Raw genomic sequence first — 202,341 nt, forward strand, 5'->3', positions numbered from 1 at the left:
ATTAAAATAATTGTTTGTCTTAAACTCATTCTGTCACTGACAGATTTATTGTTTTTTTATTGTTCAGTTACTATAACTTTCGTTATAGCGCCCTGCACATTGGTTCGTCTTGTTCAGTTTTCAAAGGTCTTTGCCGCTCTCGCGCGACAACTATATTAGTATATCATGACCTTTCCTTACTGTCAACACTTTTTCTCAAAAAATTTTATTTTTTTGAAAGTTCATTTATACACTGTCAACTTTTAGTTCTTAAATCGAATTTTTAAAGTCCTTTAAATAGTTCTCTAATTTCTTTTTCATTTTTGTTTTTCCTAGACATCTTCTGTTTGCTAGTAATGCTTCATATTGTTCTTTTTCTTTTACGGTTAATTTTTCTTTAAAACGTTTTAATGCATCTCTCAGAACAACCAGCTCATCTAAATATATTTTTCTTGATGAAATTCTGTGACTAATTTCTCCAATTTCAATATATGGAAGTCTATTTATTTTTCTTTTATCACTTTCCTGTTGTCTTATTTTATCTTTAATATGATTTCTAAATTTTGTTTTGAAATATGTATAAAGTAATTCTTCATTTGTTTCAATTTCAGGATTTTTTTGATAAAGTTCAAAGAGTGTTAGCTGTCCTTCTTGTTCCCAATCATCTTTTTCCCATAATTGAATATAATATTCTTTTTCACATTTTCTTACGATATATTTTACTTTTTGATACATTTTATTAAATTCCATAAGCTCTCCTTTACTTTTATCTGTATTTTATAAAAATAAAGAAGCCCATTGGACTTTTTTTCTATTCTGCACGTTTTTTTAACTATTTGGTTATTATTTTTAACTATTTTTTCCAAATACACAAAAAAACTGCCACTTGGTGACAGTTTATCGATAGTCCGTACGGGATTCGAACCCGTGTTACCGCCGTGAAAAGGCGGTGTCTTAACCCCTTGACCAACGGACCATTTTTACAACATATTCTATTATACAGAATATTTTAACTCTGTCAACACTTTTTTAATAAAAAAAGAAGGAAATATTTTCCTTCTTTTGAATTAGTTGTTTTCTTCTAATTTTGACTTAATCTCATCATATGATAGAGGTTTTGCTTCTTCTTCTAATTCATGCTCTGAATTTTCAGGCATTTTTCCTGTTTCATATAATGATTTAATTTGAACACTATCCAAGGTTTCATATTTTAATAGAGCTTCCGCAATTAATTTATGCGTTTCTCTATTTCCTTGAATAATTTCTGCCGCTTTATTACGGGCTTCATTCAACAGACTACGAACTTCTTCATCAATTTCGTAAGCTGTTCGTTCTGAAATCATTTTTTGTGGACTTTGAGCACCAAACATTGCATGATTTCCTTCATATTGGACCGGTCCAAGTTTTTCACTCATACCATATTCTGTCACCATTGCACGCGCCATTTGGGTAGCTTGTTCAAAGTCATTTGAAGCACCCGTTGTTTGCGAATTGAAAATAATTTCTTCGGCAACACGTCCTCCCATGAGCCCAGCTAATTGTTCTTTCATATCTTCTTTAGAAAGTAACATTTGATCTTCTTTAGGAAGGGCAATCATGTAACCGCCTGCACGACCACGTGGAACAATCGTAACTTTATGAACTACACGAGCATTTGATAAGACCAGACCAACGATTGTATGACCAGCTTCGTGATAAGCAACCATTTCACGTTCTTTTTGTGAAATCGTCCGATCTTTCTTAGATGGACCTGCAATAACACGATCTTCTGCTTCATCGATATCAGCAGCATCAATTACTTTTTTATTTCGACGAGCTGCAACCAAGGCTGCTTCGTTCAAAACATTTTCGAGATCAGCACCGACAAATCCTGGTGTTTGTTGAGCAACCAATTTCAAGTCCACATCTTGAGCAAGTGGCTTATTCTTAGCATGAACACGAAGAATTGCCTCACGACCTTTCACATCTGGACGTCCAACCAATACTTTACGGTCAAAACGGCCAGGACGAAGAAGGGCAGGGTCAAGGACATCAGAACGGTTAGTTGCTGCGATAACAATGATTCCTTCGTTACCTTCAAAACCATCCATCTCAATCAAGAGCTGGTTGAGGGTTTGTTCACGTTCATCATTTCCACCACCAAGACCTACACCACGTTGGCGCCCAACAGCATCAATTTCATCGATAAAGATAATGGCTGGAGCTGCTTTTTTAGCATCTTCAAAAAGTGAACGAACCCGGCTAGCACCGACTCCGACAAACATTTCAACGAAGTCAGAACCAGAGATACTGAAGAATGGCACTCCAGCTTCACCAGCTACTGCTTTTGCTAAAAGGGTTTTACCAGTTCCGGGAGGGCCTTCAAGAAGCACACCTGCTGGGATTCTTGCACCCAATTTAGTAAAGCGTTTTGGATCTTTTAAAAATTCAACAACTTCAACAAGTTCTTGTTTTTCTTCTTCAGCTCCTGCTACATCTGAAAAACGAACTTTAATATCTTCTTTATTAGCAGCGCGGGCTTTATTACGACCAAAGTTCATTGCACCTCTGGCACCTCCGCCACCGCCTTGGTTCATCATTGAGAAGAAGAAGAACATGACGATAACAAATGGAACAATTGAAGTGAGAATTGTTATCCACATGCCACTTGAGCTCTCACGCTTGATGATGATTTCTGCTTTGTGGTCAGCTGCTAATTTTTGTAATTCATTGACGGTGATATCAGATGGAAGGATGACACTAGTAAAGCGAGATACTTTTTGAACACTTGGGGTAAAAAATTGAATTCCTGTATCATCTTTTGATTCTTTAGCTTTATTATAGGTCCCTGCAATTTCAATCACACTACCATTTGGTTGGTAACTGATCGTTTTTACATTGTCATTTTTAATTTCTTTGACCAATTCTGTGTAGTTGATTTGCTGACTTTGACCAACTCCATTACCCGCAAAAAAGTACTGGAACCCTGTCACAGCCGCTACAATAATCAACAAATACAGAAATGGATTTCGGACAAAACCGTTATTTTTTCTGTTATTCATCTATTCTCCTCTATTTTGAGTACACTTCCTCTTTTAATACACCAACATAGGGTAGGTTACGATAATTTTCATCATAGTCTAAACCATATCCTACAACAAACTCATTTGGAATCGTAAAGCAGGTGTAATCTGCTTCAATCTCAACCAAACGTCCTTCAGGTTTATCCAGTAAGGTAGCAATCTTCACAGATGCTGCATTTCGTTCTTCAAAGAGTTCTTTTAGACTCTTGAGGGTTTTACCTGTATCGATAATATCTTCTACAAATAAAATATCTCTACCAGTAATATCTTGGTCGATATCCTTGATAATATTAATAATACCTGAGCTTGCCGTACCACCATGATAACTTGAAACCAGCATAAAATCCAATTCAATATGTGTATCCACGTGGTTGATCAACTCTGCCATAAATGGAACAGAGCCTTTCAAAATTCCAACAAAAATTGGATTTTTCCCTTGGTACTCTTTTGTTAGGGTTTCACCCAATTTCTTTGCTGCTTCTACAATTTCATCATGTGAAACCAATACTTTTTTTATATCTTTTTCTAACATGTTTTTACCTATCTATTTTTTGAATATAAAGACTATCTTTCATTATACCACTTTTTGAGAGCTTACTCAAATCACTCGTTACCAATCCCACTACAGAAAGAATATTATGATTCTGTTCTATAATGAGAGCTTTTTGTCGAAGCGAAATTGGAATTTTATGGTTGATAAACCACCGTCTTAATTTTTGATGGTGGCCATTAACAAGCAGGTGATCTCCTTCCTTTCTCCCTCTAATTAAGATGGGAGTTTCGCGTGAAACAGAAAGAATTTCTACATTTTCCCCTACTAATGGTTGTCCAAAAGATAGTTTATAATTTGCAATATCAAAGATATTCCCAAATTCTAACAAAAAAGGAAGGGGTTGGTCATCCGACTTTTGACTGATTTTTCGTATTTCAAAGAAATCATATTCTTGATGTAGTTCATAATTCGACTTTAAATAATGAATGCAATTTCTTTTTTTTCGCAGTAAATCTAATAATTCTTGAAACTGGGCCCTACCAAGTTGCAAATCTGGAAATTGTGCCAAATACTCTTCTAATAAGAATGATTGTACAGAATGAGAATACGTTCTAAAAGAAGCTAAATCTTGAATGCTTAACTTGCTAGTCAATTCTTTTAGTGCTTGGTGCCAATGATTCACTTCCTCTGCTAAATAGCGAAGACTTGCTTGCATTTGGGGATTTTCTTTTTCAAATTCTGGAAGGTATTGATGGCGTACACGATTTCGAAAATAGTCCTGTGAGTCATTGCTACTGTCTTCAAAGTGAGGGATTTTCATCAACTCATCTTTGGTAAAAGTTAACAAAGGACGAATTAACTCACCCTTGCCAAATGGTTGGCGTACAGGAATGCCACTTAAATAGCGTAATTTTGTTCCTCGTACCAAGCGCATGAAAGTTGTTTCAGCCTGATCGTTTGCATGATGACCTGTTACTAAAGCGGTGCAATCCTCTTTTTCCATAATCTGTTTAAAAAAATCATAACGAAAGGTACGAGCTTTTGCTTCTGTAAAATCACCCAAATAGTGAGCCACATAGATACGTGTATCTCGCCTATCAGCTAGCGTTCGAAGTTCACTTTCTTCTAAATCTGATTCTGGTCTTTGTCCATGATTGACATGAGCGAGTACCAGATGGATTTTCAATCGTTCTTTATTCTTATATAAAAGTTCATACAGATTCATTGAATCCAATCCACCAGATAAGGCAACCAAAACACGGCGATGGGGAGTAAATAGATCTTGTTTTTCACAAAACTCTAAAAATCGCTTTTCCATTATTTCAATACCTCATAGATATCTTTTGAAATGTTGGAAATCGTATCATAATTCGAATGATCTGTAAAAATGGCTATTACATAGGGTGAATTTGTATATACAATCGCAACATCATGTCTAAAATCATAGGCATCTCCAATTTTATGAGCAACTTTTACTGGAAGGTCACGCGCAATCCGTTGATCGTCATATTTTGTAGAGGAGAGTGCATCAATAATAGGGCCATTTTGTTGATAGACAGCCTCCATGACATTGCCAGCCATTTCAGCGGATGCTTCTCTTTTTTCAACATCCCAATGTTTCTTTGCAATTTTATCCAAAGTTTTTTGGAAGTCTTGATCTGATTGATGAGTGACATAATAATTCAAGATATTATGTCCAACATTATCTGATTCTTTTGCAATCTTATCTACCAACTCTTGAACACTATATTCTTTTCCATCTGGTGTTTTTGAAAGGCTACCACTTCCTTCTGGTTCATAGCCACCTTTGAAATCATTGACTTCTGGAATATATTTGTAGGTTGTAGTTGGAGAAATGGCTTTTTTATTGAGCTGTTCTTGGACGTAGTACAAGTATGGTAATTTCGTTACACTGGCAGAATACATTTCTTTTTGCGGATTGATTCCAGCAGTATTTCCAGTCTCTAATTGTTTTACATAGATTCCATATGAAGGAGAATTGTATTTACTATTTAACAAGTCCTGAACTTTTTCCATTCGATTATCTTTTTCAGTAACGAATGATTTGTTCACCCAGCCCTGACCTTCAATCTCCACAAACTCATCTCGTAAAGTCTTAGCTGTACGTAAGACTGTCACTTTTGTATAAGGAGAAAGAGATGTATTTTTTTCCTTTGCACCATTTATTAAGGGTCGGTCGTACACTTTAAAACCAGGTTTTAGCCACATGTCTTGTTTTTTTTCTTGTGTTTCTTGTACAACATCAGAAAAAATGACAGAAGAATCTGCTAATACATATCCTTTATCTGCTATTTTAAATACAGCTTTCCCTTCATTATTTACAAAGAGTTGTTCGATTGTAAACGGTGTGTTGGGAAGAATTTCTCCTTTTGCTTTTTTCAACTGAGGATCAGAAAAAACAGAAATTTTGTGATAGACATTCGGGTTCGCTGGAATTGAAGAAAAATAAAGTTCTGATGGATGAGCCATTGTCTGAGAAGACTCAGACTGCTCGATACTCGCTGCTTGAGACCCAATAAATAAAATTGGAACTAACAATAGGAGCAGAAATCGTTTAGACACCTGTATTCCTTTCCTTTTCATCCTTTTGAAGTTTGATCATTTGGTTTTTCTTTTTTAATTCCTCTAATTTTTCATCCGAAAATTCAAGAAATTGTTTAACTGTTTGTAAGATATTTTCCATCGGTTATTGGGGAAGTAAATCTGGGATGGTATAAACATATTCACCATCTTTTGAAAAAGAATACTTAGCGCGTGCATATTTTGTTGCATAATCATCGTCTTTTAATTTTTTAGCGATGTCTTGTTGGTATTCTTTTTGTTCACTTGTTTCTTTATACTCTTTTTCCAACTGTTTGTATTGTTCTTTTTTATCTTGTAGCGATTGATAGCTCTGGGCTAAATTATAAGTTGGAAGAATAAACAGTAACATGACCAATATCAAAACGAGCCCCAGAAAACGATTGCGTTTTTTTCTTTCTTCTTCTAAAAAACGTTTTCGCTGACTTTCGTCTTTGATATATTTATTGTTCATTTGAACGATATTTTTAGGCATCTTCTTCTATCCTTGTTTCACTAATTATTTCGTACATTTTGGATGCATCTTCTTTTTTTGTACTATCCAACATTTCCAAGACTTTAACCGTCAATACTTTATTTCCAAAACGAACTTCAATTTGATCATTCACTTTCAAATCCGTTGAACTTTTGGCTAATACTCCATTGACTTTGATTCGCCCTTTATCTGCAACTTCCTTTGCAACAGGGCGACGCTTAATAATGCGAGAAACTTTTAAATATTTATCTAATCTCATACTGTCACCTCTAACATAGTATTGTATCATTTTTTATACATAAAATGCGAAAAATGAGCTAAGAACTGCTAGTTCTCTTCTTTTTCTTGTTTAATTTCCAATAAGGTTTTACCAAATTGCTTCAGAGCTTCTAAAATTTCAAAATCTTTCTTATTTCGAATATCGAAGATCACTTCAATCAATCCCTTTTCTTCTGCAATCTGTGCCTTTAACTGTGTCATTGACAGAGCTTTGAAATAATCCTGTGTTAAAAACAGTTGTTTGGCAATAGATTCAAATTTCACTGTCACTTTTTGTTGTTTTCTTTCAACAAGACGGACAAAGACTTGATCCAAGTAAGCTTTCACTAAACCAATTTCAAGTAGGTAGGCGACAACATCTGGGTATTCTCCAAAACGATCGATCAATTCATCTTGCAAGTATTCATAGTCCGTTGCAGAATTCATTTCACGAATTTGTTTGTAAATTTCAATTTTTTGACGTTGATCTGAAATATATTCATTAGGTAAATATGCATCTATTTGAAGGTTCAACTCTGCATTGCTCTTTTGCCTGCGATGCTCTTGGCCTTGTTTCTTAGCAATAGCTTCTTCTAACAATTGAGAATACATTTCAAAACCAACTGAATCGATGAAACCAGATTGAGAAGCTCCAAGGATATTCCCTGCTCCACGGATTGATAAATCTCGCATAGCAATTTTAAATCCAGAACCCAACTCAGTAAAACCTTTAATAGCTTCTAAACGTTTTTCAGACACTTCTGTAAGAGATTTGTCTGGACGATACATCAAATAAGCATAAGCAATTCGATTGCTTCGTCCCACACGACCTCTTAGTTGATAAAGCGTTGAAAGCCCCATATGATCCGCATTTTCAATAAAGAGTGTATTGGCATTTGGAATATCCACACCTGTCTCAATAATGGTTGTCGTCACTAAGACATCGTATTCGCCATTAATGAAATCCAACAGGGTATTTTCCAGGCGAACTTCACTCATCTGGCCATGAACAAAGCCAATCGAAGCCTCTGGAATCAACTCTTTTAATTCAGACACCTTTTGTTCAATTGTATCTACCTTATTGTAAAGATAATAGGCCTGTCCTCCACGATCCATCTCCCGCAACACAGCATCTCGAATAATGGTTGGATTGGTCTCTAATACAAAAGTTTGCACAGGATACCGATTGGTCGGAGGTGTTTCGATGACAGACAAATCTCGAATTCCTAGCATAGACATATGAAGAGTTCGAGGTATAGGGGTAGCTGTCAAGGTAAGCACATCCACCTTTTTTTTCAATTCTTTCAAGGTTTCTTTGTGCTTCACTCCAAAACGTTGTTCTTCATCAATCACGATTAAGCCTAAGTCTGAAAAAACAACATCTTTGGACAAGAGCCGGTGAGTTCCAATAATAATATCCACTCGTCCTTTTTTCAACTTTTCAAGCGTTTCTTTCTGCTCTGCCTTACTCTGGAAACGACTTAAAACAGCAACCTCTACTGCAAAAGATTCAAAACGCTCCTTAAAATTGGCATAATGTTGTTGGGCAAGAACAGTGGTAGGAACCAACACTGCTACTTGTTTATGATCATTTACTGCCTTAAAGGCTGCTCGCATAGCGACCTCTGTTTTCCCAAAACCGACGTCTCCAACCAGCAATCGGTCCATCGGACGATTCGATTCCATATCTTTTTTAATTTCTTCAATGGAACGTAATTGGTCATCTGTTTCAATATATGGAAAATCTTGTTCAAAAGCCTCTTGGTTTTCATCATCTTGGGAATAGGCAAAGCCTTCTAATTGACTACGCTCCGCATAAAGTTTTATCAAATCATCCGCAATGTCCTCCACCTGGGTCTGAACCTTTTGCTTCGTTTTTTGGAAACGCCCATCATTTAACTTATTAATTTTTGGCGTTTTTCCATCACTTGCAACGTATTTGGACAACATCTGAATCTGATCGACAGGAATCGAGATGCGATCTCCATTTTGATATTGAATTGAAACATAATCACGATGGACACCCGAAATTTCAATCGTTTCAATTCCCAAATATTGACCAATACCATGAACTTGGTGAACAACATAGTCCCCTTTTTCCAGTTCATTATAATTTTTTAGGCGTTCTGCATTGGAAATATTTTGCCTGCGAATCTTTCGTTTGATCTTTTTCTGATAAATCTCTGATTCTGTAATATAGACAATTTTTTCATCAACAAATTGAAAACCGTGAGCTAATCCTCCAACGACTAATTGACTAGCTTGAGGAATGATCGTATCCCCATCAATATAATCTAATCGAATCCCATACTCTTCTAAATTTTTATGGAGCTGTTGAAGATTGTGATGAGAAGTTGCTTGGACAATAACAGTATAGTTTGATTTTCGATACCGTTCAATTTCCTCTTTTAGTAAATCAAATTGTCCAAAAAACTCCTGCATGGGATATTGATTGAATTGATACAAATGATCAAACTTCAGATTTCCCAATCCTTTTTGAAAGTTTGAAAAATAAGTTGCAGGCGTATATTTTCGTAATGTTGTACTGGTGTCTGCAAAATACACTTGGCGAGAAGAAGCTCTATTTTTATGTAAATCTTCCGTCAAGAGATTAGCTGTATCTAATTCAAATCTCGCTATTTGATCTGCTATTTTTTGATAATCATCCAGAAAGACTGGAGTGTGTTTAGGGAGATAATCGAATAGGGTATATTGCTTCTCGTAAAAGAAACTGATAAATTTTCTAAGATCCGGATGGAGTTTCCTTTGAGAAATATCTCCCAGAATTTCTGCTAGATAAGATTTAAATTCTTCATTTGCACTCTGTTCTTGCAATTGTTCTATTTGCTGCTGAGCACGTATAAAATCTTCCTCTTGCAACAATAGATCACTCACTGCCTTCAGTTGAACTTCTTCAACATTTTCAACAGAACGCTGACTTTCTGGGTCAAAGATTCGGATTCCATCAATCTCATCTCCGAAAAATTCAATCCGATAGGGTTGGAGTTGGTCGATCTCAAAGATATCTAAAATATCTCCTCGTAGACTAAACTCTCCCTGTTGCAAAACTTGGCTCACCTTTTGGTAGCCAATTTTCTGTAATGTTTCACTCAGAGTAGTTAAGTCTATTTCTTGACCAACCTTCAATTGAAAAATGCTAGATGCAAAAACTTTAGGAGAAGGTAATAGTAGTTTTATACCACTCACATTGGTCACAAGGATGCCTTGACGATCTTCTTGGCATAAAAAGTTCAAAGCCTCTAATCGTGCAAATTGCCTTTCTTGTGAAGCAAAAACAAATTCTGCTAAAGGGTTATCATCTCCCAAAAATGTATGGACTTTCTCTTCTCCAAGTAAGGCAATAAAATCACTGGCCAATCGTTCTGCTTCGTTATAACTGGAAGTGATGAGGACTGCTTTTTCAATAGAATCAAAGGCTGAAGCCATTACAATAGCCTTTGTGGTCGCAGATAATCCTAAGATCAATTCCCTATTATTTTTTTGCAAACCTTGTTGCCAGGATAGAAGGTTGGAGTTTTGACTCACTAAATCAATTACATTCATCTACTTACCCGTTGTATTTCTGCATGCTTCTTTCAAAATTTTCTTCTACCAAGTAATCGTTAACCGCTTCTTCTACTCGATCGATTGTTTGTAGAATAGTGATGTAATCGCCTTTATCAAATTTTCCTAATACATGATGAACAACTGACATGCCCTGCTTAGGTCTTCCAATTCCAATCTTAATTCGATAAAAAGTCTGAGTTCCAATATGATTGATAATCGATTTGATTCCGTTATGACCTCCAGCTGATCCTTTCGCTCGAAGACGAATCTTACCAACTTCCATATCTAAATCATCGTAAATAACCAAAAGATCTTCAATATCCAGACCATAATAAGTCAGAAGGGCATGGACTGCTTTTCCACTCTCATTCATGAAAGTGGTCGGCTTTACAAAATAGACCTTTTCTCCATTCAAAAATGTTGAGGCGATATCAGCTTGAAAAATCTTATCATGGGAGAAAGTAAGATTTAAAGACTTTGCCATTTGATCAACTAACATAAAGCCTACATTGTGTTTCGTTTCAAAATACTTATCACCTGGATTTCCCAATCCAACAATTAATTTCGTCATCTCTTTCCTTTCAAAACACTAAAAGGGTTGGAAATATTTTTTCCAACCTTTACATTTTTTTAACTATCTTATACATTAAAACGGAATTCCATGATGTCCCCGTCTTGGACAACATATTCTTTTCCTTCTTCGCGCAAGCGTCCTGCTTCTTTTACAGCCTTTTCAGAACCGTATTTAACTAAATCATCATAGGACATGGTCACGGCACGAATAAATCCTTTTTCAAAATCAGAGTGGATGATTCCAGCAGCTTGAGGAGCTTTCATACCACGTTTGAAGGTCCAAGCACGCACTTCTTTTTCACCAGCTGTGAAATAAGTGCCAAGTCCCAACAAGTGGTAAGCTGCACGCGTGAGTTTATCAACTCCAGACTCTGTTAGGCCAATTGCCTCTAAAAATTCTTGTTTATCTGCATCATCTAGCTCAGAAATTTCTTCCTCAGCACGCGCAGAAATCACCACGACTTCCGCATTCTCTGTTGCCGCAAAGTCACGAATTTGCTTCACATACTCGATAGAATCTGGATCTGCAACAACATCTTCATCCACATTGGCTACATAAAGAACTGGTTTGGTAGTCAAAAGGAAAAGTCCTTTCACCACTTTTTGTTCTTCCTCCGTGAATTCAATGGTCCGAGCTGATTTACCATCTTCAAGAACTGGTTTGATTTTTTGTAGAACATTAAATTCTGCAACAGAATCCTTATCTTTTTGTGTACGAGCGATTTTTTCTACACGCGCATAGCGTTTATTGACAGACTCTAAGTCGGCTAAAATTAATTCTAAATTGATGGTATCAATATCTGCTAGTGGATCAACAAAGGCATCTTCACGACCTTGCTCCCGCATGACATTTTCATCATCAAAAGCACGCACTACATGGACAATGGCATCTACTTCACGGATGTTGGCTAAGAATTTATTACCAAGTCCTTCCCCTTTAGAAGCTCCTTTCACAATCCCAGCAATATCTGTAAATTCAAAAGTAGTCGGAACTGTCTTCTTAGGAGTAATCATTTCCGTCAATTTTTGGAGGCGTTCATCTGGAACTTCTACCATCCCGACGTTTGGATCAATGGTCGCAAAGGGATAGTTTGCGGCCTCTGCTCCTGCTTTTGTAATTGCGTTAAATAGGGTTGATTTACCAACGTTTGGTAAGCCAACGATACCTGCTGTTAATGCCATTTTTCTTTTTCTCCGTTCAAATTTCAATCTCTTTTATTATAACATAATTCAAAAGACAAGTGATGAAAAATGAAATATTTCATCACCTTTGAAACTAGATTTTTTCATCAAACTGTAACGTTCTAAGAAGATAAATATGGTATACTCTATTTAACAATGAACAAAGGAGTTTTTCAGATGAAAAAACAAACATGGAAATCTATTTTTCTTTCTTTAATCGCTATCTTTACTCTCTTTCTTCTTGGAGCTTGTGGACAACAATCTGTTCAAAAATCCTATCTTCAGGCAATCAACCAAGAAAAGAAAACAGATGTTCGTATTACACTAGAACATAAAGGTGATAAAGCGATCAGTAACCAAACCACCACTACTATTTATTACAAAGAGGCGGGAGTTACGAAAGATCAATTAAAGGAAATGATCGATAAATATGATGAAGAATACAAAGATGTCAAAGGATTCACACATTCTGCTGAATACAAAGATGATTATATGGTTGAAAAAACAACTCTAAATTATGAAAAGGCAGACTTAGATCAACTAATTGAAAAGAAATTAGTAACAACACAAAAAGATAAAAAAGTCGACTATATCAGCTTCAAATCAACTTTTGATATGATGAAACAAAGTGGTTTCAAAGAAGTTAAAAATGGAAAATTTGAAGAATTAAAATAATCGAAAAGGTTCGGTCACATAAGTGACTGAACCTTTTATAGTACTTTCTTCATTTTCTGTTCAAAATCATGGCGACTCATCATGACCACATGATCACAATTGCTACACTTGATTTTTATGTCTGCACCAAGTCGCGTAATTTCCCAACGATTTGCCTTCTTGCCTGTTTCTTTAATCACACAAGCGTGAGGCTTTTTCATTTCTACAAAATCACCTAACGTATACATGATTCACCTTTGTTAATTTGTGCGAACTGGCGTAATCAATTGAATGAACCCTTGTTCATTTCCTTCTGGAACCAATGTAAACGGTCTAACAGAAGAAATAAAACGAATAACAACTTGTTCACTGTCAATAGCTTTGAGCGCTTCAATCAAATAAGTTGGATTAAAGCTAATAGACAAATCCTCTCCTGAAACGGCGCTCGTATCGATCTCTTCATTTACTCGCCCAACTTCTGGTGAATGAACGTGGGAAGAAACCACTCCATTTTTGAACTCTAATTTAACCGTTCCGTTTTGAGTCGCATTTGAAAGAAGACGAGCACGCTCCATTGCAAATCGAAGGTTGGCCACATTGAAGGTTGCCTCTGTATTGAATTCTGTTGGAATGAGACGGTCTGTATCAGGATAATTTCCTTCTAGCAAACGGGTATAGAAACTAATGTGTTCACTTCTAAAGAGAATTTGATTGTTTGCAAAGAAAACTTCAACTGTTTCAATATCATCAGAAAAGACAGAGGTGAATTCACGAAGAGAGCGACTTGGGATGACAACATCAAAGTTGTCTCCATTTTTCTCCAGTGTAATCACTTTTTGACTCATACGGTGAGAGTCTGTTGCTACTGTTTTTAGCTCTTTATTATCTGATAAAACAAAGTGAACACCAGTCAAAATTGGACGACTTTCTTGTACACTTGCTGCAAATGCTGTTTCATTAATTAATTGTTTTAATAATTTTGTTTCCAAAACTAATGGATTACTTGCAGCAATTTCTTGAATACGTGGATATTGATCTGCATCTTTTCCTTTAAGTGTAATTTCTGATTTTCCACTTGTTAAAAGAACCTGTTTTTGTTCAATCTCTTTAAAATCTAAAGTAACATCTGGTAAACTTGAAACCACATTAATAAAGAAAGTTGCTTCTAATAAGATAGAACCTGGAGAGGTCACTAGTAAACCAGCATTTTCATCTTTGATAGAAATAAAGTTTTCAATTGAAATTTGGCCATTCGATCCAGATAAGGCAACTCCTTCTGGAGTGACATCAATTTTAATCGTGGAAAGGATTGGAATAGCATTTTTTGAACTGATCGCTCTTTTGGTAGTATTTAGTGCTTGTAAAAATAAAGTTTTGTTAATAGAAAAATTTATCATGGTCATTCCTTTTATTTATTTTATGATTAGTAAGTTAATAGTAATAGTAGGTTGTGTGGAAGTTGTGGAAAACTCTCAGAATCCTATCTATGACTTAAAAAGTTACTTGTTTAAAAATTGTGCATAACCCCTAGAAGTTTAGAGGAAGTTATCCACAGATTAATTTAACTTTTTCTTGATACTTTGAATTTCGAGTCGTAGATTATCATCTGTGTCGACCATACTTTTAATTTTTTCATAAGCATGAATGACAGTCGTGTGGTCTTTTCCACCGAATTCTTTTCCGATTCGAGGAAGTGAGTTGTCCGTCATCTCTCTTGAAAGATACATGGCCACTTGTCGTGCTAGGACAATATTCTGAACTCTTCGAGAACCTTTGATTTCTTTTACACTGACTCCATAAAAGGCTCCAACTGCTTCCTGAATTTTTTCTATGGGGATGACAAGCGTCTTGCTATTATCGTTTTTACGAGCTCGAATAGCTTCAGCTGCAACATCGATCGTAATTTCTTTTAGTTTTTTCACCTTCGCCATTAAAGAAATATCATTTAAGGCACCTTCTAAGTCTCGGACATTTGAATCAAACTGACCAGCTAGATATTCTAGTGTGTCATTAGGAAAAATATAATCTAGATCTTCAATTTTATTTCGTAAGATGGCAATCCGAGTTTCAAAATCAGGTGGTGTTATATTTTGCGTTAGTCCCCATTTGAAACGAGTAACCAGCCGCTCTTCAAGACTATCTAAATGATCCGGACTTCGATCGCTTGTTAGAACAATCTGCTTGTTGTCGCTATGGAGAGCATTAAAGGTATTAAAGAATTCCTCTTGAGTCGTGACTTTTTTCCCACCGAGTGACTGGATATCATCAATCAGTAAGAGATCAAGACTTCGATAGGTATTCTTGAACGTCTTCATTTCTCCTAATCGAAGATGTTCTAAAAATTCATTAATAAAGGTTTCTGCTGGAACATACTTAACCCGTGCATTTGGAATATTTTCTAGGATTTGATTTCCAATTGCGTTCAATAGGTGAGTCTTTCCAAGCCCTGGTCCACCATAGATAAAGAGAGGGTTGTAAGTTGTTGCAAGATTTTCAGAAACTGCAAGCGCTGCTGCTTTCGCCCAAATATTTCCATCCCCTTGCACAAAATTATCAAAGGTGTACTTTGATTTCAGACCTGTATCAATTTTAGGTAACGGTTCGGTTGTTAAGCTACCTGAAGATAATCTCCTATTCTCACCGCTATGATTGCTAGGAATTTCTTCGGTATCTTCAAAAACGAAATGGAACTTCAAATCTGTATTGTAGACTTCAAAGCTGGCTGTGATCAAAGCATTTTTTAGATTTGTTTCCCAAAATAATTCTTTATAATTTCCATCAAGATAAATGGTAGCCGTTTCTCCATCTATTTTGACTAATTTTGAATCGGCGACAAAAAAATCATAGGCACTATCTTTTAGTTGTAATTGGGCTAATTCTAAAAAACGAGACCAAAATTGCTCTTCTTGTGACACTATTAGACTTCCCTCCTTTTCTTGAATTGTATCAAATCATACGTACTCCTATTCTACCACAAACAAAAATAGTTTTCCACAGGCTAAATTTCATGAAATTAAATTATAGTTTTAAACTTTTCCACAAGTTGTGGATTTAAATTCACATTGTTTTTAAAAGTTATCCACAAAATGGGGATAACTAGAGAATATCCTTATTTTTCTGCTATTTACAAAAGATTTTTATGGTGGAAAAGCTTGTCAATATAAAAAATAAAAATAACAGCCTTATTTAAGGCTGTTGATAATTCGTTGGTATTCATCAAGACTGGAAAAAGAAATTTGGATAGTTCCTTTATTTTGAGAAGAGGAGTGTATCGTCACATCTGTTCCTAATATTTTTTTCAATCGTTGTTCCTCTTCTAGTAGGAAGCTTTCTTTTGCTTTTTTATTTTTCTGTTTTCTTTTTGAACTGATCTTACTTTCTAATGTTCGAACATTTAAATGATCCTGTTTGATTCGCTCCAACCAAAAGCGCTGCTCTTCCTCATCAAGAGGAACAAGAACACGCGCGTGAGCCGAAGAAATATCATTTTGAATGACTGCTTCTTGAACAGAGGGAGCTAGATGTAACAAGCGAAGCATATTGCTGATATAGGGTCTAGATTTCCCCATAAATTGAGCGATTTGGTCGTGCTTATAGCCATGATCAACGAGCTTCTGGTAGGAGATAGCTTCTTCAATTGGATTGAGATCTTCTCGTTGAAGATTTTCAATAATGGCTTGTCGCATCATTTCTTGATCCGTTAACTCTTTAATAATCGCAGGAACAAGCTCTAATCCAGCAATTTTTGAAGCTCTAAAACGTCTTTCACCTGCAAGCAATTCAAAACCAATTATTGGAGATTTTCTGACAATAATGGGTTGAATTAAGCCATTTTCTTTGATTGACTGAGCCAGTTCTTCTAATTTTTCTTGATCAAATACTTTTCTTGGTTGGAAAGGATTGGTTCGAATGTCCTTTACCGCTATTTTTTCTAATTTTTCCATCTTATGAATAGAATAACACACCTTTACAAATTCGTAAAGGTGTGTTTACAAGTATGTCAAGAAAGTGAAAGTTAATCGCTCAGATCCTCAGTTGATTTTGTCAACTTGATAGAAGTTGTTTGTTGTTTTCCGTCACGATAGAATGTTACCTTGATCGTATCGTTGATTTGGTGAGAATAGAGGGCGGATTGTAAATCTGCCGTTGACTCGATATCTGTATCATCGATCTTTGTGATCACATCATAGCGTTGCAATTTATCTGAAGCAGGCATATTTTCAAGTGTTGAACGAACCAGTACTCCTCCAGAGATTTTTTCAGGAAGTTTTAATTGGCTTAAATCAGATGTTGAAAGGTTGGATAAATCCATCATTTGGATTCCAAGAGCTGGTCGAACTACTTTTCCTTTTTCTTCTAGCTGTTTGATAATATTGACAACATCATTTGCAGGAATAGCAAATCCCATTCCTTCTACTGAAGTTTGTCCATTATTTGAAATTTTACTTGAGGTAATCCCAATGACTTGTCCTTGAATATTGATTAATGGCCCTCCAGAGTTCCCTGGGTTGATGGCTGCGTCTGTTTGTAAGGCGCGTGTAGAGATATTTTGTCCATTATCAGCTTTCAAATTCACATTGCGACCTTGGCTAGAAATGATCCCTTGAGTAACAGAATTCGCATAATCAGTTCCAAGAGGGCTACCGATTGCAATTGCAGTCTCACCGACTGTTAATTGGTTTGAATCTCCGAATTCAGCTACTGCCTTTGCTTTATCCGCACTAATACGAACGACTGCAATATCAGAATAGACATCTGATCCAACTACTTCTCCGGGGACTTTATTCCCATCTGCTAAAAGAATATCTACTTTTTTAGCACCATTGATTACATGGGTGTTGGTAACAAGGTAGGCATATTTTCCTTCTTTTTTATAAATGACCCCAGAACCTTCACTAGAAATTTGTGAGTCAGAGTTTTCTTCTTTTTCAAATAACCCTTGATTCGAAGAATCAGAATAAGTAATCACAGAAACTACAGCATTTTTCACCTTGTCTACGGCCTCACTAGTTGAGGTTGTATTTTTATAAGCTGTTTTAACAGTGGTTGAGTGGACTTGCTTACTTTCAGTATTTGAAGTAGAAGAATGAGATGTTTGTAAGGTTAAAAAGGTTCCAAGAATACCACCTAGAAAACCTACAACAAAAATGAGGGCTATGTTTCCAAGTTTTTTTAGTAAATTAGATGAAGATTTCATATTTTCCTCCTAAGGATATCAAATTGTCTAGAGTATAGAAAAACTTTCTTAATTATATCTTAAATAACTAAAGTTATCCACAAATTGTGGATAAGTTGTAGAATTTAGTTGAGAAATGGCTTTTAAAAGGACTTTATAGAATAGATTTCCTTTCTATAGCTGTGGATTATTTGTGGAATTGAAGAATTATGCTACAATAGGGGAATGAAAATTAAATTGATAACCGTTGGAAAATTAAAAGAAAAATACTTAAAAGATGGGATCGCGGAGTATATTAAAAGGCTTGGTCGATTTGCAAAAGTAGAACAGGTTGAGTTAGTTGATGAAAAAACTCCAGATCGTGCCAGTCAACTCGAAAATCAACAAATCCTTGAAAAAGAGGGGGAACGAATTCTCTCTAAGATTTCAGATAAGGAATATGTGATTGTATTAGCCATCGAAGGAAAACAATTTCCTTCAGAGAAATTTAGTCAAACGATTGACCAGATTATGACATCTGGTTATTCAAACCTTACTTTTGTTATTGGAGGCAGTCTTGGTCTGTCTCCTGAAGTGAAAAAAAGAGGAAATCTATTAATGAGCTTTGGTCAATTAACTCTTCCTCATCAGTTGATGAAATTAGTGTTGGTGGAACAAATCTATCGTGCTTTCATGATTCAACAGGGGAGTCCTTACCATAAATAACCTTGACGCTCCTTCCTTTTTCTGCTAAAATGAAGTAAGTTCGGTCTCATAGCTCAGCTGGATAGAGCATTCGCCTTCTAAGCGAACGGTCGCAGGTTCGAATCCTGCTGGGATCAAATGAAAGATGCAGCTTTTGCTGCATCTTTTCTTTTATGTTAAAATGTATAAATTTTCGTTATCTATTAATTTTTGTATACTTTGCTATAGATTAATAGTAATGAAATGATTTATTAGGAATATTTTAAAAAAGAACTAACAATCCCTATATAGTGCAAAGTGTAGATTATATAAATTGTGTAAAATAGTTTTCATTCATGTAACAAAAACATTAAAAAGATTACAATTTTACCGATTCCCTTTAATTTTAGGCTATTTTATATTATAATTTTTTGTATATAATATTTTATTTTTTTATAATAATACTAAAGTATAATAAAATAGAAAAAACAAAGTGGGAGAATTTGTGTGATTCAGTCATTAATCTTGTCTTTTCTCTTGGGAGGGATCATTGTTCTGACGTTTGCATTAGTGGACGAAAAAATCTATCAGGAACATCAATTTGCGTTTATCTTTCTGCTGAGCACCTTTGTTCTTCTTTTTGAAAGTCTCTTAGTATTTTTAGATGTGACTTTATTTTCAAATATTCGACTCTCTGATTTAAATATGCTCTTATGGCCGGTTTATTTATATCCTTATTATCATTATGCCAATCGGACGAATCGCTTGTGTGCCATTTTTTATTCTTTTTTTACTTATTTAGCGGTTGAAGGAACAGCAACTTTTCTGACGATAATTGTCTCTTCAGTGTTGGGAGATGCTTTAGTAGCAGCTTACTCGATTGTCTACAATATGTGTATTCGTTTGGTCTCTTTAGGAATCATTTTGAAGTTAATTGACTTATTTGAATTTGATTTCACTCCTTTTTATGAGAAAGAATTTGAAAAATATTTAAAGAGACTCATCTGCGTCTATTTTGCTATATTTGTAGTGATTAATTTTGCTTTATGGATTAGTGAACAAGCGCAATTTAAAAATTTTGGGAGTATGTTGGCAACGATTTGTTTTTTCTCTTTTGTAGTCAGCTTATTCCATATGAAAATCGAGCGAGATCAGTATCGTAAAAATTTAGAACTGGAGTATAAAGAATTTTCTGAGCAACAAATGAGTCGGTATATGGCTGAAATTCAAAGTCTCTATTCTATTGTTAGGGGATTTCGTCATGATTTGGGAAATTTAGTTATTTCTATGTCATTAGCTATTGAGGAAGAAAATATTCCAGAAATACAGAGAATCCATAGAGAAGTATTGGAAAAAGGTTATAAAGAGATCAATACAGAAGCATTATCAGGATTCAACTTGGTCAATATCAAAGATTCTGCTTTACGAAGTATTTTGATTCGAGGCTGGTTGGATGCAAGAGATGCTGGGGTGGAAATGACCTTTGAAACGAGTGAACCAATCGAGCAACTACCAGTTGATTTATTAGATATCGTGAGAATCGTTGGGATTCTAGTGACAAACGCTTTGGAAGCTTCAAAAGAAGCAGAAGAAAAGAAAGTTCATATTGCTATTTTCTCTATTTCAAAAATTGTTTACTTAGTGATTCATAATACAACAAATGAAATCACTTTTGATATTAGAAAAATATATGAAGAAGGTTATTCGACAAAAGGAGAAAATAGAGGACTAGGATTAAATAATGTGAGAAAAATCTTAGCAAATTATGGAACGATGTTTTTAGAAACGGAATTGCAAGGAAATCGTTTTTTACAAGTTTTGAAGATTGGAGGATACGAACAAGAATGAAGGTTTTTTTATTAGAAGATGAGCTCTCTCAACAGATACGGGTAGAAAAACACATTGCAGAAATTGCTAAGGAATTAGACATTAAACTTGAAGTGATTTCTACCGGTAAAATTTCGGAATTTGAAAATTATATCCAACATTCGGATATCCATCAATTATATTTTCTAGATATTCATATCCAAGACAATGAGTATTGTGGGCTGGAAATTGCTCAAAAAATACGAGAAGCAAATCCTTATGCCATTATTGTTTTTATTACTACAAAATCAGAATTCGCTTCGATTACCTATCGTTATAAAGTATCTGCCTTAGATTTTATTGATAAAAATTTGAATGAAGATTTATTTAGATTAAAAATAAAGGAGTGTATTGAGTACCTAACAACTATTCAAATTGGAAATGATGATTTGACAGATTATTTTGAGTATGACTTTAAGGATAAAAAGATAAAAATTCCATTTAAGGATATTCTTTATATTGAAACTGTTGGTTCGGCTTATAAATTAAACTTAGTTGGGAAAAATTTTCAAAAAGAAATTGCGGGAAGTTTATCAGATGTCTTGGAGAAAGATGTGGAGGAGAGATATTTCAGTCCCCATCAATCTTTTATCGTGAATAGAAGTATGATCATTGGAATGGATAAGAAAAAGAAACAGCTGCTGTTGAAAGAAGGGTATTCTTGTCCAATCTCAAGAAGTAATATCAAACGTGCCAAAAAATTAATTGAAGAGCAAAATTTAGAATTTAGTGCTTGACAATTAGTTAAATTTTGATATAATGGGATATGTTCTGTTAATGAATATATGGTCCGTTGGTCAAGGGGTTAAGACACCGCCTTTTCACGGCGGTAACACGGGTTCGAATCCCGTACGGACTATATCTCATTCCGCCATAGCTCAGTTGGTAGTAGCGCATGACTGTTAATCATGATGTCGTAGGTTCGAGTCCTACTGGCGGAGCTAGTATAGCACCCATTTGGGTGTTTTTTTGTTTTGAAAAAGGCTAGGATAATTACTATCCTAGCCTTTTATTTATAAGTGAACGATGGTTAGATTCCTTAGCTTTTTCGTCTTTTTATTTGTCTCCATTCGTAGAGGAAAAAGAGAATGATTCCAACGAAAAAGGCAATGAGTCCTTCAATGAAGCCTTGGGGAACAAATGTTAAGGTGACTGTTCCGGATCCTTTTGAAACACGAACTCCCATCAATCCTTTCTGGATGCGATGAATTTGGATAGGCTTTCCATTTTGTTTAGCTGACCAGCCTTTATCATAAGGGAGTGTAAAAATAAGGGTAGTGTCTCTATTTGCGTTATAGGCTGCTACCAATTTGTTTTTCTTTTTGTGAATAGCAACTTCTTGCTGACGAATGCTAGCGATAGCTTGTGTGTATTGGTCAAGATCCAGAGCAAAAAATTCTGGTGTATCAAAGGAGACTGTCGAATTTTCGGGAAAACTCATACGAATAGTAACTGTTTCCTCTGTGTCAAAATGGCCAATCGAAAAGAATGGAAAGGCATTATCAATGGTATAGCGTTGGGTCTGTCCATTGTAGCTGATTTCAATATCTTTTCGATCATCGTTTGAAAATTGTAAATTTGGAACATTGACATATAGTTGGCTATGGGCAGGAACCGTTACTTCATATTGAATACTTGCGTAGGAAAGATGACTATCTTCTTCAATTTTTGCAGTTTGCAACGAAGATGTAGTATTTTGTGAAGTAGGCGAGAGAATATTTAATTTCTTATAAAATTTATATTTTTCATCCGTGATTTGATGGATGAATCGTGTCTGATTATCCAGTGTCAAATTCGTAAAGGAAGTATTTTTATAAGGTTTTGCTGACAGAAAGGCGATTGGTAAGGCATATTCGTTTTCTGAAAGTGAGACTCCATTTTTTGTTGCAATCTCTTTAAATCCAAATTTTTGAACAGGTTGTTGGCTTAAATTATAGCGAACACCAAATAGACTATCCATTAAAATAGAATTGTTTTGGTATCGAAGATTGAGGTTGGTTCCTTCAGATTTAAATCCTAGTTTGTCCAATGTCGAGCTAGCATCCGTATTTCGTACAGATGAAAATTGAGAAATTCCATTATAACCATACTTCATGCTATCATTGCCCGTTTGTGGCTGTAAAATCTCAGTCCGATAATTAGAGTCTGTCTTCTCTTTTACTAAGGATTGGATGGCTTTTAAGTCTCGTTCGTAGGATGACCGAGAAGCAAATACCCATTCATTCGCAATTCCTTCCATTTGATAATAACTATTCACCGATAATTCAAAGATGGAGAAAAACAGGATCGAAAGATAGAAAAGTCTAGGCGGTATCTTTTTTAGGATAAATCCTAAACAGACCAAATAGAAGGCAATTAAAAATTCAAAAGTAACAATAAAATTGACAGCATCTAAAAATTTATAGTGACTGCTGTAAAGGACAGTTGCTCCAAATCCTAGAATAAGGAGGAAATTAGCAAGACTAAAACGAATCCAAGTGATCTCCTCTATTCGATTTAGTACTTCTCCTGCCATCAGAATAATCGTCAAAGAAAAGATCCAAGAGTATCGATGAAGAAACATATTCGGCGCGTGCATACCTTGCCAAAGGAGATCTAATAATTGAAAACGAAAACTCAAAATAAGAATGGTCAAGAGTATAAAGTAAGAAAGTTTCACGTGAAACTTGATCGACTTTACAAAGAAAAAGGTGATCGCTAATAGAAGTGGAAATAATCCCACGTAGATCATTGGAATTGATCCATATTTAGTAGTGTCAAAACTTCCAATGAAATTTTTTGCAAATACGTCAAGATACCAACTTTTTTCTGTAAAGATACTGTCAACCTTTGAAAAACTTTCTCCATGAGTGCGTAAATCTAAGAAGGTTGGATATAACATCACAAGGCTTGTTATAACTGATAAAAGAGATACAATCACAAAATGAAAGAAGCGTTTTCCAATTCCTTTGATGTCCCATGACAGTTGTGTCAAGTACCATAAAATAAGAAAAATAGACATCATAAACCCAAAATAATAATTTTGGATAAACAAGCTGGTTAAGCTGATAAAGTAGAGAATCTCTCCCTCATTGTAAATGAGTTTTTTGAATCCATAAAGAATTAATGGTGCTAGGATAAAAACATCAAGCCAAGTTTTGATTTCAATTTGGCTGATAGCAAAGCTCATAAGAGCAAATGAGGTTGAAAGGGTAAGAACCAGGGATCTAGGAATTTTAGAAAACATTCCATGTAAACTAATATAAGTGCTTAACCCAATAGCTCCAAATTTAAGAAGAGTGATGAGGTAAACAGCATTCGGCATGGATTGTGCATTAAAGAAGAAGACAAGAGGAGAAAAGAAACTTCCTAGATAATAGCTACTGAGTGCATAGAAATTAATGCCTAGTCCACTTTGAAAACTGTAAAATAGGCTATCTGTCCCGTGTAAAATATTTCGAAGTGTGGTATCAAAAATGACATACTGATGATAACCATCTCCTAATAAGGGGGATGTATCACTGTTCCAGTAGATTCCTTGCGAGAGGTAAATAAAGAACATCATGATAGCTGGAATCAGGAAAGAAGATACTATAAAAAGGGATGTTTTTAGCTTTGTTTTATTCATATATTTCTACTGAAAGAGCCTGAAATCATTATTTCAGGGCTCTTTATTTTTATGATTGACTCCAAAGTTCTTTCACTTTTGCTTGAACTTCTTCATTTTCAAGAAACTCATCATAGGTTTCATCAATACGATCGATTACGCCGTTTTTTGAAAGAACGATAATATGGTTGGCGAGTGTTTGAATGAATTCGTGGTCATGGCTGGCAAAGATAATCGATTCTTTAAAATTCTTCAATCCATCATTCAAACTTGAAATAGACTCCAAATCCAAGTGATTGGTTGGATCATCCAGTACAAGAACATTTGACTTGAGGAGCATCAATTTAGACAACATGACACGAACTTTTTCTCCCCCTGACAAGACGTTGACAGACTTGTTAACTTCGTCACCCGAAAAGAGCATACGTCCTAAGAAACCACGAAGGAAAGTATTGTCATCTTCTTCTTTACTTGCAAATTGACGAAGCCAATCAAGAATACTTTCACCACCTGCAAAATCACGACTGTTGTCTTTTGGTAGATAAGACCGACTAGTTGTAACTCCCCACTTGACAGTTCCTTCATATTCAATATCATCCATCAATGCACGGATTAAAGCGGTTGTTTGAATATCGTTCTGTCCGATAAGCGCGGTTTTGTCACCAGGACGTAAGATAAAGCTGATATTGTCAAGGATGGTTTCTCCATCAATCTTGACAGAAAGATTTTCAACTGTCAAGAGATCGTTACCAATTTCTCGTTCTGCCTTAAAGTTGATAAATGGGTACTTCCGACTAGATGGAACAATTTCTTCAAGTTCAATCTTGTCAAGCATTTTTTTACGCGAAGTTGCTTGTTTTGATTTTGAAGCGTTGGCTGAGAAACGTGCGACAAACTCTTGTAATTGTTTAATTTTTTCTTCAGCTTTTGCGTTTCTATCTGCTTGTAATTTTGCTGCAAGTTCAGAAGATTCTTTCCAGAAATCATAGTTTCCGACGTAAAGTTTAATTTTTCCAAAGTCGAGATCCGCCATATGGGTGCAGACTTTGTTCAAAAAGTGGCGGTCATGGGATACAACGATAACCGTATTTTCAAAATCAATCAGAAAATCTTCTAACCAGGTAATGGATTGAATATCCAATCCATTGGTCGGCTCGTCCAAAAGAAGGACATCTGGTTTACCAAAAAGGGCTTTAGCTAAGAGAACTTTTACTTTATCCCCATTGGCTAACTCGCTCATAGTTTGATAATGAAGGTCTTCTGAAATATTTAGATTTTGAAGCAATTGAGATGCTTCACTTTCTGCTTCCCATCCACCAAGTTCGGCAAATTCACCTTCCAGTTCAGCTGCACGGACGCCGTCTTCATCAGAAAAATCTTCTTTCATGTAGATAGCATCTTTTTCTTTCATAATGTTGTAGAGCTTTTCATTTCCCATAATGACAACATCGATGACCCGCTCGTCTTCGTAGTCAAAGTGATTTTGACGCAAAACAGACAAACGTTCATCAGGGCCAAGAGAAATATGACCAGTTGTTGGTTCAATATCTCCAGCTAAAATTTTTAAAAAGGTTGACTTTCCAGCACCGTTGGCACCGATGAGACCGTATGTATTTCCTTCTGTAAAGTTGATATTGACATCGTCAAACAATTTTCGATCACTAAAACGTAGTGAGACGTCTGATACTGTAAGCAATGATTTTCTCCTCTTTCTATAATGTCTTCATTTTACTAGAAAATAGGGGAAAATTCAACTTTTTTACTGTCAATTTGTTTTTACAATGATGTAAACGAAATTGACAGTTTAGTAAAGTGTTAATTCCTTACAAACATAGAGGATAGACTAACATTTTCAACTAGAAAGTGCTATAATGATAGGGATAACGATTAAGGAGAAGAGTATGACAAAACCCATCATTCTGACAGGAGATAGACCGACAGGAAAACTCCATATCGGCCACTATGTTGGTTCTTTAAAAAATCGCGTCTTGTTGCAAAATAAAGACGAGTATAATATGTTTGTTTTCCTAGCAGACCAGCAAGCTTTGACAGACCATGCAAAAGATCCAAAAACGATTGTAGAATCTATTGGTAATGTTGCTTTGGATTATCTGGCAGCTGGACTAGATCCTGAAAAAGTTACGATTTTCATTCAAAGTCAGATTCCTGAATTAGCGGAATTGACCATGTATTACATGAATCTAGTATCTTTGGCGCGACTTGAAAGAAACCCAACTGTAAAAACCGAGATTTCTCAAAAAGGTTTTGGTGAGAGTATTCCAACAGGATTTTTGGTATACCCTATTTCACAAGCAGCCGATATCACAGCTTTTAAAGCAAATTTTGTTCCAGTAGGAAATGATCAAAAGCCAATGATTGAGCAAACTCGTGAGATTGTTCGTTCCTTTAATCATGCTTACAACACAGATACTTTGGTGGAACCGGAAGGGATTTATCCTGAAAACGAAGCAGCAGGGCGCTTACCTGGTTTAGACGGAAATGCTAAAATGTCTAAATCGTTGAATAATGGCATTTACCTAGCTGATGATGCAGATACTTTAAAGAAAAAAGTGATGAGTATGTATACCGATCCTGATCATATTAAAGTAGAGGATCCAGGAAAAATCGAAGGCAATATGGTATTTCATTACCTGGATGTATTTGGCCGTCCAGAAGATGTAGCTGAAATTGCAGAAATGAAAGAACATTATCAACGTGGTGGACTTGGTGATGTAAAGACCAAACGATATCTTTTAGAAATTTTAGATCGTGAATTAAGACCAATTCGTGAAAGACGACTTGAGTTTGCAAAGGATATGGGTGAGGTCTACTCTATTCTTGAAAAAGGAAGTGAGCGCGCTCGAAATGTAGCAGCTCAAACACTGGATGAAGTAAAATCTGCGATGGGAATTACCTATTTTAAAAAATAAAACGACTTCATTAAAAGCGAACATTTCTTACTGTTCATTGATAATTTACCAATAAATGATTGACAAATTGCCATAGAATGGTATGATATTAACAATAAAAATTCGAGCCTTGCTCAAATAAAAAGAAAAGAGGATCCAGCTAATGTCTAATTGGGACACAAAGTTTTTAAAAAAAGGGTTTACATTCGATGACGTGCTTTTGATTCCAGCAGAAAGTCACGTATTGCCTAATGATGCAGATTTAAGTACACAATTAGCAAGTAATTTACGCTTGAATATCCCAATCATTACTGCTGCCATGGACACAGTGACTGAAAGTCAAATGGCAATTGCTATGGCACGTGCTGGTGGACTTGGTGTGATCCATAAAAACATGTCAATTGAGCAACAGGCAGATGAAGTACGCAAAGTAAAACGCTCTGAAAATGGAGTTATCATTGATCCGTTCTATTTGACTCCGTCTCATACAATTGCAGAAGCAGATGAGTTGATGGGACGATACCGAATCAGTGGTGTTCCTGTTGTTGAAACACTTGAAAATCGTAAATTAGTTGGTATCCTTACAAACCGGGATTTGCGTTTTATTTCTGATTACAATCAACCCATTTCAAATCATATGACGAGTGAAAATTTGGTGACCGCACCAGTTGGAACTGATTTGGAAACAGCTGAACGCATTCTACAAGAGCACCGTATTGAAAAATTACCATTGGTAGATGAAAATGGTCGTCTTTCTGGCTTGATTACAATCAAAGATATTGAAAAAGTTATTGAGTTTCCAAATGCGGCTAAGGATGAATTTGGTCGTTTGCTTGTGGCTGGTGCCGTAGGGGTTACTTCAGATACTTTTGAACGTGCAGAAGCTCTTTTTGAAGCTGGTGCAGACGCAATTGTCATTGATACTGCTCATGGACATTCTGCGGGTGTTCTTCGTAAGATTGCAGAAATTCGTGCTCACTTCCCAGATCGTACCTTGATTGCAGGAAATATTGCAACTGCTGAAGGTGCTCGTGCATTATTTGATGCAGGGGTAGACGTAGTTAAGGTCGGAATTGGTCCAGGATCAATCTGTACAACTCGTGTTGTTGCAGGGGTTGGTGTTCCTCAAGTGACTGCTATTTATGACGCAGCCGCTGTAGCTCGTGAATATGGAAAAACGATCATTGCTGATGGTGGTATCAAGTATTCAGGAGATATTGTCAAAGCACTCGCAGCTGGTGGAAATGCAGTAATGCTTGGTTCAATGCTTGCAGGTACAGATGAAGCACCAGGTGAAACAGAAATCTTCCAAGGTCGTAAGTTTAAAACATACCGTGGTATGGGATCTATTGCAGCAATGAAGAAAGGTTCTAGCGACCGTTACTTCCAAGGATCTGTCAATGAAGCCAATAAATTGGTTCCTGAAGGAATTGAGGGACGTGTTGCTTATAAAGGTTCTGTAGCAGATATGGTATTCCAAATGATCGGTGGTATTCGTTCAGGTATGGGGTATGTTGGTGCAGCAACCATTCAAGATTTACATGATCATGCACAATTTGTTGAAATGAGTGGTGCAGGATTGAAAGAAAGCCATCCTCATGATGTGCAAATTACAAACGAGGCTCCTAACTACTCGGCACAATAAATTTACACATTTGTAAACAAAAATAACAGCATCTTGACAGTATTGTCAAGATGCTGTTTTGATATGACCGGCTTGAACAGTGAAAATTTTCAACTCTTCAGGTAGTTCTTTTAAATGATCGAGAGTGGTCGTTGTAATAAATGTTTGAATATTATTAGAGATGGTTTCAAGTAGTTGAAGTTGACGATAATTGTCAAGTTCGCTCATGACATCGTCAAGTAGTAAAATCGGCTTTTCTCTTGTGATTTCTTCCATTAATTCAATTTCTGCTAATTTTAGAGAGAGAACAACACTTCGATGCTGGCCTTGACTACCAAAGGTAGCATTCATATTATTGATGAAAAATGCCAAATCATCCCTGTGAGGCCCAATACTTGTTGTTTTCCTAAAAATATCCTTCTGACGGTTTTTTTCCAACATAGAGAGAAACTGCTCTTCTATATCATTTCCTTCTTCAGAAAAAACAGTTGACTGATATTGAATTGATAGGTTTTCTTTGTTGTCAGAAAGTCGAGTATGTTTTTCTTTTGCTTTAGCTTCTAATTTTTTAATAAACTCAAGCCGATGATGGATGACGCGACTTCCAAAACTAGCTAGTTGTGAATCTAAGACCTCCAAAAATGTAGCATCAATTTTTTCCGAATTTTTTAGATAACTATTTCTTTGTTTCAGTACATGGTTGTATTGAGATAAGTCAGATAAGTAGAGAGGTTTCATCTGACCTAATTCAATGTCAATAAACTTTCGACGCCCTGCAGGTGATCCTTTGATCAGTTGCAAATCTTCGGGTGCGAAAAGGACAACATTCATATGGCCAATATAGTTCGATAATTTGGCTTGTTTCAAATGATTTACCTTAGTTATCCGACCTTTTGGTGTCAAGGAAATTTCTAATGGAAGGGGACCAGTTTCTCTTTGTAATTGACCAGACACTTTAAAATCGGTGGATTCAAAATAGATGAGATCTCTATCATTTCGTGTTCGATGACTTCTGGTTAAAGCTAGAAAATAAATTGATTCGAGAATATTGGTCTTTCCTTGAGCATTTTGACCTAGGAAAATATTTAATCCAGGATGAAACTCGACTTCTAGTTCTTGATAATTACGAAAATGTTGAATGGATAAGTGTTTTAACCACATTAGGAGATACCAGGAAAGCGAATCGCTTTTTCTTTTTTGTTAGTCTTTGTCGGTTGTTTCTTTTGTTGTTGATTGAGTTGCTTGACAAGTTTAGCAACACGTTCCTTTTCTTCCTTGTCTTTAAGATGCTCTTCTATTTCTTCTTGAGAAGGTTCAAGAATGGTGATAGTAACGCTCAGTTCAGGAATGTCAATTTGATCATTGACACGAAGTTTACGGCCTCTCCGTTGTTCTAATTCACCATTAACAAAGAGTTCTTTTTCTTGAAGAAAGGCTTTGATTGCACCACCACTCTGTATAATACCGAGTTCTTTTAAGATTGCTTGTAATGTAATAAAGTCATCAAATAATTTGTAATTCATAGTTCACCTCTTTGCGTGTTATTATACCATATTTTTAGTTTTTCTAGGGTAGAGAATGTTGAGTGATTTGAGGAGCTTTTTCACAGTTTGAATTAGGATTTTAGTGTGATTTCGTGTTATAATGAAAGTTACTATTGAGTAGAACGAGGATGAAAATGGAATTAGTAAAGGGCGTGAATCTTCACTTTCTTCAATCAAAAAAATTTAAAACCAATAAAATTAAGGTCCGTTTTTCATCGCCATTAGATGAAAATACCGTGGCTGCGCGTGTTTTAGTAGCCTGTATGATGGAAACTGCAAATCAAAAATATCCAACTTCACAATTATTCCGTGAAAAATTAGCGAGTCTATACGGGGTAGAATTGTCAACCTCAGTCTCTAAGAGGGGGCGTGTTCATTATGTTGATTTGAATATTTCCTTTGTGCGCGATGACTTTTTGAGCAAGAAAAATGTTCTTACTGATGAGGTTTTGGACATTATAGAAACGATCTTCTTTTCACCTTTGGTAGTAGAAGATCACTTCGACAGTGATACATTTGACGTTGAAAAGAAAAATACGATTTCTGATTTGGAGTCAGAAATTGAAGAGCCTTATTATTATGCTCATGGGCAATTGAATCAACTATTTTTTGAAGACGAAACAATCGGGATGTCAAGATTGGGGAAAGTTGATTTAGTGAGACAAGAGACAGCTCAAAGTTCTCTTGAACAGTTTCATCAGATGCTCCAATTAGATAACATTGACTTCTTTTTCATAGGTGATTTTAATGAGGTCGCTATTGTGGATCGAGTGAACCAGTTTGAATTCAAGCCACGTGATAATTATTTATCTATCAATTATCAACAACCTTTTACAAATGTTGTAAGAGAAAAGTTAGAGCAAAAACAAAACCAACAATCTATTTTAGAATTAGGTTACCATTTTTCTACCCAGTATGGAGAATCTCTCCATATCCCACTAGTTGTATTAAATGGGATGCTAGGAGCATTCTCGCATTCAAGACTTTTTCAAATAATTCGTGAAAAAGAAGGTCTTGCTTATACCATCTCAAGCCATTTTGATATTTTTACAGGCTTTATGAGAGTTTTTGCAGGCATTGATAAGGAATCTCGCACGAAAGTAATGACCTTGATTATGAGACAGTTGAATGATTTAAAACGAGGCAAGTTTACAGAGTCAGAGCTTCAATTGACAAAAGAAATGTTGGTGAATACGACCTTATTAGCACAGGATCGGCAAAATACCTTGATTGAAAGGGAATATCTGAAAACGATCCTAGGAACGAAAGTCCTTTCTTTAGAAGAGTGGTTAGAGTCCATCGATAAGGTTAGTAGAGAAGAAATTATTGAAGTGGCAAAAACAATTAATTTACAGTCTGTTTATTTTATGGAAGGAAAGTAGTGTAAAGATTGAAAATTAAAGAAAAATATTATGAATCAGTTGGCGAGCAAGTTTACTTTACACGCTTGTCAAATGGGTTGACTATTCATTTAATTCCCAAAGAAGATTATTATGAAACCTATGGAATCATCACAACTAAGTTTGGCTCAGTGGATACACGAATTCTAGTGAATGGGGATGAACGACAATATCCTGCAGGAATTGCTCATTTTCTAGAACATAAAGTATTTGAAGATGAAAATGGTCAAGATTATTTAAAAAAATTCGTTCATTTAGGATCGGAAAGCAATGCCTTTACAAGCTTTACAAAGACAAGTTATCTTTTCTCAACAACTTCAAAAGTCACTGAAAATATTCAATTGTTATTGGAGATGGTTTCAAAGGCTTCCTTTACAGAAAAATCTGTATCTAAGGAAAGAGAAATCATTCAACAAGAAATTGGAATGTACCAAGATAGCCCAGACTATCGATTATTTTTTGGTGCGTTAGAAAATTTATATCCTGGAACACCTTTAGCAGACGATATTGCTGGGACGAGGAATTCTATTTCTAACATTACAATAGACAATCTCCGTGAAAACTTTGACCTATTCTATCATCCCTCTCAAATGCACTTATTAGTGATCGGAAACTTTGATGTTGATGAAGTATTGCAAGTAGTAAAGAAATATGATCGAGTTCCTCTTCATCCATCTGTGGAGTTAGAACGTTTTCCTGTAGAAAAAAATGAAGTAAGATTGAATCAATCTTGTAGAATGGAAGTTGCTACTCCTAAGTTGGCAATTGGAATTCGAGGAAATGATATCATTAGGGAAGAGGAAAAATTTCGATATAAATTGATGTTGAAATTACTATTTTCGATGATGTTTGGTTGGACCTCGCAACGGTTTCAAAGTTTATATGAAGCCGGGAAGATTGACAACTCATTGACACTTGAAGTCGAGGTTGAGGAATTATTTCATTTCGTTATTTTGACAATGGATACTCAAGAACCGGTCTCCTTATCTCATCAATTTAGGTCAGCGATCAAACAATTTGAAAAGGATCCAGATGTCAATCAGGAACATTTGGATACGATTAAAAGCGAAATGTTTGGTGATTTCTTACAAGGTTTAAATTCGCTTGAGTATAGTGCCACTCAGTTTGAATATTTTTCAGACGGTAGCACTTCTTATGATCTTCCAAAGATTTTACAAGGTATTAGTTTACAAGATATCATCAAATTAGGTCGTCAATTCGTCGACCAAGCTGAGATGGTTGACTATATGATTTTTCAAAAGTAGTACACAATGTATTAAGAAGGGAAAACATGAAGAAGAGAACGATTGGTCAAGTGTTAAGATTGTCAAGAGTAAATTTACACTTGAGTTTACAAGATGTGTCAAGTAAGACAGCCATCGAAATTCCATATATAGAAGCGTTGGAAAACGATGAGTTTGATCTATTACCGAGTCCCTTTTATGCCCAGATCTATCTTAAAAAGTTATCATGGGCTTTGGGATTAGATGAGTCCATCCTATTGACAGCTTTTCGCGAAGGAAAAGAATTGTTATTTGATGAAGAAATACTTGTAGATGACGAAGAGCTTCATTCAAGAAAATTAAGACAGAAAACAAGCTGGTTACCAATTCTGTATTATCTGCTAGTTAGTTTTGCTATTCTTGGTTTTGTGATTTATATCGTATATTTTTATGAGTTTACAGCATCTGTAAAATAGATGTAAAGATAGTTTATTTTTTGGAGGAAGTATGAAAAAAGAAAATATTCCTAATGCATTGACATTAATTCGGGTTGTGATGATTCCTATTTTTATTGCTATTTTAAGTTTAAGTCACTCTTATCTAGGACATATTGTAGCGGCAGTTATTTTTGCAATTGCTAGTATTACAGATTATTTAGATGGCTTTCTTGCACGAAAATGGAATGTAGTGAGTAATTTTGGTAAATTTGCCGATCCAATGGCAGATAAATTATTGGTCATGTCAGCCTTTATTATGATGATTGAATTAAAAATGGTTCCTGCTTGGATTGCAGCCGTTATCATTTGTCGTGAGTTAGCTGTTACTGGTTTGCGTCTTCTCCTTGTTGAGACAGGTGGTACAGTTCTTGCTGCAGCCATGCCAGGAAAAATTAAAACCTTTAGCCAAATGTTTGCCATTATCTTTTTGCTTTGCCATTGGACACTTCCAGGGCAAGTGTTGCTTTATATTGCATTGATTTTCACAATTTATTCTGGTTACGACTACTTTAAGGGAAGTAGCTATCTCTTTAAAGACACATTTAAATAAATGAAACAGATGATTGAGCTAAAAAATGTATCCTTTCGATACGATAAAACAGTAGAAGAGTATCAAATTGACACGGTTTCGTTTCACGTGAAACAAGGAGAGTGGCTTTCGATTGTTGGACACAATGGTAGTGGGAAATCTACAGTTGTACGCCTGATTGATGGTCTTTTGGAAGCTGAGTCTGGTGAGATTTACGTTGATGGAAAACAACTGACTCGTGAAACCATATGGGAAATCCGTAGTAAAATTGGGATTGTATTTCAGAACCCTGACAACCAATTTGTTGGTGCGACAGTAGAAGATGATGTTGCCTTTGGTTTAGAAAATCAAGGAATTCCACGGGAAGAAATGCTTCAACGTGTGGAGAAGGCTATTGAGCAAGTCGGTATGCTGGAGTTTAAAGATCGCGAACCATCTCGTTTGTCAGGTGGTCAAAAGCAACGAGTGGCCATAGCAGGTATTATCGCCTTGAGACCAACTATTATTATCCTTGATGAAGCAACTAGTATGTTGGATCCAGAAGGTAGAGAGGACCTAATGGCAGTAATGAGAAAACTTCAGAAAAAGTTTCAATTAACAATTATCTCCATTACCCATGATTTAACCGAAATTGCCTTAAGTGATCGAACACTCGTGTTTCAAAAAGGAAAACTAGAGTCTTCTATGACGCCGCGGGAATTGTTTTCAAGAAATGATCTGAATGAGATTGGATTAGATAAGCCTTTTAGTAAGCAGGTCCAAGAATCTCTCAGCTCGCATTTTCCGCTAAAGCAGGACTATCTAACAGAAAGTGAGTTATTAGACCAACTATGGGAATCTCTTTAAAGAATGTCTATTATACTTATCAAGAGGGAAGTCCTTTTGAAGGGCGGGCGCTTTCTGATATTAGTTTGGAAATAAAAGATGGATCTTATACAGCCATCATCGGGCATACTGGTAGTGGCAAGTCTACTTTGTTGCAATTACTAAATGGTTTACTGCGTCCGACTAAAGGAACGATTCAATTTGAAGATTTTGTTTTAGATAATCATTCTGAGCCAAAAGAAATGAAGTACCTGAGAAAAAAAGTCGGTTTGGTTTTTCAATTTCCAGAAAGTCAGCTATTTGCGGAAACTGTTCTAGCTGATGTAGCCTTTGGACCACAAAATTTTGGGGTACCTAAGGACAAAGCGGAGGAAATAGCCAAAGAAAAATTAGCGATCGTTGGTTTAGAAGAGTCTATCTATGATAAAAGTCCATTTGAACTATCTGGTGGACAAATGAGACGGGTTGCGATCGCGGGTATTTTAGCTATTGAACCAGAGATTTTAGTATTGGACGAGCCAACAGCAGGGCTAGATCCTGCTGGAAGAAAGGAATTGATGGCGCTGTTTGAAACATTACATAAAAATGGGATGACTCTAGTTCTGGTAACTCATACGATGGATGATGTAGCAAATTTTGCTGATACCGTATTTGCTTTAGAAGCGGGAAAACTTGTCCTAAACGGATCCCCAAGGGAAGTGTTTCAACAGGTTGAGTATTTACAAAAACTTCAATTAGGAGTCCCACAAATTACGAATTTTGCTCTTCAATTGAAACGAAGAGGACTTCCTCTGGACAGACTACCAATCAAAATTGAGGAACTAAAGGAGCTGTTACTTCATGAATAATATGATTTTAGGAAGGTATATTCCTGGAAACTCCATTATCCACCAACTAGATCCTCGTGGGAAGTTGCTCTCAATGTTTTTATTCATATTTCTTCTGTTTTGGGCAAATAATATCCAGACAAATGTTCTTCTCTTTGCTTTTATTTTTGTTTTAATGTATCTAACGAGGATTTCGGTTAGTTTTTATATTAAAGGCTTAAAATCAATGATTTTTATCATTGCTTTTACAACTATTTTTCAATTATTTGCGACCTCTCAAGGAACTATTTTGTATCAATGGTGGTTTTTTAAATTAACCGACCAAGGATTGATGCAAGCCACCATCATATTTTGTAGATTTATTTTAATTATTTTTTATTCGACGATTTTAACCGTGACGACGACACCATTGAGTTTAGCAGATGCTGTTGAAAAGATCCTTACCCCACTAAAAATTATTAAGGTTCCAGCTCATGAGATTGGCTTAATGCTATCTATGAGTTTGCGCTTTGTTCCAACCTTAGTAGATGATACGAATCGAATTATGAATGCGCAAAGGGCGCGTGGTGTTGATTTTGGTGAAGGAAATCTATTAAAAAGGATCCGTTCCTTTATTCCGATCCTCATTCCTTTGTTTGCCTCAAGTTTTAAACGCGCAGATGCATTAGCAATTGCGATGGAAGCGAGAGGGTACAAAGGCGGTGAGGGACGAACACGCTATCGGACTCTGCAGTGGGGAGTAAAAGATACCCTGGCATTGCTCGTTATTCTGTGCCTCATGTTGATAGTTTTTTATCTAAAAAATGGATAGAGCTAGTTGTATTGGTTCAAAAATAAGGAAAAAGCGCTATACAAAGCGCTTTTTACATTAAATTCACATATTCTTGTAACATTTGTAATATATTCTACAATAAACTGTAACATTTTGTGTGTATGATAGAATTATGTTCGAAAGGAGAATAGAATTCATGAACAGTAAAAAGTTCCAATGGACAGTCACTTCCCTACTTTCAGCAGCATCACTTTTCATTTCTGGTATTGCTACAGTGAATGCTGAAACTTACGAAGTGAAGTCTGGAGATACTCTATCAAAAATTGCACTAGAAAATAACACTTCAGTAGAAAATATTATTGCATCTAACAATCTGACCAATGAAGATTTGATCTATGCAGGACAAATTATTGAGTTAGGTGAGCGTTCAAAATCTATGATTGATAAAGTTGCTCCACAAGAGCAAGCAAAACCTGCTGAAAGTGCATCTACAGCAACTGCAACAGCACAAACTGCTCAAAAACAAACAACTTATGCAGCAAATGTTGCAGTGACTTCTGCACAATCAACAAATGGTGGAATTGTTCTATCAAATGGGAATACTGCTGGAGAACAAGGATCTTATGCGGCTGCTCGTATGGCTGAAATGACTGGTGTACCTGCTTCTACTTGGGAAGCAATCATTGCCCGTGAATCAAATGGTCAAGTAAATGCAGCAAATGCTTCTGGTGCCAGTGGTTTGTTCCAAACAATGCCAGGTTGGGGTTCAACTGCAACAGTTGATGATCAAATCCAGGCTGCATACAATGCATATAGCTCACAAGGTTTATCAGCTTGGGGTTATTAAAAAATAGGTTTACAATTTGTAAACCTATTTTTTTAATGTCTCAAGAATGTCAAGTGGAGAGTGACAAATAAAATCTGGTGAGTAAAGAAGTAGCTCTTCAAGATCTCCAAATCCCCAAGTGACGGCCATGGTTTTTATGCCAACTGTTTGACCTCCGATGAGGTCAAATTTTGTATCTCCAATAATCACTGTCTCCTCTTTTGGAAGGTCATTGATTGACAAGGCGTATCGAATGACATCAGCTTTGTGGATACGATCTGAATTTGATCCATAAATTCCTTTAAAGTATTTAGCGATACCTAAATCTTGACACATCTGTAAAGCAACTGGTTCATGTTTTGAAGTAGTTACATAAAGAGGAATGTTTTCGTCTTGTAATGCTTTCAAAGCTTCTACTATCTGAGGAAACAGAGTTGATTTGTATTGACCTTTTTCATGATAATACTGGCGGTAGATAGTTACGGCTTGATCTACTAAAGTTTCAGGAAGGGTAGCTTCAAAACTAGAAATCAAAGGTGGTCCCATAAAACTACGGATAGTTTTGAGATCGGGTTGAGGAACCTTCAAAGTATCGAATGTATGTTGAAAGCTCTCTGTAATTCCCTTGGAACTGTCAACTAATGTTCCATCTAAATCAAAAAATAAGGCTTGCATGCTATTCTCCAAATATCTCTTTTTGTAATCTACGTCCGGTTGGTGTTGCTGCCAATCCTCCTTCAGCTGTTTCTCTAAAGGCAGTCGGAAGACTAGATCCAACTTGGTACATGGCGTCAATCACTTCATCAACAGGTATTTTTGATTCAATACCTGCTAAGGCCATATCAGCAGCAATGAAGGCATAGCTGGCTCCCATTGCGTTTCGTTTGACACATGGAACTTCCACGAGTCCTGCTACTGGATCACAAATGAGACCAAGCATGTTTTTGATGACAAAACAGACTGCCTGACTCGCTTGATAAGGAGTTCCCCCAGCAGCTAGTGTCAATGCTGCCGCACTCATAGCTGAAGCAGAACCAACTTCTGCTTGACAACCACCTTCTGCACCTGAAATAGAAGCATTATTTGCGATCACTAAACCAAAAGCTCCAGCTGTCAGTAGAAAATCTAATTGTTGCTGACGGTTTAACCCTAATTTTTGAGTTGCTGCAGTGAGAACTGCGGGAAGGCAGCCAGCAGATCCTGCAGTGGGTGTTGCGCAGACCAGTCCCATCTTAGCATTGTGTTCGTTGACAGCAATAGCATTCTTCGCTGCGGTTAGGACGGTCAAGTCAGATAACGTTTTTCCTGATTTGATATAGCGATCTAATTTTGCGGCATCCCCACCGGTTAACCCACTACGAGAGTGGTTTTCATTTAATCCTAACTTTACAGAATCAATCATCACTTCTAAATTACGGGTCATTAATCGTAGGACTTCTTCTCGTTCACGACCAGTTAGTTCAAATTCAGTTGCAATCATTAACTCTGCGACGTTTCCTTGGTATTGCGTGCTTGCTTGTTCTACGAGGTCTACAATTGAATAAAACATATGAACTCCTTATTTGAAAAAGTTGACATTATGAAGATGAGGAATTTTACGGATATCTTCGATCGCTACTTCACAACTCCTTGAGTCAACTTCTATAATCATAATCGCTTTTTCTCCAGCTTTTTCCCGCGTCACATTCATTTGTGCGATGTTAATATCATAGCGAGAAAGAGCTTCTGTCACATGAGCGATCATTCCAGGGACGTCCTGGTGAACAATGATAATGGTTGGAGTATTCATATTTAGCGAGATAGCAAAGCCATTTAACTCAGTAACCTGTATGTTCCCACCACCAATTGAGATTCCAGTGACAGAAATCGTTTTATGATCATTTTTAACAGTAATAGTCGTTGTGTTTGGGTGAGGAGCATTACTTTCTTTTTGAATAGACCAAACAATCCGAATGCCTCGTTCATGTGCAATTTTTAGACTATCTGGGATTCTAGGATCATCTGTGTCCATTCCTAAGATGCCCGCTACTAAGGCTAAATCTGTTCCATGACCACGATAGGTTTTGGCGAAGGAATTAAATAATTGGAACTCAACTTCTTTTGGTTCCTCTCCAAAGATAGAAGAAACAATTTTACCAATTCGAACAGCACCTGCAGTGTGACTACTGGATGGGCCGATCATCACAGGTCCAATAATATCAAAAACTGATTGGAATTTTAAAGAGTTCATGCTCTGCTCCTTTGTGATCACTTTACTTCATTATATCAGATATGGCTGATGATTTCTTCTATTTTTCCCGAAATATCTGAGAAATCTTAAAGGGGGCTTAAAGCATTTATATTATCCTGGATTTTTAGTATTTCTAACATCTGACTGAAATATTTGACACATTATTTCAATAAATATGAAATATTTCTTGTGTAGTATAGAGGTATACCAATAAAGGAGTATATAATAATGAATAAAAAACAAATGATGAAACGAATGATTGGACTTAGTTTACTTGCAGGACTTTTCCTTCCAATTGTAGCGAATGCAGATTCTTATACTGTAAAATCAGGTGATACTTTATCAGCTATTGCTAAAGAGAAGAACACAACGGTTGATGCAATTGCTAAGAAAAATAAGATTAGTAACGTGAATCTCATCTCAGTTGGTCAAGTTCTTGAGATTGAAGATGCAAATACAACGCAGAAAACCACGGAGCAAGCTCCTGCTAGTAAAACTGATACTACACAAGCAACAACTACTGTCTCTGCTTCAGATGGCTTGAGTGCGGAGGATGCAGCTGCTAAGGAATGGATTGCCCAGAAAGAATCAAGTGGCAGTTATACAGCACAAAATGGCAAATATTATGGTCGTTACCAGTTATCCCTTTCTTATTTAAACGGTGATTTATCCGAAGCAAATCAGGAAAAAGTGGCCAATCAATATGTTGTCAACCGCTATGGTTCATGGTCGGCAGCTAAAAACTTCTGGCTGGCCAATGGTTGGTATTAAAATAATTTAGAAGAGTTCTTTACTAGGACTCTATTTACTTTACGGACTTGTAAACCCATCGATCCTGATCAACAAAAAGAATAGTAAGATGCTTGTTTTCTAATATAAAGCGTGTTAAAATGGTAACTGCTCAAAACGACCTTCAATCGTTGAAGCAAACCACGACCTTCAATCGTGAGAAACGAAAAGATGGGAGAAATCTATGAGTGATAACTCGAAAACACGTGTTGTTGTTGGTATGAGTGGTGGTGTGGATTCATCTGTAACAGCTTTATTATTAAAGCAACAGGGTTACGATGTCATCGGCATCTTCATGAAAAACTGGGACGACACAGACGAAAATGGCGTCTGTACAGCTACAGAAGATTACAAAGATGTAGCAGCGGTCGCAGACCAAATTGGCATTCCTTACTATTCTGTCAACTTTGAGAAAGAATACTGGGATCGTGTCTTTGAATATTTCCTTGCTGAATACCGAGCTGGTCGAACACCAAATCCGGATGTCATGTGTAATAAGGAAATCAAATTTAAGGCCTTTTTAGATTATGCTATGACACTCGGTGCAGATTATGTGGCCACAGGGCACTATGCGCGCGTGTCGCATGATGAGGATGGTATTGTCCATATGTTACGTGGCGTTGACAACGGGAAGGATCAAACTTATTTCTTAAGCCAACTGTCACAAGAACAACTTCAAAAAACCATGTTCCCATTGGGACATTTGGAAAAGCCTGAGGTTCGCCGTCTAGCTGAAGAAGCTGGATTGGCAACAGCTAAAAAGAAAGACTCAACTGGAATTTGCTTTATCGGAGAAAAGAATTTCAAAGAATTTCTAGGGAACTACCTTCCTGCCCAACCAGGTCGAATGATGACCATCGATGGACGAGATATGGGTGAACATGCTGGTTTGATGTATTACACAATCGGTCAACGGGGTGGACTTGGAATTGGTGGCCAACAAGGTGGAGATAATGCTCCTTGGTTTGTAGTTGGTAAAGACCTCAGTCAAAATATTCTTTATGTCGGTCAAGGGTTCTACCATGAAGCATTGATGTCAACAAGTTTACAGGCTAGTCAAGTTCACTTTACACGAGATATGCCAGAAGAGTTTACATTAGAGTGTACAGCTAAGTTCCGCTATCGTCAGCCTGACTCCAAGGTGACTGTACACGTTAAAGGTGACAAGGCAGAAGTGATTTTCGCAGAACCTCAACGAGCCATTACACCAGGACAAGCTGTTGTCTTTTACGACGGTGAAGAGTGTCTAGGCGGAGGCTTGATTGACAATGCTTATCGGGATGGAAAAGTTTGTCAGTATATTTAATTGACAAAATTTCTCAATTTGCTACAATAATAAAAGCAATAGAAATGATGGTCAAAGCTCATGGATGTTGCAGGCTTTTTTGTCCTGCACTTCTCAGAGTTTTGACTATTTTTGTGTGATTTCGAAAGGAAGTAAAATGAAGCAACAGGATTTTCGGACGAAAATAGGTTCTACTGTTTTTGGTGTGAGAGCGACTGCTTTGATTGTACAAGATAACCGCTTGTTCGTCATAGAAGATGAGGGCGGCTGTTACACAATCGGAGGTGCTATTCAGGTCAATGAAACTACAGAAGATGCTGTAGTTCGGGAAGTCAAAGAGGAACTTGGTGTTACATCTAAAGCAGGTCCGCTAGCTTTCGTGGTTGAAAATCGCTTCGAACAAACTGGTGTTCACTATCACAACATCGAGTTCCACTACTTAGTAGACTTACTTGAGGAGGCACCTTTGGTCATGCAGGAAGATACAAAGCAATTACCTTGTCGTTGGATTGCTTTAGATGATTTACATACTGTTGACCTGAAACCGGCTTTTTTAAAATCAGCCCTACCAGACTGGGACGGAAAATTACGACACATCCATCTTGAGAAATAGGAGAAATAGAATGAATTATAACTTTATAGAAGAATACGATATCATTGTAATTGGTGCGGGGCATGCGGGAGTAGAAGCCTCTCTAGCTGCTAGCCGTATGGGTTGTAAGGTTTTACTTGCGACTATTAACATTGAAATGCTGGCTTTTATGCCTTGTAATCCCTCTATTGGTGGTTCTGCTAAGGGAATTGTCGTGCGTGAAGTCGATGCCCTCGGTGGAGAAATGGCGAAGAACATCGACAAGACCTACATCCAAATGAAAATGCTCAATACTGGTAAAGGTCCTGCGGTTCGTGCACTTCGGGCTCAAGCAGACAAAGAACTTTACTCAAAAGAAATGCGGAAAACGGTTGAAAACCAAGAAAATTTAACCCTTCGCCAAACCATGATTGATGAGATTTTGGTGGAGAATGGTAAGGTTGTTGGTGTAAGGACTGCGACTCACCAAGAGTATGGGGCAAAGGCTGTTATTGTCACTACTGGGACAGCTTTACGCGGAGAAATTATCATTGGAGATCTCAAGTATTCGTCAGGACCTAATCATAGTCTAGCTTCTATCAATTTGGCCGATAATCTCAAACAACTAGGATTAGAAATTGGACGTTTCAAAACAGGGACCCCACCTCGTGTAAAGGCATCGTCAATTAATTATGACGAAACGGAAATTCAACCTGGAGATGAAGCTCCAAATCATTTTTCTTATACATCGCGTGATGAAGATTATGTAAAGGATCAGGTTCCTTGTTGGTTGACTTATACGAATGGGCATAGCCATGAAATTATCCAGAATAATTTACACCGGGCACCTATGTTTACAGGGGTTGTAAAGGGAGTGGGTCCTCGCTATTGTCCGTCCATTGAGGATAAAATTGTCCGTTTTGCTGACAAAGAGCGTCATCAACTATTTTTAGAACCTGAGGGACGAAATACAGAAGAAGTCTATGTTCAAGGGCTGTCAACGAGTTTACCAGAGGATGTTCAACGGGATCTCGTCCATTCTATTAAGGGACTTGAGAAGGCAGAAATGATGCGAACGGGTTATGCAATTGAGTATGATATGGTTTTGCCTCATCAATTGCGCGCAACTTTGGAAACCAAGAAAATTTCAGGTCTCTTTACAGCTGGCCAAACCAATGGAACGTCTGGCTATGAGGAGGCCGCTGGTCAAGGGATTATTGCAGGGATCAATGCGGCTCTAAAAATCCAAGGAAAACCAGAACTCATTTTGAAACGTAGTGATGGTTATATTGGGGTCATGATCGATGATTTGGTAACAAAGGGAACGATCGAACCGTATCGTTTGTTAACAAGCCGTGCAGAATACCGTCTGATTTTGCGTCATGATAATGCCGATATGCGCTTGACAGAAATGGGACGAGCAATTGGATTGGTAGATGATGAACGTTGGCAACGTTTCGAAACCAAGAAGTATCAGTTTGAAAACGAGATGAAGCGTTTAGATAGCATTAAGTTAAAGCCTGTAAAGGAAACCAATGAAAAGGTTGCTGCAATGGGCTTTAAACCATTGACAGATGCTGTCACTGCTAAAGAATTCTTGCGAAGACCAGAAGTCTCTTACCAATATGTGGTAGAATTTATCGGTCCTGCAGCTGAAGAACTGGATGATAAAATCATTGAATTGATTGAAACTGAAATTAAATATGAAGGCTATATTTCAAAAGCAATGGACCAAGTTGAAAAAATGAAGCGTATGGAAGAAAAACGAATCCCTGCGAATATTGACTGGGATGATATTGACTCTATTGCAACCGAAGCGCGTCAAAAATTTAAATTAATTAATCCAGAAACGATTGGTCAAGCAAGTCGTATCTCAGGTGTCAATCCAGCGGATATCTCTATTTTAATGGTTTACTTGGAAGGTAAATCTCGGAGCATCTCCAAAAACAAAGCAAACCACTAATAAAATGGGGCTGAGATGATGTTTCAGCCTCAATTTTATGGATTGAAATTTGTTGTTACTGTTTACATAGTTGTAAACGTTGTTTACAAAGTAGTGAAGCGGAGGAAGAGCTTTTTACTGGTCGATCTTCTCTGTAATATAGAGAGAAACCTCGCTTTTTACCTCTATTTATGGTATAATTCCGAGAAGAGGTTTATGATGAAAAAATTTCGTTTATCGTTCATCCATTATGTGTTAATTGGTTTTATTTCATTTGCAATTTTAGCAATTTTTTTAAGAATCTTTGGCAAAGGCTATGTAACTCTCATTGCAATTTTTTTAGTCTTAGCTGGATTGATTGCTTTATTTGAATACCAGTTACAAATTTCAGAGTTAGATGAATTAGAACAAATACAATATGTTAACCATCAGGCAGAAAGCGGATTAGCATCCCTCCTTGATAAAATGCCTGTTGGAGTTATCAAAATTAATGAAGAGTCAAATGAAGTAGAGTGGTTCAACCCTTATGCTGAATTGATTTTTTCAACAGATGATGGGGACTTTGATGTTGAATCATTGAAAAAGTTACTCAATACTTTGTTTGAGGATAAAGGACATTATGTCACTGTAGCCGATAAGAAATATTCTGTTTACTTTGATCAGACGTCTAGTGTTGTTTACTTTTTTGATGTTTCAAGTGAGTATGAAGCAACTGTGGGATTGGTGACAACTCGTCCCGTTATCGGTATTATTTCTGTTGATAACTATGATGATCTAGAAGATGTCATTTCAGACTCTGATATTAGCAATATCAATAGTTTTATTGCCAACTTTGTAGAAGAGTTTACAGCTCATTACCATATGTTTTACAGACGTGTGGGGATGGATCGTTTCTATTTGTTTACAGACTACACGGTCTTAGAACAATTGATGGAATCAAAATTTTCAGTCATCGATCAATTCCGTGAAGAAGCTAAAAATCGTGAGCTACCTATTACCTTAAGTATGGGATTCTCGTACGGTGACGGGAAGCATGATGAGATTGGTAAAGGGGCTCTCTTGAACCTAAACCTTGCAGAAGTTCGTGGTGGGGATCAAGCGGTTGTCAAGGAAAATGATGAACAGAAAAACCCTATTTTCTTTGGTGGGGGAACAGCTTCGGCTGTGAAGCGGACTCGGACTCGCACACGCGCTATGATGACAGCTATTTCAGATAAGATTAAATCCGTTGATCAAGTCTTCATTGTTGGACATAGAAACTTGGATATGGATGCTTTAGGAGCGTCTGTGGGAATGCAGTTTTTCTCTAGCAATATTTTGGCCTCCTCTTATGTGGTCTATGACCCGCATGCAATGGCTAGTGATATTTCAAGAGCGATTGCGAAACTAGAAGAAGAGCAGGTAACGAAAATCCTTACCCTAGAGGAAGCCATGCAAATGGTGACGGATCGCTCTTTGTTAATTATGGTTGACCATTCTAAGACAGCTTTGACCCTTTCTAAAGAATTTTATCAGGAATTTCAACAGATTATTGTCATTGACCATCACCGTCGGGACGATGATTTCCCTGAAAATGTTCTGATCACCTATATTGAAAGTGGAGCAAGTAGTGCGAGCGAATTGGTTAGTGAGCTTATTCAGTTCCAGAAGTCGAAGAAAAATCGGTTAACGAAGATTCAAGCTAGTGTCTTGATGGCTGGGATCATGCTGGATACTAAGAACTTCTCCACACGTGTTACAAGTCGGACCTTTGATGTGGCGAGTTACCTTCGTTCAAGAGGTAGTGATAGTGTAGCCATCCAGGAGATCTCTGCAATTCAGTTTGACGAGTACCGCGAAGTGAACGAACTGATCTTGACTGGTGAAAAGATTTTGCCGCATATCATCGTAGCTTGTGCCAATACGACTAAAGCCTATGATTCAGTAACCATTAGTAAGGCTGCTGATAGTATGCTGGCCATGTCTGAGGTGGAAGCAACCTTTGTCATTGCTTGTAATCAAAGTGGAACTGTCTCGATTTCTGCACGAAGTCGAAGCAAAGTCAATGTACAGCGTATCATGGAACAGCTTGGCGGGGGAGGTCATTTCAATTCGGCAGCCTCTCAAATTGAGGGTCAAGATTTGATGAGTATTCGTCAACAACTGATTGAGACTATTGAAAACGAAGTAACTATTGAAAAGGAGAATGTAGAATGAAAGTTATTTTCTTAGCGGATGTAAAAGGTAAAGGTAAAAAAGGCGAAATTAAAGAAGTGTCTACTGGTTATGCACAAAACTTTTTGATCAAGAAAAATCTTGCGAAAGAAGCCAATGCCCAAGCAATCGGTGAACTTCGTGGAAAGCAAAAGTCAGAAGAAAAAGCGCATGCTGAATTATTAGCGGAAGCGCAAAAGATTAAAGCAAAATTAGAAGAAGAAGCAACTGTTGTTCAATTCACGGAAAAAATTGGGCCAGATGGCCGTACTTTCGGCTCTATTACCAATAAAAAGATTGCAGAAGAGCTTGAGAAACAATTTGGCATTAAAATTGATAAACGTCATATCCAAGTTTCCTCTCCAATTCGTTCAACAGGTTTGATTGACGTCCCTGTAAAAATTTATCAAGATGTTACAGGTGTGATTAATATTCGTGTAAACGAAGGGTAAACACGATCGATAGAAAGGTTTTTTTATGGCTGAGATAGAGGAATTACGAACACAACCTCAAGATATCCAAGCGGAGCAATCAGTGTTGGGAGCCATCTTTATTGATGAGGGGAAATTGGTCTTTGTTCGTGAATATATCGAGCCTGGCGATTTCTTTAAGTACTCGCACCGTTTGATTTTTAAAGCCATGATCGATCTAGCTGACCGCGGGGATGCGATTGATGCGACGACTGTTCGAAATATTTTAGATAGTCAGGGGGATCTCCAAAATATTGGCGGTCTCTCCTATTTGGTAGAAGTCATTAATTCGGTACCAACTTCAGCTAACGCGGAGTATTACGCGAAGATTGTTGCCGAAAAAGCTGTCTTACGTCGATTGATCTCTCGATTAACGGAAAGTATTAATCAAGCTTATGATGGTGCAAGTCCTTCAGATGAAATCATTGCGGGTGCTGAAAAAGCTCTGATTGATGTTAGTGAAAACGCAAATCGTAGTGGATTTAAAAATATTCGAGACATCTTGAATATAAATTTTGGTAGCTTAGAAGCCCGCTCGCTTCAAACCTCTGATATTACGGGTATTGCGACAGGCTATCGCGATTTGGACCATATGACGACAGGGCTACATGAGGAAGAGTTGATTATTTTAGCGGCTCGTCCTGCAGTAGGGAAAACAGCCTTTGCTCTAAATATTGCTCAAAATATCGGGACAAAGTTGGATAAGACAGTAGCTATTTTCTCATTAGAAATGGGTGCTGAAAGCTTGGTTGACCGGATGTTAGCAGCTGAAGGCTTGATTGAATCCCATTCGATTCGTACAGGTCAATTGACGGATGAAGAGTGGCGAAAATATGCCATTGCTCAAGGGAATTTGACCAATGCGAGTATTTACATCGATGATACTCCAGGGATTCGGATCACTGAGATTCGTTCGAGAGCAAGAAAATTAGCGCAGGAAACAGGCAATCTCGGTCTTATTCTGATTGACTACCTGCAGCTGATTACAGGGACTGGAAGAGAAAACCGTCAACAGGAAGTTTCAGAAATTTCTCGTCAGTTAAAGATTTTGGCTAAGGAACTAAAAGTTCCCGTTATTGCTTTGAGTCAGCTATCACGTGGTGTGGAACAGCGCCAAGACAAACGTCCTGTTCTTTCTGATATTCGTGAATCTGGATCGATTGAGCAGGATGCGGATATTGTTGCTTTCTTGTACCGTGATGATTATTATGATCGAGCTGGTGAAGAGGAAGAAGATGGAATGCCTAATAATACGGTTGAAGTGATTATCGAGAAAAACCGTTCAGGTGCGCGTGGGACAGTCGAATTAATATTCCAAAAGGAATACAATAAATTCTCAAGTATTTCAAAGAGAGAGGATCAATAAGATGAGTGATGCATTTACAGATGTTGCAAAAATGAAAAAAATTAAAGAAGAGATCAAGGCTCATGAAGGACAAGTGGTTGAAATGACGCTTGAAAATGGACGGAAACGTCAAAAAAATAAATTTGGACGCTTGATTGAGGTCTATCCTTCTTTATTTATTATCGAGTATACGAACGACAACAGCTTACCAGGTGAACCAGCCAATACATACGTGGAGTCTTACACCTATTCAGATATTTTAACAGAGAAGAATTTAATTCGTTATTTGGATTAATTTCTTGCTTTTATCGTCTAAATCAGTTATTATAATAAATACATATGGGAGTCTGTGTACAGTCTGAGAGGAAGTGTAAGCTTCGACCGCACCTGATCTGGGTAATGCCAGCGTAGGAAACAAATGAAATGTATTTTTCGTTATGAGTGACCTTGTGCAATCCGTCTCCTATTTTGGAGGCGTTTTTTATTTGTGAGAAAGGAGGTTACGATGTCTCTTGTAAAAAGATATTCAAAACAATTGATAGGATTTGCAGGTTTTAGCAGTCTTCTTGTCTTATGGCAGTTAGCAGGATTTTTAAATATCCTCCCCAAATTTGTATTACCAACGCCACTTGAAATTGGGAATGCCTTTGTACGAGATCGAGCTCTCCTGATTCATCACAGTTTGTCTACCCTTCAAGTGGCCTTGATTGGACTTGTTATAGGGGTTCTTCTTGCTGCTGGATTTGCGATTCTCATGGATAGTTTTCAATGGGTGAATGATCTGGTCTATCCTTTTATGGTTGTTATTCAAACCATTCCGACGATTGCCTTGGCCCCTATCCTGGTTCTTTGGTTTGGTTATGGTATGCTTCCAAAACTGGTTTTGATCATTATTACGGTGGTATTTCCCATCGTAGTCAGTCTGTTAGATGGTTTTCGGCATTGCGATCAAGATATTCTGAGATTGTTTCAGATTATGCAAGCCAATCGCTTTCAGACCTTAGCTCATTATAAAATTCCTGCAGCGCTTCCTTATTTTTTTGCAGGTTTACGTGTGAGCGTTTCCTATGCTTTTATCAGTACGGTAGTTTCAGAATGGTTAGGAGGTTTTGATGGATTGGGGGTCTATATGATCCAATCGAAGAAGTTATTTCAGTATGATACGATGTTTGCGATCATTGTATTGATTTCTGCTATTAGTTTACTCGGTATGTTTCTCGTTGACCAATTAGAACGAACCATTCTAAAATGGAAAAAGGATTGACAAACTTGTAAATGGTGTAAAAATTAAATTGACAAAAATGTAAAAGAGGTATAGCTAATGAAAAAGTCAATAGGTTTATTTTTCTCAATAATATTGGGATTTGTTTTCTTGAGTGCTTGTCAAAATTCTGTCAAGCAATCGTCAAGTGGTTTGAAAAAGATTGATTTTATTCTAGATTGGACCCCGAATACCAATCATACGGGTCTCTATGTAGCAAAGGAAAAAGGGTATTTTAAAGATGCAGGACTGGATGTAGATATAAAACTTCCGCCGGAAGACAGTAGTTCTGATTTGATTATTAATGGGAAAGCTCCATTTGGTATTTATTTCCAAGATTCTATGGCCAAGAAATTGGATAAAGGTGCGGGGATTACCGCTGTTGCAGCTATCGTCGAACACAATACGTCAGGGATTATTTCAAGAAAAGATGCAGCGATCACAAGTCCAAAAGATTTGGTTGGTAAGAAGTATGGTACCTGGAATGATCCGATTGAGTTGGAAATGATCAAATCGATGATGAAAAAAGATGGGGCTGATTTTAATCAAGTAAAATTGGTTCCAAATAGTGATTCAAATTCCATTACTCCGATTGAAAATAAGGTCTTTGATGCTGCTTGGATTTATCACGGTTGGGATGGAATTTTGGCTGAGCAAAAGGGAATGAAGACCAATTTCTTCTATATGAAAGATTTTGTTCCTGCATTTGACTACTATTCGCCTGTTATTATTGCTAACAATGACTATTTGAAGTCTCATAAAGAGGAAGCAAAGAAATTCATTCAAGCGGTGAAAAAAGGCTACCAATATGCTATAGAGCATCCAGAAGAAGCAGCAGATATCTTGATTAAACAGGCCCCTGCTTTGGCTAACCAGCGTGATTTTGTACTAGCTTCTCAAAAATATCTTTCCAGTCAATATGCTTCAGACAAGGATAAATGGGGGCAGTTTGACTCCAAGCGTTGGAATGCTTTTTATGCTTGGGCAAAAGAGCAAGGATTGGTTTCAAATGACTTAGAAGACAAAGGTTTTACAAATGAATTGGTAGGTGACTGATATTTTAACCGTAAAAGATGTAAGTTTCTCTTTTGGAGATAAAGCAGTTTTAAACAATGTATCACTAGAAGTGCAAAAAGGAGAAATCGTCTCTATTCTAGGTCCAAGTGGGGTAGGGAAATCAACCTTGTTTAATTTAATTGCTGGGATCTTTCCCTTACAAAAGGGCGCTATAGAAGTAGATGATGCCCCGATCTCCTTTGGAAAAGTCAGCTATATGCTACAAAAGGATCTTTTGTTAGAACATAAGACAGTATTGGGAAATATTATTCTTCCCCTTCAATTAAAAAAGATTCCTAAGGAAGAGGCAACATCTACAGCTCTAAAATTGTTAGATGAATTTAAATTGGGAAGTATTGCCAACCTTTATCCCAATGCCCTGAGTGGGGGGATGCGGCAACGGGTGGCGCTATTGAGAACCTATCTTCTGGGTCATTCTGTCTTCCTATTAGATGAAGCTTTTAGTGCCTTAGATGAATTGACAAGGCAGGATCTTTATCACTGGTATCTAGACAGTAAGGAACGTCTTGGTCTCACCACTCTAGTGATCACTCATAGTATCGAAGAAGCTTTGACATTGAGTGACCGGATCTATATCTTAAATCATAATCCCGGTGAAATTATTGCAGATCTTCCTTTAAAATGGGATCCAGCAACGGATAGAGACTGGCAACAATTGCAATATAAAAAACGAATCATAGAATTATTGTCTGAATTTCATTGAAATTGTTTTGAAGGACTTTACAAAGTTTCTATTCCGTGATAGAATAGAATTTGTGCGAAATGACAGCAGGACAAAATGAAGCTCGTCAACAGGAAGTCAGCTAGAAAAGTAACCTTTGCTGTTTGGGCGAAGGCTTTCTGAACGAATCAGGTTTGTCTAAAACGTTATTTCCTACAAAAATTATTTTTATAGGAGGACATTTCAAATGTCACGTTATACAGGACCATCTTGGAAACAATCTCGCCGTCTTGGCTTGTCACTTACAGGTACAGGTAAAGAATTGGCACGTCGTAACTACGTACCAGGTCAACACGGACCAAACAACCGTTCAAAATTGTCAGAATACGGTTTGCAATTAGCTGAAAAACAAAAACTTCGTTTCTCTTACGGACTTGGTGAAAAACAATTCCGTAACTTGTTCGTACAAGCTACTAAAGTTAAAGAAGGAACTGTCGGTTTCAACTTCATGCTTCTTTTAGAACGTCGTTTGGATAACGTTGTTTACCGTCTTGGACTTGCGACTACTCGTCGTCAAGCTCGTCAATTCGTTAACCACGGTCACATCCTTGTTGACGGAAAACGCGTTGATATCCCTTCATACCGCGTAACTCCAGGTCAAGTGATCTCAGTTCGCGAAAAATCAGCTAAGGTTCCAGCTATCCTTGAAGCTGTTGAAGCTACAGTTGGACGTCCAGCATTCGTATCATTCGATGCTGACAAACTTGAAGGTTCATTGACTCGCCTTCCAGAACGTGATGAAATCAACCCAGAAATCAACGAAGCACTTGTCGTTGAATTCTATAACAAGATGCTTTAATTTTAAGATATACCTTACAGAAAGCCTACAACAGTGGGCTTTTTGTTTTGTCTTAAAGGGTTGATTTTTGGGTTTGCTCCCCTTTTTGCTCACTTACAAGTTTTCTAAACCTGTTTCATTAAATGAGACAGGTTTTTGTCTTCTTAAAACCTAAACCTGCTAATAAAAAAACTCCTGATCTAGATCGATCAGAAGGGACTGTTACCGTAGCATTTTCATTAAAAACTCAGCCATTTGTTGAGGGCTTTCTTTTTTTCCGCGCGAAACCCACATTTGACAGACTCCGAAGAAGGCATTGGTCAGATAGACAGAACTGTAGACTCTTTCAATATCTGTTAATGATTTATGACTATAGCGCTCTTGCAAACTATCAACCAGAAGAATCTGCAATTTATGTCGTAAGAAGGTTTGGATCTCCTTGGTTCCATTCTCTGTCAGAAGAACCGCAAAGAGTGGTTCCTTGGTTAGAAATTCGAACACTTCTGTAATCGCTTGGCGCTTGTCATCTTGGTGTTTATCAAAGATATATTCAAGCTTGTGAAAGAGTGCTTGTTGGTAGCGCTCGATCATGTCATACTTGTCTCGATAGTGGGTATAAAAGCTAGAGCGACTAATGCCGGATTCTTGTGCTAACTCAACCGTTGTGATTTGATCAAATGATTCCTTTTCGAGTAGTCGAACCATCGCCTCCTCAATATTTCTTTTTGTTTTTAATCGTTTATTGCTCTCAGTCATCTGTTAATCCTTTTTGCACAAAATTATACACAGTGTCTAAAAAACAAGATTTCCTACTTGTGAAAATTTCTAGAAACTGTATAATCTATTATATCAGAAATTTAGACAATGTGTATAAAAAGGAGACAAAAAATATGATGAAAGAATGGAAGGCTATTCTTAAAAAGCCAACATTTATCATTGTCATGATTGGAGTTGCTTTGATTCCAGCTCTTTATAATATTATTTTTCTATCTTCCATGTGGGATCCATACGGCCAAGTTTCGGATCTTCCTGTAGCGGTTGTCAATAAGGATCAATCTGCTACATATAATGGACAAAAGATGGAAATTGGAAAAGACATGGTGTCCAATTTGAAGGACAATGACTCACTTGATTTTCATTTTGTAGATGAGAAAGCTGCGAAAGATGGTCTAAAAAATGGCGATTATTATATGATTGTAACCCTGCCTGAGGATCTTTCAAAAAAAGCTAGCTCCATTTTAACCAATCATCCGGAACAGATGACCATTGATTACCAAACGTCCAGTGGTCATAGTTTTATCGCAGGGAAAATGAGCGACACTGCGATGACAAAAATGAAGCAGTCAGTGGCTGAAAAAGTGACCAATACTTATACAACAGCTTTATTTTCCAAAATGGGATCGCTTAAAACTGGTATGGGGACAGCGGCAGATGGAAGTGCTAAATTAGCAGATGGTGCAAGTAAATTGGAAGATGGTGGTCAAACACTATCTACTAATTTGAATACATTGGCTCGTTCAAGCTTAGCATTTTCAGATGGTGCAACTACTCTTCGTACAGGTCTAGCGGCTTATACAGATGGTGTTGGTCAATTAGGAAATGGTCTCAATCAAATGGCTGGTCAACTTCCAAACTTGGTATCTGGCGTCAATCAATTAAATAATGGGTTTGGTACTTTTAATACAGGCTTGATGGCCTACGCTACCGGAGTGGATCGATTAGGAAATGGTCTCAATCAAATGGCGAGTCAAACCCCTCAGTTGGCTTCAGGAGTTGGTCAATTAACCAGTGGTATGGGGACCCTCAATGATGGTCTTGGGAATTATACCAATGGCGTGCGTCAATTGAATTCAGGCCTATCTAACTTTTCAAATGGTTTAGCAACCTATACCAATGGGGTTGCATCATTATCAGAAGGAGCGGGTCAATTAAGTAGTCAATCCGCTACTCTTCGAAATGGGGTTTCTCAATTAGAATCAGGTATTCAAACATTATCAAGCCAGCTACAAGCTTCTACAAGTCAATCCGCTCAGATTGATCAATTGGCAGCTGGTTTAAACCAATTAAATGCAGCGATTCAAAATGCTACAGTAGATACCAGTCAACTTTCGTCTGGATTGACGAGTATTGCGAATTCAGCTCAATCAATCCTTGCTTCAGCCCAAGCGGATCGTGCAAATGCCCTTGCAAGTGTGCAAGGGACAGCAGCCTATCAAGCAATGACAGCTGACCAACAAGCGGAAATCAATGCGGCGATCTCATCGAGCCCAAGCTCGAGTGAAACGGCGGCTCAAGGAATCTTGACTACGATTCAAACGATCCAAGGTAGTTTGAATACAGGGAATAGCTTGACACAACTGCAAACGGCAGCCAATCAAGTTTTACCGACAGCTTCTTCTACCTTGACAGACTTGTCAAGTGGCTTGTCTAAGATCCAATCCGCAGTTAGTGGACAATTGTTGCCAGCTAGTCAAACCATCAGTCAAGGGATCGGCGCTTATACAGCAGGTGTCGATAAAATCGCTAATGGAGCAACCCAACTTCAGACCAATAGCAGTACTTTAACAAATGGGGCTAGTCAGTTAGCAGCAGGTGTTGGCCAACTAGATAGTAAATCATCAGAATTACTTGCAGGAAGCAATCAATTAGCTTCTGGTCTAGGTGAGTTAAATGGGAAGATGCCTGCCTTGACATCAGGCATGAATCAACTGGCTTCAGGAGCAACCCAATTAACAGGTAAGTCGGGTGAATTGGTTGCCGGCGCTGGAAAATTAGCTGAAGGTGTAGGGCAATTAAACAGCAAGACTCCAGAGTTGGCAGGTGGTGTCAACAAACTTGTCACTGGTGTCAATCAGTTGACAGAAAAATCAGGTCAATTGGTGACTGGTGCTGATAAACTAGCCGACGGTGCAAATCAAATCTCGGATGGGTCCAGCAAATTAGCAGCAGGTGGCCAAACATTGACAAATGGTTTAGGTGAATTAGCAACAGGAAGCCAAACCTTGAGTCAAGGATTAAACGATGCTAAGGGACAATTGAATGTGGCTACAACTGAAAAAGAAAACGCTAAAACCTTAGCAGATCCTGTCACTTTGTCTAAAACAGACCGTGACAATGTCCCGGTGAATGGTGTCGGAATGGCTCCTTATATGATCTCTGTAGCACTCTTTGTTTGTGCCTTGTCAACCAATATGATCTTTGCAAAATTGCCATCCGGTCGTCATCCTGAAAGTCGCTGGGCATGGTTTAAATCTCGCTTTGAGGTCAACGGAACGATTGCGGTGATTGCAGGAGTCTTGGTCTATGGTGCCGTTCACTTGATTGGTTTATCAGCTAATCATGAGATGGCTACGCTCTTCCTTTGTGTGATTGGTAGTGTGGCCTTCATGTCTATCGTGACTGCTTTGACAACATGGCAAAGAAAGATCGGTGCTTTCCTTTCCTTGATCCTCTTGCTCTTGCAATTGGCTTCTAGTGCAGGAACCTATCCTCTTGCTTTGACAAATGGCTTTTTCCAAGCCATTCATCCATTCTTGCCAATGAGCTATACCGTTTCTGGTCTTCGTCAAACGATTTCGATGACAGGAGAAATTGGAAATCAAGTGGCCTTCCTTCTGATGACTATTGCTCTTTTTGCAGGGCTAGGAATGTGGTTCTATAATCCAAAACAATATGAAGAGGACTAATCTTCGGGAACTCCCAACAGAATGTGTTGGGAGTTTTTTGTTTCATGTGAAACAAAAATTCTCGCTTGTCTAAGCGAGAATGTAAATTATTTAAAGAAGACGACATCAGGATTTGGAGTAATATAGAGAAGTTGGTCGTTGTCAAAGACCAGTTGGATAGTGTTGTTTTTATAGGTGTAAATGGTGTAGTTTACTCCGAATTTAGAAGCTTGTTTGAGATCAACAGCTCCCATCAAAAAGGCGTGAGCTTGTTCCCCTGTGATTTTTCCCTCGTGGTAGAGCCCCTTAATATTTTCTAATTCGGTATTTTCAAAAGATTCGGCAATATAAGCAGGGTCTGTTATTTGTTTTTCAGGACTTCCAAGAATTGTTTGGACAAGAGCGGTGGTATATCCTTCATAATCCGGCGTCTGTGCAAAAATTTTATCGTCATTTCTAGAGTAGGCTACTTTTAAGTTCCCTGTCGCATAAATTTTATCTTTGGGTGCTTCTTGAGCATTTTTAGGGAGTCCTTCGGTCGTGACGATGTCAGAAGAGGGCTGTGTAGTGGTTGAAGGAGAGCTAGAGGAGTTGCTTGAGCTATTTGAACTAGTTGAACGAATCGGGTGGCTAGAACGACTCGAGCTACTTTTTTTAAAGGTTTTCTTTTTTGAGCTGGTAGTAGTGGGTACTTTTTTAAAGTTGATCTTAAGGTCCGGCACACAGGCTGATAGAAAAAGAAGAGACAGCAACAGTGTGAAGAAAAGAGGGAGTGTTTGTTTTTTCATCATGTTCCTTTCGATAAGCTGATTGATTTTCTATTCTATCATAAAAAAGGCAACAAAAAAAGGTCAGGAAGAAATCCTGCCTTTGTTTGTTATTATTGATGCCCGCCTCCAGGTCCACCGCCTTGAGGTCCGCCAACTCCGGGAGCCCCACCGCCTCCAGGCATGGAGTTGACAATTTCCGTTTGTTTTTCACCGTTGATATAGATGTCTCCACCAGTGTAGGTAGCAGTACCATCAAAGTCGAATCCAGATTGACCCGTTAATTTAATGGTTCCTCCGGTAACGGTGATGTTTCCATTCGAATCGATTGGATCGGTATCCCCTTGGCCAACTTCAACGTTGAGGGTTCCACCGTTCATGGTGAAGAAAATTTCATCTTGGTTGGCATTGGCATTAGCCGCATTGACCCCGTCATCGGTTGCATAGATGGTGATATCTCCACCGTTAATGGTGATCGATTTTCCTTCGAGACCTTCGACAGACTCGGTTACCTTATAGGTTCCGCTATCGATGATCAGATCTCCAGAAGAATGGATGCCATCGTCTCCGGCTGATATGGTCATGGTATTGTCAGACAGATACATGGTTCCAACAGATGTATCTTCATCATTATCCACCTTGACTGCATCTTCATCTGCATCGATGGTCATGGTCGTACCAGTGATATTGAGTTCATCATTGACGTTGAAGGCATCTCCAACAGCCGTGATCTTATAGGTTCCACCTGTGATGTGGAGGGTATCATTGGCCTTGATCCCGTTGTTCTTCTTGGCATCAATGTTGAGCGTACCTGAACCATTGATGGTGAGATCTCCTTTAGAGAAGATGACCGCATCGGCATCTTCATCATTGTTTGAACTTGAATCAGATAGGGTATTGGTCGTGCCCTCTGCTAAAGTCAGGTAAACATGCCCCGCTTTCGTAGCAGAAATTGGCGCGTTGGTGTTGGTCATGGTAACCCCTTTTAAGATGATATGAACATCATCTGACTCACCTGCTTCGACCTTGATTTGAACCCCGTCGGATTCACCAGAGATGACATAGGTTCCAGCCTTTGAGATGGTCACAGTGGATCCAGATACAGCTACGCCGTCACCTGATACACTTGCAGAAGATCCAGATAGTTTTACAGTAGAGGCTTTGCTTTCATCATAAGAGCTGTCCTTGTCCTTATCTGTAAAATAGTTGGAATTGTTTGTTTTATTTTTTGAAGTAGAAGTAGCAGTTGTTTGTGCAGTATTGCTTTTTGTAGCTGATTGAGATGACGCTTGGGTACAAGCTGTCAGTAAGGTGAGGGTAGCGGCCCCCGTTAATAAGAATTTCCATTTGTTTGATTTCATGAGCTTTTCCTCTCGTTCCATTGATATGCTCCTAGTCTAAAGTTGCTAGCTGAAAGTTTCCTAAAGTTTTTCTGAAAGGAACCTTAACTTTGGTTTTCTTTAAGTTTGGCTTAATGAAAGCTTAAGAAAAGGCCACTAAACTAAGGAACAAGTAAAGCGACTTGTGGCTTTGCAACAAAAACGATAAAGAAAATGACAGCTTATTATAGAACAAAAGGAGAAAAACATGAAAAAAACGGTAGAGACAAGCTTCAAGCGGATTGAAACCAAATATGTGGTGAATAAAGAAGACTTGGATGACTTATTGAAAGATTTGAAGAAATATGTGGTTGAAGATGATTATCCCATCTCCACGATTTCGAATGTCTATTTTGATACCGAAGACTTCGATGTGATCCAAGATGCCCTTGCTAAACAGAACCGTCGTGAAAAGATCCGGATGCGGACCTATATAGAGCATCCAACAGTAGATAGTCCGGCTTTTCTAGAAGTAAAATCAAAGGATGCAGAAGGAATTGGTCCTGGTCTCGAACCCCTCCTCTATTACCCGCCTCATGACGGATGGACTAGTGGATCAGACCATTCAGGATCTGGACTTGGTGCAAAAAATCCAAGCTCTGCGTCAGCGCTATGATCACCGACTACAGCCTCAGATGTACATCTATTATGATCGTTTGTCCTTAAAAGAAAAGAAGAGCATCCAAGGCTATCCTTACAATAAGATTCGGGTCACCCTGGATCAAAACTTGGTCTATCGTGATCAGCAGGTCAGTCTCCTTCGTGGGAAAGCTGGAGAGCCTTTATTAGAAGAAAATACCATCATTATGGAAATCAAGGCCCCAGGTGAAGAACCTCAGTGGCTGAAGGACATTCTGGATAAGTACGGACTGGTCAAACAGAAATTTTCGAAATACAGTTGTGCCTACCATAAGTCACAAGGCTTAGATTATGCACCAACGCCAATTCAAGAAAGGACGGGTGCTGCCTATGTCTAATCTATTTGATTCTATTTTTAACAATGCTACGGCAACCGTAGATCCGGTGCGCCTGATGCTGGCCTTAGTCGTCAGCCTGGTGCTCGGGATGGCCCTGTCTTGGACCTACAAATACCGTACCCTCTATACGCGTGAATTTATCGTCAGTCTCACCTTGCTTCCCTGCATGATGACCCTGGTGATTTTCCTGGTGAACGGGAGTCTGGGGACCTCGATCGCAGTAGCAGGGACCTTTAGCTTGATTCGTTTCAGGTCTGCTACCAGCGGATCGAGAGAATTGATCGCGATTTTCCTAGCCATGATCATTGGTTTGGCGGCGGGATCGGGTTACCTCTTATTGGCGGTTTTGTTTACGGCCTTTCTGTTAGCTATCTGGCTCTTGCTCGAAACCAAGCAAAGTAAGACTGACCACCAACGGCGCCGTCACCTGACGATTCAAGTAGAAAATCAAGAACGGATTGCCGACAAGATCAGCCGTCTGCTGGATCGCAATTGTACAGAAGTCGACTTGATTTCGGTCAATACAAGCCAAAATGGGGAACAGATTACCTTGGATTATGAAGTAGATCTGAGACCAGAAGTTGACGATTTTGCCATGACGACCCTCCTAACAGAAGAAATTTATCATTGCGATGTCTCCTTGACCAAGAAGGCTAAGAAAAGAAAGAATTTATAGACGCTATCCTCTTTTAGGATAGCTTCAGATTGAAGATAAAGTCTTTGAAAAACTTTCCTTAGGTGAGTACGGACGTCAGCGAACTTCTTCAAAGTTCCATGACTAATTATTGAGCCTAAGGTCTCAATAATTCCGAGTGCCTGAAACATTTGTGTTTCAGGCACTTTTCTCACAGCGGAAGTTTTTTGATCTTCTTAAATAACTAAAAAATAAAAGTCATTTTTTGGTAATCATCTAACTGTTTTATGTAAAACAATAGTTTGTTTCCATTCTAACACTATCCTCCTTTAGGATAGCTTTTTAGGCTTTTAAGAACTTTTTAAGGAAAAGTGGTATACTGTTTCTAAAAAATTGAAGGAGTCCTGCATGAGAAAAAGAGCTATTTTTGAAGATGTCGTCTCTATTATGACTCACGATTCATCTACCATCAAAGACCAAAGAGGGTGCGATCCCGAGCCTTTTCGAGAAAAAATTACAGATGATATGACAGATGATGCCTTTCTTTATCAAGTCAGGTCCTACCTAGCTAGTTTTGGGGTGATCGGGCATGTTTCCTTTGGAAAGAAAAAGGCCCCCAACAAAGGTTTTTTGTTGCGCTCGACAGACGACGGTCTCTTTGTAGAAGGGGCAAATGAAGATACGGGACTTCAAGTAGGAGATCAGATCTTAGCTTTGGATGGAAGTGACTTGGAGCAGGTAGCGTCTCTTCATAAGGACTATTTTATCAGTAAGACCCCTGAAAGACACTACCGAGAATGGGCGGATTTGGTCTCTCAGTCCACAAGGGTCACCCTGCTTCGGGAAGGGGTAGAAAAGACCATTGAAGTAGTGCCCAGTCGAGAACCAATCCAAGATCAGATTTTTTGGAAACGATTAGACGATGAGATTCTTTATCTTCGTCTGGATAATTTTATGGATGAAGGAGCCATTGGTCGGGTATATCAAGAGTGTTTACCGATGATGACGGAGGTCAAGTTTCTTCTCATTGATGTCCGACAGAACGGCGGAGGGACAGATTCTTTATATATCCCTCTATTACATCTAGGTTTAGAAAAGGATCAGGGCTATGATTCGCTTGACGGGGACGATGATGGTATGGAAATTCTCTATACGGAACGCAATGTTGATCTGCGCTTGAAAGATTTTGAGGACTGGATGCAACAGGAAGAAATTAGTCCTGAAACAGTTAAGCTGCTTGAAGATATGAAAAAGGATTTGCTCCGCCATCGAGGCAAAGGTTATGTACTGTATCAGCAAGAAAGCGAGGAATTCTTCCCAGAGGTTAAAGGTGGCCACTATCCTGAACGGATCTTTGTCTTATCAGATATCTATTGCGGTTCTTCTGGCGATAACTTTGTTCAGATGATGAAGCAGTTTAAGAAGGTAACGGTGGTAGGTAGACCGACTCTCGGAATTTTAGACTATTCCAATTGTTGTACCGTTGATTATGGCGATTATCAATTGATGTTTCCTACTTCTCGTTGTCTATGCGTAGATCAAGGTAAAGGAATGACGGATCAAGGTGTTCTACCCGATATAGAGATTCCTTGGACACCTAGCCATTTCGAGAGAGATGTGGATCTGGACAAGTGTCTGGAGTTGATTCATCAGGGGACTGTGAAATAGAATAGGATTTCAACCAGAAAACTGATTAAAGAAAAATGCTTTCGTTAAACGACTTGAATGATCTGAAATGATAACGTTTTCTACGACATTCTCACTATGTTTAAAATTGCTTACTTGGTATAAAAAATGGTAAAATAGTGAGTAACAATCAAAATGAAGAGTGAAACTTATGAAACATAAAACACTTTATAAATTTATCGGGCAGACGGTCTTGTATTTCGCCATTTTCCTAGCCCTACTTTATTTCTTTAGTTACCTTGGTCAAGGTCAGGGTGGCTTTATCTACAACGAATTTTAGAAAAGGAGACTCCTAGCCGTGTCAAACCAACCAATTACTGATATGATCGAGACAATTGAACGTTATGCGCAACTACAACCAGACTATCCGGTTTACAATGTCCTTGGTGAGGAGCATACCTATGGCCAATTGAAGGCAGACTCAGATAGCTTAGCAGCCCACATTGACCAAATGGGACTTCCTGAAAAGTCACCTGTTGTGGTCTTTGGTGGTCAAGAATATGAAATGTTGGCAACCTTTGTGGCCTTGACCAAATCTGGCCATGCTTATATCCCAATTGATAGCCATTCTGCCTTGGAGCGCGTGTCTGCCATTCTTGAAGTGGCTGAGCCAAGCCTGATCATTGCCATCAATGAGTTTCCAATCGAAAACCCAGCTGCTCCAATCATGTCCTTGGAGCAAGTGCGTGAAGCTTATGCGGCTCAGAATGCTTATGATTTGCAACATCCTGTCAAAGGGGATGATAACTACTACATCATCTTTACCTCTGGAACAACTGGAAAACCAAAAGGGGTGCAAATTTCGCATGATAACTTGCTCAGCTTTACTAACTGGATGATCACAGACAAGGAATTTGCGACGCCAGAGCGTCCGCAAATGTTGGCGCAACCGCCCTATTCTTTTGACTTGTCTGTCATGTATTGGGCACCAACCTTGGCTCTTGGTGGAACCCTTTTCGCCCTTCCATCAGCCATCACTCAAGACTTCAAACAACTCTTTGCGACCATTTTTTCTCTTCCGATTGCGATCTGGACTTCGACGCCATCTTTTGCAGATATGGCCATGCTGTCTGAAGATTTCAATGCCGAAAAGATGCCAGGCATCACCCATTTCTACTTTGATGGAGAAGAGTTGACCGTGAAAACGGCTCAGAAATTGCGCGAGCGTTTCCCAAATGCACGCATCATCAATGCTTATGGGCCAACGGAAGCAACCGTTGCTTTGTCGGCAGTGGCTATCACAGATGAGATGCTAGCGACTCTTAAACGCTTGCCAATCGGCTATACCAAAGAAGATTCTCCAACCTTTATCATTGATGAGGAAGGGAACAAATTGCCAAATGGAGAGCAAGGGGAAATCATCGTATCTGGACCAGCTGTTTCAAAAGGTTATATGAATAATCCAGAGAAAACAGCAGAAGCCTTCTTCGAATTTGAAGGTCTTCCAGCCTACCATACAGGAGATGTCGGAACCATGACGGATGAAGGTCTCCTTCTCTATGGTGGACGGATGGACTTCCAAATTAAGTTTAACGGTTATCGTATCGAGCTAGAGGATGTCTCTCAAAACTTGAATAAATCGAAGTATATTGACTCAGCAGTCGCAGTACCGCGTTATAATAAAGATCACAAGGTCCAAAATCTCTTGGCCTATGTCATCTTAAAAGAGGGCGTCAAAGAACAATTTGAGCGCGAAATTGATATCACGAAAGCCATTAAGGAAGATTTAGAAAACATCATGATGTCTTATATGATGCCTTCAAAATTCCTTTACCGTGACAGCCTGCCATTAACACCAAACGGGAAAATCGACATCAAAGGGTTGATTAGCGAGGTTAACAACCGATGATCGAGTTTTTGAAACAGCTCCCTCATTTAGAACACTATGGAACACCGATCTATTTTATCTACCTCATTCTAGCTTTTTTGCCGATCTTTGTGGGCCTCTTTTTCAAAAAGAGATTTCCGGTATATGAAGGACTTGTGAGTCTGATCTTTATCATTTTGATGCTGACAGGTTCGAATCTTAAGCAAATTTATGCCCTGCTCTTTTACGTAGTCTGGCAAATCTTGATTGTGTATTCCTACAAGATTTATCGTCAGAAAGCGGACAATAAGTGGATTTTCTATCTTCATTCCTTCTTGTCTGTCTTGCCCCTGATCTTTGTTAAGGTGGAGCCAGCGATCAAGAATGGGCACCAATCTTTGTTTGGATTTTTAGGGATTTCGTATTTAACTTTCCGGGCTGTCGGAATGATCATCGAAATGCGAGATGGTGTCTTGAAAGAATTCACACTCTGGGAATTCTTACGCTTTATGCTCTTTATGCCGACCTTCTCAAGTGGGCCGATTGATCGTTTCAAGCGTTTTAATGAGGATTATAAAGCCATTCCTGAGCGTGAAGAATTATTGGATATGTTGGAGCAAGCTGTTAAGTATATCATGTATGGCTTCCTTTACAAATTTATCCTAGCTCATATTTTTGGCCACTTATTGTTAGGTCATGTGCAGACCTATGCCTTGTCTCAAGGTGGATTCTTCAATATCGGAACGCTGGGAGTCATGTATGTTTATGGCTTTGACCTTTTCTTTGACTTTGCGGGCTATTCGATGTTTGCTTTAGCAGCTTCCAATCTGATGGGAATTAAAAGTCCCATCAACTTTGATTGTCCCTTTAAATCACGTGACTTAAAGGAATTCTGGAATCGCTGGCATATGAGTTTATCTTTCTGGTTCCGTGATTTTGTCTTTATGCGTCTCGTAATGGTACTGATGCGCAATAAAGTGTTCAAGAGCCGGATTACCACCTCAAATGTTGCCTACATTATCAATATGTTGGTCATGGGCTTCTGGCACGGGGTGACTTGGTACTACATCGCTTATGGGCTCTTCCATGGGCTTGGACTGGTCATCAATGATGCTTGGATTCGTAAGAAAAAGACCATCAATAAAGAAAGAAAAGCAAAAGGATTGGATCCTATACCGGACAATCGTTGGACCAAAGCTTTAGGGATCTTTATCACCTTTAACACAGTGATGCTGTCCTTCCTGATTTTCTCAGGATTCTTGGATCAACAATGGTTTCCAAAATTGAAATAAAAGGAGAATAGAAAAATGGATGTAAAATCACAAGTAATTGAAATTATTGACGAATTGTTTATGGAAGATGTCTCAGACATGATGGATGAGGATCTCTTTGATGCGGGTGTCCTTGATAGTATGGGAACAGTCGAATTGATTGTGGAACTGGAAAATCGCTTTGGAATCCGTGTTCCTGTATCTGAATTTGGACGCGATGATTGGAATACTGCTAACAAGATCGTAGAAGGTGTAACGGAGCTTCAGAATGCTTAAGCGTTTGTGGCTGATTTTAGGGCCCGTATTTTGCGCGCTCCTCATGGTAGCAGCTTTATTATTCTTTTATCCAATCAATCATAAGCACAACTATACTGAAGAGAAAAAAGCTGCGGTTAGTCTGAATGCAGAAGGCTTCAAGAGTCGTACAAAGAAGCAAGAAGCACTTTCGGATCCACAGCATCGCTTTGTTCCTTATTTCGGCTCAAGTGAATGGTTGCGTTTTGATGTGGTGCATCCAGCAGTTTTGGCTGAAAAATATGACCGCAATTACAGACCCTACTTTTTAGGAGAACGTGGTGCGGCTTCTTTGAACCAGTATTTTGGGATGCAACAGATTTTGCCAGAACTCAAGGACAATACAGCTGTTTATGTAGTTTCTCCGCAATGGTTCACTAAGAAGGGCTATGATTCCTCTGCCTTTCAACAATTCTTTAATAGCGATCAGTTGAATAGCTTTATTGCAAATCACCAACAGGATGCTGCATCCCAGTATGCTGCAAAGCGTCTGTTACAACAGTATCCAAATGTCGCCTTTCAAAGTGTTGTAACGAAAATTTCTCAAGGAAAGAAAATTTCCAGATTTGATCAGTCTTTGAACCAGCTTGTTTCCCACCTTGTCCAACGCGAAGATGCTTTGTTTAGTAATCTTGCAACGCGTACAAACGGGAATTACGATAAGAAGGTCAAAAAACGTCTACAAGATTTACCAGATCAATTCTCATATGAGAAATTGGAAGAAATTGCAACGGCTGAAGCAAAAGTCAAAACCAATAACAACGACCTTGGGATCAGCAATCATTTTTACAATACCCGTTTAAAAATGAAGTTGATGAAACTAAAAGGTTTCCAAAAAAACGAATCCTATGTTCAATCTCCAGAGTACAATGACTTGCAATTGGTTCTAGACCAGTTTGCTAAATCTCGGACCAATGTTATCTTTGTCATTCCTCCAGTTAATGCCAAATGGATGAAATACACAGGCTTGAGCCAAGACATGTATGAACAGGCTGTTCAAAAGATTCGTTACCAATTGGAAAGTCAAGGTTTTACTAATATTGCAGACTTTTCTAAAGATGGTGATCAGTCCTATTTTATGGAAGACACGATTCATATGGGATGGAATGGTTGGCTAGCCTTTGATAAAGCGGTCAATCCCTTTGTCACAAAGGCTGAAAAAGCACCAACTTACCATCTAAATGATCGCTTCTTCAGTAAAGACTGGGCCCAATATAAAGGGACACCGGACGAATTTAAATAATGCTTGATCAAAGGGGGCAGGATCGAATCCTGGCTCCTTGATTTGTGAGGAAAGTGACGAGAAAGTCACAAATAAGCAAGAGAGTTATCCACAGGCTGTGGGAAACTTCCTTGTAAATGGATGAAAACAAGTCCTGGTGCTGATGACACTTCCTCTTTTGAGGGAGCAAAAGGTGAAAGTTATCCACATTTTTGTGGATAAGTGATAAAAAACAGTGGATAAGTCAGCTGGTTTGTGAAAAGGAGAATAGTGTGAAAAAAATTTGGTTTTACGCAATCGTTCAGGGAATTGTGATCTTTTTTATTGTGGGTGGCATGACCTATGTACTTAGGGGAGATTTCTTTTTCCGCTACCTATCCCCTATTTTTGGACTAGCAGCAGCTGTCTTACGATTTGGGACGGCGACTTTAATGAAGGTGCTAGCACCCACTCTCTACGATGATCCCAAAAAGAAAGAAGAGAGCCACGATAACTAAAGAAGTTGGTGACTGAAAAAGTTGAGCTAAAGGCCACTTTCTGCTGGTCTTTATGGTAAAATAGAAGGAAGAATATTAGTTTGGAGATTAATTAGAAATGAAACGTTCAATGTATGCTGGACGTGTTCGTGAAGAACACATTGGAACTCGTATTACCTTGAAAGGATGGGTTAGCCGTCGTCGTGACTTGGGTGGTTTGATCTTTATCGATCTACGCGACCGCGAAGGAATCATGCAATTGGTGATCAATCCAGAAACAGTTAGTGCAGAAGTAATGGCTACAGCTGAAAGCATCCGTAGTGAATATGTTGTAGAAGTGACAGGTCTTGTAGAAGCTCGTGAACAAGCTAATCCAAACTTGCCTACAGGAGCAGTAGAACTCAAAGTGGAAGCTATTACGGTTCTCAATACTGCAAAAACTACACCATTTGAAATCAAGGACGGAATTGAAGCCAATGATGATACCCGTCTTCGTTACCGCTACTTAGACCTTCGTCGTCCTGAGATGTTGGAAAACCTCAAACTCCGTGCAAAAGTAACCCATTCAATCCGCAATTACTTAGATGAATTAGAATTTATTGATGTGGAAACACCGTTTCTTTCTAAGTCAACTCCAGAAGGAGCACGTGACTACCTGGTTCCTTCCCGTGTCAATAAGGGTCATTTCTATGCCCTTCCTCAAAGTCCTCAAATTACAAAACAATTGTTGATGAATGCTGGATTTGATCGCTATTATCAAATCGTGAAGTGTTTCCGTGATGAGGATTTACGGGGAGACCGTCAACCTGAGTTTACACAAGTCGACTTGGAAACTTCTTTCTTGAGTGATCAAGAAATCCAGGATATCACAGAAGGCTTGATTGCACGTGTCATGAAAGAAACCAAGGGAATTGAAGTAACACTCCCATTCCAACGGATGAATTATGATGACGCTATGGCCTTGTATGGTTCAGATAAACCAGATACACGTTTTGAAATGTTGCTCCAAGACTTGACAGAGCTTGTCAAGGGTGTAGACTTCAAAGTCTTCTCAGAAGCTCCAGCAGTTAAGGCGATTGTTGTCAAAGGTGCAGCGGATCATTACTCTCGTAAAGACATCGATAAATTGACAGAAGTTGCGAAGCAATACGGTGCAAAAGGTCTTGCTTGGGTGAAATATGCTGAGGGTACTTTGAACGGTCCTGTTGCGAAGTTCTTGACAGACTTGACAAGTGACTTGACAGTTGCTTTACAGTTAGAAGACAAAGATCTAGTTCTCTTTGTAGCAGATACTCTTGAAGTAGCCAATGCAACGCTTGGTGCTTTGCGTGTTCGTCTTGCGAAAGAGCTTGACTTGATTGACAACAATCAATACAACTTCCTTTGGGTAGTGGATTGGCCAATGTTTGAATGGTCTGAAGAAGAAGGCCGTTATATGTCTGCTCACCATCCATTTACACTCCCACAAGCTGAAACAGAGCATGAATTGGAAGGCGATCTTTCAAAAGTTCGAGCAATTGCCTATGATATCGTCTTAAATGGCTATGAATTAGGTGGAGGAAGCCTACGGATTAATCATAAAGATTTACAAGAACGGATGTTTAAGGCACTTGGATTTACAAAAGAAGCTGCTAATGAACAATTTGGGTTCTTGTTGGAAGCAATGGATTACGGTTTCCCACCACATGGAGGATTGGCGATTGGCTTGGACCGCTTCGTGATGCTTCTTGCAGGTGAAGACAATATTCGGGAAGTCATTGCCTTTCCTAAGAATAACAAGGCGACAGATCCAATGACACAAGCTCCTTCTGTCGTTTCTGAAAAACAATTGGATGAGTTAAATCTTCAAGTAGAAGTAGCAGAGCAAGAATAGGACAAGAGAGAAAAGGGAAAGTCTAGGAATCAGTTGCTCTAAGATTTTCCTTTTCTTCTAATCGATGGATTGAAAATGAAAAATACTCGCTTTCATAAGCTATTTCGCTATCATGTGTGGCGACTAGCTTATAACATTAAATTATTGCGCGTGCTGAAGAGCATCTCCCGTGAGAAATACGATGAAAAAGTGTCAGCTTCCTTGCTGTATGGATTTCTATCAGCAATTGCTGTCAACTTCTTCTTTCAACCGGGCCATGTATACTCCAGTGGTGCAACAGGTCTAGCTCAGATTTTATCTGTTCTGAGTCATCGCTTTATAGGTTTTACGATTCCCGTTTCCTTGACCTTTTATGCTATTAATATTCCTCTAATGATTGTGGCTTGGTACCACATTGGACATAAATTTACCATCTTTACCTTTATTACGGTTTCGATGAGTTCCCTCTTTATTCAGTTTGTGCCAGTGGTTACTTTGACCAACGATCCGATTATGAATGCCCTGTTTGGTGGAGTTGTCATGGGGACAGGAATTGGTTTTGCCCTTCGGAATAACATTTCTAGTGGTGGAACGGATATTGTCAGTTTGACGATTCGAAAACGGACAGGAAAGAATGTCGGTAGCATCTCCTTTTTGGTCAATGGGACCATTATGTTGATTGCAGGTTTGACCTTTGGTTGGAAGTATGCTCTTTACTCTATGATTACCATCTTCGTATCGAGTCGAGTAACGGATGCTGTCTTTACCAAGCAAAAACGGATGCAGGCCATGATTGTAACGAGCCAGCCAGATGCTATTATTGAAAAGATTCATAAAAAATTGCATCGTGGAGCAACCATTATCCACAATGCAGAAGGAACCTATAACCATCAAGAAAAAGCGGTTCTGCTGACAGTTATTACGCGTGCAGAGTTTAATGAATTCAAATATATTATGAAAAAAGCTGATCCTCAGGCTTTTATCACCATTTCAGAAAACGTTCATATCATTGGACGCTTTGTGGAAACAGAAGAATAAAAATAAGGTCCCACATTGTGGTGACCTTATTTTGTTTATTCAGCTTCTCGGAGAAGGAGCCAACTATGGGCGGAAATAGAAAGTTCCTTTCCTTTAGGAATAGGCGTTTGGAGATTTGCATGAGGATAGGCAAATAGCAGTTGACTATCGCTCGGATGTTGATAGGTCATGTCCTGATCACCGAGATTAACGAGAATCGTTATTTTTTCACGATTTTTTTCAATCGTGTAGATAAAATGATGATCAGACAACCATTTGACATCACAGTAATCTCGAATCTCTTGTCCTTTTTTCAAACGAAGGAGAGGTTGCGATTTCCGGTAAGCAATCAATTCTTTAAGAAAAGCAAGTTCTTCTTGGCATTTTGAAAGGGATGTCCAGTCCAATTGGTTGAGACTATCTGGCAAGTTATAGGTGTTGTCTTCGAGCCCTTTTGTGCGGTAACATTCTTGACCAGCATGGATAAAAGGTACACCTTGGGATAATAATACCAAATGAAGAGCGAGGCGTGAGAGAGCTTTTCGCTCCTCTAGACGAATCGCTTCTTTTTCAAGTTGGAAATAATCAAAAACAGTTGCATTGTCATGGCATTCGACGTACTGAATGGCTTGTTGAGGTTGGATGAAATGAGCAGGTCCTACTTTCCCGACATTTGCTGTTAGGATATTAGAAAAATCATTGGCTGGATGTTGACTATCACGACGGTGATCGGCTAAGAGTGTTCTCTTGACCGTATCCCGGAAATTATCACTGAAAAAGCCAAAATCTGGTAATCGTTTTGAGTTGTACTGGTGAGCGAGCTGGTCTTCAGAGAGGCCTGTATCCATCTTCCACCCTTCGCCATAGAGATAGACGTTAGGATAGATTTCACGGAGCTCCTCTGCAATCTCTGTCATGGTTTGAATGTCTAAGATTCCCATCAAGTCAAAGCGAAAACCATCAAAGCCGTAGAGGGAAACCCATTGCTTGAGGGATTGCTTGATATAGTGTCTTACCATGGAACGTTCACTTGCGACATCATTCCCACAGAAGGTTCCATTGGTCCGCTCTCCTTCTGCATTATAGCGGTAGAAATAACCGGGTACGATTTGTTCAAATGCATACTCATCGGCCTGGTAGACGTGATTGTAGACCACATCCATGATAACACTAAGATTAGATTGGTGATAGGTTGCAATAGCATCTTGGAGTTCCCAAATCCGTGCATAAGGATCGTTGGGGTCACTGGCATAACTACCTTCTGGAACATTGTATTGGACAGGATCATAACCCCAGTTGTAGGCTTTCCATTGATTCTCTTCATCAACACTACCGAAATCATAGACAGGAAGTAACTGTACATGGGTAATGCCAAGTTTTTGAAGGTAATCAAATCCAAGGATCTGACCATTGAGTTGAGGCGATTCTGTCAACCCTTTAAACTTACCAGGGTGTTTAAAGCCGGCCTCTTTTTGGACAGAGAAGTCCCGAACGCTCATCTCGTAGATGATTGCTTCTGTCGGGTCTAATTGACGAGCAGCACGTGTGATAGGACGTGTAATCTTCTTCCGGTCGATGACCAAGCTGTCTCCAGAGTTGGCCAAAGAGGATAGAGCATAGGGATCGTGAATCCGACGTTCTAGGCCATTGACACGAAATTCATAGTGGTAGGCAGCTCCTTCCCAATCCCCTTTGAGCAAGAGTTTCCAGACACCGTTTTCTGTACGTGTCATCGGATAGATCTGATCTTCGATATGGAGACTCACATCTTGCGAAATCGGTGCCCAGAATTTAAATTGCGTCTGATTTGGTGTGTAAAAACTTCCTAAATCTTCTCCAGTATAGGTGAAGGTTTGATCGAAAATGGGTTTGCGAACGATGTTTCGATAGTGGAGTATAGAAGAATTTCCAGTAGCATCGTAGATGGTGTACTCTTCTCCGAGTTCAAGTGGAATAGGGCTTAAGAAATAGTCTCCTGTGTCAGTCGCTGCACTTGACGTTTTGACAGGGATTAAGGCAAGATGACCTTGGTTCGTTTTCAAATAAAAAGGAAGGATATGCTCCTCTCCCTTTTGGATACGAATGAGGTCTTGGTCATCTAAATAAGCAGTAAATGTAGACATAAAGACTCCTAAAGTTTCGTAATGGTATGGTCAATCAATTGACGGTAGCAAACAGTTTTTCCTTCTTTGTGATCTTTGATGATTTGAAGGATGGTCCGGACAGATTCACGCCCGAGTTCCACCGCATTGATGTCAATATAGGCTTCAATATCGAGTCGTGGCTTGATCGAATCAAAGGAAATAATCGGGATTGTCAGCTGGTGTTCTAATAGGTATTGGCGCACCCCTTCAGCAACGAGAATATCGGTCGTCATAATCGCATCTAGTTCTGTTAACGGTAGACTCTCCATCATTTGATAAGAATTATCTTCTAACATAAACCCAAATGAAAAATGAACGAGTTTTTCATCGAGAGGAATCCCTGCTTTTTGGAGGGCTTCTTTATAACCTTCGTAGCGGTCTTGAGATACGAACAGTTCTTTGTTTCCCCCGATAAAAGCAATTTTTCGGTAGTTTTGTTGAATGAAATAATCCGTCGCATCAAATGCAGCCTTGATATTATCATTATCCACTAGCGATACAAAAGGTGAAGCTGCCTTTCCGAGAATGAGGAAGGGGAACTTGTCTTTGATCGCAAATTCAACGAGGGGATCATTCGGGTTGGAATAAAGGAAAATCAAACCATCTACACGATTTCCGTAGATGAGTTGTTTGAGGTTGTCGAGCCGCCGTTCTTCATTTTGCCCCGTACAGATTTGGATGGCATAATCATTGTCTGACGCGATCTGGGTAATCCCTCTTAAAACAGTTGGGAAGAAAGGATTCTGGTAGAAGACGTCACTGTCGATTGGTAGGACCAAAGCAATGACTTGACTAGATTGGCTGACAAGGCTGCGAGCATTAAGATTGGGATGGTAGTCCAATTCGACCATGGCCTCACGGACACGTTTTTTTGTTTCATCACTAATCGTGGATTTGTTTTGGATGACGCGCGTGACAGTTGAAGGCGCGACGCCAGCGAGTTTCGCCACATCTTTGATGGTAACACGCATGAGAAAACCTCCTAGCGGTGATAGTCTGGATCACGGAAGTGGGTCTTATAAAATACCATAGCAAGATAGAGTACAAATAAGACATTTTGGATCATGATCGTCGTAGTAAATACTTGATGGAATAGTAAACTGATGAGGACACTTAGTAAAATAGGGAGTCCCAAGCAATTCAGAATACAGTTGAAACATTCCTTGAAAGTTTGTAGTGAAAAGAGTCGAGATTTTCGTGTCAAGTAGAGGAAGAAAGAGGCCCCTAGGATGAGAATCAAATAATTGACTGTCGACAAGAAGCCAGAGAAAATCACGAGAAAGAGACTGACAGGGAGTCGATTGTCGCGGAACCAATCGCTAGAGATAGCTTGAGTGAAGCTTTTTTTATCCCGAAGGCTCTCTTGATTAATAGCCTGGTATGAGACTGTAGCGAGTTCTTTATTCTCTTTTGAGATAATCAATTGTTTGCGATCAAAATGGAGTGTTAACTCCTTGCCTTTACTAGCCTTTGCCTCTTGGCCTAAGATAACCTGTCCTTTTGAAGTCTTGTGTACAGGGTTAGTCCCTGTATAGGTGAGCTCTTGGTCTTTGATCACGACGTGTTCTTGGATATCTTTCATAACGTCTGTTGATAAAGGATCAAACACATCGCTGACAAAGGTTGTCAAAGGATAGGTTTTGAGTTGAGCATTTTGCAGAGCCACAGGTAATAGTGTGATAGAGATTAGAAAGAAAGAAGTAAAAATCATTTGGAACCAGCTCAGTTTTTTGCGGTTTGCAAAAGAAGAGCGGAAATTGAAGATACTTGCGAAATAATTAAAAGGATAGGGCATAAGATGACCTTTCTAAACATAAGAGTATCAGAAATGCAAAGAGAAGTCTCTTTGATTGATTTTATTCTTAACGAAGGGTAGTAAAGAATCCACCATACTACCCTCAACTTAAAAATAAAATGTGCTTGAAATAAGATTCTATTTTATCCTTTATCCCCACCAGCTGTCAAGCCTGAAACAAAGTTCTTTTGTAGGAAGAAGAATAAGATACAGATTGGAACCGCGATCAAAATAGCACCGGCTGCAAAGAAGGCGATTTTTTGATTTTTTTGGTCACTGATAAAGGTTTGAAGACCAACGGCTACCGTATAGTTCACTTCGTCACGAAGCAAGAATTTAGACAAGATATAGTCTCCGAAAGGCCCCATGAAAGCCCAAAGCGCTTGAACGGCAATCATTGGACGAACAAGAGGGAGGACGATTTGCCAGAAGCGACGGAAGTGTCCAGCTCCATCCAATTTCGCAGATTCATCGAGAGAAATTGGAACAGTATCGAAGTATCCCTTCATCAACCAGGCATTCATTGGAATACCACCACCAACATAAAGGAAGATCAAGAACCAAGGTTGGTTCAAGGCATTCAGCATCAAAGCCATAACGAAGAAGGCTGTGAGGGCTGCCATGGTTGGGACCATTTGAATAATCAAGAAGAAGACCAAACTTTGTTTACGCGCCAAGAAATTGTAACGGCTGTATGCGTAACCTGCAAAGGTAACGATACTTGTTTGTACAATCATGGTGATAATGGCGATAACCAAGGTGTTCATATACCAAGTGCCATAATGAGTTTCAGAGAAAAGTTTTGAGAAGTTATCAAAACTAAGATTGCCACTAAAATCAAGTGTAAAGGCACTGACATTCCCTGATTTGAAGGCTGATAGAACCGTAATCAACAATGGATAAATGATAACGATTGAAAGAACCACCATGTACAGGTAAGTCAAGAAATGATTGAGGCGGCGTTTAAATTGAATTGAATTTTTCATTTTATACATCCTCCATATCAAATGCATGTAGTTTCTTGAAGGCAATCATAGAGATTGAGATCACAATCACAGAGATAATCAGGGTTACCGCTGCGGCCATTGAATATTGAGGAGAAGAATTGGTTGTCAACTTGTAGATCCATGAGATCAAGATATCTGTAGATCCGGCGTTTCCTCCGACAGAACCAGGTCCCCCATCGTTAAACAAGTAAATGATGGAGAAGTTATTAAAGTTGAAGGTGTACTGACTGATCAAAGTTGGAGCTGCAACAGCCATAATCATTGGGAAAGTGATGCTGCGGAATTTTTGCCAACCGTTGGCACCATCAATATAAGCAGCTTCGTAAAGATCGTTTGGAATAGATTGAAGAATCCCTAAAGTCAAGACGTAAATGTAAGGGAAGCCGAGCCAACCTTGCATCATAATCAAAGCAATTTTTGTCCAAGTAGGATCTGTTTTCCAAGGAATCAAAATGCCATCTAAGAATGGGAAGATCTTCGCAAACAATGGGATAACTTGTGCATTGATAGCACCGACACTATCGTTAAACATATTTGAGAAAGTTAAGATAGTGATGAAGGCTGGAACAGCCCATGGGAGCAAGAAGATAACCCCAAAGATTCGTTTTCCTTTTACGAATGGTTGGTTTGCAACAATAGCGGTCAAGATACCGAGTACGATTTGAAGAGTAGAAGCTGCGAGTGCCCAAATCAAGGTCCAGCCAAGAACAGATGTAAAGGCTGAGCGGAAGGTACTCAAGGTCCACATATTAGTGAAATTTTGGAACCCGATCCAATCGAGCAAGGTTGTTGGAGCGGTATGTTTGAAGTCGTAGTTGGTAAAGGCGATCATCAAAGTTACTAAAACTGGGAAGATAATCGCAAATGTCATAGCAATGTATGAAGGAATGATCAATAAATATGGGAAGCCATTTTCATAGATGGCTTGAACCATTTCTTTTCCAGTTTTTGGAACAGCGATGCCATTGTTGATACGTTTTGCAACGGTTCCAGCATCCTTAATATTTAAGGCATAAAATAGGAAGTAAACAATGGTAATGATCAAGTGGAAGGCGCCACGAATCAAGATAAAGAGAGAATTATCTTGTCCACGGACGGTTCCAAGTGTAACCAATTTCGCTAATTCTCCAACTCCGATTCCTAGGAAATAGGCGAGAAAGAGAACAGTTACGGCAAGAAAAATATAGCCTTTGGTTTTTTGTTTGTTATAAATTTGTCCAAGACCCGGGATCAAAGAGAGCCACATAGCCTTTTTAGGGTTTTGTTCTGTAGTCATTCAAATCTCCTTATAATGTCCTTGCCAGAGAGCAAGAAGACAAGTTTGACAGTGATCTAGTAGAAGGTTGATAATTGAACATAAGAGGTTGGGACTTTGTCTCCAACCTCTTACTCACACCTAAAAACTGTCTTATTTGCTACCGAATTTTTGTTCGATGGTTTCTTTAATCAATTTCACTGCATCGTCAGCAGATGCTTTTGCAGATTTTTTACCACTTACAGCATCGAAAAGCATAGTAGCAGCTGGATCCCAAACAGCACTCATTTCTGAGATATTTGGCATTGGTTGAGCGTTCTTGAATTGATCAACAACGGCAGTTGTCAATTCATCGTTTTTGCTAACCGCATATTTACGAGCTTCTGTGTTGGCAGGAACTTCATTGGTCTTGTCAAACAAAGCTTTTTGTTGATCAGTACTTGTCAAGAAGTCAATGAATTTTTGAGCGCCATCAAGGTTTTTCGCACCTGCAGGGATAACCCAAGCTTTACCACCACCAAAGGCAGAGTATTGTTTTCCGTTTGGAAGAGTTGGAATCGTTGCGACACCGTAGTTTACTTTAGCTTCTTTCAATGAAGCAGCTTTCCAAGGACCATCGATGATAGCAGCTGTTTTACCTTCTTGGAATTGTGTTTGGATGAAGTTAGCAGCACCTTTTGTATCTTGCAAACCTTTTGGCCATTTAGCATACCAAGTTTTTGCATATTCGATACCATCGATAGAACCTTGGTTGTTCAATCCAATATCTTTAGGATCTGTACCGTCTTTACCAAACACATAACCGCCGTTACCTGAAAGTAAACCGTAAGTGTAGTAGAAGTTTGTCCAGTCAGCTAAGAAGGCAGTTGTTTTACCAGGTTCGCTAGCGAAGTCGTACTTGCTATCTTTTGCAAGATTTTCAAGATCACCAAATGTTTTTGGAGCTTCGCTTAAAAGATCTTTGTTATAGTAGAGAACCAATGTTTCGATGACAGCAGGTGCACCGTAAACTTTACCACCGTTTGTTACAAGAGCTTCAGTTGTTTTATCTGTATGGCTATCTTTGTTTAATGTCACTTCAGCCAATTGACCATCGCTACCAAGACCACCTACACGGTCGTATGGAGCCATCATTACGTCTGGAGCTTTTTTAGATTGGTTATCAAGAGAAAGGTTATCCAATCCACCAAGAGCATCACCAGTCTTGATGTTAATTTTTACTCCATTTTCTTTTTCAAAAGCTTTTGCAGCTTCTTCAACATAAGATTTGTAGCCTTTGTCTACATAGACGTTGATTTCTTTACTTGCCTCAGAAGAACCTGATGAGCTATTGCTACAAGCAGCAAGTAAGAAGCCGGCAAAACCAACTGTACCAAGTACAGCAGCACTACGTAAAATTGTACGTTTCATGATTTATTCCTCCTAAAGAATAAAAAAAGATAATAATTAGAAACCGTTTTAGACAAACGTTTTCCTAAAACGTCTTAAGTATATCACAAGGCGAAAACGTTTGCAAGTAGTTTTAAACAATTTTTTTAAAAATATTTTAATTCCGAACTTTCTTCTATAAAATGCATCAAATTTGTTGACATTAGCCAAAGGAAAGAATACACTAAGGGGGTGAGGACATTCTGAAAAAAGTTAAAAAAGTTTTTAAGAAATCCCTTGCAGAAAATAGGGAAAAAGTTTATAATAACATGGTACGCAAACGTTTTCGCAAAAATTGCGTAAACTGAGTTGCGCCTGTTCGATTTTTAACAAAGAGTAGAGCCGCTTGAGAGCTGGATACGACTCTGCAACGATACCCATACCGTGCACCGAATCGCAGGCTTCAAAGAAATAAAAAAAGGTGGTAACCCATGAAAAAACGTCAAAGTGGTGTTTTGATGCACATTTCTTCCCTTCCTGGACAATACGGGATCGGATCATTCGGTCAATCAGCATATGATTTTGTTGATTTCCTCGTTCGGACCAAGCAACGTTACTGGCAAATCTTGCCGCTTGGTACAACTAGTTATGGAGATTCTCCATACCAATCTTTCTCAGCTTTTGCTGGGAACACTCATTTTATTGATTTCGATCTTTTGATTGAACGAGGTTTGTTGACAGAAGCAGATCTTAAAGGAGTGGATTTTGGTCAAGATCCTACTCAAGTGGATTATGCAAAGGTTTTCGAACAACGTCGTCCGCTACTTGAAAAAGCCGTTGCGAACTTCTTGAAATCAGGTGATCAAAAAGAATTCCAAGCCTTTTGCCAAGCCAATGCTTCTTGGTTGGAACTATTTGCAGAATACATGGCTATCAAAGAACACTTTGATTTAAAAGCCTGGACAGAATGGCCAGATGCAGCTATTCGTGCACGTGAACCAAAAGCTTTGGCTCAATACCGTGAAGAATTGGCGGATCAATTGACTTACCATCGTGTGACTCAATTCTTCTTCTTCCAACAATGGTTGGCCTTGAAAGCTTATGCCAATGACCATCACATTGAAATCGTCGGAGATATGCCAATCTATGTAGCGGAAGATTCAAGTGACATGTGGGCGAACCCTCATCTCTTCAAAACAGATAAAAACGGGAAAGCGACTTGCATCGCAGGATGCCCGCCAGATGAATTCTCAGCAACTGGTCAACTTTGGGGGAACCCAATCTATGACTGGGAAGCAATGGACAAAGATGGCTACCAATGGTGGATTGAACGCTTGCGTGAAAGCTTCAAGATCTACGACATCGTGCGGATCGACCACTTCCGTGGTTTTGAGTCTTACTGGGAAATCCCTGCTGGATCAGATACAGCAGCACCAGGTAAATGGGTTAAAGGTCCTGGCTACAAACTCTTTGCAGCTGTGAAGGAAGAGCTCGGTGATTTGAACATCATCGCTGAGGACCTTGGCTTTATGACAGATGAAGTCATCGAACTTCGTGAAAGCACTGGCTTCCCAGGAATGAAGATTCTTCAATTTGCCTTCAATCCGGACGATGAAAGTATCGATAGCCCTCACTTGGCACCAAACAATTCTGTGATGTATACAGGAACACATGATAACAACACAGTTCTTGGATGGTACCGCAATGAAATCGACGATCCAACTCGTGAGTACCTTGCCCGTTATACTAACCGGAAAGAGTACGAATCTGTACCGCATGCGATGCTTCGCACCGTCTTTGCTTCTGTCAGCTTTATGGCGATTGCGACTATGCAAGATTTGCTTGAGTTAGATGGTTCAGCTCGGATGAACTTCCCATCTACTCTCGGTGGTAACTGGTCATGGCGCATGACAGCGGATCAATTGACACCAGCTGTCGAGCAAGAATTGCTTGATTTCACTACGATCTATCGTCGTGAAAATAAAGACTTGAAAAAAGAAGTTAAGAAAGCAGAAAAATAATCGTTCTCGAAAGGTTGCTGATTTCAGCAATCTTTCCCCTATTAAAATTGTTGAAACAAAGGAGACTTTAAAACATGGAATCATTACAAAAATATGTGATTGATCATCATCAAAAAACAATTGCTGAATGTTCAAATGAAGAATTGTACATTGCCTTGCTAAATTACACGAAGCAAGCAAGCGCTCAAAAGAAATTAAATACTGGTAAGAAAAAAGTTTACTACATTTCAGCTGAGTTCTTGATCGGTAAACTCTTGTCTAACAACTTGATCAACTTGGGTCTTTACGACGATGTCAAAAAAGAATTGTCAGATGCTGGTAAAGACTTGATCGAAGTCGAAGAAGTGGAATTGGAACCATCACTTGGTAACGGTGGTTTGGGACGTTTGGCAGCCTGCTTTATCGACTCTATCTCAAGCCTTGGTTTGACAGGGGATGGGGTTGGTTTGAACTACCACTTTGGTTTGTTCCAACAAGTCCTTAAAAACAACCAACAAGAAACGATTCCAAACGCATGGTTGACTGACCAAAGCTGGCTCGTTCGTTCAAGCCGTAGCTACCAAGTGCCATTTGCACACTTCACATTGACTTCTACCCTTTATGATATCGATGTCCCTGGTTACAAGATCGATACCAAGAACCGTTTGCGTTTGTTCGACTTGGATTCAGTTGATTCATCTATTATTGAAGATGGTATTAACTTTGACAAGACAGATATCGCTCGCAACTTGACCCTCTTCTTGTACCCAGATGATAGTAACCGTCAAGGGGAATTGCTCCGTATCTTCCAACAATACTTCATGGTATCAAATGGTGCACAATTGATCATCGACGAAGCCATCGAAAAAGGAAGCAACTTGCATGACCTTGCTGACTATGCTGTTGTCCAAATCAACGATACTCACCCATCAATGGTCATCCCTGAATTGATCCGTCTTTTGACAGAACGTGGTATTGGAATGGATGAAGCCATCTCTATCGTTCGTAGCATGACGGCTTACACTAACCACACAATCCTTGCAGAAGCCCTTGAAAAATGGCCACTTGAATTCTTGCAAGAAGTGGTTCCTCACTTGGTTCCAATCATTGAAGAATTGGACCGCCGTGTTCGCGCTGAATACAAAGATCCAGCTGTTCAAATTATCGATGAAAACGATCGTGTACACATGGCACACATGGATATCCACTATGGATTTAGCGTAAACGGGGTAGCAGCACTTCACACAGAAATCTTGAAGAATTCTGAGTTGAAAGCCTTCTACGACATTTACCCTGAAAAATTCAACAACAAAACAAACGGTATCACATTCCGTCGTTGGCTCATGCATGCTAACCCAACCTTGTCACACTACTTGGATGATATCCTCGGACGTGACTGGCACCATGACGCATCTAAATTGGAAGACCTTCTTTCTTATGAAGATAAAGATGCAGTCAAAGCAAAATTGGAAAACATCAAGTCTCACAACAAACGCAAATTGGCTCGTTTCTTGAAAGACCATCAAGGTGTGGAAATCAATCCAAATTCTATCTTTGATACCCAAATCAAACGTCTTCACGAATACAAACGTCAACAAATGAACGCTTTGTATGTGATCCACAAATACTTGGACATCAAAGCTGGAAATATCCCTGCTCGTCCAATCACTGTTCTCTTTGGTGGTAAAGCAGCTCCTGCCTACACCATTGCACAAGATATCATCCACTTGATCCTATGCTTGTCTGAAGTGATTGCAAACGATCCAGCGGTAGCTCCACACTTGCAAGTTGTTATGGTAGAAAACTACAACGTAACTGCTGCAAGCTACTTGATCCCAGCTAGCGATATTTCTGAGCAAATCTCTCTTGCTTCGAAGGAAGCTTCAGGTACTGGTAACATGAAATTCATGTTGAATGGTGCATTGACACTTGGTACGATGGATGGAGCTAACGTGGAAATCGCTGAATTGGTTGGACGTGACAACATCTATATCTTCGGTGAAGATTCAGAAACGGTTATCGATCTTTACGCTAAATCAGCATACAAATCAGCAGACTTCTATGAACGTGAAGCCATCAAACCATTGGTAGACTTCATCGTCAGCGATGCCGTTCTTGCTGTTGGGGACAAAGAACGCTTGACTCGTCTTCACAATGAATTGATCAACAAAGACTGGTTCATGACTCTTCTTGACTTGGAAGACTACATTGTCACCAAAGAACGCATGTTGGCTGACTACGAAGACCGTGATGCATGGTTGGATCAAGTGATCGTAAACATTGCTAAAGCAGGATTCTTCTCATCTGACCGTACGATCGCTCAGTACAATGAAGATATCTGGCACTTAAACTAATCATTAGTTGTTAGACCAAGGTCCATAAGACCTTGGTCTTTTTCATTACTTCTTATTTTGGAAAAGAAATGGAGCTAGTTTAGGGAATGGACAGTCTGCAAAAAGTGTTGTTTTTTTGAATTTTGTAACCCCCCAAAGGGAAAAAATTACATAATTTTTTCTTTCAGCCTTCAAATCTAATTTATTGGTATAAAAAAATAATTCTCCTAAAAAAGCCTTCCGGTGAAATTTATAAAAAGAGAAAGCGTCTTAAAAACCATTGAAAATAAAGGTTTTTTTCAAAGGTGTTTGCATATATTTTCAACCAAAAGATGGGGAAGGCAAGGAAGGTTTGGGGATTCAAGTTGTTATATATTTAAAGTAAAATAAAAAATTAAATTGACAAATAAATAAAAATGGTTGATTGTGATACAATGGAGTTAACTGAAAGTAGCATATTTTTGCCTCTACAGTGAGATTTTTTTAAACAAAAAAGGAGAGTTTTGAAAATGAAAAGCTATCGTGAACATGTTTCGAAGCAGGAAAAATTTTCAATTCGTAAGTTATCAGTCGGTGTTGTTTCATTGGCCATCGCTGGATTGGCTACTGTTAATACCTATGGAGCAGAAGTGAAAGCAGATGAGGCAACAGCGCCTGCAACTGAAGTGACTACTACGGATATAGCAACAAGCGATGCAGCTGTTGCAACAAGTTCTAAGTTGACATCTACAACTGTGACAGAAGGAAATAAAACAGTTACGACGACTTATGTAGAATCACCAGAACTTGAAAAAGCAAAAGCTGATGCAGCCACAGAAGGTGTGACCGTTACAGAAGAAGCTGAAAAAGTCCAACCATCTATCGCAGCAGCAGAAGCAGATAATAAAGCTCAAACAGCTGAAATCAACACAGTCGTTGAAAACTACAAAAAGGCAAAAGCTGAGTATGAAGCAAAATCTCAAGAAATCACATTGATTGAAAAGAGAAATGCGGATGCGGAAGCAGCTTACAAGAAACAAGTAGAAGACTACAATACCCAACAAGCAGCTTATGATAAAGCTTTAGAAGAGTACAATGCTAAAAAAGCAGCCTACGATGCTAAAGTAGCAGAAAAAGCAGTAGCCGACAAGGCCAATGCAGAAGCAAAAGCTAAGTATGATGCGGAAGTGGCTGTTTACAATACAGCTAAAGCGCAATATGACAAAGATTTACAAGAATATCAAGCTAAGAAAGCTCAATACGATAAAGATAAAGAAGCTTATGGTAAGTTAGTTGCTAAGAAAGCAGAAGAAGATGCTGCCAAGAAAAAATACGACGCTGATCTTAACACATACAATGTTAAAAAAGCACAGTATGAAAATGACTATATTGCTTATCAAAAGAAATTAGCTGAATACGAAATTGCTAAAAAACAATATACGGACGCGAAACAAGCATACGACAAATATATGACAGACAATGCGTATGCTGACCTTAAAAATGTGTCAACTGTCCAAGATTTAACCTTCCAACGTGAAGGTGGAGCAACGCATACCATTGATGGGATCAGCACGTATCTTACTCGTGATGCCCAAGCTCGTTTAAATACAAGCAATGTACACCAATATGATTCCAATAAATTGGAAGCTTCAGATATTGTAGCAACCAGTCCTTGGGCGAATAATGAGACTGAATACATTCAAGTGAAGGAAGGCGACAAATTTGTTGTGACCTATGATAACTTGAATCAGTCTAGCATGCGTGAAGATACGGATATGCATCCAATCAAACGTGTGATTTACCGCTATGAGATTTTGAGTCTTCCATCAAATGATGGCAAAGGAATTGCAGCTGTTAGCTCGGATCCAACTGTAACCCTTACAGTCGGTGCTTCAACAGACCAAAATAAACCTGTTAAAGTGGCTGTCGATGTTGAATTTTATGATGGTGATGGCAAAAAATTTGATTTGACGAAACGCAATGCCATTGTTGCTTTGAACTCCCTCAACCACTGGACAGGTGCTTCCTATGTAGATAGTGGAGATAAGCCTCGTGCCCTTACAGTAGAAGCCAAAGATAAAGATGGTAACACCGTTCGTGGTACATGGGATCCGTATGCAGATGGTTCGTCAATGAGCATTGAAAACAATGAAGTGAAGGTTAAAACAGGAAGAGCAAACTTTGGTGATGCCTCTGTTTCCATTTCAGCGGACAATCCTCTTAAAATTGTGAAACAGACCTATGGTTATGTAGAAGTTGAAGCCGGTAAATGGGCACCAGGTACAACTCCGGAGAAGGAAGAAGTAACAGATGCCTTAACTGTGAATGCTTCAGGTTCAGGAAGTGTTCATTCCATTGGAACGGAAGAATTTACCTTTGAAGGTAAGGATGACGTTCTCGGATCATACAAAGTAGATGCAACGACTGGTCAAATTACGTTCACACCTAAGAAGAAATTCGAAACAGTAGACCACCAAGAGTCTGTAAATGTTGGAAACAATAAATTCATTCCAATTCCAAACTCAAGTGTTTCTTATGATGCGGCTACTAAAGAAGTAACTTCTTTCAAGGATAACCAATATATTGAACATGGTTCCGTCTTTAACGGGGAAACATCTTCAACTCTTGAAGGTTGGGATAATCCATCTTCTAAATATCTATATTACGGTGGAGCAGGCTTGAAGATGTCTGATGGTCACTTGGTATTTACGGCCAATGGGGCCAATGCGGCTGGTCAACCAACGGTTTACTGGTTTGCCATTAACTCAAATGTAGGTCTTCCGAAAGAGCCAGGTAAAGAACCGAAAGAGCCAACGGCTCCTGAAGAACCAAAGGCTCCAACTCCACCAACGATTACAATTGAAAAACTACCAGCAATTCCGACGGAACCAACTCCGCCAACAGCTCCTACAGCACCAGCCAAACCAACCTACACTGTCATTACGGTCGATGTGGAAGAACCAAAAGCTCCAACTCCACCAACCCAACCAACCCCACCGACTCCTGAAGTCGTTCCAAATACGAAACCGGTGAAACCAGAAGCTGAAGTGAAATGGCATAAGAATAAAGTGGTAACGGAAACAGACATTCCAACCCCACCGACACCAGTTCCTCCAACTCCATACAACCCACCAACACCAATTGTTCCACCAACTCCAGAGGTTCCAACAAAACCAACTCCTGAAGTTCCGGAACAACCTGTAGAACCTGCGCAACGCCAAACACCTGCGCTTCCAAATACAGGTACAGAAAGCTCAGCTGCAGCTGTACTTGCAGGTGCGATGGCTGGATTGCTTGGATTGGGTCTTGCTCGCAAGAAAAAAGAGGATTAATTCTTATTTCTTTCGTTTATTCATCTAAATAAAGAAAGTCAGAAGGCAAGTCCTTCTGACTTTTTTGATGGAGTGATGACCAAATAGTTGTGAAAAATGACAGAATAGTTCTTGGACAAGGAAAGAACATGGCTTTTAAAGACCAAATCGTGTCGAAATGAAGCAGAATAGAAATAATCTACTGAAATAGAGAAAAATCAGCTATACTAGTCCTGTTCGAATGAAAGTTTATAGGACTCCGTTATATCTCTAATTATTCCAATTATACAGTTGCGATGTCTTTTTCATCTTTTGCACACATTATTTTCCAAATGAATTTCATTTGAACGTATCAGTGGTCAGGCGAGTGCTTCCATGGTTTGAGGCGCTTGCCTTTCTATCTGTATCGCGATATAATAGTGTGTAAGAAATGAAAAGGAGTGTGTATGAAAAAGAAACCCATCTATCTGTATATCCTGTTATTTTTCTCTACGGTTGGAACCCTGACTTCAGCTGTCTCAACCTTTGGAGCTTCAAAGAGTTTTGAACTGACAGATGATTTTGCTAAACAACTTGGTTTAACAACGGCTCAAGACAAGGCTGACTATGTGACATACTATGAGAAATCAGCCCAACTCAATCAGTCTCCATTAACCTTTTTATTTGTTTCCCTGATTCTGATTGCTTTGCTTGCAACTTTCTATTTCCTCTTTATGAAGCAGGATCTGTTAACAGCACATTATACTTATATGGGGCAGATTTTATTAAGTCAAGCCTTCTCTTGCTATAATTATTTTGTAGGGCGTCCACTATTAGCTAGTTTTTCAAACTCAGCGCTTCGTCAACGATATCTGGCATCTTCGTCCATTGCTTTGTTACTCTTGACTGCTTTATCCCTTCTCTTCCTTGGAATTGTTTTATATAAAACCTTGCGCTTGAGAAAAGCTCAAGCAACGGCATCATAAAGAGTGTGAATGGAGCTCTCTTAGAGGTTAAGAGAGCTTCTTGATTGGAGAAAAAAGATGAAAGTATCCTTTGTTTATATTAGCTTGAGTGGGAATACAGAGAGTTTTGTTCGACGTTTAAGTGACTATTTGATGGAAGCCCATCCAGGGCTTGAAATTGAAAAAATCCATGTCAAAGACCTGGTCAAAGAAGGAAAGCCCTTTTTTGAAGTCGGTACTCCTTTTATCACCTTTTTGCCTACCTATCTAGAAGGAGGAAATGGTGTTGATAATGGGGATGTGGAGATTTTAACGACCGATGTCGCAGATTTTATTGCCTATGGAGACAATGCCACTAAATGCTTGGGTGTTGTAGGATCTGGAAACCGCAACTTCAATAATCAATATTGCCTAACGGCCAAGCAGTACAGTCAACGCTTTGGTTTCCCCATGTTAGCCGATTTTGAAATGCGGGGGATGTTGGGAGATATTAAAAAAGTAGCGGCCATTGTAGAAGATTTGTATCATCTGTAAAATAAAGAGAGGCTGGGACAAAAGTCCTAGCCTCTTAATTGTTTTTGGATTGTCGAGCAAGACGCAGTGGTTGAGTGGGCTCTACTACGCTGATTTCATCAGCTTTTGCAGCCCTACTCAACTGTGCGGAGGTGGGACGACGAAATCGAATTCTAACGAATGACCGATTTCTGTCCCACTCTCTTTTTTACGGTTTATTTTAATTTTTCTGTGATTTCTTTAGCAAGTAGGAGCCCTAATCGATAGTCCTTGTTGATGGCATGAATGACATCGTTGATGTTATCGGTCTGTTGGATTTTTTCCTTGATACTCTTTTTGAAGTCTTGGTCTTTCAAGAGTTGCTCTTGTAAGAGCCGTTGTAGTTTTTCTCTTTCGTACTTGTTAAATAAAAAGAGGATCACTAAACTGATGAGGATTAAGATGTAAACGGTTTGATTCATAGATTTCTCCTGTATATAAAGGATCTGAAAATGTAGAGAATGAAGGGCATTGGGCATGACAAAAGGAGTGAGAAAGAACTAAATTGAATCGCATTTAGTTTCTCCTCTCACTCCCATAAGAGATGTTCTACTTATCAATCATTAGATAAGAAATTACATTTTCTCAGGTGCTTCGACACCAAGTAAGCGAAGGGCTTCTTTTAAGACTACTGCTGTTGAGTAGCTAAGAGCAAGACGGCTATCGCGTTCTGGGCTTTCATCCAAGATACGAGTGTGAGCATAGTACTTGTTGAAGGCTTGAGCCAAGTTAATCGCATATTTAGCGATCAAGGATGGGTCATAGTTCTCAGCGGCACGTTTGACAACACGAGAGAAGTCTTGGAGAAGCTTGATGATTTCCCAGCTTTCTGGGTCGCTTAAGCTGTAAGTTGCATCTGTTGATGGAGTGAAGTTGGCTTTGCGAAGGATGGATTGGATACGAGCATAAGCGTATTGAACGTAAGGTCCAGTTTCTCCTTCGAAGGATACCATGGCTTCAAGGTCAAAGTCATACCCGTTGCGACGGTCTGTCTTCAAATCGTAGAATTTAACCGCACCAACACCGACTGCATGTGCCACTTCTTCCTTGTTTTCAAGTTCAGGATTCTTCTCTTCGATCTGAGCTTTGGCACGAGAGATCGCTTCTTGAAGAGTTGGTTCGAGCAGGATGATATTTCCTTTACGAGTTGACAATTTTTGGCGGTTTTTTGTGACCAAACCAAAGTCAACGTGAACCATATCATCGCTCCAGTCAAATCCCATTTTCTTCAAAACAGCTTTCAACTGACGGAAGTGGTTGGATTGTTCTTGACCTACAGCATAGATGTTTTTCACAAAGTTGTAAGTCCGTGCACGGTAGATAGCGGTTGCGATATCACGAGTGATATAAAGAGTAGCGCCGTCTGATTTCTTAATCATAGCTGGTGGAAGGTTCACATCATCCAACTCAACGATGCTAGCTCCTTTAGATTCTTTCAACAAGCCTTTTTCTTCAAGGATTTGAACCCCTTCATCCATCTTGTCGTTGTAGAAAGCTTCCCCGTTTAAGCTATCAAACTCAACACCAAGGAGTTTGTAGATACGGTTGAATTCCACCAAGCTTTCGTCACGGAACCATTGCCACAATTCAGTCGCTTCTGGATCCCCATCTTCCAATTTCTTGAACCAGAGACGTCCTTCTTCATCAAGCTCAGGATCGTTTTCAATTTCAGCATTGATACGAACGTAAAGTTTTAGCAATTCATCGATTGGGTTGGCTTCGACAGCTTCCTTGCTACCCCATTTTTTATAAGCGACCATCAAGAGACCGAACTGTTTGCCCCAGTCTCCCAAGTGGTTGATTTTAATCGTGTTGTAGCCCATTTTGCGGAAGATGTTTGAAAGAGCATCCCCGATAACAGTTGAACGCAAGTGACCAACTGAGAATGGTTTTGCGATGTTTGGGCTTGAAAGGTCGATGGTAATGTTTTGACCATGTCCTTCGTCTTGTTGGCCGTAGTCTGCACCTGCTTCGATGACGGATTTGATCACCTGATCAGAGATCTTAGATTTATCTAAGAAGAAGTTAACGTAAGGTCCAGTTGCAACGACTTTTTCAAAGGCGCTTTGGTCGATCTTTTCAGCAATGTCTGCAGCGATTGCTTGAGGAGCCTTGCGTTCCACTTTTGCAAGTGAGAAGGCTGGAAAAGCAATGTCACCAAGATCAGATGATTTTGGTTGTTCAAGCAAGTTTAAAATAGCATCTTGGTCAAGAGAGTCAATCACTTTGGCCAATTCACTAGCAATGAGTTCTTTATTGTTCATATTAGCTCCTTAGTCCTTTTAACTATTATTTTAACACAATTCTGAGCGAATTTTCAATTTTTTTGGTATAATTTAAAGTATATTTATTCAAAAGTGGAGGTCCAATGAAAAAGACAGAACGACACCTTTTGATTCAACAGATGATTCGAAATGAAAAACTGTCCACGCAAAAAGAGATTCAGGATCGTTTAGAAGCAAAAGGAATTGCAGTAACGCAAACGACCCTCTCACGTGATTTGCGGGATCTAGGTCTGGTCAAGGTGAAGCGAAAAGATCAATTGTATTATATTTTGCCAAATGAGCCTGAGGTGGCAGAGATTTATATTATGCTGTCCAGCCATGCCAAGTCTGTCTCACGGGCAGAATTTACCTTGGTCTTGCGGACAGAGCTAGGAGAAGCAGCTCTCTTGGCCAATGGTGTAGATGAGATGTCAGATGAGCGTATTTTGGGAACAGTAGCAGGGGCCAATACCCTCTTGATTGTCTGTCGAGACCAAGATGCAGCCATTGAAATTCAAAATGAAATTTTAGGGATGATGCAGTAATCAAGCCCTTAAAGAAAAAGAGAATACCCCATTAAGATGTCAAAAGGAGGAAGATAGTGAGCTATCTACTCCTGTTTTCATCTATGGAGCTTGTGTCAGAAAAGGATGCAACAGTAAGGAATAAAGAAGTATGACAGTAGAAAAAATATCCCCTGGAATGCAGCAGTATCTAGATATCAAAAAAGACTATCCGGATGCCTTTTTGCTGTTTCGAATGGGAGATTTTTACGAATTATTTTATGAAGATGCAGTGAATGCAGCTCAAATTTTAGAGATTTCCTTAACCTCACGGAATAAAAATGCAGAGAATCCGATTCCCATGGCGGGTGTTCCCTACCACTCGGCCCAGCAGTATATTGATGTTCTCATCGAACAGGGGTATAAGGTAGCGATCGCGGAACAAATGGAAGATCCCAAAGAAGCCAAGGGGGTCGTTAAGCGTGAAGTCGTACAGGTGATCACGCCGGGTACAGTGGTGGATTCGACCAAGCCAGATAGTGAGAATAACTTTCTGGTTGCTTTGGACCGAGCAGGGGATAACTATGGGCTAGCCTATATGGATTTGGTGACAGGGGAATTTCAGGTGACCACTCTCAATGACTTCAGCATGGTTTGCGGAGAAATCCGCAATTTACGTGCGCGTGAGGTGGTCCTGGGTTATGAGTTGCCAGAACAGGAAGAACGTGTTTTTGTAAGCCAGATGAATCTCTTGCTGTCACATGTAGAGACAGCGCTGGACGATGTCCAACTTTTAGGAGATCATCTGAGTGAGCTCGAAAAGAAAACGGCTGGAACACTTCTCCAGTATGTCCACCAGACCCAAATGCGGGAATTGAGTCACCTCAAAAAAGCCCATCATTATGAGATTTGTGATTTCTTGCAGATGGACTTTGCGACCAAGGCTAGTCTGGATTTGACAGAGAATGCTCGGACTGGGAAGAAACATGGTAGCTTGTATTGGTATTTGGATGAAACCAAGACGGCCATGGGAGGTCGTTTGTTGCGGTCCTGGATTCAGAAACCCTTGGTCGATTTGAAACGGATTCGAGAGCGTCAGGCCATCATTCAGGTCTTTATGGATCATTTCTTTGAACGGAGCGACCTGACTGACAGCCTCAAAGGGGTTTATGATATTGAACGCTTAGCGAGCCGGGTTTCCTTTGGTAAAATCAATCCTAAGGATCTCTTGCAACTAGGAGATACTCTGGGGCATGTGCCAACGATCAAGTCGATATTACTAGGAATTGGTGATCCGGTCTTGGATGTCTTGATTGCACGCTTGGATGAACTTCCCGAATTACACCGCTTGATTACATCTGCTATTGCTCCGGAAGCGTCTGCTGTTATTACAGAGGGAAATATCATCCGTACCGGTTTTGACGAGCAATTGGACCAGTACCGTCTTGTTCTTCGGGATGGTACTGGTTGGATTGCAGAGATTGAAGCCAAGGAGCGCGAAGCCAGTGGCATTACCGGTTTAAAAATCGATTATAACAAGAAGGATGGCTACTATTTCCATGTCACCAATTCTCAATTGAACCACGTTCCTGCTCATTTTTTCCGCAAGGCGACCTTGAAAAATTCAGAACGTTTTGGTACGGAGGAATTGGCACGTATCGAAGGAGATATGCTAGAGGCGCGTGAGAAGTCTGCTAATCTTGAATATACGATTTTTATGCGGATTCGTGAAGAAGTTGGCAAATATATCCAGCGTCTGCAACAGTTGGCTCAGGCGATTGCGACGGTTGATGTTTTACAAGGTTTGGCCAGTGTTGCTGAGTCGCAACAGTTGAATCGCCCCCTTTTTCATGAAGAGCGACGAATTGAAATCGACAAAGGTCGCCATCCAGTTGTCGAGAAAGTCATGGGAGCCCAGTCCTATATTCCTAATAACATCTTTATGGATGAAGAACGGGATATTCAGTTGATTACAGGGCCAAACATGAGCGGGAAGTCTACCTATATGCGCCAATTGGCGATCATTGTGATTCTTGCGCAAATTGGCTCCTATGTTCCAGCGCAAAAGGCTGAGTTGCCAATCTTTGATGCGATTTATACCCGGATCGGAGCTGCTGATGACCTGGTATCGGGTCAGTCTACCTTTATGGTAGAAATGATGGAGGCCAATCACGCTATTCGCAAGGCAACGCCCCAGTCTTTGATTTTATTTGATGAGTTGGGACGGGGAACTGCGACCTATGATGGAATGGCTCTTGCTCAGTCCATCATCGAATACATCCACGATCGTACCGGTGCTAAGACCTTGTTTGCGACCCATTACCATGAGTTGACAGCTCTCTCAGAGACCCTGTCCCGTTTGGAAAATGTCCATGTCGCGACCTTGGAGCGAGATGGACAGGTTACCTTCTTGCACAAGATTGAACCCGGCCCAGCGGATAAGTCCTATGGGATTCACGTAGCAAAGATCGCTGGTTTGCCAGAAGAGTTGTTGAAGCGGGCGGATGCGATTTTGACCAAGCTCGAAGGACAAGCTCAGCAAGTACCGTTTGTGGATGAAACTCCTAAAAAGGAAGCACCTTCACAGGTTGCTGAACAAATGTCCCTCTTTGAGGAGGAGGCAGAAAATACAGTGATCACAGAATTGAAGAATCTGGATCTCTACAATATGACTCCGATGGAAGTCATGATGGCAGTCGCCGAATTGAAAAAGAAATTGTAAAAAAAGATCCTCGTAGCATTGAGGATCTCAGATTGAAGACAAAGACATCTTAGAAATTTTCCTTAGGTGAGTCCGGACGTCAGCGAACTTCTATGAAGTTCCATGACTTAGTTTTGAGCCTAAGGTCTCAAAACTCCCGAGTGCCTGAAACGTTTGTGTTTCAGGCACTTTTCTCACAGCGGAAAGTTTCAGTAGATGATTGAATAACTATAACGAGTATAATTTTTATAGAATTTATTAGATTTGTATAAAAGAACAGCTTATCTCCACTTTCAGATCCTCGTGACGGCGAGGATCTTTTCTTTTAGTGGTTAGTAATGCTTTGATTGATTTCTTGGACTTGTTTTTTGTAAAAATGATAAGAGACCAACCAGATGATCACATAAACGAGGGTGAATTCGACAATGAGCGAGAGGTAAAATCCTAGTCGTGCTGGGAACCAGCCGGCCAAGGTAGCTAGGGGAATAAAGCCAAGTAACATGAGTAGGTAATGGCTCAAAGTAGCCCGCAAGAGGCTCCAGTCTTTTTGAAAGAGGAGACTTCCCAAGCTAAAGAGGACCCCAATCGCACCCCAAACGAGGACGCAATAGAGCATGACCAGTGAGCCGTGAACATGATGCAAGAACATCCAGCGGCCGACTGCAGAGTTGGGACTTAAGGGAAGGTACAACTCTGCTGAGAAGTGGTAGGAAAAGAAGATGGATAGGATGAGCCCGATGAGAATCCCTTTTAGGGCGTCAGAAAATGATTGTTTTAGCATGATAATTTCTCCTTAATGGCTTTTAAATAACGACGGGAGGAGTAGGTCAGGCTCCCATTTTTAAGATGGATTTGAACCGATCCTCCACTAGTGAAGTGCAGGTGATCGATTTCTTTTGTGTTGATAATTTCAGATTGGGAAATTTTGAGAAAGAAGGTCGGTAAGTCTTCAGATAGTTGATAGAGTGGTCCAGTCAGGATAAATTGATCTGTCATGGTCTCACCAATCACTTGCCGATTTTCAATGTAAAAACGTTGGAATAGCTGGCTTTCGATCAGGTAAGCCTCCCCATCCTTTTTGGCACGTAAGCGCCCTTTTTGATCCAATTCTTCCACAAAGTCACGGATTCTCTCTACACGCGTAGATAGTGTAGGTGCTGTAATCGTCACCGCTTCTTCTTGGAAGTGGGAATCAATGTGTACTTCTACTTTCATAAGATATTTTCTCCCTCCTTAGGTAAAGTCGGTTAGCCTGCTAGCCCGGCTCCTTCTTTACACTACTATTAAACACTTTTTCCAAAGGGAAGACAAGGGGATTTGTTTATGTGGTCATTTTCTTTGCCTATGCGGTTTTTAGGGAAGAAGATGGGGCTAGCCTCCATTTTTTAAGAAAGGGAGTCCTGTGGATCTGTGGTATAATAGAGCTACATGTATCGGTGAAAAAAGGTAAAGGAGCAGCTATGTCACAGATTATTGAATTGCCAGAAGTCCTAGCCAACCAGATTGCGGCAGGTGAAGTAATTGAACGACCTGCTAGTGTGGTAAAGGAATTGGTTGAAAACTCGATCGATGCTGGAGCTAGCCAGATCGTCGTTGAAATCGAAGAAGCAGGATTGAAGTCGATTCGGATCACAGACAATGGGGAAGGAATTGCGCATGATGAGGTCGCTCTGGCCCTTCGTCGACATGCGACCAGTAAGATCAAGAATCAAGCGGATCTTTTTCGCATTCGAACCCTTGGTTTTCGTGGCGAGGCCATGCCTTCCATTGCTTCTGTTAGTATTCTAACCCTTCTAACGGCTCAAGAAGGAGCTGCCCACGGGACCAAATTGGTCGCAAAGGGTGGTGAAATTGAGGAATTGGAGCCAGCGACAAGCCCTGTCGGGACCAAGATTACAGTAGAAGATCTCTTTTTTAATACCCCTGCTCGTCTCAAGTATTTAAAGAGCCAGCAGGCAGAGCTGTCCCATATCGTGGATATTCTCAACCGATTGAGTTTGGCCCATCCAGAGATTGCTTTCACTTTGATCAATGATGGAAAAGAAATGACCAAAACGGCAGGTACTGGCAATCTCCGGCAAGCGATTGCGGGCGTCTATGGCTTGGCGTCTGCCAAGAAGATGGTGGCCATTGAAAATCGCGATCTGGATTTTGAAGTGACGGGCTTTGTGTCTTTGCCTGAATTGACTCGTGCCAATCGCAACTACATCAGTCTCTTTATCAACGGCCGTTATATCAAGAATTTCTTGCTCAATCGAGCTATTTTAGACGGCTACGGCAGTAAACTCATGGTGGGGCGCTTTCCACTCGCGATCATTAATATCAAGATCGATCCTTACTTAGCGGATGTCAATGTTCACCCCACTAAGCAAGAGGTTCGCATCTCCAAAGAACGAGAACTAATGGCCTTGATCTCCCAGGCTATTGCGAACGCTTTGAAAGAGCAGGACCTGATTCCGGATGCTCTAGAAAATCTAGCCAAGTCGACTATTCGTCGAACAGAAAAGCCAGTACAGACGACCCTGCCTTTAAAAGAAAACCGCCTCTATTATGACCGAGAGAGTCAAGATTTCAAGCTTCGACCAGAAGTGGCAGATCCTCAACGGCCTCTGACAGATGAGGTAACTGCTGATTCTACAAGCCAAGAAAACCCAGTAGAAAAACCGACAAGCGCGATCAAGTTTGCGGAAAGAAAGACTGCGGTTTATGATGAACTGGATCACCCAGAGTTGGATCTGGCTAGTCTAGACAAGGCCTATGATAAGTTGGATGGGGAAGAACATTCGACCTTCCCAGAGTTGGAATATTTCGGTCAGATGCATGGAACCTATCTCTTTGCCCAAGGAAATGGGGGCCTATATATCATTGACCAGCACGCGGCCCAAGAGCGGGTCAAATACGAAGAATACCGGGAGAGCATCGGGGACGTAGACGGCAGTCAGCAACAACTGCTGGTGCCTTATATCTTTGAGTTCCCTACAGACGATCTGATCCGCCTGCGACAGCGCAAGCACCTCCTAGAAGAAGTGGGCGTCTACTTAGAAGAATACGGAGCCAACCAGTTGATCTTGCGGGAGCATCCGATCTGGATGAAGGAAGAAGAGATCGAGTCGGGTATCTACGAAATGTGTGACATGCTCCTCTTGACCAAGGAAGTGTCCATCAAGAAATACCGAGCTGAGTTGGCCATCATGATGTCCTGCAAACGCTCTATCAAGGCCAACCATACACTGGACGATTACTCTGCACGAGATCTCATCTACCAATTGTCCCAATGTGACAACCCTTATAACTGCCCTCATGGCCGTCCGGTTTTGGTTAACTTTACCAAGTCAGATATGGAAAAGATGTTCCGACGCATTCAGGAAAATCACACCAGTTTACGGGAATTGGGCAAGTATTAAACAAAGAATAAAGGAAGATTATGTACGAATACATTAAAGGAATCTTAACGAAAATCACCGCCAAATACATCGTGGTAGAAACAGCTGGAATCGGCTATCTCTTGCATGTGGCCAATCCCTATGCCTACTCTGGTAAAATGAACCAAGAGGTGCACGTCTATCTGCACCAAGTGGTCCGTGAAGATGCCCACCTTCTCTATGGTTTTGCAACCGAAGAAGAGAAGCAGCTCTTTTTAAACTTGATCTCAGTCTCTGGGATTGGACCTGTCTCAGCTCTGGCTATCATTGCTGCAGACGATAATGCAGGCCTTGTCCAAGCCATCGAAAGCAAGAACATTACCTACTTGACCAAGTTTCCAAAGATCGGCAAGAAAACAGCCCAACAGATGGTGCTGGACTTGGAAGGTAAGATCAATCTTGATCTAGAAGATGCACCGGCTCAGACCAAAGCCAAAGCAACAGAAGAAAACCAAGCTCTTGAAGAAGCTATGGAAGCCATGTTGGCATTGGGCTACAAGGCAACGGAACTCAAGAAAATCAAGAAATTCTTTGAAGGAACTTCTGATACTGCTGAAAACTACATCAAGTCAGCTCTTAAGATGTTGGTGAAATAATGAGCATTGCTCGAATTAAACTAGTTGAAGCAAGAAGCAGTAACAACCATATCAAGATAATGTTTAAGAATGGGAAGATTAAGACGATACGGATACACTGTAAAGTTTTTCCTTTATTTTGTAAAAATTGTCAACAGAGTCAGACAGAATTATTTTTGCATAATGGATCTCGCTATGGTCAAGTTGGCTCAATTCCTTGTGAATTTTGTGGTGTGAGTATTGCCGTAGTGGATAATGACAATATAGTAGATAGTATAAAGGTGAATGATGAATCTTGTTCTTTCGAAAAACTCTATCTGTTAAGTGCAGACTACATTGAATGGTTTCAAGAATGGTATGGAATAACATTGGCTCCCGAAAGCTTTTTTGAAGGGTGGACTGATTGGATAACTGTAGACCAACTTCGAGAACAGATTGAAACATTAACTGGTATAGAAACAGATGGTCAAGCAAGGTATCAAACAGATGAAAAATTTAACCCTCTACCACCAGATATTAATCGTTGGATTAATCTATTGGAGAAGTCTACTGTTCCCTTGCCTGATTATGTTTCAAAGATAGGAGAATAAGATGCCAAAACGTTGTAGCTGGGTCAAAATGAACAACCCGCTATATGTAGCCTACCATGATGAGGAGTGGGGACAGCCCCTCCACGATGACCAGGCGCTCTTTGAGTTGCTTTGCTTAGAGACTTATCAGGCTGGACTATCTTGGGAAACGGTGCTCAATAAACGGCAGGCTTTCCGTGAGGTTTTTCATGGCTATCACCTTCAAGGTGTTGCAGACATGACGGATGAGGAGCTGGAAGCTTTGTTAGACAATCCAGCCATCATTCGCAATCGTGCAAAGATCTTTGCGACACAGGCCAATGCCCAGGCCTTTTTACAAGTCCAGGCAGAATTCGGCTCTTTTGATACCTATCTCTGGTCTTTTGTTGAGGGGAAAGCCATCAACAATGATGTCCCGGATTACCGGCAGGCCCCTGTGAAGACAGCTCTTTCCGAGAAGCTTGCTAAAGATCTCAAAAAGCGTGGTTTCAAGTTTACGGGTCCCGTTGCGGTCCTATCCTACCTACAAGCAGCAGGCCTGGTCAATGATCATGAGAATGATTGTGAATGGAAAAGTGGAAATAAGTGACGTTAGATGACTAGAACACCAGAGAATATAGAAAAAGCTGAGAAATTCATCTCAGCTTTCTTTGTTATAGTCAAAGCGAATGACTTGCTCCGTTGCATCTACATGGGCGTGGACTCCGAAGGGAACAATTGCTCTTGGTGTGGCATGGCCAACGTTTAGATTATAGACAATTGGGATATTGCTATCAATGGTGTCCATTAAAGCCTCCTTATAGTCGTCATAGAAGGTTTCATCCATAGGTTTTCCGACCAAGAGTCCACTGATGACTTCAAATATCCCAGTTTCTTTTAAAGCCTGCAACATTTTTTTGAAATCATCAGGTTCAGGCTGTTCTTGACTTGTTTCTAGCAATAGAATCTTTCCTTCCCAGTCGGATAAGTCAGGGAAAAGTTTGTATTTTTGGCAGAGGTCTGTGCTATCTGCGTGTAGAGAGTTGTCAAAAATATCATAGAGAGACTCAAGACAACCACCGAGGATTTCTCCCTCAAACTGAGCATTGCCTTGTAACAAGTCAAAACCTGTATTTGCATGGCTGACACGAGGTGTTCCCAAGGCTTTGGGACTAAAATCAGTCCGTTCCTCATACCAAATGTCACTAGGTCGAATTTCTGAGATTCTTCCCGTCTCAATCAATTCTTTGAAGTAGTGGAGGCTATATGGCAACATTTCTTTGTTTAACTCACAAATGTCTGCTAGAAAGGATTGGCCGTAAAAAGTCTTGATTCCTAGTTTATGCAACATGAGATGGTTCATGGTCGTATCCGAGAAACCGAGAAAAATCTTTGGTTTGATAACCTTTTGTAGTTGGTCGTTTTCAAAAAGATAAGGTAGCAAGCGATAGGTATCGTTTCCACCAATGGCGCATAGGATCATGTCGATGCTATCATCAGAAAAGGCCTGAATCAAATCCTCTGCACGAGCTTCAGGATGTTCTTTGATAAAATCTAAGCCTTTTAGCGAATGAGGTAAAAAGATAGGATTGAGTCCGAAGTCCTTGAGACGTTGAATACCCAAGTCCACTTCGTGCTTGACAAAGTCTTCACCCATAGTCCCACTAGATAAACTTATAATACCAATAGTAGAAGCCATATATTATCCTCCTAGAAAAAATTGATGCTATTGTATCACAAAAGATGAGGGGAAACAACAAGAATTTGAGTCAGAAGAAAACATTTAGATCAAGAAAGTAGTAAAAAAGCAACCACTCGATATGGTTGCTTCAGAATATAGATAAGCTCTATTAACAATAGAAAATAGCCCTTTAGAAGTTGATTGCCACATAGTTAAAACTCTTAGGAATGCTGATGTAATGTTATTTCTAAGAGTTTTTACTTTATACTCTAAAGTAAAAAGATTGAAGAAAGTTGTCCAAAATGGACTTTATCTTCAATCTGTTTTTTTAATAATTTAGGAAATTGTGTTAAAATGAAATGAAAATTACGAATAGTATAAGTGGGAGGCACCATGAAGGCGGAAATTATTGCAGTGGGAACCGAAATTCTCACAGGACAGATTGTGAACACCAATGCTCAATTCTTGTCTGAAAAATTAGCTAGTTTAGGGATTGATGTCTATTATCATGTGGCGGTAGGAGACAATGAAGGTCGTCTCTTCTCGACCATTGAGACAGCTTCAAAGCGCAGCGATTTGGTGATTTTGTGCGGTGGACTTGGGCCGACAGAGGATGATTTGACCAAGCAAACCCTTGCTAAGTTTTTAGAGAAAGAACTGGTTTTTGATCTGACAGCGCTTGCCAAACTTGACACCTTCTTTGCGAGTCGCCCTGATTATGTCCGGACGCCCAATAATGAGCGACAAGCACAAATGATCGCCGGATCAATCCCTCTTCAAAACCGTACAGGTCTCGCGGTTGGAGGTTTGATCACGGTTGATGGTGTGACCTATGTCGTTCTACCTGGTCCTCCAAGTGAGTTAAAGCCCATGGTTAATGAACAATTGGTGCCTCATTTGACAACAGGGGAGCAGCTCTTTTCAAGAGTTTTGCGCTTCTTTGGGATTGGGGAAAGCCAGCTGGTTACGATTTTAGCAGATATCATTGAAGAGCAGAGTGATCCGACAGTGGCTCCTTATGCCAAGACAGGAGAGGTGACCTTGCGTCTGTCTACAAAGGCGAAAGATCAGGCAGAAGCGGATGCTAAGCTCGATGTTTTAGAAAAGGAAATCTTATCACGCCACACCCTGGATCATCAACCCTTGCAAGAGTTGTTTTACGGTTATGGAGATGACAATTCGATGGCCAAGGTTGCCTTTGATCTTTTGAAACAGACTGCTAAGACCATTACAGCTGCAGAAAGCCTGACAGCTGGCCTCTTCCAAGCGACTCTGGCAGATTTTTCGGGTGCTTCCAGCATCTTCGCAGGCGGTTTTGTCACCTATAGCCTAGAAGAAAAAAGCAAGATGTTGTCTATTCCAGCTCAAGAGTTGGAGCAACATGGAGTAGTGTCTCATTTTACAGCCCAAGCTATGGCTTCGCAGGCCCGTAAATTAACAGGATCCGATTATGGTGTTAGCCTGACCGGAGTTGCGGGGCCAGATAGTCTGGAAGGGCATCCAGCAGGGACTGTCTTTATCGGACTTGCGACTCCAAATGGAGTGGATAGCGTCCAAGTCAATATCGCCGGACGTAGCCGCTCTGATGTCCGTGAAATTGCAGTCCTTCATGCCTTTAATTTGGTGCGCCTGGCTGTATTAAATGGTGAAAATTTGGTATAATGAAGCTTGTGCCAAATGAAGACTGATTCAAAAAATGAATGGGATATGCACCTGTTAAATGACGGAAACCGTTGGTGAATAGAGTGCATTCCTGTATAGAAAAATAGGAGAAAAGAATGGCGAAAAAACAGAAAAAATTAGATGATATCTCTAAGAAATTTGGAGACGAGCGTGAAAAAGCGCTCAATGATGCCCTGAAGTTGATCGAAAAGGATTTTGGTAAGGGATCCATCATGCGTCTGGGCGAACGCGCAGAGCAAAAAGTTCAAGTCATGAGCTCAGGTTCCTTGGCTCTTGACATTGCCTTGGGTGCTGGTGGGTATCCAAAAGGTCGGATCATCGAAATCTATGGTCCAGAATCTTCTGGTAAAACAACCGTTGCCCTCCATGCAGTAGCCCAAGCACAGAAAGAAGGGGGCATTGCTGCTTTCATCGATGCCGAGCACGCCTTGGATCCATCTTATGCGGCAGCTCTCGGGGTCAATATCGATGAACTCCTCTTGTCTCAACCAGACTCAGGGGAACAAGGACTTGAAATTGCTGGTAAATTGATCGACTCTGGTGCGGTTGATTTGGTGGTTGTCGACTCTGTTGCGGCCTTGGTCCCTCGTGCAGAAATCGATGGAGATATCGGTGACAGCCACGTTGGTTTGCAGGCGCGGATGATGAGCCAAGCGATGCGCAAACTCGGAGCTTCTATCAATAAGACCAAGACCATTGCCATCTTTATCAACCAATTGCGTGAAAAAGTTGGGGTCATGTTTGGGAATCCTGAAACGACACCTGGTGGTCGTGCCCTGAAATTCTACGCCTCTGTCCGTTTAGATGTCCGTGGAAATACTCAAATCAAGGGTACTGGGGACCAAAAAGATACCAACGTTGGTAAGGAAACCAAGATCAAGGTTGTAAAGAACAAGGTAGCTCCACCGTTTAAAGAAGCCATGGTTGAAATCATGTACGGGGAAGGAATTTCACGTACGGGTGAATTGGTGAAGATTGCAACAGATTTGGATATCATCCAAAAAGCTGGTGCATGGTACTCATATAATGGCGAAAAAATCGGTCAAGGATCTGAAAATGCTAAGAAATTCTTGGCTGACCACCCAGAAATTTTTGACGAAATCGACCATAAGGTTCGGGTACATTTTGGTTTGATCGAAGAAGACGAAGCGGTGAAAAGCCTTGATAAAACTGAAGAAACAGCTCCTGTCGTAGAAGAAGTAACTCTAGATTTAGATGACGCGATTGAAATTGAAGATTAATTTTTTTCAAAATAGGTCGCTAGACTGATGGTTTTTGTGTTATAATTTAATACGATAGTATTATCGTGTAGCGAAAGGAGTGCATGCATGATTAAAATTTATACAGTGTCAAGTTGCACCAGCTGTAAAAAAGCAAAGACTTGGCTCAACGCTCACCAGCTAACTTATAAAGAACAAAACCTCGGTAAGGAAGGGATCACCAAAGAAGAATTGTTGGATATTCTTACAAAGACTGAAAATGGAGTGGCAAGTATTGTCTCTTCAAAAAATCGATACGCTAAAAATCTAGGAGTGGACATCGAAGACTTGAGTGTTAACGAAGTCATTGATATCATCATGGAAACACCTCGTATTCTTAAAAGTCCGATCTTGGTAGATGACAAACGTCTCCAAGTGGGTTACAAAGAAGACGATATTCGTGCTTTCTTGCCACGATCTGTTCGAAATGTAGAAAATGCGGAAGCACGGATGCGTGCAGCCCTTTAAAGTGATTGAAAATCAGAAACAATTTGTTTCTGATTTTTTCTTTTTTAAAAATCGGAATGAAAAGCAGTTTACTGCGCCATTTTACAAAATCTATGATACAATATTTTAGAAAACAATAACTAGTAAGGAATGGAAAATGAAAAGAAAAATCTTCTTATTGGGTGCGCTTGTCTTGTGTTTGACGGGATGCGGTCAAAAAAAGCAAGTGAAAACGCCAACCTCAAGTGAGCAAAAAGCAATTAAAGCGAAAGCAGAACAGCTGCAAAAGGATAATAAGAGCATCTTGCAAAAGGCTGAAGAAAATCAAGTGGTTACAAGAACCTTTGTTTTTCCAAAAGATGACAAGGGGACACAACAGACGCAAATCGTAACCTACGTGGGGAACACCTTTAAAAAATTGGAGACTATCAATGTGACGGCGACCGATGAGGAGTTAAAAAAAGGGATCCAACAGGTTGGAGTCGAAGAAGCGCAAAAGCAATTGAGAGAATCTTTTAACAAGGATGATGCCTTAAAGGAAGCTTTGACAGTACCAGGTTTCACAGCTGATTTGACCTTGGAAAATGAGAATGAATACAAGGTGACGATCACGTATGATTTTGAAGCGATGGATGTGAAGAAGGCTGAAGGGATGACCTACTTCAAAAACAATCACTTGCCGGAGTTGTTGAAGCTGACACCGAGCCAATTTGCAGACAATCTCATCAATGCTGGAGCGAGTGAGCAAAAATAAAAAACAGTTTAACTAAAAAAGCTCAATAATGCTTGAAAAAGCTGTAAAATCAAGGGTTGACCATTGTGGAAAACCCTTGATTATGGTATAATAGTAGTATTCTAAGGAAAGAGGGTGTTCTTGTGGGATTTACAGATGAGACAGTACGTTTTAATCTTGATGATTCAAATCGTAAGGAAATTAGCGAGACCTTGAAAGATGTTTACTTGTCACTGGATGAAAAAGGCTACAATCCAATTAATCAAATCGTAGGATACGTACTCAGTGGTGATCCTGCCTATGTACCTCGTTATAATAATGCACGGAACCAAATTCGTAAATATGAACGTGACGAGATCGTGGAAGAATTGGTACGTTATTATTTGAAAGGGCAAGGAATAGACCTCTAATGAGAATTATGGGATTGGATGTCGGTTCAAAGACCGTCGGGGTTGCTGTGAGTGATCCTCTTGGTTTTACAGCTCAGGGTCTTGAAATTATTCAAATTGATGAGGACAAAAAAGAATTTGGCTTAGAACGATTAGCTGAATTAGTAGCTCAATACAAGGTAGACCGTTTTGTTGTAGGCTTGCCGAAGAACATGAACAACACAAGCGGACCGCGTGTGGAAGCCAGTCAGGCCTATGGCACGATGATTGCTGAAAAGTTTGGCTTGCCAGTCGACTACCAAGACGAACGGTTGACAACAGTTGCCGCAGAGCGGATGTTGATTGAGCAAGCAGACGTTAGCCGTAGCAAACGCAAAAAAGTTATTGATAAGCTAGCGGCGCAGCTCATTTTACAAAATTATTTAGATCGTAATTTTTAGAAAGAAAACGAGGAAGAATAGTATGGCACATGATCATAACCACGACCATGAAGAACGTGAATTAATCACATTGGTGGATGAACAAGGAAATGAAACCTTGTTTGAAATTCTTTTGACCATCGATGGCAAAGAAGAGTTTGGAAAGAACTATGTCCTTTTGATCCCTGCAAATGCAGAAGAAGATGAAAATGGCGAAGTTGAAATTCAAGCTTATTCATTTACAGAAAACGAAGACGGAACAGAAGGCGACCTTCAACCAATCCCAGAAGACTCAGATGCAGAATGGGATATGATCGAAGAAGTCTTCAACAGCTTTATGGAGGAGTAAAAACGTCCGGGGGACGTTTTTAGCCCTGCTTCAAGAAATAAGAAAAAGCAGGAAGTCTGGGAGACTGTATCACCTCAACTCCGAGAAATTGGAAAGAGTTAGTATGTCCGGGGGACTTGTTGTAAAGATGAGCGGAAAGAATAACTACAAAAGAAAGGAGCGCAAACGTCAGAAGAGGTTTTGTCGCTTTTTTCTTTTAGGAGGAAGATGTGAATAAGATTGAGCAATGGATGAATAGTCGGATCGGTCTGAATTTCCGATCAGGACTGGATCGTATGGAGCAGGCGGTGAGCCTTTTAGGGAGACCGGATAAGGCTTATCCGATCCTTCATGTGACAGGAACCAATGGGAAGGGATCGACGATCGCCTTTATGCGCCAATTGTTGATGGCTCATGGGAAGAAAGTTGGAACCTTTACTTCTCCTCATATGATCAGTATCCATGATCGGATTTGTATTGGGGATCAGCCAATTTCAGATGAAGATTTCACTCGGATTGGTCAAGAGGTGCAGCAGATGGAGCAGACCCTACTCCAAACCCAGGACCAACTCTCTTATTTTGAAATTATCTGCCTCATGGCCCTCTTGTATTTTAAGGAACAAGCTGTAGATGTGGTCTTATTGGAAGTAGGTATTGGTGGGCTTCTGGACACGACCAACGTAGTGACAGGAGAGATTGCAGTGATCACTTCGGTTGGCCTGGATCACCAAGAAACACTGGGAGGGACGCTTGCGGAAATCTCCCAGCAAAAGGCGGGGATTTTTAAACAAGGTAAGAAAGCAGTGGTGGGCCCCTTGTCTGATGAAGCTGCAGCCGTTTGTCATGAAAAAGCGGAGCAGTTGGATGTGGATCTTCACACCTTCCAGGAAGATTTTGGCATAGAGCAGAATCGTTTTTGGAATGAAAGTGTGGAGCTTGACTTGCCCTCTCTTGGCTTGAAGGGTGATTACCAACGGGAAAATGCTGCAGTAGCTTTAGAGGCCTTTCTCCTTTATATGAAAGGCGCGCATCAAGAAGTAGATAAAGAGCACATCAAGCAAGCTTTACAGGAGACACGTTGGCCGGGACGTCTAGAGTTGTTTGGTGACCAGGTGTATCTGGATGGCGCCCATAACCCTCACGCCATGCTACGTTTGATTGAGTTTGCAAAAAGCTTAGCCGGGAAACGCGTGAAGATTTTATTTGGGGCTCTTAAGCGAAAAGATTATAGTGGGATGCTTGAAACGCTTCAAACTGGTTTGCCAGAAGCTGAATTGATTTTGACGACCTTCCATTACGGAGAAGTAGTGGCGCAGGGTGACCGCCAAGACCTGCCTTATGTGGCTGACTACAAGGCCTATATCAAAGAATTTATGGATCAGAGTCGTCCAGATGAAGTCTTATTTGTGACAGGATCTTTGTATTTTATTGCAGAAGTAAGGGCATTTTTATTAGAGGGTTAAACAATTGACCTAAAGACTTTCTTGGCGTATACTGGTGGTAGATAGATTCGACGAAGGCGAAAGGAGTCGATTTTAATGAAAAAAATCATGTCTATACTGACCTTGGCGGTAGCCCTTTTCCTGACTGCTTGTAGCCAGCACGAACAACAGCAAAAAGTCTCGAGTAGCGCTAGCTCAAATTCATCTGAGACAGTGGTTTCGACCAATGAAAAGCCAGAGCAAGGGGTGTCCATAGATGGAAGCTATCGGGGACAGGATGAGGAGAATACAATTCTACTGGTTGTGACGGGTCAAAAAGGCACTTTTACAGTGCAAGACGCTGATGGAGAAGAAGAGAGAAAAGAGGTCAGTATTGATCCTGTCAATCAATCCATGCGTATAGGGGATGAGCCTTATCGCTATCGGATCGAAGGAGATCAGTTATCGCTAGAAGACTTGGAACAGGCAGAGGATGATCAAGGAATTATCGTTCTGACTAAGCAATAAGAGATAAATTATGAGAGGCTAAAGACGGATCTTTAGTCTCTTTGTTTGTCTAGAAGGGGCTTGGTTGGTCGTTGCAACGGGTAAAAAGAATTGGTATACTAGTAGAAAGAAAAAAGGAGGATGCTGTGACCTTTAGAAAATTACGTCTATTAATGTCCAAATATGGATTTAGTATTTTGTTTATGGGCTTTGAACTATGGGCATCCTTTGCGGCCTTCTTCTGGCTCAATAGATGGTTCCCTCATTGGCTATCTGTTGCAGTCATTGGGCTCTTATATGTGTCGACAATCTTAGCTATTGTTAATCGAAATACCCCGCCTGAAAATAAGGTGACCTGGCTCTTGATTGCCGTCATTCCTGTCTTTGGATCGCTTTTATACCTCATGTTTGGAGAGCGACGTTTGTCCAAAAAGGAAATGATCCAGCTGAAAAATATGGAGTCCATGAAGTTTCGAGAGGACAATAGTCATCAGTTGCGTAAGGAGCTCAAACAAGAAAGCAAGGCGGTTTATGGCTTGGTCAAGTCGATTTTATCCATGGATCACAATGCGGATCTCTACAATGGGACGGCATCAACCTTTTACCCTCTAGGGGAGGAGATGTATGAGCAACTACTAGAGGATCTGAGAGTGGCGAAAAAATTTATCTTCATCGAGTTTTACATCATTGATGAGGGCTTGATGTGGAACAGTATCCTAGAGATTTTAGAGCAGAAAGTGAAAGAGGGGGTCGAAGTCAAACTCCTTTATGACGACATCGGCTGTATGGCAACCTTGGCTGGGAACTATACCAAACGATTGCGAAAGATGGGGATTGATGCCCATAAGTTTAACAAGGTGATCCCCCGTCTAACAGTGGCTTATAACAACCGAGACCACCGTAAGATCTTGGTCATTGATGGCCAGATCGGCTATACGGGTGGTGTCAATTTGGCAGACGAGTACATCAACCACATTGAGCGGTTTGGTCACTGGAAGGACAGTGCCATTCGTTTAGATGGACGAGCTGTTAAGGCCTTAACGCGACTCTTCCTCATGAACTGGTACATCAACCGTGGGGAAATCGAGGATTTTGACCGCTACCATATTGAAAATAAGGCGGTCGAAGGAGAAGGGCTCTACATTCCCTATGGGAGTGGACCAAAACCGATTTACAAGTCGCAGGTTGGAAAGACAGTCTATCAAAATATGATTAACCAGGCGACGGATTACGTCTATATCACGACTCCTTACTTGATCATCGATTATGATTTGACAGAAGATATCCGCAATGCGGCCCTTCGTGGGGTGGATGTTCGCATCGTGACCCCGTATATTCCGGATAAAAAATTGATCCAAATCGTAACCCGTGGGGCATACTTGGATCTGATGGACGCTGGTGTGAAAATCTATGAGTACACACCTGGTTTTGTCCACAGCAAGCAAGTCCTAGCAGATGATGAAATGGCGGTTGTGGGATCGATTAACTTTGACTACCGTAGTTTGGTCCATCACTATGAAAATGCGGTCTGGATGTATCAAACGCCTGCTCTGAAAGAGATTCGAGCGGACTTTGACCACATCTTTGAAGTATCTCAAGAGATCACTGAAGATACCTTCCGCTTTACATGGCACCAAAGTTTGATCAAGGAAATTATGCAATTATTCGCACCGATGTTGTAACAAGTGTGTGAAAACAGAGAAAAGAGTCAGAAGCTGAGAGGCCTGACTCTTTTTACCTATCACTATGTGACAAGAGGCTGACAGGGTCGGCAGAATTTGGTATACTAGAGAAGATAATGAGCTTTTTTCTAAAAGGAAAAGCAGAGGAATAGTGAAGAAAAGGAAAAAGAATGAGCGAAAAAGAGCAAGAAATGACTTCGAAAAAATTAGGGCTTCACGTGGGGGATAGTTTCCAGGATACACGTGAAATTCGCGAAGTGCTAGACAAGTCGGTCTTTCGCGAAGAAGAGCCTACGCATAGCCAGCAGGCAGAAGTCTTGGAGGAGCCGGTTGCAATGGAGGCATCAGAGGAAATTAGTGATGCCAAGCCAGAAGCAATAGCAGAACCTACACAAGAATTGGAACAGGAAGCGGAGCAACCGCTCAGTCGGATGAGTCGTCGTTCGCGTAAGGCGGGAGTTGAAGCGGCAAAAGCGGAAGCATCGAAGGTAGAAGAGAATACGGAAGAGCTAGAAGCAGATGTGGCAGTTGAGCCGATCCGTCGTCAATCCAAGCGTCCAGTGCCTCTAACGATTCCTTTTGTGTTGAGTCTTTTGATTAGTTTATTGCATGTCGGCGTGCCATTTTTAACCCGTTTTGCAACCAATCAACAATCGCAAAACTTGTATGCTGGCTGGGCAATGACCAAGGGGCAAGTACCGTTTGGTGATTTTTACGGAACCAATGGTCTGCTCTATTATGCAATCAACTGGTTGGGAAGTTTAGCTGGTGGACATTGGATCTTGATGATCCTCCAAGCGATTGCCCTCTTCTTTGCGGGTACCTATCTCTATCGGGTTGTGCGCTTGCTGGTGTCTGATAAAGATACAGCGAAGAATGTCCAGTTACTCTTTTATTTCTTGGTGCTAGGCCTTGGTTTTGGAGGAACTTATGTGACTCTCTTTAGTCTTCCAATCCTATTTGCCAGCATGAATTTCATTTTGGCTTATTTGATTGGGCATCGTAAGGATGAAGGCTTTATCCTTTATGGTGCGATTGCAGCTGTGGCTTTCTTGATTGATCCGATGACCAGTGCCTTGTTTTATTTGTTGGCCTTCCTTGGATTAACAGCCTTTAACATCAAGCAGAAGAGATGGGCGCGTGGCTTTTATCAACTGCTAGCAGCTCTCCTTGGTTTTTCACTCGTCTTTTATCCAATTGGCTATATCACCGTTTTGAATCAGACTTTTGGCTATGCCATTAACCAAGTAACCTATGTCTTTAATGCCTTGAATTTTAGCAATGGACAGACCTTCAGTAATGCCATTTATTATGGACTGTTGGCGCTGGCCTTTGGCCTAGTCTCTGCCTTTTTGATGTCTTTTACGAAGCAAAATAGCAGTGCTCGCCGGATCTTCCGCTTTATGGGATGGGCAGGTAGCTTGGTGGTCCTCATTGTGTCGATTGGTCTTCCTGAACAAGGCGCTTACCAATTGTTACCGATGTTGCCATTTGTTCTTCCTTTGTTTGCGATCTGGTTCTCACGAGATGGGGAAGAAAACGATGGGATCGAACGTCGTGGTCGGAAGAAGAAAAACAAGGAAGTTTGGGCCGCTTACTTTACGAGCCAAGTTTTCTTACCGCTAGTAGCCCTTGTCTATCTGTTGGCGAATCCAGTGGTTCAAGATGTCGTGCTTCAGTCTGGTCAATCGAGTGAACGGAGCGCTATTGCCAGCTACATTAAACATCACACCAAGTCGCAAGATACCATCTATGCTTGGGATACGACAGCTACTCTCTATCAAGAAAGCGATCGTTTGGCAGCTTCTGCCTTATTGACCCCAACGTCTTATCTGGGAATTAATGAAAATCGGACCAATGTGATCCAACAAATCGATCGGTCTGAACCCAAGTATATTGTGGTCAACAATCAGGTAGAATTGACCTCCAATATGAAGGACTTGCTCAAAGAAAATTATCATCTCGTTGAGAAGAAATACCGTCATTTCAAACTCTATCAACGCTCTTAAGAAAATCAATATCTTGTGCTTTAGAAAGTTTTTTATAAAATTTTCCACAAGATATTGATTTTTATTTTTGGAGTGGTATAATACAACTTGTATGTAAATAAATGAAGAGAGGCATGTTTGGTATGATCACCTTGAGAGAAGAAAAACTGAGAATGGCCCCGGATATTTTTGTTGAAAAACGAGATGGCCGTCGTGTTCCATTCGATGTTGAAAAAATTTATAAAGCCTTGTTGAAGGCAACAGAAGAAGTGACTTCTCTCACTCCCGTGATGGAAGCCAAACTAGAAGCCATTGTCGATCGTGTGATCGCAGAGATTTTGGAACGTTTTCCAAATGGCGTGAAGATCTATGAGATTCAAAATGTCGTCGAGCATGAATTGCTTCAAGCTAATGAATATGCGATTGCAGAGAGCTACATTACTTATCGCACCCAGCGTGATTTTGAGCGCTCAAAAGCGACGGATATCAACTTTACGATTGGCAAACTCCTCAATAAGGACCAAGCCGTCGTGAATGAAAACGCCAACAAGGACAGTGATGTCTTTAACACGCAACGGGACTTGACAGCAGGGATTGTTGGTAAGTCTATTGGTCTCAAAATGTTGCCCAAACACGTAGCCAATGCCCACCAAAAAGGGGACATTCACTACCATGATTTGGACTATAGCCCTTATACACCGATGACCAACTGCTGTTTGATCGATTTTGAAGGCATGCTCAGAAATGGCTTTAAGATTGGGAATGCAGAAGTAGAAAGTCCTAAGTCCATCCAAACTGCGACGGCTCAAATCTCGCAGATTATTGCCAATGTAGCCTCTAGTCAGTACGGGGGCTGTTCAGCTGACCGGATCGATGAGGTCCTGGCCCCTTATGCAGAAAAGAACTACCAAAAACACTTGGCAGATGCCAAAGAGTGGGTGCTTCCTGAAAAGCAAGAGGACTATGCTTGGAGCAAGACTCAAAAAGATATCTATGATGCCATGCAATCGCTGGAATATGAGATCAATACCCTCTTTACCTCGAACGGACAAACTCCCTTTACTTCGCTTGGTTTTGGTCTTGGAACCAATCGCTTCGAGCGGGAAATCCAAAAGGCGATTTTGGAAATCAGAATCAAGGGACTTGGATCGGAACATCGGACCGCTATCTTTCCAAAACTGATCTTTACCCTTAAGCGGGGGCTCAACCTAGAACTTGGAACTCCTAACTATGATATCAAGCAATTGGCCTTGGAATGTGCAACGAAGCGTATGTATCCAGACGTTTTGTCTTATGACAAGATTGTCGAGTTGACAGGCTCCTTCAAGGTGCCGATGGGATGTCGCTCTTTCCTTCAAGGTTGGAAGGACGAGAATGGTGTGGAAGTTAATTCTGGCCGGATGAACCTAGGGGTTGTGACAGTCAATTTACCTCGGATTGCCTTGGAATCAGGCGGAGACAAGGAGAAGTTCTGGCAAATCTTTAATGAACGGATGAACATCGCTGAAGATGCCTTGGTTTACCGGGTGGAACGCACCAAAGAAGCGACACCAGCTAATGCGCCGATTCTCTACCAATATGGGGCTTTCGGAAAACGCTTGGGCAAGTATGACCAGGTAGATCAGCTCTTCCGTCATCGCAGAGCAACTGTTTCTCTGGGCTATATCGGACTCTATGAAGTCGCAACCGTCTTTTATGGTCCAAATTGGGAACACAATTCAGAAGCCAAACAATTCACGATCGATATCATCAAGGATATGAAAGCGCGCGTGGAAGAATGGTCTGACCAGTATGATTACCACTTCTCTATCTATTCGACTCCGTCAGAAAGCTTGACAGACCGCTTCTGTCGCCTAGATACGGAGAAATTTGGTAAGGTTCCGGATATCACAGACAAGGAATACTACACCAATAGTTTCCACTACGATGTTCGTAAGAACCCAACGCCATTTGAGAAGTTGGATTTTGAGAAAGTTTATCCTGAAGCAGGTGCGTCTGGTGGCTTTATCCACTATTGTGAATACCCTGTGCTCCAACAAAATCCAAAAGCCCTTGAAGCGGTTTGGGATTATGCCTATGACCGGGTCGGTTATCTCGGAACCAATACGCCGATTGACCGTTGTTACAAGTGTGATTTTGAAGGAGATTTCACGCCGACTGAGCGAGGATTTGCTTGTCCAAACTGTGGTAATAGCGATCCGAAAACGGTTGATGTGGTCAAACGGACCTGTGGTTATCTAGGAAACCCGCAAGCTCGTCCGATGGTCAATGGCCGTCATAAGGAAATCGCTGCACGGGTCAAACACATGAATGGATCCACTATCAAATCAGCTGGACACCAAGTGACAGATTAGAAAAGGACATTATGGGAAAATACCAATTAGATGATAAAGGCAAGGCTCAGGTTCAACGATTCCACGAGAAGCATTCAAAGGGTAGAATCAATAAAAAAGACCGAGTAGCCAGCCTGAGAGAACAATTTCTAAAAAAGGCTAAGAAAAAATAAAAGTGAGAGTTCTCGCTTCATATTGAAGATGAAATTCTCTTTTGAGACTTTCCTTGGGTGGGTACGGACGTCAGCGAACTTCGAAGAAGTTCCATGACTAATTATTGAGCCTAGGGTCTCAATAATTCCGGATGCCTGAAACTTGTTAGTTTCAGGCATTTTTCCCACGGGATTCTAAAAAAAGTTTAATAAATAAGCGTCACCTTATTGATTCAGTATTTATTAACTCATTTTATTAAAAATGATTGTTTATGTTGTGAAGTGAGAGTCCGCTCTCGCTTTTCTCGTATGGGGGGAGGTAAAGATGGAACTACGTAGACCAACTTTAGCAGATAAAGAAACCATTCTAAGCATGGTGGCAGAGTTCGAAGAGACCCAATCGGCTCATGACGGCGGCTTTTGGGATGCTGAAGCTTTTGTTTACGAAGCCTGGTTGGAAAGTAATCGTGACATGGAAATGGGGCTAGGAATTCCGGAAGGTTGGGTTCCTGCTGTTCAGTTAGTCGCTTTTGCAAGAGACGGTCAAGCGGTTGGCTTTCTCAATCTCCGCTTGCGCCTGAGTGCATATCTCCTGGAGGAGGGTGGCCACATTGGCTACTCCATCCGTCCCTCTGAAAGGGGCAAGGGCTATGCAAAAGAAGCTCTTCATCAAGGTCTGCAAGTGGCTAAAGAAAAGAACATTCATCGTGCTCTGGTGACTTGTAGCACGGAAAATCCTGCCAGCCGAGCTGTTATTTTAGCTAATGGCGGTCAATTTGAAGATGTTCGTAATGGAACGGAGCGGTATTGGATAGAGGTGGACTAGAAGGATGACATGGAATACACCAAAACCAGGAGAGTGGAAGAGTGAGGAACTGAGTCAAGGGCGCATCATCGACTACAAGGCCTTTAACTTTGTGGATGGAGAAGGAGTGCGCAACTCCCTCTACGTAGCAGGTTGCATGTTTCACTGTGAGGGCTGTTACAATGTAGCGACCTGGTCTTTCAATGCAGGCATTCCCTATACCAAAGAGTTAGAAGAGCAGATCATGGAAGATCTGGCCCAACCCTATGTCCAAGGCTTAACCTTGCTAGGAGGAGAGCCATTTCTTAATACAGGTATTCTTTTACCCCTTGTAAAACGTATTCGGAAAGAATTGCCGGAAAAAGATATTTGGTCTTGGACGGGCTACACTTGGGAAGAAATGATGTTAGAAACGCCTGATAAACTGGAGCTCTTGTCGCTGATTGATATCCTGGTGGATGGGCGCTATGATAAAAGCAAGCGGAACCTCATGTTGCAGTTCCGTGGGTCTTCCAACCAGCGGATTATTGATGTTCAAAAATCATTGAAAGAAGGAAAGGTTGTCATCTGGGACAAGCTCAATGATGGCAAGGAAAGTTTTGAGCAAGTCAAGCGGGATGATCTTTTGTAGGATCTTCAAAAACCGGGTTTTTCACCCGGTTTTTTTGGATTCTCTGCATAAGTATACAAGGGATTTTGCTTATTTCAGAAAACGCTTACTTTACAAATGTCCATAATGGACAAAAAAGTGATAATGAATGCATTTTTTGCTAAAAATATGTTACAATAAATATGATTAGGACTAATTGGAGGTATTTATGTCACAAAGGAGACGGAGTCGTCGTTCAGAGCATAAGTGGGGGCAATTGCGAATCATTAATTCCGTATTGCTTATTTTTTTGCTTATGACTGCAAGTTGGGCGACCTATACCATGTTGGCCAATAACATCTTGGCTTTTCGCTATGTCAATATTCTCGTGATGGCACTACTAGCTCTTCTCTTGCTCTTATCAGCTTGGTTTGTGATCAAAAATCAGGCCAAAAAGACAACTTTGGTCCTCCTTCTTGTCGGCTTATTGGCTAGTTCAGGAGTTTTGTTTGCTAGTCAACAGCTGCTGAATCTGACCAGTAATGTCAATGGCCACTCTAACTATACAGAGTTTGAGATGGCTGTCTATGTCAAGAAAGACAGTGACATCAAAGATATCAAAGAAATCAAGGAAGTGGTAGCACCAAAGGGCAACAATAACGAAGCCAATCTCACTGCCCTCTTGGACAACATCAAAAAGACCAAGGGTCAGGAAATTTCTGTAGTGGATGCACCGACTTATTTAGATGCTTATAAGAGCCTGCAAGAGGGTAACGCTACTGCCATGGTATTGAACAGTACCTTTGAGGATACCATTGCCGCAGAAGATGCGGACTATGCGAAGAAGTTGAAGAAAATCTATTCCTACAAGATCCGAAAAGAAGTGGCAGCGACGAGCAAGGTGTCTGCCAATGCGGATGTTTTTAACATCTATGTCAGCGGGATCGATACCTATGGTCCGGTAACCTCGGTTTCTCGTTCAGATGTCAATATCATCATGACGGTCAATCGGAAGACCAAGCAAGTCCTATTGACAACGACACCACGGGATGCCTATGTACCGATTGCAGATGGCGGTAACAACCAAAATGATAAGTTGACCCACGCGGGGATCTACGGAGTGGATGCTTCGATCCATACCCTTGAGAATCTCTACGATATCAAGCTCAACTACTACGTTCGTCTCAATTTCACCTCCTTCCTCAAGTTGATTGACCTTCTAGGGGGGATCGATGTGGAAAATGACCAAGAATTCACGAGCCTTCATGGCAAGTTCCATTTCCCGGTTGGAAAGGTTCATTTGAATTCAGAGCAAGCCCTCGGTTTTGTCCGAGAACGTTACTCTCTCCAAGGTGGCGACAATGATCGTGGGAAAAACCAAGAAAAAGTCATTGCGGCCATTATCAAAAAGTTGACTTCTACCAAGGTCTTGAGCAACTACAATGAGATTATCGGAAACCTCCAAGATTCTGTCCAAACCAATATGCAGTTGCCAACCATGATGAACTTGATCAATACCCAGTTAGAAACGGGTGGTTCTTATGAGGTGACTTCTCAAGCGATTACCGGTCAAGGACGAAATGACTTGCCGTCTTATGCTATGCCTGGTTACAACCTCTATGTCATGGAGTTGGATCAAGCCAGCTTGACCAAGGCTAAGGAAACCATTCAAAAAGTAATGGAAGGAAAAGAAAAATGATTGATATCCACTCGCACATCGTCTTTGATGTGGATGATGGACCAAAGACAAGAGAAGATACACGTGCCTTATTGGAAGAAAGCTATCGCCAAGGGGTACGGACCATTATCTCCACTTCTCATCGTCGCAAGGGGATGTTTGAAACTCCAGAAGAAAAAATTGCAGAAAATTTTCAAGAAGTGAAAAAAATTGCGGCAGAGGTCGCGCCAGATTTAACGATTCATTACGGGGCAGAGATCTACTTTACGAATGATGTCTTGAAAAAACTGGAAGAAAAGATCATCCCACGTTTGGCAGATACGCGCTTTGCGCTGATTGAATTCAGCATGGGAACACCTTATAAGGAGATCCATACGGCCTTGGACCGTTTGCTCCATCTAGGTGTGACACCGGTGGTGGCCCATATCGAGCGCTACAAGTGCTTGGAGAAAAATGAGGAGCGCGTGCAAGAGATGATTGACATGGGCTGCTACATGCAGATCAATAGTTCCAGCGTTCTCAAGCCTCGCCTATTTGGGGATGAGCAAAAACAACTGAAAAAACGAGCTCGCTACTTCTTAGAAAAAGACTTGGTGCACTTTGTGGCCAGTGATATGCACAATGTGGATAAACGACCGCCTTATATGGCAGAAGCCTATCGTTTGATCAAGGAAGAATACGGAGAACAACGAGCACAAGCTCTCTTTGTCAGCAATCAAGAACTCTTGTTAGCGGATGAATTAATCTAACCAGGAAACAGGTGGAGAGATCCACATGAAGGAGTAATTAGGAAATGAACAATCAAGAAAATCAAGCAGTGGAAATTGATGTTTTCGCTATGCTGAAGACCCTATGGAAACGCAAGTTTTCGATCGTTTTGGTCGCTCTTGTCTTTGCCATTGCAGCGTTTGGCTACAGTGCCTTTTTAGCCAAGAAAGAATACCAAAGTACTAGCCGGATCTACGTGGTCAGTCGTCAAAACCAAGACAACAATGCCTTGACAAACTCTGATTTGCAGGCGGGTTCTTACTTGGTTAAGGACTACCGTGAGATCATTCTTTCTCAAAATGTTTTGACGCAAGCCATCGAAGAATTGAAACTTGATATGACACCAGCTGAGTTGTCCAAAAAGATCAGTGTGTCTGTTCCGACAGATACTCGTATCCTTTCGATCACAGCTAAGGACGGAGATCCAAAAGAAGCGGCTCGTATTGCCAATGGCCTTCGGAATGTAGCAGCTGAAAAGATTATTTCTGTGACCAAGGTGTCAGATGTTACGACCTTGGATGAAGCAGAAGTGCCTCAAACACCTTCTTCACCAAATATCCGACGCAATGTCCTTCTTGGTTTTATTGCTGGAGCTGGTTTGATGGTGGTTCTCATGGTCGTAGTAGAAGTCTTGGACGATCGTGTCAAGAGACCAGAAGATATCGAAGAGTTGATGGGCTTAACCTTACTTGGTATTGTGCCAGATATTAAGAAACTGTAGACTGGGGATCGCATGAATACGTTAGAAATTTCAAAAAACAAATTGCAAGAAGTTCGGAAGGCAGAAGAGTACTTTAATGCCCTGGCGACGAATATCCAATTGAGTGGGGTGGACTTAAAAGTCATCGCTATCTCATCTGTTCAAGAAAATGAAGGGAAATCAACCACTTCAACCAACTTGGCCGTTGCCTTTGCGCGTGCGGGTTACAAGACCCTTTTGGTAGACTGTGACATCCGGAACTCTGTCATGACAGGGATTTTCCGTAGCCGTACTAAGATCCAAGGCTTGACCGACTTCTTATCTGGCCGTAGCCAATTGGACCAAATCTTGTATGCGACTGATTTTCCAAACTTGGATATCATCGAGTCTGGACAGGTAGCACCAAACCCAACAGGTCTCTTGCAAAGCAAGAACTTCACTGTGATGATGGATGCCCTGCGTGAGCATTTTGACTACATCATTGTCGACACGCCTCCAATCGGGGTCGTGATCGATGCGGCTATTATCGCCCAACGCTGTGATGGAACTGTCTTGATCACAGAATCTGGTGCCAATGGACGCAAGGCTGTCCAAAAAGCCAAGGACCAATTAGAACAAACAGGCACACCTTTCTTGGGAGTAGTGCTCAATAAATTTAACATTAAAGCTGCTGAGTATGGTTCATATGGTGGATATGGATCTTACGGAGAGTATGGGAAAAAGTAAAGAATAGGATTGAGGGAAAATGGGAGAAGAAAGAATTGAACTGGAAAAACTAAATATTGTTCTCTTTCAAAGTTTAGCTGTCCTATTTTCAGCTTACATTGTGAGTCTTTTTAAGGATGCAGAATACACGTCGCAGACAATTGCCATTCTCTATCTCTTGCATTTTGTATCCTTTTACATTAGCAATATTGCTTATCGCTTTTATAGCAGGGGTTACCTGGATGAGCTCTTTCAGGTCTTGAAATACAATGTATTTTTCGCTGTTGGGATCACCTTTACCTCTTTTATGCTCGATGGGGTCTTTTCCATCTCTCGTCGGGGGATGATTTACTTCTTTCTTTTCAATACGTTTTCCGTCTATATCATGGATCTCTTGCTCAAGAGATACCGGAAGTCTGTTTCGCCACGGCGGAAAAGTTCGCGAAAGATTTTCTTGATCACAGCGACCAGTCGGATGGAAAAGGTATTTGATATTCTGCATTCGCCCAGCCTCTATCATGGGGAATTGATCGGTGTCACTGTCATGGATGATACGGATTTTACCCATTCGGGTGTACGGGTGGTGCAGCCGGATCAAATGATGAACTTTGTGACCAAGGAAGTGGTGGATGAAGTGTTTATCAATCTGCCAAGTGAGGACCACAATATTAGTGACTTCGTCTCGGAGTTTGAGAGTATGGGGATCGATGTATCGGTCAATCTCAATGCCTTTAACTTCGCTTCTTTGGGCAATAAACGGGTTCGAGAAGTCGGGGGACTAAGTGTCGTCACTTTCTCAACCAATTTCTATAAACCAAGTCACGTATTTGCCAAACGTCTCCTGGACATTGCAGGAGCCCTCTTTGGACTCTTGATTTGTGGACTGGTAAGTATTGTTTTGGTCCCTCTAATCCGTAAAGATGGCGGCCCTGCCTTCTTTGTACAGAAGCGGGTTGGAAAGAACGGACGGTATTTTAACTTCTATAAATTCCGCTCCATGCGCGTGGATGCCGAAGAGATTAAAAAAGATCTGATGGCGCAAAACACCATGACGGGTGGCATGTTCAAGATGGAAAATGATCCGCGGGTAACACCAATCGGACGCTTTATCCGTAAGACCAGTCTGGATGAATTGCCACAATTTTACAATGTGTTGATCGGTGATATGAGTCTAGTCGGAACTCGTCCTCCAACGGTAGACGAATACCAAGACTATACGCCAGCCCAAAAACGCCGACTCAGTTTCAAGCCAGGGATTACAGGCCTTTGGCAAGTGAGCGGACGCAGTGAGATTACAGATTTTGACGAAGTGGTCAAACTCGACGTTGCGTATATGGATGGTTGGACGATCTGGAGAGATATTCAGATCCTGCTCAAGACCGTGAAGGTTGTACTTAGAAAAGAAGGAGCGAAGTAGGAAAATACCTACTTCGTCCTTTCCATGTTAGGAGAAAAATGACACAATCAATTTATATCGTTGGTTCTAAAGGGATTCCAGCAAAATATGGTGGTTTTGAGACCTTTGTTGAGAAGTTAACCGAATTCCAACAAGACAAAAATATCCAGTATTATGTAGCTTGTATGCGGGAGAATTCAGCCAAATCAGGGATTACTGCAGATACTTTCGAGCATAACGGCGCAATCTGTTACAACATTGATGTCCCTAATATTGGTCCTGCGCGTGCCATTGCTTATGATATCGCAGCCCTCAATAAGGCGATTGAGATCGCAAAAGAAAACAAAGATCAAGCACCAATCTTTTATGTCTTGGCTTGTCGGATTGGTCCCTTTATTTCAAGGATTAAAAAGAAAATCAAGGCTATCGGAGGAACTCTGATGGTTAACCCAGATGGTCATGAGTGGCTTCGGGCCAAGTGGAGTCTTCCGGTTCGTAAATACTGGAAGTTTTCTGAACAACTCATGGTCAAACACGCTGATCTTTTGATCTGTGATAGCAAGAATATCGAAGCCTATATTCAGAAGGATTACGCTAAGTATCAACCACAGACGACCTATATTGCTTATGGAACCGATACAAGCAAGTCTATTCTGAGTAAAGAAGACGAGAAAGTACGGACTTGGTTTGCGAATAAGCAAGTTGCTGAAGGAAACTACTATCTTGTCGTAGGTCGCTTTGTGCCGGAAAACAACTATGAAGCTATGATTCGTGGCTTTATGCAGTCCAATTCACAAAAAGATTTTGTCCTGATTACCAATGTAGAACAAAACAAGTTCTATGAACAGTTGCGTAAGGATACAGGATTTGATCAAGATCCTCGAGTGAAGTTTGTCGGGACGGTCTATGATCAAGAGTTGCTCAAATACATTCGTGAGAATGCCTTTGCATACTTCCATGGTCATGAGGTAGGTGGTACCAATCCGTCACTTCTTGAGGCACTAGAGTCTACTAAGCTTAATCTATTGTTGGATGTTGGTTTTAACCGTGAAGTCGGTGAAGATGGGGCGCTCTATTGGAAGAAAGATCAATTGGCACATGTCATCGATCAAGCTGAGCAATTAGACGTTCAAGCAATCGAAGATCTCAATCAAAAATCAAGTCAACGGATTGCAGAAGCTTTTACTTGGGAAAAGATTGTCACAGACTACGAGAAAGTATTTAAAGGTTAGAAATGCAGAAAATATTATATCTTCATGCTGGTGCCGAAATGTATGGTGCTGACAAGGTTTTGTTAGAGCTTATTAAAGGATTGGATAAAGATGCTTTTGAAGCACACGTTATTTTACCCAACGACGGTGTCTTAGTGGGTGCTTTAGAAGAGATCGGTGCAAAGGTTAAAGTTATTGATTACCCAATCTTGCGCCGTAAATATTTTAATCCAAAAGGGATTCTTGAGTACTTTGGCTCCTATAACCGTTACTCCAAACAAATTGCGCAGTATGATAAGGAGAATGGCATTACCCTCATTCACAACAACACCACAGCGGTTCTTGAAGGAATTTACCTCAAACGGAAGTTGAAATTACCTTTGATTTGGCATGTGCATGAGATTATCGTCAAGCCAAAAGCCATTTCAGATTTTATCAACTTTTTGATGGGGCGCTATGCGGATACGATTGTGACAGTTTCAAATGCTGTTGCTAATCACGTCAAGCAGTCTCGTTTTGTAAAAGATGACCAAGTTCAAGTCATCTATAATGGTGTTGACAATGCTGTTTATCAGGTGATGGATGCTAGTGCGGTTCGTGATCAGTTTGGAATTTCGCAGGATGCTTTGGTTATCGGTATGGTTGGTCGTGTGAATGCCTGGAAAGGGCAAGGCGACTTCCTAGAAGCTGTGACGCCAATCTTACAGGCCAATTCAAAAGCAGTAGCCTTTTTAGCAGGTAGTGCATTTGAGGGGGAAGAGTGGCGCGTGGGTGACTTGGAAAAAGCTATTTCAGAATCACCAGTAGCTGAACAAATCAAGCGTATCGATTATTATAGTAAGACAACAGAGCTCTATAATATGTTTGATATCTTTGTCTTGCCAAGTACCAATCCAGATCCACTACCAACAGTCGTACTAGAAGCTATGGCTTGTGGTAAACCTGTAGTCGGCTACCGTCATGGTGGTGTCTGTGAAATGGTCAAGGAAGGTGATAACGGCCTTCTTGCCACGCCAAATGAGCCAACAGGATTGTCTAAGGCTATCCAAGAATTAGCAGAGAATACTGAGAAGAGAGAACAATTTGGTAAGGCCTCTGTCCAACGTCAAAAAGAACTCTTCTCATTACAAAGTTATATTCGGAATTTTTCGGAGTTGTATAAGAAATATTAAAATGAATACTGAAAAAATTAAGAATAAATTAAAACCAATCATTTATCCAATTATTAACTTTATTCCTAGACGAAGACTCAAGAATAAAAATTTTACGATCATTTGTGATAATTGTTGGTCTGGAAAAGTATATCAGGAGTTGGGCTTGCCTTATCAAACACCATTTGTAGGGATGTTTGTCTTTTCGCCTGATTATATCAAGATGCTCAAGAATTTAAAACACTATTTGAGTGGAAATGTCCCCTTAAAATTTGTAAAGGAATCAAAATATATCAAAGACTTTGATAATTCCTATCCTCTAGCACTTCTTGATGATATTGAACTTCATTTTTTGCATTATGCAGATGAAAAAGAAGCTTCTCAGAAATGGAACCGCCGTTTGAAGAGAATGCATTGGGATAATTTGTATTTCAAGTTCAATGACAATGATGCTTGTACTTATGAATTGATGAAAGAGTTTGAGGAACTCCCATACAAAGGAAAAGTAATTTTCTCTTCAAAGAATTATAGCGACTTGCCTTCATTAGTTCATTTTAAATCAGCTGAAAAGCAAGGACACGTTGGCATTGATCTGAAAACGTACCACCGCTATTTTGATGCTGTCACTTGGCTGAATAAGGGTGGAGAGGATCTAACTAAATGAAAAGAATAAGACTTATTATTCCATATTTCGGAAGACTTCCAAAATTTTTCCCATATTTTTTGTTGACCGCTAAACGTAATCAAAAAATTGATTTCTTAATTTATACGGATCAAAAGATTGACCAATTTGAAATTTTAAATGCAAAAAATATAGAATTTGTAACTCTTTCTTTTGATGAGTTAAGAGAGAGAGTTCAGTCTAAGTTTGATTTTAAAATCTCTCTTAAAACACCTTATAAATTATGTGACTATAAAGTTGCTTATGGGCTTATCTTTGAAGAAGAGTTAAAGGGTTATGATTACTGGGGTTTTTGTGACACAGATGTCTTACTAGGTGATATTTATCAATTTTTTGAAGAGCATAGCTTTTTTGAGAATGACTATGCTAGATATGGTCTTTTAGGTCATCTGCAAATTTTTAAGAATTCAAGTGAAGTTAATCGTGTTTTTATGTCTGGTCAAGGTTTAAACTATCGATTAGATTATCACAATGTCTATACGAGTGAACAAAATTTTATTTTTGATGAGGCAGAAGGTATCCAAAAGCTTTTTGAAAAATGTCAGTTCAAACAACTGCAAGATAAGTTATTTGATGATATTGATATTAGTCATTTCTCATTTCGGGAATATGGCGAAAATGAACCGAAACGCTATTATTTTTGGTCAGAGGAAAATGGTTTGGAATCGATAAATTTAATCGATGGTGATATAGTGGTTAAACGTCCTCTGTATGCACATTTCCAAAAGAGGATGATTAAATGTCCTGAGTTTAAATTAGTCGATTCATTTTATGTTATACCAAATCAATTAGTTATTGGAGAGAAAATTTCTAAGCAAGAGCTAGTAGAGGTGACAAGAAATAAATTCTATTGGGAATATATTAAATCAACAATGTTAAAGAAATTAAAAAAAGAAAAATGGACACTAGAATTTATTCGTCATAAATTAAGGATGAAGAGTAATGAATAATATAGATTTGAGTATTATTGTTCCAGTATTTAATGTTGAAGGTTATTTAAAAAGAGCCCTAGATTCCATACTTAAGCAATCGTCATCAATCAATTATGAAATTGTGTTAATTGATGACGGTTCAAGTGATAATAGTGGTGCGATTTGCGATGAGTACCAAAATAATTTTTCTAATGTTTGTGTTAGGCATATTGAAAATAACGGAGTATCAGAAGCCAGGAACCTAGGTATTTCTTTATCAAGGGGTAATTATTTATTTTTTATGGATCCAGACGACTTTGTATCTGAGGATTTCTTTGAAAAAATTTTTCCTAACCTCAATGATAAATGGGATGTTCTTTGTTTTGGCTACAATGAAATTAAAGAAAATAAGGACACTATTTTGTCTTGTCGCCCTCATGTGTATACGCATTGTGGTCTTCTTGGAAAGAATGAATTTAGAAATGAATTTATAGAGTTATTCAAAACTGATATGATGTATAATGTTTGGTCAAGAATCTATAACAAGTCATTTATTTTAAAACACGATATTAAGTTTCCTAGTAAACCAATAGGAGAGGATACTTCATTCAATTTTCAAGTTTATCGATATTTAGATAACATCCTTTTTATTGAATCGACTCTTTATAATTATATTGCTGGTAGAAGCGGTTCAGCATTGACCAGTTTTCATCCTAGAAGAATCGAAATACAATTAGATGAACTTCAAGCATTGCAAAAATTACTTGAGAAGTTCCAAATAGAAGATGCCACATTAATTCAAGAAATTAAGACAAAAATCATTGTAAGTGCAGCCTTTCAAATTTCTAATTTAAATGCGAGAAGGAGAGAAAAGATAGAATTACTGCAATCTATAATTACTAATAAAGCTTTTGATAATATTTTTTCAGGAAATAGGAATCAAATGATAGGGTCTTATAAGACCTTATTAAGACAGCGAGATATTTCTTCTTTTCTTAGAAGATTGAGTATTGATCTTCTCGCCAAAAAAAAATTTCGGACAGTCATCTTTATTGAAAAAATGAAAATGAATCCAATTTTACGTAAAATTGCTTTTAAATAGGTGTAGCTATTTTATTAAGAGTAAAAAGGTATTATGTTAAAAATTAAGTTTGAGAACCTTTTGGTTATTCTAGTATTGACTCTCATTGTTGGGTACGATACTCTTATGACAACAATGTTAAACAGAATAATCCCAAACCTTCCGGTTATTTTATTAATCAGTTTTTCATTATTATTATGTTTTAGATTTTTGTATATAAAAAAATTCACGTTCTTTTATATCTTAACCGCTATTTTATTACTACTAACAAGTTCTATCGTATTCATGCATACGGGTGGGACTAATTTCCTACTTTATTCATTGTTGATTTTGTTATTATATGATGCAGATATTGATGTTATCTTAAAAACATACGTTATTGTGTCAGGAACGATAGTGTTCGGAGTTTTCTTACTTTCAATTCTGGGAGTTATTCCTAATTTACAATTTGCTCAGGTCCGTTCGTCTGGCTTTGTGATTAGAAATTCCTTTGGTTTCATTTATCCAACTGACTTTGCGTCTCACTGTTTTTATTTATTTATTGCTTGGGGATATGTACTACGGAAACGGTTCATTATACTACGAACCTTGGTAGGCATTAGTTTAGCATTTTTTATCATCAAATTTTGTGATGCTAGGTTAAATGCCCTTTCTGTACTTGTAGCAACTGTCATTTTTATTGTCATGTATGTTACTAAAGAAAGAAAATTTAAAATTTATGGGATCCTACCTTATTTTGCAGCTATATTTTCTTTCTTAATGTTTTACTTATCGTATTTCTTTACCTGGTCTTCTTCATTATTTGTGAATTTGAACAACTTATTCAGTATGAGGTTATTTTTAGGGAAGAATGCAATAGAGACCTATGGCTTACATTTGTTTGGAGCAACCGGGGTTAAGTTTATAGGATATGGTGGCACAACAGAATCGGTATACAGTTATAACTATGTAGATTCCTCTTATATTCAAATGTTATTTTACTACGGAGTTGTTCCTGTTGTTTTACTGGTATTGATTTATGTACTTGCATCAAAGAGAATTTATAAACAGGGTATGTTTCTATTCTTAGCTTTATTATCGCTTATTACAATTAATTGTATGATAGAAGCTTTTTGGATAAGACCAGGATATAATATTTTTATTTTTACACTTTTTGCTAGTCTTGTGCCAGCTCAATACAAAATAAAAGATAGAATTGAATGATCATGAAAGTTCTTAAAAATTACGCCTATAATCTTTCCTACCAGCTACTGGTGATTATCCTACCGATTATCACTACCCCATATGTCACTCGGGTATTTAGTTCTGAAGATTTAGGAACCTACGGCTATTTCAACTCCATTGTCACCTACTTTATTCTTTTAGCGACTTTAGGGGTGGCTAACTATGGGACCAAAGAGATTTCAGGACACCGCAAAGATATCCAAAAGAATTTCTGGGGGATCTATACCCTCCAGTTGGGAGCGACAGCTGTTTCTCTCCTCCTTTATGCTTTGTTTTGCTTGATGCTTCCATCCATGCAAAATCCTGTGGCCTATATTTTGGGGCTCAGTTTAGTTTCGAAGGGACTCGATATCTCCTGGCTCTTTCAGGGATTGGAAGACTTTCGCAAGATTACCGTTCGAAATATCACGGTCAAACTGGTTGGAGTCATCTCCATCTTCTTGTTTGTCAAATCTGCCAATGATATTTATCTCTATGTATTCTTACTCACTATTTTTGAGCTCTTAGGTCAGCTTAGTATGTGGCTACCTGCCCGTGAATTTATTGGGAAAGCCCGTTTTGATATGGCCTATGCACGGGTGCATTTGAAGCCAGTCATTCTGCTCTTTTTACCGCAGATTGCCATTTCCCTCTATGTCACCTTGGATCGGACCATGCTGGGGGCTCTTGCCTCTACAAAGGATGTGGGGATCTATGATCAAGCCTTGAAATTGGTCAATATCCTATTGACCTTGGTGACCTCACTGGGCAGCGTTATGTTACCCCGTGTATCAAGTCTCTTGTCGTCTGGAGACCACAAGGCGGTTAATAAGATGCACCAAATGTCCTTTTTGGTTTATAATTTGGTGATTTTCCCAATTATTGCAGGTATGCTCATTGTCAACGATGACTTTGTTCAATTTTTCTTGGGAAAAGATTTCCAAGATGCTCGCTATGCCATCGCTATCATGATCTTCCGTATGTTCTTTATCGGATGGACCAATATCATGGGGATTCAAATTCTCATCCCGCATGATAAGAACAAAGAATTTATGCTGTCGACCACGATTCCTGCTATCGTCAGTGTCGGGTTGAATGTGCTCTTCTTACCTCATTTTGGTTTTATCGGTGCAGCCATTGTATCCGTCTTAACAGAATCCTTGGTATGGCTAATTCAACTGTACTATACCCGTTATTACCTCAAGGAAGTTCCAATTATCGGATCTATGACAAAAATTATGTTTGCATCTGCTGTGATGTATGGCCTCTTGCTACTTGTAAAACCATTCCTACATTTCACCCCTACTCTGAATGTACTCGTGTATGCGGTGCTTGGTGGGATCATTTATCTGATTGCAATTCTATCGCTGAGAGTGGTAGATGTGAAAGAATTGAAACAAATATTTAAGAAATAATGGAGTCTACTATGTACGATTATCTGATTGTTGGTGCTGGTTTGTCTGGAGCCATTTTCGCACATGAAGCTACAAAACGTGGTAAAAAAGTAAAAGTGATTGACAAGCGTGATCACATCGGTGGAAATATCTACTGCGAGGAGGTTGAAGGCATCAACGTCCATAAGTATGGTGCCCACATTTTCCATACGTCCAACAAAAAAGTGTGGGACTATGTCAACAAGTTCGCTGAATTCAACAACTATATCAACTCACCGGTGGCTAACTACAAGGGGAGCCTCTACAACCTTCCTTTCAATATGAATACCTTCTACGCTATGTGGGGAACTAAGACTCCTCAAGAAGTTAAGGACAAGATTGCGGAGCAAACGGCTGACATGAAGGATGTTGAACCGAAAAACTTGGAAGAACAAGCCATCAAATTGATTGGTCCAGATATCTATGAAAAGTTGATCAAGGGCTATACAGAAAAACAATGGGGCCGTTCTGCCACAGACCTACCTCCATTTATCATCAAACGTCTTCCAGTTCGTTTGACCTTTGATAACAACTACTTTAATGACCGTTACCAAGGGATTCCAATTGGTGGATACAACGTCATCATTGAAAACATGCTTGGTGATGTAGAAGTAGAACTTGGAGTTGATTTCTTTGCCAATCGTGAAGAGCTAGAAGCTTCAGCTGAAAAGGTTGTCTTTACAGGAATGATTGACCAGTACTTTGACTACAAACACGGTGAATTGGAGTATCGTAGTTTGCGTTTTGAACACGAAGTCTTGGACGAGGAAAACCATCAAGGGAATGCGGTCGTCAACTATACAGAGCGTGAGATTCCTTATACTCGGATCATCGAGCATAAGCACTTCGAGTATGGTACACAACCCAAGACAGTCATCACCCGCGAATACCCAGCTGACTGGAAACGTGGGGATGAACCCTACTACCCAATCAATGATGAAAAGAACAACGCCATGTTTGCCAAGTACCAAGAAGAAGCAGCCAAAAATGATAAGGTTATCTTCTGTGGACGTTTGGCAGACTACAAATACTACGACATGCACGTGGTCATTGAGCGTGCTCTAGAAGTCGTTGAGAAAGAATTTACTAAATGAAACAAGAAAAAATTGATATCGTTGTTCTCTGGGTAGATGGAAGTGACCCAGAGTTTATCCGTGAGAAACAGGCTGTTACTGGTAAAGTTGCTTTTACAAATCAGGATATTGATGGCGATCAAAGATACCGTGATTACGGGACCTTGCATTTTTGGTTTCGTATGATTGAGAAGCATGCTCCTTGGGTGAATAATGTTTATCTAATTACCAACGGGCAAAAGCCTGACTGGTTAAATTTGGAGCATCCAAAACTTAAGTTGATTACTCATAGGGAATTTATGCCTGAAGCTTACCTTCCTTCCTATAATTCGTCAGCAATCGAGCTGAATATTCATCGTATTGAGGGCTTATCAGAACATTTTATCTACTTCAATGATGATATGTTCATGATAAAGGATACTCAGCCTTCCGATTTTTATAAGAATGGGCAACCTAAGCTTTTAGCAGTTTATGATGCTTTAGTTCCTTGGTCACCATTTACGAATACTTATCACAATAATGTTGAATTAATCTATCGTCATTTTCCTAATAAGAAGGCTTTGAAATCTTCACCTTGGAAATTCTTTAATTTTCGTTATGGTTCCTTGGTTTTGAAAAACTTGTTACTCTTGCCTTGGGGACCGACGGGCTATGTGAATCAGCATTTGCCTGTACCGATGAAGAAGAGTACTTTGTCCCGTTTGTGGGACATTGAAGGTGAAACTTTGGGTAGAACATCGCGAAATCAAATTAGAGACTATGGGGTGGATGTCAATCAATACATCTGTTCTCACTGGCAAATTGAAAGTAATCAGTTTTATCCTATGTCTAAAAATTTCGGAGAAACAATTGGTTTAAATCAAGTGGATAAGCTCGAATCTATCTTTAAAGATAGGCGTAAAAAACTGCTTTGTGTCAATGATGATGGTGATTTTAGGGAAGAGAACCTCATTCATTTCAAGCAAATCTTAAATGAATATTATCCTAAAAAATCAGCGTATGAAAAATGAGAAGTAAAAGATGAAATACTATTTAAAAGAAGAATTTTTACACGACAATAATGCTAAAAATGCGGGAAATAAAGCGCGTAATGACGTTGAAGCAATTTTAAATAAATTAGGTTATTCTCCTTTGAAAGTTTTGGTGGATGACTGGTATCAAATGAATGTTCTTAGGGCACAGATTCATAAATATAGAGCTCTCTTTAGGGCTTTCAAAGACCTGAAGAAAAATGATGAGATCATAATTCAATTTCCTTTGTTACATCATTCTTTATTTCTTAACCATTTACTAAAAAAACTTAAAAACAGGGGTACGGATGTCTATTTTTTAGTTCATGATTTGGAAACACTTCGTTTTGTGAATGATAAAACCTTACCATTTAGGATGAAGTTACGGATGAAACTAACTGAAAGTGATACGTTCCGTAGTGTTACAGGAATTATTGCTCATAACCCGGTTATGAAATCTGTCTTAGTGGATAAAGGGGTTGCAGAAGATAAGATTGTCAGCCTTGGTATTTTTGACTATTTGATTCCAGATTTTCGAGAAAAGAGTGGCCAAACAAAAAACCAGCCGATCATTGTGGCAGGTAATTTGGCCCAGGAAAAAGCTGGTTATCTCTATGCTCTTCCTGCAGAACCTGCCTATAATCTCTATGGTGTTGGTTTTGATGAGAGTAGAGCTTTAGAGAATGAAACTTACTTTGGCTCCTTCCTACCGGATGAGCTTCCTGCAGCCCTTGAGGGCGGTTTTGGTCTGGTCTGGGATGGAGATAGCGTTGAGACCTGTAGTGGCTTTTTTGGAGAATACCTCCGCTACAACAACTCTCACAAGGCGTCGCTTTATCTAGCATCGGGCTTCCCGCTGGTGGTGTGGAAACAGTCAGCCTTGTCTCACTTTGTGCTTGAGAAGGGCTGTGGGATTGCAGTAGAGTCTCTTCATGACTTGAAGGAGACAATCGACAATCTTTCAGATGCCGATTACCAAGATTTGGTGGACAATGCCAAACGTGTTGGTCAGGAAATCCGAGATGGTCACTACTTGAAGACAGCCTTAAAGCATTTAGCATAAGATCAAAAGAAGTCAGACGGACTTCTTTTTTTAGTTTTTCAAAAAAATATCACTAATTTTAAAAATTTGCCTTATAAAACTTTTCATCGCTGAAACCGTGTGGTAAAATGATTAAAGTATAAAATTTGTATAAAGGGAAGTTTATATGAAAAAGAAAGATCTTATTTTTTATGCCGGAGCGGCAGTCTTGATGGCTGTATCTGCTCAGGGAGTCAGTGCAGATGAGCTGGTTTCAAACGAGGCTGCTACTACTGAAGGCAACCAAGTCCAAGCTGAAAAAGCGCCAGAAGTAGTCGTTGCTGAAAAGTCGGTAGCACCTGTCGCAAGCAACTATGCAGCACCAGCAAATGTTACCGAACAGCCTGTAGCACCTGTGAACAAGGCCGCGGCTTCAGAAAGTGGAACCACATCTGTAGAGAAAGCGGTAGAAGCATCGACTACTGAGAAAGAAGAAACTCCTCTTCCGTCTGACACAGGAAGCACGACCTTCTTTAACACAGGCGCTCACGCTCCAGCTGGTCGCTCAACAGATGTAGCGGTTCAGCCAAAATCATTCGTTGATGTGAGTAGCCATAACGGAGACATTAGTATTGGAGACTACCGTACCCTAGCTAATAAAGGTGTGGGCGGTGTCGTTGTCAAATTGACAGAAGACACTTGGTACAAGAACCCGAATGCGGAGAACCAAATTCGTAATGCACAAGCTGCGGGTCTGCAAGTATCGACCTACCACTTTTCACGCTACACTTCTGAGGAAGCAGCGCGTGCAGAAGCGCGATTCTACATTGCAGAGGCGCAACGCTTGAATCTTCCAAAGAACACCCTCATGGTCAATGACTTTGAGGATGCCAAGATGCAGGCAAACATTAACCGCAACACCCAAGCCTGGGCGGACGAAATGCGTAAAAATGGCTACACCAACTTGATGTTCTACACCAGTGCTAGCTGGTTGGATGAAAACAACCTTCGCAAGAAAGGTCCTGTCAACACCGCTCAATTTGGTCTTCAGAATTTCTGGGTTGCGCAATACCCTTCTCCAAAACTGTCTGTAAACGATGCGAAAAGCTTGCGTTACAATGGGAAAGCTGGCGCCTGGCAGTTCACTTCTCAAGCGGAATTGCTTCCAGGAAAACACCTCTTTGACCACAGTGTGGATTATACCGGTCGCTTCACAGCGAACGCAAAACCTGCAGCGGATCCAACAGAAGGCAGCTTAAGTGGGAAGATTGACATTGTCAATAACGATACTATGGCGGGACGCTTTGATGTTGTCATCTCAAATGTCAAGGCACCAAATGGAGTTCGAAGTGTTTCTGTACCGATCTGGTCAGAAACAGGTGGTCAAGATGACCTTGTTTGGTATACAGCCAACCGTCAAGCAAACGGAACCTATACTGTTAATGTAAAAGCAGCGGACCATAAAAACTCAACCGGTCTTTACAATGTCCATCTTTACTATGTTCAGAACAATGGACAATTGACGGGTGTTGGCGGAACTTCGACTCAAGTATTCATTGGTAAGACACCTGAGCAGTTAAAACCTAAAGCAAGTTTTATTATTGAAAACAATAATGCTAAATCAGGAACTTTCGACGCTGTGATCACTAATATCACAGCACCACTAGGTGTGAAAGAAGTTTTAGTCCCATCATGGAGTCTAGAAAATGGACAAGATGATCTTATCTGGCACAAGGCAACTAAGCAAACTGATGGTAGCTATCGCGTAACGATTAAGGCAAGTGAGCATAAGGGCAATAAAGGAAACTATCGTGCCGATGCTTACATCGTTGACAACTCTAACAATCGTCATTATATTGCTGAAAAAGTAGTTTCGGTTGATTACGTTCGACCGAGTGGAGTTCTGACGATTGAAAACAATAACCCAGTAGCAGGTACCTTTGATGCTGTTGTTAGTAATATTGTTGCACCGACAGGCCTAAAAGAAGTTCTAGTTCCATCATGGAGTTTGGTTGGTGGCCAAGATGACCTCATTTGGCACAAGGCAACGCGTCAAGCGGATGGTTCTTATCGTGTGACTATTAAAGCGAGTGATCATAAGGATTCAACTGGCAATTACCGTGCTGATGCTTACATCGTAGATGATTCCAATAATCGTCATTATATTTCTGAAAAAGTAGTTGACGTTCGTCAATCACGTCCAACTGCTTCATTAACGATCGAAAACAATAATGTTTCTACTGGTAGTTTTGATGCGGTTATTCGTAATGTGGTTGCACCGACTGGTATAAAGGAAATCTTAGTTCCATCATGGAGTCTAGAAAATGGACAGGATGATCTTGTATGGCACAAGGCAAATCGTCAATCTGATGGTAGTTATCGAGTGACGATTAAAGCAAGTGATCATAAAAACTCACTAGGGAACTATCGTGCAGACCTTTATATTGTTGATAATGATAACAACCGTCATTTTGTTACTGAAACAGTTGTAACCGTTAAACATGATAATCCAACGGGAATCATTTCGGTTGTCAATAACAATAAAGACACAGGCAACTTTGACGTCATCATCAAGGATGTCTACAGTCCTAAAGGGGTGCGAACTGTGCAAGTCCCAACTTGGTCTGATAAGGAAGGACAGGATGATCTCCGCTGGTATGAAGCGGCTCGCCAAGCGAACGGGGACTACAAGGTATCCGTCAAAGCGAGCGATCACAAGAACTCTACTGGTAAGTACCATGTTCACCTTTACTACATTCAAAATGATGGTTCTCGGATTGGTATTGGTACCACGACTACAGACGTGGAGTTCCGAAATGCGACGACCAAGACGCAAGCTGCTATCAAGAATGTCAATGCAACGAACGGGACTTATACAGTAGCTGTGGATCAAGCTCCTCAAGGTCGTCAGATTAAGAACATCCGTGTTGCTGCCTGGTCCAAAGCTCATCAAGAAAATCTTTACTGGTATTCCGCAACGCCGACAGGTATGCACACAGAGATCACAGTCTCTGCCAATAATCACGGTAATGAAGTGGGTAACTATACTACACACGTCTATGTGGACTACAAAGATGGTGGTGTTGAAGGCTTTAACCTTGGTCAAACAGCCTTGTCTCCACGAAATCAAAAGGTGAACCCACAAACAACCTATTATTCTCAACGGGATCCTCGTTGGGCTGGGAAATATTACGGTGTGAGCAATGTCGATCAGTCAGGTTGTGTGCCAACCTCTCTTGCCATGACCTTCACAGATATCCTTGGCAGAACTATTTTGCCAACAACAGTAGCTGATTATCTCTACAACAATACTGATTCATTCAACAAAGGTGAAGCAGGAACAGATTCTGATGGGATTGTAGCTGCCACTCGTAATTGGGGCTTGAAGAGCCAATTGATTAATGGAGCTGGAGGCATTGCAGAAGCCCTCATGGCTGGCAAGCATGTACTTGCTGCGGTAGGCAATAGCCAATTTACTAGCGATCCTTATACTCATGAATTGGTCTTGCATGGTTATGACAATGGAAGAACCTATGTACGCGATCCATATAATAGTGGCAACAACGGCTGGTACTCTATCAATTATCTTCATTCCATTAAGAGTAAAGACCCGATGGATAACAAGCTCGGAGCACCTTTCTTCTCAATTTTTGCATAAGCATATAGAAGGCCGATTTGGCCTTCTTTTTTTCTTCTGATTAAGTATGAAATATTCTAATGAAGTTGTTTCTTGATCTGACAGTTTGTGCTATAATACTACTATGTGGGTATAATCCGTATAAAACAATGTAAGGGAAGATATATGAAAAAGAAAGATCTTATTTTTTATGCTGGGACAGCCGTTTTGTTAGCTTTTTCGACACAACAGGTCAAGGCCGATGAACAAGGCGCATCTGATCAAACCTCAGAAAATACTTCAGCTGTCGTTTTGAAAACAACAAGGGAATCAGAAGCTCAGAATATTGCAACCGATGGGGTGAAAACTGATCAAGCAGTTCAGACAGAAAAACCTGTTGTAACAACACCTAATCCTAGATCTGCGTCAAGTAATAATCAATTTGCGGAATATGTTACTGAAGAAAAGATCGAAACAGCTCTTCCGGCATCGTCTGTAGTAGCTAATCACACTTCAAATATAGATAGTGCACGTGAAACAGAGACATTAAACAACAGCTTGCCGGTTGAAGAAGTAAAGAGGCTGAGCGGTACTCTCTCAATTGAAAATAATAATCCAGTATCGGGCACCTTTGATGCTGTTGTTCGTGACATTGTTGCTCCAACCGGTTTAAAAGAAGTTTTAGTTCCATCATGGAGTTTAGAGAATGGTCAAGATGACCTTATCTGGCATAAGGCGACTAAGCAAACTGATGGTAGCTATCGTGTCACTATTAAAGCGAGCGAACATAAAGGAAACAAAGGAAACTACCGAGCAGACGCTTATATTGTTGATAACTCGAATAATCGTCACTACATTGCTGAAAAAGTAGTGGCTGTTGATTATGCTCGACCAAGTGGTGTCCTTACGATTGAAAACAACAATACTGCAGCAGGTACTTTTGATGCAGTTGTTCGTAACATTGTTGCTCCTACAGGTTTAAAAGAAGTTCTTGTTCCTTCATGGAGTTTAGCTGGTGGTCAAGACGACCTTATCTGGCATAAGGCAACTCGTCAAGCCGATGGTTCTTACCGAGTGACGATTAAGGCAACAGATCATAAGAACTCTACAGGGAAATATCGTGCTGATGCTTATCTTATAGATGAATCCAACAATCGATTCTATTTGACTGAAAAAGTAGTAGAAGTTCGTCAACTCAAACCAAGTGGGACGCTATCGATTGAGCACAATCATGATTCCACTACCTTTGATGCAGTTATTCGTAATGTGGTGGCGCCGAATGGTTTGAAGGAGGTCTTAGTCCCTACTTGGTCTAACAAAAATGGTCAGGACGATTTGATTTGGCATAAGGCAGTCCGTCAAAGTGATGGCAGCTACCGAGCTACCATCAAAACTTCAGATCATAAAAATGATGACGGTAAGTACAACGTTCATGTCTACTACGTAGATCAAAATAATCAAAAAGCCTACATCACAAAGACAACGACAGAAGTACGTGAAGTTAAACCAAGTGGCACTGTCACAATTGAGAACAACAATACTGTAACAGGCACATTTGATGCCGTTATTCGTAATGTTGTTGCTCCAACTGGTTTGAAAGAAGTTCTGATCCCAACATGGTCAGATTCAAACGGGCCTGATGATCTAGTCTGGCATAAAGCAGTGCGTCAAAGTGATGGCAGCTACCGTGCGACCATCAAAGCCTCAGATCATAAAAATGAGGATGGTAAGTACAATGTCCATGTTTATTATGTAGATCAAACTAATCAACGGAATTACATCACAGAAACCACGACAGAGGTGCGTCAAGCCCGCCGTTCTGGTACAATCTTAATCCAAAACAACAACAAGGATACAGGTACCTTTGACGTCATCATTAAGGATGTCTACAATCCTAAAGGTGTGCGAACTGTGCAAGTCCCAACTTGGTCGGATAAGGACGGACAGGATGATCTCCGCTGGTACGAAGCAACTCGCCAAGCGAACGGAGACTACAAGGTATCTGTTAAAGCAAGCGATCACAAGAATTCTACTGGTAAGTACCATGTTCACCTTTACTACATTCAAAATGATGGTTCTCGTGTAGGTGTTGGTACCACGACTACAGAAGTGGAGTTCCGAAATGCCAAGACCAAGACGCTAGCTTCTATCAAGAATGTCAATTCTGGTGCTGGAACTTATACAGTAACGGTGGATCAAGCGCCTCAGGGACGTCGGATTAAGAACATCCGTGTCGCAGCCTGGTCTCAAGCTCATCAGGAAAATCTCTTCTGGTATTCAACAGTACCTTCTGGAATGCATACAGAAGTGCAGGTCTCTGCAGCAAATCACCAGTACCAGAAAGGAAATTACACTACTCACGTCTATGTGGACTATGTCGATGGTGGCGTTGAAGGCTTTAACCTTGGTCAAACAGCACTTCATCCTCGTGCGACAGTAGCTCAAACTGCTTTTAATCCTCGTGTAACGAATGGGCAACGGGACCGTGTCTTACGGGCAGCAGCTAGTTTAGTTGGTGTTCGTGGCGGAACTGCAGCTCACCATCAATTGGTCAATGATTACAACAGTGTCAAACCACTTCCTGTAGGTTATGCAGTGAAGACGACCGATGATTGGTGTGATATCTTTGTCACAACAGTCTTCCAGCGTGAGGGCTTGAGTGGTTTGATTGGCCGTGAATGTGGAGTCGAACGTCACATTCAGATCTTCAAACGTTTGGGCATTTGGAATGAAGATGGGACCACTACACCAAAAGCAGGGGACATCATCACCTTTAACTGGGATCAAAATAGCCAGCAAAATAATGGATTTGCGGATCACATCGGAATTGTTGAGAGCGTCTCAAATGGGATTATTCATACCATTGAAGGAAACTCCAACAACCAAGTCCGTCGCAATACGTATCGAATCGGTCATGGTAATATCCGTGGATTTGCAACTCCTCGCTATCAATAATAAAAAAGAAGCCCGGTGGCTTCTTTTTTGAATGCAGATAAATTTTTTAAAATAAAATGAGAGATTCTGTCAATTGTTTTAAATAATTTTTATCTTTTTAATTATTCGATTATGACTGGAGACTTTACGCAGTGAGAAAAGTGCTTGAAATATTAGAATTTCAAGCACTCGGGAGTTTTGAGAGTAAAACAGTTTGGGAAACTGTTTTAGCCTGAGCCTAGAAATTAAAGAGCGAAGGGGCTCAAAACTAAGTCATGGAACTTCTTTGAAGTTCGCTGACGTCCGTACTCACTTAAGGAAAGTCTTTAAGAAGACTATTTCGGTTCTTTTCTCATTTTCTCAACCCTTCTTCAAAACTCTTGGAAGGCGCCTCAACTTGTATGGTTTCAAGCGTTAATGGATTGGTGAAGGTCAAGCGATGGGCATGGAGCATGAGTCGCTCTCCGCGTTCAGGGTTATAGAGAGGATCCCCGACAATCGGGTGCCCATGATGGGAGAGATGAACCCGGATCTGATGGGTACGGCCCGTCTTGAGCTGGCATTTGACCAGGCTGTTTCGCCCGATTTTTTTCAGTTGCGTCACCTGGGTTTCTGCGTACTGCCCCTTGCGTGGATCGACCAGGCGCTTGCGCCGATCGTGGCGATCACGTCCGATTTTATCCTTGTAGATGATGGTCTTTTGCGCTAAATTTCCTTGGATCAAGGCCCAGTACTCGCGTTGGATTTTTTTATCTTCCAAAATTCGGTTGAGTATAGGCAGAATAAAAGGATTCTTGGCAAATAAAATCGCTCCGCTGGTTTCCTTATCTAACCGGTGCACGACGTAACAGGTGGATCCAACATAGCTGGAAACATGGTTGAGAAGAGCAATTTCCATCGGTTCGTTGGCATGGGTTTTCATGCCTTCGGGCTTATTGACGATGATGACGTGCTCATCCTGATAGAGTTCTTCGACGAGACTGGGGTCTCCTTCTGGGAGCTCTTTTTCAGGGTAATCGTCTGCGTCAAAGATCAGCCGGATCTGATCCCCTTTTTGAACGGGGCTCTGCCAGTTGATGGTCTCTCCATTCACCAAGACGTGTTTTTTGACCCGTAAAAAATGCCGGATCTTACGGGGGATGAGGAAGTAGTCTTCAAGGAGCTCTTTCACAGTCATTTGGGGAAAGGATTCTGGAATGGTAAATTGATAGTTCATGACCCTATTGTAGCAAAATCTAAGCTTAAAGAAAACTAAATGAGAAATAGCGAGGAGCTATCTTTTCTTGCTAGGACAAGGATAAGGTGTTACAATAACAGGTATGAATAGAATAAAAGAATTATTTGAAAACCTGATCACTTTTTTTAGAAAGGATCATCCGCCCAAAGCGGTGGCAGAAGAAGTGCCCGACACGGAATTGCCGGAAGAGACAGTGGAGCCAACTTATAGTCGCTCAGGCAAGCACAGAAGCAAGCCTCTCTCTCAGCACCCCTTCCGTCGTTTCTGGCGCCGATTCCATTTGACCAAGATTCTCCTGATCATTGGGCTAGGCTTTAGCCTCTTGACAGGGGGTTATCTCTTCTACCTCGCAAAGACGACCAACGTCAAGGATTTGCAGAATGCACTCAAGGCGACCACCATTATCTATGATAAGAATGGGGACCAGGCGGGAAGTTTGACCGGGCAAAAAGGAACCTATGTCGAACTCGATGCTATTAGTGAGAATCTGCAACATGCTGTGGTCGCAACAGAGGACCGGAGCTTTTACAAGAATAGCGGTATCAACTATGGTCGCTTCTTCTTAGCGATTTTGACCCTGGGTCGCTCAGGTGGTGGGTCGACTATCACCCAGCAGCTAGCCAAGAATGCTTACCTGTCTCAGGACCAGACGGTGGAGCGTAAGGCCAAGGAATTCTTCCTGGCGCTTGAAATCAATAAGAAATATAGTAAGAAAGAAATCCTCACCATGTACCTCAACAATGCCTATTTTGGAAATGGGGTTTGGGGAATTGAGGATGCATCCAAGAAGTATTTTGGGGTTTCAGCCAGTCAATTAAGCCTGGATCAGTCCGCGGTACTCGCCGGTATGCTCAAGGGGCCTGAAATCTATAACCCGCTCTATTCGGTAGAGAATGCGACCAATCGACGCAATACGGTCCTCCAAAATATGGTGGCGGCTGGCTATATTGATCAGAAAACGGCTGATCAGTCTGCTGCTGTCGATATCCATGGCCAGCTGATCGATGCCTATGAAGGTAAGTCGGAGGATTATCGCTACCCATCCTATTTTGATGCGGTTATCAATGAAGCGGTCAATGAATACGGCCTGACCGAAGAAGACATTGTCAAAAATGGCTACCGGATCTATACTGAGCTGGATCAAAATTACCAAGCAAGTATGCAGGTGATCTATGACAATACAGCCCTCTTCCCAGTAGCGGAAGACGGCACGCGCGCGGAATCTGGTAGTGTCGCCCTCGATCCTAAGACCGGAGGGGTTCGGGCCCTCGTAGGGCGTGTCGGAAGCGATCAAAATCCAGGTTTCCGTACCTACAACTACGCTACCCAGGCTGCCCGTAGCCCAGGATCAACCATCAAACCTTTGGTTGTCTATAGCCCAGCTGTTGCGGCAGGTTGGTCGACCAATAAGGAATTGGACAATAGTACCACCCAATATGGAAGCTATGAGGTTAATAACTATGCGGGAATCCAGTCTAGCCCAACGGTACCGATGTACCAGGCCTTGGCAGAGTCCCTTAACCTTCCAGCCGTAGCGACCGCTAATGATTTGGGTCTTGATACGGTCTTTGAGTACGGGAAAAAATTCGGGCTAAACATGGACAAGGTGGACAAATCGCTTGCCGTTGCCTTGGGAGCTGGTGTGACAACCAATCCGATGCAGATGGCTCAGGCCTATGGAACCTTTGCTAACGGCGGGGTCATGAATGATGCTCACCTCATTACCAAGATCGAAAATGCAAGTGGCCAAGTGGTCAAGAGCCACAGCCAGAAATCAACCCGAGTGCTTAGTGGTTCAACGACAGATAAGATGACCAATATGATGCTTGGTACCTTCAGTAATGGTACAGGGGTGAACGCTGCGCCTTATGGCTATACCATGGCAGGGAAAACCGGTACGACAGAGACCAGCTTTAACAAGGACCTCTCTGGAGACCAATGGGTGATCGGCTACACGCCAGATGTAGTCATCAGTCAATGGCTTGGTTTCCCAACGACCGATGAAAATCACTACCTGACGGACAGTAGTGCTGGAACGGCATCCGAGATCTTCCGTAATGTTGCCAACAGTGTCCTGCCTTATACAGACGGTACCCAGTTTGACTCAGTGAAGAACTCTTATGCTGAAAACGGCATTGCACCAGTCGGAGAAGAAACGACAGAAACAGATAGCAAAGAAGACAAAGGTTTCTTTGAGGATGTCAAAGAAAAGGCGTCGAATATGGTCGATGATGCGAAAAAAGCAATCGACGAGGCCGATATCCCAGGAAAAGCGAAAAACGCTTGGGATACCTTTAAAGGCTGGCTTGGTTTCTAATCAAAAAACGATTCAGAAGAATTTCTGAATCGTTTTTTGCAGATTGAAGACAAAGTCTTCTTAGAAACTTTCCTTAGGTGAGTACGGACGTCAGCGAACTTCGAAGAAGTTCCATGACTAAATTAAGATACAAAGGGCGCGGCGGATAAAGTCAAAATAGGAAGTTTGACGCAGAATCTTTAGATTCTAGGAAGACTTATCTTTTTGACACGATCCGCAGCCCGTGTTCAATTCGTTTTAAACCCATTCGCTTTTCAAATTTTAGGCTCATGCTAAAACAGTTCCCCGAACTGTTTTACTTCCAAAACTCCTGAGTGCTAGAAACAATCCTATTTCTAGCACTTTTCTCACAGCGGAAAGTTTCTGTTGAAATGATCCTAATAGTATTAATTATTTTAATTTTTCAACGTTACTTAGATTGTTTTATGTAAAATGCAATTTGTCTATATTCTAAAAAGATCCATTCAGAAGGATTTCTGAATAGACCTTTGTTTAGAGTTCGCTATCTGACAAGCTAAAGGTATCGCCGTGTTGCAAATCTCCGTACTGGTAGCCCCGTTTGAACCAGCGCATGCGCTGTTCCGAAGTTCCGTGGGTAAAGCTATCTGGCACCGAGTAGCCGTAGGCTTGCTCCTGGAGAGTGTCGTCGCCGACGGCATGGGCTGCATTCATAGCTTCTTCGATATCGCCGATATCCAGAAGGTTTCGGTCTTGAATGGAGCGGGCCCAGACACCGGCTAGATAATCGGCTTGTAGCTCAATGCGGACACTGATGGCATTTCGTTCCTTTTCAGAAAGACCTTGTTGCATCCGATGGTATTTGCCAAGGATTCCCAGCTCGTTTTGTACGTGGTGGCCGACTTCGTGAGCGATCACGTAGGCCATGGCGAAGTCCCCGCTAGCCTTGTATTTGGTTGTTAATTCCTTGTAGAAGCTCATATCCAAATAAATCTTTTTGTCGGTTGGACAGTAGAAGGGACCAGCCGATGCTTGCCCAACTCCACAGCCTGTCTTTGTCCGTCCGGTATAGAAGACTAGTTTGGGCTCCTGGTAGGTCCGTCCTTCAGCTTGAAAGACCTTGTGCCAATGATCTTCTGTTGTTCCAAGGACCTTGCTGACGAACTCAGCATCTGCATCATCGACATGGGTCTTGTTGGTGCGCGTGACTTGGGTGGACTGGTAAGGTTGAGAAGAAGTCCCATTTCCAAAGAGACCCCCAAGGCTAGCTCCCCCTCCTAGAAAGACTATGAGGAGGATAATGATGATCTTACTCTTGAAGCTTCCAGGCGATAGTAAGATCTGTAAAATGCCCCCGCCAAGGTTACTGTTTCCTGAAGATTGGGAGTAGCTTTGCCCTCGACGGTCTTCGATATTTCTACTTTCTTTTAGGTTATCACTTTTCATATTCGTCTCCTTTTGTTTTATTTTACCAAAAATGAGGAAAAAACCAGAGTGATAACGCTTTAGATTTGCTTTTTTCTTGACAGGAGATTTTCTGTTCTTGTCAAAACGTGGAAAACTTGCTATAATGGGATGAACGGAGGCGTTATGGCATTAAAAAAAGCAAGTCTAGCGTGTACGGTTTGTGGGTCACGCAATTACTCCATTAAGTTGAGTGGGACGCCAAAACCAACACGTCTAGAAGTCAATAAATTCTGCAAGCATTGCAGCAAGTATACCATCCATAAAGAAACACGATAGGAGAGAGTTGTGAAATTCATTAAAGATATTTTCGTCTTACTAAAAGATACAACTTGGCCAAATCGCAAGGAAAGATGGAAAAACTTTATCTCAGTGATTGAGTACACCGCTTTCTTTGTTGCATTGATTTATTTGTTTGACAAAGTCATTGCACGTGGCCTATTGCACATGATCAATTTCTTTTAAGAAAAGAAGCCAGGTGGGATCCCCAGGGTCCCACTTTTTGCGGTTTTTTCTTAAAAATAAATCAGCAAACCTCTTTGCATTCCGGCAAAATGTGGTATAATGAAGCTAGGAAAAGGAAAGCCAAGAGGCTTTTTTTAGTATGTTCACAAAAGCTCGAGCAGGCTAAACAGAAAGAAAGGATGCCCAAATGGACAGTTTTGATAAAGGCTGGTTTGTACTACAAACCTACTCAGGATATGAAAACAAGGTAAAAGAGAATCTTTTGCAACGTGCGCAAACTTACAATATGTTAGAAAACATCTTGCGCGTAGAGATTCCAACTCAAACCGTACAAGTTGAGAAAAACGGTAAAACAAAAGAAATCGAAGAAAACCGCTTCCCAGGTTATGTTTTGGTCGAAATGGTCATGACAGATGAAGCTTGGTTTGTTGTTCGGAATACACCGAACGTTACTGGTTTCGTCGGATCCCACGGGAACCGTTCAAAACCAACTCCATTGTTGGAAGAAGAAATCCGTAGCATCTTGCTCTCTATGGGTCAAACCGTTCAAGAGTTTGATTTGGATGTCAAGGTGGGCGATACAGTTCGTATCATCGACGGTGCCTTCACAGACTATACTGGTAAGATCACTGAAATTGATAACAACAAGGTCAAAATGGTCATTTCTATGTTCGGTAACGATACGGTTGCAGAAGTGAATTTGAACCAAATTGCTGAATTGTAAGAAAGAGAGAGTGGGACAGCTTTAACAGTCTGGGAGACTGTTGAAGGTTGCAGATAAAGGAAACATAGTTTCCGTCAACATAGGGTATTTTTGAAGCTTAAAAAGCGAACAAAGACTTAGGATACTTGCTTCGCAAGTTCTATCCACCACCTCAAAGCAGTGCTTTGAGCACTCAACCACTGCGTCTTGCTCGACAATCCAAAAACAATTAAGAGGCTAGGACTTTTGTCCCAGCCTCTTTGTATGGATCGTTATTGATTTTTATCTAGACCTGTGATCTTTTTTAACTGCTTGGTTTCTGCAGCAGACGTAACATTGAAGATCTTATTTCCTTGTGTAGAGAAGCTAGATTCATCTCCGTTGCTATCTTTATAGACATAGCTGGTCCCATTTTCTGAACGCATAATGGCATAGGGTTTTCCGAGACGCTCGAGAGCTGTTTTTGGTGTATCGGATTTGGAAATGGCGCCAGTAGACTGGTGGTTGGCATCGCCCCCTCTTAGTCGGAAGGTGATATCTGTTAGGACATTATTGTGGGAAAAAGCCATGATATCGCCATTATCTGTTACCCAAACATTAACCCCATCTCCAGGATTCGCACTATCTGTGCTACTTACTGGCTGACCAAAGGCTGCCACCATATCATCGTAACTAGATGTTGGTTTGTCTCCACCGACTTCTTGCCCATTCACTTTCATTATAATTCCAGTGCTCAGATGGAGATTCTTGAGTTTTTCGATCTCAGGAATGGATGCAGCTCCCGGCACATATTGGAGAGAAGAACCATCATCTGGATCCATGCTGTAGCGATCTGAAAAATCATTTGAGCTAGTGCTGTCTGAAGAAGTGCTCGATGGTTTACTAGATGATTTTTTGGTTGAAGATTGTTTGATCGGTTTTCTAGAACTAGAAGCTGTTTTTGCTTGTTGCGCAGAATTGGCAGGTGAGCAAGCTGCTAGTGTTACTAGTGAAAGAAGGCCGATCGTAAAGAAACGAATGTTTTTCATAATGACCCTTTCTAATGTGCTTCGCCGATCAGGCGAGGTTTTATTATATCAATAATCAAGGAATGGAGCAAATGGCAACAAAAAACCCCCCTATTGCTAGGGGAATTTTTAAAAGATAAAAGATGATAAAAAATTTTATTATCAAGGCGGTAGACGGATTTGAACCGACGATCAAGCTTTTGCAGAGCCGTGCCTTACCACTTGGCTATACCGCCATAACATATAATATTGTAACCTAAAAATAAAGATAGGTCAAGAAAAACTTTTTACGTCAAACAACTTTAGAAAACCATTTCATCGTAGGGATTGAAAAAATCTCTCAAATAGCTTGCGAATTCTAGGGATTTCTGCTATACTTATAGAGTTGTCTAAGACAGCAAATACTCATCTCGGATCCATTGTGGCACCGTTGCCCTTGTGGTCGTGCTGCAAGTTGACGTCTGAGAGAGGAGAAAAAAACAAAAAAGGAGAAACTACTCATGGCAGTAATTTCAATGAAACAACTTCTTGAGGCTGGTGTACACTTCGGTCACCAAACTCGTCGCTGGAACCCTAAGATGGCTAAGTACATCTTTACAGAACGTAACGGAATCCACGTGATCGACTTGCAACAAACTGTAAAATATGCAGACCAAGCATACGACTTCATGCGTGATGCAGCTGCAAACGATGCAGTTATCTTGTTCGTAGGTACTAAGAAACAAGCTGCTGATGCTGTTGCAGAAGAAGCTGTTCGTGCAGGTCAATACTTCATCAACCACCGTTGGTTGGGTGGAACTCTTACTAACTGGGGAACAATCCAAAAACGTATCGCTCGTTTGAAAGAAATCAAACGCATGGAAGAAGATGGAACTTTTGAAGTTCTTCCTAAGAAAGAAGTTGCATTGTTGAACAAACAACGCGCTCGTCTTGAAAAATTCTTGGGCGGTATCGAAGACATGCCTCGTATCCCAGACGTAATGTACGTTGTGGATCCACATAAAGAACAAATCGCTGTTAAAGAAGCTAAGAAATTGGGTATCCCAGTTGTAGCGATGGTCGACACAAACACTGACCCAGATGATATCGATGTTATCATCCCAGCGAACGATGACGCTATCCGCGCTGTTAAATTGATCACTGCGAAAATGGCTGACGCTGTTATCGAAGGACGTCAAGGTGAAGACAGTGTTGCTACAGTAGAAGCTGAATTGGCAGCTACTGAAGGTCAAGCTGATTCAATCGAAGAAATCGTTGAAGTTGTAGAAGGCGACAACGCTTAATTTCATTCAATAAGTAACGAACCTAAGAGGGCAGGGCTCAGCCCGACCCTCTTATTTTATTAAAAAATATAGGAGAACAAAAATGGCAGAAATTACAGCTAAGCTTGTAAAAGAATTGCGTGAAAAATCTGGTGCCGGTGTTATGGACGCTAAAAAGGCATTGGTTGAAGTTGAAGGTGATATCGAAAAAGCGATCGAATTGCTTCGCGAAAAAGGTATGGCTAAAGCAGCTAAGAAAGCTGACCGTGTTGCCGCTGAAGGTTTGACTGGTGTTTATGTCAATGGTAACGTTGCAGCAGTAGTTGAAGTAAACGCTGAAACTGACTTCGTTGCGAAAAACGCTCAATTCGTTGAATTGGTAAACGCAACAGCGAAAGTGATCGCTGAAGGTAAACCAGCTAACAACGAAGAAGCTCTTGCTTTGACAATGCCTTCAGGTGAAACTCTTGAAGCTGCATACGTATCTGCAACAGCTACAATCGGTGAAAAAATTTCATTCCGTCGTTTTGCCTTGCTTGAAAAAACAGATGCACAACACTTCGGTGCTTACCAACATAATGGTGGACGTATCGGTGTTATCTCTGTAATCGAAGGTGGAGACGAAGCACTTGCTAAACAAATCTCAATGCACATCGCTGCAATGAAACCAACTGTTCTTTCATACAAAGAATTGGATGAACAATTCGTGAAAGATGAATTGGCACAATTGAACCACGTCATCGACCAAGATAACGAAAGCCGTGCAATGGTTGGTAAACCAGCTCTTCCACACTTGAAATTTGGTTCTAAAGCTCAATTGACTGACGAAGTAGTTGCTCAAGCTGAAGAAGATATCAAAGCTGAATTGGCAGCTGAAGGTAAACCAGAAAAAATCTGGGATAAAATCATCCCAGGTAAAATGGATCGCTTCTTCTTGGACAACACAAAAGTTGACCAAGCCTACACTCTTCTTGCACAAGTCTACATCATGGATGACAGCAAGACAGTTGAAGCTTACCTTGAATCAGTAAATGCTTCAGTTATCGAATTCGTTCGTTTTGAAGTTGGTGAAGGTATTGAAAAAGCTTCAAATGACTTTGAAGCAGAAGTTGCAGCTACAATGGCAGCAGCTCTTAACAACTAAGAATAAAAAATAAGAGGTTTCGAAGGAAACCTCTTTTTTGTAAGATAAATTCATCTAAATAACTTTCCTTAGGTGAGTACGGACGTCAGCGAACTTCAAAGAAGTTCCATGACTTAGTTTTGGACCTAAGGTTCCAAAACTCCCGAGTGCTAGAAACATGATTGTTTCTAGCACTTTTCTCACAGCGGAAAGTTTTAGTAGATGACTGAGTAATTCTAATAAATAAATTTTTTTGTTTTATAGAATTTATTAGATTTTAAAAAAAATAGTTTGTCTATACTCTTAGAGGAACGGAAGCATCTTTTTTGCATGCAAAAACTGAAGCCGTTGCTTCAGTCTTTTGCTTAATGTGCGAAGGTATCGATTCCTAGAAGCAGGGACAGGGTTCCCATGATGAGGCCGGCTAGGATCACTCCGAGCATGACTGCGAGGCTACTGCGTTTGAAGTCCCAGTCAAGGATAGAAGCTGCAAGAGCTCCGGTCCAGGCACCAGTTCCTGGTAAAGGAATGCCGACGAATAGGAGTAGGGCCCAGAAGATTCCTTTGTCTCCTGCAGCTTTCTCTAATTTTTGTCCGCCTCTATGGCCCTTATTGAGACACCAGCTAAAAAAGCCTCCGATGATCGGTTTTTTTGCGCCCCAAGTGAGGATATGGCGGGCGAAGAAGAAGATCAGAGGGACGGGGAGAAGATTTCCAATCACTCCGATCAGGAGCGCTGTCCATAAGGGAATACCATTTGCAATGGCAAAAGGGATGGCCCCGCGCAATTCAACGAGGGGAACCATGGAGATTAGGAAGGTAAAGATATATTTCATTGGTCAAGCCTTTCGATTAGTCTTCTTCATTCTATCGTATCTTCCTTCAATTGACAACTATTCCAGCTTTGGGATGAACTTTTTAAATCTTTTATCTTGACTTTCTGGTGGAGGAAGCATATAATAAAGACATAGTTAATTAGAATCATTATAAAAAAGGAGAAATGACATGACAACTATGAAACATGAAGCAGCTACTGATGTAGCAACTTTTGCACCTTCTAATAAAGAAACTCTTCCAGAAACAAAAGCTCTCTTGAACCAAGTCGTAGCAGATCTCTACGTGGCTCACATTGCCCTTCACCAAGTACACTGGTATATGCGTGGACGTGGCTTTATGGTTTGGCATCCAAAAATGGACGAATACATGGACAGCTTGGATGCAACCTTAGATGAAGTGAGCGAACGCTTGATCACTCTTGGTGGTGCGCCATATTCTAGCATGACTGAATTTTTGGAACACAGCAATATTGAAGAACGCCGTGGAACATTTACAAAAAATGTAGAAGAAAGCTTGACACGTGTTCTTGAAATCTTCCATTACCTTGATGGCCTTTACCAAAAAGCTTTGGATGTTACTGACGCTGAAGGAGATGATGTAACCAACGATATCTTTGTTGGGGCTAAAGCAGAACTTGAAAAGAACATTTGGATGGTGGCTGCTGAACTTGGTCAAGAACCAGGATTATAAGATCATAAAAAAATAGAAGCCGTTGGCTTCTATTTTTTTGGTGTTTTTTCTAGTGGGAAAAATTAGTAGAAAAATTTATTTAGGAAGGATAAATCCATTCGATGTGAGGTGCGCGTTCTTTAATTTGCTTTTGTATTGTATTAAAATCGGCTCCTTCTGCATTTGAAAAATTCACCTTGTCGAGTAGTTTGTCCTTCTTATCATAAAAATAAAGAAAGCGATCTGTATAAGTAACATCGTTAGCAGAGCTAGTCTTTATTTTGTATTCTATTTTATGGATGTCGCTATATTTCATCTGTAACTGGTTTCGATATGCATTTCCAATAGTATAGATAGCATCATCAGTGATAGTGAGGAGGGGAGGCTCAATTGCTGTCATCCCATTGTAGCAGGCGATAAGTAAGAAGGAAGCGATAGAAAATCCGGTGAATACAAGAAAAAGAAAAAGAAAATCATCATTATTTCTTGAACTTGAAAGCTGAGAGGCTTCGGTATTCCTTGCGGACGTGATTTGATTCTGGGTTGAAGAGTAGTGAAGTTCTTGCCTTGAACTAGAGAAGGTCCCTTGGGGAGTTGATTTTACTTGAGAACCTGATTGGATTGCTTGAAATAGAAAAATTAAAATCATCACGATTATAGGAACGATAGAATAGGAATAAGAAATTTTTTCTTTTTTATATTCTATTTTTTCACTCATAGGTAAACCTCATTTTTTTATATTAGTTGAATCATTTTATCATATTTTTATTACGGGTAGGTAACAAATAAAGCTTGTTTGTACTAATTAAAGGAATTCTTAATCTAACTATAGTTGGAGCGAAATCGAGGCCTATCGCTCCTCTTTTTTTGGTATAGTTAATATGTGATTTTCTGTAAGCGTTCGCAGGTATAAGAAAGCGCTTACAAATTTAATTGTTAATCCTAAGAGGAGGTTTTTATGGGAAAGTCTTTTTTTGAAAAGCGTCCTGTTTTTAGTATTCGTAAGCTCTCAGTTGGAGCTTGTTCTGTTGTGATTGGGATTTCTGCCTTGGGTCTTTCAAGGGTCCATGCGGAAGAAAAGCCAGCCCTCGAAAGTGAACCGACTTCGATTGAGACACCAAGTGTTGTGACGGAAAATTCAGAAGCGGAAGTTCCTGAAGCTGGTGCAAGAGTTTCAGAAGCTCCAGCTGTCATCACCCCTACCAGAGCTGAGGAAAAGCCAGCCCCTCAAGGAGAGGGCCAGCCTGTTTCTACTTCATCTGAGCGTGCTACAGGAACGGAAGAAACTGCTGCTCCAGATCAAAATCGTGTAGCGGAGGATATTGTGCAAGATCGAGAACGTGATTTTAATAAAGATTGGTATTTTAAATTAAATGCGGCTCCTGGTGCAGAAGGGCGTCAAGTGGATGTCAAGGATTGGAAAAAATTAGATCTTCCTCATGACTGGTCTATTTTCTTTGATTTCGATCACAACTCTCCTGCTCAAAATGAGGGGGGTCAATTAAACGGAGGGGATGCTTGGTATCGTAAGACCTTCCGTTTGGACGACAAAGATCTAGATAAGAAGGTCCGCTTGGAATTTGGCGGGGTTTATATGGATTCCAAAGTCTATGTAAACGGACAATTCGTCGGTCATTATCCAAATGGCTACAATGCCTTTTCTTATGATATTACTCCTTATTTGAATGCGGATGGAAGCGAGAATACCATCGCCGTTCATGTGGTCAATCAACAACCAAGTAGCCGTTGGTATTCTGGTAGCGGGATTTACCGGGATGTTAAGCTGAGTGTGACGGACAAGGTTCATTTAGCGCAGTATGGGACTACGATTACGACCCCTCAGTTGGAAAAACAGCAAAATGGGGCAGTAGATACAGTGGTGAAGAGCCGCATTGTCAACCAGGATGATCAAGCCCATAGTATTTATGCGGAATATGAAATTGTCGATCAAAATGGCCAAGTGGTGAGCGAAAAAACGCGCAGTGAAGCACAAGCTGTTCTAGCAGGTCAAGAGATCAACCTATCTCAAACCTTGCATGTTGAAAAACCAACCCTCTGGGATGTGAAAACGGATCATCCAGCTCTCTATACCTTGTATACGCGGGTTTATCGAGATTCGCAGTTAGTGGATGTGCAAAAGGAACGCTTTGGTTATCGCTATCTCAACTGGACGCCAGAAGGTGGCTTCTTCCTCAATGGGGTGGCGACGAAATTCCACGGGGTATCCCTTCACCATGACCACGGGGCTCTTGGAGCTGAGGAAAATTACAAGGCTGAATACCGTCGTCTCAAACAGATGAAAGACATGGGGGTCAATGCCATTCGGACGACCCACAACCCAGCCAGTGAACAAACCTTAAAAATTGCTGCTGAGTTGGGCTTGATGGTCCAAGAAGAAGCCTTTGATACCTGGTATGGTGGCAAGAAACAATACGATTACGGTCGTTTCTTTGAAAAAGATGCCACTCACCCAGAAGCTCGTAAGGGGGATACTTGGTCAGATTACGATCTACGGACCATGGTAGAGCGGGGCAAGAACAATCCAGCCATTGTGATGTGGTCAATCGGTAACGAAGTCGGTGAAGCAGATGGTTCAGACAAATCTGTCGCAACCGTTCGTCGGTTGGTCAAGACCATCAAGGACGTGGATGCAACCCGCTATGTCACTATGGGAGCTGATAAATTCCGCTTTGGCGATGGCTCAGGAGGCCATGAAAAAGTAGCAGCAGAGCTCGATGCGGTTGGATTTAACTATTCAGAGGCCAACTATGAAAGCTTACGGGCGAAACATCCAAACTGGCTCATTTATGGTTCGGAAACCTCTTCTGCAACGCGGACACGGGGCTCTTACTACCATCCTGAAAGAGAATGGGTCGGTAGCAACCAAGAAGACCGCCACTATGAACAATCAGACTACGGCAATGACCGGGTTGGTTGGGGTCGGACAGCAACCGCCTCTTGGACCTTTGACCGTGATCATGCCGGCTATGCAGGACAATTTATCTGGACTGGTACGGACTATATCGGTGAGCCAACCCCATGGCACAACCAAAATGACACACCTGTGAAAAGTTCTTATTTCGGTATTGTCGATACTGCCGGCCTTCCAAAGAATGATTTTTACCTTTACCAAAGTCAATGGGTATCGGCCGAGAAACATCCGATGGTGCATCTCTTGCCACATTGGAACTGGGACAATCCAGAATTAGCCAATCGTGTCATGGATGAAGAAGGACGGATTCCTGTTCGGACCTTCTCCAATGCCCACAGTGTGGAATTGATTGTCAATGGGGAATCACAAGGAGTCAAGACCTTTACCAAGAAGACCACAGCTGATGGCCGGACCTACCAAGAAGGGGCAAATCCGGATGAACTCTATCTAGAGTGGTTGGTCCCTTATGTACCAGGTAAAGTGGAAGCTATTGCGCGCAACGAAGCAGGAGAAGTGATCGCGAAAGATCAAGTCGAAACAGCCGGCAAGCCTGCGGGTGTCCGTTTGTTGAAAGAAGAACACGCGATTGAAGCGGACGGCAAAGATTTGACCTATATTACCTACGAAATCGTCGATGAAGAAGGTCGTGTGGTCCCGACTGCCAACAATTTGGTGCATTTCCATTTGCATGGACAAGGCCAAATTGTCGGTGTCGATAATGGGGAGCAAGCCAGCCGTGAACGCTACAAAGCGCAGGAAGATGGCTCATGGCAACGTCGTGCCTTTAACGGCAAAGGGGTGGTGATTGTCAAATCAACTGAGCAGGCGGGAGCCTTTACTCTGTATGCAGACTCAGATCGCTTGCAATCAGACCAAGTCAGCCTCTTTACTGGTAAGAAGGACCAAGCAGAACGTACTGTATTAGGTGTGGAACCTGTTCGACAAAGTGCTTATCTAGGAGAAGAGCCAACCTTGCCAAGTAAGGTCAATGTGGTCTATAGTGATGGCAAGGCCCAAGAAGAAGCCGTTGAATGGGATGCGGCAGACTATAGCCGTGCTGGCCAAGTCCGTGTGACAGGTCATGTTCAAGGACGCACGGTCGAAGCTCTGGTCGATGTGATCGGCGTGGAACAAGTCCTTCCAGTCATCAAACAAATCCCACAGGGAGCAGATCTAGCAACAGTGGATAAGGCTGTGCAATTAGTCTTCACAGATAGCCGAACAGTTAGCTATGAAGTTGATCAATGGACCTTAGAAGCTGGTCAAGAAGATCAGTTGTCCACACCAGGTGCTCGCTTGAAGGCGACAGGTCTCCTAGGCAATGGGGAAGCCGTCCAAGCGACGCTAGTGGTTGCAGGAGGAGATGTAGCCAAGGCTAAGAAACCAACGGTTCAGCTAGATGGGGTAGCCCTTCCAAAATTTGGCAGTGGCAACCATACTATTTTCCGTTCGCTGGCTTATGGGCAAGAACCAGGTCAAGTTACAGCGAGTGCAGAAAATGCTCAAGTGACAGTCCTACAAGCCAATCTAGAAAATGGTTTGAAGGCTCAAATCTATGTTACTGCTAAGGATACGGGAGCTGTACAGACCTATGTGGTCCAATTCCAAGAAGAAAGTCCACAGATTGAGCGTTTAGAATTGCGTCTGCCAGAAGGACAGGAACTCAAGGAAGACCAAACGGTACCACTTGAAGTCATTGCCCATTACCAAGATGGTAGCCAGGCAAGTCTCAAAGCAGATCAAATCGATGTGAAGACAAGAGCTGGTAGCCAAGGAAAGGCCGTTGCAACCAATAAAGATTTGGAATTGCGGGAAGCAGGATTGGTTCATTTAGTAGCCAACTTCCAAGGACAAACGGGAGAAGTCAGCTTTACCATCACGCCAAATCCTGAAGAAAAGACGGTTGTGAAGGTGCGTCCTGTACGAATCAGTACCGATCAAAACGTGTTGCCAGCTCTTCCAGAGACAGTCTTGGTCGAGTATGATAAGGGATTCCCGAAAGAAAAACGCGTGACCTGGGATGCCGTAACAGCAGATCAAGTCAAGGATTACCATAACTTTACAGTCACAGGTCATATAGAGGGTGTAGAGAAAGAAGCCCAAGCCCAAGTCACCGTTGAAGGCATTATCGCTGTAGAAGAAGTCAGCACCACCACTCCAGTCGGAGAAAAACCAGCACTTCCAGAAAGCGTCCGGACTTATCATTCCAATGGCAAGACCTATGCTGCCAAGGTAGCCTGGGATGCGGTCGATCCGCAACTCTTGGCCCAAGAAGGAGAAGTTGTCCTCTCCGGTCGAGTAGAAGGAACGGATCTTCCAACGCGTCTTCATATTCGTGTTTCCGCAAACACAGTCAAGGGAGCCAACGTAGCAGAACAATGGACAGGATCAGTCTTGCCACTCGCTTTTGCAAGTGACTCTAACGATGCGGATCCAGTTGCTAAGGTCAATGATAAGGTCATCTCCTTTACCGATGCTCCAGCTAACCGTTGGACCAACTGGGGCCGTGACAATGCGGAAGATTCTGTTGGGATCTTGTTTGGGGATTCTGGTATCTTGACCAAGCGAGCAGTGGACAACCTCCATGTTGGTTTCCACGAAGACCACGGCGTTGGCGCTCCAAGTGAATATGTGATTGAGTACTATACAGGGGAACAAATCCCAACTGTTCCAAGCAATCCAAATCGTGTTAAAGACGAAACAGACCATCCATTTAACAATCCAGCCAACTGGAAAGAAGTCAGCAACCTAACCGTTGAAGAACCGGTAGCAGCTGGTAAGATGAATCATTTCAGTTTTGATAAAGTCGACACCTATGCTGTTCGTATCCGTATGAAGACGCCAGAAGGCAAGCGTGGAAGCTCTATTTCAGAGATTCAGATCTTTGCCAATAAGGTTGCGGCAGAAGAGAAGAGCCAGTTGACCATTCGTGTCAATGGCGATGTCTTGCCAGGTGTCAACCCAAGTGTGACCGATTACTACATCGATGCGCGTGATCGGGCTTATCCACAAGTGGAAGCGACAGCCAGCCATCACGGCCTTACAACGGTTGTGCCAAGCGTTCATGAAGGGGAGCCAATCCGTGTCATCCATAAAGCGGAAGATGGTACTATCTTACAAGAATACCGCCTCCATCTCACAAGTGATGCAGAAAAACTGAAACAAGCTGCCCCAGTAGCAGTAGAAGCAGGCAGACGTTTTGTGAAAGTCGGTCAAGATCTAGTTCTACCATCTACAGTAGGTGTCTACTTTAAAGGGGACACAGGTTATGAACGCAAGGAACTGACGGTGGACTGGCAGGCTATCCCAGCTGATGCACTTTCTCATGAAGGCAACTTCACGTTAGAAGGAAAAGTCATTGGCTATGATCTGACAGCTCAGCTGACCGTCCGGGTGTCAGAAAAGACAGGAGAAAACCTCTCTGTGAACCGTGACTACAATGCAGAAGATACCAGGGCATTTGCTAGTGAAACCAATGATCTCGATCCAAATCAAATCGACTATATCGATTACATCAACGATGGAGGCTACAACGAATACTATCGCTGGACTAACTGGAAGAGAGAACCGGATCAAACTGAAGTATTTGCTGGTCTCATCTTCAAGAAAAATGGCCAGGTAACAGAGCGATTGGTCAATAAAGTAGCGGTCGACTTCTTTGCAGATCAGGAAACAGGTCTGCCAACGAAAACTGTTCTTGAACGCTACATTGGTCCAGACTTTGATGTTCCGGATGATTATGGCAATCTGAAGAATCTTCCAGATCATCCATTTAACCAGGCCTCTAACTGGGAAGAAATTCCTTACAGCTTGGATTATACCTTTGAACCTGGCTATATCTCTAACCTCAGCTTCAATGAAACTAGAACGAAAGCCATCCGTTTAAGAATGGTCCGTGATGAAAATCTAAAAGGAATTGGAATCGTTGAATTGAGTGCCTATGCTCCAACAGAAGAGGCCCAGGCAACAACTGATGTCACGATCCAAGTGAATGGCAAAAACCTAGAAGGTTTTAAACCAGATGTGCCAGATTATCATCTAGAGTATGAGGGAGACCGTCCAATCGTTTCAGCACAAGGCAAGAATGGAACAGCCGTTACGGTCGTGGATGCTAAAAGTGCCAATGCCCCTGTGCTTGTCAAGGTTGTCTCAGAAGATGGCAAGCTCGAAAAAGTATATCAACTTTCTCTCTCCGCAAAAGCACCTACAGGCTCAGCCATTCCTGAAGAAGGGGTCAAGAATCTGGTTCATACCAAACCAGAGTTGGTGATTGAGCCAGAGGAGATGGACTTTGAACGCTTAGAACGTCCAAATGCGGAACTTCCAAAAGGTGAGAAACGTGTGGTTCAAGAAGGTCAAAAAGGCCGCAAATTGAGCTTGGTGGAAGTCTCTCAAGAAAATGGTGTGGAAAGCCGGAAGGAACTAGATGCCTTTGTAGAGCTAGATCCAGTGGCAGAAATCACAGAGGTAGGCACGAAAGAGGTACTTCCAGACACTCCACAACCACAGCCACAGCCGCAACCGCAGCCAGAGCCACAGCCAGAACCGCAGCCACAGCCGCAACCGCAGCCAGAACCACAACCGCTTCCGAACCCAGAGCGCCCTCATGTTTCAGAAGGACCAGTAGCTATCGCAACTCCTCAAGCATCTCTTGAGGTCAAAGCGGTGCGCCAGGAAGGGATAGATGCAGTAGTGAAGGAAGTCGAGAAAGAAACTCAAACACCAGCAGTTTCAGCTGCTCCAGTTTCCGAAGGTAGATTACCAAATACAGGAACGGAAGAAAGCGTCGCAAGCCTCGTTGCTGGAATCCTAGCGGCAGGCCTTGCCAGTGCTGTGCTGGACGATCAGAAAAAAAGAGCCAATAAGGCCAAGTAAAACAGCTAGAGAAACTAGCAAAAAACGGTGAAAAGTTCACAGGTAAAAAGAAGGAGGATGGGGAAGCCCCACCCTCTTTACCTGGTGACATAAAGGAATGGAATATGGGAAAAAGATTAGTTGATCAGAGAAATCAATTTGGCATTCGTAAACTCTCAGTAGGCGTCTGCTCGGTAGTCGTAGCGACTTGTTTTTTAGGAGCTACTACCAGTTACGCAGAGGAACAAGCTGAGAATAGTGAACCACGTGAAGAACGGGTTGAAATAAGCAATACAGGAGATCAAGGAAAGGAGGAAAAAACTGTGAACGAGCACCAAGAAGAATCAGAACAGTCCTCACCAGCTATTAGTGAGAAAGAAAATCGCGCAGTTAGCCAAGGGACAGAAGCAAGCCAACCAGCCACTTCTCTAAAAGAGGAGACTGAGATTGCGGATTACGGACCACTTCCAAGCAAGGCTCAGATGCAATACCACCGCGAAGAACTGGCAGCTTTCATACACTTTGGGATGAATACTTACTACGATCGTGAGTGGGGAGATGGACAAGAAGATCCTTATTATTTCTATCCAGAGCATCTGGATACCGATCAGTGGATCAAAACCCTGAAGGATGCTGGTTTTAAACGGACGATCATGGTCGTCAAGCACCACGATGGCTTCCTCTTGTACCCTTCCAAATACACCGACCATACCATTGCTAAAAGTGGTTGGAAGGAAGGGAAAGGCGATGTCCTAGCCGAGGTTTCTGCTTCTGCTAGCAAGTATGACATGGACATGGGGGTCTATCTCTCCCCTTGGGATGCTCACAGCCCGCTCTACCATGTGGATACAGAGGAACAGTACAACGAATACTACCTCAACCAGCTCAAAGAAATCCTTGAAGATCCAAAATATGGGAACAAGGGTAAGTTCGTGGAAGTTTGGATGGATGGAGCGCGTGGCGATGGGGCTCAAAAAGTCACCTATACCTTCGACAAGTGGTTTGAAGCCATTCGCAAGGCCCAAGGGGATATTGCCATCTTCTCAGCTGAGCCGACCAATGTTCGTTGGATTGGAAATGAAAAGGGGATTGCCGGAGATCCGGTTTGGCAAAAGGTCAATCCAGATAAGATCCGCAACAATCCATCCAATAGTTACCTCAATCACGGGGATCCAGAAGGGAAGCAATACTCAGTGGGAGAAGCGGATGTTTCCATTCGCTCCGGCTGGTTCTACCATGACAACCAAGAGCCTAAGTCCTTGCGCGAATTGATGGACATTTACTTCAAATCAGTCGGCCGTGGAACCCCGCTTTTGCTTAATATTCCACCCAATCAAGATGGGAAATTTGCGGATGCTGATGTAGCCCGTTTGAAAGAATTCCGTCAGACCTTGGACCAACTCTACAGTGTGAACTATGTGGCAGGAGCTTTGGTAGAAGCTGACTCAACACGACGCAATCCGCTCTACAAGGCTAGCCATTTGACAGATGGCGATGAAAAGACCAGTTGGGCCCCTGCAGATGATGCCAAGACCGGATCTTTTGTCCTCGATCTTGGAAAAGAACAGCATTTTGATGTGGTAGAGCTCAAAGAAACCATCGAGAAAGGCCAACGGATTTCTGGCTTCACCATTGATGTGGCGGTGAATGGGCAATGGGTTCCTTTTGGAGCTGGTTCAACCGTAGGATACCGCCGTTTGATCAAAGGGCAACCTGTTGATAGTCGCTATATCCGGGTGTCCATCACCGATGCCCAAGCTACTCCAATCTTGAACGGAGTCTCTGTCTATAAGACGCCAGCCAGCATTGAAGAAACCGATGGCTATCCGCTTGGTTTGACTTATCATTCTGACCGGACTGCTGAGCGGGCCAATGGTCAGTGGAATGAAGAGGGAGAAGGTGTTCGAGGTACCTCTATGTGGACCAAGGAAAAGGGAGCTTCGGTGACCTATCAATTTGAAGGCACCAAAGCCTATGTGGTCGCAACTGTCGACCCTGGTCATGGGGAAATGGATATCTATGTCGATGGTCAAAAACTAGCGACCGTCAATACCCAAAGCCCAAGCCGTAAACGCAGCCAAAAGGTCTATGAAACACCGGACTTGGCAGCAGGATCTCATACCTTGACCTTGGTCAATAGCAAGGGAGATGCGATCGCAACGGAAGGGATTTATGCTCTCAATAACCAAGAAAAGGGTCTCTTTGAGTTTGCTCAGCCAACCCTAGCTGTTAAAAAAGGCGACCCAGCGCAAGTCGTCGTCAAGAGAAAAGGTGGCTCTAAAGGAAGTGCCAGTCTGAAATTGATCACAGAGCCGGGAACAGGGGTTCATGGTAAGGTCTACAAAGATACCAACGTCACCCTTGAGTTCGCAGATGGCGAGACAGAAAAAACAGTCCAAGTTCCAACCCTTGATTTTGCAGGAAAAGCGACCGATGTCTATGACTTTAAGGTCAAATTGTTGCATCCGGATCAAGGAAGTCTGGTTGGTTTTATTCCAGAGCTGACAGTCCAAGTGATGGAAGAAGTCGTTCAACAGTCGAAATGGAAAGAAGCTTAAACCGATATTCAAAGAAAGGTTTTGTGAATGTGGTGAGAAATTCGCTCGTCGCAAAGAGTAGTTGATTCTTCTCATAAGAGGTTAGTTCTCACTAGCCTCTTTTATTTTGTCTTCTTAAGAGATTCCTATTTCCATAGAGTCTTTGCTTTATTTACAGCCATAAAAATTGTATAATAGTCAAATAAGGTCAATGATCAAAACAAACACTCCAAGGGCATCTTTATGCGCTAAAGAGTAGAGCATCTATCTAGAAGAAAACAAGTCAGAAAGGAGCATCATGGCAAATAAGAACACATCTGATAGCATTGAAGCTTATATCAAGGCCTTGCTGGCTCAAGCTGGCATGGCAGAGCTCAAAAGAAGTGAGTTGGCAGATGTCTTTCAGGTCGTCCCTAGTCAGATTAACTATGTCATTAAGACCCGCTTTACCGAGAGTCGAGGCTATATTGTAGAAAGTAAACGCGGTGGTGGCGGTTATATCCGTATTGGCAAGGTCCAGTTTTCAGATCACCATCAGATGCTCCAAGACCTGGCAGCCAATATTGGAGAGACCATCAGCCAGCAGGTCTTCCAGGATATCCTCCAGATGCTCCATGAAGAAAAATTATTGACAAAACGTGAGACTCAGCTGTTCTTTGCGACGACCTCCGATGAGGTTCTAGGTCGAGATGCTCTCATCATACGAGCAACTATGCTGAAAAAAATCATTCAACAAGTAGATAGAAAAGGAAATACCGACTAGATGAACTATTCAACAGCACTGTTAGAAAGTATAGAAGCGGCCCAAATACTAGCAGGCCACTACCAAGGGAATACCTTAGACACTTGGCATCTTTTGACGGCCATGGCTAATAATCCCTATAGCGTGGCAGGTTCTGTACTCAACGATTATCCTATGCAGATTGACGAATTTCAGGATGCGGCGGAGCATATTACAGGCCAGGCTTTTCAAAGCGACAATCGGTATGAAATCTTCCCATTTTCTTATCGGATGGAAGCAATTATGAAGCACGCAAAGGAGATTGCCCAGGTCCTTCATGCCAAGACCTTGGGAACAGAGCATGTGCTCCTCTCTCTTCTAGCGGACCGTGGGACCTTGGCTAGCCAAGTCATGGAGTTTGCCGGCTTTGCCTTTACAGAGCAAGACAAGGGTGTTCCCGTTGCTTCCCTTCGAAAGAATCTAGAAGACAAGGCAGGCTGGGACAAAAATGATATTAAAGCCATCCGGAGTCTTTATCGGGCCCAAAACCCTAACCGCCAAACCATGGGGAATATGATGGGCATGCCTCCAAGTACAAGTGGGGGTCTTGAAGACTATACTCGTGATTTGACAGAAATGGCGCGTGCAGGTTTGCTCGAGCCTGTGATCGGCCGGGATGCAGAGATTTCACGCATGATCCAAATCCTCAGCCGCAAGACGAAGAACAATCCTGTATTGGTGGGAGAAGCAGGGGTTGGAAAGACTGCTCTTGCATTAGGTCTGGCCCAGCGTGTCGCTAGTGGCAATGTTCCAGCTGAAATCGCGCAAATGCGTGTTCTTGAATTGGATCTCATGAATGTAGTGGCAGGGACGCGCTTCCGTGGGGACTTTGAAGAGCGGATGAACAATATCATCCAGGACATCGAAGAAGACGGTCACGTGATTCTCTTTATCGATGAACTGCATACCATTATGGGGTCAGGATCGGGCATTGATTCTACCTTAGACGCAGCCAATATTCTAAAACCAGCCCTGGCACGAGGAACCTTGCGCACAGTTGGGGCTACGACTCAAGATGAGTACCAAAAGCATATCGAAAAAGACGCAGCTCTCTCTCGGCGTTTTGCGAAAGTCACCATTGAAGAGCCAAGTGTTGCAGATAGCATTCAGATTCTTCAAGGTTTAAAAGAGACCTACCAAGAGCACCATCATGTGGTCATTACCGATGAAGCGATCGAAACAGCTGTCAAATATGCCCACCGTTATTTGACCAGCCGTCAATTGCCAGATTCAGCCATTGACCTCTTGGATGAAGCGGCGGCTACCGTACAAAACCGCGATTCCAACGGTCACGTTAAAGAAGAGTTGACCGCCTTGGACCGGGCTTTGATGGATGGCAAGTGGAAGAAAGCAGCCCAGCTCTTACAAGTAGAGGCTGCTCCCATTGTCTACAAAAAAGAGGTCAATGACCAAGATGTCTTGGTGACCTTGAGCCAATTATCGGGTATTCCAACTCAAAAACTGACCCAAACCGATGCCAAGAAGTACCTAAACTTAGAAACAGAATTGCACAAGCGCGTGATTGGTCAAGATCAAGCTGTTTCTAGTATCAGTCGGGCTATTCGTCGCAATCAATCGGGTATCCGTAGCAATAAACGTCCGATCGGTTCTTTCATGTTCCTAGGACCTACCGGTGTCGGAAAAACAGAGCTAGCCAAAGCCTTGGCGGAAGTTTTATTTGATGATGAATCAGCTCTGATTCGGTTTGACATGAGTGAGTACATGGAAAAATTCGCCGCTAGCCGCCTCAACGGTGCCCCTCCAGGCTATGTGGGCTACGAAGAAGGGGGCGAGTTGACCGAGAAAGTCCGCAACAAACCGTATTCTGTCCTCTTATTTGATGAGGTGGAAAAAGCCCACCCAGACATTTTCAATGTCCTTTTGCAAGTCTTAGATGACGGAGTCTTAACCGATAGCAAAGGCCGGAAGATCGACTTCTCTAATACCATTATCATCATGACCTCAAACCTGGGAGCAACAGCCCTTCGAGATGATAAGACAGTTGGTTTTGGTGCCAAAGATATCCGCTTTGACCAGGCCAATATGGAAAAACGCATGTTTGAAGAGTTGAAGAAGACCTATCGTCCAGAGTTTATCAACCGGATTGATGAAAAGGTGGTCTTCCATAGTCTCTCAAGCGAGGACATGCAACAGGTGGTGAAAGTCATGGTCAAACCTCTCATTACAACCTTGGCCGAACAAGGCATGATCCTCAAATTCCAGCCTTCAGCGCTCAAGTTGCTAGCAACCAAAGGCTACGATCCAGAAATGGGAGCTCGGCCACTCCGTCGCGTTTTGCAGACCGAAGTGGAAGATCGACTAGCAGAGCTATTGCTGAAAGGTCAAGTCCAAGAAGGGCAAACGATCAAGGTTGGAACAACAGCCGGAACGATCAAGTTCGAGATTGTCTAGGAGGACGTCATGACGCTTCAGCGATTAACCCGTATTTCGCTTTTGGCGGCACTTTGTGTCGCCCTACGTCAGGCTTTTGCACCCTTTCCCAATGTCCAACCTATTTCTGCCATCTTTTTTCTCTTGGTGATATTTGAAGGGTATAGCTTTGCTTTTCTTGTTATGATGATCACCATGTTTGTCTCCGCCTTTTTCCTGGGGATGAGCCTGATTGTGTTCTTTCAGATTGTCGCCTTTGGCTGCTTGATGCTCCTTTGGCATATCAGTTACAAGTGGTTGCCCTTTATCCTTCAGATCCTTTTTGTGGGGCTACTGTCCTTTGCTTATGGGGTCTTGATCGATAGTGTTTATGCCTTGATTTACCATATTCCTTGGTGGACCTATGCTTTGGTCAATGGTTTTAGTTTTAACCTGGCCCATGCTTTATCAACGATCGCTTTTTATCCCATTATCTATCATATCTTTAGGAGATTTTATGTTGAAAAAAATCATTTCTAGCTTGACGACCTTGCTTGCAGCTCTTCTTTTAGTGAGTTGCACTCCGTCTCATAGCACAAACAATCAACCAACAGCTTCTAGCACAGAAGTTGCCAAGAAAAACGAAATTTCGATTACAGTAAGTGTGACGCCAGATGGTCAAGAAGCGCAATCAAAAACCTTGAAAGTAGCAGAAGATAGCAATCTTATGAAAGTGCTCAAAGCCAACTACAAGATTGAAGAAAAAAATGGCATGATCACCTCGATTGATGGCCACAGCCAAGACGAAGCCAAAGGGCTTTACTGGATGTACAAGATCAATGGAGAGATGGCTCCCAAAGGAGCGGCAGAAACCACTGTCAAAAAAGGGGACAAGATCGAATTCTATCAAGAAGTGTACAAATAATGAGTAGCCGGATTATGTGTCCGGCTCTTTTTGTGATAGTATAGGAGCTTACCTAAAACTTCTTTCAAATTAGAAAAATATTTGAGAAACTATTGACAGCCCCATATAACAGTGTTACAATAACGTTACAAAATATTACAAATGTTACAAAAAGAGGTTCGGTTATGAAAAACAAAAAAATCATTTCCCTAGCAGCGCTAGCTCTTACAGCTAGTCTTTTCCTAGGAGCTTGTGGCGGGAATAAAGAAGAAAAGACAACAGAAGCAAGCAGTTCAAAGACCAGTCAAGTCAAACAAACTGGCTCTTCTTCTAAGAAAAAAGTGATCACTAGCAAGGATCCGATTGCATCTTCATCCTCTGATAGCAAATCAGAAGAAAGTCACACCGTTGGAAGTAAAAATACCCAAGCTGCAGCTAGTCAAACACCTGCTCCAGCTAAAGCAGCGACTCCAGCAGCGCCAGTAACAAAAGAAACAAAAGAAGTGGCCGCTCCAACAACACCAGCGAAAGAAAAATTGCCAAGTCTAGAAGAAGGTTATGCTCATGCTAAGAAGCAAGCGTCTGCTACGGAGAATGCCCAATACAAGGGAGTCTATTCCGTGGCAGCAGGGGACTTCTCCGCAGCAGCAGGGAATTGGTCTGACAAACGTGACACTGGAGTCACTATTGGCCAAGGTGGTCAAGTGACCATCCAACTTCCTGGGGGTCAACCCGTAGCTTATGGTGTCAGCGGTTATAACTATACCTTGGATGACGGCCATTACCATGCTAATCTCTCAGCAGGCGATGGATCTGCAGCGACTCTAGATATCGTAGTTGGAAAAGATGGCTCTGTATCCAGTGTGACGATTCTGAAAGACGGTGTCAGCCACTCCCTCACTCGTGAATAAAAGTCGAAAGATTTGAAAAGAAAATCTTATCTTTTCAGATCTTTTTTTGCTCTTTTGAAGAAAAATATATTTTTTTATAAAAAAGTGTTAACATCCAGAAAATATAGTATATAATAAAAACATAAAGAAAACTTATTTATAAAAAATTATAAAAAGGAGTTCATATGAAAGAAGAAAGAATTGCCCTGGTTTTTGGAACCTTTGCGCCTCTTCATCAGGGGCATATTGACCTGATCCAGCGGGCCAAGCGTCAGTGTGATCGCGTTCGTGTCATCGTATCTGGTTATGAAGGGGACCGTGGCGAAGAAGTCGGGTTGACTTTACAAAAACGCTTCCGTTATATCCGTGAAGCCTTCTCAAATGATGAGTTGACCCAAGTCTATAAGTTAGATGAGACAGAACTTCCTCGTTATCCCTTGGGCTGGGAGCCTTGGTTACAGACAGCCCTAAACACCATCCAGTATCAAACAGAGACAGAAGAGTTGATCTTTTATGTAGGGGAGAAAGCCTACAAGGAAGAGTTGGAAGCTAGAGGGTTTGAAGTTCACTTAGAAGAGCGTCGCTTCGGGATCTCTGCTACCATGATCCGGGAAAATCCCAGCAAATACTGGAAATACATTGCCCAGCCCTTCCGTCGCCAGTTCACGAAAAAAGTCTTGATCATGGGGAGCGCCAGCAACGGGAAAACGACCCTTGCAAAGGACTTGGCCCGCTTTTACGATGCACCTGTTAGTCTGGAGTATGCCCGTGAATACCAGATCAAGAACAATGTGCGGGATGATGAGCTCACGCCAAAAGATTACTATTACCTACTCTTAGGACAGTATGATCAAACCTCTAAGCTCATCGATAGTAGTGCCAATCGAGGTCTGGTCATCGCCGATACCAATTCCCTGGTGACCAAGGGTTATTACGACTACTATATGGAAGTTGAAGGCCAGGATACCAGCATGACGGATACCTTCGACAACCTCTTTGTCAGTATTCTCTCCAAAGAAAAATGGGATTTGATCCTCTTTGTCCAGCCGATCGGTTCCTATGTCAATGATGGTTTCCGAGATATGACCATGGCTGACGAAGAGATCCGCACCAGCTTTTCAAATTACCTGGACCAATTGCGCCAGCAATACCTAGGAAACATTCCGACCACTTTCCTCGCATCAGACTACCTCGGCAACTACGAAGAAGCCAAGAAGGAGATCGATGCCATTTACCAAGCCGACTAAGGAGCAGCTTATGAAAAATCTATCTGAAAAATTAGCAACTTTTAGCCAAGACTTTAAAAATTTTCACCAAGAAGCGAAAAAACAAGGCTTTGTCAATATTATGAAACTCCTGTGGAAGGACCTTTTTGTAGGCCGCACAGCCTTTCAATGGATCTATCTCCTGCTTCTTTCCAGCGTTCCCTTCTTCTTAGAATGGACCAAAGCCCTCAAGAAGGAGGTGGCTTAGATGGCAAGTCTATCAATTCCAGCAGGAATGACGGAGAAAGAGTATTTTGAGACGGCCGCTAGTGAAGCAGACTTTCTCAAGTGGTACAAGGAGCAAGACCTGCCGACTTATGAAACTCCAAGTGTCACAGCGGACATGGTAGCTTACTGTTTTGTTGATGGACAGCTCAAGCTCTTAGCCATTCGCCGCAAGGCCCACCCTTATCAACACCGCCTCGCCTTGGTGGGGGGCTTTGTGAACAAGGATGAAGATGCGACTCATGCCTGCATCCGAGAAGTCAAAGAAGAAGTCGGGCTCGATCTTCCAGTGAATAAGGTGGAACAACTCATGACAGTTTCCACCCCTGGGCGGGACCCCAGAGGCTGGGTCATTACCATTGCCCATCTGGTCTATCTGCCAGCAGAAGCAGTAGACTTAGCTCATGCAGGTGACGATGCCAAGGAAGTCGTTTTTCTCGATGTCGACTTCAAAAAGTCCCAGTGCTTGCTAGAGGGAAAGGTTTTAACTGCTTCTGATTTTGCTTTTGACCACTATCAAATCATTCAAGAATCGATCAAGCGGATTCAGGGACGTCTCGACTGGAATCCAACCTTCCTCTATCTGTTAGAGGAGCCTTTCACCGTTTATGAAGCAACCGAGTTGGTCAATCTGATCAATCCTGGACGTCCCATCGTTAGCAATAACTTCCTCGTAAAATTCGGAGAATTCGTAGAAGAAGTGGGCGTCAAGCGGGTACCTAAGAAAAAACCACGCAAGACCTATCGCTTAAAACAGTAGATCGAGCGGGGTTCATTCTACCAGCCCTCCCTTACTTTTAGTAACGGAAGGGCTTTTTCTGATTTTTCCTGCTCCACTTGTGTGCAAAGTGGTATAATAAACATAATTGAGATCAAAAGAGACAAGACTATGGAAGAAAAAATAATTTTACCACAAAATACACGACTGATGGGGGCCCTGCTTGGTTTTATCGGCGGGGGCCTCGATGTCTTTTGCCACATGCACTACCGGAGTTTGGTCGCGACCCAAACAGGGAACCTCCTGCTTCTCATCGCTGATTGGCACGATCCCCGTGTCGAAAATACCATCATGCGTTTTTCATCTATTTTATTTTTCTCGATCGGCTTTTTGGTTGCCCTCCATATCAAAGAATATCGCAAGACAGCCTTTTGGCGGACCAAGATGTTGATTCCTTTGTTTGTGGTGACACTCCTGATTCCCTTGGTGTCTGTCATACCACCTGTAGAAGTTCCCTTTATTGCTTTTGGAACAGGGATGATGATGTTGACCTTTACAGGGAGCCTCATTGAAAACCACCCTTACGTGATCTTTATGACTTCCGGCAATTACCGCAAAATGCTGACGGCCTTGTACCGAATCACTCGAGGAAAGGGAGATTTGGACGAGTATCGGCGTCAGGCCATGAATTACGGGATTGTCGTTGGAAGCTTTATTGCGGGAGCTATTAGCGTAGCCATCCTCATGCATTTCATTCACCAATGGGCCATCTGGCTGATCACAGCCAACCTCTTTTTGATCATGACCTACTACACCGCCAGAGTCAAACAACTCGGCCTGCAAACAGATAATCTATAGAAACAGGACCCCGTGTGAGGTCCTGTTTTAGATTAATGACAAAGTCATCTTAGAAACTTTCCTTAGGTGAGTACGGACGTCAGCGAACTTCGAAGAAGTTCCATGACTTAGTTTTGAGCCTAAGGTCTCAAAACTCCCGAGTGCCTGAAACAATCGTGTTTCAGGCACTTTTCTCACAGCGGAAAGTTTCGGTATTTTTTTGATTCGCTCAAAAAATTAAAACATATTTATATTTCTTTGCCGAATTGCTTAACTTATTTAAAAATAGTACAGGACCTCACATGAGGTCCTGCTTTTTGTATTTCTATGCTTTTAATTGTAAGAGTTCTTCAATCTCTGCTAGGGTGCTAGCTTGCGAGATGGCGCCGCGGAGTTTGGCTGCACCTGAGGTACCACGGAGGTAGTGAGGGGCGAGACCTCGGAATTCACGAACGGCAATGTGCTCACCTTTGAGATCGATCAAGCGTTTCAAATGTTCGTAAGCAATCTTCATCTTGTCTTCAAAAGTCAAATCAGGCAGGATTTCTCCTGTTTCAAAGTAGTGATTGATTTGGTTGAAGAGATAAGGATTGCCCATAGCAGCGCGACCAATCATGACCGCATCAGCACCGACTTCTTCGATCCGTTGTTTGGCATCTTGAACTGTGCGGATATCTCCGTTTGCGATAAATGGAATCTTGGTCAGAGCTTGTGCAACCTTGTGAAGGGTCTCAAGATCCGCATGCCCCGTATACATTTGCTCCCGAGTTCGCCCATGCATGGCAAGGGCAGAGACACCCGCAGCTTCGGCAGCGAGGGCGTTCTCAACTGCTAGGGAAGGATCCGACCAACCCGTCCGCATTTTAACAGTGAGGGGGATATCGAGGACGGATTGAACCTTATTGATGATGGAGTAGATCTTGTCTGGGTCCTTGAGCCACATCGCACCAGCCTCGTTCTTGACGATTTTATTCACCGGGCAACCCATGTTGATATCGACGATATCGGTCTTGGTATTTTCTTGGATAAATTCAGCTGCGCGTGCCAGGCTATCTTCGTCACTTCCAAAGAGTTGGATCGATACAGGGTTTTCTCCTTCATCGATATGGAGCATGTGAAGCGTCTTTTCATTGTTGTACTGGATTCCCTTGTCAGAGACCATTTCCATCACAACGAGCCCTGCCCCCAGTTCTTTGGCAATGGTCCGGAAAGCTGAGTTGGTCACTCCGGCCATTGGGGCTAGGACGGTACGGTTAGGGATTTCGACATCCCCGATCATAAATGGCGTATTAAGATTTGTCACGAATGAGTTCCTCCAAGTCATTTTCGTCAAAGTGGTAGTGTGTTTGGCAGAATTGGCAGGTAATCTCTGCACCGTGATCTTCATCTTTCATCTCTTCTAGATCACTAGCTGGCAGACTTGCTAAAGCGTTCAAAAAGCGCTCACGGCTGCAGTCGCACTGGAAGCGAAGTTCTTCTTCAGAGAGGCGTTTGAAAGGTTCATCCCCATAGATAGCAGAAAGAAGAGCTTCAATATGGTCTTCAGATTCCAAAAGTGTTGAAATAGCAGGCATTTCTTGGATGCGTTTTTCAAAGCGCGCGATTTCTTCTTCCTTGGCATTTGGCAAGACCTGAAGCAAGAAACCACCAGCCACCTTGACCTTGTCTTCGTCATCCAACAGAACATTGAGTCCAACTGCAGAAGGTGTTTGTTGGCTTTCCGTCAGATAAAAGGCCAGGTCTTCTCCGATTTCACCGGTTACAAGAGGGGTCATGGAGTTATAAGGATTTCCCGTACCATAATCTGTGATAACCAAGAATTCTCCGTTTCCGACAAATGGTCCCACCAGAACTTCACCAGTCGCAGTCTTTTTGATATCCACTCCAGGATTTTGCACGTAGCCTTTAACATTTCCCTTGGTATCTGCCACGGTGATGATGGCTCCGAGTGAGCTAGTTCCAAGGACTTTGACCGTAATTTTAGTATCTCCTTTCTCGTTTGCCGCCAAGATTTGACTGGCAATGAGGGTACGGCCAAGTGCGACCGTGGAGCTAGCTTGTGTGTGATGTTTTTCTTGGGCTGTTCGTACAGTTTCTGTACTGTCTAGTACATAGGCACGAAAAGCGCCACTTTCTGAGATAGTTTTAATAATTTTGTCCATAGCTTCTATTTTAGCATAAATCAAGCAAAGTGGGGGCAAGGAGAATTCCGAAAATCAGCCGTTTCAGAAGAAGGGCAAGAAGAAAAGAAAATTCCGAACGTTATTTTTAGAAAGAAGCAATTTCCAAGTAAAAGACGAGTTTCATAGAGAAGTTGGTTTAAAAAGGAAGGAGAAAAATAAACGATAGCTGAGTGGATCTTGAAAAAACATCAAAAATTGCTTATAATAGAGTGTAAGACAAACTTGCAGGTGAGACTCCTGCCCTTAGTTTGAAGAAAGGCATAGATAGCATCCTATCTATGGTATATGAAAAAGAATTATGACATCAGTTGTTGTAGTAGGAACCCAATGGGGTGATGAAGGAAAAGGGAAGATTACAGACTTCCTATCAGCCAATGCAGAAGTCATTGCTCGCTATCAAGGTGGGGACAATGCCGGACACACCATCGTAATCGACGGCAAAAAGTTCAAGTTGCACTTGATTCCTTCTGGTATCTTCTTCCCTGAAAAGATCTCTGTCATCGGAAACGGCGTGGTGGTCAACCCTAAATCATTGGTCAAAGAGTTGGCTTATCTCCATGAAGAAGGAGTATCAACGGACAGCCTTCGCATCTCTGACCGTGCCCATGTCATCCTTCCTTACCATATCGAATTGGACCGTCTCCAAGAAGAGTCTAAAGGCGACAACAAAATCGGAACGACCATCAAAGGGATTGGACCAGCCTACATGGACAAGGCTGCGCGTGTGGGAATCCGGATCGCGGATCTCTTGGATCGCGACGTCTTTGCGGAACGTCTTCGCATCAACTTGGAAGAAAAGAACCGTCAATTTACCAAACTCTATGATGCAGAGGCTCTGTCATTTGACGATATCTTCGAAGAATACTATGAATATGGTCAACAAATCAAACAATATGTAACCGATACTTCTGTCATCTTGAACGATGCTTTGGACAACGGTAAGCGCGTGCTCTTTGAAGGAGCCCAAGGGGTTATGTTGGATATTGACCAAGGAACTTATCCATTTGTAACCTCTTCAAACCCAGTCGCAGGTGGGGTGACTATCGGATCAGGTGTCGGCCCAAGCAAGATCGACAAGGTTGTCGGTGTATGTAAAGCCTACACTAGCCGTGTTGGTGATGGCCCATTCCCTACGGAACTCTTTGATGAAGTGGGTGACCGGATCCGTGAAGTCGGTCATGAATATGGGACAACAACCGGTCGTCCTCGTCGTGTTGGTTGGTTTGACTCAGTTGTCATGCGCCATAGCCGTCGCGTGTCAGGAATTACCAACCTTAGCTTGAACTCGATCGACGTTCTGTCAGGCTTGGATACAGTGAAAATCTGTGTAGCCTACGACTTGGATGGGGAACGCATCGACCACTACCCAGCAAGCTTGGAGCAACTCAAACGTTGCAAACCAATCTATGAAGAATTACCAGGCTGGTCAGAAGACATCACAGGTGTCCGCCACTTGGATGAGCTTCCAGAAAATGCCCGCAACTATGTCCGCCGTGTCGGTGAATTAGTTGGTGTGCGCATTTCAACCTTCTCAGTCGGACCAGATCGTGACCAAACCAATATCCTTGAAAGTGTGTGGTCTAGTTTATAAGCAAATGAAGATAAGAGAGTGGGACAGAAATCGGTCATTCGTTAGAATTCGATTTCATCGTCCCACCTCCGCACAGTTGAGTAGGGCTGTAAAAGCTGATGAAATCAGCGTAGTAGAGCCCACTCAACCACTGCGTCTTGCTCGACAATCCAAAGACAATTGAGAGGCTAGGACTTTTGTCCCAGCCTCTTTTTGAAAGCAGAAAGAGGAAAAAATGTATCAAACGATTTTATTTGACCTAGACGGCACCTTGACCAATTCAGAACTAGGGATTACCAACTCGGTGTCCTATGCCTTAGGAAAATATGGGATTCAAGTGCCAGACAAGAAAGCATTGAGAGTTTTCATCGGTCCGCCCTTGCAGGAGTCTTTTGAGCGCTTTTATGGATTTTCTAAGGAAGAATGTTTAAAGGCCATTGACTACTATCATGAGTATTTTTCCGAAAAAGGCCTTTATGAAAATGAGGTCTATCTAGGCGTTCCTGACTTGCTGGCTTCTCTCAAGCAGGCTGGCAAACAGTTGATTGTAGCTACGTCAAAGCCTGAAGAATTTTCCATTCAAATTCTCAAACACTTTGGTTTGTATGATTATTTTGACTTTGTCGCTGGTGCGACCATGGATAGAAAACGTAGTAAAAAAAGCGATGTTATCCAGTATGCCTTGGAGCAAAATGGGATTACAGATTTGGCGCATACCATCATGATTGGAGACAGGGAGCACGATGTGCTTGGCGCTCAAGCGCAAAAGCTTGATTCTATCGGTGTCCTTTATGGCTTTGGAAGCAGGGAAGAATTGGAAGAAGCCGGCGCCACCTATATTGCTCAAGAAGTTGGCGAAATTGCAGCTTTTATAGGATAACCTTTTCCAAAATATTAAAAGTTGGAACTTTTCTAATCTGCTGAATATTGCTTTATTTAATATTTCTATCGGTGTATACTTACTGTAGGTTAAGTCACACAGATTAAGAGGTGATAATATGAATTTGTCACGATATATATTAAAATATAGTACTGATGATGGTACGTTGTATTTTAATACTAAAACCAATCATTCATTTTTTCTTACGAATGAATTGAATAGAGTAGTCGACAGCAATGATGTGATTAGGAAAGAGTATCATGCTTATCTTGATAAAAATAAATATTTAAGTGAGGGTGAGTATGAGGTCGAAAAGTATCTATCTAAAATAAGCGATACAGATGCTGAATTATTGGAACTAACAATTTTGACACATGGAGATTGTAATTTTCGGTGAAGGTTAAAGTGAATAACAAATTCGATGACAAAATGAATGCTAAACCTAGAGTATTTAACTATAATTGTGATTGTAAATAATCACGATTTTAAATAAATTAGAGAAGAGGGTTGTGCTAGCCCTCTATTTTGATGGATGATAATTATGAGAAATATTTATAAGTACATTGATAAGAAGTATCTTTTTCCTATTTTTTTAGGGCGTATTGTGAATAGTGGTTTGGTGTTGGCGCAACCTCTGATTTTAACGAAGGCCTTGAAGTTAGATCAAGACGGCCTTTCTTATGGAAAAATTCTCAATTTTGTTTTATTTGGTTTGTCTGTCTATCTTGTTATTTATAGTCTGATGCTGTTTTCAAACCATTCGCACAATATATTCCGAAGAGAAATCAACAAAAGTGTCCGTGCCCTTTTATTTAAGAAAGTCATATTGAATCCTAAATTTTCCAATGATGAAAAAGTTAGTCTGCTAACTCAAGATATGGAATATGTGGGCGATAATTATTTGGAAAATATAAATGTTATGGTGAGTTGGGGATTTGTCGCCCTTGTTACAGCCATTTATATTGTTTCACAAAATTTTCTCTTAGGACTTATTTTTGTCATTTTTACGATTATGAGACCTATTCCTCAGTTCATCATGAATCGTCGTTTACAAGATTCGGGAGACAGCTGGTCCAAGCTTAGAACGAAATTACATGGGCTTGTCTCGGATAGTATGCAAGGCAGCCAAACCTTACGGATTAATCAGGCCATGAGGCTGAATGAAGAGCGCGTGAATGATTTAAACGGAGAATATCAAAAAGCCATCCAAAGATTTTGTTTCACACATAATATTATTTTTTTCTTTAATGGATTTATGGTCTTTTTTAGTCAGGTTGTTCCTCTTGCTTTAGGCTTTTATTTGAGTTTACAGGGAAATTCTATTTCTATTACAAGCCTCATCTCTATGTATGTTGCTGCGGGGATGCTGGTAGAACCGATCCAAACTCTGATGTACAGTGCAGCCAATCTCCAAGGTGCCTTGCCGACTGCGAACCGCCTGTTTAAGATTATCGAGGAAGAACCTGATTTCGAAGAGACAAAGGATCAATTTGTTGAAAATCTCGAATCGTTGCGCTTAAATCATATTTCAAAAAGTTTTGCTGAACGTCAGCTTTTTTCTGATTTGACGGCGACGATTTCAGTAGGTCAGAAGGTCTTAATCAAAGGACCGAGCGGGTCTGGAAAGACGACTCTTTTTCGCTTGATTTTAGGAGAAGAAGTATGTGATGAGGGTGACATTTTCGTTCAGTATGATGGAAATCAAATAACGAGTCATTTCCAAGGGAATATCGGTTTAATTAGCCAGCATCCCTTCCTGTTTAACGATACTATCCGCTATAATCTAACTTTTGGTCAGCCTTTTCAGGACCATGAATTATTGGAGGTATTGGACCGAGTTGGCTTAATAGATGAATTTCAGGATATTTTGAATGTAGAAATTCATAATAATGGTGAAAACATTTCAGGAGGTCAGCGTGTCAGATTAGAGTTGGCTCGTTTTCTCTTACGCGAGAAGGATATTTTATTAGCGGACGAAGTGACATCAGCTTTGGACGAAAAAAATAGTCGTCTGGTTAGAGACCTAATCTTTTCTTTGCCGATCACGGTACTAGAAATAGCCCATCATATTGATGAAGAAGAGCGCTATGACCAAATCCTTGAGTTACGTAAAGGATGAGCGATGCCACAATAGTTGGTTCTGCGACAAAGCGGATAGTAGTAAGCCAGCAATTTGTCAGATATTTTTGAGATTCTAAGTGGTGATATTTCCAAAATCATCAATACTCAGAGAACTTAAGCTTTATTTAAGATAGGCCAGCTATACTAGAAGCATAAACAAAGACCTCCTAACTTTGTTTAAACCTCCTAAACTTTTTCATAATAATCTCCCATAAGAGTCGCCCAATCGGCGGCTTTTTTTGTGAGTCGTAAGCTGCCTATGGTATAATGAACAAAGAAACTAAAAGGAAGAAGGAAGAGATGGACTACACGATAGAGGAAAAAGCGATGTTTATGAGGGAAGCCCTGAAGGAGGCGGAGATTGCCCTCGCCAATGATGAAATACCGATTGGCTGTGTCTTGGTCAAGGATGGTCAGATTATCGGGCGTGGACATAATGCGCGTGAGGAGCTGCAGCGGGCGGTCATGCATGCGGAAATCATGGCGATCGAGGAGGCCAATCAGCGTGAAAATAGCTGGCGCCTGCTGGATACGACGCTTTTTGTCACGATTGAGCCCTGTGTCATGTGCAGTGGCGCCATCGGTCTGGCTCGCATTCCCCAGGTGATTTACGGGGCGACCAATCAGAAGTTCGGTGCTGGGGGCAGTCTCTACGATATCCTGACGGATGAGCGGTTGAATCATCGCGTAGAGGTTGAAAGCGGCCTTTTAGAAGAAGAATGTGCGGCGATTATGCAGAACTTTTTCAGAAATCGCAGGAAAAAGTAAAGAAAATTAGCCAAAAAAGAAAGTTTGTGTTATACTAATTAGTGGAGCAACAGTTCTGCGTGAAGCGGGTCAGGGGAGGAATCCAGCAGCCCTAAGCGAAGTGAACTGTGTGCTCTTTTCTATTGCTCTTGATGAGTCAAGTCCAAGGGACGCAGAAGAATCCTAGAGCAATGGATGCAGTTTTTCCCGCTAGGGAAAAAGCTGTAAACCTATGATAGCCCTTAGTGAATCAAGTCCAACGGACGCGGATGAACTTAGGTGCATTGACGCAGTTCGAACAAAGTGAGAACTAGGTTCCGAAGTATAATGAATCAAGCCTAAAAGGTGCAGATGAATATTGGAGCAGCGAATCTAGTTTGAACGGACCTGAAATGAATTCAGCTGACATCCAATCTTAAGAAGCGTATTTGTTTTCTTGTCAATCAAAATTGTTCTTCTCAATAGGCCTAAAATTTGTTGTCTTACGCAAACGAGTGCTCTCGGTTATGTCCTAAGGTTAGCTTATTTAGAAAAATAGTATAGAATATAAAATGTAAACGTTTTAAAATAGTGAAAGCACTTGCTTATTTTTTCTTAAAGCGTTATCATAAAAGAAAAGAACAATTGGAGGATAAACATGTCACATATTAAATTTGACTACTCAAAGGTGTTAGATAAATTTGTAGCACCACATGAACTAGATTATATGCAGCCTCAAGTGACTGCTGCAGATTCTGCTCTGCGAAATGGTACAGGTCCTGGGGCAGAAATGACTGGCTGGTTGAACTTGCCTGAAGAATATGACAAAGATGAATTTGCTCGTATTCAAAAGGCTGCTGCTAAAATCCAATCTGATAGTGAGGTATTGATCGTAATCGGTATTGGTGGTTCCTATTTAGGAGCTCGTGCAGCTATTGATTTCTTGAATAATTCTTTTGTAAATCTACAAAGCAAGGAAGAACGCAAGGCACCTCAAATCCTCTATGCTGGAAATTCTATTTCTTCAAGCTATTTGGCTGATTTGGTAGACTATGTATCAGACAAAGATTTCTCTGTCAACGTTATTTCTAAGTCAGGAACGACTACAGAGCCTGCTATTGCTTTCCGTGTCTTCAAAGAACTCTTGGTTAAGAAGTATGGTCAGGAAGAAGCAAATAAACGGATTTATGCAACTACAGACCGCGCTAAAGGTGCAGTTAAGGTTGAAGCAGATGCTAATGGCTGGGATACTTTTGTAGTGCCTGATAGTGTAGGTGGTCGTTTTACAGTATTGACAGCAGTGGGACTCTTGCCAATCGCAGCTGCAGGGACTGATATCAGCAAGTTAATGGAAGGAGCAAATGCTGCTCGCAAGGCTTATGCTTCTGATAAGTTGGCTGAAAATGAAGCATATCAATATGCAGTTGTACGCAATATCTTGTACCGTAAAGGTTATCTGACAGAAGTTCTAGCTAACTATGAACCATCTCTACAATACTTCTCTGAGTGGTGGAAGCAACTGGCTGGTGAGTCAGAAGGGAAAGACCAAAAAGGGATTTACCCAACTTCAGCCAACTTCTCAACAGACTTGCACTCTCTGGGACAATTTATCCAGGAAGGTACCCGTATCCTCTTTGAAACAGTTGTACGTGTAGATAAACCTCGCAAAAATGTGCTGATTCCTGAATTGGCAGAAGACTTGGACGGTCTTGGCTACTTGCAAGGAAAAGATGTTGACTTTGTCAATAAAAAAGCTACAGATGGAGTGCTGTTAGCACACACTGATGGTGGAGTTCCAAATATGTTTGTGACACTGCCTGAGCAAGATGAGTTCACTTTGGGCTACACTATTTACTTCTTTGAGTTGGCTATTGCTCTTTCTGGCTACCTGAATGGTATCAATCCATTTGACCAGCCTGGAGTTGAGGCTTATAAGAAAAACATGTTTGCCCTTCTTGGAAAACCAGGCTTTGAAGAGCTGGGTGCTGAGTTGAATGCACGCCTTTGATTCTTATATGCCTTGAGTTCATTTAGAGTATAAAAAGAGATCCACAAGTTCATTTCTTGTGGATTTTTTAGTACAAGCCTCATAATTAGTTTATTATTTTTTTGAACAGTATAAAAAAGAGTGTCTTAATTCTTTTATGAAAGCGCTGTATAATTGCCTTGTAAATAAAATTTGAGAGGTATCAAAATGAATGATTGGTTAAACATAAAAGGCAAAACAGTTCTTGTGACTGGCGCGTCATCTGGGATCGGTAAGGCAATCGTTGAAGAATTGCTGGAATTAGGTGTCAATGTAGCGAATTTCGATCTTAGCGACAACGATTTGCGTCATCCAAATCTATTATTTGTAAAAGTTGATGTAACTTCTCGCTCTGAAGTAGAAGAGGGTGTTGCCAAAATAGTTGAAAGATTTGGCAATATTGATGCAGTGGTCAATAATGCAGGGATTAATATCCCTAGATTATTAATCGATGCAGAAAATCCTAAAGGTCCTTACGAATTGGACGATGAGACGTTCGAAAAAGTAACGATGATTAATCAAAAAGGTTTGTATCTGGTTAGTCAGGCAGTGGGACGTATTTTAGTGAAAAATGGAAAAGGTGTAATTGTGAACATGGCTTCAGAAGCAGGCTTGGAAGGTTCTGAAGGACAAAGTGCCTATGCTGCCACAAAAGCAGCAGTCTATAGTTACACTCGTTCATGGGCAAAAGAGCTGGGTAAGCATGGTGTACGTGTGGTTGGAATTGCTCCAGGAATTATGGAAGCTACGGGACTTCGAACTCTTTCTTATGAGGAAGCTCTTGCTTATACCCGTGGAAAGACGGTAGAAGATATTCGAGCTGGTTATGCTTCAACTTCAACAACTCCTTTGGGACGAAGTGGTAAACTACGGGAAGTAGCTGACCTTGTAGCATTCTATATTTCAGACCGTTCTAGCTATATAACTGGAGTCACTACAAATATTGCCGGGGGGAAAACTCGCGGTTAAAAAAATGAAGGTGAGGAAGAGAGTTGACCATAGTAAATCGATGGTATAACATTTTAGAAAAAATGGTCTCACAGCCAACTTATTCCTTGGTAGATATGCGCTCAGAGCTGGATATTAGTATGCAAACCTTGCAAAAGAGTATCCAACAATTAAATGATGTTTTGGCTCCGAGTATCCAGATTATCTCACAAGATGATAAGTTAATGTTAGAGGTGTATGACTATACTGAGTTGGAAAGGATTTTATCTGGTAGTTTAAAACGGGAGAGTGACTTCAATTCTTCCAGTAAAAGAATTGCCTATTTACTAAAACGTTTAATTAAGTCAACCTCCCCTCTTCTTATTGACGACTTGGCTGAGGAGGCAGGTGTTAGTAGAAGTACCCTTAATAAGGATTTAAAACAAGTAAAATCTTTGGCAGAGAGTTACTCTATCACTATTTCAGGAAAGCCCAACCGTGGGCTGGAGGTCTTGGGGTCCGAGCTGAATTTGCGCTTGCTCTATATTCACCAAGTGGCCCCTTACTTTGAAGGAAAGACACTCACCGAGGCAACATCTTCTTTTCTGGAGACGCTACTCCAGGAGTATAAAATCCCGAAAGAAACAAAGGAACTCCTTCGAAAGACAATTTCAATTATGGTGGAGCGTATTTATGCATCTAGGGTGTTGAGTTGCCCTATTCCTTACTATAGGAATGATTTAACAGAGACACCTTTGGTTGAAAAATTAATCTATCATATTGAGATGACTTATAAGATTTCCCTCAGTCAGTTTGAAATAGACTTTTTGTGTTTTCCGTTTAATATCCGTTTTATTGACACTTTAAGCAAGCCGTCTTATCAATCTGAACAGCTTGCAAACATTTTTCAAGGGATTGTCAAGAAAGTCAAAGAAACAATGTTGGTTAACTTTGATGATGAAGAATTATTTGAAGAAATCAAGTCTCATCTAGGCCCCTTAATCAATCGACTGATTTTCCATGTGCAAGCTAATGATATATTCCATGGCGAGGTTCAAACTCAATATCCTTTTGCTTTTGAAATGGCGAAAATTGCTGGAGAAGAACTGTCTGCAATTTTTGGTTCTGAATTGGAATTATCTGAAATCGGATATCTGGCTTTGTATTTTGAAATGATTTTAAGAAAGCAAAACTCTGTTGTAAATGGTTCTCGCAAGCAGATAGCAGTAGTTTGCACAACAGGAAGAGGAACTGCTGCGATGATTATTCAGCAACTCAGACGAATCCTTGGAAATGATGTAGACATTACTCAGTATTCTGAAGAGGATTTTAATCTGGATTTGAATCAGGACTATTTCGCGATTTTTACGACAGTTCCTCTAAAATATAAAGATTCTAAATCTCCAGTCATTCAAGTTAATCATCTTTTTGATGATCAATGGCTGCGGGAAGAATGGCAGAGGGCCAATGCTTTTCATCAAAAAAATCTAGAAACAGTCAGCTTACGTTTTCTTCGGTTGAGTCCCCAAAAAACCTATCAGCAATACTTGCTAAATATGGTTGCAGAGTTAGAGAAACTTCAGATGATTGATGAAGGTTTTAGAAATCGGATAATTGATAGGGAGAAAAAACAATCAACCATTTTTGGTGGAGGAATTGCCTTCCCCCATACAATTAACCAGGGTTATGCAAAGACTATTTTAATGTTTGGAAAGCTAGAAGAGCCTTATCAAAAAGGAGATGATTGGATTGAATTTATCTTTCTAGTCGCCATTCCCTCAGAAATTGAAAGCAAAATGGAGAGTGAATTGCTGGAATTGTATGACGACATTTTTCGAATTGCAGGAGAGCCTTCTCTAAAAGAAGCATTGAGGGCTGTAGAAACAGAGACAGAGTTTCTATCATTTTCTAAGAGCAAAGGAGTATTTTAATGAATTCGCTAATAATTTTCGCTGTATTTGTCATGGCAGCTTATATATTTCAAATGTTCCTCGGCTGGCAGCAACTCAAAGACTTCAATAAGACCTATACGATGCTCCGAAGACTGGGGCGCGTAGCGATTGGCAGGAAGTCCGGAAGAATCAAATCCGGTACGATTGTCATGTTCGCGGTTGATGAAAACGGTCGGGTTCTTAAAGCTAGCAAAATGCAAGGAGTCACAATCTTAGCACGTTTTCAAAATATGGACGATTATGTTGGAGAAGACATCCATTATTTTGACAAGTATAATCCTCTTGTGAGAAAAGAAAATAAGTTGATGCAATCAGCCATAGAAGATGCTAGAAAAGTCTATCTTTGGCATGAGGCAGGTATTGAGAAAGAGACAAGTTCATCTGATTCTTTTCTGGGATTCGGCTTTTATGCGAATTACTTACAATTATCTATTAAACAGTTATTTAAAAAAAATAAGAAAGGGAGTTCCTTATGAATCACATTACAAATTTTGCAGAGAGTTTTATGAAACTCTTCCAATTAGGTGGAGAAACCTTTATTAGCTGGATGACAAATATTGTACCGCTTGTCTTAATGCTATTGATTGCAATGAATACCCTTATCGCTTTCTTGGGAGAAGAGAAGGTCAATTCCCTGGCTAAGATTTCTGCCAAAAATCCTGTTAGCCGGTATATGATTTTACCTTTCATTTCAGCCTTTATGCTGGGGAATCCGATGGCAATCAGTATGGGACGTTTCTTACCAGAATATTATAAACCTAGTTTTGTAGCAGCTCAGATGCAGTTCTGCCATACTTCAAATGGTGTATTTCCGCATATCAATCCTGGGGAATTGTTTGTATGGATGGGAATTGCAACAGGAATTCAAACTTTAGGTTTAAGTCAAATGGACTTAGCCATTCGTTACATGCTTGTTGGGCTTGTCATGAACTTTGTAGGCGGTTGGGTGACCGATTTTACAACTGCTTATGTAGCAAAACAGCAAGGTGTTACCTTGAGTAAAACATTTGATTTATAGAAAGAGTGAAATTATGTCATATAAGAGTATAAAAGTTGTTAAAGGAAATGGCGGTTTCGGAGGACCTTTGGTCATTACACCTAGTGAAGCTAAGCATAAATTCATCTATATCACTGGCGGAGGAGAAAAGCCAGATATTGTGGATAAAATTGCTGATTTGACCGGTATGGAAGCTGTTAATGGGTTTAAAACTTCTATCCCAGATGAGGAAATTGCTTTAGCAATCGTGGATTGTGGCGGTACTCTTCGCTGTGGTATTTATCCTAAAAAGGGGATCCCTACAATAAATATTGTAGCTACAGGGAAAAGTGGGCCTCTAGCTCAATATATAACCGAGGAAATCTATGTGTCAGCAGTTGGCCTTAATCAAATTTCTGCTGCTAATGAAGACGAAAAAGCGACAACTGTGGTAACAGAAAAGCCAACTTACGATACTAGTAAAAAAATTACAGAGCAAAAAGCTGAAACAAGTATTGTAGCAAGAATTGGGATGGGCGCTGGGAAGGTCGTTGCGACTTTCAACCAGGCTGCTCGTGAAGCCATCCAAACAATGCTCAACACGATCATTCCTTTCATGGCCTTTGTTTCCTTGCTGATTGGGGTTATTCAAGGTTCAGGTGTTGGAAATTGGCTGGCAAAATTAATGGTTCCCCTAGCTGGGAACATCTGGGGACTCATTTTGATTGGCTTTATCTGTTCCTTGCCATTCCTATCTCCTTTGTTAGGCCCCGGAGCTGTTATCAGTCAGATTATTGGAACCTTAATTGGAGTTGAAATCGGCAAAGGGAATATTCCGCCCCAAATGGCTCTGCCAGCTATATTTGCTATCAACACTCAAAACGGTTGTGATTTCATTCCTGTAGCACTCGGTCTATCTGAAGCCAAGGCTGAAACAGTTGAGGTTGGTGTCCCTTCTGTGCTTTATTCACGCTTTCTCAATGGTGTTCCGCGGGTGCTAGTAGCTTGGATAGCTAGTATTGGCCTTTATCAGTAAACCTTTGATAGATGCACGTAAACATAGCAACTATTATGTTAAACTTATCTATAAGCATAAGTTTATGACAGATTTGAGAAAGGATGAATAGGAATTAGATGAAGAAAATTTTTGAAGCTAAAGTAATTCAAGTGGGGCCTGAAGCTCAGAATATGATTCAAGATGCCAATATGCTCATTTTGTTTGGAGAAGAAGCTCCGGAAGACTTAGCAGAGTATTGTTTTAAAATCGATAACAAAAATCTTCTAGGTGCAATACTAGAAGGTGGAAAGCTGGTGGTAGATAGTCAGGAATATTCGATTACTGCCGTAGGAAATGTAGTAGAAAAAAATTTAACTGGACTGGGCCATATCACGATTTCTTTTGATGGTTCAAAAGAGGGCAGCCTGCCGGGCACTCTCCATGTTGCAGCAGACCAAGCAGTAGTAATTGAAAAGGACTCTACCATTCAGATTTTCGAAACTGCTTGACCATAACAAAATTTAAAATCAAGCAATTTAGAAACATAAAAGTCAAAAAAATTGATTCAGAGCTTGGACAAAAAGTCCAGGCTTCTGGGTCTAAATTAGAAAAAATAGATGACGCGGTGGTTGATTGGCATCTTCCTTCGCTTTTTAAGCCCCAAAGATTGCCTGATCAACTGTGCGGGGGTGGGAAGATGAACTTTTTAACTTGTTTGAAGTTCTTTCCCACTCCCTTTTTGATAGGGAAAATAATTTATGTTTTAATATTGTAAAATTTGTCATTGTTTTTCAATGTTTTCGCAATATGACAAATCAACAAAATTTATAAGGATAAAAGCATGCCAGAAAAAGACGGTCAAGGTCAAGCGCAAAGAGCTTGAAGTCAATCAAACTAGCCAGCCAGTGCAAGGGAATTTCCAGCAGATGCATCCATAAGGTGTGCCTGAACAGAAGGAAAAGACCAAAAAGGTATTTACCCAACTTCAGCAAACTTCTCAACAGACTTGCACTCATTGGGTCAATTTATCCAAGAAGGAACTCGTATCATGTTTGAAACAGTTGTCCGTGTGGACAAACCACGTAAGAACGTGATCATCCCTACATTGGAAGAAGACCTTGATGGACTTGGTTACCTTCAAGGGAAAGACGTTGACTTTGTAAACAAAAAAGCAACTGACGGTGTTCTTCTTGCCCACACAGACGGTGACGTGCCAAACATGTACGTAACTCTTCCTGAGCAAGATGCCTTCACTCTTGGTTATGCCATCTACTTCTTCGAGTTGGCCATCGCCCTTTCAGGTTACTTGAACGCGATTAACCCATTTGACCAACCAGGTGTTGAAGCTTACAAGAAAAACATGTTTGCCCTTCTTGGTAAACCAGGATTTGAAGAACTTGGAGCAGAACTCAACGCTCGTCTTTAATTGATGGATAAAACGATCTCGCAAGAGGTCGTTTTTTTACTTGCTAAACAAACTCATATTTTTGTCCCCTGGAATCAATTATAAAAACACGATCTAGTTATGTTTCTCGATCATATGGTAATCTGATTGCGATTGTCACCCTTCGAAAGAAATTTTAATAGAAGTTTCTAAAAGGTCCGATCTTTTTCAGTCTAAACAGACAGGAGTTGGTCCTTGCTTGGTTTTATGTTATAGTAGAAGAGAAGAATAAAAAGGAGAATTCGAAATGTCCGAGAAAGATCAAGAACAATTTATGAAACATACTCCCGTAGAGGGTGCGCCTCAATTTGATGTGGCTGCGCCAGCCTTTGTCCCAAAAGAAGAAGCCGAAGACTTGGTCGTTCCAGAAGCTAGTGGTCTTTCAGTGACGGAGACGGAAGCAATGAAAGAAGAGGCAGACAAGCTAGCTATGTCAGAAGCAGTGGAGCTTCCAAAGGTGGATGAAGTGACTGTTGGAGAACATCCGGATGTAGTTGCCGCTCCCCAACCGACTCCTCCATTCCAGCCTGCGCCTCAAGCTCCTCAAAACATGGCAGCTGAACCAATTGGTCCGCAAACAGTGCCTGTTCCTGAGACACCTATTCCACAAGCTCCTCTTTCTCCTGTTGGAAGACCGATGGATACTGCAGACAAGAAGGCGATTCGTTTTGCCCTTGGGATTTTAGTTGGGCTTCTTATCGGTGGAGTCAGTGGTTATTTGATTGGTCATGCTAGCCCTAGCACGTCATCATCTAGAAAGCAGACTTCTTGGTCAGGTAACCAGTCTGGTTCGTCTTCCAATATCGATTTGGATCAATTGACCGCAGAAGACGCGGAAGTTGATTTTAGCTGGAAACAGTCTGATATCGAGCAACTTCAGTTTTTAACAGGAAGTGATGCTGGGGAGACTCCTGAGGAAATGATTGAAGCTTATGGGAAAGCTAGCTCCGTTCAATTTGAAAGTGGAGAATTGAAATTATTTTGGGATGATAACTCTTATAATAAAGAGGTCAAAGCGACTTACTCTAAGAAAGGGAAAGAATTCCAGCTTGTCAAATTTGAATTTAATCAATTTGGGAAAAATCTTACGGTTGAGGACAACTTTGCAGATGGATTCAAAGTTGGAAATAGTGAGACCGGTGCTGGAGGAACCTCTTACAAAGAGCTTTTAGAAAAATACGGTGATGCAGTCAATCTGACGGTGAGTTCATCTGATGATTCAGACGAGATAGAATTGGTCATGGACTTCCAAAAGAAAAACGGGGACTATGTAGATTTGACCTTTATTCGCCAAGAAAATGGAGATTTTCTCTTGAGCAGTAAAGACAGCTACTAAATCACTGAATAAAAGAAAGAGGCAAGCGCCTCTTTTTTGGGATAAGACGAGACAAATACGCTAATTTTCTATACAATAGAAAGAGTTTGAATAGAAAGAGCATGAAGGATGGAAGAATTGAAACAGTGGATAGAACATCATAAGCGGATCCTCCAAAAAGCTGCAAGTGCTTTGCTGGCTTTTATGGTTGGTGTTTGCTTGGTGTTTATGATTCATCCAGTGAAAACCTTGCCCAAAGATCGCTTGTTGAGTTTGTCTCGCATGCAAGAAGACAGCCAGCAATTTGTTGCGTCTTCTTCCAAAGAGCCGGCTTTAGAAGACTTGTTGTCATTGGACCTTGCAAGGGGAGAAGGAAAGACACAAAAAAATTGGGTGACTTTATCTGCATTCGTCAAAAAAATTGGAAAAGCAGCGAGTTTTACACAAGAAGATACGAGTTTTGGAGCGCAAGTCCAGCTAGGCTATGGGACTCCTGTGCAGGGGATTCATCCTTATACCATAGAATTTCAAAAGCAGGATGATACTTTTTATTTGAGCTCGATTCAAGGCTTTGCGCCCCAATCGGCTCACTATCAGAGCAAAAAGAACTTAAAACTGGCAGATTTTACAGGCTATCAGACGCTAGATGGAAAAAAGGAAAAGGGGACAGCAGTAGAAGATGTCTTGAAAAAATCAGGTCTTCCCAATTCTCTTAGTTTGACCTCTGCAAAGGACAAGCAAGTCCTAGCCCTGTCTTATCAGGTGACAGATGGACTGGTCTCTTTAACCTTTGAACGTGACCAGAGTGGTCAATATCGTTTGGCGAAGAAGGGGTGAAGCAGATGATCGAGTGGATGAAAAAGAATCGAAAAGAACTCTTGCTGCCGTTTTTGTGTTTTGTTTTAGGAGTGTTACTTGCGATTGCAAGCATCCAGGTGCAAGAGCAAGGAACCGATACCAAGGAGGACCAAACCCTGACTCATTTCCAGCCAAAGGATTACAAGAATTTGGTCAGCAAGGAACAAGAAATCAAACAGTTTAAATGGACCATCGAAGCTGTGGCAAATTTGAAAGTTCGTCTTAAGCAGAGTCAGCAACCAGGAACCCGCTTGGAAACAGTTGTGACGGAATGGGGAAAAGCTCAAAAAGTTCGCTACACTAAGACAGCCCAAGGGGATAAAACGGTTCTCGTCTTAACCTATGCGGCTAAGCAAACCGATCAGGGCAAGAAAAGTGTAACCTTGTGGTTTGAACAGGAAAAAGACCAGGGGTATCGCTTGACAATGGTGGATGCGACGAATTTGTTGGATGTAAAAGAGAAGACAAACAGTGAGAAAGAAATCACTACTGAAAAAGAGAAAAAAGGTACAGAATTCGCCCAGCTCATTAAGAAACTAGGAAATCCCCAACGATTGGTCTGGGGGGAAATGCCAGATGGCGGAATGGGCTATCGCGCGACTTACCAGCTACCAGGACAGCCAGAAGTGGTGATGGAATTCAAGAAAAAAGCCAAGAAATTGGTGTTGGTATAAGAAAGGAGACATCATTGGACGATCAACGGACAGACATCAAGGCAGCTTCCTCTCACCAGGGTGGGAGCCGCTTGATTTCAGAGGCTGACCTTGCTTCAATAGGGATGGACAATCATCAGGATACTAGAAGCCATTCAGATACGATGGCGTCTTCCCCTTCTTCCTCAAAAGAGGGGATTGGTTCGCTTTTGCGATTTTTTGGGTGGTTCGCCTTGTTAATGGCTTTTGTGTTTGTGCTTCAAAACGAAGTTAATAAAAGCTCTTCTTCATCTTCTTCGAGTGAGGGGATCAATGGTTTATCACGTGATGGTATCAGAACGGAATATCTGACCAGTGAAAATAGTTCTTATATCGCCTCAGCTAATGAATTTCAATTTCAGCCAACCTATGAAAAGGCCATGTCTCTCATTCCTAATTTTGCAGTGGAAGAAAAAAAGACCTCTTTTGGGACGGTAGACCCACAAGATGTCGTTGCAGCATTAGGTAAAGCGAGGAGTGGGGAAGCAACGTATAGTGATAGCAGTTCCAGTCCCTTTTTGCTGACATTAGATTACCAATCAAAGGATGCAGATGGGAAGGTTCTTCTTGAAAAAACAGGTGCCTTTTACAGGATCTCTCTTTTAAGTTTGAAACACTTAAAAAGTGACCGATTTGCGAATAAGAATGGGAGCTTGACGAAGGACGATTTTGCCACTATCAAGGTCGGAATGCCTTATTTGGACCTACTCAATACGGTAGGGATTCCGGATGAAATATATGTATCTGGGCTTTTAGGTTACGGGGAAGCGCCTTCCTTTACCTATCGATTATCGGATTCTCAAACGGTTCAAATCCATTTTGATAGCCGGCAAACCATCAAGGATATCAAATCGAAAGAGGTAGCGACCACACCAGCTTCCTCTACATCTACAGCACAGTAAAAAAATCAGCCGAAGCATTTTAAATAAAAGGAGAGGACAATGGGAAATAAAGACTGGTCGCATCTACGAAATGAGCACCAGAGTCGGTTTTCGAAAGGCCAGCCGAAAGAAGCACCCTTAGAAAAAGGAAGTCCTGAGAAGCTAGAAGATACGCTCACAAAAGAGCCAGAAGTGGTAGAAGTCCCTGCTTTTCAGGAAGAGGTGAAACAAGAAGAGGAACGAAAAGACGAACCAGCGATTGGTGTGAAGAAGGAATCGTATGATCCAAAGGAAGGCTCATTTGCTACACCTGAAGACGAATCAGCTCAGGTCGTTCTTGCTACACCACTAACAGAAGAAGCAAGGTCAGAAACACCAGCACAAGATACAATAGGGCAGTCTCCTTCAGCTGAGAAAAAAGTAGAGCACCAGGGTGGGAGCCGCTTGATTTCAGAAGCTGACCTGGCTTCAATAGGGGGAGGCAGGCATTCAGAACCAAGACAAACGGTACTAGACTCCCAATCGGATTGGGCGAAAACCTACTCTCCTTCCTCTAATAGTGGAGGGTCTTCGCTGGCAGCCTTTTTTGGATTATTGGCCATGCTGGGATTATTTGCCTATCTAGCTTCAGGAGGTATCCATAGTGAGGAACATCCTTCTTCTACTACTAGTGAATACGGAAGCACTGGCCGGTCTTATGGAACCAGAAAGGAAACCTTGAAGAGTGGTACGAGTACCTTGATTGCTCCGGAGGGGGAATTTCAGTTTCAAGTGACCTATGAGAAGGCGATTTCCCTGATTCCTGGTTTAAGTGAGGGGGATCAAGGCCGTACCTCTTCATCTTATCTGTCTCCGCAGGATGTGGTAGCTGTACTGGGCAAGGCTAGTAGTGGGGAAGAAACCTACCAAGAAGGTGGTGTCAGTCCTTTCATGACAAGCTTGGATTATGAGGCTGAAGGATCCCCTTCTTCTGTATCTGTTTTGCTTTCAAATATAATTGGTAGCCGTCTATCTTCTCTTAATTTTGAGAACTTAAACAGTGAGCGATTAGCCAATAAAAATGGCAGTTTGAACAGAGAGGATTTTGCCAATATTAAAATAGGAACCAGCTATGCAGAGCTTGTGAATACCGTAGGAATTCCTAGCCGTGTTTCTTGGTCGAGTATGATGAGTTCAGAGTCTTTTTTAACCTTTCACTATAAACTTTCTGATGCGCGTTTAGTTACGATTCACTTTGGAAGCAATCGCACCATCAGTGAAATAACAGGCCTGGAGGATTCGGCTACAACCACGTCGCCTTAGGTGTTCATCTTACTTGGATTGTGGTATAATATGGATACCTTTAATTGAAATGAATGGAGAATCTTATGACAGCACAAAAAATGTCTGCTCAAGAAATTATCGCTTTTATCGGAAATGCAGAAAAGAAAACAAATGTGAAAGTTACCTTTGAAGGGGAATTGGCAACAGCTGTTCCAGCTTCTGTCACAAAACTAGGTAATGTGTTGTTCGGTGACTGGAAAGATATCGAGCCCCTTCTTGCCAACTTGACAGAGAACAAGGATTATGTGGTCGAACAAGATGGCCGTAATTCAGCTGTTCCCTTGCTTGATAAGCGCTATCTAAATGCGCGTATCGAACCAGGCGCTATCATCCGTGACCAAGTGACCATCGAAGACAATGCTGTCGTGATGATGGGGGCTGTCATCAATATCGGTGCTGAAATCGGTGCAGGAACTATGATTGATATGGGGGCTATCCTTGGTGGTCGTGCAACAGTTGGTAAAAACAGCCACATCGGTGCAGGTGCCGTTCTTGCGGGTGTCATTGAGCCAGCTTCTGCTGAGCCTGTTCGGATCGGTGACAATGTCTTGGTCGGTGCCAATGCAGTTGTGATTGAAGGGGTTCAAGTAGGGAACGGATCCGTCGTTGCCGCTGGAGCTATCGTTACTCAAGATGTCCCTGAAAATGTGGTTGTAGCTGGTGTCCCAGCTCGCATCATCAAGGAAATCGATGAAAAAACACAACAAAAAACAGCACTAGAAGACGCCTTGCGTAATTTATAAGATATTGATAGTAGAGGCCGCAAGGCCTCTATTCTAATCTAATAGAAAGAAGACAACTATGACATTGGATTTAATCAAAATCAGACGGGATTTGCACCAAATCCCTGAAATTGGATTGGAAGAATTTAAAACCCAAGCCTACCTTTTAGAGAGGATCGCAGAGATCACTGCAGGCAAGGACTTTGTAGAGCAGCGGACTTGGCGGACCGGGATCTTGGTTTATCTCCATGGGTCTGCTCCTGAAAAAACCATCGGCTGGCGGACAGATATCGATGGCTTACCGATTGTGGAACAAACGGGCCTTGATTTTGCCTCCAAGCACGAAGGACGGATGCATGCTTGTGGTCATGATATGCATATGACGACAGCTCTTGGGCTGTTGGATCAACTGGTTCAAGTGCAACCAAAAAATAACCTACTCTTTCTCTTCCAACCAGCTGAAGAAAACGAAGCTGGTGGGATGCTCATGTATAAGGACAATGCTTTTGGCGACTGGCTCCCTGATGAATTTTATGGTCTGCATGTGCGCCCTGATTTGAAGGTGGGAGACATTGCGACCAATACGGGTACCCTTTTTGCGGGGACCTGTGAAGTCAAGATTACCTTTACAGGTAAGGGAGGGCATGCTGCCTTTCCACATGAGGCCAATGACACTCTTGTAGCAGCCTCTTACTTCATTACCCAAGTCCAATCGGTCGTGAGTCGAAATGTCGATCCGATTGAAGGGGCTGTGGTGACCTTTGGTTCCATGCATGCAGGAACAACCAATAATGTGATTGCTGAGACAGCCTTCCTTCATGGGACCATTCGGACCTTGACCATGGAGATGAACCTTTTGACTCAAAAACGGGTCAAAGCCATTGCAGAAGGAGTTGCAGCAGCCTTTGATGTGAAATTGGACCTGGAACTCAAGCAAGGAGGTTACCTGCCTGTGGAAAACCAACCAGAAATGGCCAAAGAACTCATGGACTTTTTCACAGCTGAGGAAGACGTAAACCTGATTGATATCCTGCCTGCGATGACAGGAGAAGACTTCGGCTTTCTCTTGAGCAAAGTCCCTGGTGTCATGTTCTGGTTGGGGATTGATACCCCTTATGCCTTACACCATCCGAAGATGAGCCCAAATGAAGCAGCCCTTCCCTTTGCTGTGGAAAACATTGGTAAATTTTTGAAAATGAAGGCCAACCAATAAAGGAATGATTCAACTCCGTCTGGAGTTGGATTTTTTCTTTGTTGTATAAAAACTGTTCGGATCTTTCCTAAAAAATGATACAATTAAAGCTAGACAAAAGGAGTAGGGAATGAAGAAAACACTACGAAAAGAAACCATTGCAGCTATGAAACAGTTGCCAGAATCCGTAAAAACTCAAGCAGATGAAGAGCTGACTCAGCGCCTCTTGGAGCTACCAGCTTTTCAGGAGGCAAAGACCCTTGCGACCTATCTGTCTTTTGGCCATGAAGTTTCCACAGCTGGCTTGATCCAAGCAGCTCTTCAACTTGGAAAACGCGTCTGTGTTCCCCGTACCTATCCACAAGGGCGAATGGAATTTGTGGAATACGATCCTAATATTTTGGAAAAGACACGCTTTGGTTTGCTGGAGCCCAATGAAAAAGGAAAGCTTGTGGATCAGTCAGAGATTGATCTGATCCATGTACCAGGCGTGGTCTTCCAGTCAAAAGGCTACCGAATTGGCTATGGTGGTGGCTATTATGATCGTTATTTGGAAGATTTTACTGGAAAAACGGTTAGTACGATTTATTCCATCCAGCAAGGGGATTTCCAGCCAGATACTTTTGATCAGGCAGTTCAGGAGGTGCTAGTCTATGAAGTTACTCTTTGATCGTCGTTATCCTGTGACCAGTCTCTTGTTGCTCGTCACAACGGCAGTCTTTCTTTCCATGTTTATCCGATTTGGAGGCGACTACCAAACAGGTGCTGCTGTTTACTATAGCGGTGGTATTATTGGAGAGGTTGTGAAAGTCGATCCTAGCCAGTTATGGCGAATCGTAACAGCTACATTTGTTCATATCGGCCTAGAACATTTTGTGCTCAATATGATCACCCTCTATTACTTAGGACGTTTGGCAGAAGATCTCTTTGGATCGAAGGCTTTCTTAGCTCTTTATCTCTTATCAGGCATGATGGGTAATGTCTTTGTAGCTATTTTTACGCCAGATGTGATTGCGGCAGGAGCTTCTACAGCCCTCTTTGGACTGTTTGGGACCATTGGTGCTTTGCGCTTTATTGTCCAAAGCCCCTATATTCGGCACTTGAGTCAGTCCTATACCAGCTTGATTGTGGTCAATTTGATCTTTAGCTTCATGCCAGGAATCAGTATGGCGGGGCACATCGGTGGCTTAGTAGCTGGGGTGATGTTGGCTTATGTCTTTCCAGTAAGAGGGGAAGCTCGCTTTATGAACCGAACCTATCAGATGAGTGCAGCCCTATCTTATCTCTTGCTTTTGCTTTATTTCTTAGGTAAAATCTTGAATCTATTTTAAGAAGAGGCTAGGACAAAAGTCCTAGCCTCTTAATTGTTTTTGGATTGTCGAGCAAGACGCAGTGGTTGAGTGGACTCTACTACGCTGATTTCATCAGCTTTTACAGCCCTACTCAACTGTGCGGAGGTGGGACGACGAAATCGAATTCTAACGAATTACCGATTTCTGTCCCACTCTCTTTTTTTCCTAAAAAATGTAGCGCAATCGTAAACTAACAGAAAATTGTTTGAAATCTCAATAAATATATATAATTTACATAGAAATGAGTTGATAGAAAGATAATTTAGGAAAAAATAGAATAAAAACAAGCCTGGTAAGCGTTTGCAAAAATGAATGAAAAGATGTAAACTGGAGGTATAAAAAATCGGTAATGCTATCCTTTTTTACTAAAAGGAGTATTCGAAAAGGAGATTTGCCATGAAGAAATGGTTGTTTAAACTTTCATTGGTAGCAATGACATTTTTGCTCCTACCAGTTCAAGCCGTTCAAGCCTGTTGTGGCTTTATCATTGGTCGGCAATTGACCAAGGATGGGACTACTCTCTTTGGTCGGACAGAAGATTACCCTTACTATCCAAATGGTGGCAAGCACAACAAGAATTATGTGGTTGTTGATGCGAAGAATTATAAGGAAGGGGATCAACTGGAAGACGAATCCAATGGTTTTACCTATCCACATGCTGCTAGTGAAATGAAATACACAGCGACTTATGACTCTGCTCGTGGAGATGGTAGTAACGGTGCTTTTGGTGAACATGGATTTAACGAAGCTGGAGTTTCCATGACCTCAACTGTTACAGCAATTCCAAACAAAAAGGTTTTGAAGACAGACCCATTGACAGAAAATGGGATTCCAGAAGCTGCTATGTTGGACGTGGTTTTACCACGCGTTAAGTCTGCTCGTGAAGGGGTTGAATTCCTAGCTAAAGTCATTGAAGAAAAAGGATCGGCAGAAGGGAATGTTGTCGTTTTTGCAGACCAAAAAGAAACTTGGTATATGGAAATTCTTTCTGGTCACCAATATGTAGCGGTAAAAGTTCCAGAAGACAAATATGCAGTCTTTGCAAATACTTACTACCTTGGTCATGTGGATTTGAATGACAAGGAAAATGTGATCGCTTCGAAAGATGTCGAAAAAGTAGCCAAAGAATCTGGTAACTACAAGACAGATAAAGACGGTAACTTCCATATCGCTAAATCTTATGGACCAGAAAAATATGCTGAAGGAGACCGTTCACGTACTTACGCAGGAATCACTCTTTTGGATCCAAATTCAAAAGTGACTTATGAAGATGATGAATACGAACTCTTCCGCTCACCAACAGATCCAAACAAGAAATTTACTTTGGAAGATGCCTTTGCTCTCCAACGCAACCGTTTTGAACATTTGAATGGTCGATTTGTTCCAGACGATCAAATTGGTGTCAAGAAACAAGGGGATGATGGTAGCAACGATACTGTTCGGAAAGACCAATACAAGTATGCTTTAGGAAACGAAAACGTCATCGATGCCCATGTCTACCAAATCAATCCAAACCTTCCAAAATCATTTGGTGGTACGTTATGGCTTGGTATGGGACCATCTCGGAACACTCCTTATGTTCCTTTCTATGGAAATGTAAAGGATACCTATAAAGCTTTCAAACCTCAAACTGCTACCTATGATCCGAATTCATGGTATTGGACAGTATGGCATATTGACCAGATGGCCATCAATAATCAAGACCTCTTTGGAAAATCGATTCAAAATCACTGGAAAGCTCTCGAAGAACAATTGATCATTGAACAGAAGGTTAGTGATAGCAAATATGCAGCCTTGAAAGCGGATGAAGCTGCAGCAAAAGCAGTTGAAGATAAAGTGACTGAGGATGCTTTAGCTCGGTCTGAACGTCTCTTCAAACAATTCAAGCAATATGAGTCTGAATTATCTGCAACTCTTAAAGAAGCAGGTCGTACAGATGATCCATACCGTGCATCTTTACCAGATGACTACAAGGATCCAACAGAATCAAGTACCGAGCCAAGCAAGGAAGAAACAAAGCCAAGCACAGAGTCAAGTACAGAACCAAGCAAGGAAGAAACGAAGCCAAGCACAGAGTCAAGTACAGAACCAAGCAAGGAAGAAACGAAGCCAAGCACAGAGTCAAGTACAGAACCAAGCAAGGAAGAAACGAAGCCAAGCACAGAGTCAAGTACAGAACCAAGCAAGGAAGAAACGAAGCCAAGCACAGAGTCAAGTACAGAACCAAGCAAGGAAGAAACGAAGCCAAGCACCGAATCAAGTACAGAACCAAGCAAGGAAGAAACAAAACCAAGCACCGAAGTAAGTACAGAACCAAGCAAGGAAGAAACGACACCAAGCACCGAAGCAAGTACGGAACCAAGCAAGGAAGAAACAACACCAAGTAGTTCAACTACTATTGTTCCTACAAACAGTAACAGTGTTAGTACCGTTGGTCGCCCAGTTTTACCAACAAATTCATATATTTTAGTAGACCAAGCAACAGATATCGTTTTGCAAAACCCTGATTTTGCTCAAGGTGGCTATAGTCTCCTTGTTGAAGTTTTGAAAGATGTCAAAGAACTAGCTGGTAAAGATTACAAGGCATATAATATTCAATTATCGAACCAAAATAATCCTGTACATCAAATTAGTCCAACGGTTGTGACCATTCCAGTCAATGGGCAAAAAGAAGTAGAAGCAGTTTATGGTATCGGTGAAAATGGCCAATTGGAATCCTTCCAATTCCAACTAAATGAAGATAAGTCAGCCGTAACATTTACAACCTCTCATTTCTCAACTTATGGTGTAGTTTATAAATCTGCAGCAAAAATTGAAGTGAAGAAAGGTGAGAAAAAATTACCATCAACCGGACAAAGTATCTCAATCGCGACGATGGTAGGCGGAGTTATTTTGACAGTTTTTGGATTTGGCTACTACATCGAAAAACGTAGAACCCATTAAACGATACAGTTTATAAGATACAACAAAAAAGGAAGTGAGAATGAAATCTCTCTTCCTTCTTTTTTAGTCTGCAGTTTGTTCAGATGCTTCTAATTTTTTTCCAAGGTCGATAATATATTGTTTGAGATCATCTTTGACTTGAGGGTGTTTCAAGGCATAGTCAATCGAAGTTTTCATGAAGCCGAATTTATCACCCACATCGTAGCGCTGGCCTTTAAATTCACGGGCAAAGACTCGTTGGGTCTTATTGAGGGTGTCGATCGCATCCGTCAATTGAATTTCATTGCCGGCACCTGGTTCTTGATTTGCAAGAATATCAAAGATTTCAGGAGTCAAGAGGTAGCGTCCGATAATAGCGAGATCACTTGGAGCATCCTCTGGATTTGGCTTTTCGACAAACGTTTCAACGCTATAAAGACCATTGATACCTTCGCCTTGAGGTGCGATCACACCGTAAGAAGAAACCTCTTCGTGAGGGACTTCCATCACAGCGATGGTTGACGCATGAGTTTCATCGTAGTCGTTCATCAATTGTTTGGTCAATGGTAAGGCATCATCATTAGTGATGTCCATGAGGTCATCTCCCAACATAACGACAAAAGGCTCGTTTCCAACAAAGGCCTTGGCTTGAAGAACAGCGTCCCCTAAACCTCGAGGGTGACTTTGGCGGATGAAATGAAGATTGATCGCTGTTGTATCATTGACCAACTTGAGTAAGTCAGTCTTGCCTTTTTGCTCGAGATTGTATTCCAATTCGAAGTTAGAATCGAAATGGTCTTCGATCGAACGTTTAGCCTTCCCTGTTACGACAAGGATTTCTTCAATCCCAGATTTCAGAGCCTCTTCTACGATGAATTGGATCGTAGGTTTGTCAACGATTGGCAACATTTCTTTTGCCAAAGCTTTGGTAGCTGGGAGGAAGCGTGTCCCCAAACCAGCCGCAGGAATGACTGCTTTTCTAACTTTAGTCATATAGTTTCCTTTCTAAAAGGTATGATTCATTATAGGGTGGTTGACTTATTTCCACTCGTTTTCTTCTTTAAATTCATTGCTCATCATGTGGTGGATGGCTTCGCGGATATCTTTTCCTTCATAGATGACTTGGTAAATGGCTTGTGTAATTGGCATGTAGACATCCAATTCTTGGGCCAGCTCGTGGGCGACTTTGGTCGTAGAGATCCCTTCGATGATCATGCCCATGTTGGCTTCAATATCTTCCAGTTTTTCGCCACGTCCGAGAGCATCCCCAGCTCGCCAGTTGCGAGAGTGAACAGAAGTTCCGGTAACGATCAGGTCACCAACCCCAGACAGACCGCTATAGGTCAATGGGCTAGCTCCGAGCTTAACGCCAAGGCGCGTGATTTCAGCGAGACCGCGCGTGATGATGGCTGCTTTGGCATTGTCACCATAACCAAGACCGTGCAGGGCTCCAGCTCCGACCGCGATGATATTCTTCAAGGCTCCAGCAGTTTCCACTCCGATAACATCTGTATTGGTATAGAGGCGGAAGTAGTGATTGCTAAAGAGTTCTTGAACATAGCGAGCCGCTTCTAAATCTTTTGAGGCTGCTGTAATGAGGGTGATATCCCGTACGATGGTCTCCTCTGCATGACTTGGTCCAGAAACGACCACTACCTCGCTGCGAAGAGAAGCAGGAATTTCTTCTTCAAGGATTTGAGAAATTCGATCGTGTGTACCAGGTTCTAGTCCCTTGGAAGCGTGCATGACTGTTACAGGGTGATCCAGTGTTTCAGCAACTTGTTTCGCCACCAAGCGGGTCACCTTTGTAGGAACGACAAAGAGGATAGCGTCCACACCGTCCAAAGCTGCTTTCAAATCAGTCGTAGCAGTGATGTCTTCGCTAATAACGATGTCTTTGAAATAGCGTTGATTGGTATGAGCGGTATTGATTTCATCGATTTGTTCTTGGATATTTCCCCAGAGACGGACTTCATGGCCGTTATCATTGAGGACTTGTGAAAGGGCTGTTCCCCATGAACCAGGACCCAATACTGCAACGGTTTGTTTTTCCATTGTATCTTCCATTTCTATGTCTATTTTTCAACAAGGCTAGGAATCTAGCGCTTGCGCCTTCGAAACAGCCTAATGTGTGCCTTGAAGGACGATTCTATTTTCCTCTCTATTTTAACATAATATAGGTAAAAAAACTTGTATGATCATCAATTGTTTTGTGAGGAAGGTGAGGGTGATAAATAAAATCTATCACGGTTTTAAAAAATACATATTAGACACTATCACTAATGGGTGGTAAAATAAGTAGTAGTTAAAATGAAGGAGGAATGAATATGTGCAGAACAATTGTTGGAGTATCCGCTAATCTCTGTCCGGTGGACCCGGAAGGGAAAAACCTTCATTCCTCCGTGTCTAGTCAATTTGCGGAAGGAATCCGTCAAGCAGGTGGGCTTCCAATGGTCATCCCGATGGGAGATCTTTCCTTGGTTAAGGACTATGTTGAAACGATTGACAAATTGATCTTAAGTGGAGGCCAAAATGTCGATCCTAGTCTCTATGGCGAAGAAAAAACCATCGAAAGCGATGATTACAATATCGAACGGGATCAATTTGAGCTTGCCCTGCTGAAGGAAGCGGTTCGCCAAAACAAACCGGTTCTAGGAATCTGCCGTGGGGTTCAGTTGATCAATGTGGCTTTTGGAGGAACACTCAATCAAGAGATTGAGGGACATTGGCAAGGACTTCCGTTTGGGACTTCCCATTCTATCGAGACTAAAAAAGGTAGTGTGGTGGAGCAACTCTTTGGTCAGGCTAGTCGGATCAATTCCGTGCACCGTCAAAGTATCAAGGATCTTGCACCAAATTTCCGTGCGACCGCCTTTGATCCGCGCGATCACACCATCGAAGCGATTGAAGCAGTAGACGGCCATCGGATTATGGGCTTGCAATGGCATCCAGAATACTTGGTCAATGAAGAAAAAGGAAATTTAGAACTCTTCCGTTATTTATTACAGGAATTATAAGAAAAAGAGAGGTTGAATTGGTATCAGCCTCTCTTTTGGTATGGTTATTACTATCTAGAAATAGTAAGGGTTTTGTGCTAGAATAGGAACTACAATTGGGAGGTATTGATAGAAATGAAACTTGCTAAGACAATGAACCTTAACTATTTATGGTTGCTTCTAGGTTCTTATTTTGTGGCCATGATGGTCAATCTATTGAGTTTTTCAACAAAGGAATTGTTTCTAGAACTGGGTAAAGTGGGATGGGGCCATACAGTCCTTGCTTTGCTCATTAGTTATCCTATTCTCTGGTTTTTGACGGAGAGCAAGAAGTATATCTGCATACAAAAATTGAATCTCTGGTTCGTGGCAGGTATCCTATTTATTTCTATTTTGAAAAGTCCGAGTCTCTTTATGTCATTGGGCCTAGTGTTGCTCTCACTGGTCTTGTTTCTATATTTTTATTTAGGAAAAGAAACAATCGCTTATATTTTCTTAGCGGTAGATGTCTTGTCTTTTCCGAAATTGTTGCTACAAACCAGTGCCAATCTTCAAGATAAGGAACTGGGAATCTTTACGTTTACGATTTCTGAATCGAAGTTGCCTACTTTGATTTGGCCAGTATTAGTAGCCGTTATCGTTGCCGTCCTGATCGGTTTTCTTCTCTCAAAGGTTTCTTTGGCTAAAGTTAATGAAACCTGGGTTCGAAGACTCACAGTGGTGACAATTATAGGTGGTATTTTCTATGTGCTCTATCTATCGATTGTTGCCTATTATAAGATTAAAGCCAATGCGGTCTCTTCTTTTGATATTGGAATCTTTTCACAGATGTTTGAGAGAATGAGACATGATTTTTCACAAGTTACCACCCTTGAAAGAGATAGGGCCTTATCGCATTTTGGAGTCCATATTTCTCCTATTTATTATTTGATCTTGCCCTTTTATATGCTATTTCCTTATGTGGAAACATTAGATATCGCTCAAACAGTGATTGTCTTTTCTGCAGTTATCCCGCTTTGTTTGATTCTAAAGAAAATACAATTGCCAAAAGTCATGACGCCACTCGTGCTTGCCCTCTTTTTTGTGACTCCGGTCATGACAACGAGTGGTGGATTCCATTTGCATGAAAATTGTTTTTTGCCTCCATTGATACTTTGGTTGTTCTACAGCCTGATTTCTCAGTGGCGTGGAAGAACTATCTTGTTCACCTTGTTGCTCCTTTTCGTGAAAGAGGATGCCTTTGTCTACGTGCTGTCCTTAGGACTTTATTTTGCTTTTCAACGTCGTTTTACCTTCGAGGCCAAGTTTAAAAAGTGGTTGTATCTCAGCTTGTTTGCCTTGCCAATACTTTATTTTGCACTTGCCATGTTCCTCTTAGCAAGATATGGCGAGGGAGCTATGGTTTCTCGATACAATAATCTATTATTAAGTGGCGAAAACGGCCTCCTGATGGTTGTGAAAAATGTAGTCCTAAATCCGCTTTATGTTTTGGGAAGTTTATTTACAGCGAAACGACTTGGTTACCTCTTTTTGGTCCTTTTTCCTTTTAGCTTTTTACCACTGATTCAGCGACGTTGGTCTACCTATTTTCTGATGTTGCCTCTTTTTCTCATTAATTTATTGATGGATTGGCCTTACCAATATGATATTGGTTTTCAGTATAGCTATGGTTCGGTCACGCTTCTATTTTTGATGGCTTTATTGTCTATCGATCAATTAAGCAAGAACCAGTCGGCATCAGATAATGTATTGGTGGCTCTACTAGCTTCTTCCATCATTTTTTCAAGCGCCATTCTATATAGTTTCACGCATAATTGGAGTTTTGAAATCCAATACTATCAAACACGCAAAGACTATTTTGATGGGCTCGAAAAGACCCTGCAGGCTATCCCTAAAGATAAAGCGGTCTTAGCAGCAGGTGGCTATACGCCGAGTCTTCGCAGCCATGAAAAATTGTATGATATTTTCTACCATAATGACAAAAAGCTTGATTCTAAGATTGACATAGTGGTAGTTCCAAGGGAAATGCAAGAGGAAAAAAATGGCTATTCTGAAACAGCCACTCTAAATCTCTATAAAGAATCAGGGTATAAAGAAAGCAACTTATCTACAAAAAATGTGTTGATTTTGGAAAAATAACTGTTTGAAAGAGGAAGAGTTACTTAGAAAAAATTCAGAAGCCAAATAGCCCTTAAATATACAAAAGATGGATTTTTTGTTCAATAATCTTGACTTTCTCACTATGTTTTGCTATATTATATGCGTTGATTTATAAAAAATCAGCCTAGAAAGGGAGAAAAAATGAAAAAGATAGCAGTTTTTTTGTCAATAGTTTGTTCGCTATTGATTGTGTCATTGACACTTTTTTCTAAAACTGTACAGGCGGAAACGCCTAAAAAAGTCGATGTCATCACGGAGATCAAGATCCAAAATAGCAAAGGTGAAGAATTAGCAACCGGTCTAGGTCGTTATGACACTTTCCGTCTGAATGCAAAATTTGCTTTAGAAGGAAAAAATGTTAAAGCAGGGGATACAACTGAAGTCACTATCGATGGACCAATCGATATCAAGTCTCAGGATTTTGAAATCAACGATACAATCACTGGTAAAAAGATTGCCGATGCAAAAGTTGATGCAAAAACTGGTAAGATTGTCTTGACATTCACAGATTTCGCTCAAACGAAAAATGACGTTTCAGGTTCATTCTTCTTCTACGCTGGTGTTAACAAAGATAAATTCCCAAATGATGGTGAAGTTCCTGTTAAGGTTTCTGTTAACGGTAATGTAAAATTCAACGGTAAAGTAACAAGTACAACAGTTGGTGAAGGTAAACGTTACACAATCATCAAATCTGGTTGGGATAATGGAGATCACAAAAACCTTGGATTCCGTATCTCTGTAAACAGAACTAACGAAGCAATCAACAATGCAGTCCTTTCAGATTCAATAGCATCAGCAGGGGTTACCTACAAAGCTGGCAGTTTCAAAATCTTCAAAGGTACTTGGGTATACAGTGGTGGTAAATGGACGCTTACAAATAAACAAGACGTTACTGCTAACTATACAGTAAATGCAACAGATAAGTCATTCTCTATTGACTTTGGTAATATTTCTGCTAACGATCACTTTGCAGTAGAATATGAAGCAGTTGCTAACTATGAAACTGTTGACGGCGAACAAATTAAGAATACAGCGACAATCAAAGGTGATAACAAAGAGGAGTACCCTTCAAATAGTAAAGTAAACATCCAAATCGCTGGTGGTGAAGGTGTCGGTTACGAATTTAGCATTCAAGTGAAAAAAGTAGACGAAAACGGTGCTCCACTTAAAGGTGCGAAATTCCAAGTTATCCGTGCAACTAACCAAGATATCATTGGTGAGTTTGAGTCAGATGCTAATGGTGAATTCACTGTTAAGAACATCTTGCGTGACAAATACATCATTAAAGAAGTTAAAGCTCCAGAAGGTTATGAGTTGGCAGCTGATACTGTAGTTGAAGCTGGTGAATTCAAAACACCAAAAGCTCCTGTAGCTAAGAATATTGTAGACCAAAAAACAACTACAACAACTACAACAACCACCACGACTACAACAACCACAACAACTACTGCAGAACCAACAACCACCACCACGACTACTGCAGAACCAACGACAACGACAACAACTACTGCAGAGCCAACAACCACAACGACGACTACTGCAGAGCCAACGACAACCACAACGACGACTACTGCAGAGCCAACGACAACCACAACGACTACTGCAGAGCCAACGACAACCACAACGACTACTGCAGAGCCGACGACTACTACAACTACGACAACAGAAGAGCCGACGACTACTACAACCACGACAACAGAAGAGCCGACGACTACTACTGCAGAGCCAACGACAACTACAACAACTACTGCAGAGCCAACCACCACGACGACGACTACTGCAGAGCCAACCACCACAACAACGACTACTGCAGAACCAACGACAACGACGACGACTACTGCAGAGCCGACAACCACAACAACGACTACTGCAGAGCCAACTACAACTACAACGACTACTGCAGAGCCAACTACAACTACAACGACTACTGCAGAACCAACCACCACCACCACAACAACGACAACTCCAGAGAAACCGGTGACTCCAGGAAGTGAAGAATCAACGACGACGACCACGACTGGAAAACCAGGACCAAAAGGTGGAAACAATGGAGGAGGGCGTAAAGTGCTTCTTCCTAATACAGGTGAAGTTGTAGCAACTGGATTTGTATTCTCAGGAGCCTTTGTGTTAGCAGGTGCAGTCGTATTGAAACGAAAATTGTCTATTAAATAAACAATGAGTTTCTATATAAGGGGAGAGCATGAGCTCTCTCTTTTTTGGGAATGTATTATGGAGAAAAAGGGATGAAATTATCAATCTTAATAACCCTCTTGAATGAGGAGCTGGTACTTCCTCAAACCCATCGTGAAATTTCTAATCAGCTTGAGCAAATGTTAGGGAAAGAACTCTCTGATTATGAAATCCTCTACATCGATGATGGAAGTAGTGACAAGACCTTTGAGTTAATTGAAGAATTTGCAAGAGAAAACGACCGCATCAAATATATCCGTTTCAGTCGAAATTTTGGACGAGAGAGTGGCATCTTGGCTGGTTTTAAATATGCCAGTGGGGATGCGGTGATGGTCATGGACGGAGATCTCCAGCATCCACCATACTTGATTCCCTTATTCTTAGAAGCTTATAATGAGGGCTATGATATTGTTAGTGGCCAACGAACTCGTGAAGGAGAATCTTTTGTAGGAAGTTCCTTTGCACGTTTGTTTTACTTCTTGTCAAATCGCTCCATGGATGTGCACCTAACAGATGGAAAATCTGAATTAAGACTGGTTAGCCGAAAAGCGATGGAAGCCTTTGTGTCAATGCCAGAGTACAATCGCTTTAATAAAGGTTTGTATGAATGGATTGGTTTTAAAGAGAAAGTAATTCCTTATAAGAATGAAACCCGTAAGGCTGGAAAGAGCAAGTTTGGTTTTAAGAAATCTTTGAATTATGCGATTCAAGGAATTATTTCTTTTAATGATCGTCCTCTCCGTGTTTGTATTCAATTCGGTTTCATCTGTTTAGGGCTGGCTCTATTATATCTAGTTTTTGAGTTGATGAAATATATCTTCGCTGCTGGGAATTATGTGAGTGGTTATTTCACAACGATTGCGGCTATTATATTATTTAGCGGAGTTCAACTCATCTCCATCGGAATTCTTGGAGAGTATATTGGCAAGATCTATTACGAAGTGAAGCGTCGTCCTCATTTCATTATTGAAGAGACTAATATCGAACAAGCGAAGAAAAATCATATCGGCTAAAGAAGATAGGAGAAAACATGTTAATCTGGTTCATGCGTTGGCAAGAGTTTTGGAAAAAACATCCAAAGAAAGTTCTCTATGCTGCAAGTGCCCTGCTCCCAATGACCATCATGCTCATTGTGTGGGCTTTTATAGGGATGTATCCTTTTGGAAGCAAGAGTCTGATGGCTGTTGACTTTGGACAGCAATATATCAGTTTCTTTGGCTTATTAAAAAATGCCATCTTGACGGGGGATCTATCTAGTTTGAGTTATTCTTTCACCAAGTCTCTTGGTGGAGATATGATCGGTGTGCTCGGCTACTATTTAATGAGTCCCTTCAACATCATCTATATTCTAGCTCCTCTCAAATATTTTGGAACAGCAGTATTTTTAACCATTTGGCTCCGCTACGGGGCAATCGGTCTATCCTTTGCTTTCCTTTTAATCAAGCGCTACAAAGGATTAGAATCTAGAAAATGGTTGGTTCCATTATTCTCGACAGCCTATGCCTTGTCAGGGATGTTGGTTTCCTATCAGATGAACATCATCTTCTATGATGCCATGATCATGCTGCCAATTGTGATTGTGTATTTGGAAGAATTATTAGATGGGAAATCTCCTTATCGCTATGCTTTTGCTCTGGGATTGACGGTCTTACTTCAGTTTTACATGGGCTATATGATCTCCATTTTCATCGCTCTGTATGCTTGCTACTATGTATCGCCAAGATTGCTGATTGAAGGGGATCTGAAGACAAAGATTAAAAACTTTAGTATCCCTTTGTTGCAAGCGGTGATCTATTCGATTATTGGGATTGCGACAGCTTCAGTCTTGCTCTTGCCTGTATTTTTCAACCTGATTGAAAGTAAGGGGCAAGTTGGAGGAGGCATGAGCTTCTCATTTGCCTTCCAAATTAACCCTTTGGATATTCTTTCTAAGTTGGTTGTTGGTGGCTTTGATACAACATCAGGCTGGTCAGCGGGTCCCAACCTTCCCAATATTTATATTGGAGCGCTCGGCTTTCTTGGTTTTATCTTTTATTTCCTATCGCAAAAAGTTGGAAAAGCCAAAAAATGGGCTGCAGGGATTGTTACCCTCATTTTCCTGATTTCCTTTGTCAATGAATTTGTCAGTAAGATATGGCATATGGGACAAAACCCAGCCGGTTTCTTCTTCCGTTTTTCTTGGCTGTTTTCATTCTTTATGCTTGTCCTAGCTTATCAAGCGATGAAGCAGAAGATCGTTATTTCCAAACGAACCAACTGCATCATCGGCTTGGGCTTGCTCTTGTCGGTAGTTTATCTCTATTTTCATCAGTATAGTTTTATCTCAAAGACTCAACCGCAAGCGATCAGCCGTTTCCTCTCTAAGTTCTCTATTCTAAGTGTTCTGGGAATAGCAGCGGTGACCTGCTTCATCTTCTATGCGTATTGGGAAAAATCTCAGAAGAGCCAATTGGAAAAAATGATCCGAATGGCTCTAGCAGCGCTCATCTTAGTGCTAGCTGCTGTCTTATTAAAGACAAGCTATCTCTTGTCGCAAGTGGGGATTACAGCGATGCTCTATCTGAGCATTCTCTTTATCCTAAACTTTAAGATCTCACGTTTATCCATGATTGTCGTATCTGTGCTCACAATCTTTGAGTTTGGCTATAATGCCTATTTGTCCCAAGTAACATTTGGGTATGATGATGTGCACAAGTTTGCAGATGCGACCGTTTCGGTCAAGCGCGTGACAGACAATATCCAAGAAAATGCAGATCAAAAATTCTATCGGATTGCCACAGATTTTGCCTACTCCAGAACGGTTCCTTCCTTGGTGTCCTACCCGGGTCTAAGTACCTTTAGCTCAAGTTTGGAACGTAGCACCATGGATCACTTTGCTTTCATGGGAGATCTTGGAGTCAACGCGGCGACCCAATATTCAAACGGGACACCTTTGACAGATGCTTTATATGGTGTTCGTTACTTTATGAGTGCCAAGGATTTTGATCCTAAGGAGATTGAAGCCAATCCGGATAAGATGTACTTTTATCGATTTACAGACCGCTTTGATCTGCATCGCTATTTCACAGACAAGGTCTATGAGGACAAGCGTTATGTCGTCTATAAGAATCCAAATTCCTTTCCACTTGCATACGGGACTAACAGTCTGGTAAAGAATATTCAATTTGGTGCCAATAATGCCTTTGCTAACCAGAATATTATTTTGAACTCCATGGAGGGGCATCAAAAGGCCAATAATGATACCGTTGAGTACTTTAAACCCTTGGCGTTCAGCTCGATCGAGACAGAAAATGTGATCGAAGAAAAGGTTAATAAGGAAACGGGAGAAGCCATCTATAAGAGAGCGGATTCGTCAAAAGATGCTATTATTCGTTATAAGGTCACTCCACGTACTAATTACACCTATTATTTCTTTACTCCTGTATCTTTGATCCAAAACCAAGATTACTCGGTTTTACTCAATAATAAATGGTTGCTCAATGCTAAAATTTTCACGCAAAGACAAATTTGGCAGTTGACAGATCAAACTGAAAACCAAGAAACGGTTATTGAATTTAGATTTAGAACAGATCACATCGATATGAGCAATGCAGGTGTTTATCGTGCCGATATTGATCAGATTCAACAGGTATTAGAAAACCGGAAGAAACAAGGTTTACAAGTAACCAAGTTTTCAAATACCCATATTGTTGGTGATGTGTCTATCACAGATGATAGTAATTATATGATGACTTCTATTCCATACAGCGATGGCTGGAAAGTGAAAGTGGATGGGAAGTTTGTCAAAACCGAAAAAGCATGGAATGCATTCTTATCGTTCCCAATCTCAAAGGGAAATCATAAGGTTGAATTCGTCTTTAGACAAAAAGGCGTGATCCTGGGTGCCTTGTTATCTATTGTTTCTGTTGCTTACCTCGTCATTCAAATGAGAAGAAGCAGAAGTGATGAAGGACAATAAGGTGTGAGAGTATCAAAAACTGTGATCAACACAAAAAAGAGAGTGGGACAGAAATCGGTAATTCGTTAGAATTCGATTTCGTCGTCCCACCTCCGCACAGTTGAGTAGGGCTG

Annotated in this window: 171 protein-coding genes, 5 tRNA genes, 1 other RNA gene, 2 pseudogenes and 1 riboswitch; of the genes and pseudogenes, 131 read left to right on the plus strand and 48 right to left on the minus strand. The window is 41.0% G+C overall.

The window, feature by feature from the left end:
- Nucleotides 1-249: 249 nt before the first annotated feature.
- The 12 genes from I2E70_RS04220 to ychF all read right to left on the minus strand — a co-directional run bounded on the left by I2E70_RS04220 (nt 250) and on the right by ychF (nt 12,190).
- Nucleotides 250-729, minus strand: a complete 480-nt coding sequence (locus I2E70_RS04220; protein WP_003009261.1) for a sigma-70 family RNA polymerase sigma factor — start codon at nt 727-729, stop codon at nt 250-252.
- A 154-nt stretch (nt 730-883) separates the two neighbouring features.
- A tRNA-Glu gene (locus I2E70_RS04225) sits at nt 884-955 on the minus strand.
- 91 nt (nt 956-1,046) lie between these two features.
- A complete protein-coding gene (gene ftsH / locus I2E70_RS04230; protein WP_195423591.1) occupies nt 1,047-3,020 on the minus strand; it encodes an ATP-dependent zinc metalloprotease FtsH in 1,974 nt (657 codons plus the stop codon).
- Nucleotides 3,021-3,030: 10 nt separating this feature from the next.
- Nucleotides 3,031-3,573 carry a hypoxanthine phosphoribosyltransferase gene (hpt, locus tag I2E70_RS04235; RefSeq protein ID WP_003018402.1) on the minus strand — a complete coding sequence of 181 codons (543 nt, stop codon included), beginning with the start codon at nt 3,571-3,573 and terminating at the stop codon, nt 3,031-3,033.
- A 4-nt stretch (nt 3,574-3,577) separates the two neighbouring features.
- Nucleotides 3,578-4,852: a tRNA lysidine(34) synthetase TilS gene (tilS, locus tag I2E70_RS04240; RefSeq protein WP_195423593.1), complete on the minus strand. Its 1,275-nt coding sequence runs from the start codon at nt 4,850-4,852 to the stop codon at nt 3,578-3,580.
- Nucleotides 4,852-6,117, minus strand: coding sequence for a serine hydrolase (locus I2E70_RS04245; protein WP_416385330.1), 1,266 nt, complete (start codon nt 6,115-6,117; stop codon nt 4,852-4,854). Before I2E70_RS04245 ends, tilS begins: the two co-directional genes overlap by 1 nt.
- On the minus strand, nt 6,110-6,238 hold the full coding sequence (locus tag I2E70_RS10640) for an SP_0009 family protein (protein ID WP_003009253.1): 129 nt from the start codon (nt 6,236-6,238) through the stop codon (nt 6,110-6,112). Before I2E70_RS10640 ends, I2E70_RS04245 begins: the two co-directional genes overlap by 8 nt.
- A gap of 3 nt (nt 6,239-6,241) precedes the next feature.
- Complete coding sequence (locus I2E70_RS04250; RefSeq protein ID WP_003009251.1) at nt 6,242-6,610, minus strand: FtsB family cell division protein; 369 nt, start codon at nt 6,608-6,610, stop codon at nt 6,242-6,244.
- A complete protein-coding gene (locus I2E70_RS04255) occupies nt 6,603-6,869 on the minus strand; it encodes an RNA-binding S4 domain-containing protein (protein ID WP_003002258.1) in 267 nt (88 codons plus the stop codon). Before I2E70_RS04255 ends, I2E70_RS04250 begins: the two co-directional genes overlap by 8 nt.
- A gap of 68 nt (nt 6,870-6,937) precedes the next feature.
- A complete protein-coding gene (mfd, locus tag I2E70_RS04260) occupies nt 6,938-10,432 on the minus strand; it encodes a transcription-repair coupling factor (protein ID WP_195423597.1) in 3,495 nt (1,164 codons plus the stop codon).
- Between the two features lie 4 nt (nt 10,433-10,436).
- Nucleotides 10,437-11,006, minus strand: a complete 570-nt coding sequence (pth, locus tag I2E70_RS04265; RefSeq protein WP_021154173.1) for an aminoacyl-tRNA hydrolase — start codon at nt 11,004-11,006, stop codon at nt 10,437-10,439.
- 68 nt (nt 11,007-11,074) lie between these two features.
- Nucleotides 11,075-12,190, minus strand: a complete 1,116-nt coding sequence (ychF, locus tag I2E70_RS04270; protein WP_003010773.1) for a redox-regulated ATPase YchF — start codon at nt 12,188-12,190, stop codon at nt 11,075-11,077.
- A gap of 177 nt (nt 12,191-12,367) precedes the next feature.
- Here ychF and I2E70_RS04275 point away from each other — a divergent pair, with 177 nt between their 5' ends.
- Nucleotides 12,368-12,865, plus strand: coding sequence for a DUF1307 domain-containing protein (locus I2E70_RS04275; RefSeq protein ID WP_037608180.1), 498 nt, complete (start codon nt 12,368-12,370; stop codon nt 12,863-12,865).
- 35 nt (nt 12,866-12,900) lie between these two features.
- On the opposite strand, the gene I2E70_RS04280 is transcribed toward I2E70_RS04275, so the two are convergent.
- The 5 genes from I2E70_RS04280 to I2E70_RS04300 form a co-directional block, all read right to left on the minus strand.
- Nucleotides 12,901-13,092, minus strand: coding sequence for a DUF951 domain-containing protein (locus I2E70_RS04280; protein ID WP_003002008.1), 192 nt, complete (start codon nt 13,090-13,092; stop codon nt 12,901-12,903).
- A gap of 12 nt (nt 13,093-13,104) precedes the next feature.
- A complete protein-coding gene (dnaN, locus tag I2E70_RS04285) occupies nt 13,105-14,241 on the minus strand; it encodes a DNA polymerase III subunit beta (RefSeq protein ID WP_021154169.1) in 1,137 nt (378 codons plus the stop codon).
- A 159-nt stretch (nt 14,242-14,400) separates the two neighbouring features.
- Nucleotides 14,401-15,759 carry a chromosomal replication initiator protein DnaA gene (gene dnaA / locus I2E70_RS04290; protein WP_129824946.1) on the minus strand — a complete coding sequence of 453 codons (1,359 nt, stop codon included), beginning with the start codon at nt 15,757-15,759 and terminating at the stop codon, nt 14,401-14,403.
- 267 nt (nt 15,760-16,026) lie between these two features.
- Entirely contained in the window at nt 16,027-16,788 is a 762-nt protein-coding gene (locus I2E70_RS04295) for a ParB/RepB/Spo0J family partition protein (protein ID WP_049495811.1), read from the minus strand.
- A 71-nt stretch (nt 16,789-16,859) separates the two neighbouring features.
- The gene (locus I2E70_RS04300; RefSeq protein WP_155125168.1) at nt 16,860-18,041 is read right to left on the minus strand and encodes a S1C family serine protease; all 1,182 of its coding nucleotides are present in this window, start codon (nt 18,039-18,041) and stop codon (nt 16,860-16,862) included.
- Nucleotides 18,042-18,245: 204 nt separating this feature from the next.
- On the opposite strand from I2E70_RS04300, the gene rlmH reads away from it, so the two are divergent.
- The 6 genes from rlmH (at nt 18,246) to I2E70_RS04330 (ending at nt 21,490) form a co-directional block, all read left to right on the plus strand.
- A complete protein-coding gene (gene rlmH / locus I2E70_RS04305) occupies nt 18,246-18,725 on the plus strand; it encodes a 23S rRNA (pseudouridine(1915)-N(3))-methyltransferase RlmH (protein WP_003009233.1) in 480 nt (159 codons plus the stop codon).
- Between the two features lie 42 nt (nt 18,726-18,767).
- Nucleotides 18,768-18,841 (plus strand) — tRNA-Arg (locus I2E70_RS04310).
- 349 nt (nt 18,842-19,190) lie between these two features.
- A complete protein-coding gene (locus I2E70_RS04315; protein ID WP_070660492.1) occupies nt 19,191-20,531 on the plus strand; it encodes a sensor histidine kinase in 1,341 nt (446 codons plus the stop codon).
- Nucleotides 20,528-21,286, plus strand: coding sequence for a response regulator transcription factor (locus tag I2E70_RS04320; RefSeq protein ID WP_195423600.1), 759 nt, complete (start codon nt 20,528-20,530; stop codon nt 21,284-21,286). The genes I2E70_RS04315 and I2E70_RS04320 overlap by 4 nt, the downstream gene beginning before the upstream one ends.
- Nucleotides 21,287-21,336: 50 nt before the next feature.
- Nucleotides 21,337-21,408 (plus strand) — tRNA-Glu (locus I2E70_RS04325).
- 8 nt (nt 21,409-21,416) lie between these two features.
- Nucleotides 21,417-21,490: transfer RNA gene (locus tag I2E70_RS04330), tRNA-Asn, on the plus strand.
- Nucleotides 21,491-21,588: 98 nt separating this feature from the next.
- Here I2E70_RS04330 and I2E70_RS04335 read toward each other — a convergent pair.
- Both I2E70_RS04335 and I2E70_RS04340 read right to left on the minus strand, forming a co-directional pair.
- Nucleotides 21,589-24,156, minus strand: a complete 2,568-nt coding sequence (locus tag I2E70_RS04335) for a YfhO family protein (protein WP_195423602.1) — start codon at nt 24,154-24,156, stop codon at nt 21,589-21,591.
- A gap of 49 nt (nt 24,157-24,205) precedes the next feature.
- Nucleotides 24,206-25,831, minus strand: coding sequence for an ATP-binding cassette domain-containing protein (locus tag I2E70_RS04340; RefSeq protein WP_049486042.1), 1,626 nt, complete (start codon nt 25,829-25,831; stop codon nt 24,206-24,208).
- Nucleotides 25,832-26,036: 205 nt separating this feature from the next.
- Here I2E70_RS04340 and trpS point away from each other — a divergent pair, with 205 nt between their 5' ends.
- Nucleotides 26,037-27,065: a tryptophan--tRNA ligase gene (trpS, locus tag I2E70_RS04345; protein ID WP_049486041.1), complete on the plus strand. Its 1,029-nt coding sequence runs from the start codon at nt 26,037-26,039 to the stop codon at nt 27,063-27,065.
- Between the two features lie 142 nt (nt 27,066-27,207).
- Nucleotides 27,208-28,689, plus strand: coding sequence for an IMP dehydrogenase (guaB, locus tag I2E70_RS04350; protein WP_003009220.1), 1,482 nt, complete (start codon nt 27,208-27,210; stop codon nt 28,687-28,689).
- Nucleotides 28,690-28,734: 45 nt separating this feature from the next.
- Here guaB and recF read toward each other — a convergent pair whose 3' ends face one another.
- Together recF and yaaA are read right to left on the minus strand one after the other, a co-directional pair.
- Complete coding sequence (gene recF / locus I2E70_RS04355) at nt 28,735-29,829, minus strand: DNA replication/repair protein RecF (protein WP_049475061.1); 1,095 nt, start codon at nt 29,827-29,829, stop codon at nt 28,735-28,737.
- The gene (gene yaaA / locus I2E70_RS04360) at nt 29,829-30,191 is read right to left on the minus strand and encodes a S4 domain-containing protein YaaA (RefSeq protein WP_195423604.1); all 363 of its coding nucleotides are present in this window, start codon (nt 30,189-30,191) and stop codon (nt 29,829-29,831) included. Before yaaA ends, recF begins: the two co-directional genes overlap by 1 nt.
- Nucleotides 30,192-30,346: 155 nt before the next feature.
- Here yaaA and yfmF point away from each other — a divergent pair, with 155 nt between their 5' ends.
- The 8 genes from yfmF (at nt 30,347) to I2E70_RS04400 (ending at nt 37,132) form a co-directional block, all read left to right on the plus strand.
- The gene (gene yfmF / locus I2E70_RS04365) at nt 30,347-31,594 is read left to right on the plus strand and encodes an EF-P 5-aminopentanol modification-associated protein YfmF (protein ID WP_195423795.1); all 1,248 of its coding nucleotides are present in this window, start codon (nt 30,347-30,349) and stop codon (nt 31,592-31,594) included.
- Between the two features lie 8 nt (nt 31,595-31,602).
- Nucleotides 31,603-32,877 carry an EF-P 5-aminopentanol modification-associated protein YfmH gene (gene yfmH / locus I2E70_RS04370; protein WP_195423606.1) on the plus strand — a complete coding sequence of 425 codons (1,275 nt, stop codon included), beginning with the start codon at nt 31,603-31,605 and terminating at the stop codon, nt 32,875-32,877.
- A 26-nt stretch (nt 32,878-32,903) separates the two neighbouring features.
- Nucleotides 32,904-33,311, plus strand: a complete 408-nt coding sequence (locus I2E70_RS04375; RefSeq protein ID WP_195423607.1) for a helix-turn-helix domain-containing protein — start codon at nt 32,904-32,906, stop codon at nt 33,309-33,311.
- A gap of 31 nt (nt 33,312-33,342) precedes the next feature.
- Nucleotides 33,343-33,882, plus strand: coding sequence for a CDP-diacylglycerol--glycerol-3-phosphate 3-phosphatidyltransferase (gene pgsA / locus I2E70_RS04380; RefSeq protein ID WP_003009208.1), 540 nt, complete (start codon nt 33,343-33,345; stop codon nt 33,880-33,882).
- Nucleotides 33,883-34,707, plus strand: coding sequence for an energy-coupling factor ABC transporter ATP-binding protein (locus tag I2E70_RS04385; protein WP_118396216.1), 825 nt, complete (start codon nt 33,883-33,885; stop codon nt 34,705-34,707). It begins immediately after the preceding gene.
- The gene (locus I2E70_RS04390; protein WP_155125170.1) at nt 34,692-35,534 is read left to right on the plus strand and encodes an energy-coupling factor transporter ATPase; all 843 of its coding nucleotides are present in this window, start codon (nt 34,692-34,694) and stop codon (nt 35,532-35,534) included. The genes I2E70_RS04385 and I2E70_RS04390 overlap by 16 nt, the downstream gene beginning before the upstream one ends.
- A complete protein-coding gene (locus tag I2E70_RS04395; RefSeq protein ID WP_118396220.1) occupies nt 35,527-36,324 on the plus strand; it encodes an energy-coupling factor transporter transmembrane component T family protein in 798 nt (265 codons plus the stop codon). The genes I2E70_RS04390 and I2E70_RS04395 overlap by 8 nt, the downstream gene beginning before the upstream one ends.
- Nucleotides 36,325-36,481: 157 nt before the next feature.
- On the plus strand, nt 36,482-37,132 hold the full coding sequence (locus I2E70_RS04400; RefSeq protein ID WP_118396222.1) for a LysM peptidoglycan-binding domain-containing protein: 651 nt from the start codon (nt 36,482-36,484) through the stop codon (nt 37,130-37,132).
- 24 nt (nt 37,133-37,156) lie between these two features.
- On the opposite strand, the gene I2E70_RS04405 is transcribed toward I2E70_RS04400, so the two are convergent.
- The 3 genes from I2E70_RS04405 to sdaAB are packed head-to-tail and all read right to left on the minus strand — an operon-like array spanning nt 37,157 to nt 39,341.
- Nucleotides 37,157-37,786, minus strand: a complete 630-nt coding sequence (locus I2E70_RS04405) for an HAD hydrolase-like protein (RefSeq protein ID WP_003002086.1) — start codon at nt 37,784-37,786, stop codon at nt 37,157-37,159.
- Nucleotide 37,787: 1 nt separating this feature from the next.
- Nucleotides 37,788-38,660 (minus strand): L-serine ammonia-lyase, iron-sulfur-dependent, subunit alpha, encoded by an 873-nt coding sequence (gene sdaAA, locus I2E70_RS04410; protein ID WP_045760056.1) that lies wholly within the window; start codon nt 38,658-38,660, stop codon nt 37,788-37,790.
- Between the two features lie 9 nt (nt 38,661-38,669).
- Nucleotides 38,670-39,341, minus strand: a complete 672-nt coding sequence (gene sdaAB / locus I2E70_RS04415) for an L-serine ammonia-lyase, iron-sulfur-dependent subunit beta (RefSeq protein WP_013904356.1) — start codon at nt 39,339-39,341, stop codon at nt 38,670-38,672.
- A 228-nt stretch (nt 39,342-39,569) separates the two neighbouring features.
- On the opposite strand from sdaAB, the gene I2E70_RS04420 reads away from it, so the two are divergent.
- From I2E70_RS04420 to rpsD, 12 genes are all read left to right on the plus strand, one after another.
- Nucleotides 39,570-40,112 (plus strand): LysM peptidoglycan-binding domain-containing protein, encoded by a 543-nt coding sequence (locus I2E70_RS04420; RefSeq protein ID WP_195423609.1) that lies wholly within the window; start codon nt 39,570-39,572, stop codon nt 40,110-40,112.
- A gap of 202 nt (nt 40,113-40,314) precedes the next feature.
- Nucleotides 40,315-41,436 (plus strand): tRNA 2-thiouridine(34) synthase MnmA, encoded by a 1,122-nt coding sequence (gene mnmA, locus I2E70_RS04425; protein WP_070464797.1) that lies wholly within the window; start codon nt 40,315-40,317, stop codon nt 41,434-41,436.
- A 136-nt stretch (nt 41,437-41,572) separates the two neighbouring features.
- Nucleotides 41,573-42,028 (plus strand): NUDIX hydrolase, encoded by a 456-nt coding sequence (locus I2E70_RS04430; RefSeq protein WP_195423611.1) that lies wholly within the window; start codon nt 41,573-41,575, stop codon nt 42,026-42,028.
- 10 nt (nt 42,029-42,038) lie between these two features.
- Nucleotides 42,039-43,949, plus strand: coding sequence for a tRNA uridine-5-carboxymethylaminomethyl(34) synthesis enzyme MnmG (gene mnmG, locus I2E70_RS04435; protein WP_195423613.1), 1,911 nt, complete (start codon nt 42,039-42,041; stop codon nt 43,947-43,949).
- A gap of 195 nt (nt 43,950-44,144) precedes the next feature.
- On the plus strand, nt 44,145-46,124 hold the full coding sequence (locus I2E70_RS04440; RefSeq protein ID WP_195423615.1) for a DHH family phosphoesterase: 1,980 nt from the start codon (nt 44,145-44,147) through the stop codon (nt 46,122-46,124).
- The gene (rplI, locus tag I2E70_RS04445) at nt 46,121-46,573 is read left to right on the plus strand and encodes a 50S ribosomal protein L9 (RefSeq protein WP_195327043.1); all 453 of its coding nucleotides are present in this window, start codon (nt 46,121-46,123) and stop codon (nt 46,571-46,573) included. The genes I2E70_RS04440 and rplI overlap by 4 nt, the downstream gene beginning before the upstream one ends.
- 25 nt (nt 46,574-46,598) lie before the next feature.
- Entirely contained in the window at nt 46,599-47,957 is a 1,359-nt protein-coding gene (gene dnaB / locus I2E70_RS04450) for a replicative DNA helicase (protein ID WP_195423617.1), read from the plus strand.
- A gap of 1 nt (nt 47,958) precedes the next feature.
- The gene (locus I2E70_RS04455) at nt 47,959-48,231 is read left to right on the plus strand and encodes a Veg family protein (RefSeq protein WP_003009183.1); all 273 of its coding nucleotides are present in this window, start codon (nt 47,959-47,961) and stop codon (nt 48,229-48,231) included.
- A gap of 34 nt (nt 48,232-48,265) precedes the next feature.
- A riboswitch (TPP riboswitch) is annotated at nt 48,266-48,367 on the plus strand.
- A gap of 74 nt (nt 48,368-48,441) precedes the next feature.
- Nucleotides 48,442-49,200 (plus strand): ABC transporter permease, encoded by a 759-nt coding sequence (locus I2E70_RS04460; protein WP_021154138.1) that lies wholly within the window; start codon nt 48,442-48,444, stop codon nt 49,198-49,200.
- Between the two features lie 57 nt (nt 49,201-49,257).
- Nucleotides 49,258-50,253, plus strand: coding sequence for an ABC transporter substrate-binding protein (locus I2E70_RS04465; protein ID WP_195423619.1), 996 nt, complete (start codon nt 49,258-49,260; stop codon nt 50,251-50,253).
- Entirely contained in the window at nt 50,246-50,977 is a 732-nt protein-coding gene (locus I2E70_RS04470; RefSeq protein WP_070505976.1) for an ABC transporter ATP-binding protein, read from the plus strand. Before I2E70_RS04465 ends, I2E70_RS04470 begins: the two co-directional genes overlap by 8 nt.
- 205 nt (nt 50,978-51,182) lie before the next feature.
- Nucleotides 51,183-51,794: a 30S ribosomal protein S4 gene (rpsD, locus tag I2E70_RS04475; protein ID WP_003002210.1), complete on the plus strand. Its 612-nt coding sequence runs from the start codon at nt 51,183-51,185 to the stop codon at nt 51,792-51,794.
- A gap of 201 nt (nt 51,795-51,995) precedes the next feature.
- On the opposite strand, the gene I2E70_RS04480 is transcribed toward rpsD, so the two are convergent.
- Nucleotides 51,996-52,529, minus strand: coding sequence for a TetR/AcrR family transcriptional regulator (locus I2E70_RS04480; protein WP_003001962.1), 534 nt, complete (start codon nt 52,527-52,529; stop codon nt 51,996-51,998).
- A 134-nt stretch (nt 52,530-52,663) separates the two neighbouring features.
- On the opposite strand from I2E70_RS04480, the gene I2E70_RS04485 reads away from it, so the two are divergent.
- Nucleotides 52,664-55,459, plus strand: coding sequence for a YhgE/Pip domain-containing protein (locus tag I2E70_RS04485; protein ID WP_195423621.1), 2,796 nt, complete (start codon nt 52,664-52,666; stop codon nt 55,457-55,459).
- Nucleotides 55,460-55,545: 86 nt separating this feature from the next.
- Here the strand turns inward: I2E70_RS04485 and I2E70_RS04490 are convergent, their stop codons facing one another.
- Together I2E70_RS04490 and I2E70_RS04495 are read right to left on the minus strand one after the other, a co-directional pair.
- Nucleotides 55,546-56,229, minus strand: a complete 684-nt coding sequence (locus I2E70_RS04490; protein WP_083280261.1) for a DUF4947 domain-containing protein — start codon at nt 56,227-56,229, stop codon at nt 55,546-55,548.
- An 89-nt stretch (nt 56,230-56,318) separates the two neighbouring features.
- Complete coding sequence (locus tag I2E70_RS04495; protein ID WP_195423798.1) at nt 56,319-57,566, minus strand: carbohydrate-binding domain-containing protein; 1,248 nt, start codon at nt 57,564-57,566, stop codon at nt 56,319-56,321.
- Between the two features lie 226 nt (nt 57,567-57,792).
- Here I2E70_RS04495 and I2E70_RS04500 point away from each other — a divergent pair.
- From I2E70_RS04500 to I2E70_RS04550, 11 genes and pseudogenes are all read left to right on the plus strand, one after another.
- Nucleotides 57,793-58,561, plus strand: a pseudogene (locus tag I2E70_RS04500) (polyphosphate polymerase domain-containing protein).
- On the plus strand, nt 58,554-59,237 hold the full coding sequence (locus tag I2E70_RS04505) for a DUF4956 domain-containing protein (protein ID WP_195327040.1): 684 nt from the start codon (nt 58,554-58,556) through the stop codon (nt 59,235-59,237). The pseudogene I2E70_RS04500 and the gene I2E70_RS04505 overlap by 8 nt, the downstream one beginning before the upstream one ends.
- Before the next feature lie 366 nt (nt 59,238-59,603).
- Nucleotides 59,604-60,863 carry a S41 family peptidase gene (locus I2E70_RS04510; RefSeq protein WP_195327039.1) on the plus strand — a complete coding sequence of 420 codons (1,260 nt, stop codon included), beginning with the start codon at nt 59,604-59,606 and terminating at the stop codon, nt 60,861-60,863.
- A 169-nt stretch (nt 60,864-61,032) separates the two neighbouring features.
- Nucleotides 61,033-61,161: a teichoic acid D-Ala incorporation-associated protein DltX gene (locus I2E70_RS04515; RefSeq protein ID WP_003002102.1), complete on the plus strand. Its 129-nt coding sequence runs from the start codon at nt 61,033-61,035 to the stop codon at nt 61,159-61,161.
- 18 nt (nt 61,162-61,179) lie between these two features.
- The gene (dltA, locus tag I2E70_RS04520) at nt 61,180-62,730 is read left to right on the plus strand and encodes a D-alanine--poly(phosphoribitol) ligase subunit DltA (protein ID WP_195412189.1); all 1,551 of its coding nucleotides are present in this window, start codon (nt 61,180-61,182) and stop codon (nt 62,728-62,730) included.
- The gene (gene dltB / locus I2E70_RS04525; RefSeq protein ID WP_195423623.1) at nt 62,727-63,980 is read left to right on the plus strand and encodes a D-alanyl-lipoteichoic acid biosynthesis protein DltB; all 1,254 of its coding nucleotides are present in this window, start codon (nt 62,727-62,729) and stop codon (nt 63,978-63,980) included. Before dltA ends, dltB begins: the two co-directional genes overlap by 4 nt.
- Before the next feature lie 15 nt (nt 63,981-63,995).
- Nucleotides 63,996-64,235, plus strand: a complete 240-nt coding sequence (dltC, locus tag I2E70_RS04530; protein WP_003002265.1) for a D-alanine--poly(phosphoribitol) ligase subunit DltC — start codon at nt 63,996-63,998, stop codon at nt 64,233-64,235.
- Nucleotides 64,228-65,496, plus strand: a complete 1,269-nt coding sequence (gene dltD, locus I2E70_RS04535; RefSeq protein ID WP_195412190.1) for a D-alanyl-lipoteichoic acid biosynthesis protein DltD — start codon at nt 64,228-64,230, stop codon at nt 65,494-65,496. Before dltC ends, dltD begins: the two co-directional genes overlap by 8 nt.
- Before the next feature lie 251 nt (nt 65,497-65,747).
- On the plus strand, nt 65,748-65,972 hold the full coding sequence (locus I2E70_RS04540; protein ID WP_021154124.1) for a hypothetical protein: 225 nt from the start codon (nt 65,748-65,750) through the stop codon (nt 65,970-65,972).
- 97 nt (nt 65,973-66,069) lie between these two features.
- Complete coding sequence (gene aspS, locus I2E70_RS04545; RefSeq protein ID WP_195423625.1) at nt 66,070-67,824, plus strand: aspartate--tRNA ligase; 1,755 nt, start codon at nt 66,070-66,072, stop codon at nt 67,822-67,824.
- 75 nt (nt 67,825-67,899) lie between these two features.
- Nucleotides 67,900-68,841 (plus strand): YitT family protein, encoded by a 942-nt coding sequence (locus I2E70_RS04550; protein WP_195423627.1) that lies wholly within the window; start codon nt 67,900-67,902, stop codon nt 68,839-68,841.
- A 35-nt stretch (nt 68,842-68,876) separates the two neighbouring features.
- On the opposite strand, the gene pulA is transcribed toward I2E70_RS04550, so the two are convergent.
- The 6 genes from pulA to I2E70_RS04580 all read right to left on the minus strand — a co-directional run bounded on the left by pulA (nt 68,877) and on the right by I2E70_RS04580 (nt 76,431).
- Nucleotides 68,877-70,943, minus strand: coding sequence for a type I pullulanase (gene pulA / locus I2E70_RS04555; protein WP_195423629.1), 2,067 nt, complete (start codon nt 70,941-70,943; stop codon nt 68,877-68,879).
- An 8-nt stretch (nt 70,944-70,951) separates the two neighbouring features.
- Nucleotides 70,952-71,935 carry a LacI family DNA-binding transcriptional regulator gene (locus I2E70_RS04560; protein WP_195423631.1) on the minus strand — a complete coding sequence of 328 codons (984 nt, stop codon included), beginning with the start codon at nt 71,933-71,935 and terminating at the stop codon, nt 70,952-70,954.
- A gap of 11 nt (nt 71,936-71,946) precedes the next feature.
- Nucleotides 71,947-72,759: a DUF1189 family protein gene (locus I2E70_RS04565; protein ID WP_070664980.1), complete on the minus strand. Its 813-nt coding sequence runs from the start codon at nt 72,757-72,759 to the stop codon at nt 71,947-71,949.
- A 143-nt stretch (nt 72,760-72,902) separates the two neighbouring features.
- Nucleotides 72,903-73,745: a sugar ABC transporter permease gene (locus I2E70_RS04570; protein ID WP_195423633.1), complete on the minus strand. Its 843-nt coding sequence runs from the start codon at nt 73,743-73,745 to the stop codon at nt 72,903-72,905.
- 1 nt (nt 73,746) lies between these two features.
- The gene (locus tag I2E70_RS04575) at nt 73,747-75,042 is read right to left on the minus strand and encodes a carbohydrate ABC transporter permease (protein ID WP_151191111.1); all 1,296 of its coding nucleotides are present in this window, start codon (nt 75,040-75,042) and stop codon (nt 73,747-73,749) included.
- Nucleotides 75,043-75,174: 132 nt separating this feature from the next.
- Nucleotides 75,175-76,431 (minus strand): extracellular solute-binding protein, encoded by a 1,257-nt coding sequence (locus I2E70_RS04580; protein WP_155125185.1) that lies wholly within the window; start codon nt 76,429-76,431, stop codon nt 75,175-75,177.
- A gap of 449 nt (nt 76,432-76,880) precedes the next feature.
- Here I2E70_RS04580 and malQ point away from each other — a divergent pair, with 449 nt between their 5' ends.
- The 5 genes from malQ (at nt 76,881) to nrdI (ending at nt 85,490) form a co-directional block, all read left to right on the plus strand.
- Nucleotides 76,881-78,410 carry a 4-alpha-glucanotransferase gene (gene malQ, locus I2E70_RS04585; protein ID WP_195423635.1) on the plus strand — a complete coding sequence of 510 codons (1,530 nt, stop codon included), beginning with the start codon at nt 76,881-76,883 and terminating at the stop codon, nt 78,408-78,410.
- Nucleotides 78,411-78,484: 74 nt separating this feature from the next.
- The gene (glgP, locus tag I2E70_RS04590; protein ID WP_195423636.1) at nt 78,485-80,743 is read left to right on the plus strand and encodes a glycogen/starch/alpha-glucan family phosphorylase; all 2,259 of its coding nucleotides are present in this window, start codon (nt 78,485-78,487) and stop codon (nt 80,741-80,743) included.
- Between the two features lie 488 nt (nt 80,744-81,231).
- The gene (locus tag I2E70_RS04595) at nt 81,232-84,033 is read left to right on the plus strand and encodes a GbpC/Spa domain-containing protein (protein WP_195423638.1); all 2,802 of its coding nucleotides are present in this window, start codon (nt 81,232-81,234) and stop codon (nt 84,031-84,033) included.
- A gap of 425 nt (nt 84,034-84,458) precedes the next feature.
- Nucleotides 84,459-84,977, plus strand: a complete 519-nt coding sequence (locus tag I2E70_RS04600; RefSeq protein WP_195423640.1) for a hypothetical protein — start codon at nt 84,459-84,461, stop codon at nt 84,975-84,977.
- Nucleotides 84,978-85,034: 57 nt separating this feature from the next.
- Nucleotides 85,035-85,490: a class Ib ribonucleoside-diphosphate reductase assembly flavoprotein NrdI gene (gene nrdI / locus I2E70_RS04605; protein ID WP_195423643.1), complete on the plus strand. Its 456-nt coding sequence runs from the start codon at nt 85,035-85,037 to the stop codon at nt 85,488-85,490.
- 194 nt (nt 85,491-85,684) lie between these two features.
- On the opposite strand, the gene I2E70_RS04610 is transcribed toward nrdI, so the two are convergent.
- Nucleotides 85,685-85,930 (minus strand): MarR family transcriptional regulator, encoded by a 246-nt coding sequence (locus I2E70_RS04610; protein ID WP_195423646.1) that lies wholly within the window; start codon nt 85,928-85,930, stop codon nt 85,685-85,687.
- A gap of 153 nt (nt 85,931-86,083) precedes the next feature.
- Complete coding sequence (gene argS, locus I2E70_RS04615; protein WP_195423648.1) at nt 86,084-87,772, minus strand: arginine--tRNA ligase; 1,689 nt, start codon at nt 87,770-87,772, stop codon at nt 86,084-86,086.
- A gap of 104 nt (nt 87,773-87,876) precedes the next feature.
- Between argS and argR the strand changes: the two genes are divergently transcribed.
- Nucleotides 87,877-88,317 (plus strand): arginine repressor, encoded by a 441-nt coding sequence (argR, locus tag I2E70_RS04620; protein ID WP_003009125.1) that lies wholly within the window; start codon nt 87,877-87,879, stop codon nt 88,315-88,317.
- A gap of 130 nt (nt 88,318-88,447) precedes the next feature.
- Entirely contained in the window at nt 88,448-90,997 is a 2,550-nt protein-coding gene (gene mutS / locus I2E70_RS04625; protein WP_195423651.1) for a DNA mismatch repair protein MutS, read from the plus strand.
- A gap of 304 nt (nt 90,998-91,301) precedes the next feature.
- Here the strand turns inward: mutS and I2E70_RS04630 are convergent, their stop codons facing one another.
- Nucleotides 91,302-91,757, minus strand: a complete 456-nt coding sequence (locus I2E70_RS04630) for a DUF3021 domain-containing protein (protein WP_070846109.1) — start codon at nt 91,755-91,757, stop codon at nt 91,302-91,304.
- Nucleotides 91,751-92,191: a LytTR family DNA-binding domain-containing protein gene (locus I2E70_RS04635; protein ID WP_049482826.1), complete on the minus strand. Its 441-nt coding sequence runs from the start codon at nt 92,189-92,191 to the stop codon at nt 91,751-91,753. The genes I2E70_RS04630 and I2E70_RS04635 overlap by 7 nt, the downstream gene beginning before the upstream one ends.
- A gap of 245 nt (nt 92,192-92,436) precedes the next feature.
- On the opposite strand from I2E70_RS04635, the gene mutL reads away from it, so the two are divergent.
- The 4 genes from mutL to I2E70_RS04655 are packed head-to-tail and all read left to right on the plus strand — an operon-like array spanning nt 92,437 to nt 96,131.
- Complete coding sequence (gene mutL / locus I2E70_RS04640) at nt 92,437-94,380, plus strand: DNA mismatch repair endonuclease MutL (protein ID WP_195423654.1); 1,944 nt, start codon at nt 92,437-92,439, stop codon at nt 94,378-94,380.
- Nucleotides 94,381-94,400: 20 nt separating this feature from the next.
- The gene (gene ruvA / locus I2E70_RS04645) at nt 94,401-94,994 is read left to right on the plus strand and encodes a Holliday junction branch migration protein RuvA (RefSeq protein WP_195423656.1); all 594 of its coding nucleotides are present in this window, start codon (nt 94,401-94,403) and stop codon (nt 94,992-94,994) included.
- Complete coding sequence (locus I2E70_RS04650) at nt 94,994-95,563, plus strand: hypothetical protein (RefSeq protein WP_195423659.1); 570 nt, start codon at nt 94,994-94,996, stop codon at nt 95,561-95,563. Before ruvA ends, I2E70_RS04650 begins: the two co-directional genes overlap by 1 nt.
- Nucleotide 95,564: 1 nt before the next feature.
- On the plus strand, nt 95,565-96,131 hold the full coding sequence (locus I2E70_RS04655) for a DNA-3-methyladenine glycosylase I (RefSeq protein ID WP_195423661.1): 567 nt from the start codon (nt 95,565-95,567) through the stop codon (nt 96,129-96,131).
- A gap of 51 nt (nt 96,132-96,182) precedes the next feature.
- Here the strand turns inward: I2E70_RS04655 and I2E70_RS04660 are convergent, their stop codons facing one another.
- On the minus strand, nt 96,183-97,220 hold the full coding sequence (locus I2E70_RS04660; RefSeq protein WP_195423664.1) for a S66 family peptidase: 1,038 nt from the start codon (nt 97,218-97,220) through the stop codon (nt 96,183-96,185).
- A gap of 375 nt (nt 97,221-97,595) precedes the next feature.
- On the opposite strand from I2E70_RS04660, the gene I2E70_RS04665 reads away from it, so the two are divergent.
- The 32 genes from I2E70_RS04665 (at nt 97,596) to I2E70_RS04820 (ending at nt 134,531) form a co-directional block, all read left to right on the plus strand.
- Nucleotides 97,596-98,864 (plus strand): competence/damage-inducible protein A, encoded by a 1,269-nt coding sequence (locus I2E70_RS04665; RefSeq protein WP_195423667.1) that lies wholly within the window; start codon nt 97,596-97,598, stop codon nt 98,862-98,864.
- A gap of 116 nt (nt 98,865-98,980) precedes the next feature.
- Nucleotides 98,981-100,126, plus strand: coding sequence for a recombinase RecA (gene recA / locus I2E70_RS04670; RefSeq protein WP_195423670.1), 1,146 nt, complete (start codon nt 98,981-98,983; stop codon nt 100,124-100,126).
- Between the two features lie 87 nt (nt 100,127-100,213).
- Nucleotides 100,214-100,612: a transcriptional regulator Spx gene (spx, locus tag I2E70_RS04675; RefSeq protein ID WP_003009108.1), complete on the plus strand. Its 399-nt coding sequence runs from the start codon at nt 100,214-100,216 to the stop codon at nt 100,610-100,612.
- Nucleotides 100,613-100,748: 136 nt separating this feature from the next.
- The gene (locus I2E70_RS04680; RefSeq protein ID WP_195423673.1) at nt 100,749-101,345 is read left to right on the plus strand and encodes an SP0191 family lipoprotein; all 597 of its coding nucleotides are present in this window, start codon (nt 100,749-100,751) and stop codon (nt 101,343-101,345) included.
- 122 nt (nt 101,346-101,467) lie between these two features.
- Nucleotides 101,468-101,734, plus strand: a complete 267-nt coding sequence (locus I2E70_RS04685) for an IreB family regulatory phosphoprotein (protein WP_003002070.1) — start codon at nt 101,468-101,470, stop codon at nt 101,732-101,734.
- A complete protein-coding gene (gene ruvX / locus I2E70_RS04690; protein ID WP_049486291.1) occupies nt 101,734-102,153 on the plus strand; it encodes a Holliday junction resolvase RuvX in 420 nt (139 codons plus the stop codon). Before I2E70_RS04685 ends, ruvX begins: the two co-directional genes overlap by 1 nt.
- Before the next feature lie 22 nt (nt 102,154-102,175).
- The gene (locus I2E70_RS04695; protein ID WP_003001941.1) at nt 102,176-102,481 is read left to right on the plus strand and encodes a DUF1292 domain-containing protein; all 306 of its coding nucleotides are present in this window, start codon (nt 102,176-102,178) and stop codon (nt 102,479-102,481) included.
- Between the two features lie 209 nt (nt 102,482-102,690).
- Entirely contained in the window at nt 102,691-103,923 is a 1,233-nt protein-coding gene (locus I2E70_RS04700) for a bifunctional folylpolyglutamate synthase/dihydrofolate synthase (RefSeq protein WP_195423676.1), read from the plus strand.
- A 75-nt stretch (nt 103,924-103,998) separates the two neighbouring features.
- A complete protein-coding gene (locus tag I2E70_RS04705) occupies nt 103,999-104,409 on the plus strand; it encodes an SP_0198 family lipoprotein (protein WP_195423679.1) in 411 nt (136 codons plus the stop codon).
- A 125-nt stretch (nt 104,410-104,534) separates the two neighbouring features.
- On the plus strand, nt 104,535-106,070 hold the full coding sequence (cls, locus tag I2E70_RS04710; RefSeq protein ID WP_195423682.1) for a cardiolipin synthase: 1,536 nt from the start codon (nt 104,535-104,537) through the stop codon (nt 106,068-106,070).
- 170 nt (nt 106,071-106,240) lie between these two features.
- Nucleotides 106,241-108,079 carry an MFS transporter gene (locus tag I2E70_RS04715; RefSeq protein ID WP_195423686.1) on the plus strand — a complete coding sequence of 613 codons (1,839 nt, stop codon included), beginning with the start codon at nt 106,241-106,243 and terminating at the stop codon, nt 108,077-108,079.
- A 122-nt stretch (nt 108,080-108,201) separates the two neighbouring features.
- A complete protein-coding gene (nrdD, locus tag I2E70_RS04720; protein WP_155168293.1) occupies nt 108,202-110,412 on the plus strand; it encodes an anaerobic ribonucleoside-triphosphate reductase in 2,211 nt (736 codons plus the stop codon).
- A gap of 11 nt (nt 110,413-110,423) precedes the next feature.
- Complete coding sequence (locus tag I2E70_RS04725) at nt 110,424-110,564, plus strand: hypothetical protein (protein WP_195423689.1); 141 nt, start codon at nt 110,424-110,426, stop codon at nt 110,562-110,564.
- Between the two features lie 304 nt (nt 110,565-110,868).
- On the plus strand, nt 110,869-111,369 hold the full coding sequence (locus I2E70_RS04730; RefSeq protein ID WP_024055168.1) for a GNAT family N-acetyltransferase: 501 nt from the start codon (nt 110,869-110,871) through the stop codon (nt 111,367-111,369).
- Between the two features lie 4 nt (nt 111,370-111,373).
- Nucleotides 111,374-111,979, plus strand: a complete 606-nt coding sequence (gene nrdG / locus I2E70_RS04735; RefSeq protein ID WP_024055169.1) for an anaerobic ribonucleoside-triphosphate reductase activating protein — start codon at nt 111,374-111,376, stop codon at nt 111,977-111,979.
- 187 nt (nt 111,980-112,166) lie between these two features.
- Nucleotides 112,167-113,636 (plus strand): LCP family protein, encoded by a 1,470-nt coding sequence (locus tag I2E70_RS04740; protein ID WP_129299496.1) that lies wholly within the window; start codon nt 112,167-112,169, stop codon nt 113,634-113,636.
- The gene (gene cps4B / locus I2E70_RS04745) at nt 113,633-114,364 is read left to right on the plus strand and encodes a capsular polysaccharide biosynthesis protein Cps4B (protein WP_195423692.1); all 732 of its coding nucleotides are present in this window, start codon (nt 113,633-113,635) and stop codon (nt 114,362-114,364) included. Before I2E70_RS04740 ends, cps4B begins: the two co-directional genes overlap by 4 nt.
- A gap of 44 nt (nt 114,365-114,408) precedes the next feature.
- The gene (locus I2E70_RS04750) at nt 114,409-115,104 is read left to right on the plus strand and encodes a Wzz/FepE/Etk N-terminal domain-containing protein (protein ID WP_070589793.1); all 696 of its coding nucleotides are present in this window, start codon (nt 114,409-114,411) and stop codon (nt 115,102-115,104) included.
- A gap of 12 nt (nt 115,105-115,116) precedes the next feature.
- The gene (locus I2E70_RS04755) at nt 115,117-115,809 is read left to right on the plus strand and encodes a tyrosine-protein kinase (RefSeq protein WP_070506022.1); all 693 of its coding nucleotides are present in this window, start codon (nt 115,117-115,119) and stop codon (nt 115,807-115,809) included.
- A gap of 19 nt (nt 115,810-115,828) precedes the next feature.
- Nucleotides 115,829-117,205, plus strand: a complete 1,377-nt coding sequence (locus I2E70_RS04760; protein ID WP_195423695.1) for a sugar transferase — start codon at nt 115,829-115,831, stop codon at nt 117,203-117,205.
- A 38-nt stretch (nt 117,206-117,243) separates the two neighbouring features.
- Nucleotides 117,244-118,416 (plus strand): beta 1-4 rhamnosyltransferase Cps2T, encoded by a 1,173-nt coding sequence (gene cps2T / locus I2E70_RS04765; protein ID WP_195423698.1) that lies wholly within the window; start codon nt 117,244-117,246, stop codon nt 118,414-118,416.
- Between the two features lie 2 nt (nt 118,417-118,418).
- Nucleotides 118,419-119,567 (plus strand): glycosyltransferase family 4 protein, encoded by a 1,149-nt coding sequence (locus tag I2E70_RS04770; protein ID WP_195423701.1) that lies wholly within the window; start codon nt 118,419-118,421, stop codon nt 119,565-119,567.
- 1 nt (nt 119,568) lies between these two features.
- Nucleotides 119,569-120,210, plus strand: a complete 642-nt coding sequence (locus I2E70_RS04775; protein WP_195423704.1) for a DUF1919 domain-containing protein — start codon at nt 119,569-119,571, stop codon at nt 120,208-120,210.
- Nucleotides 120,207-121,178, plus strand: coding sequence for a DUF6625 family protein (locus I2E70_RS04780; RefSeq protein ID WP_070587749.1), 972 nt, complete (start codon nt 120,207-120,209; stop codon nt 121,176-121,178). The genes I2E70_RS04775 and I2E70_RS04780 overlap by 4 nt, the downstream gene beginning before the upstream one ends.
- Nucleotides 121,171-122,241, plus strand: coding sequence for a glycosyltransferase family 2 protein (locus I2E70_RS04785; protein ID WP_195423707.1), 1,071 nt, complete (start codon nt 121,171-121,173; stop codon nt 122,239-122,241). The genes I2E70_RS04780 and I2E70_RS04785 overlap by 8 nt, the downstream gene beginning before the upstream one ends.
- A 33-nt stretch (nt 122,242-122,274) precedes the next feature.
- The gene (locus I2E70_RS04790) at nt 122,275-123,423 is read left to right on the plus strand and encodes a polysaccharide polymerase (protein WP_070506036.1); all 1,149 of its coding nucleotides are present in this window, start codon (nt 122,275-122,277) and stop codon (nt 123,421-123,423) included.
- Nucleotides 123,424-123,425: 2 nt separating this feature from the next.
- Nucleotides 123,426-124,838 carry a flippase gene (locus tag I2E70_RS04795; RefSeq protein ID WP_195423801.1) on the plus strand — a complete coding sequence of 471 codons (1,413 nt, stop codon included), beginning with the start codon at nt 123,426-123,428 and terminating at the stop codon, nt 124,836-124,838.
- An 11-nt stretch (nt 124,839-124,849) separates the two neighbouring features.
- Entirely contained in the window at nt 124,850-125,950 is a 1,101-nt protein-coding gene (glf, locus tag I2E70_RS04800) for a UDP-galactopyranose mutase (RefSeq protein WP_195423710.1), read from the plus strand.
- The gene (locus I2E70_RS04805; RefSeq protein WP_195423713.1) at nt 125,947-126,939 is read left to right on the plus strand and encodes a stealth family protein; all 993 of its coding nucleotides are present in this window, start codon (nt 125,947-125,949) and stop codon (nt 126,937-126,939) included. Before glf ends, I2E70_RS04805 begins: the two co-directional genes overlap by 4 nt.
- Before the next feature lie 10 nt (nt 126,940-126,949).
- A complete protein-coding gene (locus tag I2E70_RS04810) occupies nt 126,950-128,002 on the plus strand; it encodes a sugar transferase (RefSeq protein ID WP_195423716.1) in 1,053 nt (350 codons plus the stop codon).
- Nucleotides 128,003-128,147: 145 nt separating this feature from the next.
- Nucleotides 128,148-131,618: a GBS Bsp-like repeat-containing protein gene (locus tag I2E70_RS04815; protein ID WP_070587761.1), complete on the plus strand. Its 3,471-nt coding sequence runs from the start codon at nt 128,148-128,150 to the stop codon at nt 131,616-131,618.
- A 144-nt stretch (nt 131,619-131,762) separates the two neighbouring features.
- On the plus strand, nt 131,763-134,531 hold the full coding sequence (locus tag I2E70_RS04820; protein WP_195423719.1) for a GBS Bsp-like repeat-containing protein: 2,769 nt from the start codon (nt 131,763-131,765) through the stop codon (nt 134,529-134,531).
- A 331-nt stretch (nt 134,532-134,862) separates the two neighbouring features.
- Here the strand turns inward: I2E70_RS04820 and I2E70_RS04825 are convergent, their stop codons facing one another.
- Nucleotides 134,863-135,726, minus strand: a complete 864-nt coding sequence (locus tag I2E70_RS04825) for an RluA family pseudouridine synthase (RefSeq protein ID WP_195423722.1) — start codon at nt 135,724-135,726, stop codon at nt 134,863-134,865.
- A 103-nt stretch (nt 135,727-135,829) separates the two neighbouring features.
- Between I2E70_RS04825 and pbp2a the strand changes: the two genes are divergently transcribed.
- Nucleotides 135,830-138,064, plus strand: coding sequence for a penicillin-binding protein PBP2A (pbp2a, locus tag I2E70_RS04830; RefSeq protein ID WP_195423725.1), 2,235 nt, complete (start codon nt 135,830-135,832; stop codon nt 138,062-138,064).
- 492 nt (nt 138,065-138,556) lie between these two features.
- Here pbp2a and I2E70_RS04835 read toward each other — a convergent pair whose 3' ends face one another.
- Nucleotides 138,557-139,468: a neutral zinc metallopeptidase gene (locus I2E70_RS04835; RefSeq protein WP_195423728.1), complete on the minus strand. Its 912-nt coding sequence runs from the start codon at nt 139,466-139,468 to the stop codon at nt 138,557-138,559.
- Nucleotides 139,469-139,612: 144 nt separating this feature from the next.
- On the opposite strand from I2E70_RS04835, the gene rpmG reads away from it, so the two are divergent.
- The 3 genes from rpmG (at nt 139,613) to nusG (ending at nt 140,675) form a co-directional block, all read left to right on the plus strand.
- Entirely contained in the window at nt 139,613-139,765 is a 153-nt protein-coding gene (gene rpmG / locus I2E70_RS04840) for a 50S ribosomal protein L33 (protein WP_003009043.1), read from the plus strand.
- Between the two features lie 9 nt (nt 139,766-139,774).
- Nucleotides 139,775-139,951: a preprotein translocase subunit SecE gene (gene secE / locus I2E70_RS04845; protein ID WP_003002261.1), complete on the plus strand. Its 177-nt coding sequence runs from the start codon at nt 139,775-139,777 to the stop codon at nt 139,949-139,951.
- A gap of 187 nt (nt 139,952-140,138) precedes the next feature.
- Nucleotides 140,139-140,675 (plus strand): transcription termination/antitermination protein NusG, encoded by a 537-nt coding sequence (nusG, locus tag I2E70_RS04850; protein ID WP_003002077.1) that lies wholly within the window; start codon nt 140,139-140,141, stop codon nt 140,673-140,675.
- Between the two features lie 251 nt (nt 140,676-140,926).
- Here the strand turns inward: nusG and I2E70_RS04855 are convergent, their stop codons facing one another.
- Nucleotides 140,927-141,682, minus strand: a complete 756-nt coding sequence (locus I2E70_RS04855; RefSeq protein ID WP_195423731.1) for a hypothetical protein — start codon at nt 141,680-141,682, stop codon at nt 140,927-140,929.
- Nucleotides 141,683-141,826: 144 nt separating this feature from the next.
- Nucleotides 141,827-141,897: transfer RNA gene (locus I2E70_RS04860), tRNA-Cys, on the minus strand.
- 264 nt (nt 141,898-142,161) lie between these two features.
- On the opposite strand from I2E70_RS04860, the gene rpsB reads away from it, so the two are divergent.
- Together rpsB and tsf are read left to right on the plus strand one after the other, a co-directional pair.
- Nucleotides 142,162-142,944 (plus strand): 30S ribosomal protein S2, encoded by a 783-nt coding sequence (rpsB, locus tag I2E70_RS04865; RefSeq protein WP_003002189.1) that lies wholly within the window; start codon nt 142,162-142,164, stop codon nt 142,942-142,944.
- Nucleotides 142,945-143,026: 82 nt separating this feature from the next.
- Nucleotides 143,027-144,067: a translation elongation factor Ts gene (gene tsf / locus I2E70_RS04870; RefSeq protein ID WP_003001949.1), complete on the plus strand. Its 1,041-nt coding sequence runs from the start codon at nt 143,027-143,029 to the stop codon at nt 144,065-144,067.
- 344 nt (nt 144,068-144,411) lie between these two features.
- On the opposite strand, the gene I2E70_RS04875 is transcribed toward tsf, so the two are convergent.
- Nucleotides 144,412-144,882 (minus strand): COG2426 family protein, encoded by a 471-nt coding sequence (locus I2E70_RS04875; protein WP_003002130.1) that lies wholly within the window; start codon nt 144,880-144,882, stop codon nt 144,412-144,414.
- A gap of 169 nt (nt 144,883-145,051) precedes the next feature.
- On the opposite strand from I2E70_RS04875, the gene I2E70_RS04880 reads away from it, so the two are divergent.
- Nucleotides 145,052-145,573 carry a Dps family protein gene (locus tag I2E70_RS04880; RefSeq protein ID WP_003001978.1) on the plus strand — a complete coding sequence of 174 codons (522 nt, stop codon included), beginning with the start codon at nt 145,052-145,054 and terminating at the stop codon, nt 145,571-145,573.
- A gap of 79 nt (nt 145,574-145,652) precedes the next feature.
- Here I2E70_RS04880 and I2E70_RS04885 read toward each other — a convergent pair whose 3' ends face one another.
- The gene (locus tag I2E70_RS04885) at nt 145,653-146,270 is read right to left on the minus strand and encodes a hypothetical protein (RefSeq protein ID WP_049474192.1); all 618 of its coding nucleotides are present in this window, start codon (nt 146,268-146,270) and stop codon (nt 145,653-145,655) included.
- A 240-nt stretch (nt 146,271-146,510) separates the two neighbouring features.
- On the opposite strand from I2E70_RS04885, the gene I2E70_RS04890 reads away from it, so the two are divergent.
- The 11 genes from I2E70_RS04890 to I2E70_RS04940 all read left to right on the plus strand — a co-directional run bounded on the left by I2E70_RS04890 (nt 146,511) and on the right by I2E70_RS04940 (nt 163,886).
- On the plus strand, nt 146,511-153,359 hold the full coding sequence (locus tag I2E70_RS04890) for an Ig-like domain-containing protein (protein WP_195423734.1): 6,849 nt from the start codon (nt 146,511-146,513) through the stop codon (nt 153,357-153,359).
- A 104-nt stretch (nt 153,360-153,463) separates the two neighbouring features.
- Nucleotides 153,464-155,896 (plus strand): alpha-L-fucosidase, encoded by a 2,433-nt coding sequence (locus I2E70_RS04895; protein WP_195423736.1) that lies wholly within the window; start codon nt 153,464-153,466, stop codon nt 155,894-155,896.
- A gap of 277 nt (nt 155,897-156,173) precedes the next feature.
- On the plus strand, nt 156,174-156,638 hold the full coding sequence (locus I2E70_RS04900; RefSeq protein ID WP_195423738.1) for a CtsR family transcriptional regulator: 465 nt from the start codon (nt 156,174-156,176) through the stop codon (nt 156,636-156,638).
- Complete coding sequence (locus I2E70_RS04905) at nt 156,639-159,068, plus strand: ATP-dependent Clp protease ATP-binding subunit (RefSeq protein WP_195423741.1); 2,430 nt, start codon at nt 156,639-156,641, stop codon at nt 159,066-159,068. It abuts the gene before it with no gap.
- Nucleotides 159,069-159,077: 9 nt separating this feature from the next.
- Complete coding sequence (locus I2E70_RS04910) at nt 159,078-159,566, plus strand: ECF transporter S component (RefSeq protein WP_195423744.1); 489 nt, start codon at nt 159,078-159,080, stop codon at nt 159,564-159,566.
- Nucleotides 159,544-159,951, plus strand: a complete 408-nt coding sequence (locus I2E70_RS04915) for a DUF4430 domain-containing protein (protein ID WP_195423747.1) — start codon at nt 159,544-159,546, stop codon at nt 159,949-159,951. Before I2E70_RS04910 ends, I2E70_RS04915 begins: the two co-directional genes overlap by 23 nt.
- A gap of 164 nt (nt 159,952-160,115) precedes the next feature.
- Entirely contained in the window at nt 160,116-160,841 is a 726-nt protein-coding gene (locus tag I2E70_RS04920) for a hypothetical protein (protein ID WP_195423750.1), read from the plus strand.
- Nucleotides 160,842-161,005: 164 nt separating this feature from the next.
- A complete protein-coding gene (locus I2E70_RS04925; protein WP_195423752.1) occupies nt 161,006-162,067 on the plus strand; it encodes an AAA family ATPase in 1,062 nt (353 codons plus the stop codon).
- A 10-nt stretch (nt 162,068-162,077) separates the two neighbouring features.
- Nucleotides 162,078-162,293 (plus strand): hypothetical protein, encoded by a 216-nt coding sequence (locus I2E70_RS04930; RefSeq protein WP_195423755.1) that lies wholly within the window; start codon nt 162,078-162,080, stop codon nt 162,291-162,293.
- Nucleotides 162,294-163,070 (plus strand): NUDIX domain-containing protein, encoded by a 777-nt coding sequence (locus I2E70_RS04935; protein ID WP_155127897.1) that lies wholly within the window; start codon nt 162,294-162,296, stop codon nt 163,068-163,070.
- A gap of 129 nt (nt 163,071-163,199) precedes the next feature.
- Complete coding sequence (locus tag I2E70_RS04940; protein ID WP_195423757.1) at nt 163,200-163,886, plus strand: YoaK family protein; 687 nt, start codon at nt 163,200-163,202, stop codon at nt 163,884-163,886.
- 304 nt (nt 163,887-164,190) lie between these two features.
- Here the strand turns inward: I2E70_RS04940 and dusB are convergent, their stop codons facing one another.
- Both dusB and hslO read right to left on the minus strand, forming a co-directional pair.
- A complete protein-coding gene (gene dusB / locus I2E70_RS04945) occupies nt 164,191-165,168 on the minus strand; it encodes a tRNA dihydrouridine synthase DusB (RefSeq protein WP_003012894.1) in 978 nt (325 codons plus the stop codon).
- Nucleotides 165,155-166,027 (minus strand): Hsp33 family molecular chaperone HslO, encoded by an 873-nt coding sequence (hslO, locus tag I2E70_RS04950; protein WP_049483457.1) that lies wholly within the window; start codon nt 166,025-166,027, stop codon nt 165,155-165,157. Before hslO ends, dusB begins: the two co-directional genes overlap by 14 nt.
- A 319-nt stretch (nt 166,028-166,346) precedes the next feature.
- Here hslO and I2E70_RS04955 point away from each other — a divergent pair, with 319 nt between their 5' ends.
- The 24 genes and pseudogenes from I2E70_RS04955 to I2E70_RS10685 all read left to right on the plus strand — a co-directional run bounded on the left by I2E70_RS04955 (nt 166,347) and on the right by I2E70_RS10685 (nt 190,945).
- The gene (locus I2E70_RS04955) at nt 166,347-167,639 is read left to right on the plus strand and encodes an adenylosuccinate synthase (RefSeq protein ID WP_013904276.1); all 1,293 of its coding nucleotides are present in this window, start codon (nt 166,347-166,349) and stop codon (nt 167,637-167,639) included.
- Between the two features lie 214 nt (nt 167,640-167,853).
- Nucleotides 167,854-168,498, plus strand: coding sequence for an HAD family hydrolase (locus tag I2E70_RS04960; RefSeq protein ID WP_195423760.1), 645 nt, complete (start codon nt 167,854-167,856; stop codon nt 168,496-168,498).
- A gap of 118 nt (nt 168,499-168,616) precedes the next feature.
- Nucleotides 168,617-168,895, plus strand: a complete 279-nt coding sequence (locus I2E70_RS04965; RefSeq protein WP_229060265.1) for a hypothetical protein — start codon at nt 168,617-168,619, stop codon at nt 168,893-168,895.
- Between the two features lie 144 nt (nt 168,896-169,039).
- Complete coding sequence (locus tag I2E70_RS04970; protein WP_049498605.1) at nt 169,040-170,617, plus strand: ATP-binding cassette domain-containing protein; 1,578 nt, start codon at nt 169,040-169,042, stop codon at nt 170,615-170,617.
- 302 nt (nt 170,618-170,919) lie between these two features.
- Nucleotides 170,920-171,387, plus strand: a complete 468-nt coding sequence (tadA, locus tag I2E70_RS04975; protein ID WP_195423763.1) for a tRNA adenosine(34) deaminase TadA — start codon at nt 170,920-170,922, stop codon at nt 171,385-171,387.
- Nucleotides 171,388-171,419: 32 nt separating this feature from the next.
- Nucleotides 171,420-171,518: signal recognition particle sRNA small type (gene ffs, locus I2E70_RS04980), an RNA gene on the plus strand.
- A 485-nt stretch (nt 171,519-172,003) separates the two neighbouring features.
- Complete coding sequence (locus tag I2E70_RS04985; RefSeq protein ID WP_195423765.1) at nt 172,004-173,353, plus strand: glucose-6-phosphate isomerase; 1,350 nt, start codon at nt 172,004-172,006, stop codon at nt 173,351-173,353.
- A gap of 186 nt (nt 173,354-173,539) precedes the next feature.
- Nucleotides 173,540-174,340, plus strand: coding sequence for an SDR family oxidoreductase (locus I2E70_RS04990; RefSeq protein ID WP_001000837.1), 801 nt, complete (start codon nt 173,540-173,542; stop codon nt 174,338-174,340).
- Nucleotides 174,341-174,402: 62 nt separating this feature from the next.
- Nucleotides 174,403-176,229 carry a BglG family transcription antiterminator gene (locus I2E70_RS04995; RefSeq protein WP_080981318.1) on the plus strand — a complete coding sequence of 609 codons (1,827 nt, stop codon included), beginning with the start codon at nt 174,403-174,405 and terminating at the stop codon, nt 176,227-176,229.
- Nucleotides 176,229-176,726 carry a transcriptional regulator GutM gene (locus I2E70_RS05000; protein ID WP_001086645.1) on the plus strand — a complete coding sequence of 166 codons (498 nt, stop codon included), beginning with the start codon at nt 176,229-176,231 and terminating at the stop codon, nt 176,724-176,726. Before I2E70_RS04995 ends, I2E70_RS05000 begins: the two co-directional genes overlap by 1 nt.
- Nucleotides 176,723-177,268, plus strand: a complete 546-nt coding sequence (locus I2E70_RS05005; RefSeq protein ID WP_001015684.1) for a PTS glucitol/sorbitol transporter subunit IIC — start codon at nt 176,723-176,725, stop codon at nt 177,266-177,268. The genes I2E70_RS05000 and I2E70_RS05005 overlap by 4 nt, the downstream gene beginning before the upstream one ends.
- 13 nt (nt 177,269-177,281) lie before the next feature.
- Nucleotides 177,282-178,262, plus strand: coding sequence for a PTS glucitol/sorbitol transporter subunit IIB (locus I2E70_RS05010; protein WP_020992831.1), 981 nt, complete (start codon nt 177,282-177,284; stop codon nt 178,260-178,262).
- Nucleotides 178,263-178,360: 98 nt separating this feature from the next.
- Nucleotides 178,361-178,732, plus strand: a complete 372-nt coding sequence (locus I2E70_RS05015; RefSeq protein WP_008808177.1) for a PTS glucitol/sorbitol transporter subunit IIA — start codon at nt 178,361-178,363, stop codon at nt 178,730-178,732.
- 440 nt (nt 178,733-179,172) lie between these two features.
- A pseudogene (gene pgi, locus I2E70_RS05020) lies at nt 179,173-179,649 on the plus strand (glucose-6-phosphate isomerase); the annotation flags it as partial.
- A 265-nt stretch (nt 179,650-179,914) separates the two neighbouring features.
- Nucleotides 179,915-181,003: a hypothetical protein gene (locus I2E70_RS05025; protein ID WP_195423767.1), complete on the plus strand. Its 1,089-nt coding sequence runs from the start codon at nt 179,915-179,917 to the stop codon at nt 181,001-181,003.
- A 108-nt stretch (nt 181,004-181,111) separates the two neighbouring features.
- Nucleotides 181,112-181,819 carry a hypothetical protein gene (locus I2E70_RS05030; RefSeq protein WP_150906658.1) on the plus strand — a complete coding sequence of 236 codons (708 nt, stop codon included), beginning with the start codon at nt 181,112-181,114 and terminating at the stop codon, nt 181,817-181,819.
- 5 nt (nt 181,820-181,824) lie between these two features.
- Entirely contained in the window at nt 181,825-182,514 is a 690-nt protein-coding gene (locus I2E70_RS05035) for a hypothetical protein (protein WP_150906656.1), read from the plus strand.
- A gap of 14 nt (nt 182,515-182,528) precedes the next feature.
- Nucleotides 182,529-183,434: a hypothetical protein gene (locus I2E70_RS05040; RefSeq protein ID WP_150906654.1), complete on the plus strand. Its 906-nt coding sequence runs from the start codon at nt 182,529-182,531 to the stop codon at nt 183,432-183,434.
- A gap of 39 nt (nt 183,435-183,473) precedes the next feature.
- Nucleotides 183,474-184,715, plus strand: a complete 1,242-nt coding sequence (locus I2E70_RS05045; protein ID WP_195423770.1) for a hypothetical protein — start codon at nt 183,474-183,476, stop codon at nt 184,713-184,715.
- 65 nt (nt 184,716-184,780) lie between these two features.
- Nucleotides 184,781-185,479, plus strand: coding sequence for a 2,3,4,5-tetrahydropyridine-2,6-dicarboxylate N-acetyltransferase (dapD, locus tag I2E70_RS05050; protein ID WP_003016885.1), 699 nt, complete (start codon nt 184,781-184,783; stop codon nt 185,477-185,479).
- A 58-nt stretch (nt 185,480-185,537) separates the two neighbouring features.
- Nucleotides 185,538-186,671: an N-acetyldiaminopimelate deacetylase gene (locus I2E70_RS05055; RefSeq protein ID WP_195423773.1), complete on the plus strand. Its 1,134-nt coding sequence runs from the start codon at nt 185,538-185,540 to the stop codon at nt 186,669-186,671.
- 109 nt (nt 186,672-186,780) lie between these two features.
- Nucleotides 186,781-187,320: a 5-formyltetrahydrofolate cyclo-ligase gene (locus I2E70_RS05060; RefSeq protein ID WP_195423776.1), complete on the plus strand. Its 540-nt coding sequence runs from the start codon at nt 186,781-186,783 to the stop codon at nt 187,318-187,320.
- Nucleotides 187,304-187,981 carry a rhomboid family intramembrane serine protease gene (locus I2E70_RS05065; RefSeq protein ID WP_049491404.1) on the plus strand — a complete coding sequence of 226 codons (678 nt, stop codon included), beginning with the start codon at nt 187,304-187,306 and terminating at the stop codon, nt 187,979-187,981. Before I2E70_RS05060 ends, I2E70_RS05065 begins: the two co-directional genes overlap by 17 nt.
- 417 nt (nt 187,982-188,398) lie before the next feature.
- A complete protein-coding gene (locus I2E70_RS10685) occupies nt 188,399-190,945 on the plus strand; it encodes a C69 family dipeptidase (RefSeq protein ID WP_195423779.1) in 2,547 nt (848 codons plus the stop codon).
- Between the two features lie 63 nt (nt 190,946-191,008).
- Here the strand turns inward: I2E70_RS10685 and galU are convergent, their stop codons facing one another.
- Nucleotides 191,009-191,917, minus strand: coding sequence for a UTP--glucose-1-phosphate uridylyltransferase GalU (galU, locus tag I2E70_RS05075; RefSeq protein WP_003008975.1), 909 nt, complete (start codon nt 191,915-191,917; stop codon nt 191,009-191,011).
- Nucleotides 191,918-191,962: 45 nt separating this feature from the next.
- The gene (locus I2E70_RS05080) at nt 191,963-192,979 is read right to left on the minus strand and encodes an NAD(P)H-dependent glycerol-3-phosphate dehydrogenase (RefSeq protein WP_049482561.1); all 1,017 of its coding nucleotides are present in this window, start codon (nt 192,977-192,979) and stop codon (nt 191,963-191,965) included.
- Between the two features lie 272 nt (nt 192,980-193,251).
- Here I2E70_RS05080 and I2E70_RS05085 point away from each other — a divergent pair, with 272 nt between their 5' ends.
- The 5 genes from I2E70_RS05085 (at nt 193,252) to pgfM1 (ending at nt 202,228) form a co-directional block, all read left to right on the plus strand.
- On the plus strand, nt 193,252-193,941 hold the full coding sequence (locus tag I2E70_RS05085) for a gamma-glutamyl-gamma-aminobutyrate hydrolase family protein (RefSeq protein WP_195423782.1): 690 nt from the start codon (nt 193,252-193,254) through the stop codon (nt 193,939-193,941).
- Nucleotides 193,942-194,055: 114 nt separating this feature from the next.
- Complete coding sequence (locus I2E70_RS05090) at nt 194,056-196,059, plus strand: DUF2079 domain-containing protein (RefSeq protein ID WP_195423785.1); 2,004 nt, start codon at nt 194,056-194,058, stop codon at nt 196,057-196,059.
- 162 nt (nt 196,060-196,221) lie between these two features.
- Nucleotides 196,222-198,252, plus strand: coding sequence for an Ig-like domain-containing protein (locus I2E70_RS05095; protein WP_195423787.1), 2,031 nt, complete (start codon nt 196,222-196,224; stop codon nt 198,250-198,252).
- Between the two features lie 71 nt (nt 198,253-198,323).
- Entirely contained in the window at nt 198,324-199,283 is a 960-nt protein-coding gene (gene pgfS, locus I2E70_RS05100; RefSeq protein WP_070661704.1) for a glycosyltransferase PgfS, read from the plus strand.
- Nucleotides 199,284-199,300: 17 nt separating this feature from the next.
- The gene (gene pgfM1 / locus I2E70_RS05105; protein ID WP_195423792.1) at nt 199,301-202,228 is read left to right on the plus strand and encodes a glycosyltransferase PgfM1; all 2,928 of its coding nucleotides are present in this window, start codon (nt 199,301-199,303) and stop codon (nt 202,226-202,228) included.
- The last annotated feature ends 113 nt before the right edge of the window (nt 202,229-202,341 follow it).

This window comes from Streptococcus parasanguinis, from assembly GCF_015556095.1.
Classification (GTDB): domain Bacteria; phylum Bacillota; class Bacilli; order Lactobacillales; family Streptococcaceae; genus Streptococcus; species Streptococcus parasanguinis_Q.

Bases quoted from the DNA above. Each gene is read 5' to 3' on its own strand.
- I2E70_RS04430 (WP_195423611.1), top strand. From the start codon at position 41,573: ATGAAGCAACAGGATTTTCGGACGAAAATAGGTTCTACTGTTTTTGGT.
- I2E70_RS04490 (WP_083280261.1), bottom strand. From the start codon at position 56,229: ATGATGAAAAAACAAACACTCCCTCTTTTCTTCACACTGTTGCTGTCT.
- malQ (WP_195423635.1), top strand. From the start codon at position 76,881: ATGAAAAAACGTCAAAGTGGTGTTTTGATGCACATTTCTTCCCTTCCT.
- ftsH (WP_195423591.1), bottom strand. From the start codon at position 3,020: ATGAATAACAGAAAAAATAACGGTTTTGTCCGAAATCCATTTCTGTAT.
- I2E70_RS10685 (WP_195423779.1), top strand. From the start codon at position 188,399: ATGAAGAAATGGTTGTTTAAACTTTCATTGGTAGCAATGACATTTTTG.
- I2E70_RS04705 (WP_195423679.1), top strand. From the start codon at position 103,999: ATGAAAAAAATCATGTCTATACTGACCTTGGCGGTAGCCCTTTTCCTG.
- I2E70_RS04885 (WP_049474192.1), bottom strand. From the start codon at position 146,270: ATGAGTGAAAAAATAGAATATAAAAAAGAAAAAATTTCTTATTCCTAT.
- rplI (WP_195327043.1), top strand. From the start codon at position 46,121: ATGAAAGTTATTTTCTTAGCGGATGTAAAAGGTAAAGGTAAAAAAGGC.
- I2E70_RS04480 (WP_003001962.1), bottom strand. From the start codon at position 52,529: ATGACTGAGAGCAATAAACGATTAAAAACAAAAAGAAATATTGAGGAG.
- I2E70_RS04595 (WP_195423638.1), top strand. From the start codon at position 81,232: ATGAAAAGCTATCGTGAACATGTTTCGAAGCAGGAAAAATTTTCAATT.
- I2E70_RS04715 (WP_195423686.1), top strand. From the start codon at position 106,241: ATGAGCGAAAAAGAGCAAGAAATGACTTCGAAAAAATTAGGGCTTCAC.
- I2E70_RS04695 (WP_003001941.1), top strand. From the start codon at position 102,176: ATGGCACATGATCATAACCACGACCATGAAGAACGTGAATTAATCACA.
- I2E70_RS04565 (WP_070664980.1), bottom strand. From the start codon at position 72,759: ATGCCCTATCCTTTTAATTATTTCGCAAGTATCTTCAATTTCCGCTCT.
- mfd (WP_195423597.1), bottom strand. From the start codon at position 10,432: ATGAATGTAATTGATTTAGTGAGTCAAAACTCCAACCTTCTATCCTGG.
- aspS (WP_195423625.1), top strand. From the start codon at position 66,070: ATGAAACGTTCAATGTATGCTGGACGTGTTCGTGAAGAACACATTGGA.
- I2E70_RS04995 (WP_080981318.1), top strand. From the start codon at position 174,403: ATGGTCTCACAGCCAACTTATTCCTTGGTAGATATGCGCTCAGAGCTG.
- glf (WP_195423710.1), top strand. From the start codon at position 124,850: ATGTACGATTATCTGATTGTTGGTGCTGGTTTGTCTGGAGCCATTTTC.
- I2E70_RS04940 (WP_195423757.1), top strand. From the start codon at position 163,200: ATGGAAGAAAAAATAATTTTACCACAAAATACACGACTGATGGGGGCC.
- I2E70_RS04255 (WP_003002258.1), bottom strand. From the start codon at position 6,869: ATGAGATTAGATAAATATTTAAAAGTTTCTCGCATTATTAAGCGTCGC.
- I2E70_RS04855 (WP_195423731.1), bottom strand. From the start codon at position 141,682: ATGAAAAACATTCGTTTCTTTACGATCGGCCTTCTTTCACTAGTAACA.
- rpsB (WP_003002189.1), top strand. From the start codon at position 142,162: ATGGCAGTAATTTCAATGAAACAACTTCTTGAGGCTGGTGTACACTTC.
- I2E70_RS04835 (WP_195423728.1), bottom strand. From the start codon at position 139,468: ATGAAAAGTGATAACCTAAAAGAAAGTAGAAATATCGAAGACCGTCGA.
- I2E70_RS04795 (WP_195423801.1), top strand. From the start codon at position 123,426: ATGAAAGTTCTTAAAAATTACGCCTATAATCTTTCCTACCAGCTACTG.
- I2E70_RS04990 (WP_001000837.1), top strand. From the start codon at position 173,540: ATGAATGATTGGTTAAACATAAAAGGCAAAACAGTTCTTGTGACTGGC.
- mutS (WP_195423651.1), top strand. From the start codon at position 88,448: ATGACAGTAGAAAAAATATCCCCTGGAATGCAGCAGTATCTAGATATC.
- I2E70_RS04455 (WP_003009183.1), top strand. From the start codon at position 47,959: ATGAGTGATGCATTTACAGATGTTGCAAAAATGAAAAAAATTAAAGAA.
- I2E70_RS04515 (WP_003002102.1), top strand. From the start codon at position 61,033: ATGAAACATAAAACACTTTATAAATTTATCGGGCAGACGGTCTTGTAT.
- I2E70_RS04920 (WP_195423750.1), top strand. From the start codon at position 160,116: ATGAAAAACAAAAAAATCATTTCCCTAGCAGCGCTAGCTCTTACAGCT.
- I2E70_RS04300 (WP_155125168.1), bottom strand. From the start codon at position 18,041: ATGAAATCTTCATCTAATTTACTAAAAAAACTTGGAAACATAGCCCTC.
- I2E70_RS04295 (WP_049495811.1), bottom strand. From the start codon at position 16,788: ATGGAAAAATTAGAAAAAATAGCGGTAAAGGACATTCGAACCAATCCT.
- I2E70_RS05030 (WP_150906658.1), top strand. From the start codon at position 181,112: ATGGAAGAATTGAAACAGTGGATAGAACATCATAAGCGGATCCTCCAA.
- spx (WP_003009108.1), top strand. From the start codon at position 100,214: ATGATTAAAATTTATACAGTGTCAAGTTGCACCAGCTGTAAAAAAGCA.
- I2E70_RS10640 (WP_003009253.1), bottom strand. From the start codon at position 6,238: ATGGAAAATATCTTACAAACAGTTAAACAATTTCTTGAATTTTCGGAT.
- galU (WP_003008975.1), bottom strand. From the start codon at position 191,917: ATGACTAAAGTTAGAAAAGCAGTCATTCCTGCGGCTGGTTTGGGGACA.
- I2E70_RS04320 (WP_195423600.1), top strand. From the start codon at position 20,528: ATGAAGGTTTTTTTATTAGAAGATGAGCTCTCTCAACAGATACGGGTA.
- I2E70_RS04375 (WP_195423607.1), top strand. From the start codon at position 32,904: ATGAAGAAGAGAACGATTGGTCAAGTGTTAAGATTGTCAAGAGTAAAT.
- I2E70_RS04635 (WP_049482826.1), bottom strand. From the start codon at position 92,191: ATGAAAGTAGAAGTACACATTGATTCCCACTTCCAAGAAGAAGCGGTG.
- I2E70_RS04510 (WP_195327039.1), top strand. From the start codon at position 59,604: ATGAGAAAAAGAGCTATTTTTGAAGATGTCGTCTCTATTATGACTCAC.
- cps4B (WP_195423692.1), top strand. From the start codon at position 113,633: ATGATTGATATCCACTCGCACATCGTCTTTGATGTGGATGATGGACCA.
- rlmH (WP_003009233.1), top strand. From the start codon at position 18,246: ATGAAAATTAAATTGATAACCGTTGGAAAATTAAAAGAAAAATACTTA.
- argR (WP_003009125.1), top strand. From the start codon at position 87,877: ATGAAAAAGACAGAACGACACCTTTTGATTCAACAGATGATTCGAAAT.
- I2E70_RS04395 (WP_118396220.1), top strand. From the start codon at position 35,527: ATGAATAATATGATTTTAGGAAGGTATATTCCTGGAAACTCCATTATC.
- I2E70_RS04805 (WP_195423713.1), top strand. From the start codon at position 125,947: ATGAAACAAGAAAAAATTGATATCGTTGTTCTCTGGGTAGATGGAAGT.
- I2E70_RS04750 (WP_070589793.1), top strand. From the start codon at position 114,409: ATGAACAATCAAGAAAATCAAGCAGTGGAAATTGATGTTTTCGCTATG.
- I2E70_RS04465 (WP_195423619.1), top strand. From the start codon at position 49,258: ATGAAAAAGTCAATAGGTTTATTTTTCTCAATAATATTGGGATTTGTT.
- I2E70_RS04665 (WP_195423667.1), top strand. From the start codon at position 97,596: ATGAAGGCGGAAATTATTGCAGTGGGAACCGAAATTCTCACAGGACAG.
- I2E70_RS04960 (WP_195423760.1), top strand. From the start codon at position 167,854: ATGTATCAAACGATTTTATTTGACCTAGACGGCACCTTGACCAATTCA.
- mnmG (WP_195423613.1), top strand. From the start codon at position 42,039: ATGAATTATAACTTTATAGAAGAATACGATATCATTGTAATTGGTGCG.
- I2E70_RS04880 (WP_003001978.1), top strand. From the start codon at position 145,052: ATGACAACTATGAAACATGAAGCAGCTACTGATGTAGCAACTTTTGCA.
- glgP (WP_195423636.1), top strand. From the start codon at position 78,485: ATGGAATCATTACAAAAATATGTGATTGATCATCATCAAAAAACAATT.
- I2E70_RS04655 (WP_195423661.1), top strand. From the start codon at position 95,565: ATGCCAAAACGTTGTAGCTGGGTCAAAATGAACAACCCGCTATATGTA.
- nrdG (WP_024055169.1), top strand. From the start codon at position 111,374: ATGACATGGAATACACCAAAACCAGGAGAGTGGAAGAGTGAGGAACTG.
- pbp2a (WP_195423725.1), top strand. From the start codon at position 135,830: ATGAATAGAATAAAAGAATTATTTGAAAACCTGATCACTTTTTTTAGA.
- I2E70_RS04760 (WP_195423695.1), top strand. From the start codon at position 115,829: ATGGGAGAAGAAAGAATTGAACTGGAAAAACTAAATATTGTTCTCTTT.
- I2E70_RS05015 (WP_008808177.1), top strand. From the start codon at position 178,361: ATGAAGAAAATTTTTGAAGCTAAAGTAATTCAAGTGGGGCCTGAAGCT.
- I2E70_RS04610 (WP_195423646.1), bottom strand. From the start codon at position 85,930: ATGAATCAAACCGTTTACATCTTAATCCTCATCAGTTTAGTGATCCTC.
- I2E70_RS04780 (WP_070587749.1), top strand. From the start codon at position 120,207: ATGAAAAGAATAAGACTTATTATTCCATATTTCGGAAGACTTCCAAAA.
- I2E70_RS04935 (WP_155127897.1), top strand. From the start codon at position 162,294: ATGGCAAGTCTATCAATTCCAGCAGGAATGACGGAGAAAGAGTATTTT.
- I2E70_RS04460 (WP_021154138.1), top strand. From the start codon at position 48,442: ATGTCTCTTGTAAAAAGATATTCAAAACAATTGATAGGATTTGCAGGT.
- I2E70_RS04895 (WP_195423736.1), top strand. From the start codon at position 153,464: ATGGGAAAAAGATTAGTTGATCAGAGAAATCAATTTGGCATTCGTAAA.
- I2E70_RS04630 (WP_070846109.1), bottom strand. From the start codon at position 91,757: ATGCTAAAACAATCATTTTCTGACGCCCTAAAAGGGATTCTCATCGGG.
- I2E70_RS04250 (WP_003009251.1), bottom strand. From the start codon at position 6,610: ATGCCTAAAAATATCGTTCAAATGAACAATAAATATATCAAAGACGAA.
- I2E70_RS04660 (WP_195423664.1), bottom strand. From the start codon at position 97,220: ATGGCTTCTACTATTGGTATTATAAGTTTATCTAGTGGGACTATGGGT.
- rpmG (WP_003009043.1), top strand. From the start codon at position 139,613: ATGGCATTAAAAAAAGCAAGTCTAGCGTGTACGGTTTGTGGGTCACGC.
- guaB (WP_003009220.1), top strand. From the start codon at position 27,208: ATGTCTAATTGGGACACAAAGTTTTTAAAAAAAGGGTTTACATTCGAT.
- pgsA (WP_003009208.1), top strand. From the start codon at position 33,343: ATGAAAAAAGAAAATATTCCTAATGCATTGACATTAATTCGGGTTGTG.
- I2E70_RS05065 (WP_049491404.1), top strand. From the start codon at position 187,304: ATGAAGTTACTCTTTGATCGTCGTTATCCTGTGACCAGTCTCTTGTTG.
- yaaA (WP_195423604.1), bottom strand. From the start codon at position 30,191: ATGAATTACAAATTATTTGATGACTTTATTACATTACAAGCAATCTTA.
- dltC (WP_003002265.1), top strand. From the start codon at position 63,996: ATGGATGTAAAATCACAAGTAATTGAAATTATTGACGAATTGTTTATG.
- I2E70_RS04220 (WP_003009261.1), bottom strand. From the start codon at position 729: ATGGAATTTAATAAAATGTATCAAAAAGTAAAATATATCGTAAGAAAA.
- pgfS (WP_070661704.1), top strand. From the start codon at position 198,324: ATGAAATTATCAATCTTAATAACCCTCTTGAATGAGGAGCTGGTACTT.
- hslO (WP_049483457.1), bottom strand. From the start codon at position 166,027: ATGGACAAAATTATTAAAACTATCTCAGAAAGTGGCGCTTTTCGTGCC.
- ruvA (WP_195423656.1), top strand. From the start codon at position 94,401: ATGTACGAATACATTAAAGGAATCTTAACGAAAATCACCGCCAAATAC.
- tadA (WP_195423763.1), top strand. From the start codon at position 170,920: ATGGACTACACGATAGAGGAAAAAGCGATGTTTATGAGGGAAGCCCTG.
- I2E70_RS05060 (WP_195423776.1), top strand. From the start codon at position 186,781: ATGAAGAAAACACTACGAAAAGAAACCATTGCAGCTATGAAACAGTTG.
- I2E70_RS04740 (WP_129299496.1), top strand. From the start codon at position 112,167: ATGTCACAAAGGAGACGGAGTCGTCGTTCAGAGCATAAGTGGGGGCAA.
- pth (WP_021154173.1), bottom strand. From the start codon at position 11,006: ATGACGAAATTAATTGTTGGATTGGGAAATCCAGGTGATAAGTATTTT.
- sdaAA (WP_045760056.1), bottom strand. From the start codon at position 38,660: ATGTTTTATTCAATTGTAGACCTCGTAGAACAAGCAAGCACGCAATAC.
- dnaN (WP_021154169.1), bottom strand. From the start codon at position 14,241: ATGATAAATTTTTCTATTAACAAAACTTTATTTTTACAAGCACTAAAT.
- I2E70_RS05000 (WP_001086645.1), top strand. From the start codon at position 176,229: ATGAATTCGCTAATAATTTTCGCTGTATTTGTCATGGCAGCTTATATA.
- I2E70_RS04560 (WP_195423631.1), bottom strand. From the start codon at position 71,935: ATGCGTGTTACCATCAAAGATGTGGCGAAACTCGCTGGCGTCGCGCCT.
- tilS (WP_195423593.1), bottom strand. From the start codon at position 4,852: ATGGAAAAGCGATTTTTAGAGTTTTGTGAAAAACAAGATCTATTTACT.
- I2E70_RS04815 (WP_070587761.1), top strand. From the start codon at position 128,148: ATGAAAAAGAAAGATCTTATTTTTTATGCCGGAGCGGCAGTCTTGATG.
- I2E70_RS04890 (WP_195423734.1), top strand. From the start codon at position 146,511: ATGGGAAAGTCTTTTTTTGAAAAGCGTCCTGTTTTTAGTATTCGTAAG.
- I2E70_RS04775 (WP_195423704.1), top strand. From the start codon at position 119,569: ATGAATACTGAAAAAATTAAGAATAAATTAAAACCAATCATTTATCCA.
- I2E70_RS05095 (WP_195423787.1), top strand. From the start codon at position 196,222: ATGAAAAAGATAGCAGTTTTTTTGTCAATAGTTTGTTCGCTATTGATT.
- dltD (WP_195412190.1), top strand. From the start codon at position 64,228: ATGCTTAAGCGTTTGTGGCTGATTTTAGGGCCCGTATTTTGCGCGCTC.
- nrdI (WP_195423643.1), top strand. From the start codon at position 85,035: ATGAAAGTATCCTTTGTTTATATTAGCTTGAGTGGGAATACAGAGAGT.
- recA (WP_195423670.1), top strand. From the start codon at position 98,981: ATGGCGAAAAAACAGAAAAAATTAGATGATATCTCTAAGAAATTTGGA.
- I2E70_RS04280 (WP_003002008.1), bottom strand. From the start codon at position 13,092: ATGTATACGTTAGGTGATTTTGTAGAAATGAAAAAGCCTCACGCTTGT.
- yfmF (WP_195423795.1), top strand. From the start codon at position 30,347: ATGGAATTAGTAAAGGGCGTGAATCTTCACTTTCTTCAATCAAAAAAA.
- dapD (WP_003016885.1), top strand. From the start codon at position 184,781: ATGACAGCACAAAAAATGTCTGCTCAAGAAATTATCGCTTTTATCGGA.
- I2E70_RS04550 (WP_195423627.1), top strand. From the start codon at position 67,900: ATGAAAAATACTCGCTTTCATAAGCTATTTCGCTATCATGTGTGGCGA.
- dnaB (WP_195423617.1), top strand. From the start codon at position 46,599: ATGGCTGAGATAGAGGAATTACGAACACAACCTCAAGATATCCAAGCG.
- I2E70_RS05035 (WP_150906656.1), top strand. From the start codon at position 181,825: ATGATCGAGTGGATGAAAAAGAATCGAAAAGAACTCTTGCTGCCGTTT.
- ychF (WP_003010773.1), bottom strand. From the start codon at position 12,190: ATGGCATTAACAGCAGGTATCGTTGGCTTACCAAACGTTGGTAAATCA.
- I2E70_RS04910 (WP_195423744.1), top strand. From the start codon at position 159,078: ATGACGCTTCAGCGATTAACCCGTATTTCGCTTTTGGCGGCACTTTGT.
- I2E70_RS04755 (WP_070506022.1), top strand. From the start codon at position 115,117: ATGAATACGTTAGAAATTTCAAAAAACAAATTGCAAGAAGTTCGGAAG.
- I2E70_RS04790 (WP_070506036.1), top strand. From the start codon at position 122,275: ATGTTAAAAATTAAGTTTGAGAACCTTTTGGTTATTCTAGTATTGACT.
- I2E70_RS05080 (WP_049482561.1), bottom strand. From the start codon at position 192,979: ATGGAAAAACAAACCGTTGCAGTATTGGGTCCTGGTTCATGGGGAACA.
- I2E70_RS04965 (WP_229060265.1), top strand. From the start codon at position 168,617: ATGAATTTGTCACGATATATATTAAAATATAGTACTGATGATGGTACG.
- nusG (WP_003002077.1), top strand. From the start codon at position 140,139: ATGGACAGTTTTGATAAAGGCTGGTTTGTACTACAAACCTACTCAGGA.
- I2E70_RS04770 (WP_195423701.1), top strand. From the start codon at position 118,419: ATGCAGAAAATATTATATCTTCATGCTGGTGCCGAAATGTATGGTGCT.
- I2E70_RS05010 (WP_020992831.1), top strand. From the start codon at position 177,282: ATGTCATATAAGAGTATAAAAGTTGTTAAAGGAAATGGCGGTTTCGGA.
- dltB (WP_195423623.1), top strand. From the start codon at position 62,727: ATGATCGAGTTTTTGAAACAGCTCCCTCATTTAGAACACTATGGAACA.
- I2E70_RS04810 (WP_195423716.1), top strand. From the start codon at position 126,950: ATGAAATACTATTTAAAAGAAGAATTTTTACACGACAATAATGCTAAA.
- mutL (WP_195423654.1), top strand. From the start codon at position 92,437: ATGTCACAGATTATTGAATTGCCAGAAGTCCTAGCCAACCAGATTGCG.
- I2E70_RS04275 (WP_037608180.1), top strand. From the start codon at position 12,368: ATGAAAAAACAAACATGGAAATCTATTTTTCTTTCTTTAATCGCTATC.
- I2E70_RS04580 (WP_155125185.1), bottom strand. From the start codon at position 76,431: ATGAAACGTACAATTTTACGTAGTGCTGCTGTACTTGGTACAGTTGGT.
- I2E70_RS04785 (WP_195423707.1), top strand. From the start codon at position 121,171: ATGAATAATATAGATTTGAGTATTATTGTTCCAGTATTTAATGTTGAA.
- cps2T (WP_195423698.1), top strand. From the start codon at position 117,244: ATGACACAATCAATTTATATCGTTGGTTCTAAAGGGATTCCAGCAAAA.
- I2E70_RS04875 (WP_003002130.1), bottom strand. From the start codon at position 144,882: ATGAAATATATCTTTACCTTCCTAATCTCCATGGTTCCCCTCGTTGAA.
- I2E70_RS04485 (WP_195423621.1), top strand. From the start codon at position 52,664: ATGATGAAAGAATGGAAGGCTATTCTTAAAAAGCCAACATTTATCATT.
- I2E70_RS04725 (WP_195423689.1), top strand. From the start codon at position 110,424: ATGGGAAAATACCAATTAGATGATAAAGGCAAGGCTCAGGTTCAACGA.
- I2E70_RS04600 (WP_195423640.1), top strand. From the start codon at position 84,459: ATGAAAAAGAAACCCATCTATCTGTATATCCTGTTATTTTTCTCTACG.
- I2E70_RS04985 (WP_195423765.1), top strand. From the start codon at position 172,004: ATGTCACATATTAAATTTGACTACTCAAAGGTGTTAGATAAATTTGTA.
- trpS (WP_049486041.1), top strand. From the start codon at position 26,037: ATGACAAAACCCATCATTCTGACAGGAGATAGACCGACAGGAAAACTC.
- I2E70_RS04335 (WP_195423602.1), bottom strand. From the start codon at position 24,156: ATGAATAAAACAAAGCTAAAAACATCCCTTTTTATAGTATCTTCTTTC.
- I2E70_RS04405 (WP_003002086.1), bottom strand. From the start codon at position 37,786: ATGCAAGCCTTATTTTTTGATTTAGATGGAACATTAGTTGACAGTTCC.
- I2E70_RS04680 (WP_195423673.1), top strand. From the start codon at position 100,749: ATGAAAAGAAAAATCTTCTTATTGGGTGCGCTTGTCTTGTGTTTGACG.
- I2E70_RS04900 (WP_195423738.1), top strand. From the start codon at position 156,174: ATGGCAAATAAGAACACATCTGATAGCATTGAAGCTTATATCAAGGCC.
- I2E70_RS04495 (WP_195423798.1), bottom strand. From the start codon at position 57,566: ATGAAATCAAACAAATGGAAATTCTTATTAACGGGGGCCGCTACCCTC.
- I2E70_RS04970 (WP_049498605.1), top strand. From the start codon at position 169,040: ATGAGAAATATTTATAAGTACATTGATAAGAAGTATCTTTTTCCTATT.
- I2E70_RS04505 (WP_195327040.1), top strand. From the start codon at position 58,554: ATGTCTAATCTATTTGATTCTATTTTTAACAATGCTACGGCAACCGTA.
- I2E70_RS05005 (WP_001015684.1), top strand. From the start codon at position 176,723: ATGAATCACATTACAAATTTTGCAGAGAGTTTTATGAAACTCTTCCAA.
- I2E70_RS05045 (WP_195423770.1), top strand. From the start codon at position 183,474: ATGGGAAATAAAGACTGGTCGCATCTACGAAATGAGCACCAGAGTCGG.
- I2E70_RS05025 (WP_195423767.1), top strand. From the start codon at position 179,915: ATGTCCGAGAAAGATCAAGAACAATTTATGAAACATACTCCCGTAGAG.
- I2E70_RS04955 (WP_013904276.1), top strand. From the start codon at position 166,347: ATGACATCAGTTGTTGTAGTAGGAACCCAATGGGGTGATGAAGGAAAA.
- nrdD (WP_155168293.1), top strand. From the start codon at position 108,202: ATGATCACCTTGAGAGAAGAAAAACTGAGAATGGCCCCGGATATTTTT.
- argS (WP_195423648.1), bottom strand. From the start codon at position 87,772: ATGAACAATAAAGAACTCATTGCTAGTGAATTGGCCAAAGTGATTGAC.
- recF (WP_049475061.1), bottom strand. From the start codon at position 29,829: ATGTGGTTAAAACACTTATCCATTCAACATTTTCGTAATTATCAAGAA.
- I2E70_RS04440 (WP_195423615.1), top strand. From the start codon at position 44,145: ATGATGAAAAAATTTCGTTTATCGTTCATCCATTATGTGTTAATTGGT.
- I2E70_RS04825 (WP_195423722.1), bottom strand. From the start codon at position 135,726: ATGAACTATCAATTTACCATTCCAGAATCCTTTCCCCAAATGACTGTG.
- I2E70_RS04915 (WP_195423747.1), top strand. From the start codon at position 159,544: ATGTTGAAAAAAATCATTTCTAGCTTGACGACCTTGCTTGCAGCTCTT.
- I2E70_RS05085 (WP_195423782.1), top strand. From the start codon at position 193,252: ATGTGCAGAACAATTGTTGGAGTATCCGCTAATCTCTGTCCGGTGGAC.
- tsf (WP_003001949.1), top strand. From the start codon at position 143,027: ATGGCAGAAATTACAGCTAAGCTTGTAAAAGAATTGCGTGAAAAATCT.
- pulA (WP_195423629.1), bottom strand. From the start codon at position 70,943: ATGTCTACATTTACTGCTTATTTAGATGACCAAGACCTCATTCGTATC.
- hpt (WP_003018402.1), bottom strand. From the start codon at position 3,573: ATGTTAGAAAAAGATATAAAAAAAGTATTGGTTTCACATGATGAAATT.
- I2E70_RS04905 (WP_195423741.1), top strand. From the start codon at position 156,639: ATGAACTATTCAACAGCACTGTTAGAAAGTATAGAAGCGGCCCAAATA.
- I2E70_RS05090 (WP_195423785.1), top strand. From the start codon at position 194,056: ATGAAACTTGCTAAGACAATGAACCTTAACTATTTATGGTTGCTTCTA.
- pgfM1 (WP_195423792.1), top strand. From the start codon at position 199,301: ATGTTAATCTGGTTCATGCGTTGGCAAGAGTTTTGGAAAAAACATCCA.
- I2E70_RS05055 (WP_195423773.1), top strand. From the start codon at position 185,538: ATGACATTGGATTTAATCAAAATCAGACGGGATTTGCACCAAATCCCT.
- I2E70_RS04650 (WP_195423659.1), top strand. From the start codon at position 94,994: ATGAGCATTGCTCGAATTAAACTAGTTGAAGCAAGAAGCAGTAACAAC.
- mnmA (WP_070464797.1), top strand. From the start codon at position 40,315: ATGAGTGATAACTCGAAAACACGTGTTGTTGTTGGTATGAGTGGTGGT.
- I2E70_RS04820 (WP_195423719.1), top strand. From the start codon at position 131,763: ATGAAAAAGAAAGATCTTATTTTTTATGCTGGGACAGCCGTTTTGTTA.
- I2E70_RS04385 (WP_118396216.1), top strand. From the start codon at position 33,883: ATGAAACAGATGATTGAGCTAAAAAATGTATCCTTTCGATACGATAAA.
- ruvX (WP_049486291.1), top strand. From the start codon at position 101,734: ATGAGAATTATGGGATTGGATGTCGGTTCAAAGACCGTCGGGGTTGCT.
- I2E70_RS04420 (WP_195423609.1), top strand. From the start codon at position 39,570: ATGAATAAAAAACAAATGATGAAACGAATGATTGGACTTAGTTTACTT.
- I2E70_RS04730 (WP_024055168.1), top strand. From the start codon at position 110,869: ATGGAACTACGTAGACCAACTTTAGCAGATAAAGAAACCATTCTAAGC.
- I2E70_RS04390 (WP_155125170.1), top strand. From the start codon at position 34,692: ATGGGAATCTCTTTAAAGAATGTCTATTATACTTATCAAGAGGGAAGT.
- sdaAB (WP_013904356.1), bottom strand. From the start codon at position 39,341: ATGAACTCTTTAAAATTCCAATCAGTTTTTGATATTATTGGACCTGTG.
- I2E70_RS04400 (WP_118396222.1), top strand. From the start codon at position 36,482: ATGAACAGTAAAAAGTTCCAATGGACAGTCACTTCCCTACTTTCAGCA.
- I2E70_RS04575 (WP_151191111.1), bottom strand. From the start codon at position 75,042: ATGACTACAGAACAAAACCCTAAAAAGGCTATGTGGCTCTCTTTGATC.
- I2E70_RS04925 (WP_195423752.1), top strand. From the start codon at position 161,006: ATGAAAGAAGAAAGAATTGCCCTGGTTTTTGGAACCTTTGCGCCTCTT.
- rpsD (WP_003002210.1), top strand. From the start codon at position 51,183: ATGTCACGTTATACAGGACCATCTTGGAAACAATCTCGCCGTCTTGGC.
- I2E70_RS04930 (WP_195423755.1), top strand. From the start codon at position 162,078: ATGAAAAATCTATCTGAAAAATTAGCAACTTTTAGCCAAGACTTTAAA.
- I2E70_RS04570 (WP_195423633.1), bottom strand. From the start codon at position 73,745: ATGAAAAATTCAATTCAATTTAAACGCCGCCTCAATCATTTCTTGACT.